The following is a 230,686-nucleotide window of genomic DNA, read 5'->3' on the forward strand; positions in this document are numbered from 1 at the left end:
CCAGGTGCGCTTCACCACGTCGGAGCTCGGCGAGATCGAGGCGAAGATCGCCAATGCGGGCGACCGCGCGCTCGGACTCGAACTCGAGATTTTCGAGCGGCTCTCTGCCAAGGCGCTGGATATCAGCGACGATCTGCGCGCCGCCGCCCATGCCTTCGCGCTGCTCGACGTCGCGACCTCGCTGGCCAGGCTCGCGGTCGACGACAATTACGTGCGGCCGGAGGTCGACCAGTCGCTCGGCTTCGCGATCGAGGCCGGCCGCCATCCCGTGGTCGAGCAGGCCTTGAAGCGCAATGGCGAGCCGTTCATTGCCAACTCCTGCGACCTGTCGCCGGGCCCCGCGCAGAAGTCCGGCCAGCTCTGGCTGCTCACCGGCCCGAACATGGCTGGTAAATCGACCTTCCTGCGCCAGAACGCGCTCATTGCATTGCTGGCTCAAATTGGCAGTTTCGTGCCGGCCACGCGCGCGCGGATCGGCATCGTCGACCGCCTGTTCTCGCGTGTCGGCGCCGCCGACGATCTCGCCCGCGGCCGCTCCACCTTCATGGTGGAGATGGTCGAGACCGCCGCGATCCTCAACCAGGCCGGCGAGCGCGCGCTCGTGATCCTCGACGAGATCGGCCGCGGCACCGCGACCTTCGACGGGCTCTCGATCGCCTGGGCCGCGATCGAGCATCTGCACGAGAGCAACCGCTGCCGCACGCTGTTCGCGACGCATTATCACGAGCTGACCGCGCTCTCGGCCAGGCTTCCGCGCATGTTCAACGCCACCGTGCGGGTGAAGGAATGGCAGGGCAACGTCGTGTTCCTGCACGAAGTGCTGCCGGGCTCGGCCGATCGCTCCTACGGCATTCAGGTCGCCAAGCTCGCCGGACTGCCTGCGGCCGTGATCACACGCGCGAAATCGGTGCTGGCAAAACTCGAAGCACAAGACCGTGGCCAGACCGCCCGCGCGCTCGCCGACGATTTGCCGCTGTTCGCAGTGCCCTCGCGCGCGGCGGCCGAAGCCGCCCCACCGAGCGAGGCCGAGCTGGTGTTGGAGGCGGTGAAGGCGCTGCATCCCGACGAGATGTCGCCGCGCGAGGCGCTCGATGCGCTCTATGCGCTCAAGGCAAAGCTGCCGAAGGCGTGACGGGTTTACGTTTCGCCAGGGCGTTTTGACCGCGACCGACTCGACACCTATGCCAGCTCGGCCGAAGCGCGCTGCATGTTGGACGACATCTCGGCGGTTACGATGCTCTGCTCCTCGACCGCGGCGGCGGTGGAGGCGATGAAGTCGTTGACGCCTGATATCGCGGCCTTTATCGCGGACAGCGAGCCGGTGACGTCGCCGGCAACGGTATTCAGGGCGTTGATTTCAGTCGAAATCGTGTCGGTCGCCTGCTTTGCCTGGCTCGCGAGGTTCTTCACCTCGGAGGCGACCACGGCGAAGCCGCGGCCGGCTTCGCCGGCGCGCGCCGATTCGATCGTGGCGTTCAGCGCCAGAAGGTTGATCTGGCCGGTGATGCCGGCGATCATCTCGACAATGCCGCTCATCGATTGCGCCGCCTCGTTCAGCCTGACGGCCTGGCTGTCGGCCGCGTCCACGCGCGCGGTCGCGACTTTCGAATTCTCGCGCGACTTGGCCATGGTCTCGGAAATCTCGCGGATCGAGGAGCTCATCTCCTCGCTGCCCGCCGCGACCGCCTCGATCAGGCCGCGCGCGTTCTCGGCCTTCTTGCGGCCGATCGCCTGCGCGGTGATGTCGGTGGCGTATTTCACCACCTTGTAGGGCTTGCGGTTGAGGTCGAGGATTGGATTATACGAGGCTTGAATCCAGATTTCGCGACCGCCCTTGGCGATGCGCTTGAATTCGCCCGCCTTGAATTTTCCGCGATTGAGCGCGGCCCAGAACGCCTTGTAGCCGGCGCCGTCGCGCTGATCGGCCGGCACGAACATCGAATGATGCTTGCCTTTGATCTCGTCGAGCGCATAGCCGAGCGCCTTGAGGAAATTGTCGTTGGCGGTGACGATCGTACCATCGAGCTTGAACTCGATCATGGCTTGCGACCGGCTGAACGCCTCGATCCTGGCCTGGAAGTCACCGCGTCCTAAACCAAACATTCCTGCACTCCAAATCGGAATGCCTCCATCAAAGGGCATTCGCGGCAATAAATCTGCGGAATTCCCATTGACGGTATGAAGCTTCGGCCAGACCCAAAGAGTGGCGAGCCAATAACATTTCTGCCACCTGTCGTCCTGCACAGCCGGGTAGAAGAATCGTATAGGCCAAAACTTTAGAAGGACTGATAACCAACGTATCGGTAATCGGCACGCAAATTCAATCCGAAACTCATCTGCATCACGTCAATCAATAGCTTGCCACGATGGCAGCGCCGCGCCTGTCCAGATCGTGCCTCGGCCCCATTCAACCTGCAGCCAGTCTTGCCACCTCGGCCGCAGCGTCATGGATACTGCTCGACATGTCGCTGGTGACGGCGCTCTGCTTCTCGACCGCCGCGGTCGTGGAGCTGACGTAGTCGCTGACCTCGGTGATCGCCTGCTTGATGGCGTTCAGCACGCCCGCGACGTCGCCTGAGATATAGTTGAGGCTGCCGATCTCCTCCGCGATCTTGTCGGTGGCCTGCTTGGCCTGGTTGGCGAGGTTCTTCACCTCGGACGCGACGACGGCAAAACCCCTGCCCGCCTCGCCGGCGCGCGCGGACTCGATCGTGGCATTGAGCGCCAGCAGGTTGATCTGCCCCGTGATGACGTTGATCATCTCGACGATCCCGCTCATAGATTTGGCGGCCCCGGTCAGTCGCTGCGCCTGCGCGTCGGCGGTAGAGACCTGTTCGACGGCGCCCATCGCGGTATCGCGCGATTTGATCATGGCGTCCGCGATGTCGCGCACCGACGCGTTCAATTGGTCGGCTCCCCCGGCGACCGTCTCGATCATGCCGCGGACGCGCTCGTTGCCCATGCGGACCAGCACCTGCTGCGTCGTGTCCGTTAGATATTTGACGACCTTGAACGGCTTGCCGTTGAGATCGAGGATCGGATTGTAACTCGCCTGGATGTAGACTTCCTTGCCGCCCTTGCCGATCCGCCGGTACTCAGCAGCCTGGTATTCGCCACGATTGAGCGCGGCCCAGAATTCACGATAGGCCGCGCTGTCGCGCACGGCTGGCTCGACGAACATGCTGTGGTGCTTGCCCTTGATTTCATTCAGGGCGTAGCCGATCGCATGGAGGAAATTGTCGTTGGCCGTGATGATGGTGCCGTCCATGTTGAATTCGATGACGCCTTGGGACTTGGAGATCGCGACGATCTGGGCATCGGTTTCGGCATTGCGCAGCTTCTGCGCGGTCACGTCGGTTGCGAATTTGATCACGCGAAGCGGCTTGCCACGCGCGTCCAGCACCGGGTTGTAGGAGGCGAGGATCCAGACCTCGCGGCCGGCCTTGCCGATCCGCTTGAACTCGCCGCGCGGAACTTCTCCGCGATTGAGCGCGGCCCAGAACTCACGATAGGCGGCACTGTCGCGGTCCGCCGGCAGGATGAACATGGCGTGGTGCTGGCCTTTGATCTCGCCGAGGGTGTATCCCATCGCCGTCAGGAAAATGTCGTTCGCCGTCACGATCGTGCCGTCGAGATTGAATTCGATAACCGCCTGGACGCGATCGATGGCGGCGATCTTGCCCGAATTGTACAGGCTGTTCAGCGTCTTTTCCGTCACGTCGCTCGCGATCTTGACAACCTTCAGCGGCTTGCCGTTGTCGCCGAGAACGGGGTTGTAGGATGCCTCGATCCAGACATCCCGTCCCGCCTTATCGACTCGCCGGAACTGTTTCGATTGAGGTTCGCCGCGATTGAGTGCGGACCAGAAGGCCCGGTACTCGGCGCTGTCGCGCTCCTCGGCCGGGACGAACATCGAATGGTGCTTGCCCTTGATTTCATCGAGCGAGTAGCCGAGCACATCGAGGAAGTTCTTGTTGGCCGTGAGAATGGTGCCATCCAGCGCGAATTCGATCACCGCCAGCGACCGATTGATGGCTTCAAGCTGAGCCTTGGCGTCGGTATCAGGCTTGCGACCGAACATCATACATTCTCCGTATCGAGACCGAGCAATTCGGCAGACGGGCAATTGTTGCGGAATGCGAAAACGCGCGCAGGAAGGGCCAGCCCGCTTTCGGCCGGCATAACCTTGCTCCGCACCGGCCGCGAGGAGCGGCCGCAGCCCGGCACAAGCCGTCTGAAAGAGTAACCCTTGCGCAGGCTAAGGCGCTCCCGCCGAAGGAAATCTTAACGGCGGCATCGGAATCGCTGAATCCGAAGCACGTGAAACTACGGGCTCGTAATAGTCCCGTAGCTCTCATGCAGGGCATCGACACGGCTGAGACGGCCGCACGTGTCCCGATCGTGCCTCCGGGCAACTACGGTGACAAAGACCATGCGACTTGATTCGCATTCACGCCATCGGTCGCGCGCGCCGCGCCAGAGACCACAGCGTCAGGTTCCACACGATGCAGGTCGCGAGCGCGAGGCTGAGGCCGACCGCGGAGCCGAAATGGGCTGCGCCGACATGCACCACGGCAATCGCCATCCCGAATCCCAGCAGGCCCCAGGCGGAGTTGGCGAGCACGGCGGCGGTCGGCGGGCCGCCGATGCGCGGATGCAGGATCACCATCATGCTGGAGAACACGACGGGATAGAGCGCGATGATGCCGCTGATGCGAGGGCCGACCCAGCTCGACGTCGAGACGACGATGGCGACGAGGGTCGCGACCAGCGCGGCACGCATCGGAATGTCGTACCAGCGGCGCGTCACCAGCGGCATCTTCACGTGGCGATAGCCCGCGAGCAGCGGAATGCAGATGCCGAAAGCGATCAGGTTGACGGCGAGCCCGGCCGTCAGGGTCCAGTCGAACATGCGGATGATCGAGGCCATGGCGATCCAGACCGCAAATGCGCTTCCGCAACTCACCAAAAGGCTGTGCCGCTGCGCCAGCACGACATAGGCGAGAGCCATGAAGATGGTCGCCGCGTTGACCGGAAGGCTCGACAGCGCACCTTGCGCGATGAAGGCGGCGTCGTGGTCGATCGCGAGGAAGACGTAGGACGGCCCTGCCGAGACCGGCAGCGTCGCCACCAGCGCGCCGATCACCGGCCCCGAACGCTCGGTGATGACAGACGCGGACACGACGAACGCCGCCGCGATCGCCATGCGCAAGAGGAGGAAGAGAATGAAGTGGAGGTCGAGGGACATTTTTTTCGTCCCGGACAAGCGAAGCGCAGATCCGGGACCCATAACCACAGGCTTTGCTGTGTTAGACGGTTGTGGTGACGAGTTCGGCAATACAATCGGCGTTTGGGATTATGGGTCCCGGCGTTCGCCGGGACGACACCGATTGTCGGGTTACGGCCCTCGCCTCACATCCGCTGCATAGACACCGAGACCTTCGGGCCGTTCTTGATGGTCTGGTAGACCACGCAATAGCGCTCGGTGAGCTTCAGCAACAGGTCGAGCTTGTCCTGCGGCGCATCGGTGTCGACCTCGAAGCGCAGGCGGATCTCCGCGAAACCGACCGGAGTCTCCTTGTCGACGCCGAGCGTGCCGCGGAAATCGAGATCGCCTTCGGCATAGACGTTGCCGGTCTTGAGCGGAACCTCGATCGCGGTCGCAACCGATTTCAGCGTGACGCCGGCGCAGGCGACCAGCGCCTCGAGCAGCATGTCGCCGGAGCAAAGTTCGAGGCCGGATCCGCCGGTGGCCGGATGCAGGCCTGCCATCGCAATGGCGCGGCCGGTCTCGATCTTGCAGGCGATGCCGTCGCTGTCGGTCGAGCCTTTCGCCTTCAGCGTGATCATCGCGGCCTTGGGATCGGTCTTGTAGCGTTCCTTGATCGGGGCCTGCATCTGGCGAAGTGCGGCGGCGTCCATCTTGTTCTCTCCCGGGACAGTTGCCCTTCGATGTACCGGTTCGGAGAGAAAAAGTCACCACCACATCGCCTGACCGGGACCCTGGGTCGCGTCGCGGTCGGGCACGCTGCGGTCGAGCGACCGGTCGAGTGACGTCAGCACACTCCGCTTGAAGGTCTCGAACAGCGGCGAATTGCGGTCGCGCGGCCGGCCGAGATTGATCTCGATCTGGTCGAACAGACGGCCCGGCCGCGGCCGCATCACCAGCACGCGGTCGGCCAGCACCACGGCCTCGTCGACGTCGTGCGTGACGAGGACGAGCGTCGGACGCGTATCGGCCCAGAGGTCGAGCAGATGATCCTGCAAATCGCGGCGGGTGAAAGCGTCGAGCGCGGAGAATGGCTCGTCGAGCAGCAGCACCTCGGGCTGGGGCACCAGCGCCCGGGCAATCGCGACACGCTGCGCCTGTCCGCCCGAGAGCTCGCGCGGCCAGGCCTGCGCCTTGTCGGCAAGCCCGACGCGTTCGAGCGCGCGGGCGACCTTGGCGCGGCGCTCGGTCGCGGGCAGATCGGCAAGACCGAAGCCGATATTGTCGGCGACGCTGAGCCAGGGCAGCAGCCGCGGCTCCTGGAAGATGATGCCGATCTTGGCATGCGGCGAGGCGATCGCCTCGCTGTCGAGCGTCACGGTGCCCGCACTGGCACGGTCGAGACCGGCGATCGCGCGCAGCAGCGTGGACTTGCCGCAGCCGGAGCCGCCGATGATGGCAACGATCTCGCCCTGCCTGATCTCGGCGGAGAAGCGCGCCAGCGCCTGCACGCCGTTGGGATAGGTCTTGCTGACCCGGTCGAGCGCCAGCATCGCGTTATGTTCCCTCGTCAAGTTTCTTTGGCGCGCCCGAAGGCGTCCTGCCAGCGCAGGAAGGGCGCGGCGACGACCTCGATCAGCCAGTCGGTGAGCTTGCCGAGGATGGCGAAGATGACGATGGCCGCGAGGATCTGCGCAGGCTTGCCGAGCTGCTGGCCGTCGAGCAGGAGATAGCCGAGGCCTTCGGAGGCGCCGATCAATTCGGCGGCGACCACGAACATCCAGCCCAGACCCAGGCCGACGCGCAAGGACACGACATAGGCCGGCAGCACCGCGGGCAACAGGATGCGGCGGATCATCGCCGGTCCGGAGAGACGAAAGGTGCGGCCGACTTCGACGATCTTGCGATCGACCGAGAGGATCGCGCCCATCACACCGAGATAGACCGGGAAGAACACGCCGACCGCAATCAGCGCGATCTTCGAGGTCTCGAAAATGCCGAGCCAGAGAATGAACAGCGGCACCCAGGCCAGCGACGGGATCGCGCGGATCGCCTGCACGGTCGGATCGAGCAGCCGCCGCGCCAGCGACCAATAGCCGGAGATGGCGCCGAGCAGCGTGCCCGCGACCACGCCGAACGCGAAGCCGAGACCGACCCGCCACAGCGTCGCAGCGATGTGGCGAACCAGTTCGCCGGACCGGGCAAGATCGGTGATGGTGGCAAAGACGCGCGAGGGCGGCGGCACCAGCCGGCCGTTGGACCAGCCGGACCAGACCAGGAGTTCCCAGCCGAGCGCAAGAGCCAGCGGCAGCAACACCCCCAGCATCGGCCCTGCGTAGCGCGAGACGCGCGAGGGCGCGGCAGCGCTCTCGGCCGGTTCCGATGTCTGTTGCAGCACTGGCGCGTCGGAGATCATGGCCATTAGCAAGCGCGTCTTTTCAGGGAATGCAAGGGTGCGCGGCAATCTCGGTTGTCGCCCCCGACAAGCGAAGCGCAGATCCGGGGCCCATAACCACAGGACGATGTGGTTACGGGGACTCGGGGTGACCTCTTTCGCGCCAAATCACTTCCTGGGGCTATGGGTCCCGGGCTCGCTTCGCGCCCCGGGACGACGGCGGAGTTTGTTGCGCGCTCATGCCTCTTCCGCGCGAACTAATTCGTCGGCAGCGGGACCTGGTCGTCGATCAGCGCATCCAGCGTCGCCTTCACGTCGACCTTGGCATCGACCACGCCGGCCTGCTGGAGGGCGAGGCCCGCGGCGAGGATCGACTCGCGCTGGGGCGCGCCGATGCGGCTGTGGGTGAGCTCGGTGCGCTCCTTGAGCTGCTTGTCGACGACGGCCTCGGGAAGCTTGGTCACGGCGATGAAGGTCTTCTTCAGCTCATCGTAATTCGCCAGCGAATATTTGCGCGCCTCTTCATAGACCGCGAGCACGCGGCGGGCGGCATCCGGGTAGTCCTTCAGGAACTGCTCGCGCGCATTGAGGATGCCCCAGGTGTTGGCGTCGGCCTTGCGATAGAACAGCTTTGCGCCCTCCTCGACCTCGGCCTGCGCCATCATCGGATCGAGACCCGCCCAGGCATCGACGTCGCCGCGGATCAAGGCGGTCTTGCCGTCGGCGTGCTGGAGCAGCACCGGCGTGATGTCCTTTTCGGTGAGGCCTGCGCCGAGCAGCGCACGGACCAGGAAGATGTGCGGGTCGGTGCCGCGCGTCACCGCGACGCGCTTGCCCTTGAGGTCGGCCACGCTTGCGATCCTGGACTCCTTGCCCGTCACCAGCGCGGTCCATTCAGGGCGCGAATAGACGTAGATCGACTTGATCGGGTTGCCGTTGATGCGGGCGACCAGCGCCGCCGAGCCCGCGGTCGAGCCGAAATCGATCGAGCCGGCATTGAGGAATTCGAGCGCCTTGTTGGACCCGGCCGACTGCACCCAGGTGATGGTGATGCCGTCCTTGGCGAACTCCTTTTCCAGCAGCCCCTTCTGCTTCAGGACCAGCGACACCGGATTGTAGGTCGCCCAGTCGATGCGGATCTCCTTGAGTGGATCCGCCGCCTTTGCCGCGGGGGTCGCGGCGAGCGCAACCGCTCCCACCAGCAGAATGCGTCGCGTAATGTTTGCCATGCCCAGCCTCCTCCAAAATTTCATTGTTTTTCAATGAGTTATCTCTAGAGGTCAACGAGAAAATCCCTTCCGTGAAAGCGCGCCGCCCGAGAACAGATTTGCCCAAAGCCGGTCTTTTCCAGCATGGAACGACTATTGCCAGAGAATGGCGGGTGACAGCGCCTGTCACCTCTTATATCCGGTGAGACATGGACAGTGTTGCGACTGAGCAAAAGCCAGAGGTTGATGATCGCTTCGACACCGCGCGGATCACCGCCGCGGTCGACGCGCTCGCCGAAAAGCACCAGGGACGTGAGGACGCATTTCGCACGGCCATGGCGCAATTGCTCAAGGCCGAGCTGATCGCGGCGCGGGACGTCGCGCAGGCGATCCTGCTCAAAGACCGTCACGGAAGGCACTGTGCCGAGCGGCTATGCCACGTGCAGGACGAGATCATCCGCATCCTCTATTCGGCGGCGACGCGTCATCTCTATCGCTCGCCGATCCCGAGCGGGGCCGAGCGCATGGCGGTGGTCGCGACAGGCGGCTATGGCCGCGGCCTGATGGCTCCCGAGTCCGACATCGATCTCTTGTTCATCCTGCCCTACAAGCAGACAGCCTGGGGCGAGCAGGTCGCCGAAGCCATCCTCTACTGCCTCTGGGACATGGGGCTGAAGGTCGGCCACGCCACGCGCTCGGTCGACGAGTCGATCCGCCAGGCGCGCGGCGACATGACCATCCGCACCGCGATCCTGGAGACGCGCTTCCTCACCGGCGACCAGCCGCTCTATGACGAACTTGTCGAGCGCTTCGACAAGGAAGTGGTGCAGGGCACGGCGTCCGAATTCGTCACCGCAAAGCTCGCCGAGCGCGAGGAGCGGCATCGCCGCGGCGGCCAGTCGCGTTATCTGGTCGAGCCCAACGTCAAGGACGGCAAGGGCGCGCTCCGCGACCTGCACACGCTGTTCTGGATCGCGAAATACGTCTACCGCGTGCGCGACACCGACGAGCTGGTCGAGCGCGGCGTGTTCGACGCGCAGGAATATCGCACCTTCCGCCGCTGCGCCGATTTCCTCTGGTCGGTGCGCTGCAATCTGCATTTCTACTCCGGCCGCGCCGAGGAGCGCCTCTCCTTCGACCTCCAGCGCGAAATCGCGGTCCGGCTCGGCTACACCTCGCATCCCGGCATGCAGGACGTCGAACGCTTTATGAAGCACTACTTCCTGGTCGCCAAGGAAGTCGGCAACCTCACCGCCATCCTCTGCGCCAAGCTCGAGGACCAGCAGGCCAAGCCCGCGCCTGTGCTGAGCCGGATGATGGCACGGCTGCGCCCGACCCAGGTGAAGCGGCGCGTGCCCGACAGCGACGACTTCATCGTCGACAACAACCGCATCAACGTCGCCGCGCCCGACGTCTTCAAGCACGATCCGGTCAATCTGATCCGCATCTTCCGCCTGGCGCAGAAGAACAACCTCGCCTTCCATCCGGACGCGATGCGCGACGTGACGCGTTCGCTCGGCCTGATCAACGCGCAAATGCGCGAGAATCCCGAGGCCAACCGGCTGTTCATGGAGATCCTGACCTCCGACAACGCCGAGATCGTGCTGCGGCGGATGAACGAGACCGGCGTGCTCGGCCATTTCATCCGCGCCTTCGGCAAGATCGTCTCGATGATGCAATTCAACATGTATCATCACTACACGGTCGACGAGCATCTGATCCGCTGCGTCGGCTTCCTGCAGGACATCGAGCGCGGCGGCCTCGACGAGTTCGCGTTCGCTAGCGACCTGATGCGCAAAATTCGTCCCGAGCACCGCGCGGTGATCTACATCGTGACGTTGCTGCACGACATCGCCAAGGGCCGGCCCGAGGATCACTCGATCGCAGGCGCCAAGGTGGCGCGCCGGCTGTGTCCGCGGCTCGGCTTCAGCGCGGCCGACACCGAGCTCGTGGCCTGGCTGATCGAGGAACACCTCACCATGTCCACGGTCGCGCAGTCGCGCGACCTCTCCGACCGCAAGACGATCGAGAATTTCGCCGCCGTGGTGCAGTCGGTCGAGCAGATGAAGCTGCTGACGATCCTCACCACCGCCGACATCCGCGGCGTAGGTCCGGGCGTGTGGAACGGCTGGAAGGCGCAGCTTCTGCGCTCGCTCTATTACGAGACCGAGCCGGTGCTGACGGGCGGCTTCTCGGAAGTCGATCGCGGCAAGCGCCTCACGGCCGCCTATGCCGAATTCCGCATGGCCTTCGCCGAATGGCCGGCGGACGAGCTCGATGCCTATATCGGCCGGCACTATCCGGCCTACTGGCTCAAGGTCGAGCTGCCGCGCAAGATCCGCCACGCCCGCTTCGTCCGCTCCAGCGAGCAGGCCGGCCACAAGCTCGCGATCAATGTCGGCTTCGACGAGGTGCGCGGCGTCACCGAGCTGACGATCTTCGCCGCCGACCATCCCTGGCTGCTGTCGATCATCGCCGGCGCCTGCGCATCGGCGGGCGCCAACATCGTCGATGCGCAGATCTACACCACGACCGACGGCCGCGCGCTCGACACGATCTCGATCTCGCGGGAATACGACCGCGACGAGGACGAGGGACGGCGCGCCACACGTATCGGCGAGATGATCGAGGACGTGCTGGAAGGCAAGCTGCGCCTGCCGGAAGTGGTGGCGCGGCGTACCGTGCGCAACAAGGCGCGGCCGTTCGTGATCGAGCCGGAAGTGACCATCAACAACCAGTGGTCTGACCGCTACACCGTAATCGAGGTGTCCGGCCTCGACCGCCCCGGCCTGCTCTACGAGCTGACCACTGCGATCTCGAAACTCAACCTCAACATCGCCTCGGCCCATGTCGCGACCTTCGGCGAGCGCGCCCGCGACGTGTTCTACGTCACCGACCTCCTGGGCGCGCAGATCAACGCGCCGACGCGGCAATCCGCGATCAAGAGCGCGCTGACCCATGTGATGGCCGGCGACAAGGCGGTTGCGGCACCGGCGGCGTGAGATAGGGTAGCGCGCCTTTCTCCCCTCGTCATTCCGGGGCGCCGCGCAGCGGCGAACCCGGAATCCAACGGGGCGCTGGTGACGCGGATAAATGGATTCCGGGCTCGCGCCGCGCGCGCCCCGGAATGACAGAGACTTAAATCTCCACCCCCTCATGCCGCAGCAGCCAGCGCTTTCGCTCCAGCCCGCCGCCGTATTTCACCAGCGAACCATCCGCGCCGATCAGGCGGTGACACGGCAGCACCACGCTGATCGGGTTGGAGCCGTTGGCATGGCCGACGGCGCGAATGGCCTTGGGCGTCTCGATCCTTGCGGCAAGCGCGCCGTAGCTCATGGTGGTGCCGGCAGGGATTTTCGCCAGCGCGGTCCAGACTTTCTGCTGGAACGGCGTGCCGGCGGTGCGCCACGGGACACCTGAGAGCTGGCCGAGATCGCCTTCGAAGTATCCGGACAGAGCAGTCTTCATCGCCGTCGGAGCAGGCTGATCATTCAGATCGACCGCACCGTAGTGCAGGCGCAACAGCTCGCGCATGCGGTGCTCGTAGTCGTCCCAATCGAGCGCGCGCAAGGCACCCTCGGCATCGGTGACGAGCAACGCGATCCCGATCGGCGTCGCCAGGCGATCGAGGCCGAAGCTGACAGGCGGTTTGGCTGATCGCGCGGGCATGACGGCACCATGGCATCGAGACACGGCATCGCACTTGCCATGCCGGGCGTGCTAACGTCCACCCGAAAGCTGACGCTTTTTGGGGGAGCTCAACTTGGTTCTGATCGCCAATATCCTGGTGGCGCTGATCGCCGCACTGCACGCCTACTTCCTGATCCTCGAGATGTTTCTCTGGGACAAGCCGCTGGGCTTGAAGACCTTCCGCAACACGCCGGAGAAGGCCGAGACCACGAAGGTGCTGGCCGCCAATCAGGGCCTCTACAATGGCTTCCTTGCCGCCGGCCTGATCTGGGGTCTGGTGCATGGCAACCCGGCCTTCGCGTTCCAGATCAAGGCGTTCTTCCTGCTCTGCGTGATCGTGGCCGGCGCTTACGGTGCCGCGTCCGTCAGCACGCGTATCCTGATCGTGCAGGCACTGCCGGCGGCAATCGCGCTGGTTGTCCTGTTCCTCGCTTAAGGTTCTTTGCCTGAGACGCTAGAGCGCAGCGCCGCGATCCTTGCGCGGCACTCCACCTTCCTCCACAATCTTCGGCAGCGATGGCGACCGTTGGCAATCAACGGGAAAAGACCGTCGACCGGAAAATTCCGTCAGGAGGAACAACCCAACATGAGCAATCGCAGAGCTTTCGTAGCTGCCACGGCGGCGCTCGCCTTCGTGTTCTCCACCGGCCCAACCCTCGCCCAGAAGAAATACGACACCGGAGCCAGCGACACCGAGATCAAGATCGGCCAGACCGTGCCGTTCTCCGGGGCCTATTCGGTCTATGCCAATATCGGCAAGACCCAGGCGGCCTACTTCAAGATGATCAACGATCAGGGCGGCATCAACGGCCGCAAGATCAATCTGATCCAGTATGACGACGCCTATTCGCCGCCGAAGACCGTCGAGCAGGTGCGCAAGCTCGTCGAAGGCGACGAGGTGCTGTTCACCTTCCAGATCATCGGCACGGCCGCCAACGCCGCCGTGCAAAAATATCTCAACGGCAAGAAGATCCCGCAACTGCTGGCCTCGACCGGCGCCGCGCGCTTCAACGATCCGCAGAACTATCCCTGGACCATCGCCTACAATCCCAACTACGTGTCCGAGGGACGGATCTACGCCAAGTACATTCTCAAGGAGCATCCGAACGCCAAGATCGGCGTGCTCTACCAGAACGACGACATGGGCCGCGACTACCTGGCGGGCCTGAAGAGCGGTCTCGGCGACAAGGCCGCCAGCATGATCGTCGGCGAGGTCTCTTACGAGGTCACCGATCCGACCGTGGACTCGCAGGTGGTGAAGCTGAAGTCGCTGGGGGCCGATCTTTTCTATGATGCCTCGACGCCGAAATTCGCGGCGCAAGCCATCAAGAAGGTCGCCGAGCTCGGCTGGAACCCGGTGCACATCCTCGACATCAATGCGAGCCCGATCTCGGCGACGCTGAAGCCGGCCGGCCTCGACATCTCCAAAGGCATCATCTCGACCCAATACGGCAAGGAGCCGAGCGATCCGCAATGGAAGGACGATCCGGGCGTGAAAGCGTTCTTCGCCTTCATGGACAAGTATTTCGCGGAAGGCGACAAGCTCAACACGGTCAACACCTATGCCTATTCGGTCGCCGAGCTGCTGACGCAGGTTCTGAAACAGTGCGGCGACGACCTGTCGCGTGAGAACGTGATGAAGCAGGTCGCCAACATCAAGGACTTCACCCCGAGCTTCGCGCTGCCCGGCATCAAGATCAACACCGGGCCGAACGACTACCGCGTCAACAAGCAGATGCAGATGATGAAGTTCAACGGCGAACGCTGGGAGCTGTTCGGACCGATCATCGAGGATTCGGGCCCGTCGGGTTAGTCTCGCTTCGTAGCGTGGGTTAGCTCGCGGTCGCGCAAAGCGCGATCCGCGGGCGTAACCCACCCTACCAAGGACGGGCGTCCGCCCACCTTGCGTTGCACCAACGCCTCATCCACACTCGCCCTCAGCGATGGCATCGGACGCACCGTGCGCCCGGCAGACCATCGGCCATAACAAACTGAGGAAATTGCGAATGAGGAATGGAATTCTGCACCTGGCCGCGGCAACGGCGCTGGGCCTGGCGCTGTCGGTGTCCGCGGCCAATGCCCAGAAGAAATACGATCCGGGCGCCAGCGACACCGAGATCAAGGTCGGCCAGACCATGCCGTTCTCGGGACCGGCGTCGGCCTATTCGTCGATCGGCAAGACCCAGGCCGCATATTTCAAGATGATCAACGACCAGGGCGGCATCAACGGCCGCAAGATCAATCTGATCCAGTATGACGACGCCTATTCGCCGCCGAAAGCCGTGGAGCAGATCCGCAAGCTGGTCGAGAGCGACGAGGTGCTGCTGACCTTCCAGATCATCGGCACGCCCGTGAACGCGGCGGTCCAGAAATATCTCAATTCCAAGAAGGTGCCGCAGCTGTTCGCAGCCACCGGCGCCTCGAGGTTCACCGATCCGAAGAACTTTCCGTGGACGATGGGCTTCAATCCGAACTACTTCGTCGAAGGCCGCATCTACGGTCAGTACATCCTGAAGGAGCATCCGAACGCCAAGATCGGCGTGCTCTATCAGAATGACGACCTCGGCAAGGACTATCTGAACGGCATCAAGGCCGGCCTCGGCGACAAGGCCGCCAAGATGATCGTGACCGAAGCGTCCTACGAGGTCTCTGATCCGACCGTCGACTCGCAGGTCCTCAAGATCAAGGACGCCGGCGCCGATCTGTTCTTCAGCGCGACAACACCGAAGCAGGCTGCGCAGGCGATCAAGAAGATCGCCGAGATGGGCTGGCATCCGGTGCAGATCGTCGACATCAACGCCACCTCGGTCGGCGCCGTGCTGAAGCCCGCCGGCCTCGATGCCGCCAAGGGCCTGATCAGCGTCAATTACGGCAAGGAACCGCTGGATCCGAAGTGGAAGGACGATGCCGGCATGAAGCGCTATTTCGACTTCATGGCGAAGTACTATCCTGATGGCGACAAGGACTCGAACTTCAACACCTACGGCTACAGCACGGCGCAGCTCCTGGTCCACGTGCTGAAGCAATGTGGTGACAACCTGACGCGCGAGAACGTCATGAAGCAGGCGGCGTCGCTGAAGGACGTCGTCAGCGACACCGCGCTGCCCGGCATCAAGGCCAACACCTCGCCGACCGACTACCGCGTCAACAAGCAGCTTCAGATGATGAAGTTCAACGGCGAGCGCTGGGAGCTGTTCGGCCCGATCCTGGAGGATGCCGGTCCAGCGGGTTAGTTCTTGCCTGATCTTGAAATGCGATCGGCGGTCCATCGGCCGCCGATTTTTTTCGGGCTTCAACCAATCCATCACCGTTACCCTGAGGTGGCCGCCTCTTCGGCGGCCCTCGAAGGGCGACGGCCCGGCTGGTCGCCACGCGGAGACATCCAGGCCGTACATCCTTCGAGGCTCGCAAGGGCTCGCGCCTCAGGATGACGGGTGGAGACCGGCGTCTACTGCGGTATCTCCCCAAAATTCTTCCCCACCGGCAGCACCGCGTGACGGATCAGCCGCGAATCCTCGACGGCAGCCTGCCGGTGCTTCACCGCTTCGCGGTAGACGGGATCGCGGATCATCTCGACGAAGGCTTCGACGCTCGGGTATTCGGCGATGAAGCAATGGTCCCAGCGCTCGTCCTGCGGGCCGATCAGCATCAGCTCGAACCTGCCCTGCCAGACTATGCGGCCGCCGAGGCGTTCGAACACCGGGCCGCTGTCGCGGCCATAGGCGGCATAGGCTTCAGCGCCGCTGGCCTTGCGGCCGTCAGGGTAGGCCGCCTCCTTGCGCAAGCGGACCAGGTTGAGCATGTGGATCGGGCCCGGGCGGTTGTTGTCCCGGAATTGTGCGAAGACGTCCTTGGTCGGATCGATGTGGCCCATGCGGCTCCCTCTTGTTCTATGTGCGCGATCCTAGTCCTGCGGCCCAGGAAGCGGAACTGCGGCGGGCGAATGCCGCACCTCCTAATCGCGCGTTAACGTCCGGGTAACCGGGCCTTAAACAGCGACCGCTAGCGTGCGGCGGGGCGGGCTGACCGGGCGTTTCGCGTATGGGGTTGGGAAAGAAAAAGGCTGGGCGGAAGGAGCCGTTATTCGGCTTGCCTGCTGCGCTCGCCGATCTGCGCCTGACTGCGGCGGATCGCATCCCCAACGCCGATGACAAGCCGAAGAAGCCCGCAAAATCATCCGCCAGGCGCAAAAAGGCTGAAGAACCCGACGACGAGCCGCCGCGCGAGCGCAAGGCATCGGCTGGCCGCAGCGGCGCCAAGCGCCGCTCGAAATCATGCTTCGGTGCCGGCCTCGGCCGCCTGGTCTATTGGGGCGCGGTGCTGAGCTTGTGGGCCGTGATCGCCGTGGTCGGCGTCGTGGTCTATGTCGGCGCGCATCTGCCGCCGATCGACTCGCTGGAAATCCCCAAGCGGCCGCCGACGATCCAGATCGTCGGCCTGGACGGCAGCATGCTGGCGCAGCGCGGCGAAATGGCCGGCGCCAACGTCTCGCTGAAGGACCTGCCGCCGTATCTGCCGAAGGCTTTCATCGCCATCGAGGACCGCCGCTTCTATTCGCATTTCGGCATCGACCCGGTCGGCATCCTGCGCGCCCTCGTCACCAACGTGCTCCATCGCGGCGTGTCGCAGGGCGGCTCGACCTTGACGCAGCAGCTCGCGAAAAACCTGTTCCTGACCCAGGAGCGCACCATGCAGCGCAAGCTGCAGGAGGCAGAGCTCGCGATCTGGCTGGAGCGCAAGCATTCCAAGAACGAGATCCTGGAGCTCTATCTCAATCGCGTCTATTTCGGCTCGGGCGCCTACGGCGTCGAGGCCGCGGCGCAGAAATATTTCGGCAAGCCGGCGAAGAACGTCACCGTCGCCGAAGCCGCGATGCTGGCCGGCCTCGTCAAATCGCCCTCGCGCCTTGCGCCGAACCGCAATCCGGAAGGCGCGGAAGCGCGCGCGAAGATCGTGCTGGCGGCGATGGCGGATGCGAAGTTCATCACCGACGCACAGGCGCAGGCCTCGATCGGCCAGCCCTCCTACAATGTGAAGCCGGCCGGCGCCGGCACGGTCAACTACGTCGCCGACTGGATCGGTGAAGTGCTGGACGATCTCGTCGGCCAGATCGACGAGAGCATCAAGGTCGAGACCACGATCGATCCGAAGCTGCAGGGCGTGGCGGAAGCCGCCATCATCGACGAGCTCGCGGCCAAGAGCGTGAAGTTCAACGTCAGCCAGGGCGCGCTGGTGGCGATGACGCCTGACGGCGCGGTCCGCGCCATGGTGGGCGGGAGGAACTATTCCGACAGCCAGTACAACCGCGCGGTGACCGCCAGGCGCCAGCCGGGCTCCTCGTTCAAGCCGTTCGTGTACCTGACCGCGCTCGAGCAGGGTCTGACGCCGGATACCTTGCGTCAGGACGCGCCGATCGAGGTCAAGGGCTGGAAGCCCGAGAATTACACCCATGAATATTTCGGCGCGGTGACGCTGACGCAGGCGCTGGCGATGTCGCTCAACACGGTCGCGATCCGTCTCGGCCTCGAGGTCGGGCCGAAGAACGTGGTGCGTACCGCGCACCGGCTCGGCATCTCCTCGAAGCTCGAGCCCAACGCCTCGATCGCGCTCGGCACCTCGGAAGTCTCGGTGGTCGAGCTGGTCGGCGCCTATGCCCCGTTCGCCAATGGCGGCTTCGCGGTGACGCCGCATGTCGTGACACGGATCAGGACGCTCAGCGGCAAGCTGCTCTACATGCGCCAGCCGGATGAGCGCAACCAGGTGGTCGAGCCGCGCTATGTCGGCATGATGAACGCGATGATGCGGGAGACGCTGATCTCAGGCACCGCCAAGAAGGCCGAGATCCCCGGCTGGCCGGCCGCCGGCAAGACCGGCACCAGCCAGGATTATCGCGATGCCTGGTTCATCGGCTACACCGCTAACCTCGTCACCGGCGTCTGGCTCGGCAATGACGACAACTCGCCGACCAGGAAGGCAACCGGCGGCGGCCTGCCGGTCGAAGTCTGGACGCGCTTCATGAAGACGGCGCACGAGGGTGTGCCGGTGGCGAACCTGCCAAGCTCGCCAGGTGGCTGGGGCCTCTCGAACCTCGCGCAGGCGGCCTCGCAGGTATCGCCGCCAACGGTGGCCACGCCCGGACCGGCGCCGGTCAACAATGGCGGCGGCTATCGCCCGCCCCCACGCGCGCCAATGCGCGGCCGGAAGCGGCGGCGGGGCTCGATGGCTGGCTGATGGACCGGCTGTTCGGCGGGAATCGGTAGGCCGTTGCTGGGGGCCTCACGACAAAACTGCGAAAACAACCCCATGCACAGTAGGCGACGGTTGCGCGCGTGATGTGAGGTGGATCGTTCGAAGCGCTTGAAGCGACAAGGCGAATGACGCGCGCGGCGCGACCGTCGCGAAATGTTGCGAGAATCGAGCGAGGCGCGCTGATGGTGCCCACACTCAGCTGTCATTCCCCGCGAAGGCGGGGAATCCAGTACGCCGCGGCGTCTTGATCCAATCACTACGGCCTCTGGGATACTGGATCGCCCGCCTCCGCGGGCGATGACAGCATCAAATGGCGAAGCAGCGAGCCCTAATCCTCGATCCCGTACCGGTGCAGATCGTTGCCGTAGGTGTCGAGCCACTTCTTGGCGCGCTCCATCGACGGGCAGACCTTGCCGCAGACGCGCCAGAACTTCGCCGAGTGGTTCATCTCGACGAGATGGGCGACCTCGTGGGCGGCGAGATAGTCGAGCACGAAGGGCGGCGCGAGGATCAGGCGCCAGGAGAACGACAGCGAGCCCGCCGAGGTGCAGGACCCCCAGCGGCTGGACTGGTCGCGGATCGAGAGCCGCTTGACCTTGACGCCGAGCTCGGCGGCATACGCGTCAGCCGAGCGCTGAAGATCGTGACGCGCCTCGCGTTTGAGGAAGTCATGGACGCGACGGTCGGCATGTTCAACGCCGCCGGCGACGCAGAGAATGCGTTCACCGCTATCGCGCACCTCGGTCCACACCGTGCCGCGCGTGCCGGCGCGATGAACGATGCGATGGGGGACACCGCGAAGCGGTATCACTGTGCCAGGCTGGAACGGCGCGGCCTTCGGCAAGCGGCCGAGACGTGCCGCAATCCATGCGCCGTGACGCTGCGCGAAGTCCTTGGCTTCAGCCAGAGTGCCGCGCGGCGGGATGGTCAGGATCGCCTCGCGGTCGCTCGGATGAATTCGAAGCGTGTAACGGCGTGCGCGGCGATGCCGGCGTAGCCGAATCGCGAATAATTGCGACCCGTGGGTGATCACGAGGGCCTTCGGTTCGTGGGGCCGACGATAGAGGAGTGCGCGTGTGGCCATGTCTGTCAGTCCGGGGAGCAGGAGTTCGCCCGGATTCTGCCATAACCGCCGCCAGGGAAAGCGCTCGGCGCAAAAACAAATCATTTGCCCAATATACAGGGGTTCTGGCGTCCGGGAGACCCTACAGACTGGGGTTGGAACCCCGATTTTTCGCCCCCGCTGGACGCATGCGGCACCCCCAAGGGGTGAGGCCTGACTCACTCCTATAAAGCTACCTAAATACCTCGAATCTGGCGGGTTCCGCTGTCTGCCGGAGGCTCCGGCAGAACCCGAATTTTCGACGGGAAAGCCGAAAAACGGAGTTATTCGGCTGCAAGCGCCTGCAACGAGCTCGGATTCGCTGCGGAGACCATGAAGTCGTGGATCCTCGGCACGATTTCCGACTTGAAACGCGATCCGTTGAACACGCCGTAATGTCCGACGCCCTTCTGGACGTAATGAACGCGGCGATGATCGGGAATCGAGCTGCACAATGTGTGCGTTGCTTCGGTCTGACCGAGACCCGAGATGTCGTCGTTCTCACCTTCGACCGTCATCAACGCCACGCGCGTGACCTTGGAGGGATCGACGCGGGTTCCACGATGGGTCATCTCGCCCTTCGGCAGCGAGTGCTTCACGAACACGGTGTCGACCGTCTGCAGGTAATATTCGGCGGAGAGATCCATCACCGCGAGATATTCATCGTAGAATTCACGATGCTTGTCGACGAGATCGCCGTCGCCCTTCACCAGATTGGCGAAGAGCTGCTTGTGGGCATCCATGTGCCGGTCGAGATTCATGCTGATGAAGCCGTTCAGCTGCAGGAATCCCGGATAGACGTCGCGCATCATGCCCGGATGCGGAAACGGCACCTTGGTGATGACGTGGTTGCGGAACCAGTCGATGCCGCGCTCCTGGGCGAGGTTGTTCACCGCGGTCGGATTGCGGCGGGTGTCGATCGGACCGCCCATCAGCGTCATCGAGGTCGGCACGAAGGGATCGCGCCGCGCTTCCATGATCGAGACGGCGGCGACGACGGGCACGGAAGGCTGGCACACCGCCAATACGTGCGTGTTGCCGCCGAGAACGTGCAGCATTTCGATGACATAGTCGATGTAGTCGTCCAGATCGAAGCGGCCTTCGCTGAGCGGCACCATGCGGGCATCGGCCCAATCGGTGATGTAGACCTCATGCGCCGGCAGGAGGGCTTCGACCGTGCCGCGCAGCAGCGTCGCATAATGGCCGGACATCGGCGCCACGATCAGCACGCGCGGCTGCGGGCTGCGCAGCGGACGGGTGAACTTGCGATCGAAGTAGAGGAGGCGGCAGAACGGCTTTTCCCAGACGGAGCGAACCTCGACGGGAACGCGGATGCCATTGACCTCGGTGTCGTCGAGGCCCCATTCCGGCTTGCCGTAGCGGCGCGTGGTGCGCTCGAACAATTCGCAGGCCGCGGCGACAGACTTGCCGACCTCGGTGCGCGTCCAGGGATTCAACGGATTCTGAAACAGGAGCTTGGTCGCGTCGGTGACCGCTCGTGCCGGATTGAGAGAGGCGTGGGCCATCTCGTACATCCAGTACATCGGTGTCGTCAGGACCGGACTGCCTTCAGCCGCCAGGGGCGGCGCGCCGCCAAACTCACCAATAGGCATCGCTATATTCCTCTTCGCATCGCAGCATACTGCCGAATGCGTAATATTGCGTCAATGCATGGTTCCGTACATCTACGTAGCGTAGACGGTTAAACCAGCATGAATCCACGATAAAGTGACGTTATTCGCCGCCCGACAGCAGCGAGCCATTCTTCCTGGCGCTGCGCAAAAGGGCAAGGAATGCCCAAAAAGAAGCAACCAGCAGCACCGCATTGATGGCTAACGCCTCCAGCATCAGATCGATCCGGAAGGTCTGCTCGATCAGCAGCGCACGCATTCCTTCGAACACGTAAGTCGGCGGCAACGCCCAAGCGACATACTGCAGCCAGGCCGGCAGCACGCTCACCGGATAATAAATGCAGGCGAGCGGCATGATCGCGAACATCAAGGTCCAGACGATGCTCTCGGCCCCCAGGCCGTTGCGCAACACCAGACCTGACACGAAGATGCCGACCGACCAGCTCATGAAGATCAGATTGCAGAAGAACGCGATCAGCGGCAGGCCGAGGCCGTAGACGTTGAAGTGAAACAGGACCAGCGCGAGCAGCGTCATCGGGATGACGCCGATCGCGAGCCGGATCAGGCTCATCACCATGAGCGACAGCAGAAACTCGATCGGCTTGAGCGGGCTCATCATGAGGTTGCCGAGATTGCGCGCCCACATCTCCTCTAGAAACGAGATCGAGAAGCCGAGCTGCCCGCGGAACAGGATGTCCCAGAGGATGACTGCGCCGATCAGCGTGCCGCCGGCGCGCGCGAAGAAATTGGAATTCTCGGCGATGTAGTACTGGATGAAGCCCCAGGTGATGACCTGCAGCGCCGGCCAGTACAGCAGCTCGAGCAGCCGCGGCCAGGACGACATCAGCAGATACCAGTAGCGCAGGATCATCGCGCCGATGCGGTGAAGGGAGATGCCGTGGTGGAGGGAGAGGTCGGTCATGGGCGCACCGGGCAGCCTGATTGTAAGCCGTCATCCCGGGGCGCGACATAGTCGCGAGCCCGGGATCCATAGCCACAGGATTGAATTTGGCGAAAACTCGGGGTTACGAGTCTCGCCCCATAGCCACCGCCTGTGGTTATGGATTCCGGGCTCGCGCTCCGCGCGCCCCGGAGTGACGGGGCTTCACTCGGACTGCGATGGCAACACGAGAGCTCGCTCATCTCGCCTCCTCCTTTGCCCCGTTCACCCGGCCGCGGGCGACGTCCAGGAACACTTCCTCCAGCGTGGTGCGGTTGTAGCGGGCCATGATGGCTTCCGGCGTGTCGTCGTCCTCGATGCGACCGCGCTTCATGATGATGACGCGGTCGCAGAGCCGCTCGACCTCGAGCATGTTGTGCGAGGCCAAGAGGATGGTGGCGTTGTTCTCCTTGCGATAGCGCTCCATATGCGCCCGCACCCAGTCGGCGGTGTCGGGGTCGAGCGAGGCGGTCGGCTCGTCCAGCAGCAACAGCTCGGGGTGGTTGATCAGCGCCTTGGCCAGCGCGACACGGGTCTTCTGGCCGGCGGAGAGCTTGCCGTTGGCGCGGTCGATGAAATCGGTGAGGTCGAGCTCGTCGGCGAGCTCGGCGATGCGATCGGAGAGATTCTTCACCGCATAGAGTTTGCCGAACACGGTGAGGTTCTGGCGTACCGTGAGCCGCATCGGCATGTCGACATAGGGGCTCTCGAAATTCATCCGCCCCAGCACGGATGCGCTTTCCTCGGGCATCGCTCGCCCGAGCACCCTGACACGGCCGGAGGTCGGCAGCACCAGGCCCATGATCATCGCGATGGTGGTGGTCTTGCCGGCGCCGTTGCCGCCCAGAAGTCCGGTGATGCTGCCGCGCGGGAGCGAAAAGGAGATATCGTCGACGGCGCGGGTCTGCTTGTAGACCTTGACGAGGTGATCGACCTCAATTGCCGCGGAGGAGCTGCGCTCCGCGACAGTCGGCGGACTTGAAGCTTTGTCGTTCCCGGTCATGCTGGGGCGTTCTTCTGCTATTGCAGCGGAGAGCGCAAGGCTTGTAATCCGGGTGGTTCCGCGAGCCCCGCGTTTGTGACCGAGAAGGCACCGCCACATTGGCCGACATGACCGAAATTGCCGCCTCCGACTTTCGCCCTGCGCAGCGGCATATCCGCCTGGACACGATCCTGCGGCTGCGCTGGCTCGCGGTGCTCGGCCAGCTCGCCGCGATCTTCATCGTGGCGCAGGGGCTGGAGTTCAACGTCGAGATCGTCCCCTGCGTCAGCATCATCGCCCTGTCGGCGGCGCTCAATTTGGCACTCCAGACCGTGTCCAATCCGCTGCAGCGTCTGGAGCCGATGCAGGCGGCCGGACTGCTGGCGCTGAACATCATCGAGCTGGCCGCGCTGTTGTTCTTCACCGGCGGACTGCAGAACCCGTTCTCGTTCCTGTTCCTCGCGCCCGTACTGATCTCGGCCACCGCGCTGCCGGCCCGCTTCACCTTCGGGCTCGGCGTGCTCGCCGTCGCCTGCGCCTCGGTGCTGTTCTTCTACCATTTCCCCCTGCCCTGGGATTCCGACGATCCGCTGGTGCTGCCGCCGATCTATCTGTTCGGCGTCTGGCTCTCGATCGTGCTCGCGATCGGCGTCACCAGCCTCTACTCGTTCCAGGTCACCGAGGAGGCGCGCAAGCTCGCCGACGCGCTGGCCGCGACCGAGCTGGTGCTGACGCGCGAGCAGCATCTGACCCAGCTCGACGGCCTCGCCGCCGCCGCCGCGCACGAGCTCGGCACGCCGCTTGCGACCATCTTCCTGATCTCGCGCGAGCTCGAAAAGACAGTGAAGGATCCGAGCTTCGCCGCCGACCTGAAAACCCTGCGCGAACAGACCCAGCGCTGCCGCGAGATCCTCAGCAAGATCACCCAGCTCTCCTCCACCGGCGCGCCGTTCGACCGCATGAAGCTGTCGGAGCTGATCGAGGAGGTGGTGGCGCCGCACCGCGATTTCGGCGTCGACATCAAGGTGCGGATCGCGGTCGCCGTGGCGGCCGAGCCGGTCGGCTCGCGCAACCCGGCGATCCTGTACGGCGTCGGCAACATCGTCGAGAACGCGGTGGATTTCGCCCGCAGCACGGTCGAGGTGAATGCTTGGTGGAACAAGGACAACATCGAGCTCGTGATTTCCGATGATGGTCCCGGCATTCCGCCCGACATCCTCAACCGGATCGGCGAGCCCTATCTGTCGCGGCGGCGCACACTGGATGAGGGCGGCGGCGAACAGCGCGGCCTCGGCCTCGGCGTGTTCATCGCGCGGACCTTGCTGGAACGCACCGGCGCCAAGGTCTCGTTTACCAACCGGACCTTTCCGGAACACGGCGCGGTGGTCCAGATCACGTGGCCGCGAGAGCGTTTTGAGGCTATCGAGACGCTCGAAGAAACAATAGGATAGACCGCGACCTTGCGTCGCACGACAGGGCCGATCGACTATTGGCGGCCTTGGCACCGCTTGCTTGCGACGCCATATGTAGATGTGCAGGACAAAGGACAACACCTTGAACGCCATCGCCGAACTGAACGAACAGACCGACCGCTCGCTTCTCATCGTGGAGGACGACAAGCCGTTTCTGGAGCGGCTGTCGCGCGCCATGGAAACCCGTGGTTTTGCGGTGACGTCGTGCGACACGGTTTCGGATGGTCTTGCGCAAATCGGCAAGGCCGCGCCGGCATTCGCCGTGGTCGATCTTCGCCTCGGCGACGGTAACGGCCTCGACGTCGTCTCCGCACTGAAGAAGAAGCGCCCCGAAGCCCGCGCGATCGTGCTGACCGGCTACGGCAACATCGCGACCGCCGTCACCGCGGTGAAGATGGGTGCGATCGATTATCTCTCGAAGCCCGCGGATGCCGACGATGTCGTCGCCGCATTGCTGTCGACCAGCACCGACAAATCCGAGCTGCCGGCGAACCCGATGTCGGCGGACCGCGTCCGCTGGGAACACATCCAGCGCATCTACGAAATGTGCAACCGCAACGTCTCGGAGACGGCGCGGCGGCTCAACATGCACCGCCGTACCTTGCAGCGGATTTTGGCGAAGCGCGCGCCGAGGTAAAGTTCGGCAATCACGACTCCCTCCCCGTCACCCTGAGGTGTTCGCCTCTTCGGCGAGCCTCGAAGGGCGACGGCCCGGCTGCATCCCGGCCGTGCATCCTTCGAGGCTCCCGGCGCGATGCTCCGCATCGCACCACTCGTACCTCCAGCGACAACCGCTCCGCGGTTGCGCGGGGATGACGGAGTGAGGTTCCGGTTTCGCCGCTACTCCCAAAACTCCGCATGCCCCTGCGGATCGACCAGCCGGTTGATCCGCAGCGCCGCGGCCATTCCAAACCGCACCGTCATCTGCTTGCGCGTCGCGGCTGCGATCTTGTGCTCGGGCGCCTCGCACTGCAGATGCGCGCCATAGGCGTCGGCGATGATCAGGCCGGTTCCTTCCGGAAAGATCTCGCACGGCAGATCCTGCGTGAAGGCGAAGAACAGCCGGTCGCAATGGGCGCGGTATTCGTGCCACTTCTGGTCGGCGCGCAGATCCTCGACCGAAGACTTGATCTCGACGATCCAGATCTCGCCGCGCTCGTTCAGCGCCACAAGGTCGGCGCGACGGCCCGACGGCAGCGGCAATTCGCTGATGCAGGTGAAGCCGAGCGAGCGCAACAGCCGCGCGGTGCCGCGCGCGATCGCCAGCGCCGTCTCGGACTGGCGACGGTCCGGCGGCGGCACGAGCGCGATGTTGCGGGCGGGGTTGTCCATGGCGGCAGTTTAGCCGATTCCACAGCGTGCGCCCATCGTTCAGTCCGGCACGAATCTTTTGCTTGGCCATGGGCCAAAAATCGGCATTGTGGCGCCATGACCGAGCAAAATGACGCACAATCCAAGGCCGGCGCGATCATCGTTCCCGTGACGCTGTTCGAGCAGAACTGCACCATCATCTGGGACGAGCCCGGCAAGAAGGCCGTGGTGATCGATCCGGGCGGCGACGTGCCAAAGATTCTGGAGGCGATCAAGCAGACTGGCGTCACCGTCGAGAAGATCTGGCTGACGCACGGCCATATCGACCATGTCGGCGGCGCGGCGGAATTGCGCGATGCGCTCAAGGTGCCGATCGAGGGCCCGCATGTCGCGGATAAATTTCTGCTCGACAACGTCGTCGAGAGCGGCGCGCGCTTCGGCATGACCGGCGGGCGCAACTTCGCGCCGGACCGCTGGCTGGAGGAGGGTGACACCGTCGAGATCGGCGGCTTGTCATTCGACATTCTGCACTGTCCCGGCCACTCGCCCGGCAGCGTGGTGTTCTTCAACAAGGATCTACGTTTCGCCCATGTCGGCGACGTCTTGTTCGCAGGCTCGGTCGGGCGCACCGATCTGCCCGGCGGCAGCCACGCCACGCTGATCAATTCGATCAAGACCAAGCTGCTGCCGCTCGGCGACGATGTCGGCTTCATCTGCGGCCATGGCGCCGGCTCGAGCATCGGCCAGGAGCGGATGACCAATCCGTTCATCACCGGCGAGATGTGAGACGTCATTCGGCGGCGGAGCGAGAACGACGCATACGTCATTCCGGGGCGCGCGATAGCGCGAGCCCGGAATCCATAACCACAGGAAGATGTGGTTACGGGGACTCGGAGTTGCGCCCGTGCGCCTAACTTTGTCCTGGGGTTATGGATCCCGGATCTGCGCGCGCTTACGGCGCGCTTGTCCGGGATGACAGCGGAGTGTGTCGCGCGCTTGGGAGCGACGAGCTATTTCATCAGCCCCGCGGCGGTCAGCGCGCGGGTGATGATCTGACCGATGTCCAGGCCGCGGGATTGCTCGGGCTTCGGTTCGGCGGCCTCGTCGGCGACCGCCGAGCGGATCGAGCGGGCCAGATGCGGCGCGGGTGAGCGTGCCGGCTGCGGTGCAGGCTTTGCCTCCGCCTTCTTGCTGGCTACGTCCGCAATCCAGCCGGTGAGACCGAAGAATTTCGCGATGTGATAGGACGAGGAGATACCGGCCTCGATCAGGAACGCACCCTCGACGCCATAGCGCTGGTCGTTGTCGGCGAGCCCAAGCGGCGTGCCGTGCGCCATGTCGGTGATGGCGTAGGACTCGACCAGCGTCTCGCCGTCCTTGTTCCACCAGGCCTGGCGCGGATAGCCGTCGACGATCGTTTCCGCCATCGGCGCCGCCGGCAGATCGTGCAGGTCGAGCCACTGCTTGACGATCTCGTTGGCGTTGCCGGGATTGACGGTGCGGTCGGCGCTGCCATGCCAGACCGACATCTTCGGCCAGGGCCCGCGATGGTCCGACGCGCGCCGCACGAAATCGCCGAGCTCGCGCTCGGGCCGCGCCGGCGAATGAAACATGCCGTCCAGCGCCTCCCGCAGATTCGAGGCGATGCCGTAGGGCAATCCGGCAATGACCGCGCCGGCCGCGAAGACTTCCGGATAGGTCGCGAGCATCACCGACGTCATGCCGCCGCCGGCGGACAGGCCAGTGATGAAGATGCGCTTCGGATCGATGCGATGAGCCTCGGCCATATGCGCGATCATCTCGCGGATCGAACGCGCCTCGCCGCCGTCGCGAACGGTGTCTTCCGGGTTGAACCAGTTGAAGCAGGTGTTGCCGTTGTTGGCGCGCTGCTGCTCGGGCATCACCAGCGCGAAGCCATAATGCCGGGCGAGCGTCGACCAACCCGCGCCGAGATCGTAGGCCGCGGCAGTCTGGCCGCAGCCATGCAGCACGACGACGAGCGCGCGCGGCTTCTGCCATTGCGCCGGCACGAATGCGAACATGCGCAAATTGCCGGGATTGTCGCCGAAACCGGTGACTTCTTCCAACGGACTGGACGCGGCCGCGCTGCGGCCGAACTCGGCAAAGCGCAGACCATCCACCTTTGGCAGATGTCTCAGGAAATCGAGATTTTTGGCGAGAGACACGGCAACTCCTGGCAGGTGACGTTCAACGTCCACCCCAGCCAGATAGTTGCTGCAGTGCAAAATAAAAAGACCGTGTGCTGTCGGTCACCGTGGAATCGCGGGAATCCCGCGGAAATTCGTACGTATTAACCGCAATGCCTCAACTTCGTGCAGATGCGCGGCGCGTTCGCGGCGGAAATGCGGGCGAGATCGCGATCAACGCAGCAAACGGCACGGGTGAAACGACAAGACCTGCGCGCGCTGATTGCAGAGATTCGATCACAAAGGACACCTGATGCGACGGCAAGGAGAGGGAGAAGACAGGCGCATGCCTGCATTCCGTAACGCGGGACACCGCGCGATTGCGTTCGCTGTTTCCAGCACGTAGCCTCGCCGCACAACAAACAGAAAATGACAGCCGGAGAGACCGCCATGGCGCGCCTGAAATTCGGAGCCTTCCTTGCCCCGCATCACCCGATCGGGGAGCATCCGATGCTTCAGTTCCGGCGCGATCTCGACCTGGTCGAGCAGCTCGACGCGCTTGGTTATGACGAGTTCTGGTGCGGCGAGCATCATTCCTCCGGTTGGGAGATGATCGCCTCGCCCGAGATGTTCCTGGCGGCGGCGGGCGAGCGCACCAAGCGGATCAAGCTCGGCACCGGCGTGGTGTCGCTGCCCTATCACCATCCCTACAACGTCGCGCAGCGCATGGTGCAGCTCGACCACATGACCGGCGGCCGCGCCATCTTCGGCTCCGGCCCCGGCGCGCTGGCCTCCGACGCACATACGCTCGGCATCGACCCGATGACGCAGCGCGACCGCCAGGACGAGGCGATCGGCGTGATCCGCCGCCTGTTCAACGGTGAGCGCGTCACCGCCAAGAGCGACTGGTTCACCATGAACGACGCCGCGCTGCAGATCCTGCCGCTGCAGGAGGAGATGCCGTTCGTGGTGGCGTCGCAGATCTCGCCCTCCGGCATGACGCTCGCCGGCAAATACGGCATCGGCATCATCTCGCTGGGCTCGATGACGACGCAGGGCCTGATGTCGCTGCAGCAGCAATGGCAGTTCGCCGAGGACGCCGCCAAGAAGCACGGCACCACCGTCGATCGCGCGAACTGGCGCGTGCTCTTGACCTTCCACGTCGCCGAAACCCGCGAGCAGGCCCGCAAGGAGGCCGGCGCGGGGCTGATGCGCTGGCACAACGAATATAATGTCGGCACGCTGAAGCGGCCGGGACTGACCGCATTCGCCTCACCCGACGAGGCCGTGGACAAGACCGCGTTCGTCGAGGGCGCCGCATCCGTCATCGGCACGCCTGACGATCTCGTCAAGATGATCAAGAACGTGATGCAGGTCTCCGGCGGTGTCGGCGCCGTGATCGGCTTCGTGCACGACTGGGCCAATCCGGAAGCCACGCGCCGGAGCTGGGACATGGTGGCCCGTTATGTCGTGCCGGAGATCAACGGCTATACCGACGGCCTGCGCCGGTCGCAGAAATTCGTGATCGAGAACCGCGCGATCTTCGAGCGTGCGGGACAGGCCGTGATGGCCAAGATCATGCAGAACGAGAAGGCCGCCGAGGCGCTGAAGGTGACCGGCCCCGGCCGCGTCGCGATTCCCGCCGTCAACGCGCCGGATCTGCAGAAGGAAGCGGCCAAGCGATAGGCCCGTCGTCCCGGGATTATGCTATGTAGGCACGGCCAACCAGAGCAATCGTCATGTCGATGCAGAATATGGCCGCGCCTGAGCTTCCCTACACCGCGCCGAAGCGCAACGAGCTGACGCACATCCCCGGCGACGAGGGCTGGCCGATTGTTGGCAAGACCTTTCAGGTGCTCGCCGATCCCAAGGGGCACATCGAAGCGAACGCCGCCAAATACGGCCCGGTCTACCGCACCCATGTTTTCGGCGAGACCAATGTCGTGCTGCTCGGGCCCGAGGCCAACGAGCTCGTGATGTTCGACCAGCAGAAGCTGTTCTCCTCGACCCATGGCTGGAACAAGGTGCTCGGGCTGCTGTTTCCGCGCGGCTTGATGCTGCTCGATTTCGACGAGCACCGGCTGCATCGCAAGGCGCTGTCTGTCGCGTTCAAGTCCGGGCCGATGAAATCCTATCTGTCCGATCTCGACCGCGGCATCGCCGCGCGCGTCGCGCAGTGGAAGGCGAACCCGGGCGAGATGCAGCTTTATCCGGCGATGAAGCAGCTCACGCTCGATCTCGCCGCGGCGTCCTTTCTCGGCGCCGATATCGGCCCGGAGGTCGACGAGATCAACCGCGCCTTCGTCGACATGGTCGCCGCCGCCGTCGCGCCGATCCGCCGCCCATTGCCGGGCACGCAGATGGCGCGCGGCGTGGCGGGCCGCAAGCGCATCGTCGCCTATTTCCGCCAGCAGATTCCGCTGCGGCGCGGCAATCATGGCGGCGACGACCTGTTCTCGCAGCTCTGCCGTGCCACCCATGAGGATGGTGCCCTGCTGTCCGAGCAGGACATCATCGACCACATGAGCTTCCTGATGATGGCGGCGCACGACACGCTGACCTCGTCGCTGACCTCCTTCGTCGGCGAGCTCGCCGCCAATCCGGACTGGCAGGACAGGCTGCGGGCGGAAGTTCTTGCGCTCGGGCTTGCGCCGGGTGCGCCGAGCAGCTTCGACGATCTCGAAAAAATGCCGCTGTCGGAAATGGCGTTCAAGGAGGCGCTGCGGATCAAGCCGCCGGTGCCCTCGATGCCGCGCCGCGCGATGCGCGATGTCACCTTCAGGGGATTTACGATTCCCGCCGGCACCGCGGTCGGCGTCAATCCGCTCTACACGCACCACATGAAGGAGATCTGGCCGGAGCCTGATCGCTTCGATCCCTTGCGCTTCACCGAGGAAGCCCAGCGCAACCGCCACCGCTTCGCCTGGGTGCCGTTCGGCGGCGGCGCGCATATGTGCCTCGGCCTGCACTTTGCCTACATGCAGGCCAAGTGCTTCGCGCGGCACTTCCTGCAAAACCTCGAGGTCTCGCTGGAGCCGGGCTACAAGCCGGACTGGCAGATGTGGCCGATCCCGAAGCCGCGGGATGGGCTGAGGGTACGAGTGAAGGCGGTGCAGGTTTCGTAGGGTGGGTTAGCCCCGGGCTGCGCGAAGCGCAGTCCCTTGGCGTAACCCACCTCTTTAGTTTCCGCAGAGACAGAAGCGGTGGGTTACGCCAGCGACTGCGCTTCGCGCACCCGCCGTCTAACCCACCCTACGCATCTCTTTCTTGGCACCTACGCCCCCTGATCGAATGCATTTCGCAAGGCCGCTAGGCCCTGCTGCTGCTGGCTCCAGTTGCGGCCGCCGGTGATGGCGCCGTCGATGACGAGGTCGTGGCCGTTGATGAAGCTGGATTCGTCGCTCGCCAGGAACACCGCGGCATGGGCGATGTCGTCGGGGATGCCGGCGCGCGGGATCGGCTGGGCGGTCTTGTAGACGTCGCGCATCACCGCCGGCGTCTTCTCGGCAGCTTCCGTCGACAGGCCCAGCGCTTTGCCGAAAATGCCGGTCGCGATCGCACCGGGCGAGACCGAATTGACACGCACATTGGACTCGCCGAGCTCCATCGCCACGCATTTGGTGAGGTGGATCACCGCCGCCTTGGCCGCGCCGTAGACGACGGACGAGGAGAAGCCGGCGAGGCGGCCGGCAATGCTGCCGTTGTTGATGATGCTGCCCGACCCCTGCTTCTTCATGAAGGGCGCGGCGTGCTTCATCCCGAGCATGACGCTGCGCACCAGCGTCGCCATCGCCGCGTCGAAGCGCTCGACCTCGAGGGCTTCGATGCCGCCGGTCTGCGCCGGACCGCCGGCATTGTTGAAGAGGCAGTCGATCCGGCCGAACTTCTCCACCGCGAGCGCGACCAGCGCCTGCATCTGCGCCTCGACCGTCACATCGGTCTGGCGGAAGACGCAGTTGGCCCCGAGCTGCTTCGCCAGCGCTTCACCCTCCGGTATACGCCGCCCCGCGATCACAATTTTGGCACCTTCGGCAACGAAGACTTCCGCAGTGCGCAATCCGATCCCGCTCGTCGCGCCCGTGATCACCGCAACCTTGCCGTCAAGCCTGCCCATGGAATCTCCCTGTTCTTGAACGATTTGATGCCAAATGGCCGACACCGATCGATGACGGCGCTGCGACAGTCGGCGCCGCGACGCTCACTATTCCTGCGGGCTATCGACAAGGCAAGCTTTGCTTGAGCATGCGACATGCGTAACATCCTCGTCCACCTCTCGATTTCCGAGCGCATCTTGCAACCGGGCGGCGCATGCAGAAGCTGATCGATGAATTCCGCAACGGCTGGCAGGGCGAGGCACCACCCTCGCTCGCGCTGAGCATCGCTTTCGCGGTCACCTGCCTGCTGGTCGCAACGCTGACGCGCTGGGGTCTCGCGCATGTGCGACCGGACGTCTACTTCACGCCTTACTTCCCGGCCGTGTTCTTCGCCGCGGCGTTCGGCGGCTTGCGGATCGGCATCATCACCGCGCTGGTCGGCGGCGTGCTCGGCGTCGTCGTCAATTTCGGCGATGCTTTTGCGGATCGGTCCCGGTTCACCCTGCTGACGCTGTATTGGTGCGTCTGCGCCCTCACCATCTGGGGCGTCGAGCATTATCGCACGATGCTGACGGAGCAGCGCCGGATCTCCAGGCGCCTGATCGAGGAAGAGGACTATCGCAAGCTATTGGTCGACGAGCTTCAGCACCGGCTGAAGAACAAGCTGTCGACGGTGCATGCCGTGCTGCATCAGGTGCTGCATGACGAGCCGCAGGTCTGGGCCCGGATCGACCCCCGGCTGCGTTCTCTGGCCACGACCGACGATTTGATCTCGCGGATCGACAAAGCGGGCTGCGACATCCGCGATCTGCTGATCGCGGAGCTCGGGCCTTACGGCCATGTCCGCTTCACCCTCAATGGCGACCGGCTGTTCCTGCCGCCGAAGCTCGCGGTCACGCTGTCACTGATGTTTCACGAGCTCGCCACCAACGCCGGTAAATATGGTGCGTTCTCCGCACCGTGCGGATTGTTGCAGGTGTCATGGACCGTCAGCGGCGACCGGCTGACCATTACCTGGGACGAGACCGAAGGCCCGAGCATCGGCCAGGTGTCGGCGCCGGGTTTCGGCACCAAATTGCTGAAGTCCGCGCTATCGGCCTTCGACGGCAAGACCGAGGTCTCGTATCTGGCGACCGGCCTGCATTGCATCATGCAATGCCGCATCCCGCCAAGCGGCTAGACCCGGCACAAGCGAAACAGAACCGCCCGCTCCGCTCGCGGTTTCGCAAGCGGCGTTGACCCTCTGTTAATGACGATCGGGGGCACGCGTCGCATCGCCGCAAGTTTCCCCCGAAACACCCTCGTATTTCTGCGGAGCCCTTAACCAAACCTAAGAGGGAACCGCGCAAGATCGTGCCCATTGCAAAGGCGCGCTGAAACAACAAGATTCATGACTTCTATGAACGACAACAGGTATTCCGGCGCGAGCGAAGCCGAACTCGGATTTCTCAAGGAAATCGTTAGAATGCTGCCGGCCGGCCTGACCGTGCAGGACGCACAAGGCGAGCTTCTGCTGGTTAACGATGTCGCGGCCGCCCAGCTCGGCATGGACGGCAGCCGCCCCTCACCCGATCTCGCACAGCGCCGGGAAGCCTGCCAGCGGGCACTGACCGCCGGCCAGGCTGTCGTCACCGAGGAAGCACTTCACGACGGCGCCGCGCGCCAGGTGCTGCTGACCACACATCGTCCGGTCCGCCTTGCCGGACGCGAGCTCCTGATCTCGGCCTCCTCTGATATCACCGAGCAGAAGAACTTCGAGGACCAGCTGTTCCGCTCGGCCTATTTCGACGAGCTGACCGGCCTTCCCTCGCGGCGCGTGATCGAACATCGCGCCAACAGCTTGCTGGCGCGCGAGGGCAACGGCGGACGCTTCGCGCTCGCTTTTCTCGACGTCGACAATTTCAAGCACATCAACGACTATTACGGCCACGCCGTCGGCGACGCGCTGCTGGTCGAGCTGTCGAAGCGGCTCGGGCGCGACTTGCGCGAATCCGACATGCTCTCGCGCATCTCCGGCGACGAATTCCTGCTGCTGCTCTCGCCGATCCAGAGCCAGGAGGAGGTCGCCGAATTCATACAATCGACGCTGGAGCGGCTGACCGCGCCTTTCTTCATCGACAATTCGGAGGTCTTCGCCTCCACCTCGGTCGGCATCAGCCTCTATCCCGACCACGGCCGCAGCTTCGAGACGCTGCGCCAGAACGCCGACATCGCGATGTACCGCATCAAGAACGGCGGCAAGGGATCGGCGGCCTTCTTCGACTCCAGCATGGAGCGCGAGGCCCTGGCGCGGATGAAGATCGAGCAGTCGCTGCGGCTCGCCATCCTGGAAAAACGCTTCTGCTGCGCGTTCCAGTCCAAGGTCGACATCAGGACGCAGGCGGTCAAGGGTATCGAGGCGCTGGTGCGGCTGCGCGACGACGAAGGCGTGATCCAGGCGCCGGGCTCGTTCATCAACCTGGCCGGCGAGCTCGGGCTGATCGACGAGCTCACCCATCTCGTGCTGGCCGAGATCGTCAAGTCGATCGACCTGATCAACGACACCTTTGGCGCGGAAGCCACCATCAGCATCAACGTCGCCGCCAAGCAGGCCGGCAATCCGGAATTCATGCGCAACTTCGCGCAGGCGCTGGAGGACACCGGCTTTCCGCAGCGCTTCATGATCGAGGTGACCGAAGACGCATTCGTCGCCAAGAGCCATTTCCAGTCGGAAATCCTGCCGATGTTCCGCAAGCTCGGCGTCGGCATCTCCATCGACGATTTCGGGACCGGCTATTCCTCGCTCTCGGCGCTCGCCGACATCACAGCCGACGAGATCAAGATCGACCGCTCCTTCATCACCGACATCCATAAGCGCCCGCGCAGCCAGGGCATCCTGCGCGCCATCGAATCCCTGAGCGAGGCGCTCGGCATGACCGTGATCGCCGAAGGGCTCGAATCCTACGAAGAGCTCGCCTATCTCCAGGCCGCGACCAAGATCCGCTACGCCCAGGGCTATTATTTCGCCCGGCCGATCTTCCTTGAGGAGCTGAAGCTTGCCACGCCCGCCTCGAGCGAAGCACGTGGCAGCGTCGCCAGCCGCCCGCTGCAGCAGAACCGCCAGGGCTATTCACGGGCGAACGGGTATCGGCGGTAGGGCGACAGCGGCGCAACAATCTCGCTGTCGTCGCCCGGCTTGACCGGGCGACCCAGTACGCCGAGACGGTTGTGGTTGAACCGGTACGCCGCGGCGTACTGGATGCCCCGGTCAAGCCGGGGCATGACAGCGGTGGGGGCGGCTCGCAACTCCAACGCCCATTTCCCCCTTTGAAATCGCTACCCTTTTGCTAATACAGGCGGACTTCCCCTGAGGTACGCCATGCCCTCTCCCCCCTCCGTCAGCGATCCCGCCTATGTCCGCGCACGGGCGATGGTGACGCTGTTCGAGCGGCTGGAGCATTTGTGCGAGGGCGCGATTGCGATCGATCGCGGCGGGCGGGTGATCTACGTCAACGAGAAATATCTGGCGTCGCTCGGCCTGAAACAGACGGCGGAGGCGATCGGGCGGCCGATCGAGGAGATCATCCCGAACAGCCTGATGCGGAACGTGGCCGAAAGCGGCGAGCCGATCCTGCTCGACATCATGGAGCTCGGCGGCGAGCAGCTCGTGGTCACCCGCATGCCGATCGAGGACGAGGAGCGCAACGTCATCGGCGCGATCGGCTTCGTGCTCTATGACCACATCGAAGGCCTGAAGCCGCTGCTCGCGCGCGTCACCCGGCTCGAGAGCGACCTGCGGCTGGCACGGCGGCAATTGTCGCACGCCCGCGCGGCGCGCTTCACCCTGGCCGATTTCGTCGGCACGACACCGGCGATCGCACAGGCAAAGGAATTTGCCAAACGCGCGGCGCGGCAGAGCGTGACCGTGCTGCTCACCGGCGAGACCGGCACCGGCAAGGAGCTGCTGGCCCAGGCGATCCACAATGCATCCTCGCGCGCGGAAAAACCGTTCGTCAGCGTCAATGTCGCGGCGATCCCGGAGACGCTGATCGAATCCGAATTCTTCGGCACCGCGCCGGGCGCCTATACCGGCGCCGACCGCAGGGGACGCGAAGGCAAATTCCGCCTCGCCGACGGCGGCACGCTGTTCCTCGACGAGATCGGCGAGATGCCGCTGCAGCTGCAGGCCAAGCTGCTGCGCGTGTTGCAGGAGCGCGAGATCGAGCCGCTCGGCTCGGACAAGATCACCAAGGTCGATTTGCGCGTCATCGCCGCAACCAATGTGGACCTGCGCAAGCGCGTCAGCGACGGCGCCTTCCGCGCCGATCTCTATTACCGCCTCAACGTGCTCTCGATCGACCTTCCGCCCTTGCGAAAATGCATCGACGATCTGCCTGACATCTGCGCGCGGCTAATCGAGGACATCAGCGCCTCCGGCGATTTCGTCAATGCGAGGATCACGCCGAGCGGGCTTGTGGCGCTCGCGCGCTACGATTGGCCCGGCAATGTCCGCGAGCTCCGCAACATCCTGGAGCGCGCGCTGATCCTGAGCGATTCCGGACGCCTGACCGGCGACGATTTCGTTCACATCCTGCCGGTCAGCGCAAACATCGACGTAGCGCCGGTGCCGCGGATGACCGGCTCGGTCCTGCCCTATGCCGAAGCCGAGGCCGAGTTCGAGAAGCAGACGCTCGAACATGCGCTGGCTGCCAGCAACGGCCAGATCACGGAAGCCGCGCGCATGCTGCGGATCTCGCGCGCGACCTTCTACAAGAAACTCGCCAAGTTCGGGCTGGCGTCCGGATCGCCGCCTGTCTGAGTTTCGAGACAATCCGTGTCTGGAGTCTCGGATTCCCGACACCATGATGCCGGCCTTGCCTTTGGCATCGTCAGCGCTTCTGCCGCATTTTCAGCCATTCCAATGCAAAGCTCCGCATCTGGCGCAGGGCTTGCTGTGGGCAGCCAGAGGAAACGCATGGGCTGATGCACGACGTGTCAGCGCGCAGGCATCGCGAACGTCGCGACGCCCACACGTCAACAGATTGTCACATGCGCCTCATGCAGGCTCTGCCGGAAGGTGGAATTGCAATGTATGCACACTTGTGCAAATCGCTGTGATCAAGGCAGTTCATTCAAGGAGGAACCCATCGTGCGTCGATCGCTCATTCTCACAGCAGCCATGCTCGGCCTGGCCGCGACCACCTCCGCCCGAGCCGACGACCTCAAGGTCGCGCTGATCTACGGCAAGACCGGCCCGCTAGAGGCTTACGCCAAGCAGACCGAGACCGGCCTGCAGATGGGCTTTGAATACGCCACCAAGGGTACGATGACGCTCGACGGCCGCAAGATCGTCGTCATCACCAAGGACGACCAGGGCAAGCCGGATCTCTCCAAGGCCGCGCTCGCCGAAGCCTATCAGGACGACAAGGCGGACATCGCGATCGGCACGACCTCGTCGGCCGCAGCGCTCGCCATTCTCCCCGTCGCCGAGGAGAACAAGAAGATCCTGATCGTCGAGCCCGCCGTCGCGGACCAGATTACCGGCGAGAAGTGGAATCGCTACATCTTCCGCACCGCGCGCAATTCGTCGCAGGATGCGATCTCGAACGCGGTCGCGATCGGCAAGCAGGGCGTCACCGTGGCGACGCTGGCGCAGGACTACGCCTTCGGCCGCGACGGCGTCGGCGCCTTCAAGGAGGCGCTCGCCAAGACCGGCGCCACGCTCGCCGCAGAAGAATATGCTCCGACCTCGACCACCGATTTCACCGCAGTCGGCCAGCGCCTGTTCGATGCGCTGAAGGACAAGCCCGGCCGCAAGGTGATCTGGGTGATCTGGGCCGGCGCCGGCAATCCGCTGGCCAAGCTCCAGGACATGGACCCGAAGCGCTACGGCATCGAGCTCTCCACCGGCGGCAACATCCTGCCGGCGCTCGCGGCCTATAAGGGTCTGCCGGGCATGGAAGGCGCGACCTATTACTACTACGACATCCCGAAGAACCCGGTGAACGACTGGTTCGTCGCCGAGCACCAGAAGCGCTTCAACGCGCCGCCGGACTTCTTCACCGCCGGCGGTTTCGCCGCCGCGATGTCCGTCGTCGCCGCCGTCACCAAGGCGAAGTCGACCGACACCGAGAAGCTGATCACGGCAATGGAAGGCCTGGAGTTCGACACGCCGAAGGGCAAGATGGTGTTCCGCAAGGAGGATCATCAGGCGCTGCAGAGCATGTATCACTTCAAGGTCAAGGTCGATCCGAACGTCGCCTGGGCCGTGCTCGAGCCGGTGCGCGAGCTGAAGATCGAGGACATGGACGTTCCCGTCCGCAACAAGCGCTGATCTTTCTTCACCTCTCCCATAGGGAGAGGTCGGCGCGAAGCGCCGGGTGAGGGTGACCGCCCTCTCGTGGGACCTGAGCCCCCTCACCCGATTTGCTACGCAAATCGACCTCTCCCCTCCGGTGAGAGGTGTAACGTCCAGCCAAGACACCTTACGAACATGACGCTGACCCTCGAAACCCGCGACCTCACCATCCGCTTCGGCGGTCATGTCGCGGTCAACAACGTCACCTGTACGTTTCGCCCGGGCGAGCTCACCGCCATCGTCGGGCCGAACGGCGCCGGCAAGACCACTTATTTCAACCTGATCTCGGGCCAGCTCCGCGCGAGCAGCGGCAGCATCCTGTTCGACGGCACCGACATCACCCAGCAGTCCGCGCCGATGCGCACCCGCGCCGGCCTTGGCCGCGCGTTCCAGCTGACAAACCTGTTTCCGAACCTCTCCGTGGAAGAGAACGTTCGCCTCGCGGTGCAGGCCGCCGATGGCACCCATTACGACATGCTGCGGCCCTGGATGGTCCGCCGCGATTTGATCGCCCGCGCCGACGCCATCCTCGACCAGGTCATGCTCGGCGGCCGCCGCAGCGTCGCCGCGACCGCGCTGTCGCATGGCGACCAGCGCAAGCTCGAGGTCGCGCTGATGATCGCCCTGGAGCCGAAAGTGTTCATGTTCGACGAGCCGACCGCGGGCATGAGCATCGACGAAGTGCCGGTCGTGCTGAACCTGATCGCGCAGCTCAAGCAGGACAAGAGCAAGATCATTCTCCTCGTCGAGCACAAGATGGACGTAGTGCGCTCGCTCGCCGACCGCATCATCGTGCTGCATAACGGGCAGCTCGTCGCCGACGGCCCGCCGGCCGAGGTGATCGCCTCGCCGATCGTGCAGGAAGCCTATCTCGGCGTCGCCCCCAAGAACGCTGCGGAGAGCGCAGCATGACCGATCTGCTCAAACTCTCCGGCGTGCACACCCATATCGGCCGCTATCATATCCTCCAGGGCATCGACCTCACGGTGCCGCAGGGGCAGACCACGATGCTGCTCGGCCGCAACGGCGCCGGCAAGACCACGACATTGCGCACCATCATGGGCCTCTGGCAGGCCTCCAGCGGCGAGATCAGTCTCGCCGGCCAGCGCATCGAAAGCCGCGCGACGCCCGACATCGCACGGCTCGGCGTCGGTTACGTGCCGGAGAGCATGGCGGTGTTCTCCGATCTCACGGTGAAAGAGAATCTCGTTCTCGCCGCCCGCGACGGGCCGATGGACGACAAGCAGCTGGAATGGATTTTCGGCTTCTTCCCAGCGCTGCGCCGGTTCTGGCTGTCGCGCGCGGGAAGCCTCTCGGGCGGGCAAAAACAAATGTTGTCCATCGCGCGCGCCATCATCGAGCCGCGCAAGCTGCTCCTGATCGACGAGCCGACCAAGGGATTGGCGCCTGCGATCATCGTGGCGCTGATCGAGTGCCTGAAGGAGATCAAGCGCAAGGGCGCGACGATCCTGCTGGTCGAACAGAATTTCTTTGCCGCGCGCGAACTCGGCGACAACGTGCTGGTGATGGACAACGGCACCATCGTCCATCGCGGCGAGATGGCGGCGCTGGCCGCCGACGTGCCGCTGCAGGAGCGGCTGCTCGGCCTGAGCCTGGAGACGCATCAGTGACTGAACTTGCCGCAACCGATCCGCTGCCGAAGCCGAAGCGCGATCTCGCCCCGGTCCTTCTGCCGATCGCGCTCGCCCTTGTCATGATCCCGCTGATCGGCTCGCCCAGCACATGGCTGACGCTGACCGCGGCGAGCCTCGCGATGGGCATGATGATCTTCATCATGGCCTCCGGCCTGACGCTGGTGTTTGGCCTGATGGACGTGCTCAATTTCGGCCACGGCGCCTTCATCGCCGTCGGCGCCTATGTCGCGACGCTGGTGCTGGCGCCGTTCGCGGCCTCCATCCAGGCCGACTCGCTCTGGATCAACCTCGCGATGCTGGCGCCCGCGGCGCTGCTGTCGATGGCGGTGGCCGGCGCGCTCGGCCTGGTCGTGGAGCGCGTGCTGATCCTGCCGGTCTACGGCCAGCATCTGAAGCAGATCCTGATGACGACGGGCGGGCTCATTGTCGCGGAACAGACGCTCTATGCGCTGTGGGGACCGCAGATCATCCCGATGCCGCTGCCCACCTCGCTGCGCGGCTCGTTCATCCTCGGCGACGTCGCGATCGCCAAATATCGCGTGCTGGCGACACTGATCGGTCTCGCCGTCTTCATCGCGATCCAGCTCGTGCTCAACCGCACCAAGCTCGGCCTGCTGATCCGCGCCGGCGTCGAGAACCGCGAGATGGTCGAGGCGCTCGGCTACCGCATCCGCCGGCTGTTCCTCGGCGTCTTCATGACGGGATCTGCGCTCGCCGGTCTCGGCGGGGTGATGTGGGCGCTCTATCGCGAGCAGGTCCATGCCTCCATGAGCGACGAGCTCACCGTCCTGATTTTCGTCGTCGTCATCATCGGCGGCCTCGGGTCGATCGGCGGCTGCTTCATCGGCGCCATTCTGGTCGCGATGGTCGCCAATTACGGCGGCTTCCTGGTGCCGAAGCTCGCCCTCGTCTCCAACATCCTGCTGATGGTCGCCATTCTGATGTGGCGGCCGCGCGGCCTCTATGCGGTGACCAGCCGATGATGATCCTGTCAGGCGATCCGCCGAAGAGCCGCGTGCTCACGCTCGTTCTCGTTCTCATCATCCTGGCGCTGGCGGCGACGCCGTTCCTGTTCCCGGGCGCTAAAGCGCTGAACGTCGCAGCCAAGATCTGCGTCTTCGCCGCGTTGGTCGCGTCCTACGATTTGTTGCTCGGCTATACAGGTTCGGTGTCGTTCGCCCACACCATGTTCTACGGCATCGGCAGCTACGCCATCGCGATCGCGCTATACGGGATGGGTCCGAACTGGGCCGCGGTCGCCACCGGCATCGTCGTCGGCCTGCCGCTGGCGGCGCTGCTGGCGCTTGCGATCGGCCTGTTCTCGCTGCGCGTCGCCGCGATCTTCTTTGCCATGATCACGCTCGCGGTCGCCTCCGCCTTCCAGGTGCTGGCCTCGCAATTGTCGTGGCTGACCGGCGGCGAGGACGGGCGCAGCTTTCAGCTGCCGGAGCTGCTCCGCCCCGGCACTGTGCTGATCTCCAAGAGCCTGTTCGGCTTCGAGATCAACGGCCGCATCCTGACCTTCTACCTGGTGTTCGCGATCTCGGCCCTGATGATCCTCGGCCTGCTCCGCGTGGTGAACTCGCCGTTCGGGCGCGTGCTGCAGGCGATCCGCGAGAATCGCTTTCGCGCCGAGGCGCTCGGCTTCCGCACCGTGTTCCATCTGACCTACGCCAACTGCCTGGCCGCACTGGTCGCCGCCGGCGCCGGCATCCTGAATGCGCTGTGGCTGCGCTATGCCGGCCCCGACACCTCGCTCAGCTTCTCGATCATGCTCGACATCCTGCTGATGGTCGTGATCGGGGGCATGGGCACGATCTACGGCGCCATCATCGGCGCCACGATCTTCATCCTCGCGCAGAACTATCTGCAGTCGCTGATGGGCGTCGCGTCCAAGGCGGCGTCTGAGGCCGGGCTGCCGCTGCTGCCAGGGCTGCTCCACCCCGACCGCTGGCTGCTGTGGCTCGGACTGCTGTTCATCGCCAGCGTCTACTTCTTCCCCACCGGCGTGGTCGGGCGGCTGCGCCATGGCGGCGGCGACAAGGGCGCGGGCGCCTCGCATTAAGCGGCGATTCATGATGCAGCGCAGCGGTTGTTACTCGTGTCGCACAACCGCGAGGTGATTCCCGCCTCGCTGCATGCGAGCCTGGCCGCACAACCGAATTAATCCTTAGGTAACTGGCTTTGCTAAGGTTTGGGCCATTTGTGCGGTGTATTCGTGTTCCCTCAGGGAGGGGGAATGCGTCAGGTCTCTGCAAGGATCGCAGCCGGAATGTCTCTAGCCGCAAAGAGCGGCTGGGAGGCAGCGACGCGGCGCGGCCCGGTGCTCTGGCTCACCCTGTGCGGCATGTTGCTGGTCGCGGGCATCTTCGCGGTGACCGCCATGGCCATCGGCGATTTTCGCGAGCGCACGCTGACCAACCGCGAGCGCGAGCTGGCAAACACCGTGCAGCTGATCGCGCGGCATTTCGATCAGCAGTTTGAGGATTCCGACGTCGTCGCCGCCGACCTGATCGGGCAGATGAACCTGACGGAGATAACCTCGCCCGCGATGTTCCGCGAACGAATGTCCGGACCTGCCGCCAACCAGATGCTGCGCGGCAAGATCAGCGCGGTCTCCTACCTCGGCGACATCGTGATCTACGACGCGGACGGCGACATCATCAACTGGTCGCGCGCCCAGCCGCTGCCCGCGATCAACGTCTCGTCGCGCACCTATTTCCAGACCTTCAAGTCAAATCCGGGGTCGGAGCCGGTGCTGCTGGAATCCGTGCAGAGCTTTCTCATCGGAAAATGGACGACCATCGTCGCGCGCCGGCTCAACATGCCGGACGGCACGTTCATCGGCGTCCTGGTGCGCCGGATCGATCCCGAGAGCTATCAACGCTATTTCGCCTCCGTCGCATTGGCCGAGGGCGCCGCCATCTCGCTGTTCGATCGTGAAGGCAAGATGCTGGCGCGTTACCCGCATGTCGAGGAGCTGATCGGGAGGAATTTCAAGGACGCGCCGCTGATGCGCAAGATGCTGGCCGAAGGCGGCCGGCATACGCTGCGCGTCAAGGGCCCGATCGACGGCGAGGACCGCCTCGGCTCGGCGGCGTCGCTGTCGCATTTCCCGCTGGTCATCGTTGCGACCAACACCGCGAGCGCCGCGCTTGCCGACTGGCGCCACCAGACCGGCTTCATGGTCACCACGGCGACGGGTCTGGCCGCGGTGATCGCGCTGATCCTCTTCCTCATCATTCGCCAGATCAGCCGGCAGAACCGGGAGGCCCATGAGCGGATCGAGGCGGAGCGGCAGCGCCTGGACACCGCCCTGAACAACATGTCGCAGGGTCTGATCCTGTACGACGCCGCCGGCTATATCGTCACCTGCAACCGCCGCTACGCCGACATGTTCGGCCTGTCCACGGACGTCATCAAGCCCGGCTGCCACATTCACGAGGCGATGTATCACCGCAAGGAGCGCGGAGCATTCCGTGGCGACGTCGAGGCGTTCTGCGCCGATGTGATGCGGGTGGTCGCCGAAGGCAAGGTCTCGACCAGGATCCATGAGCTGCCCAACGGACGCGCCTTCCAGGTCATCAACACGCCGCTGGCGCAAGGCGGCTGGGTCGCCACGATCGAGGACATCACCGAGCGCCGCAATCTCGAGCAGGAGCGCGACCGCACCCAGACTTTCCTCCGCGAGATCATCGACCACATCCCGTCGCAGATCACGGTGAAGGACGCGCGCACCCGGCAGTATCTGCTGATCAACGGGGTCGCCGAGCAGCAGTTCGGCCAGTCGCGCGAGCACGTCGTCGGCAGGACCGCCTTTGACATCTTCCCCAAGCCGTCCGCGGTGCTCGTGACCGAAGACGACGACACGGCGCTACAATCGCCCAAGGGATTGTTCAAGGACGAGCACCCCTGGCAGACCCAGGCCATGGGACTGCGCTACATCACCTCGACCCGGATCGGCATCCGCGACAATGCCGGCGAGCCGCGCTACCTCATCCACGTCGTCGACGACGTCACCGAGCGGCGGCGCGCCCATGAGAAGATCGCGCATATGGCGCATTACGATGCGCTGACCGACCTGCCGAACCGCACACTGTTCCGCGAACAGATCGAAGGCGAGCTCGCCAAGGTCGCCGGCGGAGGTCAGTTCGCGCTGCTCTACATCGACGTCGACGAATTCAAGGGCATCAACGATTCGCTCGGCCATCATGTCGGCGACGATCTGCTGAAGGCGATCGCGACCCGGCTGCGCGGCTGCCTCAAGAAGAGCGATCTGATCGCGCGGCTCGGCGGCGACGAATTCGCGGTGATCCAGACCGGAATCCAGTCCTCTGCGGACGTGCTGTCGTTCGTGACGCGGATCTACGAGGCGATCCGCCAGCCCTATCATTGCCTCGGCCACCAGCTCTCCACCGATGCCAGCATCGGCATCGCGCTGGCGCCGCAGGACGGCACCGACCTCGACCAGCTCATCAAGAACGCCGACCTCGCCATGTACGGCGCCAAGGGTTCGGGCCGCCGCACCCATCGCTTCTTCGAGCCGGCGATGGACGCGAGCGCCAAGGCGCGCCTGACCATGGAGCAGGACCTGCGCCAGGCCCTGGTGAATGGCGGCTTCGAGATTCACTATCAGCCGCTGGTCGATTTGCGCACCAACGAGGTCTCGGGCTGCGAGGCGCTGCTGCGCTGGCGTCATCCCGAACGCGGCTGGGTCTCGCCGGCCGAGTTCATTCCGATCGCCGAGGACACCGGCCTGATCAACGAGCTCGGCGACTGGGTGCTGCGGATGGCCTGCAACGAGGCTGCGACCTGGCCGGCGCATGTGCGGATCGCGGTCAACGTCTCGCCGGTGCAGCTCAAATGCGACACGCTGGCGCTGCGGATCGCCGGCGCCCTCGCCGCCTCCGGGCTCGACCCGCGCCGGCTCGAGCTCGAGATCACCGAGGCCGTGCTGATCCGCGACGACGAGGCCGCGCTCTCGATCCTGCACCAGCTCCGCTCGATCGGCGTGCGCATCGCGCTCGACGATTTCGGCACCGGCTATTCCTCGCTGAGCTACCTCAAGCGCTTCCCGTTCGACAAGATCAAGATCGACCGCTGCTTCGTCGCCGACATCGCGGATGAAAGCGGCGCGCCCGTGATCGTGCAGGCCGTGGTGAACATCGCCGCCGCCAGCAACATGACCACGGTGGCCGAAGGCGTCGAGACCGAGGCGCAGCGCGAGATGCTGCGCTCGCTCGGTTGCACCGAGATGCAGGGCTATCTGTTCAGCAAGCCGAAGCCGGCGGCCGAGGTGCGCAAGCTGTTCAGCCCGGGCGATGCCCGGCCCATCGCGGCGGTGGCCTGAGATGGCGAAGCCGGGCAAGGGCGCGAGCAAGACTCCAGCCAGACCGGTCGACGTCGCCGATTCCTATGCCGTGCGGCTGATGCAGCATCTGGTGGTGCCGACCTTCGTGATCGACCCCAGGCGCCGCGTCGTGATCTGGAACAGGGCCTGCGAGCGGCTGACCGGCGTTGCCGCCTCCGAGGTGATCGGCACCACGAAACACTGGCAGGCCTTCTACGAGACCAAGCGCCCGTGCCTCGCCGACCTCGTCGCGCTCGACCGCCCCGAACAATTGCCGGAGTTCTATTCGGAATATGCCGCGCGCGGCCATAACGGCCTCGGCTTCAGCGCGGAGAACTGGTGCGTAATGCCGAAGCTCGGCAGCCAGCTCTATCTCGCCATCGACGCCGGCCCGATCCACGACGAGGCCGGCCATCTGATCGCGGTGGTGGAGACGCTGCGCGACCTCACCGACCAGAAGCGCGCCGAAAGCGCGCTGAAGGAGCTCGCCACCAAGGACGGCCTGACCGGTCTGTCGAACCGCCGCTCCTTCGACCAGATGCTGCAGGCGGAATGGGCCCGCGCCCAGCGGACGCAGAAGCCGATGGCGCTGCTGTTCGTCGACGTCGATCATTTCAAGCAGTTCAACGACCGCCACGGCCACCAGAGCGGCGACGAATGCCTGCGCGCGGTCGCCGCCGTCGTCAGCCGCCATGCCGTGCGCCCACTCGACCTCGCCAGCCGCTACGGCGGCGAGGAATTCGCGCTGATCCTGCCGGACATGGATTGCGATGCCGCCTGCGCCATCGCCGACGAGATCCGCCGCGCCGTGATGGCCCTGGCGATCGCCCATGGCGCCGAGGGCGCCGGCGACCACGTCACCCTCAGCGTCGGTGTCGCCAGCCGGCTTCCCAGCGAAGCCGACGCCAGCCCCGACCGGCTGCTGGGCTTGGCCGACGAGGCGCTCTATGCGGCCAAACGGCTCGGCCGCAACCGCGTCATCTGCGCCGAGCGGCTGCTCGCCGAGTTTGCCGGCCTCGCCCGGGACGGCGAGCCGGTTCCTGGCCACTTGGGGCGCAAATCAGCCTGATCGATGCGGCGGGAAGCGGTTGCCCGCCCCCCGCCAATCGGCTAAATGAGGCCCATTGCACCCGTAGCTCAGCTGGATAGAGCGTTGCCCTCCGAAGGCAAATGCAAGCTCTTTCTGATGGTCGAGGGTGTCGTAAAAAACGAGTGAAACCAAGCGATTGGCGAAACTCGAAGGAAGCACGAAAATCGCATTCGAGGTCGCGGAAGCACCACGGAAGCAAACCGAAAGGAGGTTGTGGAGTACGAATGGCGATGATCGGCGAGGCTTTAGCCCGCGTCGTTTGAGCCATGTCGATTCTAGAATTCGCGATTGACCGTGGTCGATCTCGGACACTATCTGAATATCGATGCGCCCGTAGCTCAGCTGGATAGAGCGCCACCCTCCGAAGGTGGAGGCCACACGTTCGAATCGTGTCGGGCGCGCCAACTTAATATTAGGTTGATATCTTGCATATTTGCGGAGCGCCGTTGCAGAGCAATTCGCCGTATTGACCTCCAGATATTTCAGAGGTCATTCAAGTTGGCAGCGCCGCAGAGCGCGATGTTCAATTCTTGCAGGACGATTTCTTCCGGATAGCGGCTCCTCGTTGCCCTCCCGTGACCGAGTCCGGATCCATCCCGTCCCGTCGATTGCCGCTGCTAGTACATCAAACACCGCTGATGTCTTCATGCTACCAGACTGAGGCTTAGTCCGGGAGTCTTGGATCTGTCCCTGTCGGATGGCACGCACGGCGCTCGCTTGGTAATCTCTATAGCACTCGACGGGTGTACTCTCGTTCGGGAAGCGACCAGATCGGATGTCTCAAACGTCGATTGTCAGGGAAAATTCAGACAGGATTGTTAGAGAACAAACTGGGAATAATATAATGCACGTACTTGAGGCTACTCTTTGCTCATTTGCATTACGCCGCTGTATACGAGAACACGAACTGCATCGATCCTAGCGCGAACCACCCGCTGGAAGCGTTGTGCTCTTACGTTATTGAGCACAACGATATTTATTGCGTACTTTGCAATTAACTCGTCGCCCACATCAGCTTTGAGCGACGAGGATTGGGACTCGTGCGTGCATGCGGCCGAAATCGTACCCGATCGCTCGATCCGGGGATGCACAGCGGTTATCCAGGCAGGCGAGCGGATGATCACCCAGTTGGCGGCGGCTTATAACAATCGCGGTGTCGCGCTGCGGTCGAGTGGAGATATCGACCGTGCCATGGAGGATTACGATCGAGCACTTCGTTTGTCCCCCGACTACTATGTCGCGCTCAACAACCGAGGCGTTGCTTTAATGAGCAAGGGAGAGCTTGATCGCGCGATTTCTGATTTCGATCGCGCCGTACAACTGAGGACTGACTACCTCGGTGCCTATTATAATCGCGGGAAGGCACTCGGGCGTAAAGGACTCTTTGATCGTGCCATCGCGGATTATGATCTGGTCATCAAGGCTGATCCGAAGAATCCGACCTTCTTGTTCGAACGCGGAACGATGAAAGCGAACGCTGGAGATCAGAGCGGCGCGGATGCTGATTTCGAGCGCGCCGAATCGCTCAGGTCGAATGGTGCGCGGACGACGCGGCCACGATGAAACTCGCCCAACCTAGACGCCGTTGAACTTGTCAGGCTGATGGGAGCCGCAACTCCGCGTGAAGGCCTCCATTTCTGCCATTGGATAGTTCGACAGAGCCGCCGTGCAGTGTGGCGAGATCGCGGACGATTGCGAGTCCGAGCCCGCTTCCCGGTTTGGCCTCGTCGAGCCGCTCGCCTGGGGCGAACGCGCGGTTTAGTGCATCAGCCGGGATGCCTGGCCCGTCATCAACGATCGTAATAAGGAGCTGCCCCGTCGGGGTATCGCGCGTAGCCTTGATCGAGACAACACCACGAGCCCACTTGCAGGCATTATCGACCAGGTTGGCGACCATCTCGTCAAGGTCGTTGGGATCGACGGCGGCAAGCAATTCCGTCTCGGCTGTATGGACGATCGTCAGCTCACGATGAGCATAGAGCCGCCGCATCGCCGCGGCTATTGATGCGAAGGCAGGTTCGACCTGCGTGATGACGCCAGGCAGGCCGGCGTTGGCTGCGGCACGGGCTCGGGCAAGCTGGAAATCAATCTGGCGCTGCATCCGCCCTGTTTGCTGAGTCAGGACCGCGGCGCCCTCGGTATCACCTCTCGCGAGCAGCCGGCGCGCTTCGTCCGTCAGCACGGCCAATGGTGTCTTCAGGCCATGCGCGAGATTGCCCGCCTGCGTGCGGGCGCGGCGAACCATCTGGGTATTGGCGTCGATCAGAGCGTTGAGATCATCGACCAGCGGCCGAACTTCGGACGGGAAGTCACCAGGCAGGGTTTCTGCTTTGCCCGCGCGAATGTCGCCCAGCGCGTCGCGCAGACGGCGCATGGGACGCAGACCAAACCAGGCCTGCAACGTGCCGGCCCCAATTAGGGCTATTGCCAGTGTGCCGAGTGACAGGGCCAGCGCCTGATTAAAATGTCTCAGTACATCATCGACGATCCGCTGGTCGGCGCCAATTTGAAGCACGTAACCGTTTTCAGCGGTCTGCCACGGTCGCTCATATGCGATCATCGGCTCACCAGCCGGGCCAGCTTCGACTGAGCGAGTAAGCTGCCGATCCGCCCCCCGCGCGGGTGGCGGAAAACGCCGTTGCGGTTCGAGGGAGGCTGATTGTAGGACGATGCCGTTGCGATCGCTCACCTGCCAGTAATAGCCAGTCCCGGGCTGCGCGAAGCGCGGATCACTGAGCCTTTGTGCCAGAGCGACATGTCCGTCGGCCGTGCGGGCCAACAGACCTTCGAGCTCGTCGAGATGACCGATCAGCTCGGCATTGACAAGCTCCGTGACGTGCGCCCGGAACAGCGCGGAAATCGAAACGCCAGCGACAGCGATACCTGTCACGGTCGTGAGAATAACGCCAACCAGCAGCCGGGCGCGCAGACTTCTGACCATCAGCCGAACCTGTAGCCCAGACCGCGCAGGGTCCTGATGGTATCGCGGCCGATTTTGCGTCGCAGCCGACCGACATAGACCTCGATCGTATTCGAGCTGCGTTCCTCATTCAGGCCGTAGAGATGGTCGAGCAACTCGGCTTGCGTCACGACGCGGCCGACGCGATGCAGGAAGAGGTGGAGCAGGCGAAATTCCTGTGCCGTCAATTCGATCGGCTGGCCCGCAACATTGGCGGTGCCGGCAACGGGGTCAAGCACGATATCTCCGTGGCGCAATTCGGAGGTGGCTTGGCCCGCGACGCGCCGCATCAGCGCGCGCAGGCGAGCTGCGACTTCGTCGACGTGAAACGGCTTCGCCACATAGTCATCAGCCCCTGCATTGAGACCTTCCACCTTCTCAGTCCAGCTGCTGCGCGCCGTCAGGATCAGGACCGGTGTGGCGGCCCCGGTACGTCGCAACCTCCGTAAGACCTCGATGCCTGACAGGCCGGGTAAACCGAGATCGAGAACGATCGCGTCGAATTCTTCTTGCAGCGCGAAGGAAAGGGCGTGCTCACCATCTTCCACATGCTCAACGACAAAGCCAAAGCTGGCCAACCCTTCCTTCAGGCGGGCGCCAATGTCCTGATCGTCTTCGACAAGAAGAATGCGAATGGTCATGTCTCCTGATTGCTGCAGTCCGATACTGGATCAACCTGCATTTACGCTGACAGCTTGTGTTCAGACTAGCGTGGCAATCAGGCGTCTAGAAGTCAGTGTTGAGACTCGTGCCAATGTTAAAATTGCTCCTGATAATCGTTCGCATATCAACAATTATCTTGGTGACCCCAGCCTTCGCTCAGCAGGCCGCCGTGCTGTCGATTGATGCACTTGCCAATTCCGTCGTGGCAAGTAACCCCGAACGACGCTTTTATTTCCAGCAGATCGGGCTTGCAGGTGTTGAGCGCGACGCGGCTGATCGCCTGCCGGACCCTGAAGCTGCATTCGAGTTAGGCGAACGCCGGATGGCCGACGGCCTGACAGGTGCACCGAAAGGCGCCGGGCCGACATATGGCTTGTCGATTATGCAGCCGCTCGACTTTGCCGGACGCGGGGCGCTCCGTCGCGCCATCGCCGAGCATCAGATCGCGCTGGCGCGGCTCGGTCTTGCGCAATTCGACGCAACGCTCGCAAGCCGGGCACGCTCTTTGGGATATGCCTTGTTCGCGGCCGAGCGGAAAGCCGCCGCGGCACGCGACGTTGCCGCGCGGATGCGCGAGCTTGCACGCGTTGTGGAGCAGCGGGATCCGGCGGGCATCGCCACCACGCTGGACACGGCCATTCTGGATGCGGGTGCCATCACGGCGGAGCGAAATGCCGCGATGGCTGATTCCGAGACCAGCACGATCGTCTACGAACTGAATCAACTTCGCGGCGCGCCGCTCAAAGCGCGGCTCCGCATTGCTCCGCCCGATATCACGCTGCCCGGCCTTCCGTCGGTCGAGCGCATGGCGCAACAAGCTGGCATCAACAATTTCGAGATTCAGTCGCTGCGCGCGCAATTGCAGCAGCAAGGGTTGCGCGTTGACCTCGCACAAGCAGCGCGTGTGCCGAACGTCTCAGTCGGTCCCTACTTCAATCGCGCGAAGTCAGACAGCCGCGAGACCAATTTCGGCATACGGCTGACGACGACGTTGCCGCTTTGGAATAGCCAGGCTGCTGGCCTCGCACAGGAGTTGAGCCGTCAATCCCAGGGCGATGCGGCCCTGCTCGCCGCCAACCGACGGATCGCGAGGCAGGTTTACGAACAGGCAGCCTACTACGAGGCGAAGCGTCGAGCCCTTGCGGGCTGGCCAGCCGGGGCCACCGAGAAATTTGCGGCCGCAGCTACCGCCGCCGCCGATAGTTATCGCCAGGGAGCGATCCCGATCGCAACTTACGTCGAGATGCAGCGCCAGTATCTGGACGCGCTGTCGGCTCTGCTCGACACGCGACGTGAGGCTATGGAAGCGATGCTTCAACTTCGGGCGCTCAATGGCGGCCGCAGCTTCGACGGCGTGTCCCGATGACGCGGCGGATTCTGGAATGGACAACCGGTCGACCAGCCACGGTGATGATCATCGCTTTGCTGATCGCTGGTCTTGGAATCTGGTCTTTCGTGAATCTGCAAATCGATGTCATTCCCGACATCACAGGCGTGCAGGTGCAGATCAACACGACTGTTCCTGCCCTGGCGCCAGAGGAAATCGAGCGTCTTGTGACGCTGCCCATCGAGCGCAGCATGGGTGGTCAGCCGGGCCTGCGGGAAATGCGATCGCTCACCAAGACCGGACTGTCACAGGTCACGCTCATCTATCAGGACGGCACGGACCAGCTTCGCGCACGCCAATTCGTCAACGAGCGGCTTTCCGCAGTGCGCGACATGCTGCCAGCCGGATCATCGCCGCGCCTCGCTCCGATCACCACCGGGCTTGGCGAAATCTGGTACTACACACTCGAATGGGCGCAACCGCCGTCCGATTTGGACGAGCGGCAACAACTGATGGAGTTGTTCGAGGCTCAGGAATATATCGTGCGCCCGATGCTGCGCGCGATCGAGGGGGTCGCCGACGTCAATTCCAACGGCGGCCTCGAACGTCAGTTTGTCATCGAGCCTGATCTGAAGAAGCTCACGACAGCGGGCATCACGCCGAGCGAGCTTGCCCAGGCTGTTGGCGCCAACGTCGCCAATGCCGGCGGCGGGACCATCACCAAGAACGGCCAACGCTTCACCGTCCGAACCGAAGCGCGTGTCACGACGGCGGAGATGATCCGCGCATTACCCGTGAAATTCGCAGGTGGCGTGCGGCCGCTGACTGTAGCGGATCTGGCGACCGTGACCATCGGCCATGCTCCACGCGATGGCGCCGCGACCACCAACGGCAAGGAAACCGTGCTCGGCACAGTGATGATGCTGGTCGGGCAGAACAGCCGGGACGTTGCCCGGCGCGTCGATGCGCAATTGCCGAACCTGCGCGCCGCGCTGCCCAAAGGCATGATCCTTCAGGTTCAGTACGATCGTTCAGAATTGGTGGATCGCACCATCGCGACGGTCGAGCGCAACCTTGGCGAGGGAGCGTTGCTGGTCGCCGTCGTATTGCTGATCGTGGTCGGCAACTGGCGCGCGGCATTTATCGTCGCGTCGGTCATCCCGCTGGCCTTTCTCATGATGATCTCGGGCATGCATGCGCTCGGTATATCGGGCAATCTGATGAGCCTCGGCGCGCTCGACTTCGGCCTGGTCGTAGATGGCGCGATCGTCGTCGTGGAAAACACATTGCGTCTGATGGGCGAGGCACAGCGCCTCAAGGGGCGCGAGCTGACGGCCGATGAACGCCGTCGCATCGTCATCAACGCTGCGGGGGGCGTGGCGCGGCCCGTGTTCTTCGGCATGGCCATCATCGCGCTGGTTTATGTGCCGGTACTCAGCCTGGGCGGCGTCGAGGGGAAGCTGTTTCAGCCGATGGCGCAAGCCGTGATGCTGGCGCTGGCAGCGGCGCTGATCGTTACCTTTACGCTAGTGCCGGCGCTGTGCGCCCGGCTGCTACGAGGCGAAAAGGTGCGTCAGCCGAGCGTCAGTGAAAAGGAAGATTCTCTCCCGGAGATAACCGCCGACAACCACATCACGCATAACGGTGGCTTCGCCGGCCTCGTGATCCGGGGCTACCGTCCCGTCCTGGACTTCGCCCTCCGTCATCCCGCTGCCCTTCTCGTTCCATCGGCAGTCCTGTTGGCCGTGGCATTGAGGATATTCCTGACCCTTGGCTCGCAGTTTACGCCACGCCTCGATGAGGGCTCCATCACGGCGATGGTCTACAAGCCCGTGGGGATGTCGCTCGACCGTAGCCTTGAGATCGAGCAGCAAACCGAGCGTGAAATTTTGCGTCGCTTTCCGCAAGTGACCCGAACCTTCTCCCGCATCGGCACCAGCGCGGTTGCGACCGACCCGATGCCGCCGAATGAGAACGACCTCTACATCTTCTACAAGCCGCTCGACCAATGGCCGCAAGGTCCGGACATGCCGCGCAACAAGAGCGAGCTGGTTGCGGCGATCGAAAAGGCTGCCACTGCGCTGGCGCCGGAGCAGTCATTCCTTTTCGCGCAGCCTATCGAGATGCGCTTCAACGAAATGTTGGAGGGCACGCGGGCGGATCTGTCGGTCAAGATATTCGGAGACGACTACGACGTGCTTGAGCGGCTCGCCGCGCAGGCGCGAGAGGAATTGCAAGGCGTGCCCGGCACCGCCAATGCCGCATTCGAAGCGGCCAGCCGCACCCACAGTGTGGTGGTCGAGATCAATCACGACGCGATGGTGCGGTTGGGGCTGGGAACCGCCGAGGTCAACCGTGCCATTGCGTCAGCGATCGGTGGGGACGAGGTCGGCTTCATCGCGGACGGAGAGCATCGACACGCGATCGTCGTTCGTATGCCCGAGTCCTTACGCGCGGACACAAAATCGATCCTCTCCCTTCCATTGCGCGTCGGCGCGTCCGGCCTTGTGCCGCTGGACCGCGTTGCAAGTCTGCGCGAGATGAGAACGGTCGAACCGATCCTGCACGACAATGGTAAGCGCCGCGCCGCCTTGATGGTCAATCTCAACACCAGCGACATCGAAGGTTATGTGACCGCAGCGCGTGCACGCCTCGACGGCAAGCTTGCGCTGCCTGAATCCTATCGCATCGAGTTCGGAGGCCAGTTCCGTCAGCTAGAAGCGGCCCGAGCCCGTCTGATGATCGTCGTGCCGGCGGCGCTGCTGATGATCTTCTTGCTCGTTTATTCGGCGTTGGGGAGCGTCCGTCATGCCGCCGTCGTCTATACCGGTATTCCGTTTGCGATCACCGGTGGCGTGCTGGCACTCTGGCTACGTGACATGCCATTCTCGATCACCGCCGCGATCGGCTTTATCGCGGTCTCCGGCATCGCGATGCTGAATGGTCTCGTTCTGATCGATCATATCAATGCGTTGCGGCGGAAGCTGCCTGTTATCGAGGCAGTCCGGCAAGCCGCCACGGATCGGCTCCGTCCGGTATTGTCGACCGCCATGGTCGCGGGAATCGGCTTCGTACCGATGGCGATTTCACAGGGCGCGGGAGCGGAGGTGCAACGACCGCTCGCCACTGTCGTCATCGGCGGCGTCCTGTCGTCCACCGTTCTGACGCTGCTGCTGTTGCCGGCGATCTACCGATGGATGGAGCGCCGCTCCGCAGCCGTCGTCGAACGAGAGAAACAGCCGTTGGAAGTGGAGGTTTCAGCATGAAAAGATCGAATCGGCTCCGTGACGTGGCAATCTTAGCCGCTATGACGTCACTTTTCTTTGTCTCGCCGGCCCTCTCGCTCGCAAGTTCTCCTGTCCATGACAATCAACCCAGTCCTTTCTACGTGCAAAACCTGCCGGCGGAAGTGCGGGCAGGCCTTCAAAAATACAGGAAGGTATGTGGCGATGAATTGACAACAACGCGTGGCTTCAGCCGCTTCATTGACGTTGGGAACGTTCGTCTCATCGCTCTTCATCTTCATGAACTCAGATGTGGCGACCGCCTTACGTTTTGTAGCAGCGGAAAATGCCTCCATCAGGTCTACATGTCGCACCACGGACGATATCATCTGGTGATGAGTGTCAGGGCAAATGAAGTCACGTTGAGAGGCCTGGACAACACTCCGGCGATTGAAGTTGAATGCGGCTTTGGACTACAGCGTATGTGGCGATGGAACGGTAGGCGTTTCATCGGAAGATAGCATCATTGATCAGCCTGACCGGCCAAGTTTCCAGATCGATCTCGAAGGCAAGGCGCCTTTTCCTATGTGCTCAGCGCCGCGTTACAAAGCCTTAGAAATGTAATTCAGGACCATGTTCCATGCGAGCCCTTCATAAAGAGAACCATCTGATCGAACGAATAGGTTGGCTTCGCGCAGCGGTGCTAGGCGCCAATGACGGGCTGATTTCAACATCGAGTCTGATCGTCGGTGTTGCCGCCGCGACCGCCGCTTCCCACGAAATTCTGGTTGCTGGCGTAGCGGGGCTCGTCGCCGGAGCAATGTCGATGGCTGCAGGCGAATATGTGTCGGTCAGTTCCCAGGCCGATACGGAAGAAGCCGACATGGCGCGTGAGCGCCGCGAACTTGCCACGCAACCTGAAGCGGAGCTGGCCGAACTCGCCGCGATCTACGAGCAGCGTGGTGTAACGCCCGAACTGGCGCGACAGGTCGCCGAGCAGATGATGGCAAAGGACGCCTTCGGGGCCCATGCGCGGGATGAACTCGGACTGACCAGTCATGTGATGGCGAAGCCAGTTCAAGCGGCTTTCACTTCGGCGGTCACCTTCGCATCTGGCGCGACTTTGCCGCTGGCCGTCGCTCTCCTGTCGCCGGCCTGGACCGCCACCTGGACCGTCTCCATTGCCTGCCTCATCGGACTTGGCGTTCTCGGAGCGATCGGCGCTCGCGCTGGCGGCGCCAGCATATGGAAACCCACTCTTCGGGTCGTGTTTTGGGGAGCAGTCGCCATGGCCTCAACTGCGACCATTGGTGCCCTCATCGGTCGAGCCGTCTAGTTCGCGGAGCTCTCTATTTTTTAATCGATTTTGCACTCGATATTTGCATCGCTGCAGAATGGGATTTTCTGCGATGTATTCCAGCGGTACCCAATCACACATGCCGCGGACTTCAGGACTAGGAGAGAGCCACTGCGTACGCGGCCCAGATTTGGAAAGAGCTAGTCATTTCCTCATAGACCCGGGAGAAGCAAAATACCGGATACCTTGTACTTGGTCCGATATCAGCTCCGCGTTCGGTTCGGCGCACCCGTTTGGGTGGGGCTATTGGCGGCAGCCGGCGAACGCTGAAAGATGAGAGGATCACGATGCCCCAAAATAAATTAATCGCAGATTCAATCACATATGCGTTCGCACTTTTATCCAGTACGGCGCGCCATTCTCCTTGTGAGATTGGCTCTTTCCCCCACACATTGTCCTTGTTATTTCTGTAGCCTGCCGTCCGGCCATATCAGCCGTCACGCCTGCAGCGCCGTGCGCGCGGCCAGTATCTCGGGCCAGCGCCTTTACACTCGCCCTTGAAAGTGAAGGCGCGTTCTAGCTTTGTGTCAATCGAACGCCACGCCGATGCGCGTAGCGCTCCGCCAGACTATTCGACACTGTGAGCAAGCGCCGCCAGGTTCTATTTTCAGCTCGAAGGCATCCGGAATGTTCAGGGCAGCAGGAACTTCGAGGCAGGCGCCTGTGTCCGACAAGTTTCGGACGACGCAACTTATCACGGACGATCGCTGATTGAGAATGATCTTCCCCGTCAACAGCGTGCGGCGACGGCGAGTGGTGCGACGCTCCGTCATAACCAATACCAAACGACGCCGCAGGCGGTTGTCGCTGCCCCGCGTCTCGCCTCGACGGCCACCTTCGCGATTCCCGTATCGCGTGGCAGGTTATTGGCGAGTATTTTGAAGACGAGAGCCCCCGGCATAGCGCACTCGCAATACTTCAACGTAGAAACACCATCCGCGCGGTTTGGCCGAGCAGGACAAAGGCCAAAGATTCGTCCCAGTAGCTCAAGACTCCCAATCTGAATCGTTGGTGGTTCATGAGGGCCAAGGCACAGCTGATAGCCGCGCTCATAAACAGCATCATCGTAAGCGCTTTCCCGAATCCCCAGGGCAGCGGGCTTTGAGCACCGGCAAAGATCAGCACGATCAAAAGTTTGAGAGAAAGGCGACGGAGCACAAAGCGCGAGTCCGACGTCATTTTCGGCTCGGCTGCATAACGACGTCGTATCCGCGAAGAGGCAGTACGAAAGAGACACTGCGATAAACGCAATGTCGGTCGGGCAAAGGCATCCAAGCCCGTGCGGCGAAACCGAAACGCCGCTTTCAGAAAGGTTAAGGACAACGAATAAAGCAATCGCCGAAGACGAGGGCTTCGCGCGACGATGCGCTCGACAAGAACCATATCGATACCCACACTAGACCTCGGATCGAAATAAATCAGAGCGATCACATCGCTAGTGAAGTCGACGCGCCCGTGTCCGGTGAGTCTAAGCGGCTTGATATTGCGCAGGTAGTTATCGCCGAAGACCTTACAATATACGATGGTATATCCCGGATATTGTTTTGTATATCGGATCAACCCCGCAAGACACTGTCACTCAAGGAATGACGGTGATATCCAGCCAATGTCATCTAGCGGCTCCAACCCGCTGCCGACGCATGAGGATCAACGAGCAATGCCAAGCGACAGTAGTCGAGCAAGCGTGCCGCTCAGGTCGTTCTCGCGAGTCTGAATCATCAGTCTCGCCTGTGACGGCCGAGCGGCTCGTCACGGAGGTGAGACATGACTCTCCAATTTTTTACTCTGCCGGCTTCGCTCCGCGTTTCGCGGATCGCCTCGCCGAAACGCAATCCCGCATTCGCCGACCCGCGATGCGAGCGTGACCGTCCTTTCACGAAGTCTCCCCGCACGAACCGGACTCGACTGGTCGCGGCGTGGCGTGTCAATGGCGAGACCGGTCGGCTCGAATGCATCTGGATGCTTGACGCCGAACCAGACACGGGCGGCGGGTTGCGCCGATTGATCGAGCGCGCCGGACTCCTTCTTGCAGTTTACCAGCATGGTCGCTTTGCGGCGTGAGGCGTGTGATGCATTCCCTCACGCTGCATAAGGCCAGCACGGCGATGGTTCTGGTGTCCGCCGGCCTGGACGGGCTTCACCCCCGCCGGGGCGGCAATCCGTACTCGCGCAGAATCGCACGGTCGCGCGAAGGTGCGGACCCTCCCTGGTGAAGAGCGGCTGCGCTGCTCAAGCGCGGTCCGAATGCCGAGCGTCGTGAAGATGCATCGGTTTCATTATCCCCTCAGCCGACCAAGACCCCAAGCGCCGAAGACCGTGCCGAGAGGCGCATGGTCTCGGCGCTTGCGGCAGGAGATTCATCCAATGAATGCCCCCATCCTCAAGGCGGCTCTCAAGCCGCGCGGAAAAGACGAACGCAAGCTGTCGATGAAGGCGGTCCGTGAAGCCCAGAATGGGTTGGATGACACCTTCGAAAACGTCAAAGGCGACCGCAACGGCCTGATTGCCCGAGATGCGATCGAACGGCTGGCAAAAGACGGCCCCAATGAGGTTGCGCAAGAGCGACGCCTGCCAGCGGTTGTTCAGTTTTTTGGCGCTTTCAAGAATCCGTTCATTGCAGTGCTGCTGATCCTGGCTGGGATCAGCGCTGTAACGGACATCTGGCTTCGGCTTCAACATGGCGAGGATGCGGATCCGACAAAAGTCACCATCATCATCGTGATGGTGCTTGCCAGCGCCTTGATGCGCTTCGTTCAGGAGTACCGATCGAGCGCTGCGGCCGAAGCTCTGAAGGCGATGGTCCGCACGACGGCGACGGTTCTTCGTCGAGGATCGGCAACGTCAAATCCCGAAGCATTCGAAATCCCGATGCGAGAGATCGTCGCCGGCGACATCGTGCGTCTTTCAGCAGGGGATATGATCCCGGCAGACGTGAGGCTGATCGAATCCCGCGATCTGTTTGTGAGCCAGGCAGTGCTCACCGGTGAGGCCATCCCTGTTGAGAAGTATGACACGCTCGGGTCTGTCGCCGAGAAGTCCGCGGCGAGCGTAGCGTCCAGCGAAATGAACGCGCTCGACATGCCCAACGTCTGCTTCATGGGCACCAACGTCGTGAGCGGCACGGCGACCGCGCTTGTCGTTGCCACGGGTGCTCGCACCTATTTCGGATCGTTAGCCAAGGCGATCGTCGGATCGCGCGCTCAAACGGCGTTCGATCGCGGCATCAACAGTGTGAGCTGGCTGCTCATCCGCTTCATGCTCGTCATGGTTCCTGTCGTCTTTGTCATCAACGGCCTGACCAAAGGCGACTGGGTGGAAGCGCTGTTGTTCGGCCTTGCCGTCGCCGTCGGACTTACCCCCGAAATGCTGCCGATGATCGTTTCCTCGAACCTCGCGAAGGGCGCCGTAGCGATGGCGCGGCGCAAAGTCGTCGTGAAGCGACTCAACGCCATTCAGAACTTCGGCGCGATGGATGTTCTCTGCACGGACAAGACCGGCACGCTGACTCAGGACAAGATCATTCTGGAGCACCACGTCGACGTTACCGGGCAACCCAACGCTGACGTTCTCCGGTTGGGCTGGTTGAACAGCTACCACCAGAGCGGCGTGAAGAACCTGATGGATCAGGCCGTCGTGCGATTCGCCGGGGCGGAGCCAGCCATCACGAACACGGCCGCGAGCTACCGAAAAGTCGATGAACTTCCGTTCGACTTCGTGCGCCGCCGACTCTCAGTGGTCGTCGAGGGCGAGGACGGAGATCACTTGCTCATCTGCAAGGGCGCGGTTGAGGAGATGCTGTCGATCTCTACGCACGTCAGAAGAGGCAAAGATCTGATCCGCCTTGGTGACGTTGAGCGCAAGAATCTGGCTGCGATGGCTCGGGCGTACAACGAGGACGGATTCCGTGTGCTGGTCGTCGCCACCCGAGGGTTTGTGGCGTCCGAGGCCAAGACGCATTATGCCATCGCGGACGAAGCCGATCTCACGATTCAGGGGTTCCTTACTTTTCTCGACCCGCCAAAGGAGACGGCTGGACCAGCAATCGCTGCGCTCGCGGAGCATGGCGTCAAGGTCAAGGTTCTTACGGGCGACAATGCGGTCGTGAGTGCCAAGATCTGCCGTGAAGTAGGACTTGAACCGGGCCAAGCCGTACTCGGGCGCGACATAGAAAAATTGGACGACACCGCGCTTCGCGTTTTGGTCGAGGAGCGGACGATCTTCGCGAAGCTCACTCCGCTCCAGAAGTCGCGTGTATTGCAGGCGCTTCAGGCTAACGGTCATACCGTCGGATTTCTCGGTGACGGCATCAATGACGCCCCGGCGCTGCGCGATGCCGATGTCGGCATTTCCGTCGATAGCGGCGCCGATATTGCGAAGGAGTCGGCCGATATCATCCTGCTCGAGAAGAGCCTGATGGTTCTTGAGGAGGGTGTGCTGAAGGGGCGCGAAACCTTCGGCAACATCATGAAATACCTCAACATGACCGCCAGCTCGAACTTCGGAAACGTGTTTTCAGTGCTGGTGGCGAGCGCATTCATTCCGTTCCTGCCGATGCTGTCGATCCATTTGCTCGTGCAAAACCTGATGTACGACATTTCCCAATTGGCGCTGCCTTGGGATCACATGGACAAGGAGTTTCTCAGCAAACCGCGGAAGTGGGATGCCAAGAATATCGGTCGTTTCATGATCTGGATCGGGCCGACGTCCTCGATCTTCGACATCACGACGTTCGCTCTGATGTGGTTCGTCTTTGCCGCCAATAGCCCGGAGCATCAATCGCTCTTTCAGTCGGGCTGGTTCATCGAGGGCCTGCTTTCTCAAACGCTCGTGGTCCATATGCTGCGTACCCAGAAGATTCCCTTCGTCAACAGCACAGCGGCTTTGCCGGTCTTGCTGATGTCGAGCGTCATCTGCGTACTGGGGATCTATTTGCCGTTCTCTCCGCTGGGAGCAGCCATCGGATTGCAGCCCCTGCCTATCGCCTACTTCCCGTGGCTGGCCGGAACGCTGCTCTGCTACTGCCTCGTCGCTCAACTGATGAAGACCGTCTACATCCGCCGGTTCGGACAATGGTTCTGACGGCCAAGCGCATGAGAGGTCCTGATCATGTCCACATCACCGTTGATCCTGAGATTTGCGCCGCCGCAGGCTGGAGACTGCCCGCGACAAGGGCCGCCACCGCCGAGGCGACAAGCGCCGCGTCCGCCCCACAATCGCGAGCCGGGCGATGCCAGGTCGTCGCTTCGGAATCGGTTGGACAGACGTTTGTGTTGGGCTTTGGCGGTTTTGGCGATGTTCGTGACGCATGCGGCCGTTCACCTTGCTCGTCGCCGTCTGCTGGACGGTTTCAAGCTCAGATTCCTGCTGCGTTGCGGCGCACGGTTGAACAGAGCGGCGATATCGCGAATGCGGCGTTGCCGCTGGTGAGCCACACAAGCGCAAAACGATCGCTTGCATGGAACCAAAGCACGAGGCCCGGACCTGAACCGGACTTCGATCAGCAAGGAGCTTCAAATGGACGACCCATCTAGTCGCGGCGCGACCAACAACTCGCGCCGCTTGAATTCACGAGAAAACTAGGAGGGCAGCTCGCGGCTATTGGCGCCGGGCGCTCTCGCAACCCGACGCCAGGAGTAGCCCATGACTTATTTTACGACCCACGGACTTCCCAATTTCACTATCACCACCGGACTGAAGGTTTTCAGGCGTCGTCGGGTTCTTTTTTGCCGACTGATGGTGATCGCTTTCTACTTGCTGGCGCTCGGTCTTGTAGCGGTTCTTCAGGTAACCAAAGCGCACGCGCAAGAACTTCAAACGACTCCCGGCCATCCGGATGCGGCACGGCTCAACACTAGTGGACCGCAACCCATCCTGGCGATGCCAACGAAGGCACCGGGGGCCTCGCGTGACAATAAGGTGGAATCGGGCGGGCCCGACTGGTCGGGCGTCTATTTTGGCGGACACACCGGTTTCGGGGCTGGCAGCCTTGGCCCGGGAACGAACCCCGTCTTGAATCAGTCCGTTGGCCTGCCGCCTACGGTGACAGGAATGATCGGCGGCTTTCAGGGAGGCTACAACTTTCAGGCCAGCGATCGTTGGGTGCTCGGCGCGGAAGCCGATGTCACTTTTGTGAGCCCGCCCGATGAGACGCGACGGATACCGGCTCCCTTCAACACATCCCTGGATGTCGTGGGGACGGTGCGTGGCAGGATCGGCTATGCTTTTGGCCCATTCCTCCCCTATGCAACGGGAGGCCTCGCTTGGACACGAACGAACGTCGACATCAATGGCGATGACGGCAGCGTTTTGTCAAAACTGGGGCGCTGGCACGCTGGGTGGACGGCAGGCGCAGGTGTCGAAATGGCCTTGGGCGGACCATGGACGGCACGCGTCCAGTACGACTACCTCGATCTGGCTTCCTCGACCTATCGACTCGATGGTGCCGGACTGCGCGATGTGTCCGTCCGCCCCCGAACCCAGAGGTTCACGCTTGGCCTGAACTACCGACTGGGCGATGTGGCCTCGACACTCCCAAGACCACCGGCAACTGTCGAAATGTCGCCGGACTGGAATATTCATGGCCAGACCACATTCATCGCCCAAGGCTATCCCGCGATTCGTTCCCCCTACGCTTCCAGCGCCAGCCTGCCCGGTGGTGGGCAAGTTCGTGAGACGTGGACCGCGGACGCATTTCTTGGCGTGAGGCTTTGGGACGGTGGTGCGTTCTATTTCAATCCCGAGCTAGCCCAAGGCTTCGGGCTGAACGGGACGCTCGGACTCGCAGGCTTTCCAAATGGAGAAGCGCAAAAAGGCGGCGCTGAATTTCCGAAATTTCGGCCACAGCGCTACTATCTTCAGCAGACATTCGGTCTTGGTGGCGAGCAGGAGGATGTCGCAGACGGCCCCCTGCAACTGGCGGGGCGACGCGATATCGATCGCGTCACTGTCACGGTTGGTCGTTTCGCGGTTGGCGATTTCTTCGACGCGAATGCCTATGCCAAGGATCCGCGCGCGGATTTCATGAATTGGGCAATCTGGTCGTCGGGGGCCTATGACTTCCCCGCCGACCTTCCCGGCATGACGCGCGGTGCGGTCATCGAGCTGAATCGTAAGGATTGGGCTGTGCGAGCCGGGGCCTTCCAAGTGCCCAGGGAGCCGAACAGTGATGTTTTGGTCTTCAATGGGGGCGGCGGTGGCGCCGTCGAGTTCGAGGAACGGCACAGCCTGTTCGGGCAGCCGGGTAAGGTTCGGATCGGCGCTTTCATCAACCGTGGTTACACCGGCGCGTATCGCGACGCTATCAACCTCGCGCAAGCGAGCCCTCAAACAGATATCAACGATGCGATGACGGCCCTGCGCCGCAATCAGAATAAGTATGGCTTTTATGGAAATATCGAACAGGCTTTGACAGCTGACCTCGGGCTTTTCGCCCGTGCAAGCTGGAACGACGGCCGCACCGAAATCCTCTCCTTCACGGACATCGACCGCAGCATTTCCGGTGGTTTCTCCCTAAAGGGTTCTGCATGGGGACGGCCTGCGGACACGATCGGAGTCGGTGCTGCGGTCAACGGCCTCTCGAGTGCACATCGTAACTTCCTCGCCGCCGGAGGCACGGGGTTGCTGATCGGTGATGGGAGACTGCGCTACGGCCACGAGTCGATCGTCGAGGCGTATTACGCCTTGCGGGTCAACGGCTGGAGCACCGTCACCTTCGACTATCAGTTTGTTGCAAACCCCGCCTACAACGCCGACCGCGGACCAGCCTCGATTCTGTCGCTTCGCGCCCACGCCGAATTCTGACAGCGAGTGGAGTGGCAATTCCAGCAATAGCGCGGGCTTGCGCCTCGGGAGGGCGCGACCGACGCAACGAGATGGGAACACATTCAGATGGATTGGCAAAGCCTTGGCCACACCGCACTCACGCTCGGGGGCGCATTCCTTCTTGGCGGCTTGATCGGCTTCGAACGGCAATGGCGCCAGCGCCTGGCCGGGCTGCGAACCAATACCCTCGTCGCGCTCGGCGCGGCCATCTTCGTCCTCTTTGCCGGGCTGTTCCCCGGCGAGGCGAGCCCGACGCGCGTTGCGGCCCAGATTGTTTCCGGCATCGGCTTTATGGGCGCCGGCATCATCTTCAAGGAAGGGTTGAATGTGCGCGGGCTCAACACCGCCGCGACGCTGTGGTGCTCCGCCGCGATCGGCGCGCTGTGTGGGGCCGGATTTTTCTTTCATGCATTGATTGCGACGACGTTCGTCATCGCCGTCAACGCAGTTCTGCGCCCGCTCGTGCGCCTCGTTGAGCGCCAGTCATTCGCCGCAAGCCCGTTGGACAGCGCATATGCGATCAGCATCATCTGCCATGGAGAGGCTGAGGCGCATGTTCGGGCGCTTCTTCTTCGCGATCTCGCCGGTGCGCTGCACATCCGCGACCTCGAAAGCACGAATATCGAGGACACAAACCGAGTCCAGGTGAGCGCGACAGTGCGAGCCGACACTCGGCAGGATCGCCTTTTGGAACAGATTATCGGTCGTCTCAGTCTGGAGCCGCTGGTAACATCTGCTCGGTGGCGGTTCGAGCCAGGCGAGTGACCGAGAAGCAATAGTTATCTAGGTACACGGCGGAGTAGATTCTCCAGGGAAGAATATTGAAAGTAGGTAAGTTGATCGAGAAGGTGAACAATGCTCAAGATCGCCAATGATATACGTCCCGGATCGGCGCTGACGTTGATCGCGATGGGCGTTGCGATGGCCGGCATTTTTATCGCCGATACGGTCACGGACTACGCCATCGCAGCGGCCGTATTCTACACAGCGGTCATTCTCGTTGCGACACGCATCTTGTCTGGCACGGCTGTAGTGGCCCTCGCTTGCATTTGTGTCGCGCTGACCCTGATCAGTTTTTTCTTGACCCACTCCGGTGCGTATGAGGTCGGCATCGTCAATACCGGGATTAGTATCGTTGCGATCGGCGTTACAACCTATCTCAGTTTAAGGATGGTGGCTGCGAAGGCCGAGGCGCTGGAGGCGCGCGATCGGCTTTTGCGAATTGCGCGGGTCACGACGCTCGGTCAACTGTCGGCGTCGATCGCGCACGAAGTCAACCAGCCCCTGGCTGCCGTCGTCGCCAGCGGCGGCGCGTGCACCCGATGGCTTGCCCAGGAGCCGCCAAATCTCGACAAGGCCCGCCTCGCGCTCGACCGCATCGTCAGCGATGCCAACCGGGCAAGCCAGGTCATCGCGCGCATTCGCGCCCTTTCGAAGGGCGAGGCGCCGCGCCGACAACCATTCGACCTCAGGGAAGCTGTCATGGAAATCGCGACCTTGTCGCGCGGCGAGATCGAGCGTGGCGGCGTCGCCTTGCAACTGGACCTGCATGACGGCCTACCTCGCGTTTTTGCCGATCGGGTCCAGATCCAGCAGGTCATCAGCAATCTCGTCCTCAATGCGACCGAGGCGATGTCGGACCGCGCATTGCCCGAGCGTCGTCTGCGAATTGCCGCCTCGCAGGATGGACGGGATGCGATCGTTCTCGCGGTGGCCGATTCCGGCACCGGTCTGGCGCCGGGAGCTCGTGAGCACCTCTTTGACGCCTTCTGGACGACGAAAGAGGGAGGCATGGGTCTTGGCCTTACCATCAGTCAGACGATCGTTGAAGCGAATGGCGGACAGATTTCCGCGGCTCCAGTCCCTGGAGGCGGGACCGTATTTGAGGTGCGCCTGCCGCGCCACATGGAGGCAGCCTGATGAAAAATGAACCGACGGCGGATTCGCGGCCGCAGCCCATCGTCTATGTCATCGATGACGATCGGTCCGTTCGCGCCGCGCTCGAAGATTTGCTCGCATCCGTTGGGCTACAGGTGCGCTCGTATAGCTCGGTTGCCGAATTTCTGGAAAGCTCCATGCCGGACGCGCCCGGCTGCCTGCTGCTCGATGTGAGAATGCCCGGACAAAGCGGGATCGATTTTCATCGGCAAATGCCTGAATACGGCATTCATCTGCCGACGATATTCATCACGGGACATGGGGACATCACGATGGGCGTGAACGCCATCAAGAATGGCGCCTTCGAGTTCTTGACCAAGCCGTTTCGCGACCAAGACCTGCTGGATGCTATCCAACAAGCGATCGAAAAAGACCGGCGAAGGCGCGAGAGCGAAGCGCGTTCGCTGGATTTGAATGCGCGTTGGGAGACATTGACGCCCGGCGAACGAGACGTTTTCAAGCTCGTTGTAAAGGGCCTCCTCAATAAACAAATCGCCGCCGACCTGAATGTTAGCGAGATCACGGTGAAGGTTCGCCGTAGCCATCTCATGCAGAAGATGCAGGCCAAGACGATTATTGACCTTGTTAGAATGTCGGACAGTTTGAGCGTTTGAATCTCGACTGAGAGGAGAGCCCCTGCACCGCGAACTGGTGCGCGATCTGCGCGGGCGTGCCACCCCCCCCCTTTCAGAACACGGTATATTTCGAAGATACGTTGGTATATCGAATCTATATAAGATCATCGGCCAATGAGCGTCTGTAGCCGTCTATTCTAGGGTGAGAATCGGGAGGTCTTGCCTTAGCTGCGGTCGGGGCGCGATGGTCGTGGTAGATGGTGCTTACAGAGCGATGCTCGCAACGAGCGGACGATGGACCGTCGCGAGGCCAGGAATCATTTCGAATAGATCTCGGTCGCAATTGACCGATGCTTGAATTCCGCCAGATCCGGTATTTTCTTGCGGCGGCCGAATATGGCAGCTTCCGAAAGGCGGCCTTGGCCTTGGGAATACAGGAATCGGCGATCAGCCGTCGCGTTCGCGATCTCGAAGACGAACTCGGCGCTTCCCTATTTCAGAGGCACAACGGCGGCGTCTGCCTGACGTTGGCAGGACAGCAGTTTGTGCGTCGAGCACGCAAAGCACTTCAACAGATCGACTGCGGCGCGAAGGATGTGGCCGCCATAGGTCGCTCCGAGCGGGGGCATATCAAGGTCGGCATCTTTTCGTCGCTCGCGTCTGGATTCCTGTCCGATCTGCTGGGAGCCTACGGCAAGGAGCATGCAAGTGTACGGGTCGAATTTTTTGACGGCGATCCTGCGGATCACGTTGCCTCGATCCGGCGACTTCAACTCGATGTGGCTTTTATCACGGGAACCACACAGTGGTCGGACTGTGAAACAGAGCAACTTTGGTCCGAGCGAGTATTCGCCGTACTTCCCAGCGATCATCCTCTCTCTGAGAAATCGGAGCTTGGCTGGCGTGATCTTGTGGACGAGAGATTCATTGTAAGTGACGGTGCCCCTGGATCGGAAATTCACGACTATTTGGTTCAACGCCTCGCCGATCTTGGGCGTCACCCAGAAATCGATACCCAATACGTCGGGAGGGACAATCTCCTGTCGCTTGTGGCGATCGGCCAAGGCGTCACGGTCATGAGCGAGGCCGGGACGGCGGCTCAGTTTCCGGGAACTGCCTATCGGCAGCTTGCCGGCGAGGTTCTGCCGTTCTGCGCGGTGTGGTCGCCGCGGAATGATAACCCGGCCTGGCGCCGCCTCCTCAGTCTTGCGCGTTCAATGTCGCGCTCGGCTGCCGCCACAATCATTCAGACGGTTTCGGCAGTTCTTTTGACTTCCTCGCTTTCGCAAATCCCCGATCCGTGGCTATGAACCGCTCCAGCATCGGAGCGATGAGGCGAACGGGATCGGCCGGCGGTTGCCTCGCTTCGCGGCCGAGAATTTCTGCGTAGGCCGTTAGGTCGCGATGCAGGCTTGCCGGTAACTCCACCGTGACCTTCACCGGTTTGTCGTCGACGATCGCTCCCAATTTCAGCTTGGTCATGTCAGCCTCCGTAGGGTTCGAGAACGAGATCGCGGGTGACGATGACGCGGACGGGCAAGCCTGGCCGGATGGTGAGGGTCGGTGCGATGTTGAGCTGGCGCTGGACGATCTGCTGGCCGGTTTGACTGACGCTATTGGAGGCACCCTGTCGCAGCGCCCGCACAATATCGCTGTCCTGGCCAGACGAGCCCGCCTCCGCACCGATGCTCAGAATCGTGGAAAGTGCAGCGGCCTTGAACAGTTCGCCCCAGTGATAGTCGACGCCATCCTCAAGGCCCGCATAGCCCTCGGCGTCCGCACCAGGCTGACGCTCCAGAACGATGGAGCGGCCATTGGGGAAGATCAGCCGGTTCCAGACGAGAAGTATGCGCCTCTGACCGAAGCCGACGCCACTGTCATACTGGCCGATAACGCGCGTGCCCTGTGGCACAAGCAGGATCTTGCCGGTCGGGCTGTCATAGATGTTCTCCGTCACCTGTGCGGTGATCTGACCCGGCAGGTCGGAGCGGATGCCGGTGATGAGCGCGGCCGCGATGACGGCGCCGGCCTGCAGGACGTTCTTCGACGCTGGCGCGGCAACGCGATCCGGCGAGACAGTGCGCTTGTCGGGCGTCTGATTGAGGAATGCGAGCTGACGATCCTGCGCGGAGGGTGTCGCTGGCTGCGGCGCAAGGCCGAGGCTGGCGAGATCGGCCGACGGCGTGGCGGTCGCAGTCGGCTGTGTCGAAGCTCCAGCCGTAGCGGGCCGAGTCTCGGTGGATGCGAACAGCCGTGCGGTCCGAGCCGCCTCCAGTTCCTGCGCCCGGCGCTGTTCCTCGGGGCTCGGTCCCGTCGGACCTGATGCCGGTGCGCCGATCGGCGGCACTGTGCCACCGTTCTGCGCGTTGAGGATCGGGCGACCGAGGTCGCCGGGCAGCGGCGGGCCGAGCTTCGGGACGCCGGAATAATCCTTCGGCAATCCAGCCAGACCGTCCGGTGTCGAGCGGTTGTCCGTAGAGTAAAGCTCCTGACCCTGGCCGCTGTGACGAGTCTGGAGCGCATAGATCAGCGCCCCACCGACACCGAGGCTTGCCGCAAGACCCAGACCGGCCAGCACCTTGCGGGACAGGCGGGTCACACGCGGCGGCTCGGCGCGCAGCCGCATGGTCGCGGCCGGCTCGCCGGTCAGCGGCCGAGCGTCGTCGTCGGTCGGCTGAGGCTGGGGCGCCGAACCGGGCGTCCGGCCTTCCTCCTTTTCGGGATCGCGTTCGTCGCTCACGATGCCGGCCTCCCGTCGGTGCGGGAGATGCGGACACGCTTCTGGTTCTTGCCCGCGCCGAACCGCAGTTCGGCGGCGGCGAACAGTCGATCGACGATCATGTAGTTGCCGCGCACGCGATAGTTCACCAGCTCGGAGGTGTCGCCCTCCGGTCCGACCACGAACAAGGGCGGCATCTCGCCCTGTCCGATGCCGCGGGGGAATTCGATGAACACCTGCTTGCCGTCATCGAAGGCGCGCAGCGGCCGCCACGGTGCGCGGTCGCCGGTCACCTCGTAGCGGAAATTGACACGGGCGAGATCGATGCCGCCCGACACCGGCTGCGCGGCCTCGGCTTGGCTGTTCTGGCGGCGCAGCGCGATGAGCTGGTCCTGCGGATATTGCCAAGACACCGATGCCATATAGGTCGATGGCGTCGCGCGCAGCTCCATGTGATAGGTGCGCCGGTCGGTGTTGATGACGAGATTGGTCATCAGCTCGGCCCGCGTTGGCTTCACGAGGATATGGACCTGCTTGGCCGCGCCAACGCCGCTCTCGGTATCGCCGATGATCCAGCGCACTGTGTCGCCAGCGGCGACAGGACCGGAGCCGACGAGCTGCTCGCCGGGCTGAAGCGCGATGTCGGTGATCTGCCCCGGCGAGGCGTAGACCTGATAGAGCGCGCCATCGACGAAGGGATAGACCTGCATCGAGTTGATGAAGCCGTTGCGGACGGGCTGGACGCGCGCTGCGGCATTGGCCTGGTTGACGCGCGCGGCGGGATCGGACGGTTCCGGCTCGGGCTTGCCGTCCTTGCCGATGGGCTTCAACTGACCAGGCAGCGGGAGCGGTTTGGGAAGCTCCACCACCCGGACGGGCGCTGGCGGATCGGAGGTCTGCACAGCCGGCACCGCATTGTCGTAGGAAATCTCCGGCGGCGGGGTGTGAGTGGCGCACCCTGCCAGCGCCGAACCGGCGAGCAAGATTCCCGGCAAAGCGGATTTGCGGAAAACCGGAACTACGTGGATGAGCAAAGCCGGGAGCCCTGCACTCCAAGGGGCGGCTTTGCGGAGTGCGGGCGTCATTGTCCAAGCTCCTTCGACCAGTTGATGGCGTTGATGTAGATTCCGAGTGGGTTCTTCCGCAGCGTGTCGGCGTCGCGTGGGGGCTGCACGACGACGGTGAGGATCGCGGACCAGCGTTCGGTGGAGGCCAGTGAGCCGTCCTGATAGCGTCGCTCGATCCAGGCGATGCGGAAGCTCGACGGCGAGGCGCGGATCACCGACGACACTTCGATCGCGATCTGCTGCTTGCCGACCTTGGTGAAGGGGTCGTTGGCGCGCGCATAATCGTTCAGCGCGAGCGCGCCACCCTGTGTCGTGAAGTCGTAGGCGCGCAGCCAGTTCTGCCGCACGATGATGGCGTCGGACGGGATCGAGCGGACCTGCTCGATGAAGCGCGCGAGGTAGAAGGCGATTTGCGGATCGTTTGGCTGATAGTCGGCGGTCGCCGGCGCGATCGCCTGCGCCTGGCCGAGCCGGTCGACCTGCACTACCCAAGGCACGATCGAGCCGTTGGCGGACTGCCAGACCAGCGCGGCCGAAAGGCCGCCCGCGAGGGCCAATGATCCGAAGGCCATGTAGCGCCAGTTACGGGCCTGCACGCGGGCGGAGCCGATGCGATCGTCCCAGACCTGAGCGGCGCGCTGATAGGGAGTCTCGGGCTGAGGGGCTTTGCCGTAGTGGGTGGATGGTCGCTTGAACATGGTCAGTCGCTTTCGGAGAGGTTGACGGAGGAGCCGCCGCCATGGCTGTCGCCGCTACGCACGGCGTGGGCGGCGGCCTGAACGCCATGGGACATCTGCTGCGAGCGCTTCATGCGTTTCGCCCAGGCCGGCGGCCCGTCGCTGGTGGAAGACGCAGCTCCGGGAGATGCGGCCTCCGCGGTGGCGGTCGTCGCAGCACCGGATGCGCCGGTGGCGATCTCCGTCGCGGCCTGGCCACCGGCCTGATAGCTCTGCTTCAGGCTGTCGGCGGCACGACCGGCTGCGCGCTTCAGCGGTGAGACGGCCGCCTTCGCGCCGGTGCTGGCAACACTGCCAAGACCCGACGCGACGCCGGATGCGCCGGCCTGGCCGGCCGCGCCGAGGCTGTAGGCGGTGGAGGCGCCACCGGCGAGGGCTGCACCGCCACGCGCGGCGGCGGCAGCGCCGCCAGCAAGTGCAGCGCCGCCTGTCACGACGGCGCCGGCAGCGGCCGCGCCTGCTGCGACAACGCCGCCGGCGGCAAGACCAGTGCCAATGGCCGCGCCGGCGCCGAGCTGCGGGCCACCGGAGATGAGGCCGTTAGCGATGCCGGGACCGAAGATGCCGAGACCAAGCAGCGACAGCGCGGCAAGCACGATCGCCATGGCATCGTCGATCGATGGCGTTGCGCCGTTGAAGCCCGAGGTGAACTCGGAGAACAGCGTCGAGCCGATGCCGATGATGACGGCGAGCACCAGCACCTTGATGCCGGAGGAGATGACGTTGCCGAGCACGCGCTCGGCCATGAACGCCGATTTGCCGAACAGGCCGAAGGGAATGAGGACGAAGCCGGCGAGCGTGGTCAGCTTGAACTCGATCAGGGTGACGAAGAGCTGGATCGCCAGGATGAAGAACGCCAGCAGCACCAGCGCCCAGGCGAAAAACATGCAGGCGATCTGGATGAAGTTCTCGAAGAACGACCAGTAGCCCATCAGGCTGGAGATGGAGTCGAGCAGCGGCCGGCCGGCATCGAGACCAGTCTGCGCCACCTTGCCGGGGCGCATGAGATCGCTCACGGCAAAGCCCGTTCCCGAAGCCTTCAGGCCGAGGCCCGCGAAGCTCTCGAAGACGATGCGGGCGAGATTGTTCCAGTTGGAGATCAGGTAGGCGAAGACACCGACGAAGAGCGTCTTCTTGACCAGCCTCGCCATGATGTCGTCGTCGGCGCCCCATGACCAGAAAAGCGCGGCGAGCGTGACGTCGATGACGATCAAGGTGGTGGCGATGAAACCGACTTCGCCGCCGAGCAGCCCGAATCCTCCGTCGATGTAGCGAGTGAAGACCTCGAGGAAATGGTCGATGACACCGGTGCCGCCCATGTCAGCGAACCTCTGGCTGAGCGGGCTCGGCCTGCATCGCAGGCCCGGTCACGTCCGCTGGCGCACTGTCTTTGTGGATGGGAGCGGCCGACGCGGGCGCGCTTGGAAACAGCGTGGTCGGCGCAACCGGCGATGGTGATGAAACGGGGGCCGGCTGGCCGAGGAAGCGGCGCCGGTTCTCTGCCCATGCCTTCAGGCAATTGGGATCGCGCGTGCCGGCCTCGCCGATCTCGGAACAACGAAGCAATTCGGCGGCGAGAGGATCCGATGTTGTGACCGGACGGCCCTGCGTCGCGAGGACGTCCGTCGAAACGTCCTTGCGGTTCATCTCGATCGCGGTCGCCGTGATGGCGACCGCGACGAAGACGATGGCGCCGACGCGAGCGAGGGTCTTGCCGTCCATCGTGCCAGCCTCAGTTGCCGCTGTTCGGGAACATGCGGGCATTGCCGGGCTGGTAGCCCGAGCCCGGCGTCAGGAAACGCCGGCGCTGCTCGCGGCCCTGTTCGGCGGCGGCGGCCTGCTCGGCCGACTGCAAGGCCTGCGCCCGGCCGTTGGCCGCCACGACGGCGGTGAGATCCGCGAGTTGCTGCGCCTGGAGCGCAAGGAGTTGGTTGCCGGCCTGCGTCGCCTGCAGCGCGCCGGTCGCGCCCTGGCTCTGGCCGATCAGCGCCGACATCTGCGTGCGATTGGTGTCGATGTTGCCGACGACGCCCGCCTGCACCCGCATTGCGTCCTGCAGGCCGCCGACCGTGTTCTGCCAGCGCGAGCGGGCATCGGTGACGAGTTGCTGATCCGAAGCGGACAGCGAGACGTTCCCGTACTTCTGCTGGAACATCCGGTCGATCTGCTGGACGTCGTAGGCGATATTCTGCGCCTGGTTGAGAAGCTGCTGCGTGCGCTGGACGGACTGCTGAAGCTGTTGCAGCGACGAGAACGGCAGGCTCGCAAGGTTGCGTGCCTGGTTGATCAGCATTTGCGCTTCGTTCTGAAGCGAGGTGATCTGGTTGGTGATCTGCTGAAGCGATCGCGCCGCCGTGAGCACGTTCTGCGCATAGTTCGAGGGATCGAATACGATGATGGCGTGAGCGGGCGTCGCCAGCATGGGCGCGAGCGCGACGGGAGCGGTCAGCAGCGCGGCAGCAAAACGCGCTGCGCGGGAATTGCGCAGTTTCATTGGGACGTCTCCTTGTTGGTGAGCGTGGGGATGAGATCGGCGGCCCAACCGACCTCACGGTGATCGAGCCATGCGGCGAGGAAGCCGTCGCGGCCGTGTTCGGCGACGATGCGGGCAATGGCCGCCTGGTCGGTCTTCGATGACGCGGCGCACAGAGCGAGCGCGACATCGGACAGACCGAGCTCGAAGAGGCGGTTGCCGCGCCGCGACTGGCAGTAATAGTCGCGCTTGGGCATTGCCCGCGCGATGATCTCGATCTGGCGGTCGTTGAGGCCGAAGCGCCGATAGATCGCCGTGATCTGCGGCTCGATCGCGCGCTCGTTCGGCAGCAGAAGCCGGGTCTGGCAGCTTTCGATGATGGCAGGCGCGATGGCCGAGCCGTCGATGTCGCTGAGCGATTGCGTGGCGAAGATGACGCTGGCGTTCTTCTTGCGCAGCGTCTTCAGCCATTCGCGGAGCTGGCCGGCGAAACCGTCATCGTCCAGCGCCAGCCAGCCTTCGTCGATAATGAGAAGAGTCGGCGAACCGTCGAGCCGATCTTCGATCCGATGGAAGAGATAGGAGAGAACCGCCGGCGCCGCGCCGGTGCCGATCAGCCCCTCAGTCTCGAACGCTTGAACGAACGCCGAGCCAAGATACTCGCGTTCAGCGTCGAGCAGCCGGCCGTAGGGACCGCCGACGCAATAGGGCCTGAGCGCCTGTTTGAGATCGTTCGACTGGAGCAGCACGACCAGGCCGGTGATCGTGCGCTCCTCGACGGGCGCCGATGCCAGCGAGGTCAGCGCCGTCCAGATATGCTCCTTCACCTCGGGCGTGATCGCCACGCCCTCGCGGGTCAGGATCGATACGATCCAGTCGCCCGCCCAGGCGCGCTCGGGCACGTCGTGAACGCGGGCGAGCGGTTGAAGGCTGACGTTATCGGTCGCGCCGTCACTGAGATCGCCGCCGAGGTCATGCCAATCGCCGCCCATGCCGAGCGCCGCCGCGCGGATCGAGCCGCCGAAGTCGAAGGCGAAGACTTGGGCGCGAGCATAGCGTCGGAACTGCAGCGCCATCAGCGCCAGCAGGACCGACTTGCCCGCGCCGGTCGGGCCAACGATCAGCGTGTGGCCGACGTCGCCGACGTGAAGCGAAAGCCGGAACGGGGTGGAGCCTTCGGTCTTGCCGAAGAGCAGTGGGGGCGCTGCAAAATGCTCGTCCCGTTCCGGCCCCGCCCACACCGCCGACAGCGGGATCATGTGGGCGAGATTGAGCGTGGAGATCGGCGGCTGGCGGACGTTCGCATAGACGTGGCCGGGCAATGATCCGAGCCAGGCGTCCACCGCGTTGATCGTCTCGGCCATGGCAGTGAAGTCGCGGCCCTGAATGACCTTCTCGACGAGGCGCAGCTTCTCGTCGGCAGCGCGCGGATCCTCGTCCCACACCGTCACCGTCGCGGTGACGTAGGCCATCCCGGCATAGTCGGCGCCGAGTTCCTGGAGCGCCATGTCGGCATCGGCGGCCTTGTTCGCGGCGTCGGTGTCCACGAGGACGGACGCCTCGTTGGTCATTACCTCCTTGAGGATCGCGGCGATCGACTTGCGCTTGGCGAACCATTGCCGGCGGATCTTGGTCAGCAGCTTGGTCGCGTCGGTCTTGTCGAGCAGGATCGCCCGCGTCGACCAACGATACGGAAATGCGAGACGGTTCAGCTCGTCGAGCAGGCCAGGTGTCGTCGCCGTTGGAAAGCCTGTGACGGTGAGGATGCGCAGATGCGACGCGCCAAGGCGCGGCTCGAGCCCGCCGGTGAGCGGCTGGTTGGCGAGCAGCGCGTCGAGATAGATCGGCGTTTCGGGGACGCGGACACGGTGCCGTTTGGTCGAGACGCAGCCGTGGAGATAGGTGAGCGTCTCCGCGTCATCAAGCCAGCGGCATTCGGGCATGAAGGCTTCGACCAGGCGCAGGATGCGATCGGTGCGATCGGCGAACCCGGTCATCACCTCGTTGGGGTCGAGGCCCGACTTTTCCCGGCCTTCATAGAGCCAGGATTCCGCGCGCGCGGCGTCCTCGGCCGGCGGCAGATAGGTGAAGGTCAGGAAATAGCTCGACTCGAAATGTGCGCCAGCTTCCTCGAAATCCGCTTTGCGCTCGGCGTCGACCAGCGCCGAGGCGGGATCGGGAAAGCGGCTGTCGGGATAGAGGTTCGAAGCTTGCCGCTGCGCCTCGACGAAGATTGCCCAGCCTGATCCAAGGCGACGGAACGCATTGTTGAGGCGGCCGGCGATGGCGACTAGCTCAGCCTGTACGGCGCTGTCGAGATCGGGGCCGCGAAACCGCGCGGTGCGCTGAAAGCTGCCGTCCTTGTTGAGGACGATGCCGGAGCCCACCAGCGCGACCCAGGGGAGGAAGTCGGCCAGGCGGCTGTTGCGATTGCGATATTCGGCAAGGTTCATCATGGCCGCGCTCCCCTCAGACCGAAAGGTGTGCGGGGACGCGCAGATGGCGGCGCACAACGTCGACGAAGAGCGGATCGCGCTTGGCAGCCCACACCGCGGTGACGTGGCCGATCGCCCAGATCGCGATCCCCACCAGCCAGAGGCGAAGCCCTAGGCCGACCGCGCCAGCGAGCGTCCCGTTCATGATGGCGATAGCCCGTGGGGCGCCGCCGAGCAGGATCGGCTCGGTCAGTGCCCGGTGAACGGGGACGGTATAGCCTGGGACGTCGCCGCCCTGATCGACAGCGCCCGTCATCAGACCAGCGCCCCGCCGCCGAACGAGAAGAACGACAGGAAGAAGCTCGACGCGGCGAAGGCAATCGAGAGACCAAACACGATCTGGATCAACCTGCGGAAGCCGCCGGAGGTATCGCCGAAGGCCAGCGTCAGGCCGGTAACGATGATGATGATCACCGCCATGATTTTCGCCACGGGACCTTCAATCGACTGCAGGATCTGTTGGAGAGGCTGTTCCCACGGCATCGACGAACCGGAAGCGTGAGCGGGGGCTGCCATCACCGCCGACAGAGTGGCGATGGAAACGGTCAAGACGAGATGATGGCGCGCGCGCCGCAGGCGTTGGATCACAGGCTTTCTCCTTCAGGTGCTGGGACGAACAAGCTCGAGCTGCCGTCGCCATCCGTGGTGGCCGGCGCGATGCGGTAGTCGCCGTCGAGACCGAGGCCTTCGACGCGCGAGAGTTCGGAGAGTCGCCGCGCGGACCCGCGACCGGAGAGGACGGCAACGAGGTCGATCGTTTCCGCGATCAATGCGCGCGGGACCGTGACGACTGCCTCCTGAATGAGCTGCTCCATGCGGCGCAGTGCGCCGATCGCGCTGCCGGCGTGGATGGTGCCGACCCCGCCAGGATGGCCGGTGCCCCAGGCCTTGAGCAGTTCGAGCGCTTCGGCGCCGCGCACTTCGCCAACGGGTATGCGATCGGGCCGCAGACGCAGCGAAGAGCGAACGAGATCGGAAAGTGAGGCAACGCCATCTTTTGTTCGCATCGCCACGAGGTTCGGCGCGGCGCATTGCAGTTCGCGGGTGTCTTCGATGAGGACGACGCGATCGGCGGTCTTCGCAACTTCGGCGAGCAACGCGTTTGTCAGCGTCGTCTTGCCGGTGGATGTCCCGCCGGCGACGAGGATGTTGGCGCGTGAGGAGACACTCCGGCGGAGTATCTCGGCCTGCGTCGCTGACATGATGCCGGCCGCGACGTAGTCGTCGAGCGTGAACACCGCGACAGCGGGCTTACGGATCGCGAATGCGGGGGCAGCGACGACGGGTGGCAGCAGGCCTTCGAACCGCTCGCCGGTTTCAGGCAACTCTGCGGATACCCGAGGAGCACCAGCATGAACCTCGGCTCCGACATGGTGCGCAACCAAGCGAACGATACGTTCGCCGTCCGCTGGTGACAGCCGCTCACCGGTATCGGAAAGTCCTTCGGAGAGTCGGTCGATCCAGAGGCGCCCATCGGGATTGAGCATCACCTCGACGATGCTGGCGTCATCAAGATAGCGCGCGATTGCAGGACCGAGCGCAGTGCGCAGCATCCTTGCGCCGCGCGCGAGGCCTTCCGAATTGTGGTGTGATGCTGTCATAGTGCCCCGTTTCTATCGGGGCCGATACAGTCCTTCCCCAGACGGGGATGATTAAAGGGGCCAGATTTCGGGGCGATTCAACAAAGATTCATCGACGTAGTAGTGTAGCGTGCAAATACAGGAGAACGGCGGTGTCGGACGCACGATACGCCAATACGCTCGCGGAGCTTGACCGGCTCTGCGCAAGCGTCTGATCCTCGCACAATGACCGCTCAATGCATTTGTTGTGGAGGTGATGGACATCCTCGATCGCGGAGATCATCCGGGGGGTGAGATCCTTCTTAATCGGGATCATGCACGGCGTTAGGCTGAACGGGACGGTACGTACGATAGCATCTTTGCAGCCATGAACCCCAGCCGAGTAGAGTAGCCTATGTTTCTTAGATCGGTTTTGGCCGCCGCCGCATTTGCTGCGGCGGTACTCCCCGCGGAATCGGTGTTCGCCGAGGGCGCCCGAAAAGCCAATCAAGGGCAACAGCGCGAGATCGGCAGCAAGGTAATTGAGAAGGCCAACGCCCTCCTTGACAGTTTAACACCGGCGCGGCGCAATGAAGCCCTCGTCGATTATAGATCACGGTGACGGACCGATCGGCGCGGAAAGAGATTTGTAGGCTTCCTCACCATTCAGCGCTGATTCAAGGCTATTTGACGCGCGATCGAACGCGGAAGAAACATCAACGCGTTTCGGGTAGCTCTGCACGGCTGAGCTTTTTGCGCACGCGCGCATGAATCTGGTCGACCCAAGCCAATCCCAATCGCCTGATGCGACCTTTCGGACACCTTAAGAGGAGAAAGTGTTCGATGCGAGACACCACAAAAAGCAGAAGGCGGATCCGAAGTGGCGGAGGCCAATGCGATAGTTGATTACTCATTGTTTTGCGTCTCCTTTGAGAAAATCTGCCACGGCTTTTTTTTGTTCGATGAATCTCAGGCGCTGGCACGCTATCCTGGCGTGCGCTTCGGCGGCCAGATCAACATGTTTGGAAGTGTCGGATAAAGGCGCAGACGCTCAAACGCCGCGGCTAAAGCCATCTCTCGGCGTCGAGCCGTCCAGCGGATATAATTTGCGATGAGCGCATAGGCGACAACGGGCAGCCTTTCGCCGCGTTGGACAAGGATAGCGATGCAACGTTCTAGTCCGTCATGGAGAGCACGCGTTGCAAAATAATGAAACGTGAACGGATCGCTGCGCGCTTTGGCAAAAGCGATCAGCATAGCGGCGATCAATCCGCAAGCATCGATCTCGCATTGAGAATCGCCGAAACAGCTGTCGACAAAAGCGATAATCTGAAAGCCCTTGGTCTGCTCGACTGAGGTCAGCGAAAAAGAACTACAAGAAGTTGCATCGGAAAGCGCCTGGATGCGTTCGGGAAGAGTCTTGAATTGTTCAGACATGAGGCGCCCCCATCAGCTAGTTAGAACAAAAGAGTTTTGTCTATTCAGATTGTTTCCTTTTCGTTTTGGTTGGCAGGCGACGACGCGGGGTATAGCAACGTCCGCGAGGCTATTGCGGACATGTCGGTGCTCGCGCCCGTGCGTCAACGTCGTCACCCGCCTTCTTGCGTGCTACTTCGAGCCGGTATTGCTTGTAGCAGCGTCGTTGCTGGTTGGCGTTCCGCCGATCTGGGGGATGCTGACCTCGACGCCGGTCGCGGCGACGAAGACCTTGAAGCCGATCAGCGCGACAGCAATCAGAAGATAGCCGCGTAGCACGCCCATCCAGACCTTCGTCATCAACGTCATATGCAGGGCAGGCAGCCGATTAAGCGGCGGCATGCGCCAGTTCCGGCGCTCGAGCATCGTCATCTTGGCGAAGCGGTGATCTTGATCGTTGCCATATGCGGCAGCGGGCACGTCATAACTACGCTTGCGTGCTGCGAACGAAAAGACGAACCCGCAAAGCCCCAGCAAAGAGCCGCCAATCAGTATTTTCAGAATTGTGCTGTCAGCCACATCTGGGAAGACGGTCGCCACGGTGAGGATGATCGAGAGCAACACAAGGGACCAGATTATTGCTCCGGTGAATACATTGAGCTTAGGACCGTTGGACCAGGGGCCGACAACCGCCTTGTCGTTGCAAAGGAGGAGCAGGAAGACCGTGGCACTTGGTAGCAGCACGCCAGCGAGAGCCTGCACGGCACTGACAAAGAGGCCCAGCAGCGCATCACTTGCGAAGGCAACAAGGCCTGCGGCAATGAATATGAGAATCCCGTAAGCAACGTAGAATCCGATGGCATCCGTGACTTTGCGATGCAATGAGTGCCTCACCCTGAGGACGTCGGCGATCGCATAAGACGTCGAGAGCGAGACGGCTGCTGCGCCGATGAGGCAAGCATCCAAAAGAGCGATTGCAAAAATCGTCGCCGAATATGGACCCACATATTTGTCCAGCGCCGTAAGCACCGCACCTGTATCCGTGAAATTGCCGAATTCCGGCCGTCCGGCAAACAATGCGGCACAGAACGCCATCATGGCAACGGCGCCGATTACTACCAGGAGGATCCCGAGGCAAAGATCGACTTTCTCGTAGCCGTTGAAGGCGGGCGTGATCCGCTTATCGACAACATAGCTTTGTTGGAAAAAGAGCTGCCAAGGTGCGACGGTCGTGCCAACGATGCCAATGACAAGCAGCATGACTGCCGCCATGTCGGAGTGAGCGGGCCATTGCGGCACGAGCAGTCCATGGGCGATCTCACCGATTGGTGGATGGATGGCGAGGAGCACAGGTATTAGCAACAGACTGCCAAAGACCAAAACCATCGCGAAGCGTTCAAACCGCTTGAAACTTCCGGTGCTGACGGCGGCCACTATGAGCACCGCCGCGACAATCAGTCCCGGAACTCTTGGCAAACCAAAATATTGGAGTGCGAATACGATGCCGATGAACTCGGTTACAATGGTTAGTCCGTTGAGAAGAACTAGGTCTATAAGGCTGAAGGCACCCCAGAACTTTCCGAAACGTTCGAATATCAGTCGTGCATGGCCAACGCCCGTCACAGCACCTAGCCGTGACACCATCTCCTGATTCACGTAAATCACCGGGATCAAGAGCATCAACGTCCACAGCAGAGAGGTGCCGTAGTTCTGACCTGCCTGCGTATAGGTTCCAAAAGCGCCGGCATCATTGTCGCCGACCATGACAATCAGTCCCGGGCCGACGATTGCCATCAAGGTCGCCAGCCTAGCCCGCCAAGTCTTTCGTACGCCGGTGTCGTGCTGCCGGATGGTGCCGAACGCGCCGTGGATGTCGCCAATATGCGCGCTATCCAGGACAGCGGGCGCGCTTGAGGCCAATTCGATTTGTTCAAGCGATGTCGCAGAGGTATCGGACATTTCAAACTCCGTTGAGTTTTGCTCGTTTTTGGGTGAATTCACTGGATCAGAGCGAAGCGGTTGTTGGCTGGCCCCGCTGCGGCGGATGCTTTGCGACTGGGCAAGCTCCAGCCGTGTTGGGCGGAATGGCGAGCACGGCGAGCCCGACGTTGATTGCCCGTTGGACGAGATCGGCGGTGTGGCGCCCCCCTGGGAAAGCCACGACAAAGTCGGGTCGGCTGTCTGTCAGCATGAAATCGCTGCGCAGCCCTTCGGCCTTCTTGCCGTAAAACTCCCAATTTGGCGGGTAACGCACCACAGCGATCCCATGGCGACGCGCCCACGCCTCAGCGATGATGCCGACGCCTGCAATGCTGCCGTGGACCACAACGCTGATTGGCTTTCGCCAATGCAGTGCAGTTAGTTCGTGATGCACCATCTCGGCGTCCTCGAAGTGACGTCCTCCACAGACTAGGAGGCGCATGGCCGTGTCCTTTCGGGCTGCTCTTCGGGACACGGTGCTGGTGCGCGCGAGTTGGCGGTGATGCAGGGCGCAGGTACGCGATTTCCTTCCGAGCTGTCGTTGACCGGGGCGGGATCAGTCGTTCCCCGACGCGGCTTAGGAAGCTTTTCGGCAATGCCCATGCTTTCCACGCGGCGCCGCATCTCGGCCCAGACTTCGCTGGGTTCAATATTGAGTGCGTGCCACAGAACGACCAAGTGATAGAGAAGATCGGCACTTTCGCTGACCGTCTTTTGGGTCCGCTTCCTCACCGCCTCGAGAGCGACCTCGGCAGCCTCCTCGACAACCTTCTGCGAGATCTTCCGCAATCCGGCATTCATCAGCTCTGCCGTGCGAGCATGCTCCGTCAATGTCACATCATTCAGCGCGTTGTAGAGCTGCTCTAAATCGTTGGCGAAGATAGTATTCGCGCAAGTCGTATTAGTGCCTGCGGGGCGCGCAGGCAGCAAAGCCACCACTGCATTCATTAGTTAATCCCTTCGTTTGAACTTTGCTGCCAACAGCAGCGCTACGCTGCGCACGGCATTGCCGTGTGTCGCTATGATCAATCGTCAGGATTCTTCAGAGTGGCGGATGTCTCCAATTGCCAGCCCCCAATCAGCCGGCCATCGGATTCCTGATGCCAATGGGCAAGAAGCTTTGGTCTCGCCAAGTTGCGAGCGCCCAATTTCAAGCCGGGAAACACCCCGGCGAATTGAATATCATCATGGGCGACCACCGGTGGCGCCCGACGTGTGTCGATGTTGAGATGAGCGGCCATGGCCACCTCCGTCTGTTCAAGCAGTTGCTCGAACCCGGGTGGCCTGGACGGACGGTGCTCAGCGTCGAAGTGCTGGCGCAGTTACGTCGGCAGAACCGACCCGAGCGATGATGCAACCCAGCGGAGCGTCGATAGCAGGTGACTGACGCCTACTATCTCCCTCCGAGGGGTCGTTGCTAGATCGCGGGTTCATATGATCCTCTGCTGTGCCAATCCGGATCCAATTCACGACGAACTGGACCACGACGCGAACAACCCTGCCGGTCTTCACTTCGCGCGACATTCATATATACTCTGGGGGGTATATTACAACTATACCCGGGTATAGCGGAGGGACGCGATGGCGCATGCGGTGGCTGAGAAGCAGAAGCTGCTGAATAGGGTCCGACGCCTTCGAGGTCAGGTCGATGCGATTGAACGGGCCCTCATCGCGGATGAGAGTTGCGGCGACGTGATGCGGATAGTCACGGCCACGCGCGGTGCGATCAACGGAATCATGGCCGAAGTCGTCAATGGGCACATTCAAGCGCATATGGTCGATGCGAACCGCACGCCCACAGAAGCTGAACGTAATGCCGCGCTCGAATTAGTCGACGTTTTGCACACCTACATCAAGTGAACTGCGATGGCTCCACAAAAAACACCAGTCAATCAGCCTGCCCACGTCGATCCTATAGATCACGAGGCAAACTTGACGCATCGATACCCGCTCGGCACCCGTTCAAGGGAACTACTGACGTTCATCGATGGGCTATGGCGCCTCGTTAGGTCTGGAACGCTTCCCTTGCTGATCGGCATCCTCACTATCGGCATCTTCATCATCGACACCATAACCCCTTACGAGATATCCGCTGCGACGTTTTATGTGATTGTCGTTCTATTGTCGGCTCGCTTCAGCCACACGCGGGGCATGGGCACGGTCTCTGGAATATGCATCGCGTTGACGATCGCGAGCTACATCCTGACGCCGAGTGGAAGCTTCGGAACCGGAGTCGTCAACACCTCGATCAGCCTGCTGGCGATCGCGGCAACGACCTATCTCGCTGTCAAGATGGAGACCGCTCGTGTGGCGGCCGAACAGGCGCAGACCCGCCTTGCGCACGTCGCTCGGATCACGACTCTCGGCGAGATCGCTGCCTCAATCGCCCATGAGGTCAATCAGCCGCTCGCCGCAATCGTGACCAACGCCAATGCATGTACACGCTGGATTCACGGAGATCCCGCGAACCTAGAAAAAGCCGCGTCTTCGATAGATAGCATCGTCAGCGACGCAAACCGAGCAAGTGAAATCATCAAGCGCGTCCAAGCGCTGTCTATGCGTGCAGAACCAAAGAGGTCCTGGATTGAGATCAACGTCGTAATCAGAGAGGTGCTGGGGCTTTTGCAAAGCCGTTTCCGAGAAAGCCGAGTTTCCGTTTATACGAACCTGTCGAGTGATCTGCCCATGATCTTCGGTGATCGTATTCAACTTCAACAGGTTGCACTCAACCTTCTCGTGAACGCGATAGATGCGATGGGTACGCTGCAGAGCAGTGTTCGTGAGATTCGAATAAACTCCGCTAAATCAAGCGCGTCCGGCGTGATGATCACGATAGAAGACACGGGAGGCGGTATCGATCCTGGCTTCGTAAGGCATCTTTTCGATGCCTTTCACTCCACCAAGAGCGATGGCATGGGAATTGGACTTTCAATATGCCGATCAATTATTGAATCTCACGGCGGTAATATTTGGGCTGAGCCGACCAATCCGCGCGGCGCTACCTTTTGTTTTACTCTGCCTGGCGACAGGGAGAAAATACTATGAGACAGTCGAAACAGCCCGTCGTTGTGGGCGGCACGGTAGCCGTCGTCGACGATGATCTTTCCGTGCGTGAAGCGCTCAGAAATCTCCTGAGTTCTGTCGGACTTGATATTCACACCTTTGCGTCTACGCACGAGTTTTTGGCGTGGTCGATTCCTGATACGCCGATTTGCTTGGTATTGGACGTTAGAATGCCGGGTCAGAACGGCTTGGATTTCCAACAAGAGCTTTTCAGAACGCGTGTGGAGATCCCGGTCGTGTTCATTACGGCGCACGGGGATATCCCGATGTCGGTCCGGGCTATGAAGTTTGGCGCGATCGAATTTCTGACCAAGCCGTTTAGGGACCAAGACCTACTTGATGCGATCTATCTCGGTCTCCAGACTTCGCAAATCCGACGAAACGAGAAGACAATGACAGCTGATCTTCGCGCGCGGTACGATTCGCTTTCTGTTCGCGAGCGCCAAGTTATGGACATGATACTTGATGGAAAACTCACAAAGCAAATTGCTGCGAAGTTTGCACTCAGCGAAATCACGGTGAAGGTGTGTCGGGCGCAGATCATGCGGAAGATGGAGGCGGCATCCTTGCTTGAACTCGGGCGGATGTCCGAGAGATTGGAAAGAATAAGGGATTGAGAGGCAGTCGATTATTGCTGACTTCAATGCGGCCTTGGAGAGCAGCTTGGGCTCACGCAGGAGCGTGCGCGATCTGACGAGCTATTCTGCCTCGCCATCAACGTCCTCAGAAATCTCCTGATGAAGCTTCGGGCCCTTCGCGAGACGGCGGCCGAGAGCTGTGACAAACTGATCATAGCGTTCGCCAGCTTTGGCGCGCGCGGCCTGCGCAGCAGGTTCTGGCAAACTCGGTGTGGTGGTCACCCAGAAGCGCACGAAGACTGCGAGCATCTCGACCGATATTCCGATATCGCGCTCCATCCGCGACATGCGTCGGTCGAGCTGGTCGAGGCGTTTCGTGATGACGGCCTCCTGGCGTTCGGCGGCATCGGGTGAGAGGAATGACTCGATCGCCGCCTCCGCGACCAACGATCGCGAATGGTCGCGGCGCGCGGCGTGATCTGCGAGCCGGTTCATGACAGAGGGGTCGAGATAGACGGAGAGGCGTTGCTTGCGGGGTGGTTTCGTCACGGGCGTCTCACAGCTCCATGCCGTCACCGGGGTCGAGCGAGACCTGGCGCGCGACGCCCTGCATGAGCCGGTTCATACGGCTGGTGCGCACGGCATCGTCGTCAGACTCGTCCCGATCGGTATCGATCTCGAACGGGTTGTCGATTGGCACTTTCTTCTCGACGGGGTTCACCCGATTGAGTTCCGGTTGCTGGCGGCGTTCCGACTCGGTTGGATCTTCATCGGCGGGCTGCGCTAGCAAGGTGGCCTCGGCAATCTGTGGTCGGGCTGGCAACTGGTGCGTGGTCCAATCGTCGGGCTGTCCTTGCTGCGACGTTGTGAGCGCGGGCGGCGGCAGCAGGCGTTCCTTGAACCGAGCATCCTCGTAATAGCGCGCCTTCTTCGCACGAATCGGCGGCGTGCCCGCCGCCATGACGATCTCGTCGGTGGGAGGGAGCTGCATGATTTCGCCAGGTGTGAGCAGTGGCCGAGCTGTTTCCGAGCGCGAAACCATCAGATGGCCAAGCCAGGGGGACAGCCGGTGGCCGGCATAGTTCTTCATGGCCTTCATCTCGGTGGCGGTGCCGAGGGCGTCCGAAACGCGCTTGGCGGTACGCTCGTCGTTGGTCGCGAAGCTGACGCGCACATGGCAATTGTCGAGGATCGAATTGTTCGCCCCGTAGGCCTTTTCGATCTGGTTTAGGGATTGCGCGATCAGGAAGCTCTTCAGACCGTAGCCGGCCATGAAGGCCAGTGCTGACTCAAAGAAGTCGAGCCTCCCCAGCGCCGGAAACTCGTCCAACATCAGCAGGAGACGATGGCGTTCGCCCTTTGCTTGCAGATCCTCGGTCAGGCGTCGGCCGATTTGATTGAGGATCAGTCGGATAAGCGGTTTGGTGCGGTTGATGTCGGATGGTGGCACGACGAGATAGAGTGTTGCCGGGTATTTTCCGCCCACGATATCGGAGATCCGCCAGTCACAGCGCCGCGTCACTTCGGCGACGACGGGATCGCGATAGAGTCCCAGGAACGACATGGCGGTAGAGAGCACGCCTGAGCGTTCGTTGTCGGATTTGTTGAGGAGCTCGCGTGCGGCGCTGGCGATCACGGGATGCGGTCCGGCGTCGCCGAGATGCGCCGTCTTCATCATCGCATCGAGGGTGGATTCAATTGGTCGCTTCGGATCAGAGAGGAACGCCGCGACGCCGGCCAGAGTCTTGTCCTTTTCCGCATAGAGGACGTGGAGGATCGCGCCGACTAGCAGCGCATGGCTCGTCTTTTCCCAATGGTTCCGCTTGTCCAACGACCCTTCTGGGTCGACCAGGATGTCGGCGATGTTCTGGACGTCGCGAACCTCCCATTCGCCGCGGCGCACCTCGAGCAGAGGATTGTAGGCAGCGGATTTTGTGTTGGTCGGGTCAAAGAGCAGCACGCGGCCGTGCCTGGCGCGGAAGCCGGCGGTGAGCTGCCAGTTCTCGCCCTTGATGTCGTGAACAATCGCCGAGCCCGGCCAGGTCAACAGCGAGGGCACAACGAGGCCAACACCCTTGCCGCTTCGGGTGGGCGCGAAGCACAGAACATGTTCAGGCCCATCATGGCGCAGATAAGCGTGCTCGTAGCGTCCCAGCACGACACCATCGGGACCGAGAAGGCCGGCCGTCTCCACCTCCTTCTTCTCGGCCCAACGCGCCGAGCCATAGGTCTCGACCTTCTTGGCCTCGCGTGCACGCCAGACCGACATGCCGATGGCGACGGCGATCGAGATGAAGCCACCGGACGCCGCGATGAAAGCGCCTTCGACGAAGATCGCGGGTGCGTAGGCGTCGAAGCCGTACCACCACCAGAAGAAGGAGGGTGGCAGATAGAAAGGAAAGCCGAACAGCGTGAACCACGGCGCGCCCAACTCCGGCTGGAACGCCAATCGCCAAGCCACCCATTCCGTTGCGCCCCAAGTGGTGGCGAGGACGATCAGGAAAACGGTGAGGATCTGGCCCCATAGGATCTTCGTGGCGGACATTGGAACGGTCCTTTCGGAGAGAGGTTAGAGGCCGAGCCCTCGTTTGCGGCCAAAGCTCCAGTCGATGCCGCCATCATCGCGGGCGACGCCGGAAACATGCTTGCCGAGGTGCTTTTCCAGAGAGGGTGACCAGGGCACGAGTTGGAAGCCGAGGCCGTCGTCCAGCATGGCAAAGCGGCCGGAGGCGAGTGCCAAACGCTGGCGGTAGGTGCCGGCAACATACTCGCCGCTTCCCGCGCGATTGAACGGCTGGCCTGTTTCGGCGGAGAGTTTTTCGCCGGCCGCTTCCAGCTCGCGACGGCGCAGCGTGTCGATCAGCCCGCGATTGAAGGTGACACGCTGGCCGTGTCGCTCGCCGAAGCCCTGTCCGACCAGATGATCCGCGCGTCGATCCAGCGCCTGCCGTACCTCGGCGCCGAAGCCGGCCTCGGACAGGGCGGCAGGTTCGCGCGCGATGTTCTGCCGATCGAGCCAAGTCGCGCCGGTTGCCGTGACCTGACGATCGATATCGAGATCGGAGCGGACGGCGATTGCGACCCGGCGCTGTCCCTGTGCATCATCGAACGCACGCAACTCGACGATCGAACCCGCCGCGCTGTCACCGGCGGCTTCGAGATCGGGCAGCTTGATGTGATGGGTGCGGCCGTCGACGCCGTCGACCACGGCGTAGGCGGAGCCCTTCAGCTCGTCATCAAGACCGCGATCGACCAATCGGCCGATCACGGGCGCATCGAGGCTTTCGGCCGCGAGCACATAGCCCGCCGAGCCGCGTTCGATGCCGCGATCCGTCAAAGCCCGGTGCATGCGTTTGATGATGTCGCCGCGCTCGCCGAGTTCACGCAGAGTCGCCTCGGCCTTCGTGTCGATCGCCCATTGACCGGGGCCGACCTGCTCGGCGAGGCCGAGTGTTTCCAGCTTGCGGAGCCGTCCGACCTTCAGCGCATGAAATTCGTCGAGCCGGACGTTCGGATCGATCGCCGTCTCGATGACGCCCGTGGCATGGCCATCGCGGATAAGCTGGCGGTCAAGCTGCGTGAAGCGCTCGGCATCGACCTGGCGTTTCAGGCTGCGCTGGATGTCGAGGTCGGTGCGCGGCCCTAATTCCTGCGTGATGAGGTCACGCGCGCGGTCGCGCATTCCTTCCTTGATGTAGTCGCGTGAGATGACGAGGTCCTGCCCGTCGTCACGGACCCCGCGCACGATCAGGTGGACATGGGGATGCTCGGTGTTCCAGTGGTCGACCGCCACCCAATCGAGGCGGGTGTCGAGATCCTTTTCCATCTGCGTGACGAGATCGCGGGTGAAGGACCGCAGGTCGGCCATGTCGGGCGCATCGTCGGGCGAGACGATGAACCGGAAATGGTGGCGGTCGTCCTGGCACCGTTCCGCAAAGGCCTTCGGATCGGCGTCGTCGCCCCCGGGACCGAAGAGATGGGCCTTCTCCCCATCGCGGGTCACGCCTTCGCGGCGCAGATAATTGAGGTGGGTCGCGAGCGGCGCCGAGCGCGATGTCTGGCGCACGACGCGCGCCTTGATGACAGCGCCGCGCGTTCGCGCGGTGAGCAGCCGGTTCGCCTGGATGCTCGCACGCTGGCCCCGCCCGAAGCGCGAGCGGTTGCCGGACACGATCCGGCCGGAGCGTGAGACGCCGGCCCCGGCCTTCTTCGCCGCGGCGAGAGCCTGCGCGATGAAGGGACGAGCCTGCTGCGCACGGGTCGAGCGGATGCGGCCCGGCCGGATGCGGAAATCACTGTCGCCAGTCATGGCTGATGCCTCGCACATCGCGCCAAGCACAGGAAATCGCAGGAAAATCGGCGTAGTCGTGAGGTGCGGGGAAATCCCGCACATCGCGAAATCGCCTCATAACCTATTGAAAAACCACAACCGACCCAAGCCGCACCTCGCGGCCTTTTATCCTGCCATCGTCCGGTCGTGTTGCCTGCCTCTACCCTCAACGCACACCATGACGCGCTTGAGCACGCTATCGTGCGATCAGGAACCGGGCTGCTCATGGCGCATTCCTTTGGCCCGAACGCGGGACAAACAGCCCGCCCGACTGCGGCTCGATGGCGGAAACATCGCGCACGGACGATGTCGTCATCGCGGCATCGGAAGCGCGCTCGGCCGGTACGGGAACGGGTATCGATATGCGCTCAGCTTGCGCGATGAACAGCGGCGCGCGTGTCCAGGCGAGTGCATCGGCCGCGGCGGCCACGATCGGCCAAGTCGCATCGCCGCTGGTCACCGACGGCGCGACGATGGCGACATAGGCGCGCGTTTCCGCGGGCAGCGCCCGGCCCTTCAGCGAGTCCTCGTAACGACCAGGACCGGCATTGTAGGCCGCGATCCAGCCGGGCGATCCGTAGCGATCGAACAGCTCGCGGATGTAGCCGGCGCCGGCGATGATGTTGTCATGCGGATCATAAGGATCAGCGCCGAGACGGTGGCGAAGGCGCAAGCCTGCCCAAGTGGGCGGCATGATCTGCATCAGGCCCATCGCGCCCTTCGGCGAAAGGGCGCGTGGATCGCCTGCACTTTCGGCACGCATCACCGCCCTGATCCATGCGATCGGAACGCCGAAGCGCCGCGAAGCCTCGGCGATATGATCGCCATAGGGATCGCGTGGCGACGGTCGATCGGCGCCCAAGTCCTGCGCCATCGTGATCGCCGGCATGATGCTCGCGAGGCTAAGGCCGGAAAGGAGGAGGAGAGCCATGCGCCGGGCAGCGCAGCGCGGCCCGGACGCAATCGAACGGCTCCTCGGTTGACGAGAGCCAAGCATCGCTCAGTCCTTCTCGCCGCGATCGCGCGGACGCGACCAATGCAGCGACCAGGCCGAGCCGCCATCGTCGTCGCGGAACATGTTGGCGCGGATCGGGTGCGGGAATGTCGGATCGTCGATCAGCAGCGCGACGTATTCGCCGGCCTTCTCTCCGGAGCGTTTCCATCCGGCGCCGATCTCCGCGCCCGGCTCATTGTTCATGCCGTCGAAGACATGCACGCGATACTGCGGTGCGTTCTCAACCTCGGTCGGTTCGGCTGCGATGATTATGACGTCCTGGTTCAAAACCAGCGTCGTCAGATGCCCGACGAAGCCGGTCTCGTCGCGCGTGAATTCGCCAATCTGGGGCATGTCAGTCTCCTTCGCGGTGGGGATTGGGACAGCCATCGGCGAGCACCGCTCCCGCCGAATGGGAAGGCGGTCAGCGTGTCGGCGCACGCCATTCGAAGCGGCCGGTGCCGTCTTCATCGGTCCACAGTGGGACGGCACGGCCGATGATCTGGTCGGTCGAGATCAGGCCGAAGTAGCGGCCGTCGAGGCTGTCGCGGACCTGCCAGTTCATGAGGAAGACTTCGCCAGTCTGGACCCGGCGGCAGCCTTGCCAGACGGGAAGATCGCGGCCTGCGCGATCGCGCTCCAGTGCCGCACCGACCTCCACACCATCGACGGTGATAGTGAGGTTCGAACGGCAAACGGTCTGCCCGGAGACGGCGAGGATGCGCTTCATCAGCGGCACGCCCTTGGGCAGGTAGCCGCGCTCGGCGAGGAATGTCGCGAGCGGCTCGGGCGCATCGACCGCAACGAGATCGGTAACGTCGAGCGGCCCGTCGAAGTCGATCGAATAGAACCCGATGGGCGCGCTCGCCGATGCGTTCCAGATCAGCTTGATGGGCATCGGCGTGAGGCCGGGATAGCCGACGCTGAGCGCGGCGAGCGTCGTCGCCAGGAGAAGTCCGGCGCGGCTCACGACTCGGCCTTTCGGCGCAGCAGGAATGCGCGATGATGGTCGAGCGTGTAGGTGCGCGGCTCGTGTCCAGCAGCGAGCCGGTTGTGGACGTGACGCCAATGATCGGGCGAAACCGCTTCGGGATCGATGCCGATGCGCTCGATGGCGTCGATCGCCTGCAGCACGCGCTCGACCCTGGGCCAGCTCTCGACCTTCAGCAGGATTTCGCCGCCAGGACGAACGAAAGGCAGCGTCTGGTACGTCTCGCCGCGCGCAACCGAGCGCACGACGTCGATGCGCGAGATGATCGTTCCGAAGTCATTCGAGGCCCAGCGCACGAAGGCGAAGACCGCGCCGGGGCGAAAAGACAGGACACGCCGACGGCGATCGAGAATCTGTTCGTGGGCGTGCGTGCCGAAGCGGATCCAGTTCTCGATCTTCTTCTCAACCCAGGTCAGTTCGACATGGGTGAGATTGTCTTGGTGGCGTGCGGTCGGCGTCGGGCCGCCGCGCGCGCGGGGGGCCGCGGCGCCGGTCATGAGGGGTCTCCTTCGATGTGTGGGAATTCGCGCGCGAGCATCTCGCGCAGCATGTCGGCAACGGTAACGCCGCGCCGGAAGGCAGCGATCTTGATCCGTCCACGTAAGGCGGGCGTGACGTCGATCGTCATGCGGGCGGTGAAGGCTTCATCGTCCGGCGCGCGCGGCGCGGTGGCATCTGCGGCCTTGATCCAGGCCTCTTGATTGGTCGGACGTGCCGCAAAGCCGCGCCGTTCGGATCGCTCGCTCATGGTGAGATCCTTTCGAGCTCGGTGACGAGCGCCGCGATCTCGCGCGCGGCGAGTCCGTCGTCGTCGATCTCGAAAGCGAGCCGGCCCGATTGCGCGGCGTCGGCGTAGATGACGCGCTGTCCGATCGCCGTGCGCAGCACTGGCGGATCGTGGTCGGCGAGCGTCTCGGCCGTCTCGCGGGCGATCACGGTGCGCGCGCCGCAGCGATTGAGGACGAAGCGAGCGCGAAGCTCCGGCCGATAGATGCGCGCCTCCGACAGGAGCGCCAGCATCTCGGCCGAGGCCCAACCATCGAGCGGCGACGGCTGCACGGGGATCAGCACGAGGTCGGCGGCGAGCAGCGCGGATCGCATCAGCCCGGCGACGCGCGGCGGCCCGTCGATCACCACATGATCGACATCGCGCGCCAGCTCGGGCGCCTCACGGTGGAGCGTGTCGCGCGCCAGGCCGACGACGCCGAACAGGCGCGGCGCGTGCTCGCGGGCGCGTTGCTGCGACCAGTCGAGCGCCGAACCCTGGGGGTCCGCATCGACGAGCGTGACCCGCTTTCCCCTACCGGCCCATTCGCCGGCTAGGTGCAGCGCCAGCGTCGTCTTGCCGACGCCGCCCTTCTGGTTGAGGAAGGCCACGATCATCGGCGGCCTCCCGGGCGTGGACCGAAGGGAAGCTGCGGAGGGCCGGAGGTCCCGTTTCTCGCCGCGCCAGCGTTGGTAAGAGCGGCGCTGCTGGTGCGCCGCTTGCCAGCGGCGCTTAGCGCGTTCGCGGCCTGCCGGACGAGGTTTTCCACCTCTCGCGCGCGCTCTTCAAAGTTAGATTCTCTGTTAGATTCTAAGTTAGCGAGGCGATTTTCGGTTCTGCTGTCGTGGGTTAGGCCGTGTTTCGGTTCCCGTTGGCACGAGGGGCCGGTTCCTGATGGCACGCGCTTTCGGGTTCCCGATGGCACGAAGCCTTTCACAGCTTTTCCACAGGGCGGCGTCCGCTCGAAAGCGAGCAACGTTCGGCCGCCGGCCTCGATCTCGAGGAACAGCGTGTAGCCGGGAAGCGGCTGGCGACGGATGATGTCGCGCAGCTCGAAGGCGAAGCGTTTGTACGGTGACAACGCGCCGGATTTCTGGTGGAGGTGGCGAAAGTCGAATCGCCAGCCATTGCGCTGGCGCCCGCCGTGCTTGCGCACCAGGCGATAGAGCCAGCGATCGAGCCCGCCTGTGAGATCGAAATAGGCCCGGTCGATCGTCAGCACGAGCGCATCGTCGAGAACGGCCTGATAAAACCAGTCCGGGACGATCATCTCGATCCCGTCCGGCTTGCCGTTGCGGTTGGTGCGCTCCTTCCACTCGTTGATCCACGAGAAGCGATGACGCCGGCCCTCGGCGGATTGGCGGATCGAGGTGCAGACCGTCGTGGATTGCAGACGATCGAGCGCGGCCTTCAAGCGCTGATAGTCGCGTAAGGACGTGCCGCGGCCGATGAATTTGAGAATTTCATAGGGCGTGGCGACCATCAGGCGCGACGTGCGCAGGCCGGCGTCACGCGCCTCGACGATCTGGCTCGCCGCCCAGATCAGGATGTCGGCGTCCCAAATGGTCGCCATGCCGTGATCGGGCACGGCCTCGACGCGGATCGACACATTGCCGGCGGCGAAGTCGATCGGCGCGACGCGGTGCGATTTGGAGAGGGAGAAAAACGGATAGGCCATGAGATCCTGTGCGTCTCGTGCTGCGAACTCGCCGGGGAGCGCACGGAACAGATCGAGCTGCCCGCGCTCCGAGAGGGACTGGTGTCGCGCCGCCATTCGGGAATCCGGGGGCGATCAGCGCGCGTATCGTCCGGCATGTGCCGGCGGCGCAGGCGTATGGCGCTTGGCCGGAAGCACGCTGCCGCGCGGATCGGAGGTGGAGGTGACGGCGCCGCGCTCGGCCCAGGCCTCAAGATCGTCGACCGCATAAACGACGCGACCGCCGAGCTTGCGATAGGCCGGACCCGTTCCGTAAGTCCGATGCTTTTCGAGGGTGCGGGCCGATAGGCTGAGGAATTCGGCGGCTTCCTTGGTGCGCAGGTAGCGCGGCGGGAGAACGGCGAGATCAGGTCGCATGGGAGGGCCTCCGTGGGTTCGTTGGGGCCGCCGGGAAGCGGCGGGTAACGAAGGCCACGTTGGCGAAGCAGGGCCGGCGAGATGCAGGGCGAATTCAGGGGGGCCTAAATTCGCCCACCAAGAGTCGGATGGAGATCGGCTAAAGTTGCCGCCGATGACGAAGCAACGTGCGATACCCACCCACCATCATCGCGCGGGCATCTCGAAGCAGGGCTTTGGTGGCGTGGCGGGCGGAAGATGCCTGCCAGTCGTCGCGACCGAGAGCGCCGATCCGAAATATGACCTGCGCAATTTCTTGCTGGGTCGCGCCCGCGCGATGACCGTCGAAGGCCTGCAGCATCCGGCACAGCCGAGCACGTTGCTGCCGTGTCAGTCGGGTGTCGGGCGGTATGGCGCGGCCATGGAGGGCGGAGAGCAAGCGGGCGACCGATTGGAGCCGGTCGAAGCCTTCCAGGCCGAGCGGGATGAAGGCGCCAAGAGATTTGGCGGGTCGTGTCTCGGACGGATGAACAAGCGCTACGCGCTGACCGTTTCCGAGATCGAGAACCAGATGGGTCTCGCTGCCGACATCGACGCTTACGGCGGCGTCGATCGTCGGTTGGGGATCAGCGCTTGCGGACGGAATATCCGGAGGTGGGCCAAGAACGATGGCGCTTGTGTCTTCCTGGGGAAGCCAGATCACCTGCGCTTCGGGAGGTGCCTGCATCGGGTCTACGGGGAAATCGCAACCCCCACCGCTGCCCGATCCCGTCGGTCAGCGTGCGCAGATCACTTTCGCTGTCGCCGAGCGCTTGAAAATCCCTGTCGTAGGTTTCGTTGCGGCGCAGCCATTCCCACGCGACGTCGGACGCGGTCATGTCGGCGACGTGCGCATAGCGTTCCGATGAACGCCAGCCGGAAGCATCTGGTGTCATCGCGATCCTCCCTAGTCTTTGAATTTGTGGGAGAGTCAGGATTCCCGGCTGGGTTGTTCAGTGGAAGTCAGAGGGCCGGCAAAGGGTGGTGCCGAAACGGCATCGCGGCGATCACTGTGCGGAGCGGACCAAGTCTCGATAGCCGTGCTCGGTCATCCACTGCGCGCGGGCGAGATGCGTGTCATGGACCTGGCGGCACCGCTGCGGCTCACGTGCCGTATCGAGGCCAAAGAGAATCTGGACGGCTTCGCGCCAATCAGCTCCGTCGCGCGAGGAATCGAGCAGGCGCAGATAGAGAACCATATGCTCGCGGTCATAGGCCGTGAGGGTCTGGCTGATCGGAGGCGCATCGAGAAACGGCGGCATCGCGGATTCCATCAGGCGACTATATTCGCGCGGAAAGCATTCGTTAACACTCGTGCCCGGCATTACTGTGACAACGTGCGATGGATGGTGTGCGCCACGCGATCACGGCGCTGCTAACGCCTCGTCGGCCGGTCGTCCCGCTCATGGAGCAGCAGCACTCCTTCGCCCTTGTCGGTGGAAAGCAGGACGATACCGGCTGTTTCAAGCGCCCTTCGCACCTGATCGCGCGTCGACTCGTACACCTCTAATCCACTTTCGGACTCAAGGCGCTTGAGCGCGGTTAGCGATGTCCGGGCCTTGTCAGCGAGCGTCTCCTGTGTCCACCCCAGCAACGCGCGTGCGGCCCGCGATTGTCGGGCGGTGATCATGCATGATCACCTCCCACCGACGGACACACGCTTGCCAGAACTACGACTATAATAGTCGTTCTTTGCGCCCATTGCGAGGGTAATCGGCGTCTCAGGGCTGGCGGTGCCCTCGCCGGGCGGCCGAAGTGATTCGCGCTAGCAGTGGAAAGGCCCCGGCCTGTTCGGCCGGGGCCTTGCTCGGGGCTCAGTCGCCGCGGCGGGTCGGGCGGGACCAGATCAGCGAGTGGGTGTCGCCGTCCTCGTCGTCGAAGAGGTTGGCGTAGATGGGGGCGTTGAAGCTCGGATCGTCGAGCTTGAGGCCCAGATAGTCGCGGCCCTCGTTGGAGCGCTTGGACCAGGCGGCGCCGATTTCCGCGCGGCCGACCAGAACCCGGTGGCTGGGGGCGTTCTCGCCGGTGGCGCGGGTGTCGGGGACGATGCGCACGCCCTTGGCTTGGACGCTGAGGGTTACGATTTCGCCGGTGAACTCGTTCGAGCCGGTCTTCTTGAAGGTGCCGATGGTCGCCATTGTAAGTCTCCGTTTCGTTTTCGGGACCGCTCCATTGCGGCCTCGATGGCGATCGACAGGCCGGAGGCGACCGACGCCGCATCGCTTGCGACCGGAGCAACGCGGAGGATGGCAGGAACGACTTTGTTGTTTCGCGAGGAATGACGGCCTTGGCCGGCAGGGGAAGAAAGTCGGGACGCGCCGTTGCGGCATAGGCGGTCGAGGCGCAGCCGTCCTTCGGTCAGATCAGGCCATTGGAGAGGCCGTTCGGAGCGGTCTGGAGACAATCAGGAACGGAAGATCATGGCGACCCGGTCGCAACCAGCAGACGGCGCAAGCTGAAGATCATCTGCGACCCGTCCTCCCCTTGTACAGGCGAGGGTCGAGCTTTCGTTTCGAAGTCGGCCAGTGGAGATGACGCCCTCGACTTCGTGTTGCACCGTTCCCGCGCACAGAGGCGCCGAGCAGAAATCCGGGCGCTGTTGAGGCGGCCGCACGATGGGCTTCAGTCAGGTTCCGGTGACGCGGCTCCCTCTCCAACTGCACAACGCTGAGGGCTGAAACCCCCGACTGGTCGTCCCGGCGACGGTTCCGTCGTGGTGTCAGGCTGGTGCAATGCCCTGGCTGGACGGGCCGGTGCTTGCCATCCCAGCGACGCGCGCGAACGCGGTGACGCCGACCGCGACCGCACCGATGACGGAGAACACGAGCTGCCAGGTCTCCGACGGCATGGTGTGTTTCACGATGCCATGCGTGGCGTGGAAGCCGGCGATCGCCGCGGGTGCGACAAATGCCAGCGCGATCAGCAGGCGTGCCCAGAGCGGGCGGACAATTCCAAGCAAGAGCTGCCCCACGCCCAACGTCAGGCCGGCGCCGAGCATGCCGATAAGGATGGCGCCGAGCCAGCCCGCGCCAGTGTCATAGGCCCAGGTGCCGGCGGTCACGCCCGCGAAGAATGGCAGTGCGAACACCGCGAGCGTGAACAGCAACCAGCACAAGATGCCGATGGCTGCGAAGGATAGGACAATGCCGAGGATAATCATGGTGGTGTCTCCGAAAGAGCAAATTCTGACGGTCGCGCCTTCCACCACCACCACGGCGCATTCGGGAGCATAGCAAAAGCTGTGCTCCGTCGGGAGCGGAAACCGCAGGGGTCTCCGCGTCGCCTGGAAGGGTGGCGCGCCGTCATGGCGCGAAGGGATCGACCTCGTGGACGATCTCCGAGACGTCGCCGTCGTATTCGTTTGCGGGTGTCACCGAGAGAGTGCCGTCGCCCGCGCGGAAGATGACGATGACGGCCATCAGCGTGGTGGCGAGGCTGAAGGCGAAGGCGTGTGCGTCGGGGAAGGACATCGATCCGGCTCCTGTTTCGAGCGGAGGACCATCCCCCCGCTGACAGGCGCCCGATGTGTTCGGCCGATGGCCGCAATCACCGCGCAGGCAACGCCGGCGCGGCGGCACGCTATGCGTAGTCCGACCCTTTACGGGTTGATGGCGTCAGGCCATCGGCTGGACCAAGGACCAGCGCCATTCAGCGGGGAGTGGTCTTCTCCGGGCTGGAAGCCGAGTCGATGTGGCCGTGACGTTGGTGAAGCCGTACTGTCTGCGCGAGCTGCCGTGCGACCTCACCTGCGTCATCCGCAAAGCCTGGTGGCCATTTCCTCGACGGCTCGCGCTGAAACCCGCCACGCTGAAAATGCGGATGGAGGTGGCTGATAATCCACTCGATGCGTGAAGGAGGCACCAAGCCGGCTTGAGCCGAATAATGGAGTGCCTTGGCGAGATCGTGCCCGATGTTCGCGCGGTTCCAAACATCATCGGTCGCGACGTTAAGCAGATAGGATTTGAGGAGGAGTTCGATGGCAATTGCAATCGCATGAAGGGCTTGATTGTCGAATCCTTGATCCGCCGCCCATTCGGCGGCTGCAGCCTTCACGGTGGCATTCTCCAGGAAAACCGCAGCGAGAACGGCGTCCGAACGTGCCGGTTTCGGGAGTGGCTTCAGTCGCTGCATTCGTTGCGTTATGCCATAGGCTTGGCCGTTTAGCAGGTGCCCGATGCGGCGGCGCTTACGCGCCGCCGAATTTCCACACCGGGATGCCGAGCTTCTTGGCTTTGTCGGCGAGGTTGTCATTGATGCCGGTGCCGGGGAAGTGCAGCACGCCCTTCGGCAGGATTTGCAGCATCTCGTCATTGCGTTTGAAGGGTGCTGCCCGGCCGTGCTTCGTCCAGTCGGGTGCAAAGCCGATCTGTGGGACATTGCGATTCCTGGCCCAGAGAGAAGCGATCTTCTCGGCACCCTTCGGCGACTTGCCGTGGATCAGCACCATGTCGGGGTGCTTCTCGTGAACCTGGTCGAGCTTGGCCCAGATGAGGTGATGGTTGTCGAAATCGAGCCCGCCGGTGACGGCGATCTTCGGTCCAGGCGGCAGGAGCACTTCCTGCTCGGCACGCTTCTTCGCCATGATGAAGTCGCGGCTGTCGATCATCGCCGAGGTGAGGTTGCGATGATTGACCTTCGATCCTGACCGCGGGAGCCAGGCTTTGCCGACCTGGCGTTCGTAGTGCTCGGCGGCCTGGTCGCGCATCAGTTCGAAGGCGGTCTGGCGTTCGACCTGTGTCTTGCCCTCGGCGATCAGGCGCTCGAGATCGACCGACTTCACCTCGCTGCCGTCCTGTTCGCGTTGGGAGCGCTTTTGGGCCTGCTCGTTGTCGTCGAGCTCGCGGTTGATCCGTTCGGCGGCGCGATGAAAGACGTTCACGGTCGACCAGAGGAGATCGTCGAGGTCGGGTTCGAGGCGCGTGTCCTCCAGGGTCACGATCAGGGCGTCGAAGATGTCGGCGACCGCGCCCGCGACCGCGTTGCCGTCCGGCAGAAGCCGCTGATCGGGTTCGTCGGCGAAAGGCCGGTAGCCGTGGAGCTGCAATTCGTTGAGGACGTGGTCAGTCGGTGAGGATTCGTGGTGCGGTTCGTAGTCGTCGAGATCGCGCATCGGATGCTCCGTCGGATGGACCGCGACCGTCGCGGCCTTCATGGCGACGAAGCACACCGGCGGGGCGGCCCTGCACCCGGAGCGCGAGCGAGGGCCGGAGCGTCAGCGGAGGATGGCGGAGGCCGGCTATTTTGTTTCGCGATGGAAAGCGGCCCCTTGGGGCCGCGCCGGAAAATAGTCGGCCGCAGCCATTGCCGGGCCGGCCTGCCTGTGGGCCGATCGCCCTCTCGAAGGCCGAGGCGCGGTCCTCTCCGATCCGCTGCGTCTGAGCGAGTACGGCGGCGGGGCCGCTGCCGCTTCCTTACCGGCTATGCCGCCAGCGCCATGAAGCGTGCGACGTCCTGCGGCCCGAGCTGTACCCGAGTCTGACTGCGCAATGTCGCGATGCCGAGGGTGCGGAGATCCTCGTTGAAGTCCCCGAGCTGTGGAGAGATCACGATCGCCTCGATCCCGGCCGCGTTCGCCCGTTCGATCAGGCTGTCACGCGCACCATCGCCTGCCGGATCGTCATCGCGCAGGATGTAGAGCCGCCGCAGCGTGTCCGGGAACAGGATGGCGGCGAGATGTGCCGCGGAGAGCGCCGCCACCATCGGCATGTTGGGCACGACCTGGCGGATTGAAAGGACCGTCTCGATGCCTTCGCCGGCTGCCATCACTTCGCCACCAGCGCCAAAGCGGACCGCGTTGCCGAGGAGATCGCCCATCGCCCGGCGCGGGGTTTCGAATGGCGCCTTGTCGTGGCGTCGTGAGTCGAGCCAGGTGCGATGCGCCCCGGTGATCATGCCGTCGAGGTCAGTGACAGCGGCGATCATGGCCGGCCAAGTCTCGGTCGGCGCATGCTCGTCCGGGCGATAATAGCAGTGCGGGTGGAAATACAGATTTCCGGCTCCACGGAGATCCGTAATGCCGCGTTGCCGGAGATACGCCGCGACGATTGTGCCCGCAATCGGCTGCGACATGCGGATGAGGCGCCGTGCGGCTTCGGGCGATCCATGTGGTGCGGGCGCCAGCGGCTGGAAGGCGGAGGGTTCCGGCGCTGGTGGTGGCATGCTGAGGAAGAGCCGAGCCTCGTCGGCGACATCCTTGAAGTCGATGAGGCCGCAGCTCTCGCGGATGACGTCGAGGAGGTCTCCATGCTCGCCGGTAGCGGCGTCAGTCCATTTCCCGGCGGGGCCTTTGGGCGAGTCCTTGAGCCGGACGTACATCGAGCGGCCCTTAGTGTTACGGGCGTCGCCCACCTGCCAGTAGTTGCCCTGACGGTGGCCATTGCTGAGATAATGGCGGCACACCGCCTCGGCCTGTCGGCCGAGACGTTGCGCGAGATCGGATGCGTCGAGACGGGCCATCACGCTGCCTCCCGCTCGCCGACGCGCTGGATCGGGTAGGTGCCGATCAGCTTGCCGATGATGGTCGCGCCGTCCGCGCCGACGGGCACGAAGAAGCGGAGCTTCCACGAGATGATCTCGCTGAAGAGGCCAAAGGCGCGCAGGCGCTCGCGCATCGCGTCGGTGAAGCCGGAGAGTTCGATGCGATCGGCGCCCATGACGCGCACGCGACGGAGTTGGAGGCCTTCGGCGAGATCGAGGATTGTCTTGCCCTCGATGAGCGCGGCATAGGCATGGTCGGCGGACAGGTTCGTCGTTCCGACTGTCGTGGCGTTGGCGACCCATGCGGGCGACACGCGGCGGCCGATGATCCGTTCCCCGTCATCGGTCTGGAGCCGATAGACACGGCTCGACTCGTTGGGCAGCCGCTTCCAGATCGGCAGCAGCAGGCCAGCGACGATGTGGATCGTGGAATCGGAATAGGCTGGCACCTCCGCGATCTCGGCGTTCCAGGCGGCGGTGAACTCGGCGCGACTGGCGGCGATCCAATGGCTTTCGTCCATCATGCGGATGGAGGCGTGATGCTGCTCCATCGGCCGGATCAGCCGCACGCGGCGTTCGATCTCCCCGTCGTCGAGCATCAGCGAAGGCGCTGGAAGCTGAACCGCGGCGCGGTGGGAGCGCTCGTTGACCAGCAACTTGGCGACCGGATCGTCGAGCCAAGCCATCGCCTCCTCGGCGGTCATCGGCCGGTTGCGCTCGCGCTGTTGGATGGTCAGCAGGCTGGTTTCCGCGCCGGTGCCGGGATGGGTGTAGATGGTCTGGCGATCGGTGACGACGAAGCTCTCCGCGCGCAGCGTCTCCAGTCCGATGTCGTAGATGCCGGCGGCGATCGCGCCCTCGACCTTGGCGGTCAGAAGCTGCTCGAAGGCGGCGAACAGGACGTCCTGCAGGTCGATGGTGAGCGCGAGCAGGCGGTTGAGAAAGGTTGTGATCGGCGGGAGCTCGTCCTTGATGCCGTTGTCGTCCATCAGCTTCAGGCCGGTCGTGTCCTCGAACCGCTGGAGCGAGCACCCTTCGATCTTGCCGCGGACGATCAGGATGTAGAGCTGGCGAAGCGCATCGCGCGCATAGTGGCTCTCCAGATTGTCCTCGGGTCGGAACAGGCCCTGGCCGCCGGTCTGGCGCTGTCCGCGCGTGATCGCGCCCAGCGTGTCGAGCCGGCGCGCGATGGTCGATAGGAAGCGCTTCTCCGCCTTCACATTGGTCGCGATCGGACGGAAGAGCGGCGGCTGCGCCTGGTTGGTGCGGTGGGTGCGGCCGAGGCCTTGGATCGCGGCGTCGGCTTTCCAGCCCGGCTCAAGCAGATAGTGGACGCGAAGCCGCGTGTTCCGTGCCGACAGCTCCGCATGGTAGCTGCGGCCCGTACCGCCGGCATCGCTGAACACGAGCACGCGCTTCATGTCGTCCATGAAGGCCTGGGTCTCGGCGAGATTGGCGGACGCCGCGCGGGTCTCGACCACAAGGCGCTGTCCCTTGCGCACGATACGACGCGAGCGGCCGGTGACTTCGGCCACCACGTCCGCGCCGAAATGCTGGACGATCTGGTCGAGCGCGCCCGGCACCGGCGGAAGGCTCGCGAGTTTCTCGATCAGCTCGGTGCGGCGGGCGACCGCCTCGCGGCTCTCGACCGGCTGGCCGTCGCGAAAGACCGGACGCGAGGACATATTGCCCTCGCCGTCGCTGAAGGGCTCGTAGAGCTGCACCGGGAAGGAATGGGCGAGATAATCGAGGACATATTCGCGGGGCGTGATGTCGACGCGAATGTCATTCCACTCCTCGGTCGGAACTTCGGCCAAGCGCCGTTCCATCAGCGCCTCGCCGGTCGAGACGATCTGGATGACCGCGGAATGCCCGGCCTCCAGGTCCGCCGCGATCGAGCGGATCAACGTCGGCGTCTTCATCGATGTTAGCAGATGACCGAAGAAACGCTGCTTGGCGCTTTCGAAGGCGGAGCGCGCGGCGGATTTGGCCTGGCGGTTCAACGTCCCGGTCGAGCCGGTGATGTTGGCCGCCTGCATGGCCGCATCGAGATGGTTGTGGATGATGGCGAAGGCGCCGGCATAAGCATCGTAGATGCGCCGCTGCTCGGCGGTCAGCTCGTGCTCGACCAGCTCATATTCGACGCCGTCGAACGACAGCGATCGGGCGGTGTAGAGGCCGAGCGCGCGAAGGTCGCGGGCAAGCACCTCCATCGCCGCGACGCCGCCGGCCTCGATCGCCTCGACAAACTCGGCGCGGGTCGAGAAGGGAAAATCGTCGCCACCCCACAGACCGAGGCGCTGCGCGTAGGCAAGGTTCTGGACCGTGGTGGCGCCGGTGGCGGAGACATAGACGACGCGGGCATTGGGCAAGGCGTGCTGCAGGCGAAGCCCCGCGCGCCCTTGCTGCGAGGGCGTGACATCGCCCCGTTCTCCCTTGCCGCCGCCAGCGTTCTGCATCGCGTGCGCCTCGTCGAAAATGATCACTCCGTCGAAATCGGAGCCCAACCATTCGACGATCTGCTTGACCCGCGAAACCTTCTCGCCGCGGTCGTCGGAACGCAGCGTGGCATAGGTTGTAAATAGGACGCCTTCCGGCAGAGCGATCGGCTTGCCCCGCGGGAAGCGCGAGAGCGGCGTGACCAGCAGGCGCTCCATGCCGAGTGCGGACCAGTCGCGCTGCGCATCCTCAATCAGCTTGTCGGATTTGGAGATCCAGACCGCCTTGCGCCGGCCCTGCATCCAGTTGTCGAGCACGATGCTGGCCGACTCGCGCCCCTTTCCGACGCCGGTGCCGTCGCCGATGAAGAAGCCGCGGCGGAAGCGGACGACGCCGTTTGCATCATCGGCGGCGGCCGCCACGACATCGAAAGTGTCGTCGATGGTCCAGGAACCTGCGAGAAAATCGGAATGGGCTTCGCCCGCGAAGATCAGGGTTTCGAGCTGGGAGTCTGAGAGCGAGTCCATGATGGTCGCTGGCAGCGTCGGCCGATAGCTCGGCTTGGGCGGGGCGACCGAGGCCATGGCGGCGGATTGCACGAGCTTGGTGGGATGGGCCTGAGAGCCGGGAATACGGATCGTCTGCAATCCGTATTGCTCGTAGATCGCGTCGCTGAGGCGGGCGCCCTCGGCCGGGGTCCAGTCGACGGTCTCATAGGCGAGCGGCACGCCCTCGGGATCGGCGAGGCCCACGCGGGTCGCCGATGTCGCCGCGGTGCGCGCGAGATAGCCGCGAACGGTGCGCGGCGTGGCGCCGGTCGGCATGACCTGAACAGCAGGCGCGACAGCCAGGCGCGGCGGCACATGCTCGGCGATCCACGTCATCAGCGTGGCGATGTCGGGAGCGGTGCCGGGGGACGCCGGAAATGCGGATGGCTCGTCGGCCGGGATCTTGTCGATCACGGTCAGCCGGGTTTCGACGGTCGTGCCGTGCTTGGCATAGACTGAGCCATGGACGGCGGCGGTGAACACGACGCGGCCCCTCTCCTGCAGGCGGACGAAGGCGTCGCGCCAGGCCGGTATGTCGGGGCCGAAATTCGCGCCGGTGATCGCGACCAGGCGCCCGCCATCGGCGAGCCGCGCGAGCGCGGATGCGAGATGGCGATAGGCTGCGTCGGCGACACGCCCCTCGACATTGGCGAGGACCGAGAATGGCGGGTTCATCACCACGATTGTTGGGACGGTCGCCGGGTCGAGATGATCGTCGATCTGGGCTGCGTCGAAGCGGGTCACGGGAATGGCCGGAAAGAGGGAGGAGATGAGTGCGGCCCGGGTTTCGGCGAGTTCGTTGAGGACAAGCGTGCCGCCGGCGATCTCGGCGAGGATGGCGAGCAGGCCGGTGCCGGCCGATGGTTCGAGCACGCGATCGGCGGGTGTGATGGCGGCCGCAGTGATCGCGGCCAGGCCGAGCGGGATCGGCGTCGAGAATTGCTGGAAGGCCTGCGCCTCCTCGGAGCGGCGCGTGTGGGTGGGCAGAAGTCCCGCGATCTTGCCGAACAGAGGAACCGCCGCAGCCGGAGACCCGGCTTTGCGCAAAAGCGCCTTTCCGTATTTGCGGAGCATGAGGACGGTTGCGGCTTCGCAGGCGTCATAGGCGTCCTTCCAGTCCCAGGCGCCGGCAGTATCGGACGCGCCGAAGGCGGTCTCCATGGCGGTGCGCAAGACCGCGGCGTCGATGCGCTCGCCGCGCTCGATGTGAGGAAGGAGGAGAAGTGCCGCGGCATGGATGGCGGCAGCGTCGGTCGGCTGATCGGCGGCGGTCGGCAGCGCCGCCGCAAGGGTGTGAGCATTCATGGGAGACGTCCTCGGGAGAGCGGAGCGGGAAAGCCCGCCGGCGCTCTCTCTCGGACCGGACGGGCTCAAACCCGTCCCGGCCTTCCTCTCGCTCTCAAGGGGCGCGGCCCGGCCGCGCCATCAAGCGACAGACAATGGTCTCGATGATGTCAGGCACCATCGCCGCCATCGATCACCTCGGCGAGCCAACCGTTGGTATAGATCCACGCCACAGTTTCGCCGGTCGCGAGATCGAGGACATGCGCGCCGCCACCGAAGCCATCGAGACGCGGCCGGGAGCAGGTGTTGGCGTACTGAAAGCCCCATCGGCCGGTGAGGTGGAATTCGGCGGCGCAGCGTATGACGAACTGGATCAGCCGTTCGGGATCGCCGGTGACATCGTCGCGCATCCAGAGTTTGGAGCCGCCATGCTCGGGCTGGATGGACAGGAGGAAGCCATCGGACGGCGGTTCCTCGGATGCTCCGTCCTCGGACAGTTGGTTGTAGAGATCGAGCGCGCGGGCTGCGGTCTCGGGCGTGCCGACATCGAGCAGGCATGAGAAATGGGTGAAATAGTCGGCCATGAGGCCACTCCCGGAGAGCAGGGAACGGGAGAGCCGGCAGGCGCTCTCTCCTCCATGTCCGGCTCGCCACGTCCGGGCCAAACTCTCCCTCTCGATCGGCGCGCATGAAAAAAGCCCGACGCCCCCGAAGGGACGCCGGGCTCGTCAAGTCAGATGAGGACCGCCGTCACTCCGCGGCGGCGAGGTGCCGTTCCTCCTCATCATCGGTGTTGGTCTCCTCGTCATCGCCGTCGAGGAAGTCCGGCAACGCCTCGTCGCCCTCGCCAGAGTCCGCCTCGGTGCTTTCGGCATCGGCGCCGGAATTGCGCAGCGGTTCGGGCAGCCAGCCCGTCTCGGCGAGGAGACGTTCGGCTTCGGTCGCCATGTCGCCCTTCTTCAGATGTGCGATGAGTTGGGCGGCGCGCTCGCCGGCGCCTTCACGCACCGCTTCGAGGATGCGGGGCTTGGTGACGCGGCCGAGATAGTTGGCGACGGTCGGCCGCCACCCGGCTTCGGCCATGTCGAGCCCGACCGCCAGCGACAGGCGATCGGCTTCGGCGATGCGCTGTTCGACACTATGCGCCGAGACACGGCCACCGTAGCGATCGGCCCGCTCATAAAGCGCATTGACGCCGAACGAAGCGCAATGGGCGAAGAGTTCGGCCTGTTCGGGGCCAGTCAGTGCGGCCAGCCCATCCCAGAGATCAGCGACTTTGGCCGGGAGCCGTTTGCGCCAGCTATCGTGCCGGGCCTCGATCGCCTTGGCATAGACGCTGTCACGAAGCCCTTCGGGCTGCGAATGGAAGGTCGTGCCCCGCACGCTGACCTCCATCGCGAAGCCGTACTGGCTGCCGCCGTAGAACACGTCCTGGCAGAACTTGTGCAGGACGGCGACGAAGGCGACCGAGGGATCGGTGGCGAGCTTGTCGCGGAGCGCGAGGGTGCGATCGGCGGTCAGCTCCGTGATCAGTCGATCGGGGAGCGGCTTGATCGTGTCGTCCTCGTCCTCCTCCTCGGGCTCGGCAGGTTTGCCGCAGATGGTGATGACCGCGCGCTGGACCGAAGGCGACGCCGGATAGTCAGCGTCATCGTCGCCGCCATCCTGCTCTTCACCCTCGCCATCGCCCGCCTGGTTGGCGATCTCGTCCTCGGGTCGGACATAGCCGCGGTCGATCGACAGCGTGCCGTCGGCGTCCAGGCTGACGAAGACCCCGGCGATCGCGATGTCGGCGGGTTCGTAGTGGACCGGCCGCTCGTCGAAGCTGGCGAGCGCGGTTTCGATTTCGCCAAGGCGCTGATCGATCTCGTCCGGCAACTCGTCGGCGTTCTCATATTCGGCCTCCAGCTTGGCGCACTCGGCGTTGAGCGCCTCGATGGTCGCCTGTTCGTCAGCCGTCAGGTCGAGCGGCGTGCCCACGATCTCGCGCAGGCCGTGGGTGGCGCCATAGGGGAAGCTCATCGCCACCTCGATCCATTTCCAGCCTTCGCCGGCGATCGCTTCGGCGGAGGCTTTCAGCTTGTCGGCGACCAGGCGATCGAGCAGCGCAGGATCCTGCAGCCAGCCGCCGTCGTCATCCTGGAAGAGATCGCGCAGCACGCAGCCGCCGTTGGTTTCATAGGCATCGATGCCGACGAATACGGCCCGCTTGTCGGATGCGCGGACGGCGGTCTCGGTCAGCATGCGCCGGATCTGGTAGGGTTCCCTCTGCCAGCTATTGCGAACCGACTCCCAGACCTGCTCCTGACGCGCATGATCGTTGGTGACGGTGAAGGCCATGAGCTGTTCGAGCGTGATGCCGTCCTCGGCATAGATATCGAGCAATGACGGCGAGACGGCCGCGAGGCGAAGCCGCTGCTTCACGACCTGGACGGACGCGAAGAATGCAGCCGCAATCGCCTCCTCGGTCATGCCCTTCTCGCGCATCGCCTGGAACGCGCGGAACTGGTCGAGAGGATGCAGCGGGGCGCGTTCGATATTCTCGGCCAGCGACACCTCGTCGACGAGGATGTCGGCATTGGCGTCCGACACCACGCACGGCACCTTGGAGGTCTTGGTGAGGCGCTTCTGCTTGACGAGGAGCTGCAGCGCGCGGAAGCGACGCCCGCCCGCCGGCACTTCGTACATGCCGGTTTCCTGGCCGTCGGCATCGAGCACCGGCCGGACGTGGAGGGACTGGATGAGACCGCGCCGGGTGATCGACTCGGCCAGCTCGTCGATCGAGACGCCAGCCTTGACGCGGCGGACGTTCGACTGGCTCAGCACCAGCTTGTTGAAGGGGATGTCCTGCGCCGACGACAGGGTGATCTTCTGAATGGCAGTTGCCATGAGACTTACTCCGCGACGGGCGCCGAAAGCCTCTCTCTCGACCCTAAACCCGTCACGAAGCGAAGCACCGCCCTCTCACTCTAGGAGGGCAGCGACACCATCAAACGCCATCGGTAAGGTCACTGCCAGAACCGGCGATGATCCCGCGCCAGTCCTTCGTATTCGCCCATGACGGCTTGATGCCGCCCTAGAAATTCGAGCGCGGTTCGATGCCGAGGAAGCGGATCATGTTGTCGGGCGCGACGAAGTTGACACCCGAACCCAAGCTGCGGTCGCCTGTTGCGACGAGGCGGCGGAAAATCGCTACCTTGTCAGGATGCATGGGGGCGCCGCCCCACACAGCGTCCTGTACATATCGCGCGATGAAACCGGCGAGGACGTCGGCGACCTGAATGCCGATAGAATCGTGCGATCGCTGGAATTGCAGGTCGGCCGCCTGCGAGAATTCGAAGTCGGCCGTCTGCAGGGGCAATTTCACGCCAAGCTGCGCCAGGTCCTCTGCGAGCTTCTTGTTGTGCAGAAGAATGTCTCCGAACTGCAATTGCTCGTCGTGGAACAGCGTCACGCCGGAAACCTGCTTTCGCGCGAAGCGATTGATCCGGGCGTAGATGTTGGTGAACGATGTCAGGTTCGGCAGAACCCAGAGCAGCTTCCCGGCGGGATTCTTGTCGGGAATCGGTAATGCCCGCTCGACGGCCTTGGCTTTCGGCAGCTTGCGGAAGTCCTTCAAGCTGTCGCGCGCAAAACGGATGATCCCCGCCGCCACGTCAGTAGGCGGAACTCCGCTTCCCTGCGCCCACCGAATTATTTGCTTGTAAAGTTCGCGTATTTCCGCGTGGTCTCTGCTTTGGCAACATGCGGCAAAGGCGTGAGCCAGCTCGGGAGGTGCATATAGCGCCATGTAGTTCGCCATAACGCCCTTCATCCAAAGGGCGCCAGGTTGAGTGTCGCATTCCCCCACATAGGGCACCACCATTCGCTCGATGATGTTCACGACAACGAAGAAGTGCTTGTCGACAAGCTCGATAAAGATTGGGGCGCGGCGCGTCTCAAGGAGGTCCAGAAGATCAAAGATGAAGCGCGGCTTGTCATAAGCCTGTTTTGATTTGAGCTCCGACGACTGGATGCGGTGCGCCTTTTTTAGTGCGCCCAATTTATCGGTGAAGTCCTGGTCGAGCGTGCAGCCGAATGCAGCCAAGGCGAACATGCGCTGTTCGACGAAGTAGGAGTCGATTTTGACCGTGCTCAGGTCGCCGGTATTGCCGCTTTCATCGATGTAATATTCCGCAGGCGCCTGCTCTAGCATTCTGTATCCAGTCGCTCGTTTGGCGATTGTGCTCCATGCCGCACCACTGAATAGGTGACCTGGATCTGGGCCACAAGACAGCCCGGAAACAGTATGGCTAGGGGACGCAAAGCCGGAGACACGGACAACCGCATCTCCGGCATTGCGGGGATCAGGCGGCGCGATCGAGCAGCTTCTTGGCCTTGCCTTCGAGCTCGAGCCGCGCGTCCTGGTGGGGCTTGTCGCGCGCGACGGCGGTGATGCCCTGGACGAAATCGAAGATGCTTTCCGGCGGGCGGCCTTCCTCGGCCAGCACCGCGTCGATGATTTTGCCCGTCTCGGCTTTCGAGAAGCCGCGGCGGCGCAGGAATTCGGTGCGCTCTTCGTCCTTGTGCGCGACGATGCGTTCGCGCGCCGCCTTGATGCCGGTGATGAACGGCTGCGGTGAGGAGTCCGCGAAGCTGAGCAAGGCCGGCGCCGCCTCATGGGCGAAGCGCGAAGCGGCGTATTTGGAATGGCGGATGGAGATCTCCTCGAAATCTTCGACGCCCCACAAATTGCGATTCTGGCACACGGCCCTGAGATAGAAGGACGCGATACCAAGGGTCTTGGCGCCCACTTCGCTGTTCCAGGCATAGAAGCCCCTGAAATAGAGATCGGGCGATCCATCCGCGAGCTTGCCGGCTTCGATCGGATTCAGATCGTCGACGAGGAAAAGGAAGACGTCGCGATCGGAAGCGTAGAGCGTCGTGGTGTCCTTGGTGATGTCGACGCGCGGATTATAGACGCCGGTCGACCAGTCGAGGACACCGGGCACTTTCCAACGGGTGTCGCCGGTGCCGTTGCCGGCGATGCGCTGCACGGCTTCGACCAGCTCGTGGTCGTAGATCCGGCCGTAGTCGGGGCCGGTCACGGCGCGCAGCTCGACGCGGCCGTCGTCGGTCTCGAGGGTCTTGATCTGCTCGGCGCGGTGGGCGGTCAGCCCATATTGCAGGTTGATGCCGGCGAGCGCGGCGGGGAGCTGCCGCAGATAGGCGGCCGGCGCGCCGACCTGGCTCGCGAGCTGACCGAAACTCCAGTGCGTCGGAGCGATGGGCTTGTCGGCGCCTGGTAGGATCAGGGCAAGCCGTTCGGGATCGGTGCGGCTGGCTTCGACATGGATAAGCGCGGATTCGACAACGCGCGTTCGGCTGCGCTCGGTGCGCTCGCGGACGGTCCGGCCGAGTTCGGCGAGCGAGAGATAGCGCTCGTCGTCGGGTCGCGAGAACCACTCCGAGGAAACCCGACCGATGCGCTCGCCGCGGTTGATGTCCACCTTCCAGCCGCCACTCACGTCGCGCCGGGCATCGAGAACCTGCATGTTCATGGGATCAAACTCCATGACGGGCGCCGGAAGACTCTCTCCCGACCCTCAACCCGTCACGGAAATCCGGTCCACACTCTCACTCTAATGAGGGCGTTGCGGGGTCTCCCCGCAGAAGGGGTCGGCCGAGACCCTGGGCTCGGCCGCAGGGGAAGGCTTTCCCCTCCAGGCCCCCTCTCAATCGCTGGCCCTTCCAGTCGGTTTGGGGGAGATTGAAAACTGTCAGAAAACCGCATATATTTCTGACAGGAGAAGTGCCGTGCAACGACTGACCGAACAGATTCTGGCGCACACCGAGGGCTTGCCCGAGGGCGCTCCGATCGCGGCGAAGAGCCTGCTCCATCTCGGCAATCGCGCCGCGGTGGATCAAGCCTTGTCGCGACTGGCTGAACGTGGCCGGCTGATGCGTGCCGGGCGCGGCGTCTATCTGCGCCCGGTTTCGAGTCGGTTCGGCGTCCGCGCGCCCTCCGTCGAGAAGGCCGTCGAAGCCCTCGCGCTCCAGCGCGGCGAAACCATCGTGTCGAACGGTGCCGCGGCCGCTAACGCGCTCGGCCTCACGACACAGGTGCCGGTCCGGTCGGTCTATCTGACATCGGGCCGTAGCCGGACGATGAATCTGGGCCAGCAGGTCGTCGAGCTGCGGCATGCGCCGCGCTGGCAGTTGGCGCTGGCCGATCGGCCCGCCGGACAGGCGGTGCGAGCGCTCGCCTGGCTGGGGCCGGAAAAGGCAGAAGCCGCCTTGATGACGTTGAAGCGCAAGTTGCCGTCTTCCACGTTCGGCGAACTCGTCGCGGTCGCGCCCCAGCTACCGAGCTGGCTCGCCAGGACGGTCGGCAAAGTTGCATACGGCCGAAGGAGCCATTCTCAGGTGGGCGGCCTACCTATTTAGATTGTCCGAAATTTGTATATTTATTTCGGACAATCCACTTGGTTCGCGTCCGAAAAAGGACTACAATTTTCGGACATGAACACCGACTCGCCCGATCTGAAGAAAGCCATGCTCGAGCGCATCCGTGCGGATGCGCCACGCAAGGTCTGGACGCCCAGTGACTTCGTCGATCTCGCCTCGCGGGACGCGGTCGATAAGGCGTTGCAGCGGCTGACGAAGGTCGAAATCCTTAGGCGGATTGATCGTGGGCTCTACGATCAGCCTGGCTTCAACAAACTCACCCAGAAACCCAATCCGCCTGATCCGCGCTCAGTCATCGACGCCGTCGGGCGACGTGACCAAACCCGGATGCTTGTCGACGGCATGACCGCGGCGAACGATCTGGGCCTAACTGACGCCGTCCCCGCCAAAATCGTGGTGCACACCGACGCTCGGCGCCGCGCGATCAAGCTCGGCAACGTAACGATCACCTTCCGTCCAACCGCGGCCAGCAAGCTATTCTGGGCCGGACGACCAGCGATGCGCGTCGTCCAAGCGCTTCACTGGCTGCGCGATCTCCTGGTTCGTGAAGGAGAAAGTGATCAGGTTAGGCGCAAGCTCGCCAATCTTTTCGAAGATCCCACGGTGGGACCGCCCCTCAAAGCGGATCTCACTGCCGGTATGACAGCTCTTCCGACATGGATGTGGGTGTTTCTCAAGCCGCTCGTTGAAAGCGACGCCGGCGTTCGTCGTCGGCACGTCGATGATGATCGTGATGATGCTGATCATGATCGTCATCAACAAAGAACGGCGGACGATGCCGATGATCAGCGTCATGCTGCCGTCGCCCGGCCCAAGCGAAAGCCGCTCTCCCCGCAGAAGGCACAAACTGCCAAGCGCGGTGCAGCCCGGGCGGTGAAGACATGAATCCGGCTTTCGACGAGGTTCTCGCGGCCGGGTCGGACGCGATGTTGAGCGCCTTCGATACGACGGCGCTACGCCTCGGCACGGCGTCTCAGAATATCGAGAAGGACTTCTGGGTCTGCTGGACGCTGGATGCCTTGTTCAATGGCTTGAAAGAGGGCGGACCCCGCCTCCTCTTCAAAGGTGGAACCTCCCTGTCCAAAGGGTTTGGTTTGATCAATCGCTTCTCCGAAGACATTGATGTCACGGTGTTTCGGGACGACATCGGCGAGCCGGCGACCATCGAGGAGCTCGAAGCGCTGAGTAGCAAAAAGCGCCGGGCGCGCCTCGATGCGATCAAGGACGCCTGCCAAGCCTACATCAACGGCCCGCTGCGGGCTGAGTTGACGCAGATCCTGCAGGACCGGCTTCAGGCTGCCGGCCTCGATGCCGGCGCGGCCCGAGTGGAAGCCGATGACGCTGATCCCGACGGGCAGACGCTTCTGATCTGGTATCCCGCGGCGACGCCGCGATCGGATTATGTGCGGGCAGCGATCAAGATCGAGTCGGGCGCGAAATCCGCGCTCGATCCGAACAGCGAAGTGCCGATCAAACCCTATGTCGATGATGATCTGCCGGCGCTCGACCTGACCGTGCCGGCCGTCCGCACGGTCGATCCGGAACGTACCTTCTGGGACAAGGTTGTCATCCTCCATGGGCTGCGGCGCTGGTTCGACAAGCGCGGCGAGCTGCGCGGGGGCGGCCAACGCGTTTCCCGTCACTATTATGACCTGCACCAGCTCGCCGCGGCCCGCGTCGGCGCCGCCGCCATCGCTGATCCGGCGCTCGGTGCGGATTGCGTCGCGCACGCCCGGATGTTCTTCAATCGACCGGACTTCGATCTCGCGAGCGCTGCGCCTGGCTCGTTTGCACTCGCCCCGCATGACGCGATGATCGAGCAACTGCGCGTCGACTACAGGGCCATGCAGGGCATGATCTTTGGCGATCCACCGGATTTCGAGGCGGTGCTCGACAGCATCGGCTCGCTCGAGACGCGTCTCAACAAGAAGGGCGATACGGGAGGCGGGGCCGCGCGATGAACCAGTTGGAGGGAGCTTTCGACACCGGGCAAAAGGCAGACGCGCGTGGCGCGGGCGAAGCGATCGTAACCCCGCTGCGCAAACGCCGCCTCAGCGGCGAACTCTACGAGCGCGACCCGAAGATAGAAGCCCTCATCGCCGAATTGGCAGTCCTGCCGCGTGATGGCTTGATCGCCAGGGCGGAAATCACCAAGCGCTCGGACCCGGGCTACGTCCCGAGCGAATGTCTCGTTTACTTCATTCGCGCGAGCCGTCGCGACAACAACGAGGTGTGGTTCGAGCGCCTCTATCGGATCTTGACCGAACGGGTGCTGCGCAGTTTGCCCAGGGCGGAAAGCTCCGATGGAAAGACGGAATCGCTGACGCGCGGGGTCGTGCGCGACAAGGTGTTCGGCCGGTTCGTCGAGCTCTTTTCGGCGGACCGCGCCGCCTACGACGAAAAGGTCGACTACTTCGAGGTGCGCTTCGATGGCGCGCTAGCGAGCCTGCGGCGCGATGCGCAGGAAAAGGCCTGGCGCGACGAAAACCGTTCCCAGCCCCTCGAATATGACGAGGAGAGCGGAGAACTGTCACCGGAGGTCGAGGCGGCCGCAGGGACCCACGATCCCTTCGCCGTGTCGGATTTCGACGACCCGTCTTACCGGTCGCGCCTGGATGCAGCGATTGAAGCTCTACCGACAGAACAAAGCAGGATCATTCACATGTTGAGACAGGGCTTCCCCATCGACTCCAAGGAGCCGGACGTCATGACCATCGCCAAGGCTTTGGGCCGCTCCGAAAAGACCGTCCGAACCTACCGCGACAAGGCCTTCGCCGCCCTGCGAGCTGCCATGGCCGACGGAGACGAGCGGTGAGCCCCGGCGGCGGACGTCCATCCCGCGAGGCCGTGCTCGACGCGTTCGCGGTCGAGAGCGAGCCTGGCCGGTCGACCTTGGAACGCTATCTGCGGCTATACCCGGAATATGCCGGGGAGCTCATCGACCTCTCGCGCGAACTCAGCCGCGAGGCTTATGAAGATGCCGCACCCCTCTCTGCTACCGATCGGGCGCTGATCGACGCTGCCTGGTCGCAACACGCGAAGGTTATGCCGGCGGCAGCAGCCGACCCTTTCGCGGCGCTGACGGTCGATGACTGGCGCGCCGTCGCGCAGCGTCTGGACGTGCCCCGGCAGGTCGTGACCGCACTGCGCGAACGGCGGGTCTCTCTCGTCAGTATCCCGCGACGCTTCCTGGCGATATTGGCGGATGCGATGCGCAGCTCTGTCGCACAGTTGGAGTCGTCCTGGGGGCCAGCGCACCTGATTGTCGCGCGCAGCTATAAGGCCGACAGCAAACCGGTGGCCGGCGAGCAGGTCACCTTCGAGCAAGTGCTGATCGATGCCGGCGTCCCGGCCGAGAAGCGCGCCCGGCTGTTGGCGGAGGCGGACTGACATGGACAGTGTGGAGCTCGCCAGGCAAGTCGCCGCCGAGCTTCACGCTCGCCTCGTTGCATCCGGCGCCGATCCCTGGTCGCCCTATGACTTTGCTGTCGCCGAGGCCAAGCGGCGGGGGATTGATGTCGAACGGACTGCCGCCGGCGCAGCCGTCCTCAATGGCGGCCGCGCGACTTTCGTCGCCGCCGACGATCTGATTCTTCACGAGAATATGGGCTCTCCGTTCGAGCAAGCTTTCCTCGTGGCGCATGAGATCGGCCATGTCGAGCTGGGCGACGATCCTGGTGGCGAAGCGGCGCCGATGATTGATCCGGCACGCCCGGCCGAGCCCTCACCAGTCGGAATGGATCGGGTTGTCGATTATGGACGCCGGCAACGCCGCGAAGTCCAGATGGACCTGTTCGCGCGCGAACTGCTGCTTCCGCGCACCGTCGCGCGGGCGCTCCATGTCGACCAAGGGCTCGCCGCGTCCGCCATCGCCGCGAAGCTCGGCGCGCCGTTCGAGGTCGTCGCGCAGCAGTTGTTCGATGCTTTGCTGCTGCCGCCCGTGCCTCCCGCCGCGACTGCGGCGCATGTCGAACGGCCGCTCAATCCGCTGCAAGCGGCCGCTGCGGCGCATCGCGGCGAAGCCTATCTGCTTGAGGCGGGGCCTGGCACCGGCAAGACGCAGACGCTGATCGCGCGCGTCGAGGGCCTTCTAGGCGAGGGCGTCGATCCACGGCGCATACTGCTGTTGACCTTTTCGAACAAGGCAGCGGGCGAGATGGCCGAGCGGATCGCGCGCAAGCGGCCCGAGGCTGCGGCCGCGATGTGGATCGGCACGTTCCATGCCTTCGGCCTCGATATCATCCGTCGTTTCCATGCGGAGCTCGGCCTGCCGAAGGACCCGCGGATGATGGACCGGACCGAAGCGGTCGAACTCCTCGAGGGGGAGTTCCCGCGGCTTAGGCTCGCGTACTACCGCAATCTTTACGATCCGACCCAGATCATTGCCGACATGTTGGCCGCCGTATCGCGGGCGAAGGATGAGGTGGTCGACGCCGAAACCTACGCCGCGCTCGCCGACGCCATGCAGGCGAAAGCCCAGGACTCGGATGCGCGCGAGGCGGCGGAACGCGCCGGCGAGGTTGCCCGCGTCTACGCGGCCTACGAACAGCTCAAGCGCAACGCGCATTGCATCGACTTCGGCGATCTTGTCGCCTTGCCGGTGCAACTGCTCGAAAAGGAGGCGGCCATCTGCGCGGCGCTGCAGGCGCAATATGATCATGTCCTGGTGGATGAGTATCAGGACGTGAACCGCAGCAGCGTGCGGCTGCTGAGCGCACTGCGGCCCGACGGCCGCAATCTCTGGATGGTCGGCGACGCCAAGCAGTCGATCTACCGGTTTCGCGGTGCCTCATCCTTCAACATAACCCGGTTCGGCAAGGAGGACTTCGCCGGTGGCAATCGCGGTCGATTGAAGCGTAATTATCGTTCGGTGCCGGAGATTGTCGCCAGCTTCTCCAGTTTCGCGATCACGATGCGCGCCGGCGATGCGGATAGTGGCCTCGACGCGGACCGCGACGCCAATGGACATAGGCCCGAGTTGCGCACGGTCCAGCGCGCCGAGCAGCAGCAGGTCGCCCTGGCCGACGCTATCGAGGAGCTGCGGCGTGACGGCTACGCCTATCGTGACCAGGCGGTCCTGTGCACCGGCAACGAAAAGCTGTCGACGATCGGGCAGGACCTGGAACGGCTCGGCGTGCCGGTCCTCTTCCTGGGAAGTCTGTTCGAGCGGGGTGAGGTCAAGGATCTCCTGGCTCTCCTCTCGATCCTGGTCGATCGGCGCGCCATGGGCCTGGTGCGCATTGCCTGCTGGCGAGACTTCGCCACCTCCTTTGCCGATGTGGTCGCGGTCTTCGACCATCTGCGGGCGGCCGAGCACGCGCCGGCGGGCTGGCTGCGGCATGGCGAGGCGATCCCCGGTTTGAGCGACAGGGGGCGGCAGACCGTTGCCAAGCTCGCGACTGCGCTCGATGGTTTCGATCAGACGGCCTCGCCCTGGACCGTGCTCGCGACGCTGTTGCTCGATCGCACACGCATCGCCGCGCGCCTGGGCGCGTCGGAGGATCTCGCCGACCGCACACGGGGCATCGCGATCTGGCAATTCCTCAACTTTGTGCGGGTACAACCGGCCGGACGCGGGCTGCCCATCACGCGCCTGCTCGATCGTGTGCGCAGGCTCGTGCGGCTCGGCGACGACCGCGACCTGCGCCAATTGCCGGCGGCCGCCCAGCATCTCGACGCCGTGCGGCTGATGACCATCCATGGCGCCAAGGGCCTAGAGTTCGGTGGCGTCCATATTCCTGGGCTTAACAGCGACACGATCCCACGCACGCCGCCGGCGCCGCCCTGTCCGGCGCCCGACGGGATGATCGCGGGGGCGGAGGGCAGTGCGCTGGAGGCGTTCCGCGCAGGTCAGGCCGAGGAGCAGGAGTGCCTATTTTACGTGGCGCAGTCGCGCGCCCGCGATCGCCTGATCCTTTATGCGCCGACCGAGAAGAGTAACGGCCACAACCGACCGCTTTCGCCATTCCTCGACCGTCTCGGGGCGACCTTAACACGCCGTTCGCTCGTGCCGGCACGGCCGCTTCCCGTGGCCGCGGAAGCTCGGGATATCGATTTGGTGGTCGACGGACGGCTGCGGTTAGGCGCCCCGCAGATCGCTCTTTATGAATCCTGCCCGCGTCGCTTCTTCTACACGCATGTCCTGCAGGTCGGCGGCCGGCGAACCGCGACCGCCTTCATGCATCTGCATGAGGCGGTTCGCGTGGTGGTCGAGGCGGTGATCGCGTCGGATGGACCCGTGTCCGAGCAGGCGCTGCAAGATCGCATCGATGCGGCGCTCGCCGGCGAGGGGCTCGGCGAGCACGGCTATCGCGCGGAATTCCGCGATCTGGCGCTGGCAATGCTGCGCTTCTTCCTGGCGAACCGCGCCGAAGCAGTCCCCGAAGCGCCGGTCGCGCTCAGCCTCAGTTTCGGCGGCGAGGAGATCATCGTTCGGCCGGACGAGGTGCTGGTGCGGCCGGACGGCATCCGCGCCGTGCGCCGCATTCGCACGGGTCACATGCGGTCGGCCGAGGGCAAGGATGTCGGCGCGGCGGCGCTGATGCTGGCGGTCAGGCAGTCCTTTCCCGGCGCGGTCGCAGAGCTCGTCCATCTTTCCGACGGCGAGGCACATGCGCTTGCCTTGTCCGATCGGGAGCTGAAGGGGCGCAAGGACAAGCTCGCAAAGTTTCTCGGCGACATCCGCGCCGGACGGTTTCCGGCCGAGGTTTCGTCGCGCACCTGCCCGAACTGCCCGGCCTTCTTCATCTGCGGGCAGACCCCCGACGGCCCCTTGCAAAAAAAGTTCGTCTGACCTTACCGGTCGGCCTCCCTCGCTCCGATTGGACCCTTAGAGCCGCGGCGCTGCCTCGGCCGAACCTAAGGACCCAATCTTATGAACACCGAAGAACTTCTTGATTACGACGATCTCGGCAACGCCCTGCGCGAAGGCCGGGCGTTGCGTCCGGCGCGGGGGTATCGCTTTCTCCTCGCGCAGGGCGATCTCAACTTCCAGTCCCGTGTGGTGAGCGATCCCGTGCCGCTCGGCCGCCAGTTGCTGGAAGCCGCGGCACTCGACCCGCGGGACGGTTACAGCCTCATCGCGATCCTGCCCTCGGGCGATTTCGAGGATGTGAGGCTCAACGAGCCGTTCGACCTGCGTGAGCGCGGCGCCGAGCGGTTCATCGCCTTCCAGACCGACCGCGACTTCAAGCTGACCCTCAACGACCACGAGCTGCTCTGGGGCAAGCCGGTCATCAGCGGCACGGTGCTCTACGGCCTCGCCAAGCCCGGCGAGGGGGAGGCCGTCTTCCTCGAGGTTCCCGGCGGTGAAGATCGCCTGATCGAGCATGGCGAGCTGATCGATCTGGTCCAGCCCGGCATCGAGCGGTTCATCACCGCGCGGCTGACGTTCGAGATCATCGTCAATTCGCGGCCGCGCACGGTGAACGCCCGCACGGTGACGTTCGAACAGATCGTCCAGCTCGCCTTCCCGGGCCAGCACGAACCCAACGTCGTCTTCTCGATGACCTATCGGCACGCGGCGTCGACGCCGCCCGCCGGTGAGCTCGGGGTTGGCGGCTCCGTCGACGTCAAGAAGAAGGGCACGGTGTTCAATGTCACGCGCACTGTTCAGTCGTAATCCGGACCTCAAGCGGCTGCGGGACGAAGGCTACTTCGTCCAGCAGCAGGGCGGGTATCTCGTTATGCGCGAGGTGCCGTATGTCGATGCGCGCCGGGAGGTGCGCATCGGCACCCTCATCTCCAGCCTCACGCTGGCCGGAGATCAGACGCGCCCGCCCGACACCCATGTCATCCACTGGGACGGCGATTTCCCGTGCCACGCCGACGGCAGGCCCATCCAGGGCATCTCGCATGCGGCCGGCGCCTTCGATCTCGGCCACGGCCTGAAGGCGACGCACAGCTTCTCCAGCAAGCCAGACGGCGGCTACTCGGACTACCACCACAAGATGACGAGCTACGCGAATATCCTCGCGGGCCCGGCCGCAGTGCTGAAGTCCGGCGCGACGCCTCGCACCTTCCGCGAACCGGAAGAGGAGGAGGACAGCGTCTTCAACTATGTCGAGACCGCCTCCGACCGTGTCGGGATCGGCGTCCTGACCGAGCGACTCGTCAACGAGCGGGTCGCCATCATCGGCGTCGGGGGGACCGGCGGCTACATCCTGGATTTCGTCGCCAAGACGCCTGTCCGGGAAATCCGGCTGTTCGACAGCGACGAGTTCCTGACCCATAACGCGTTTCGCGCGCCGGGCGCTCCGAGCCTGGAGGAATTGCGGGAAGCGCCCAAGAAGGTCGAATACCTGAAGCGCATCTACAGCCGGATGCACCGGAACATCGTGGCGCACGATGTCGCGCTCGGCGTCGACAACATTCACCTTCTCGACGGCGTCACCTTCGCGTTCCTGTCCCTCGATGCGGGTGACGCTAAGCGGCTGATCGTAGAGAAGCTCGAGGCGATCGGCGCCGCGTTCGTCGATGTTGGCATGGGGCTCGAGCTCGACGAGGGGTCGCTGGGCGGCATCCTGCGCGTCACCGCCAGTACGCCGGAGAAGCGCGATCACGCGCGGCAGCGCATTTCCTTCGTCGGCGGCGGCGCCAAGGACATCTACGCCTCCAACATCCAGGTCGCGGATCTCAACGCCCTGAATGCTGTCCTCGCGGTCGTCAAGTGGAAGAAGATTCGCGGCTTCTACCGCGACCTCGAGCGCGAGCATCACTGCACCTACACCACCGACGGCAACATGCTGATCAACGGGGATCTCGCGTGATACGGCACAAGCGACTCGAACATCGTTTCGTCGAACACATCCCTGAGCGCCTTGAGGCAGGCATTCTCTATGTTTCGATGGAATATGCCACATCAGCCCACAGCTGCTGCTGCGGTTGCGGCGAGGAGGTCGTCGCCCCCTTCACGCCGACGGACTGGAAGATGACGTTCGATGGCGAGACCGTCTCCCTTCGGCCGTCGATCGGCAATTGGACGCTGAAATGCCGGTCACACTATGTGATCGACCGCAGCAAGGTGATCGAGGCCGGCCCCTGGAGTGACGAGCAGGTCGAAGCCGAGCGTCGTCGTGACCGCGCTGCCAAAGCGCGCTTCTACGGGCAGACGCCAGCGATCGAACTTGCCGTTCAGCCCGCTCCCGTCAAGGCGGCTCCCGGCTTCTGGCGCCGCGCCTGGCGTTGGCTATCTGGCAGATCGTGACGATAGGCCCGACGGCAGGTTGCCGTCGGGCTATCCCGCTTCGGAACGCAGCGCAGCCCTAAGAGACAAATCAAGAACATCTATCAGGAGCTTACACGGTCTTCGCCGAAATCCTTGTGCAAGGAATGACCGACACACCATATATTGATGTTAGGCATGGGGCGATCTCCTAGCACGTGCGCGTCTCCACTCATGGTGGTGGGGACGTGGGCGAGCTTCTTGCGACCTCCTCCGGTGCCTGGCGAGGACAGATAGGCATCGAGAAGGAGCGTGGAGAATGGATGCTACCGAATTCAAGCCCGGCGATCTTGTGCGGGTGAAGTCAGGCGGGCCGATCATGACGGTCGAGCAGGTCGGGAAGACGGCCATGCTGGAGGAGGATGCCGTCTGGTGTGTCTGGTTCGAGAAGGTGGGCAACAAGCAGGTCGCGCGGAAAGACACGTTCGCGCCGGTCGTGCTGGAGAAGGCTGAGAAGCCACGAGCCGCGTTCTCCGTCGGCGTCGTTCGGGCGTAGCGTGGTGCCTCATGCCGTTTCGCGGCCTGTTCATCGGCATCGACCGTTATAGCTCGACCGGCATTGATGAGCTGACCTGCGCGCGTCGCGACGCGACGGCGCTGGAGGCACTGTTCTTCGACACGCTGGGCGGCAGCACAGTCTTGCTGGCAGATGCGGAGGCCACGCGGCAGCGGATTGAGGACGCATTTGCCGACCTGGCCGGCTGCGGCCCCGAGGATACGGTGGTGATCGCGTTCTCCGGCCATGGGTCGGAGACACATGAGCTCGTCACCCACGACGCGAATCCAGATGATCTCGCCGGCTCCGCGATCCCGCTCGAGCTGTTGCAGGAATGGTTCTCGCGGATACCGGCAAAGCGCCTGATCCTGTTCCTCGACTGTTGTTTTTCCGGCGGCATTGGGGCGAAGGTTCTGCACGTCGATGCGAAGCCGCGCAGCCTTTTGTCCGCCGAAGCGCGCCTGGCTCAGCTTGGCGGCGCTGGTCGGATCATCTTCACCGCCTCCGCGGCGACCGAGCCCGCCTATGAGCACCGCCGGTTCGGGCACGGCTTTCTGACCCACTTTCTGCTTGAGGCGCTATGTGGCGCCGAGGAAGTCGTGAGCGGCGGCAAGCTCTCGCTCTACCGCCTCCTCGAGCATGTCACGAGCCGCGTCCGGGCGGCCGCGCTGCAGGGCGGCAAAGAGCAGAACCCGACCATGCGCGGGAGCATCGACGGCGATGTCGCGTGGCCCGTGTTCGTGCCGGGCGCTAAGTATCGGGCGGCCTTCCCGGCGCGTCTGCCTGCCAAGGTGACGTCCGATCTTGCCAGCCTCTCGTCGGCCGGTTTCCCCGACGCGCTTGTCACCGCCTGGGCTGGAGCGATCCCGTCCTTGAATGCGCTTCAGATCTCCGCCATCACCGACTTCGGCGTGCTGGACGGCGAGAACCTGGTGGTGTCGGCCCCGACATCCTCGGGCAAGACGATGGTGGGCGAGCTCGCGGCGCTCCGGAACGTGCTGGATCGCAAACGGGCTTTGTTTCTGCTGCCGCTTAAGGCCCTTGTGGCAGACAAGCGGCGGCACTTCGAGAGCGTCTATGGCGGTTTCGGGGTCCGCACGGTGGAAGCGACGGGCGAGACGGACGACATCGCGCCTCTGCTGCGGGGCCAATACGATGTCGGTCTCCTGACCTATGAGAAGTTCGCCGCGATCGCGCTGACATTCCCTCATGTGCTGGCGCAGGTCGGCGCGATCGTGATCGACGAAGCGCAGATGATCGCCGACCGTGGCCGCGGCGCGAATCTGGAGTTCATTTTGACGCTCATCCGGATGCGCCGGCGTGAGGGGATCGAGCCCCAACTGATCGCGCTTTCGGCTGTGATCGGGGACACGAACGGCCTTGAGCAATGGCTCGGCGCGCGGCTCTTGCGGCGCACGGAGCGGCCCGTTCCGCTTGAGGAGGGCTTGTTGCTCGGCACCGGGCATTTCCGCTTTCTTGACCCGGAGAATGGCAATGAGCAGGTTGAGGGGCCGCTCGTTCGGCGTCTTGTCGGCGGCAAAGGATCCAGCCAGGATTGGATCATCCCGCTGGTGCGCAAGCTTGTCGCCGAAGGCCAGCAGGTGATCGTGTTTCGCGAAACCAAGGGCGAAGCCCGCGGCTGCGCCAACTATCTCGCAGAGTCGCTCGGATTGCCTCCGGCTGCCGAGGCGCTGACGCAGATGCCCGGCGGCGATCCCTCGCAGGCCAGCGCCGACTTGCGGAGCGCGCTGGGGCGCGGCGTCGCTTTCCACAACTCGGATCTCGACCGCGAAGAGCGGCGCGTCATCGAGGAAGAATTTCGCCGTAGCGGCTCGGGCCTGCGCGTCATCGCAGCCACGACGACGCTGGCGATGGGCGTGAACACGCCCGCGTCATCGGTCATCATCGCCGGCTTGAATCATCCCGGCGACGAGCCCTATTCGGTAGCCGAATACAAGAACCTAGTCGGTCGCGCGGGAAGGCTTGGCTTCGCCGAGAAGGGAGCTTCGTATCTGCTGGCGCTCGATCCGCGCGCCGAGCATGATCTGTGGTCGCGATACGTGACCGCGGAGCCGGAAGACTTGGTGTCCCGCTTCCTCGACGGTACAACCGACCCACGCTCCCTGATTATCCGCGTCCTAGTCGCGGCACAACGAGCGGCCGGCGAAGGCGTGCCGAGCGAGGAGATTGTCGAATTTCTGGAATCGAGCTTCGGCGCGTTCCAAGCCCGGCGCGCCCATAGCGCGTGGCAGTGGAGCCGGCCGGATCTGCTTTCGGCCCTAGCGGATTTGGAACGCCACGGCCTGGTGCAGAAGAACGCTACAGGCGCGTATGAATTGACCAAGCTGGGCCGTCTCGCTGGCGAAAGCGCGGCAGAGGTCGGGTCCATCGTCGCGCTCGTAGATTGCCTCGGCTCGCTTCAGCCCCAAGAAATCAGCGATCCCGTCCTGATTGCCGCAGCTCAAACGACGGTCGAGGTCGATCAACTCCTTTTTCCGATCAACCGAAAAAGCACGCAGAAAGAGCCTCAGCTATGGCCCAACGAGCTGCAGAGGCAGAATGTGCCGTGGCACGTCCTGAACGCGCTTCAGCGCGGGACAACAGAAGATCATCAGGCGACCCTGCGTGCGAAGAAGGCGGTCGCTTGTCTTTTGTTCGTGTCCGGTCGTGCCATGAGCGAGATCGAGCGCGTGCTGACGCAGTTCGGTGGTGCGTTTGGCGGCGCCGCCGGCCCCATACGCGCGGTCGCAGCGCGGACTTGCGATCTGATGCCGGTCGCGGCTCGCGTCGCCGAGATCCTGCACCCCACGCTCGATCTCGGTGACCGTGTGAGACGTCTGGCGATCCGGTTGACATATGGCGTGCCCAGCGCCGCCGTCGACCTCGCCCAATTCGCTGGAGCCGATTTGCTGCGGGGCGACTATTGCCGCTTGGCCGCCGCGCAGCTCTGTGAGCCCGAACAGATCGACGCCGCAACTGATGACCAAATTCTGGCATGCGTGGACAAGGACAGGCGCAAGCTTGCACTTGTCCGCGATGCGGCGAAGCGCGTTGCCAAGCGTCGGGCCGAAGCGGTGGCGCCTTCCGCCCCGATCCTTGAAGTATATGTGCCCTAAATTGCGCGCAACGGGGGCGTGAGGCGATTGCGTCAGATGCCCCCTCTGCGAGACGTTCCTGCCTCAGAAAGTCTCCAATGCTGGCGGAGCCAATGCGGCAGCGGGCGATCAAGCGGTCGAACGAGACAACGCGCCGCTACGGCTGCGCTCGGTGTGCAGGAGTGTCAGGATGGTCTGCCGGTTCGGAGCAAATGACCTGGTCGCCGATGGCGCCAAACCGAAGATCGTCGATTTCTTCAAAAAGCTTTTTCGACTGCATCGTGGGCGGCGATGAATTGCTCGCCGACCAGTGGCTGATCGCAAGCCTCAAGCTGCCAAGCGACGCTCCTCGTCCTCGGCTTCGTTCCCCGGCTCTCCAACCGCTTTGGTCAGGAAGAGGTCAAGCGCAGCTCGACGAGAATCACGATCCAATGCGTAGGCCGTCTGTTTGAATTCGATCCCCTCGAGTAGCCCTTGGATGTAACCGGAGATCGTGTCGGCGGCCATGATGAGCGCAGTGTCGAGCGTGTGAATGTATTTGCTCGTCACCGAGCCCTTGGAGTGGCCGACGAGCGCCGCGATGGTCACCTCGGTGAAACCGAGATCGTTGGCGATGCTGGCAAAGCTGTGACGCAGGACATGCGGGGTGACGCCGGCGAGCGGACTGTCGCTGAAAATCTGTTCCCAATGGTTCGGGAAGCTGCCGAACGCATGGTCCTCGCCCTGACCTGGGAAGACATAGGTGCCCGCTGCGGTCTTGCGCCGTTCCTCCAGATACTCGACGACGGGCAATCCGATTGGACGAATGGACTCACCTTCCTTGCTGTCCACCAGGCGCATGCAGCTCGCGTCGGTGTCAGCTTCGATCCACATTAGCGAGATCATTTCCGAGCGGCGGCAGCCGGTGAGCGCGATCTGCCGGATGATGTCCACGGTCATGGCGTATTTTTCGTTCGCCGCGGCATCGCGAAGCATTTGCCCGAGGGTGCGATACTCCGCCTCGGTCAGCCTACGATTCCGAACATTGTCCTTGGGCTTCTTGATGCCGTGCGCCGGATTGACCTCTATAATCCCAGCATCGACAGCGTAGGTGAGGATTCCGCCCAATAGGCCGACGGTGCGCGTGGCGGTGCCCGCGCCACCACGAACAATGGCCTTTCCTCGCAGCTTTTTCGTCTTGACGGCGACGCGCGTCTTGCCGGCCATGATGTCCTTCAAGACCTTGTTGATGTCGGCCTTGGTGAGATCCTTGACCCGGCGCGCGCCGATCAGCGGGATGATGTGCCGCTCGATACGGCCAGTGTCGGTGACGATGGTGGTGGGCTTTTTCGGTCGCCCGCCCTTACCCAGAATGAGGCCCGCGTTCAGATCAGCGGTATAGAGGGCGCAAAGCTCCTTGACCGTGATGGCCTTGTGATCGAGCTGACGTTCTTCGGAAGGGTTGTCGCCGCGCGCGACGCGCCCGAGTTGGACCTTCGCTTCTTGCCGGGCTGTCTCCGGCGTCCACACGCCATGCAGGCCGATGGTGTAGCGTCGCGTGCGTCCAACAGCGCGATATTGGATGAGGTAGCTGCGCTTGCCGGAGGCGAACACGCGGAGGCCGAAACCGGGCAGTTCGTCGTCCCAGATAAAATAGTCCTTCTCGCGAACATCGGCAGCGTCCACGATCCGCTTGGTCAGCTTTGCCATGAGGTGTTCCCCTCGCTAGTGAGGGGCTGCTTCCGCGGAAGCACCACGGAAGCAACCGGATGGATATCGGAGCGAAATTCTGGATAGACAGTTCGGCGCGGAAATACGAATTGTCTAGTATCTTCAGTTACATATCGCATTGTAGCGTGCCCTGTCGTGCATTTAGGATAGGCAGGCTAAATTGCTCCGAAGGCAAAGGTCACACGTTCGAATCGTGTCGGGTGCGCCACCTCGTGGCACGGAATTCCCAAGCAAACTTCGGCCCGTCGCGCGACTTCGCGAAGGCGCTTACGTCAGCATCGCGATGATCTGCTGGATCTGGCTGGAGGCGGACGTCACCAGTCCGTCATACGATGTCTGGCCGTGTGCGGCAGCCCTCAAGATACATTCGGCTACGGCGGCTTTCAGACCGAACACCGATTGATCGGCTGGCACGCTCGCCATCACGGTCTCGAGTGCCTGGCGCATGGTCTGAATGAGCTCGGAGCTGTATTGCATCGGCTGTCCTCCGCGCTCCGATATAGGAACGCGTGCCCAGGCTCGCCACTCACAAGCCTGGGATTGCGGGCCACGGCGAAGTCACAACTGAAGCATCCATCACCTCGCGCTTCGCGTTGCGCGATTGTATCATCTTCCCATGAGCGAATCCGGCACGGCGACTGGTGAATCTCCGCCCGTCCGCAAGATCATCCATATCGACATGGATGCCTTCTATGCGTCCGTGGAGCAGCGCGACAATCCGGACCTGCGCGGCAAGCCGGTCGCGGTGGGAGGCTCCGCTGAACGCGGCGTCGTTGCGGCCGCCAGCTACGAGGCCCGCGCGTTCGGCGTTCGCTCTGCCATGCCATCCGTGACCGCGAAGCGACAATGTCCCGATCTCATTTTCGTCAAGCCGCGCTTCGAGGTCTACAAGGCCATCAGCAGGCAGATCCGCGACATCTTCGCCGAGCACACGCCGCTCATCGAGCCGTTGTCGCTCGACGAGGCCTATCTCGACGTGACGGAGAATCTGCAGGGCATCCCGCTGGCGCGCGACGTCGCGCTGCGGATTCGCGAGAAGATCAAAACCGAGACGGGTCTCAATGCTTCGGCGGGCATCTCCTACAACAAGTTTCTCGCAAAACTCGCCTCCGATCATCGCAAGCCGAACGGTCAGTTCGTGATCTCGCCGGAGATGGGGCCCGCCTTCGTCGAGACCCTGCCCGTCGGCAAATTCCATGGGATAGGCCCGGCGACGAGTGCCAAAATGAACGCGCTCGGCCTGTTCACCGGCCTCGACATCCGCAACCAGTCGCTGGAATTCATGAACGCGAATTTCGGCAAGTCGGGCGCCTATTACTACTGGATCTCGCGCGGCGTCGACGAACGGCCGGTCCGCGCCAACCGGGTCCGCAAGTCCATCGGCGCGGAGACCACGTTTTCGGCCGACCTCGATGCATTCGACGCGCTGGCGGCCGAGCTGAGGCCACTCGTCGACAAGGTCTGGCGCCATTGCGAGTCCACCGGCCATCGCGGCCGCACCGTCACCCTGAAGATCAAGTTCGCCGACTTCGAAATCATCACGCGCAGCAGATCCCTTCCGGCACCCGTTGCAGGCCGCGACGACCTGGAGCGGCTGGCCTGCGGACTGCTCGAGATCGAGATGCCGCTGCCCAAGCGCGTCAGGCTGCTGGGGGTCTCGCTGTCTTCCCTCCAGGACGGGGATGATGCGGAGCCGCAGCTGACGTTCGGGATCTGAACCGGACCTGAAACGTCAGTGGCGGGATTTTTGCAACCCGCCACCGATCACAATGTCCATCTGCCGCGCCGGCGGCAAGACATCGCCCCACGATGTCCACGATCCCGTGGCCGGCGACGCTAATCGACGGCTTCGACGATGCGGATGTCGCGGTCCGCGCCGTCGCCAAGCACATCATGCGCGGCCTTGTAGGCCGGGCTCTCATACGCCGCCTTGGCGCTCGCGACGCTGTCGAACTCGATGAGGACGACGCGCTCCATCTGACCGTGCTCGAAAGCCGCAGCCGGCATCCCGCGTGCGAGCACGCGGCCGCCGGCGGCCTCGATCGCAGGCCGCGACAGCTTGGCGTAGGCCGCCATGGCATCGGGGTTCTTGATCGCGCGGTAGGTGGCAACCCAATAGGCCTTTGCCATTTCGTTTCTCCTTGTTTCCAGTGACCCGCTACTCGCTGCGGTTCTCGCCAACAGAGAGCGCGCAGATGCGTGACAGATAGGCATAGGGCAAGCCGGTCTCCTCGGCCCAGGCGTTGAACTGCGCCTGCACTTTGGCCAGATCGCCCTTCGACTTAACCTCTTCGGCGATGTCGAGACCAGCCTCGCGCAGACAGGCGACAACATCCCTGGAGGTGACAAAGCCGTCCCAGCCGACGAAACGCAGCAGCATCTGCCCGGTGTTGCCTCCTAATCGGCTGCCGCGCCTGGTGAGGAGGTCGAGCAAGCCGATCTCGTTGGACGGCGGCCATTTCGCCAGAAACTTGCCGAAGCTGCCGTGCTCCTTTGCAATTTCCTGCACGAAGGCGGCGTTGCCGCGCACCGACATGATCTTGGCGCCGTTGCGCACGATGCGCGTATCGCGCAGCAGGCCCTCCCAATAGTCGTCGGGCTGGAAGCCGAGCTTGGCCGGCTCGAAGTGCATGAAAGCCTCTTCAAAACCGTCCCATTTCGAATCGATCACGCTCCAGGCAAAACCGGCGGAGAACACCCGCCTGGTCATCTCGGCGAGGATGCGGTCGTCGCCGAGCTTGGCCAGACGCTTGAGGTCGGGCTTCTCGGGCATCAGCCTCTCGAGCGCCTTGGGCCCGCCCTTGCGTTTCTCGGCGCGGGCGCGAATGGTCTTGAACGAGGTCATGCAATGTCGCTCTGAACGGCATAAATAAGTACGAGCTTAGCGGACTGAGCCGGTCCTGCAACCGTGACCATGTCATAGCGTCAATACTGTCCTTGCGTCGAGGCGTAGATTGGGATTTGGATGCAGCGTTGAAGCTCGCGCCACTGCCTATACTTCTCATTTATTTCAAGGCTCCGTCGCCCAAGATGGAAATCAGTGCATTGCGCGTAGGCTGGATCGTCGGCCAACCCGACAAAGGGGACAGCGATCTCTTCCCTGATATACCGGCGCATCGTCGTGAAGTTTTCTTCTGGACAGCGCATCGTCGATCAGCTCCGCGATGCCGCCGTCGATCGGCCGCGGCGCTGGATCTGGGCGCATCATGCGTCGCCGGCGGATTCACCGACGAGCTGGGGCGGCAAGCGCTTCTTCGGCGATGTCGAGCTGGTGCAATGGATCATGCAGTATCAGCCGTCGATGGTGATCTCGGGCCATGTGCACCAATCGCCGTTCATCGCGGACGGATCCTGGTTCGACCGGCTGGGGCAGACCTGGGTGTTCAACGCCGGCCTGCAGCCGGGCCGGCCGCCGACGCACATCGTGCTGGATCTCGATGCGAACAAGGCGTTCTGGCTGGCCGCGGGCGAAGCGCAGTGGATCGACCTCGATGCGCCGCTGAAGCGGCCGGGCAAGTACATCGAGGAGGCGCCGGACTGGCTCACATCCTTGGGTCGGATTGCCGATCCGAGCCTGGCGAGACCTCAAGCGGCGGCAGGTTGATCATGCTCTGAAGCACCTCGCCGACCATGGCGAGGTGCGTGCCGTGGCCGGCATATTGCCGCTTGAGATCGGCAAGATAGGTGTTGGCGCCGTTGAGGCGCTGCGCCAGCATTTGCGCAATCAGCAGCGCCACCCCCGGCTCCTGCTTGAGGAACGAGGCGGCGTCCTCGAACTCGTAGACGACCGCATCCGAACAGGCCCGTACCGTCGCAGTGTGCGGCTGGCCCAGCAGCACGGACATCTCGCCGAGCACCGCGCCGGGCTCGGTGACGGTGGCGACGATCATCTCGCCCTTGAGCACTTCGAGCTTGCCCTGCATCAGCACGTAGAGATGACCGGTGGTGCTGCCCTCGGTGACGACGACCGTGCCGGCCGTAACCCGCCGCTCCGTCCCGCCGCTGCAATAGTTCAACACTGCGCGCATCGCCGAAAGCTCCCGTGACGGGAGATGATAGAGCACGATCCGTGCCACCCGGCAAATCAGCGAGATGATGACTGACGCGACAGACCCTTTGCGAGATGGACCGACTGCCAGTCGCCGAGCCCGGTATCCGCAAACCCCGCCTTTTTCGCAAGACCGCGCATCTCCGCATTGGCGCGGGCCGTCTCGGCGGCAATCGTCTCGTGACCGAGACCGCTCGCGCGCATCTCCATCGCCGCCATCATCTGCAGGCCGAGCCCCCTGCGCTGAAAGACATCGGCGACGGAGATGGCGAATTCGCCTTGCCGTGCGACCGCGTCGTAGACGTAGAGCGTCTCACCGATGATCATGCCCTGCCCCTCCTGCCTGAGCTCGGCGAGCAAGGTGAAATGATCGGGATGGCTGGCCCTGGCGACGCATTCGGCCGCGACAATTGCGACGTCCGCCCGAGCGCCCATGAAGCGCTTGTTGCGCGTCGTCGTGGACAGGCCCGTGAAATAAATCGAGAGACTTTCGACATCGGAGGCATCGGCGGCCCTGATGCAGATCGTGCCCTTCGCCTGGTCCGACTCGATAGCCGCATCCGGAAACAGCTGTGACATGCGCGACGCCCTCGTCAGGTTGCGTTGAACGCACACCTAGCCGAGGCCGCGCGGCAGCCGCTTGGACATTGCCGCCAATCACGCGGCTGCAAACGAACAGCCGATCGCTCCGTGCCGTGCGTCACACACGGGAGAGTGAAGGCACCTCGTCCGGCATGATCGCCTGAAGGCCGCCGAAGCGGCGCTCGCGGCCGTGGAAGGAGGCCAGGGCCGCGGCAAGATCGGCCGCGTCGAATTCGGGCCACATCCGCTCGGTGAAATGCAGCTCGGCATAGGCGCCTTCCCAGAGCAGGAAGTCCGACAGCCGCTTCTCACCCGAGGTGCGGATGATGAGATCGACGTCGCGAAGGCCGGCCTCGCCCGTGACGAGCTGCGAGAAGGCCTCGCGGGTGAGACTCGACAGCGCCGCCGCCTTGGCCGCGGCGTTGAGAATGGCGTCGCGCGCGGAATAGTCGACGGCGATGCGCAGATGCAGCGTGCTGCCATTGGCTGTGGCATCTTCGGCGCGCGCGATCGCATTGGCGATGCCGTCGGGCAGGCGGTCGCGGCGGCCGATCACGGTGAGGCGCACGCCGTTCTTGACCAGGCTCTGCACCTCGTTGGCGAGATAGAAGCGCAGCAGCGTCATCAGCGCGGCGACCTCGGCTTTCGGCCGGCGCCAGTTGTCGGTGGAGAAGGCATAAAGCGTCAGCGTGCCGATGCCCTGCCTAGGCGCGGCCTCGACGATGCGCCGGATCGCCTCGACGCCGGCCTCGTGGCCGCGCAAGCGCGACAGGCCGCGCCGCGTCGCCCAGCGTCCGTTGCCGTCCATGATGATGCCGACGTGAAGCTTGTCGTCGCGAGGCACGAGGTCACTTTGCATTGCAAAGTCTCCGGTCAAAAAAAGGGAGGATCAGGTCGAGACGATACCGAGACGGCCGAGCGGCGGCGCCTCGCGGCCGGCCGCCTTGGCGGCGTCGCGCACCAGGCGCTCGAGCACGGTGAGATAGTCGAGGAAGCGGCGGCGGCCGGCCTTGGTCAGGCGGCAAGTGGTGTGCGGGCGATTGCCCTCATAGCCCTTGGTCACCTCGACGAGCCCGGCTTCCTGGAGCACGGCCAGATGCCGGCTGAGATTGCCGTCGGTGAGGCCGCAGAGCTGCTTGAGATCGGCGAACGCCAGCCCCTTGGGATGCGCCATCAGCGAGGTCAGAAGCCCGAGCCTCGCCTTCTCGTGGATTACCCGGTCGAGCCCTTCATAGGAGAACGGCGCGCTGTCAGTCTTCGGCATCATGGTCTCCGGATGCGAAATACAGAATGCCCGCCATCACCGACTGCCCGATCACGAACGGCAGCCCCATGGTCCAGGGCGAGAGAGTGTGGGTCCGGCTCGCAAGCACGACGACAGCGAAGCCGGACAAGAAATACCAGGCCCCCGCGAGTGCGACGCTGCGCGGCAGCGAGCGAACGGAGGCGAAGATGCCGAGCGACACCAGGATCTGCCACAGGCCGGGCAGCAGCCACAGCGTCTCGCTGGCGAACTTCCACATCACCACCGCGAGCAGCACGCCGGCGACGCCTGCGGGAAGGAATTGCTCGACCGCCTGATGGATCATGGCGTCGGCCAGGCCCGAATGATGACGTCGCGACCGCGCACGCATCTCGATGCCGATCATCAGGCCGGACAGCGCGGCGGCCATGAACCAGCCGAGGAAGAAGCCGAGCGGTTCGCCGGTGGGATCGCCGAGCAGCCAGAATTGCAGGATCGCGGTGAGTAGCGCGACGGCGCCGGTCGCAGCCATCGTCGCCGGGCCGTAGCCGCGGAACGCCGTACCTGCCGCGATCTGGCTGCGGATCGCCACGATGTCGGCCAGTGCCTTGTCGAGATCGCGCATCGGCAACGCCAAAGCCTCGCTCCGCCCTTGAAGTTAGGGGCCAGGCCCCGTCACTTTGTATTGCAAAGTATATAGCAGTGCAAAGTAAAGGCAAGCCGGAAAGTCACCGCGAGGTGCCCCGATCGGATGAACAACTGACGGTTGCGTCTCCCGTCCCCGCGCGGATAAGATGGACGCAAAAGCGTTTCGGGGGAAGTATGTGGCTTAGATCTTTTGTCGTTGCGTCTGTCTTGCAGTTGATGCTCGCCGGGTTTGCAAATGCGGCGGGGCCTTTCGGTACCATCCGCGTCGGCAACTGGAACGGCGGCGCCTATTCCAATGATTCGACCGGCGGATTCTCTCACTGCGCTGCCAGCACGCCTTACGCCAACGGCGTCACCTTGCTTGTTGGCCAGGATGCAAACAATTCGTGGCTGCTCGGCTTTGCAAATCCCGCATTTCGCTTCAAGAAGGGCGAGAACCTAACGATCGACGTGACCTTCGACGGCCAGGCCGAGGTAAGACTCTTCGCGACTGCATTTTCCGATGTCATGGTTTCGGCGGTTCTGCCCACCAACGTCGCTCGCGCACTCCAGAAGGCGAGCCTGATGGTTGCGGTGGCGAGAGGCACGCCCTTTCAATTCAGCCTGACATCAACTGCCCCTTTGGTAGCCGCGATTACCAATTGTGTGACCAGAGTCAAAGCCGACGGCCTGGACAAGGCCGGCGATTTCACAAAGGTTGCCGCCAAGCCGCAGGAGACGCCGGACAAGCCGCCGTCACCAACGGCCGGCAAGCCCGCCCGGGCCAGGACCGGCACCGGCTTCGTGGTCAGCGCCAACGGGCACATCGTCACCAACAATCATGTGATCGACGGATGCGTCGGCGACATCAAGGGTAACCTCACCGGCGAGGCGGCCATGGTGTTGCGCGTCGTGTCGAGCGACGCGAACAACGACCTCGCTCTGTTGCAGGCGCCATCGACGGCGACATTCAAGGACTTTGCGCGGATTCGCGACCGCTCGCTCCGCTCCGGCGATTCCGTCATCGCGATCGGCTTTCCCTTCCATGGCTGGCTCACGTCTGACTTCACCGTGACCACCGGTATCGCGAGCTCGCTCAGCGGCATGCGTAACGACACGCGTTTCCTGCAAATCAGCGCGCCGGTGCAGCCCGGCAATAGCGGCGGCCCGCTGTTCGACACCAGCGGACAGATCGTGGGCGTGGTCACCGCAAAGATCCCCGCACTGCGCATCGCCGTAGCTACCGGCACCATTCCGGAGAACATCAATTTCGCCATCAAGACCGGCATGCTGCGCGACTTCCTCGACAATTCCGTGGTGCCCTACCAGACCGCGGAACCGAAGGGCGAGCTCAAGACCACCGACATCGCCGGCAACGCGCGGCCGTATACGATGCTGATCTCGTGCAACGGCACGGAACAGGCCGACGCGAAGCGTTAGGTCGATGCGCCGGCGCGTTGCAATCAGCGCGCCGCGCCCTTCTTGTGCGCCGCGGCGCGAGCGGCGAAGTGCTGCCGCGCCGCCTCGATCAGCGCCCGCGCATTCGGCGAGCGCAGCCGGTTTGCCTGATAGACGAGACTGACCGGGACCGACGGCGGATCCTGGTTGGCAAGCAAATAGCGCAGGCGGCCATCGGCGACGTGCTGCTCGACCTGATAGTCGAGCACGCGTGAGATCCCGAGACCGGAGATCGCGGCATCGATCGCGGCGTCGACGCTGTTGGTCATCAGCCGGGGCTCGCATTTGACGACAACTTCGCCGGAAGCGCCAAAGCGCCATTCGCCGTTACGTGTGAAATTATCGAAGCCGATCAGGTCGTGCCCACCGAGGTCGGCGACAGTGGCCGGCACTCCGCGGCTCTTCAGGTATTTCGGGCTGGCGACAAGCACGCGTCGGACCTGCGCGATACGGACAGCGTGAAGCGCGCTATCCGACAACTCGGCGATACGCACGGCGACATCGACACCCTCCTCGACCAGCCTGACCACGCGATCGGTCAGCGTGAGCCGGACGTCGAGCCCAGCATGGGCGCGCAGCAGTTGTTCCACGATCGGCAGAATATGAAGCCGCCCGAACACAACTGGCGCGGTGACAATCAACAAGCCGCGCGGCTCGGCCGCGTCGCCGCGCACCGCGCGCGCGGCATCGTCCAGTTCCTCCAGCGCGTGGCGGCAACGGTCGAGATAGGCCTCGCCCTCCGGCGTCAGCGCAACCGAGCGTGTCGTCCGGCGCAGCAGCGTGACCCCGAGCGTCTCCTCCAGCCCAGCGATGCCCCGGCTCGCCGCGGTCGGCGAAACTCCAAGTGCACGGGCCGCCTCGACGAAGCTTCGCTTGTCCGCCACGGCGACAAAGGTGCGCAGCACCTGCATCTGATCCATCTGATTATCCCGCTAACAGCGATAAAGAAGTGCAATATTTGCTGATTATCGCGGAGGCCACAAGGGCGCATATCGAGAGCGCAGACAGACCTGCAGCAACGGAGAATTCCATGCCCCGCCTGACCATTCCCGAACGCGACGCCGCACCGGCCGCCTCCCATGCCTTGCTCGACGGAGTAAAGGCGCAGATCGGATCGATCCCAAATTTGTTTCGCGTGACGGCGCAGAGCCCAGCCGCGCTGGAAGGCTACCTCGCCTTGTCGAAGGCGCTTGGCCGGACCCTGACGCCGGCACGGCGCGAACAGATCGCGCTCGCCGTTGCCGAGGTGAACGGCTGCGACTATTGCCTGTCCGCGCACAGCTATTTCGGCGCCAATTTCGCCAAGCTGAGCGAATCCGAGATCGCTCTGAACCGTACCGGCCACGCCACGGACACGCAGACCGATGCCATTCTGGCCTTTGCCCGCGCGGTCGCGCTCGCCAGGGGCAAGGTGAGCGACGCCGATCTGGCCGCCGTACGCAAGGCCGGCGCAAGCGAGGCAGAGGTCATCGAGATCGTCGCCAACGTCGCGCTCAATGTCCTCACCAATTTCATCAACAACGTCGCCGAAACCGAGATCGACTTCCCAGTCGTGCGCGCGGCGGCCTGAGCCGCATTCGGACGAGGATCACAGCAATGAAGAACACGCTCCGACTGGCAGCGTTGCTGCTAGCGATCAGTTGCTGGACCGGCTCTCCGGCAAGCGCACAGGATGAAACTGCTTCGATCAGCATTCCCGCTGACAAGATGACCTTTGTGCCCACCGGAGTGAAAACAGACGCGGGCGAACTCAAAGCAGGTCCGGCCTATGGCAATCTGGCGACTGGCAAGCACGGCACCTTTGTCCGCATGCCCGCGCATTTCATCAGTCCGCTCCACACCCATACGGCCGATTATTATGCGGTCGTGATCGAGGGAACAGCGATCAACGCTCAGACCGGTCGGAACGACGTCCAACTGCCGGTCGGCTCCTATTGGTTCCAACGCGGCAAGGAGACCCACGTCACCAAGTGCGTATCCGACGTCGCGTGCTTGTTCTTCATCGTGCAGCCGGACAGGTTTGACGACGTCACCTCGAAATGAACCTGATCAAAAAAGCAGAGCCCCGCCACTGGCGGGGTTCTGGCGCGCCGGCTCGCTGCCGGACCGGTGCGATGCCGGCATCAATATGGCCCAACAGGTCTCGTGCGGCGACGCGGCTGCGGTTGGCGCTGCGGCGCCTGCCCGTAGGCAACCAGCGGATTGGGTCCGCAGAACAGCAGCCGTCCGGACACGCTGGCCTGGCATTGCTCGTAGGTGCTGTAGGCGCATTCGCCGGGATAATCATACTCACCGCCCTGGGCGCACCAGGGATAGTCGCGCGCCGCGGCGGGCGTGGCGGTGACGAAACCGGCAAGGACCGTCGCGCCAAGCGTCAGCAGCGCCAATTGCGTCTTGCGCATGATCCCAACTCCTCTGTTCACGGCGCCAGATATGGCGCCATCCATCATCAGGTTTCGCTGCGCCGTTTTATTCCGGATCGACGGCGCCGACCACACAAGAAAAAAGCCCTGCCGGACGGCAGGGCTCCATTCCTCACGATCACAAGACCGCTACTCGACCTTCAGGCCGGCGAACTCGACGACCTTCTTCCACTTCGCGGTCTCGGCCTCGACCTCCTTGCCGAACGCCTCCGGCGTCAGCACCAGCGGATCACCGCCGAGCTCGACCAGGCGCTTGACCATGTCGGGCTCCTTCATCAGCGTGTTGATCTCGCTGTTGAGCTTGGCGATCATGTCCTTGGGCATGTTCTTTGGCCCACCGATACCGAACAGCGCGCTCGCCTCGTAATCCTTCACGGTCTCTCCGATCGCAGGCACGTCGGGCAGCTGCGGCGAGCGCTGTGCCGTGGTGACGCCGATCGCGCGCAGGCTGCCGGAGCGGATGTGCTGGATGATCGAGGGCATGTTGTCGAAGATCACCTGCACCTGGCCGCCGAGCATGTCGGTGATGGCGAGCGCGGCACCACGATAGGGCACGTGCTGCATCTTGCAGCCCGTCATCGCCATGAACATCTCGCCGGACAGATGCACCGAGGTGCCGTTGCCGGACGAGGCCATGTTCACCTTGCCCGGATTGGCCTTCACGTACTCGATGAACTCGGCGACGGTCTTGGCCGGAACGTCCTTGTTGACGGTCATCACGTTCGGCACGCGCTGGAAGCCGGCGATCGGCGCAATGTCGCGGACGAAGTTGAACTTGAGGTTCGCGTAGAGCGTGGCGTTGATGTAGTTGGCGGGATTGACCAGCAGGACGGTGTAGCCATCAGGCTCGGCGTTCACGACGGATTCGGTGCCGATATTGTTGCCGGCGCCCGGCTTGTTCTCGACAATGAACTGCTGACCGAGTCGCTCCGACAGCCGCTGGCCGATCAGGCGCGCGAGAATGTCGGTGGCGCCGCCCGGCGGGTAGCCGACCACGAACTTCACCGGCCGGGACGGATAGTCGGCGGCGAAGGCTTTCGACAGCGGGCTGGCTGCAAGAGGCGTGGCGGCAAGCAGGCCCAGCGCGGAACGGCGAGTGATCATATGGAGGGTTCTCCCAACGTGTTGTTCTTGAAAGCCGGATAACTTGAAAGTGTCGTCGGCGCGGTTGTAACAAAGCTTGTCGCAGGCGGAAAGTGCGCGGGGCGCATCACGACGAAAGGATAAGGCATGCCGGTCAAGGTCGAAACCCTCGATCATCTCGTGATCAACGTCACCGACGTCGCGGTGACCGCCGAGTGGTATCGCGAGATTCTCGGCATGGAAGTCAAGGTGTTCGACCCCGGCGGCGGCAAAGCGCCGCGGACTTCTCTCCAATTCGGTAACCAGAAGATCAACGTCCGGCCGCGCGATGCCGACAAGGTGGAGTGGTTCACCGCTGATCACCAGACCGCCGGCAGCGAGGATCTGTGCTTCCTCACCTCCGCCACACCCGACGAGGTGGTGGCGCATTTGCGGGCACATGGCGTCGCGATCGAGGAAGGCCCGGTTCCCAAGCAGGGCGCCCGCGGCACGCTGCGCTCGGTCTATTGCCGGGATCCGGATGGCAGCTTGATCGAGATTTCATCGTACGGAGATTGAGGCGCGCGCGGCACATTCAACCGTCATGCCCGGGCTTGTCCCGCCTGCGCGGCCGAAGCCGCTTCGGCGAGGCGAAGGCCCGGCCATGACGGAGGAGAGAGAGTGCGCGCACCAAACGGCATGTCGTCCCCCCGATTTGCTCCCCGCGTCATCCGGTGGCAGGAAGACGCAATCATCAAAAGGCAGCCGCCAGCAAGATGCAGGCTGCACGGGAGGAACCATGTCACTTCATCAGACCTCAGCCGGAGTCGTGGGTCCGTTCGACGGGCTCGACGTGCCCTGGCTGCTGAAGCTGCGCGCCGAGGTGCGCAGCTCACATCCGTTCCTGATCTGGGCGCCGTTCGACGCGCCGGCGCGGCGCTGGAGCTATGGCGAGTTTCACGAGCGGGTCGGCGCGCTCGCGGCAGGGCTCGCCAGGCGTGGCGTCAAGCCCGGCGAGTATGTGCTGATCCATCTCGACAATTGCATCGAGGCGCTGCTGGCCTGGTTCGCCTGCGTCGAGCTGGGCGCGATCGCGGTCACCACCAACACCCGCTCGGCGCCCGCCGAGATCGAATATTTCGCCGATCATTGCGGCGCGGTCGCCGCGATCACGCAGCCGGCCTATGCGGAGATCGTCGCGCAGAACTGCCGTAACATTCGCTGGATGGCGGTGACGTCGCATGATACAGGCTCAGCGCCTGCACAATCCGCCTCGCGCGGCGACAGCTTTGAAGCGCTGTTCGCCGACAGCGCCGACCGGCCGCAGAGGGCGACCGATCCACTCGCGCCGTGCAGCGTGCAGTACACGTCAGGCACGACGTCGCGCCCGAAGGCGGTGCTCTGGACCCATGCCAACGCGCTGTGGGGCGCCAAGATCAACGCCGCGCATGAAGACCTTCACGCCGGCGACGTGCACCAGACCTATCTGCCGCTGTTCCACACCAATGCGCTGGCCTATTCCATGCTGGCGACGCTGTGGGTCGGCGCCACCTGCGTGATCCAGCCGCGCTTCTCCGCGAGCCGGTTCTGGGGTGTCGCGCGCGAGCACGGCTCGACCTGGACGTCGACCATTCCGTTCTGCATGAAGGCGCTGCTCGAGCAGGAGATTCCGAGGGATCACAGATTCCGCCTGTGGGGCACCGCCATCAACGAGCCGCCGGCCTTCGCCGCGTTCGGCGTCAAGATGATCGGCTGGTGGGGCATGACCGAGACCATCACCCACGGCATCATCGGCGAGGTCGACCAGCCCAACATTCCGATGTCGATCGGCCGCGCCGCGCCGGAGTACGAAATCCGCATCACCGACGACGATGGACGGGCCACCGAGATCGGCGACACCGGCAACCTCGCGATCAAGGGCATCCCCGGCCTGTCGCTGTTCGCCGAATATCTCCACAACGAGAAGGCGACGCGCGAGAGTTTCGACGCGCACGGCTTCTTCCTCACCGGCGACCGCGTCGAGCGTCTGACGAATGGCTTCATCAAGTTCGGCGACCGCGCCAAGGACATGCTGAAGGTCGGCGGCGAGAACGTCGCGGCCTCCGAGATCGAGCAGGTGATCGCGGTCGTGCCCGGCGTGCGCGAGGCCGCGGTGGTGGCGAAGAAGCATCCGATGCTGGACGAGGTGCCGGTCGTCTTCATCATCCCGCACGGCGGGGTCGCGGGCGCAGCGCCCGGTCTTCATGACAGCGTGATGGCCGCCTGCCGCAAGGGCCTCGCCGACTTCAAGGTGCCGCGCGAGGTGAGATTCGTCGACGACATGCCGCGTTCGACGCTGGAGAAGGTGGCGAAGGCGGAGCTCAGGAAGATGTTGGGGTGATCAGAACGATCCCAGCGCCACGGGCCTGAATGCCTGCAACAGCTGCTGGTCCAGCTTGCCGCCCATGCCTTCCATCATCGTGAAGGCGCGGGAGTGGGTGAAGGGCATGCGGTAGGCGCGCTTCTCCACCAGAGCGGCGTAGATGTCGACGATCGTCGTCACCCGCACGATGTCGCTGATCTGGTTCGACGACAGATTGTTCGGATAGCCCGAGCCGTCGAGGAATTCGTGGTGATGCAGGATGACATCCAGCATCTCCGGCGGGAAGCCGCCTTGCTCGGCGAGCGCGTCATAGCCGCGGCGCGGATGCTGGCGCACCTCGTCCATCTCCTCGTCGGTGAGCTTGCCGGGCTTGTCGAGCAGCGCCGTGGGAATGAAAGCCTTGCCGACGTCGTGCAGCAGGGCGGCGCGGGTCAGCCGGCGCTGGTCGTCCTCGCGCATGCCGAGATGCTGCGCGAAGGCGACCGCGAAGCCGGTGACGAACAGGCAATGCCGATAGCTGCCGACATGATGGCAGCCGACGGTGGTGAGCCATTCGCGCAGCGAGGAGTGCTTGATCGCCTTCAGGATCTTGCTCTCGGCGGCGATGACGTCGTCGAAGCTCAGGGGCACGCCGAGCGGCAGCTTCTCGAACATCTTCGCCAGCACCGCGTGCGCCGCCTCGACGCCGCGGTTGAGCGTCTTGCCGCGGTCGGTCGCGTCGTAGGTGGCGGTGTCGGGGAACGCGGCGCGAATGCGCTGCAGGATCGCATCGGGCTGCAGCGGCCGCGAGATCGTGTCGGTGGCCCCGAGCGCCCAGGCCTGCATGGTGCCGTGATGCAGGGCATCGGCAAGCACGAACAGCCGCGGCATCGAATGATAGGCATCGCCGCGCAGCTTGTTGCGCACCCGCTGCACGCTGTCGGGCGAGCGCAGATTGATATCGACGACGAGGCCGGACAGATCGCGCGAGGGCTGCTCGGGAATCTGCTGCGTGGTCACCGTCGAGACCTCGCCGACCGCCTTCAGGATGCTGGCGAGCTCGCTGCTCGCATCGCTCCGGTCGGAGGCGAGCAGAAGCCGGCGTTTGGCGGCGGATTTGGCTGGCGCGTTCATGGGTTCCCCAAAAGCACGGGAGTGTATTTGGGATCAGCCTATGCCTGATCAGGTTCTCCGGGCCTTAAGAGGCGTGCTCAAGGGAGCCTTGCGGAACTGGTCGCAATTTTACGGATCAGCGCCCGCGCGTTCGGTCAGAACGGCAAAAACAACCCCATGCACAGTAGACCGGCCATTGATGACAAAGGAGAATTTTCGGCACCCTTGCCTCGCCCTCCGCTGTCGTCGCCCGGCTTGACCGGGCGATCCGGTACTCCGGGACGGCGGGGGGATACGGAGAAGCTGCGGCGTACTGGATGCCCCGCCTGCGCGGGGCATGACACCGAGATTGTGGAAGCCGCCCCAAAACAAACCCGCCGGAGTTGGCCTCCGGCGGATTGTCTTATTCGGCAGTCACGCTAGCCCTACGCCTTCATCGCACCCTTTACGGCTTCGGCCGTAATCGGCAGCGCCCGGATGCGGGCGCCGCTGGCGTTGAAGATGGCGTTGCCGATGGCGGGGGCGACCACCGTGACGGCGGGCTCGCCGACGCCGGTGGCCTTTTCGCCGTTGGCGATCACGGCGACCGCGACCTCCGGCATCTGGCTCATGCGCAAGGGCGTGTAGCTGTCGAAATTGGCCTGTTCGATGCCGCCGTCCTTGAGCGTCGCCTTCTCGTACATTGCCAGCGACAGGCCCCACAGCGCCGCGCCCTCGACCTGGGCGCGGATGTTGTCGGGATGCACCTGGGTGCCGACGTCGGTTGCGACCGTGAGCTTCTTCACCGTCACCTCGCCCGACGGCGCCACCGCGACATGGGCGACGCACGCCGTCCAGCTCGCGGTCGCGCGCTCCTGCGACGACACGCAGGCGACGCCCATGCCCTCGCCTTTCGGCAATTGCCTGGTGCCATAGCCGGACAGCCCCATCGCGGCGAGCAGGGTGTTGCGCAGCCGCTGCGCGCCGCCGTCGTTCTTGCCCTTGCCGTCGAGCAGCGCGATGCGGAACTGCGCCGGATCCTTACCGGTCGCAGCCGCGATCTCGTCGATCATGCTTTCGACCGCCCAGAAGGTCCAGCCGGGCGCCACCGAGCGGAGCTGACCCGACGGGGTGGCGTTGTGCGCGAGCTCGTTCTTGATCGCGCGCACATAATGGTTAGGCACGGTGTAGAAGAAGTCGGCGCCGTTCACCGTGAAGGAATCGAGCGGACCCTTCTTGTCGACCGAGGGCGTGAGGAAATCAGGGATCCCCCAGCGCGCAGTGGGCCAGGCCGACACGACGTCGTGGCTGAGCGCGACGAGCTTGCCGTCGCCATCCACGCCGGCCTTGACCTTCTGGTAGGTGAGCGGACGCGAGAAATCCATCGTCATGTCGTTCTCGCGCGTATAGATCACCTTCACCGGCTTGCCGACCGCCTTCGCCGCCTGCACGGCGGGGATCATCATGTCGGCGTCGAGCCGCCGGCCGAAGCCGCCGCCAAGCCACAGCTGGTGCATGACCACGAACTTCGGATCGATCCCGGCGGCACCGGCTGCGATCGCGCCGGAGCGCGTCGCGAACTGGTTGCCGGAATAGATATGCAGGATGTCGCCCTTGAACTCCGCGGTGGCGTTCATCGGCTCCATCGGCGCGTGGATGTTGATGCTGGTGGTGTACTCGGCCTCCACCACCTTGGCCGCCGAGCCAAACGCGGCCTGGGGATCACCGTCCTTGACGAAGAACTGGCCGGAATCCTCCAGCTTCTGCAGCCGCTTGGCTTCATCGAGCAGCGACTGGCTCGATACCTTCGCATTCGGACCGCCGTCATAGGCAATCTTCAGCGCGGCTGCGGCCTTCTTGGCATTGGCATAGGTATTCGCCACCGCCACGACCCAGCCTGACGTCGTCTGGGTCTTGTCGTCGAGGATGACGGCCTTGATGAAGCCCGGCACGGACTTCGCCGCCGAGTCGTCGACCGATTTGACCGTGGCACCGTAGCGCACCGGCGGCGTGACGATTGCGCCATAAGCCATGCCCGGCAGCATCACGTCGATGCCGTATTTGGCGGTGCCGTTGGTCTTGGAGGGGATGTCGAGCTGCGGCACCGACACGCCGATCATGGTGTATTGGTCCGGCGTCTTCAACTTGATCGCCTTGAGCTCGTCAGGCGTGAAGGTCTTCGTCGCCTTGCCGCTCTTGACGATGTCGGCGAACGACATCTGCTTCTTCGACTTCGGATGCGAGACCATGGAGTCGCGCACGACGAGTTGGTCCTTGAAATAGGGCGGCAGGCCCATGGCCGCGGCGGCGGCTTCCGTCAGCGCAATGCGTCCGGCCGCGCCCGCCCGGCTCATCGCCTCGAAATTCATCATGGTCGACCAGCTGCCGCCGGTGATCTGCGCGCCCAGCACGGGGTCGTTGAACTTCGGATCGTTGGAAGCGAGCGCGACGCGCATGTCGCTCCACTTCGCGCCCAGCTCCTCGCAGACGATCTGCGCCATGGTGGAGGCGATGTGCTGGCCCATGTCGGCCTTGCCGCACGTGACGGTGACGAGGCCATCGGGCGCGATCGCGTACCAGACGCTCGGCTCGAAATTGGCGGGCGCAGCGGCGGCCGCAGCATCGATGCCGGGCACGCCGGCATAGCCGAGCACGAGACCAGTTGCGGCGGTGCCGACCAGGAAGGAGCGACGGCTGAGGTCGGTCGCCTCGGGGGTGACGTTCTTCACGTGCTTGTTCATGTGGGCCTCCGCTCGTTGCCGGAAGCGGACGCGGTGCGCATCTCGGTGGCGGCGCGCATGATTGCCTTCTGGATCCGCGAATAGGTCATGCAACGGCAGAGATTGCCGTCCATATGCGCCACGACCTCGTCCTTGGTCGGATTGGGATTCTTGGCGAGCAGCGATGCCGCCTGCATGATCTGCCCGGACTGGCAGTAGCCGCATTGCGGCACCTGCTCGGCGATCCATGCCTTCTGCAGGGGATGATCGCCCTTGGCGGCGAGGCCTTCGATGGTGGTGATCTTCTTGCCGGCGACATCGCCGACCATGGTCTGGCACGAGCGCACGGCTTCGCCGTTGACGTGCACGGTGCAGGCACCGCACAGCCCGGCGCCGCAGCCGAACTTGGTGCCGGTCATCTGCAATTGTTCGCGGATAGCCCAAAGGAGCGGCGTGTCGTTTGCCGCATCCACGGACAGACTCCGCCCGTTGATGGTGAGCGTTGGCATAGGCGTCTTCCCCTGCCGGTGCATGAAGCCGCTTACGGCGGCAACTTGTATTGGCGGACACCCACCGGGCCGGCGCCCGCCTTGATTGCAAGAATGATCGCGTTCAGGCGTTGAGGCAAATGCAATCTGGAATCGATCGAAACAATATCGGCAGCTCAGTGTTGTGCGCCGCGACAAGCGCACCAACGCAGCGACTCAGCGCAACGGACTTCACGCCAGTCATGCGTGCCATCGCGATCGTGACAGTTTCCTCCGAGTAACCGCGCGGGCTAGGATGAGCCAGCAACCAGAACAATAAGGGCGGACGAAATGCCAAGGATCGATCGGGACGGCGTCGGGATCCATTACGAAGTCCATGGCAACGGGCCGCCATTGCTGCTCACTCACGGCTATTCCTCGACTTCGGCGATGTGGCACGGGCAGGTCGATGCGCTCGCAAAGGACCACACGCTGATCTTGTGGGACATGCGCGGCCACGGCCAGTCCGACTATCCCGACGACCCCAGGGCCTACAGCGAAGCGCTGACCGTCGGCGACATGGCGGCCATCCTCGATACGGTCGGCGCGGAGCGCGCCATCATCGGCGGCCTCTCGCTCGGCGGCTACATGTCGCTCGCCTTCTATCGCGCGTATCCGCAAGCCGCCCGCGCGCTGCTGATCATCGACACCGGCCCCGGCTTCAAGAAGGACGACGCCCGCGAGACCTGGAACGCCCGGGCGCTGGGAACCGCCGACAGGCTGGATCGCGAAGGTCTCGACATGCTGAAATCGGCGACGCGCGAGCGCGCCTCCGCGAGTCATCGCAACGCCAGCGGATTGGCGCTCGCCGCGCGCGGCATGCTGACCCAGCGCGATGCCCGCGTGATGGAGCTGCTGCCCGACATCAAGGTGCCCTGCCTGATCGTGGTCGGCGCCGACGACACGCCGTTCCTCGCCGCGTCCGATTACATGGCCGCGAAAATCCCCGGCGCGCAAAAAATCGTGATCCCCGCGGCCGGACACGCCGTCAACATCGATCAGCCCATGGCTTTTGTTGACGCGGTGCTGCCTTTCCTGAAGAACTTGCCGGGATAGCACGGTCGGACGGGAACACGGGCAATGAAGCGGGCGATGTTGGCTGCGGGCGCGGTGTGGCTGGCGATGTCTGCGTCGGCGCGGGCCGAGTCCTTCGGCACGATGCCGCCGCGCCGGCCATTCGCCGAGACCTTGTCGAACAATACGCCGCTCGCCTTCGGCATGGATGCCGAGCAGGCCGCCCGCGTCCTCGGCCAGAAGCTGCAATATGTGAAGGGCCGTCCCGGCAACGAGATCTACCTCGCTTTGCGCAACATCGGTGGCAGCGGCCTGATCCCCTATCGCCACCGCCTGTTCCTGCAATTCCGCCACGGACGCCTGGCGGGATGGAAAGAGGACTACGGCGAGAACTGGATGTGGGAGTGATCCTCATGGTGAGGAGGCGCAAAGCGCCGTCTCGAACCATGCAGGCCCGGCTCTCGCATCTTGGCCTCTATCCTTCGAGACGCGCTCCGTTGGAGCGCTCCTCAGGATGAGGCGTGAGAGCACGAATTTCGGATCGACAACCAAGAAGGACAACCCGCGTGGGACAAGACATCAAGCTGACGGCCTCCGACAATTTCCAGCTCGGCGCCTATCGCGCTGACCCCGCAGGCAGCCCGAAGGGCGCCGTGGTGGTGATCCAGGAGATTTTTGGGGTCAATCATCACATCCGCTCGGTCTGCGACCGTCTCGCCGGGGAAGGCTATGTCGCGATCGCGCCGTCGATCTTCGACCGCACCTCGCCCAACTTCCAGTCGGGCTATACGCCCGACGAGATCGCCGAAGCGCGCAAGTTCGTGGCGAGTCCGGATTGGGAGGCGATGCTGCGCGACACCCAGGCCGCGATCGATGCGGTGAAGAGCGTCGGCCCGGTCGGCATCATCGGCTTTTGCCTCGGCGGCAGCATCGCCTTTGTCGCGGCGACGCGATTGACCGGCCTGAAGGCCGCGATCGGCTATTATGGCGGCGCCGTCGTGCGCTTCGCCGACGAGACGCCGAAGGCGCCGACGCAGCTGCATTTCGGCGAGAAGGATTCCGGCATTCCCTTAACCGATGTCGAGACCGTCAAGGCGAAGCGGCCGGACGTCGAGGTCTTCATCTATCCCGGCGCCCAGCACGGCTTCCATTGCGACGAACGGCCGAGCTACGACAAGGCGAGTGCCGACATTGCCTGGCCGCGCAGCATGGAATTTTTCGCGAAGCATTTGACGTAGGGCGCGCGACTCTCTCCGTCATTCCGGGATGCGCAGATAGGCGCAGGCCCGGAATCCATAACCACGATTGGGGGTTATGGATTCCGGGCTCGCGACTATGTCGCGCCCCGGAATGACGAGAGGAGAGATACGTCAGAACCAGCGCTCGCCGACGAACACGGTGTCGCCGGGGCTCAGGGGCGTGCCGAGCGGCACCATCGCGCGCATGGAGCCGCCGGCTTCGGTGTGAGTGACGGTGACCACGTCGCGCTTGGCGCGGGGCGAGAAGCCGCCGGCGATGGCGACGGCGCTTTCGACCGTCATGTTCGGCACGTAGGGATATTGGCCGGGCGCGGAAACTTCACCGAGAATGAAGAACGGCCGATAGGATTCGACCTCGACGGCGACCGAGGGCTCGCGGATGTAGCCGTTGCGCAGCCGCGCGGCGATTTCACCGGCGAGTCCTGCCGGAGTGCGACCGCGTGCGGGCACGCCACCGATCAGCGGCATGGTGATGGAGCCGCCGGCATCGATGGCGTAGCTGTTGGTGAGGCCTTCCTGGCCGTAGACCACGACGCGCAGCTTGTCGCCGGCGTCGAGATGGTAGGAGGCGTCATAGCGCACGGGCACCCCCATCGGCGCGGCGTAACCGACCGGCATGGGCGCAGGCGAGGAGGCAAAGGAATTGGTCAGCGCGCTGATCGCGCCGCCGCCGTTGTTGGCAACGACGACCGGCTGCGGCGCGCCGTAGGGCTGGCCATAGGTCATGGCGTCGAGATCGGCGCGCGGCTGCCCCATCGCGACGGGGCCAGCGGTCTGCATGCAGCCGCCAAGGGTCAGCGCGGCGGACGCTGCCAGGAACCCTGCCGAGATCGACCATCGAAACGCGCGTGCAACCGGCACCGGACCTATCCCTCGGAACGAGACAGCCTCAGTGATGCACTGGTTATGGTTAATAAAGCGTTGAGGGGCGGATGCTCAAACCCTCCCCTGGAGGGGGAGGGTCGATCGCGCGCAGCGCGAGCGGGGTGGGGTGATCTCTCCACACGGGCAGTGTGCGATGTGGAAAGACTGTCACCCCACCCCGCTACGCATTTCGCTTCGCTGCATGCGTAGCGACCCTCCCCCTCCAGGGGAGGGTCAGCAAGAAGCACGCCTTGGTGTCTTACACTTACGCGCTCACGCCCGCGCCGATCGGGCAGGACACGCCGGTGCCGCCGAGCCCGCAATAGCCGGCGGGATTCTTCGCCAGATATTGCTGGTGGTAGTCCTCGGCGAAATAGAATTCGGCGGCGGGCGCGATCTCGGTGGTGATGGTGCCGAGACCCTTGGCGGCAAGCGCCTTCTGGTAGAGCGCCCTGGATTCGTCGGCCGCTTTCTTCTGCGCATCGGAATGCGTGTAGATCGCGCTTCGGTATTGCGTGCCGACGTCGTTGCCCTGGCGCATGCCCTGCGTCGGGTTGTGGCTCTCCCAGAAGGTCTTCAGCAATCTCTCGTAGGAGATCTTCTTCGGATCGAACACGACCAGCACCACTTCGGTGTGGCCGGTGCGCCCCGAGCAGGTCTCTTCGTAGGTCGGGTTCGGCGTGTGGCCGCCGGCATAGCCGACGGCGGTCGTGTAGATGCCGTCGCCGAGCTCCCAGAACTTTCGCTCGGCGCCCCAGAAGCAGCCAAGCCCGAACACGGCCTGCTCGAGGCCGGCGGGATAAGGCGGCTGCAACTTGCTGCCGTTGACGAAATGGGTGGTCGCGGTCGGAATGGCTTGCGCACGGCCCGGCAGCGCTTCAGTTGCGCTCGGCAATGCGGTGGTCTTGCGCATGAACAGCATGATTGGCCTCCGCAACGAGCTGTCCGTCGCTCGAGCCAATTCAATAAGAAGGGCTCAGGCGCGTGCTCGCGATCAAGTGGGAATATAGGCATTTACGTCAGCAGCGGCAGCCCTGTTACGCCGCCGCCGGCGCGAAAGCTCAGTCGCGGAAATTGAAAGTTCAATCCCGGCGGGAATTGAAGATCAATCCCGGTGGGAATTGAGGATCAATCCCGGGAATAGCCGATCAGCGGCTTGCGCGGGCGGAAGAGGATCATCAGGAGGATGCCCAGAATGCCGAGGACGGCGAAGACCGGCTGATCCAGCACCAGGCGGATCACCGAGGTCCAGAGCCAGGGCGCCTTGGCCTCGACCCAGGCGCGGAACGCCGTCTGGCTGGCCTGATTGATGTCGTTCCAGAACTGGCCGAACCGGGTAAACCGCAGGGTCTGGTCGGCCACCCAGCGGGCGCCGTCATAGACCATGAAGATGAAACCGCCGGCGAGCAGCAAAAGCCCAATCAGTCGGAAAAAGCCGCGGATCATGCCTCACCCCAATTGGTCGTCCGATCGGACGACCCGTCAGACCCCGCCAGCCAATAACCGGGAGACGGCAGAAATTCAACCTCTTCAGGGCTTTACGGCACGCCCCTCGGCGTCCAAGGCCCGTTTCCAGGTCGGGAAAGCGTTGACGGTGCCGCAGACCCTCTCTATAAGGGCGCCAACTGGCGGTGGGCGCAATCCTGCCGCCGCTGTTCTTTGAGCAGTTGCAGGCGCCTTGAGCTTATTGGCTCTTTGGAGCCTCAGAGACGGCCCGCAAGGCTGTCGCTCATGTTCCGGGAACAGCCCAGCAATCGAACACCCTAAATCCGAGCGTCGATCAAGCGGTCAAGCAACCGGCGCTACCCGAACAAGACGCGACCGGTACCGCAAAGGATATAGAGACCATGGCCAATACTACCTCCGCCAAGAAAGCGACGCGCAAGATCGCCCGCCGCACTGCCGTCAACAAGTCGCGCCGCACCCAGATGCGCGGCGTCGTGCGCACTGTCGAAGAAGCCATCAAGACCGGCGATCGCGCCGCCGCGACCCAGGCGCTGGCGAATGCCGAGCCGGCTCTGATGCGCGCCGCGCAGCGCAACATCATTCACAAGAACAACGCCAGCCGCAAAGTCTCGCGCCTCACCGCGCAGATCGCCAAGCTCGCGAAGTAACGTCGCGCCGTCCGGTCGGATCATCCGATCGGTTGAGCCCATTGAGCATCGCGCTCGTCAATCAGCCCGGCTTCACGCCGGGCTTTTTGTTGTCTGCCATATTCACGCAAGCAGTCACGCGACGCCCATCCTTCGGTCGGAAGATTTGCATCGTCCGCACTATGATGCGTTCCGTAATTTTACCTGCCGATTTTGTGCAACAGCGGAAACTCTCACCGCGCTGCAAGAAACCCTTGCGGGGCGGGGCTAACTCGCATTTGCGCGCGCACGAGTCCTGCACACCGTTCGGGTTACCCTGTGAAACGAGACTCAAAAAACGATGTCTCGCTAACAACTTATCGACATAGCGCCGACAAGCATTTGGAAAACTCGCCGGCGCGTCGCGCGCGTGACGCTTTTGTAAAAATTTTTTGGCGCTGGCGGAGAATTGTCACACGACGCGCGGCGCTTTCGAATCTGTGCACGGATTCAAACTCTTGCTCGCCAGCCTGTGCACAACTCCCGCGCGGCGTTAACGCTGGTCAAGTTTTTAGATCGGTCGAAGGTGAATCAATTCCGTTGCGAGTCTTTCCGCATAGTGTATTCCTTAGGTCGTTCGCAGCGCCCACGATCTTGAGACCAGCGCGGTTTTAGAAACGGGGCGAGCGTGCAGATCGGCGGCGGTGTGCACGTAGGCGGCGCTTCAACAAGCGATTGTCGGTTCAAAACCCATAGCAATGTGGGAACGGTAGCTCTTTGTCTGAATGTCTCCAATCGGGATTTCTCGATCTCGCTCGCACCAAGCGCAAATGAGAGATGTCACGAAGCTACCCCGACACGACTGATGGCGCAGCCGGGCGGACGAACAGTACAGACGGGCAGGGCATAAGCGACTTTGGTCGTGGTTGTCTTCAGGACACGCAGGACCTTGCCGTGAGCAATCACGGCAGGACGGGGAGGTATCATGTCTTACGGACTCAACGCGGTATTGAAACAAGTCTCATATTCCAACGATGCCGTTCTAAACCCGTCGGACACCCAGCCTCCCGCGTGTGACGGAGCGCCGAGTACGCGCTGACCTCGCGACCCCTCCATCTCTGACATCGCTGATCGGACGCGGCGTTTTCGCCGAACGGTCGTGCCATGCCTGACGATGGACTCGCTTTGAGGTCGCGCCGTTTCGGGTATCCCGGCAGGGACCCTGCATGGCGCTCACAACGCAACTTTATCTCTCAGTAGAAGTTTCAAACGATGAACACATCGGAACAGGATCGCTGGTCACGCGTGAAGAGCCGGCTGCGCTCGAACGTTGGCGAAGACGTCTATACGAGCTGGTTTGCCCGCATGGATCTGGAAGGCGTGCAGGAGGAGAGCGTGCGGCTCTCGGTTCCGACGCGCTTCCTGAAGAGCTGGATTCAGGCTCATTATGCCGAGCGCGTGCTGTCGTGCTGGCAGGCCGAAATGCCGGAGGTGCACCGTATCGATCTCACCGTTCGTACCGCGGTGCGTCCGGTCGCACAGCCGAAGGAGGCGCCCGCGCCGGTCGAGACGCGCCGCGCACCCGCCGCCGAGCTGCGCTCGACCGCGACCGCGCCGGTCTCCGCCAATCATGACGCGCTCGGCGGCTCGCCGCTCGATCCGCGCCTGACCTTCGCGAGCTTCGTCGTCGGCCGCTCCAACACACTGGCACATGCGGCGGCACGCCAGGTCGCCGAGGGCCGTCGCGGTGACCCGGTCATGTTCAACCCGCTCTACATCCATGCCGGCGTCGGCCTCGGCAAGACGCACCTGCTTCAGGCGGTGACCTGGGCCGGCAATTCCGGCAACGAGCGCAAGGTGCTGTATCTCACCGCGGAGAAATTCATGTACGGCTTCGTTGCCGCGCTGAAGACGCAGACGGCGCTGGCCTTCAAGGAAGCGCTGCGCGGCATCGACGTGCTCGTCATCGACGATCTGCAGTTCCTGCAGGGCAAGTCGACGCAGGCCGAGTTCTGTCACACGCTGAACGCGCTGATCGACGCCGGCCGCCAGGTCGTGATCGCGGCCGACCGTCCGCCGTCCGATCTCGAAAGCCTCGACGATCGCGTGCGCTCGCGACTGGCCGGCGGTCTCGTGGTCGAGATGGGCTCGCTCGGCGAAGAGCTGCGGCACGGCATTCTCAAGTCGCGCGTTGCGGCGGCTCGCGCGCATCATGCGACGTTCGAGGTGCCCGAGGAGGTGCTGACCTATCTGGCCCGCGCCATCACCCATAACGGCAGGGATCTGGAAGGCGCGATCAACCGCCTGCTGGCGCATTCGAAACTCAACAACCGGCCGGTGACGCTGGAGATGGCCGAGCACGAGGTGCGCGATCTGATCCGCCCGCAGGAGCCGAAGCGGATCAAGATCGAGGACATCCAGCGCGTGGTGGCGCGGCAGTATAATGTCAGCCGCTCCGACCTGTTGTCCTCGCGCCGCACCGCCAACGTGGTCCGTCCGCGCCAGGTGGCGATGTACCTCGCCAAGACGCTGACCCTGCGTTCGCTCCCCGAGATCGGCCGCCGCTTCGGCGGGCGCGACCACACCACGGTGCTGCACGCCGTGCGCAAGATCGAGGCACTGGTCTCCAAGGACACCGCGCTGTCAGACGAAGTCGAGGCGCTGAAGCGCCAGCTTCAGGAATAAACGCCTGGTGCTGCTGCCATTCTCCCGCCGCCCCGGCCATGCCTGGGCGGCGGTTCTCATTGGGGCGGTAAATCGTGGGAATCGTGCGGAACTGCCCCCCGATCCCTTGAATCCGGGGGCCATCCGAGCCACCTTGCGCGACCCTGACGGCTTTGGTCATATCGGTTGGATGATCCGGCTTTTCGGGGTCTTCGGTACCGTGGCGCGCGTCCCGCCGCCCGGCTTTTCCAAATTTGGGTTTTCTTGGGGATCGGGCGAGTAGTGCAATGAAAGTTACGGTCGAGCGCGCGCAACTCCTGAAGTCGCTGGGTCATGTCCACCGCGTGGTCGAGCGCCGGAACACGATCCCGATCCTCGGCAACGTGCTGGTCCGCGCCGAGAACACGAAACTGTCGCTGAAGGCGACCGATCTCGACCTCGAGGTGACGGAGACGCTGCCTGCGGAGACCGCGACCGCAGGCTCCACCACCGTGCCGGCGCACATGTTCTATGACATCGTGCGCAAGCTGCCCGATGGCTCGCAGATCGTGCTGGAGGCCGACGGCGACCGCGCCGTGCTGGCGATCCGCGCCGGCCGCTCGCGCTTCACGCTGCAGACCCTGCCGGAGAATGATTTCCCGGATCTCGCCGCCGGCGACATGTCGCACTCGTTCAACCTCGCGGCCAAGGACGTCAAGCGGCTGATCGACCGCACCCAGTTCGCGATCTCGACGGAGGAGACGCGCTACTATCTCAACGGCATCTATCTGCACGCCGCCGGCACCACGACGGCGGCAACCCTGCGCGGCGTCGCCACCGACGGCCACCGCCTCGCCCAGCTCGACCTGGTCCAGCCCAAGGGCGCCGAGGGCATGCCCGGCGTGATCGTGCCGCGCAAGACCGTCGGCGAGGTGCAGCGCCTGATCGAGGATGCCGAGGCCGAGGTCACGATCGAGCTGTCGCAAGCCAAGATCCGCTTCACCATCGGCAATGTGGTGCTGACCTCGAAGCTGATCGACGGCACCTTCCCCGATTATGGCCGCGTCATCCCGCAGGGCAACGACAAGGAGCTCGTCGTCGACAAGAAGGATTTCGAGAACGCGGTCGACCGCGTTTCCACGATCTCCAGCGAGCGCGGGCGGGCGGTGAAGCTGTCGCTGTCGCCGGGCAAGCTGGTGCTGTCGGTGACCAATCCGGATTCCGGCAGCGCCACCGAAGAGCTCGAGGTCGAATACGCCTCCGACGCCCTCGATATCGGCTTCAACTCCCGCTACCTGCTCGACATCGCCGCCCAGATCGAAGGCGACGTCGCCACGCTGAGGCTCGCCGACCCCGGCTCGCCCACACTTGTGCAGGACCGCGACGACAAGAGCGCACTGTACGTGCTGATGCCGATGCGGGTGTGAGGGGTGTTCCTCCTCTCGCGACACCAGCTATGTGGAGACAACCCCTCACCCGGCTTCGCTGCGCGAAGCCACCCTCTCCCACAAGGGGAGAGGGTGAAGCTGCAGCTGTCCCTGTCGAAACAAGCGCGATGCACGTTGCTGAGCCCTCTCCCCTTGTGGGAGAGGGCATCTCCGCTGGCTAATACACACTCAGTCGGGTGAGGGGTTCGTGCCGCAGGAGCCATCCCATCGGCCGGTCGCCAAGCGTCTCCGCCAATTTGCGAAGAACATGCGTCGTGAACCGACTGATGCGGAAGCGGCCATGTGGCGCCTGCTCAGGCACCGTCAACTCTCCGCCTTCAAGTTTCGCCGGCAAGTCCCGTTCAAGACCTATATTCTCGACTTCGTCTGCTTCGAGACGCATCTTGTCATCGAGATCGACGGAAGTCAGCACGCGGAAGCGCAACGTGATGCAATTCGGGACGCCGCGATTTCCGCGGAAGGTTTCTCGATAGCCCGATACTGGAACAACGACGTGCTGCAGCAGCCCGCTTCTGTATTGGAGGACATCCTTGCAAAGCTTGCCGGGCGGTAACATACCCCTCACCCGTCGCCTCACTTCGTGAGGCGCCACCCTCTCCCACAAGGGGAGAGGGGAAGAATCGCGCCATAACGAACAGCTGATGACCCCCTCCCGCATCCATCGCCTGACGCTGACGCATTTTCGCAATTACCGGGCGGCGGGGCTCGAGACGGCGGCTGACATGGTGGCGCTGGTCGGGCCGAACGGGGCGGGCAAGACCAATTGCATCGAGGCGATCTCGTTCCTGTCGCCGGGCCGCGGCCTACGGCGCGCCACGCTGGAAGACGTCGCCGACAACCAGGGCGACGGCTCCTGGGCGGTCTCCGCGCAGGTCGAGGGCGCGCTGGGGCTGGCCACGCTCGGCACCGGCATCGATCCGCCGCGGGCAGATGCCGCAGTCAGCCGGCGCTGCCGCATCGACCGCGAGCCGGTCAATTCGGCGACAGCCTTCGGCGACCACATCCGCATGGTGTGGCTGACGCCGGCGATGGACGGGCTGTTCATGGGCGCGGGCTCGGAGCGGCGGCGCTTCTTCGACCGCCTGGTGCTGGCCATCGACAACGAGCATTCCAGCCGCATCAACGCGCTCGAGCGTTCGCTGCGCTCGCGCAACCGCCTGCTCGAGACGCGCAATTACGACGACCATTGGTGTGACGCGATCGAGCGCGAGACCGCGGAGCTTGCGGTCGCGGTCGCCGCGACCCGCGGCCAGACCGCGGCGCGGCTGACCGGCATGCTCAATACGCGCGCGCAGGCCTCGGCCTTTCCGTCGGCGCAGATCGCGCTCGACGGCTGGATGGAGAACGCGCTGCTGACCGAGACCGCGACCTCGGTCGAGGACCGCTACCGCCAGATCCTGCGCGACAACCGCCCGCGCGACGCCATCGCCGGCCGCACCACCGACGGCCCGCACCTCACCGACCTCCAGGTGATCTACGCACCCAAGAGCATGCCGGCGCGCGACGCCTCGACCGGCGAGCAGAAGGCGCTGCTGATCGGCCTCGTGCTGGCGCATGCGACGCTGGTCGCCGAGATGACCGGCATCGTGCCGCTGCTGCTGCTCGACGAGGTCGTTGCCCATCTCGATCCGAACCGGCGCGCCGCGCTGTTCGACGAGCTGCGCAAGCTCGGCGCACAGGTGTGGCTGACGGGCGCGGACCCCGCCGCCTTCGCCGAGATCGGCGCCGGAAGCGAGGTTTTTGACGTCGAGAGCGGACGGATGTCGAACCGCCGCCATTGAACCTGCCCCATTCTCCTCACGACTAGTTCCAGAGGCCGCGCGACGGTGTCGCAGCCGCTGGCCTCGCGATGAGATGACGCGCGATATCCCTGGAGAGTGAGATGCGGACGGTAACGCCCGGGGCGCAAGCCTCGGCACGATGGCTGGCGTTTGCGTGCGGGCTCGTATTTCTCGCGAGCTGCACGCTCACCGCCAGCGCGAGCGCGTGGGTGCCGCATCTGTCGGCGCTGTTTTCGGCCGAACTCACGCCGGATCCCGACGCCAAGCTGCCCGCGCCGACCCGCTACAGCTACAGGGGAATCCACACCACGGTGACGAGCGGCATCGAAGCGCCGCTGCGCACCAGGCTGGACGCCACCGTGCCCGCTGGAATCAGTGACGTGCTCGCCTTTTACCGCACCGAGCTCGGCAAGCTCGGCTGGCAGGAAAAGACCGATGGCGCGGTGATCGCCGCCGATCGCGTGCAGCTCGCCTTCGTCTCCCCGCTGGGGCCGGCGGCGCTGGAGCTGCACCGCAAGGACAACAGCACAATGGTCAATCTCGTGCAGAAGAATGCCGATACGGCGACCAGGGCGAACGTCATGCCCGAGCCGGGCCAGGCCAAAGTGGTGTTCAGCAATATCGGCGAGACCGAAGCGGTGCTCACGATCCACGAGCGAACCATCCGGCGCGCGGGCGGCGCCAACGCGGTGGCGCTGGATCTGCCGCCCGGCCGATATTCCTACGAACTGAGCGTTCCCGGCCATGCGGTCACCACCAACATCCTCACCTTCGCTGCCGGCGACACCTGGGAGCTTACGGTCGGGCGCGACGGCGAGGCATGGTCACCGCTCCAGCTGTATTGAACCTGCGTCCCCGGAACCACCCGTCCGCCCCGCAAAATCCACGCCTCCGGGCGAGCCAAAACAGCCTAGCGAATCGCGCTTTTTGCAGCGCCCAAAAACGGCCTCCGAAAGCCTTGAAAACCGGCAAAAAACCCCTATTTGATCAAAGGGTTGCCAGAGGATACTTTGCGCTAGGCGCAAGCTGTCTTTCATGGCACAAATAGCCTGCAAATCAGCGCCTTTTGCGCGGCTGATTCGGGCGACATCTCGAAGGCCTCTCATGACAGAACCTGCTCGGCAGACGCCTGCCGAAAACGAGCCCTCAAATCCAAGCGATTACGGGGCGGAATCGATCCGCGTGCTCAAGGGTCTCGACGCGGTCCGCAAGCGCCCGGGCATGTATATCGGCGACACCGACGACGGCTCCGGCCTGCACCACATGGTCTACGAGGTCGTCGACAACGCGATCGACGAAGCGCTCGCGGGCCACGCCACGCGCGTCGACGTGATCCTAAACGCCGACAATTCCGTCACCGTGCGCGACGACGGCCGCGGCATTCCCGTCGACATCCACAAGGGCGAAGGCATCTCGGCGGCCGAGGTCATCATGACCCAGCTCCATGCCGGCGGAAAGTTCGACCAGAACTCCTACAAGGTCTCCGGCGGCCTGCACGGCGTCGGCGTCTCCGTCGTCAACGCGCTGTCGAGCAAGCTCGGCCTGCGCATCTGGCGCGACAACAAGGAGCATTACATCGAATTCGCCCATGGCGATGCGGTCGCACCGCTCGTTGTGGTCGGCGATGCACCGGGCCGGCGCGGCACCGAGGTGACGTTCCAGGCCTCGACGGAAACCTTCAAGAACATCGAATATGATTTCGCCACGCTGGAGCACCGGCTGCGCGAGCTCGCCTTCCTCAATTCCGGCGTCAACATCGCGCTCTCCGACATGCGTCACGCGGTCGAGAAGCGCGAGGAGATGCACTATTCGGGCGGCGTCGAGGAATTCGTCAAATATCTCGACCGCAACAAGAAGGCGATCGTGCCGGCGCCGATCATGGTGCGCGCGGAAGCCAACGGCATCGGCGTCGAGGCCGCGTTGTGGTGGAACGACAGCTACCACGAGAACGTACTGTGCTTCACCAACAACATTCCGCAGCGTGATGGCGGCACCCATCTGGCCGGTTTCCGCGGCGCGCTGACGCGCCAGGTCAACGGTTATGCCGAGGCCCACGCCAAGAAGGAAAAGATCGCGCTGACCGGCGACGACTGCCGCGAAGGCCTCACCGCCGTGCTGTCGGTGAAGGTGCCCGATCCGAAATTCTCGTCGCAGACCAAGGACAAGCTGGTGTCCTCGGAAGTGCGTCCCGTGGTCGAGAACGTCCTCAACGAGGCGCTCCAGGCCTGGTTCGAGGAGCATCCCGGCGAAGCCAAGATGATCGTCGGCAAGGTGATCCAGGCCGCCGCCGCGCGTGAAGCTGCGCGAAAGGCGCGCGAGCTGACGCGCAAGAGCCCGCTCTCGGTCTCCTCGTTGCCCGGCAAGCTCGCCGACTGCCAGGAAAAGGACCCCGCGAAATCCGAGCTCTTCATCGTCGAGGGCGACTCGGCAGGCGGCAGCGCCAAGCAGGGCCGCAACCGTGAATTCCAGGCTGTGCTGCCGCTGCGCGGCAAGATCCTCAACGTGGAGCGCGTGCGTCCCGACAAGATGCTGGGAAGCGAGCAGATCGGCACGCTGATCACCGCGCTCGGCACCGGCATCAGCGACGAGTTCTCGATCGAGAAGCTGCGCTATCACAAGATCATCGTGATGACGGACGCCGACGTCGACGGCGCCCACATCCGCACGCTGCTGCTCACCTTCTTCTACCGCCAGATGCGCGACATCATCGACGGCGGCTATCTCTATATCGCCCAGCCGCCGCTCTATAAGGTCAACCGCGGCAAGTCCGAGCAGTACCTCAAGGACGAGCGGGCGCTGGAGGATTATCTGATCGACACCGGGCTCGACGACTGCGTCTACATTCCGGGCAACGGCGGCGATCGCACCGGCCGCGATCTGCGTTCGCTGATCGACGACGCCCGCGCCGTCCGCGGCATCCTGCGCAGCCTGCACACCCGCTACAATCGCAAGGTGATCGAGCAGGCCGCCATCACCGGCGTGCTCAACAAGGCGATCTACGGCGACCCGGAGAAAGCCGCCGCGGCCGCGCAATACATCGCCGCCCGCCTCGACACTCTCGCCGACGAGGTCGAGCGCGGCTGGGTCGGCCAATACGTCGAAGGCCAGGGCTTCCAGTTCGAGCGCACGGTGCGCGGCGTCAAGGAAACCGCCCTCATCGACGACGCCTTCCTCGGTTCGGTCGAAGCCCGCAAGCTCGACGAGTACACGGTGAAGCTCCAGGACGTTTATGCCCGCCCGGGCAAGCTGCGCCGCAAGGACGCCGAGCACATGGTCTACGGCCCGGTCGACCTGTTCGAAGCCGTCACCGACGCCGGTCGCAAGGGCATCACCCTGCAGCGCTACAAAGGACTGGGCGAGATGAACCCGGAGCAGCTCTGGGAAACGACGCTGGACACCAATGCGCGCTCGCTGCTGCAGGTGAAGGTCAAGGAGGTCGACGAGGCCGACGACATCTTCACCAAGCTGATGGGCGACGTGGTCGAGCCGCGCCGCGACTTCATCCAGGAACATTCGCTGAGCGCAACGATCGATATTTGAGACTCGCTGCTTCCGCAGCGTCATGGCCGGGCGTAGCCGTCCGAAGGACGGCGTCGCTTCGCTCGCCTACGTCCCGGCATGACGGCTAGACCGATCCCGGTATCGCTGAACCTCCCCTTCCGCCGTCGCGACGAACCGGCATGAACCCGCAGGCCAGATCCGGCCGGGAAGCGCCATGCCATGTCCAGCTCGTCCGCGACCATTTCCGCCGTGCCATCCCGCCGGCTCGGCATCATCGGCAGCATTGCAGGCATACTGGCCCTGATGGCGGCTGTGTTGCCGCATTGGGTCGTGCCGATCGTGTTCCCGCCGCCGCCCGCTGATCAGGTCATCGTCGACACCGGGCACCGCATCAAGGACCGCGTGATCGCGCACGTGAAGGGCGTCGAGTATCAGGCCCCAAAGGTCGAGAAATCGGTCGGACGAAGCTGGAGCGAGACAGCATCAATCACAGCGGTCTCGCTCGGCCTCCTCGCCATCCTGTTATCGGTCCTCGCGCTGATCCTTCGGGAAGAACGGCTCCTGGCCGCCGTGGCCGCGACGCTCGGCACCGGCGCCATCGCGATCGAGATATCCTTCGTCGTGATCGGCGCGCTGATCCTGATCGCAATCCTCTATGTGGTGGGGAACATCATCGGGCTGTTCTAGGCTTCACCGGGCCTGACGGGCCGGCTTCGACGCGGCCAGCACAATTGCTACCGCGCTCAAATCTCTGTAGTTTCCGCCCGAAACCGCCCACCAACAGGACAGCGAGAACCCCGTGGCGCCCATCCAGTACATCGTCGAGGGCGGTCACCGGCTCTCGGGCTCGATCGAGCCGTCCGGCAACAAGAATTCGGCGCTGCCGATCATCGCCGCCGCCCTGCTCACCGAGCATCCGGTGACGCTGGAGAACGTGCCGCGGATCCGCGACACCGAGACGCTGGTCGAGCTGATCCGTTCGGTCGGCGCGGCGGCGGAATGGACCGCGCGCAATACGCTTCAGATCCACGCCAAGAGCATCCGCGCCGCCGACCTCGATCCCGAGCTGTGCGTGCGCATCCGCGCCTCGATCCTGCTCGCAGGCCCCCTGCTCGCCCGCTGCGGCGAGGTGATGCTGCCGCCGCCCGGCGGCGACGTCATCGGACGTCGTCGCCTGGACACGCATGTGCTCGCGCTCGAACAGCTGGGAGCCAAGGTCACGGCGACCGACCGGCTCGAATTCCGCGCGGCCAAGCTCGCCGGGGCCGACGTGTTCCTGGACGAGCCGAGCGTCACCGCGACCGAGAATGCGCTGGTCGCGGCCGTGGCCGCCGACGGCGTCACTTATCTGCGCAACGCGGCCTCCGAGCCGCATGTGCAGGACCTCGCCAATTTCCTGGTCGCGCTCGGCGCCAGGATCGAGGGCATCGGCACCAACACCATGATCGTGCACGGTCCGGCGACGCTGGGCGGCACCACCTACCGGATCCAGCCCGACCATATCGAGGTCGGCTCGCTGATCGGGCTTGCCGCCGTGACGCGCTCGCCGCTTCGCATCACACGCGCCGGCGTCGAGCATCTGCGCTCGATCCGCATGGGCTTCGAGCGGCTCGGCATCGTCTGCCGCGTCGAGGGCGACGATCTCATCGTGCCCTCGAACCAGACGCTGAAGATCCAGGACGATTTCGGCGGCCACGTGCCGAAGCTGGAAGACCAGCCCTGGCCCGCCTTTCCGGCCGACCTGATGTCGATCGCGATCGTCACCGCCACGCAATGCGAGGGCGTGATCCTGATGTTCGAGAAGATGTTCGAATCCAGGATGTTCTTCGTCGACAAGCTGATCGCGATGGGCGCGCGAATCGTGCTGTGCGATCCGCACCGCGCCATCATCGCAGGCCCGAGCCGCCTGCGCGGCGCGCCGATGACCTCGCCCGATATCCGCGCCGGCATGGCGATGCTGCTCGCGGCGGTCTGCGCCGAGGGCACCTCCACGATCAACAACGCCGACCAGGTCGAGCGCGGCTACGAGCGCATCGAAGAACGGCTGAACGCGCTGGGTGCGAAGATCAAGCGCGTGCCGGAACGGAAGAGCTGAGGTTCTTCTTCCTTCTCCCCTTGTGGGAGAAGGTGGCGCGAAGCGCCGGATGAGGGGTTCGCTCGGCAAGTCCAATGCTGTCGAGTCGCGGATAGATACCCCTCACCCGTCTCGCCGCTTCGCGGCGAGCCACCCTCTCCCACAAGGGGAGAGGGGAAGAGACACGGGCCATGTTTTCGGCGCCTCGCCGTGCTATTGAGCCGCCATGCTCGACACCGTCCAACATCAATCGCAGCCGCAGGCCGGCGTGCCGCCGAATCATCTCGCCGACGAGTTCGCCCTGACGCTGCGGCTGGCCGTGCCGATGATGCTGACGCAGCTCGGGCAGATCGCGATGATCACGACCGACCTCGCGATGATCGGTAGGCTCGGCGAGGACGCGGTCGCCGCGGCCGCGCTGGCGCATACGGTCTATTTCGTCAGCTTCACTTTCGGGCTCGGGCTGGTGACGGCGGTATCGCCGCTGGCCGCACAGGCGTTTGGCGCGGGCGACGTCAAACGGCTTCGACACGCCTTGCGCATCGGGCTGTGGGTCTCGCTCCTGGTCTCGCTGCCGATGATGGCTTCGCCGCTCTACGGCGAAAAGATCCTGCTTGCGCTCGGCCAGGCGCCGCAGTCGGCCGCGCTCGCCCAGCGCTATCTGAACGGGCTGGCCTGGGGCATCGCGCCGGCGCTCGGCTTCATCGCGCTGCGCAGCATGATGAGCGCGGTGAACCGGCCGCAGGCGCCGCTGTGGATCACGCTCGCGGCGATCCCCGTCAATGCCGGGCTGGTCTATGTCCTGATCCACGGCCTGTTCGGCCTGCCGGAGCTCGGCCTGTTCGGCGCGGGGCTTGCGACCACGCTGGTCAATCTCGGCACCTTTCTTGCCGTGCTGGCCATCGCCGCATGGCGAAAGCCTTTTGCCGATTACCAGCCGCTTGCGCGGCTGTGGCGGATCGACTGGCCCCTGATGCGGCAGCTCGTCGCGATCGGAGCGCCGATCTCGTTTTCGCTGCTGCTGGAATACGGCCTGTTCTCATCTGCCGCACTGCTGATGGGATTGATCTCGACAGCGGCGCTCGCCGCGCACCAGATCGCGCTCCAGGTCACGGCCGTACTGTTCATGGTCCCGCTCGGCATCGGCATGGCCGCGACGGTGCGGGTCGGCCATGCGTTCGGCCGCAACGACCCGGTCGCGGTGCGGCGCGCAGGCATCGTCGCAGCTTTTCTTGGCATCGCGTTCGTCTCCGCGCTGACCGTCGCCATCATCCTCGGCCGATACGAGCTCGGGCGGCTGTTCTTCGGCCGCGGCGAGACCAGCGCGGCAACGGTCGAGCTGACGGCGACGCTGCTGCTGGTCGGTGCGACCTTCTTCATCGCCGACGGCCTCCAGACCATCGTGGGTGGCGCGCTGCGCGGCATCAATGACACCAGGATGACGCTGGTGTTCGCGGCGATCGGCTATTGGTGCGTCGCGTTTCCGATCAGCTGGGTGCTGGCTTTCAACGCCCATCTTGGCGCGGTGGGCGTCTGGATCGGATTCTCGATCGGCACGTTCGTCTATGCAGGCCTTCTGATCTTGCGCTTCCGGATGCTGACGCGCAAATTGGCGGCATGATCGGGACAGTCCGCGAAGTCACGCCTGAGGTCGATGCCGGTGCCGTGCTGGCCGGCGCGCAATTCATCGACGCGTTTCGCGTCGAGATCGGCGCAGCGGCCGTGAATGCGCGCGAGGCCTGCACACGGATGGTGCTGCACGGACCGCGCTGGATCGATGCGCTGACACGCCTGCGCAACATCCTGGTGACGCCGTTCGGGCTGAAAACTTCGGGCGAAGGCGCGTATGCGCCCGGCGGGCTGATCGGGCTGTTTCCGGTGCTGAGCGAGACGCCGGAGCGGCTGGTCGCGGGCTTTGACGATTCCCACCTCGATTTCCGCATCGTGGTCGATGTCGCGGGCACGGCGGCGGACCGCCGGGTGACCTCGACCACGCTGGTACGGACGCATAATCTGCTCGGACGCACCTATCTCACCCTGATCACACCCTTTCACAAACTCGTGGTCCGCAGCATGATGGGCCGCATCGTGGAGCCGGCCCGATGACGCTGTCCGTCGACCTCTTCTTCTCCTTCCGCAGCCCGTTCAGCTATCTGGCGCTGCCGAAGACGCTGAAGCTCGTCGAAGACTATGACCTCGCAGTGAATCTGCGGCCGGTCTATCCGCTCGCTGTCCGCGTGCCCGGCTTCTTCAAGAAGGCCAGCCCGAACTTCATTCGCTATGTGGTGCTCGACAGTACGCGCGTGGCGCAGCACGAGGGCATCCCGTTTCGCTTTCCGAGGCCCGATCCGATCGTCCAGGACAAGGTGACGTTCGATGTCGCGGCCGAGCAGCCCTACATCCACCGCCTGACCCGGCTCGGCGCCATGGCGCAGCTCGAAGGCCGCTCGCTCGAATTCACAGCCGCGATCGCGCGCGTGCTCTGGGACGGCTCAGTGGCGGGATGGAACGAGGGCGATCATCTCGCCCGCGCCGCCGAGAAGGCCGGCTTCGACCTCGCCGCGATGGATGCCGCGATCACCGCTGATGCCGATCGCTACGAGCAGGTGATCGCGGAGAACGAAAAAGACCACGCGGCATCAGGCCATTGGGGCGTGCCGACTTTCGTCTTCGAGAACGAACCGTTCTTCGGCCAGGACCGCATCGATCTCCTGGTCTGGCGCATGCAGGGCAAGGGCCTGACGAAGCGCTAATTCACACAGCTTTGCGCACCGGCCGATCCGCCGCGACCTCCGACCATTCGCCGACGACGCGGTCGAGATCGCAGAGATTCTGGTGCATCTGCTCCAGTGAGAAACCGATCGCGAAGAAACGCTCGGCGGTGTCGCCGGGCTGGCCGCGGATCAAGCCGTCCTGGCGCACGGCGGCGACCGCCTCGGCATAATGCTGAAGCGCGACGTGGACGGGATGGATCGGCGGCGCGCCGCCGCCCTCGCGCAAGGCCGCGGCGGCCGATCGCAGGAAGCGCGCGATCACGGTCGAGACCTCCGTCAAGGGAGCTGCGAGCCGCATCTGCACATCCACCGGCAGCGGCACCACGGTGGCACGGCCGATCATCACGACATCGTGGCGCAGGCGCAGGACCGTGCGCAGCAGCGGACCGGTATCCGGCCCGCCCGACAGGCGCGCGGCGCGCTCGCGCTCGGCCTCGGCGCCGATCGCATTGAGCCCGACCATCGCCGTGCCGATGCCGTCCTGGATCCGGTGCAGCGCATCGTTGTCGCGGCCGCGCGTGAGGCCGGCGAGCAATTCGGCGAACGCATCGGCAATCAGTTCGAGCAGTTTTGCCGCGGCAGCGCGGATCTGCCGCACCGCGCGTGAGGGCAGCACCAGGAACGAGACCAGCAGCCCGGTGATGGCGCCGACCCCGACCTCGCTGACCCGGTCGATCGCCGAGGTCATCGGATCCGAGTGATGCATGGTCGGAACCAGCAGCACGATCACCGCCGTCACCGTGGCCGCACTGAGGCTCGGATTGATCGCGGCGATGAAGGCCAGCGGGGCGACCGAGAGCACCAGCAGGCCGAGCAAGCCCGCTTCGCTCGAATAAGGGATCAGGATCACGATGGCACCGCCATAGATCGCGCCGCCGATGGTGCCGAGCATGTAGTCACGCGTCGCCTTCAGCGAGCGGCCGACGCTCATCTGGGTCACGATCAGCGAGGTCAGGACCGCCCAGAGCGGCAACAGCAGATGCAGCGCGGTGGCGATGGCATAGGCCGCGGTGGCCGCCACGGTGACCCGGATCGCCAGTCCCAATTGCGTCCGCCGCGACCGGATCCGGTCGAACAGCTTTCCCGCCAATGCCATGGTCAAACGTTCCGATCTTCTCGAGCCAGGCAAAAGCATAGCTGATGCCCGCGGCCCCAAGGCCGCTTGAAAGGCCAAATCAGCCCGCCTAACTTGCGCGCCAAAACGAGGAAACACGATGGCCAACGAAACCGCAACGCTCGCCGCCTACGTCTTCAATCTGAAATTTGACGATATTCCAGCGGAGGTGCTGGATCGCGCCAAGGTGCTGACGCTGGACTTCCTCGGCAGCGCCATCCGGGCCCGGTCCGAGGCGGAATCGACCCCGTCGATCCTGAAGATGCTGGAGGCGCTCGCGCTCGACACCAAGGGCGAATCCACGGTGTTCGGCGACACCAAGACCTGGACGCCGGCGGTGGCGGCGCTGCTCAACGGCGCGCTCGGCCATTCCCTCGATTTCGACGACACCCATGCCGATTCCTCTCTGCATCCGAGCGCGCCGGTGGTCCCGGCCGCCTTCGCCGTCGGCGAGATGGTCGGCGCGTCGGGCCGCGACGTGCTGACCGCGATCGTGGCGGGCTATGAAGTCTGCTGCCGGCTCGGCAACGCGCTCGATCCGACCTCGCATTATGCGCGCGGATTCCACCCGACCGCGACCGCCGGCACCTATGGCGCGGCCGCGGCGGCCGGCAAGCTATTCGGCCTCAGTGACAAGCAGATCATCGCCGCCTTCGGCGTCTCCGGCAGCCAGGCCGCGGGCTCGCTGCAATTCCTGGTCAACGGTGCCTGGAACAAGCGCTACCAGGTCGGCGCCGCCGCGATGAACGGCGTGATCGCCGCGACCCTGGCGCGCAACGATTTCGTCGGCTCGGCCGAATCCGTCGAAGGCAAGCACGGCCTGCTCGCCGGCTATACCGACGATCCGCATCCGGACAAGGCAGTCGCAGGGCTCGGCAACACCTATGAGACGATGAAGATCGGCGTGAAGCCGTATCCGAGCTGCCGCTACACCCACGCCGCGATCGACGCGCTGATCGCGATGCGGCGCGAGCACAATCTGACACCCGACCAGGTCAAGCGCGTCGAGATCGGCCTGCACCGCAACGGCATCACGCTGACCGGCGACGCCGCGACCAAGCGTCACCCGACCTCGATCGTCGGCGGTCAGTTCTCGATGTTCTTCACCGGCGCGCTCGCGCTCGACCAGGGCTCGTTTGGCTGGGACGACTACAACCGGCTCGGGGATGCCGCCATCGACGCGCTCGCCGACAAGTTCGACGTGGTGCAGGACGACCGGCTCGAGCTCGGCCGCACCCACCCGTTCGGCGCCCGCGTCAGCATCACCACCGAGGACGGCGTGCATGAGCGGCTCTACGCCGATCCGTCTGGAGAGCCGAATTCCTTCCCCGATGCACAGGCGATGCAGCAAAAGTTTCTGACGCTGGCGCGCCCGGTGCTGAACGCGCGGGCGGAAAAGTTCGCCGACGCGATCCTGACGCTTGAGCGGTTCGATCGCGTGGCGAAGGCGACGGAGCTGGGAAGGTAAGAGACGTCTCTTCGCCTCTCCCCGCTTGCGGGGAGAGGCCGGAATGCGCGCGAAGCGCGGATTCCGGGTGAGGGGGACTCTCCGCGAATCCAACTCTCACCTCCCTTGCGGAGACTCCCCCTCACCCCAACCCTCTCCCCGCAAGCGGGGCGAGGGGGACGAGGCAGCGCGCACCGCAGCCACCACATCCCGCACCAGATCGAACACGCCGTCCGCTTCCGGCGGCCCGTTCGGCGAGCGGCCCATCCGTACGATGACGAGCTTCTCCGACGGGATCACGATCGTGTACTGCCCGATCGTGCCCTTGGCGAAGAAGGCATCGCGCGGCCAGCCGTGCTCCACGCGGAAATTCGCACCAAAGCTGTCGCCCTGGTTGGTCCAGAAGCCGGCGCCGATGCCGACCCACGCGTTCGGCGTTGCCGTGGCCGAGTAGCTCACCCAGCCTTCCGGCAAGATGCGCTTGCCGCCGGCGACGCCGTCATTGAGATAGAGCTGGCCGAACCGCGCCCAGTCGCGCGCCGATGCCAGCATCTCGCTGGAGCCTTCGATCGTCCCGGCGCCATCGAGCTGGAGCGTGACATGGCGCATGCCGAGCGGGGCGAACAGTTCGCGGCGCGCAAAACGCAGCGCATCCGAAGGATGGCCGCCGGCGGCGTTGCGGATCAGATGCGCGAGCAGGATGGTGTTGCCGTCGTGGTAGTTCCAGGCGGTGCCCGGCGCGGTCGCAAGCGGCATGCTCGCGGCATAGGCCGCCATGTCGCCCTCGACGAATTTCATGCGATTGACCGGCTCGAAGGCGGAGCCGAGCGAGGCCTGCAACGAGCTGCCGAGCGCGAGCCCGGCGGTATGGCGCAACAATTGATCGACGGTGATGGCGCGGCGCGGATCATCCGGATTGGTCCAGGCCTCGACAGGCGCGGGACCGTCGAGCCTGAGCTTGCCCTGGCGCACGAGGATGCCTGTCAGCGCCGAGATCACGGATTTCGTCATGGAGAAGCCGAGCAGCGGCGTCTCGGGTCCGATGCCGTCGGCATAGCGCTCGGCGACGATGCGGCCGGCCTTCATGACGACGATCGCCCGGGTGCGGCGATAGGGCGGCTGCGCGGGTTCGGTGAACGCGCGGTCGAGCGCGACCGACAGCCCCTCGCTTTGCGGCGGCACGATCGACGGGCCGGCGATCTCGGGCAGCAGCACCGGCTGCTTGTCGTCAGGCGGCAGCGCGACGCCCGCCATCGCCGCACCGTGATCGAGCGTGCAGCCGAGCCCCTCGCGATAGACGGCGTGGCTGCGGCCGATGCCGAACAGCGTCACCGTAACGTCCTTGCGCGTGCGATCGACCTGATAGTCCATCGCCCAGGTCAGCAGGCCGGCGCCCGGCATCGCATCGGTGGTCTCGGCGAGGTTGCGCCTGACATCGAGGTCCGAGACGAACGTCTCCGAGCAGAGCACGTCGGCGATGAAACCGGTGGCGACCCTGGGCACGTCGCGCGCCCGCGCCGCGCCGAGCGCGAGGCCCGCACAGGCGATGGCGGTGGAGATGAGGACGATCTTGCGGCGGCGGGTCACAGGCTTTCTCCGGCTTCGGGGCGAGTGAGAAGGACAGAGCGGGCTGACGACGGCTCGCCGGATTTGAAACCCGACCTCGTCGAAATTGACCGGAGCTGGTCGATTTCGAAATTCCTATGTGATTTCAAAGATCTAAAATCTAGGCCACTTCGGCCTTGAGCCGCCGGTATTCCGTCGGCGTCACCCCCGTCACCGCCTTGAAGGCGCGGTTGAACGGACCCAGCGACTGGAAGCCGGCGTCCATCGCGATGGTGATGACAGGGACCTCGGCCTGGGCAGGATCGGCGAGCGCAGCCTTCGCCTCCTCGATCCGGTGGTTGTTCAGGAAGACGTTGAAGTTGCGATAGCCGAGCCTCTGGTTGATCAGCCGGCGCAACCGGTATTCGGGAATTTTCAGCCGGCCGGCGAGCACGCCGACGGTGATGTTCTCGTGGCGATAGATGCGCTCATCCGCCATCAGCCGCAGCAAGGCGTCGATGAGCTTCTGGTCGGCGACGTCCTCGACCGCCGCGGGCAGACTTGGCGCGACCGCCGCCGCCGCGACCGGAAACAGGTCCGCGCCATCGACACGCATCATCGCATAGGTGATGGCCGCGACGATGCAGGCGAGCACGCCTGCGTTGATGGTATCGGCGAGATCGCCGACGTCACTGCCGGCAACGACGATCTGGAGCAGTGCGTTCAATCCGCCATAGAGCGCAGCAGCGCAAACGATGAAGACACGAACGCGGCGGCGGCGTTCGACCAGATCGGCGGGCCACGACGCGATCGTCTGCACGATGGCGAGCGCGATGAAGCCGAGCACGATCAGATTGACCATTGTGACCGAGAACCGCACATTGCCGCCCGGCGCGATCCAGACGCATCCGGCGAAACTGAAGGCGGTCACCAGCCCCCAGATCAAGCCGTGCCACCGCCGCAGGCGAAACTCGTCGTCGAACAGCGTGCGCGTGAACAGCCAGAACACCACGATATTGCCGGTCGACAGCGCGATCAGCGGCGCGTGCCAGGCCGGGACCAGCGCGGATACCCCGACCGAATAGCTCGCCGCATGCGCAGCCGAGCCGAGCGCGAAGGCCGCACCGAGCCGGGCCGCCAGCACGTTGCGAAAACCCTGGAACAGCGACGCGGCCAGCACCAGCAGCAACGCCACGGAGGCGGCGCGGAAGGCGAGTTCTGTTGCGGCAAGGGTCATCGGGTGATGCGATCGGTCGCGGTTGACATCAGCCGAACATCCATCGTCAGGCCCCTTTTTACAAGGATCATCGGCATGCAGGATTAGCCGCGACACTTACAACTGTCATCGCCCGGCTTTGTCGCGACGGCGATACGAAATTCTGCTACCGTCGTTCTCAAGAAAACGAAGCAGGAGTCCACCATGAGCTGGCAGCCCTCCAACGATCCCGTGCTCGGCGATCCCATGTCCTGCGACGCGCTCGATCTCGTCATCGTGCCGCGCACGCGCGATCTCGGCGACGGATTTGCCGTGCGCCGCGCACTGCCGCATGGCAAGCGGCAGATGGTCGGGCCTTTCATCTTCTTCGATCATTTCGGACCGGTGCAGTTCGTCTCCGGCAAGGGCATGGACGTGCGGCCGCATCCGCATATCGGGCTTGCCACCGTCACCTACCTGTTCGACGGCGCGATCATGCATCGCGACAGCGAGGGCAACATCCAGGAGATCCAGCCCGGCGCAATGAACCTGATGACCGCCGGACGCGGCATCGCGCATTCCGAGCGCACACCCGAAGTGCAGCGCGCCTCGGGGCAGAGGATGCTGGGCCTGCAAAGCTGGATCGCGCTGCCGGCCGGATCGGAAGAGATCGCGCCGTCGTTCCAGCACTATGGCGCCGCCGACCTGCCAATGATCTCCGAGCGCGACTTCACTGCGAAGGTGATCGCGGGCTCGGCCTTCGGCATCACCTCGCCGGTGTCGACGGTCTCGCCCTGGTTCTACACCGAGGTCACGGCGGCCGCCGGCGCGACGGTGCCGCTCGATCCTGACCACGAGGAGCGCGCGATCTACGTGGTCGACGGCGAGGTCGAGATCGCGAACGAGCACTACGAGGGGCCGCGGCTGCTGATCTTCCGGCCCGGCGACCGCATCACCGTGAAGGCCGTGAGGCCAACCCGGATGATGTTTCTCGGCGGCGATGCGCTGGAGGGCCCGCGCCACATCTGGTGGAATTTCGTCTCCTCCAGCAAGGAGCGGATCGAGCAGGCCAAGCAGGACTGGAAAACCGGCCGCTTCGCCGCGGTTCCGCAGGAACATGAGTTCATTCCGCTGCCGGAATAGGCTAATCCGGTTCCGGCCGTGCTGTCCGGTGCGGCCGGTTTTTTGCCTGAAGACCTGCCTTGCGAAAGCTTTGCCGATGACCACCATGCTCTCCAGCGACCTGCCCCTGCCCAAGATCGGCCGCGGCAAGGTGCGCGACATCTACGCCGTCGACGACGACCGCCTGCTGCTGGTCACCACCGACCGCATCAGCGCCTTCGACGTCGTGATGGGCGAGACAATCCCGATGAAGGGCGCGGTGCTGACCCAGATCAGTGCGTTCTGGTTCAACGAACTTGAAGGCGTGGTGCCGCATCACATGATCAGCGCCGACACCGACGAGATCATCGCGGCCGTGCCGGCCTTGAAGCCGCACCGCGCCGAGATCCTCGGCCGTGCCATGCTCTGCCGCCGCACCACCGTATTCCCGATCGAATGCGTGATCCGCGGCTATCTCTCGGGTTCGGCGTGGAAGGAATATGCCGCCAGCGGCACGCTCGCCGGCGAGAAGCTGAAGGCCGGCCTGGTCGAAAGCGAGAAGCTCGATCCTTCGATCTTCAGCCCGGCGACCAAAGCCGAGACCGGCCATGACGAGAATATCACCATCGCAAAGATGCGTGAGGTCGTCGGCGACGAGACCGCCTACACGCTCGAGAGCATGACGCGCGCGATCTACACGCTCGGCGAGGAGCTCGCCCGCGAGCAGGGCATCATCATCGCCGACACCAAGTTCGAGTTCGGCCGCGACAAGGACGGCCGCATCATCCTGATCGACGAGGTGATGACGCCGGATTCGTCGCGCTTCTGGGCGGTCGACGCCTACAAGCCCGGCCAACCGCAGGCGAGCTTCGACAAGCAGCCGCTGCGCGACTATCTCGACGTCGAACGCCGCGCCGGCCGCTGGAACGGCGACGCCCCGCCGCCGCCGCTGCCCGCGAGCGTGGTGGAGGCAACCAGCAAGCGGTATCTGGAAGCGTACCGGCGCGTGACCGGGACTGAGCTGAAGATCTAGGCTCCGCTGCCGCCGCAACCTCCGTCGAGAAGCTGTCCGCCACACCCTCGACTGTCATCGCCCGGCTTGACCGGGCGATCCAGTATTCCAGAGACTGCGATGGGATACGGAGAGGCTGCGGCGTACTGGATTCCCCGCTTGCCGCCTACGCTGAAGCTTCGGCGCGCCTAGACGCCAACCTCGACGAAGCCTTGGCGTAGCCGGGTCGCGGGGAATGACAGCGGTGGGGGTGAACCGCTTTCCGCCACGACACTGAATGTGCGCCAGAGCTTCCGTTTTTTCTCTCGACCATATGGTTGAGCATTCACACGTCGTGAATGCGGGTCTTCACCGCAGAACTGTCGGATATTTCATAATTCCAAGAATCCTGTTGCGCTAAGCTTGTAGTCGTCTACGTCTCGGAGAGGAATTTTCAGGAGTGAGCGCAACGGCGTGACCGATCCAGCAATTGTTCTCAGTCCGGCTCCGCGGTTCAATCCGGCCCTCAAGCGTGCGCTGAACGACATACTCGGCGGAAGCGCCGCCAGTGTCCTGACGGTTACCTTCGGACTGTCCTATTCGCTGCTGATCTTTGCCGGGCCGCTCTCGCCCTATTTGTCGTATGGCATCACGGCGACTTTCGTCAGCTCCGCGGTGCTTGCGGTCGTCATCGGGCTGGGCAGCTCCCTGCCCTTCGCGGTGGCCGCCCCCGACAGCTCGACCGCCGCGGTGACCGGAATCCTGGCGGCCTCGGTGGTCGAGCGCATCGAGGCGGCGAACCTGCAGACGTCGCTGCTCTCGCCGGTCCTGATCACGCTCGGCCTGTCGACGGTGCTGACAGGATTGGTGCTGTGCGGGCTGGGCCTGACGCGGCTCGGCCGCGCCATCCGCTACGTGCCCTATCCCGTCGTCGGCGGCTTCCTCGGCGCCACCGGACTTCTGATCGCCCTCGGCGCGATCCGGGTGATCACCAACCACCCGCTGCAATTCGCGACGCTGTCGCGGTTCGCTGACCATACCATCTTGCTGGAGCTCGGGGCTGCCTGCGCGATGGCGCTGGTGCTGTATCTCACCTGGCATCGCTCGCGCAGCCCGTTCGGACTGCCGATCATCCTGGTCGGCGGCGTGCTCACGGCGCATCTGGCATTCTGGATCACCGGTGTTTCGTTCGATGACGCACGCGCCCTGGGCTGGACGTTTCAACCTCCGCCACAAGCGGCCTTCATGCTGCCCTGGCACATCGACGATCTCGCGCGCTATCCCTGGTTTGCCATACCGGACCTGCTCGGCAACGTCGTCGCCGTCATATTCGTCACGGCCGCCAGCACGCTGTTCAACACCACCGGAATCGAGGTCGCCACGCATCGCGAAGCCAATCTGGAGCGCGAGCTGAACGTCACCGGCGCCGCCAACATCCTGACCGGCCTGCTCGGCGGGTACCCCGGCTGCAGCTCGATCAGCCGCTCGATCCTCAATCACAGCAGCGGCGGGCGCGGACGCCTGTCCGGCCTCACGGTCGCGGCGCTGTCGTTGCTGATGCTCGCGGTCGCGCCGGAGCTGCTCGGCTTCATCCCGAAATTCGTGCTTGGCGGCCTTCTGCTTTATCTCGGCGCCGACCAGCTGCACAAATGGATCATCGAATCGCGCAAGCGGCTCTCGAAGCTCGAATATCTCTCGCTGATCGCGATCATCGCCATCATCGTGATCTGGGGCTTCGTGCCGGGCATCCTGATCGGCGTGATCATCGGCTGCGCGACGTTTGCGTTCAGCGCCGCGCGTGTGGATTCGATCAAATACAGTTTCGACGGCTCGGAATACCGCTCCTCGCTCGACCGCTCGCGCGACGACCAGGACGTGCTGCTCGCGCATGGCGGCAAGATTCAAGGCTTGAATCTGCAGAGCTACCTGTTCTTCGGGTCCGCCAACCGGCTTTACCAGCACGTCAAGCGGCTGCTGCAGGAACACCCGGAGTGCCGCTATCTGCTGTTCGACTTCAAGCTCGTCACCGGCGTCGACTCGTCAGCGGCCTACAGCTTTGCGCAGATCAAGCGCAGCGCGCACGACCTCGGCGTCGAGCTGATCCTGGTGCATCTGTCGGCTGCGGCCGAGAAGGTGCTGCGCTCCAGCGACTTCGTCGGCGAGGGCGTCACCATTGTTCCCGAGCTCGATCATGCGCTGGAATGGTGCGAGAACGCGCTGATCGCGCAGCATCAGGAATTGGCTCAGGAGGAGGCGAGCCTGCGCGACTGGTTCACGGGGATTCTCGACAGCGAAACGGATGCAGACGAACTGATCCGCCGCTGCCAGCGCCTCGAGGTCGAAGCCGGCGATGTCATCGTGCAGGCTGGCGACCCCGCCGATTCCATGCATTTCATACTCGAGGGACGCGTGGGCGTCATGATCCCCGCCGACGACGATCGTACCACGCGCGTGCGCAGCCTCGGTCGCTACACCACGATCGGCGAGATGGGCCTGGTGTCGAACACGCCGCGCAGCGCGACGATCCAGGCCGAGGTTGACAGCGTGCTCTACGTGCTCAACACGCACCAGTTCGATGCGATCAAGACCGAGGATCCCGCGCTCAGCCACAAGCTGCTGACCTACTTCGTGTCGGTCATGGCAGAGCGGCTGACGTTTGCGAACCGGACGATCGCGGTGCTGCGGCGCTAGGATCTGTAGATGGGGTAACGGGCCCCGGAGGCCTTCCAGTCAAGCCGCGCTAGCTACGGCGCTATTTTGATTGCGCGCGTCGCGCGGCTTGACTGGAAGGTTTGCGGTCGTCCCTCACATTGATGGTGTAGCGGAGTCGAGGCCTAAGCTTCGCTCCAAGCATCAAGGAGGAACGACCATGGACTACTATGCCGGAATCGACGTGTCATTGGAATGCTCCAGCGTGTGCGTTGTCGACGCGAGCGGAAAGATCGTTCGGGAGGTCAAGGTTGCCAGCGAGCCTGTGGCGCTGATTGGCTGGTTCCGCTCGCTCGGGTTCGAACTCGCCAGGATCGGGCTGGAGGCCGGACCGCTGTCTCAGTGGCTTTATACAGCCATGAAGCACGAGGGCCTCGCGGTCGAGCTCCTGGAAACGCGGCACGTGAGCGATGCCTTCAAGGCGATGCCGGTGAAGTCGGACCGTAACGACGCCCGCAACATCGCGCAATTGATGCGGCTCGGCTGGTTCCGGCCGGTGCATTGCAAGTCGATGAGTGCCCAGGAGACCCGTGCGATGCTGACGGCGCGCAAGCTGATCCAGGCCAAGCTTCAGGACATCGAGAACAGCCTGCGCGGGATCCTGCGCGGCTTCGGATTGAAGGTTGGCAAAACGACGAAGCGCAGTTTTGCGGCACGCATCCGTGAGCTGGTGGCCGGCCATCAGGCCCTCGAGACGATCGCTACTGCGACGCTGGCGGTTCATGCAGTGCTACTGCGCGAGTTCAACGGCTTTGAGAAGCGGGTGCGGGCGATGTCGCTTTTGGATGCCAAAGCCAAGCTGCTGATGTCGACACCGGCCGTGGGACCGATCATCTCGCTGACCTTTGCCAGCGCCATCGATGACCCCTCGCGCTTCAACTCGGCGAAGCGCGCGGGACCGTTGTTCGGCTTGACGCCGAAGAAGTACCAGTCAGGCGAGACCGACTACCGCGGCCGCATCAGTAAAAATGGCGACGCCTCCGTGCGCGAGGCGCTCTATGAAGCCGCCCACATCATCCTGACCAAGCCGATCAAGGGCTGCGCGCCGCTCAAGAGCTGGGCCATGCGGATCGCCAAGCGCGCCGGCATGAACAAGGCCAAGGTAGCGTTAGCACGCAAGCTCGCCGTGATCATGCTGCGCATGCTCAAGGACAACGCACCGTTCAGGACGACTGCCATGGCTTAAAGCAAGAGCACACAGATTCGGGCGGGCATCACACCAGCCTCCCCGAAGCGAAGTCCCTTCGCCGGGACGATGGATCAGGCCAGGCCGTCATCCGGGTTGTCGACGCATCCGTCGATGCGATCACGCTTCCGTAGATTGGCCGACCTGCTCCTCTCTAGAACCCCATCAGGCGACGGCCACCGCGCCGATCCCGTACAGAAGCAGGTTCCCGGCGAGTGGACGACGCAAAAAGGGATTGACTAACCAGGGCCCGTTACAGAAGCCCGGATGGAGCGCAGCGAAATCCGGGAAGGTCTTACCGCGAGGCGAGAACCCCGGATTGCGCTGCGCTCCATCGGGGCTACTTTCTCTCGGATGACCACGGAAAACTGACGTACTGGTCGCGCGTGTCGTAGCAGATATTTCCGTACATCTTGAGGTAAGCATCCCGACGCGCGGGATCATTGAACACGGCCGCGGGATTCGCCAGGTCCGCTTCATATTGGCGCATATTACTTGCGGTCAGCGCGCTGGGAAGAATGTCCATCGCTTGCGGAATGCTCTTGCCGTCCAGCCAGTCGGCCGCATGCTGGCCCATGGCATAGCCGAACACCGAGGATGCAAGACTGATGCTGATCTTGTAGGGGCCGCCCTTCTTGATTTCAGTGACGGCTTCGACCTCGCCATCGATTCCGCCGAAGAACTGATCCGGCCTTTCCTTGCCAGCCTCCCTGACGGCCTGCAGAGCCCCAAGGACGACAGTGTCGGCGCCCAGCACGACGTCCACGTCGGGATGTGCCAGCAAAATCGTTTGCATCATTTTATACCCGCCCTCCTGGTTCACCGTCGGCGGGGAAATATCCGCAACGATTTCGGCGCCGGGAATGTCCTTCAGCACATCGCGCATCGCCGCGAAGCGCGGGGCGAGGAACTGCAGGCTGTCATGAGTCAAGAGCACGACATTGGCCTTGCCGCCAAGCTTGCCCCGAATGTAATTCGCCGCAGCATCGCCCAGCACCTTGCCCGTGAGATATTGGGGCGCATTCAACAGGGACGTCGCGGGCGGCGGCACGACGGCGCCGACATAGGCGCCTTGCCAGATCATCTTCCGCAAGGCCGGCGCCAACGAGGCGGGATCAACGGGCGCGACAACAAGTCCGCCGGTTCGCGCGTCCCGGAAGCCATCGACCTGTCCGATCATCTTCTCCGCGTTGTTGTCTGCAACCAAAGCGGAAAAGCTCAGGCCACGGTCCTTCGCGGCCATCGCGAGGCCTCTCGCAATGCCTTTGACGAATTCGCGATCATTGTCCTGCGCGAAGGCGAGAGACTTGTTCAGTGACGGAGGGGGACTGCAACCAGCGGCGTTTCGATCGAACGGGCCAAAGACACGGGGGATCGTGATCCCGGCGGGTCCGTCCTCCGCCCACGCGCCCGCGTGACCGGCAATAGCCGTGCAGACGATGAAAGCCGCGAACCAATTCCGTCTGTCAGATTTCATGCGGTCACGCTGTCGGCCACGGAAGGAAGAACCAGTTTGCGTGGCAAGACTATCCGGAAAGTCGTGCCGCGATCCAGTTCGGAGGTCGCAGTGATATCGCCCCCAAGGTTTCTCAGAACCGTTCTCGCATAGGCGAGCCCGACACCCTCGCCGGTCTGGTCCAGCTTGCCGACCCTGCGGAACAACTCGAAAATCCGCCCCACATCCTGCGGAGCTATGCCTCGGCCATTGTCGGCAACCTCGATCGCGACCCGATCGCCGGGCAGTGTCGTGCTGCTGACCTTGAGCTGGAGCGGCCGCTCCTTCGCGCGATATTTGACCGCGTTGTCGAAGAGGTTGCCGATCACCTGCTCCAGCGAAAGCCGGTCGGTCACGATCGAGCTGACTTGAAACTGTGTATCGATCTTGCCACCGGCCGCCGAGATCTGATGCTGGATCGCGGAGGCGCTCGAGACAATAGTCCGCTCGAGGTCGACGGTCTCCGGCGTTGGATCGCGGCGCCCGTCCCGCGACAGCAGGAGCACCGCGTTTAGGAGTGTCTCCATCTTGGACGCCGACTTGCGGATGTAGCCGATGGCTTCGGGCATCTCCTCATTGGTGATCTTTCTTGCATGCTGCAGATCCTGGTCGGCCGCCCCAACGCTCGGCTGCTCCAGGTATTGCGCGAGGTCCCTCGCTCCCTCTGCAAGCTCTTCAGAAAATCCCACGATGCTGATCAACGGAGCGCGAATGTCGTGCGACACCAGATGCGTGAAGCGCTGCATCTCTTCGTTGGCCCTCGCAAGAGCTTCCGTCCGGTGCCTGACCCGATCCTCCAGGGACACGTTGAGCGCCGCAACCTCGTCGCGCGCTTGCGTCAGCTCCCGGGTGTAACGCAGAAGCGTCACGGTCACGGCACCGACGACCAGCACAATAAGGACTGCCGCCACGATCGACGCAAACCTCAAATTCGTCGCGTTCACCCTTTGCTGCACGACGCCCGAGGTGAGACGATTGTCCATGGTTCGAACGATGCCCGAGACGAACAGGTTCAACTCGTCCATCAGCGCCTTGCCGCGGTTGGTATTGGTGATGGCGAGGGCTTGGTCGTCCTTTCTGTCGTTCTTCAGCGCGATGGTCTGGTCCATCTCGGCGAATTTATCGGCGGTGAGGACATCGAGCCGCTTCAACACCGTCGCGAACTGCGGGTCATCACCGAGATTTCGCTTCAGGCTATCGAGCTGCCGGTTGGCCGACGTCTTTGCGGCGCCGTAGGGAGAAAGATAGATCTGGTTGCCGGTCAGCAGCAATCCGCGCTGGCTCGCTTCCGCCGACTGGACGGCGCTGCGAAGCTCGACCGCTGCGACACGGACATCACGCAATCTGACCACTTCGTCGAAATGTTCGTTGGCGCGGTCGCCGAGCCACACGCTCATCCCGACAACCGCGAGCAGCGCGGCGAGGCCAACCACGAGCAAAACCAGCGAGATCGGCACGATGAGACGCTTCGCAATATACATGTCGTGCCAATCCAGCCCGGACGCCGGGAAACTCAATAGGATTACAAGACCTTAAGGACGAAACAACATCAAGGCCCAACCGCCGGGTTCCATCCGGGAGTCGGGGCCTGCAGCGCGAATGCAGGGTGCAAACGCGCTCGCGCCCCGGCCGGATGACGGCCAGGGCGCTGCGATCGGACATGCTCGGGTTGTCGGACGAACGCCAGGGATGCCCCCGACAGAGAGGCTCAGACCCCCGCCATCATCACGTATTTGATCTCGACATATTCTTCCATGCCGTGACGCGAGCCTTCGCGGCCAAGGCCGCTTTCCTTGACGCCGCCGAAGGGGGCGACTTCCGTGGTGATCAGGCCGGTGTTGACGCCGACCATGCCGGATTCCAGCGCCTCGGCAACACGCCAGACGCGGCCGAGATCGCGGGAGTAGAAGTAGGAGGCCAGACCAAACGGCGAGGCGTTGCACATCGCGACGACATCGGCCTCGTCCTTGAAGCGGATGACGGGCGCGAGCGGGCCGAAGGTTTCTTCCTGCGCCACCAGCGAGTCCGGCTTGACGTCAGCGAGCACGGTCGGCTCGAAGAACGAGCGTCCGAGCTCGCTGCGCTTGCCGCCGGTGACGACCTTGGCGCCGCGCTTCACGGCGTCGGCGATGTGGCGCTCGACCTTGTCGACCGCCTTCAGGTTGATCAGCGGCCCCTGCGTGATGCCGCTCTCGGTACCGTCGCCGATCTTCATCGCCGCGACCTTGGCCGAGAGCTTCTTCACGAACTCGTCGTAGATCTTGTCCTGAGCGTAGATGCGATTGGCGCAGACGCAGGTCTGGCCCATGTTGCGATATTTCGAGACCATCGCGCCTTCGACCGCCGCATCGATGTCGGCATCGTCGAACACCACGAACGGCGCGTTGCCGCCGAGCTCGAGGCCGAGCCGCTTCACGCCGACGGAGGCCTGCTGGTAGAGGATCTTGCCGACCGCGGTCGAGCCGGTGAAGCCGACGAAGCGCACCGCCGGATGCTCGCACAGCACCTTGCCGATCGGCGGCGCGTCGCCGGTGACGATGTTGAGCACGCCCTTGGGGATGCCGGCCTTCTCGGCGAGCACGGCGAGCGCCAGCGCCGACAGCGGCGTCTCGTTGGCGGGCTTCAGCACCACGGTGCAACCGGCGGCAAGGGCCGGCGAGACCTTCCGCGTGATCATCGAGTTCGGGAAATTCCACGGCGTGATCGCGCCGCAGACACCGATCGGCTGCTTGATCGCGAGCAGGCGCGCATCGGGCCGCTGCGTCGGGATGGTCTCGCCATAGACGCGGCGGGCTTCCTCGGCGAAGAACTCGATATAGGCGGCGCCGATGTCGACTTCGCCGAGAGCTTCGGAGAGCGGCTTGCCCTGCTCGGAGGTGAGGATCAGCGCGAGGTCCTCGCGATTGGCGATGATCAGCTCGAACCATTTGCGCAGGATGTTGGAGCGCTGCTTGGCGGTGTGCTTGGCCCAGGCCGGGAAGGCGCGCTGGGCGGCTTCAACCGCCTTGGTCGTCTCGTCCGCACCGAGCTGCGGGACCTTGGCGAGCTCGACGCCAGTCGCGGGATTGTTGACGGCAAAGACCGGCGTTCCGACCCAGGCGCCGTCGATGTAGCAGGCCTCCTTCAGCAGCGAAGGATCCTTCAGCCGGTCGCGCAGGGCGGCGGTGGCTTGCGGGGCGCGTGCGGCGGCGGTCGGTGTCATGGCATTACTCCTCAGGGCGCGATCGAATTTGCCCGGAATATAGGGCCAGACGGTGCGCAATGCACCGTCCCGCGACGCACATCTGATGGGAGTTATAGCGAGAGCGGAAGGGTTACGCCGCGCCGCTCATATAGGTCTCGCGCCGGCCGATCATCCGCTCGGCGGCCGCCTTGGCGCCGGCCTTCGAGGAGGTCGCGCACGTCCGGTATTCGAGATCGGGCGCGTCGGAGGCGTCGCGGCGGCCGAACCAGGATTTCGAGCCGACCGGCAGCAACGCCAGCGCCTGCGCCAGATTGTCGACCGCGCCGAACGAATAGAGCGCGCCGGTGCCGGCGATCCGCACCTCGTAAATGCCGGGTGAGATCGGCGCTTCGAGGTTCTCGCCCCGTCCGGGACGGGGATAGCGCTTCCATTCGCTCCAGGTCGAAATCATCTGAGGTCCCCTCACGGCCGATCGAAGGCCGCCAAATTGTATCAAGTCCTAGCGTCAGCCGCCCATTGGGCCAGAGGTCAAACGCGGCAACGCACAAAATGTTTCAAGTGCTTCAAACGCTCGAGACATATCGCCCGGCTCATCCGAGGTCACGGCGAAGTGCGGCCATCCACCGCACATTGCGATGGCGTGTTGCAATCGTGTCGTCCCGCCTGGAGCGCGGACCGTCAAGTCACGACATCGCGACCGAAGCGCGCATATGGCCGCGCTTGCCGCGCAGCGGATGCCGGAGGACAATCGGTCACTTCCAATAATAATCAAACCGGAGGAAATGCCTATGCAAAGCCAAGCCCAGATCGACGAGATTCTGCGCCAGAAGAGCGACGCCAAGGAGATTCCCGGCGTCGTCGCCATCGCCGCCAGCGGTAACGACGTGCTCTATCAGGGCGCCTTCGGCAAGCGCGATCTGTCCAAGCCCGATGCGATGACGGCGGATAGCGTGTTCTGGATCGCCTCAATGACGAAGGCAGTGACATCGGCGGGCGCGATGCAACTTGTCGAGCAGGGCAAGCTGCTGCTGGATGCCCCGATCGGCGAGGTGCTGCCCGATCTCGCCAAGCCGCAGGTGCTCGAAGGCTTCGATTCCAGCGGTGAGCCGAGGCTGCGGCCGGCGAAGGGACCGATCACGCTGCGCCAGCTCATGACCCACACCGCCGGCTTCGCCTACAACATGTGGAACGGCGATCTTGCGATCCATCTGGAAAAGACCGGCACCCCCGCCATCACCACCTGCCAGAATGCGGCGCTGAAGACGCCCGTCATGACCGATCCCGGCACACGCTGGGAATACGGCACCAACATCGATTTCGTCGGCAAGGCCGTGGAAGCCGTCAGCGGCAAGCGGCTGGATGCCTATTTGCGCGACAACCTTTTTGCTCCACTCGGAATGTCCGACACCGGCTTCAAGATCACCGACACCATGCGCAAGCGCCTGGTCGGCATGCATGCGCGCGGTGAGGACGGCCAGCTCGCCGCGATCCCGTTCGAGCTCGAGCAGGAGCCGGAATTCCACATGGGCGGCGGCGGCCTTTATGCGACCGCGGCAGACTACATCAGGTTCACGCAGATGATCCTGAACAAAGGCCGCGGCAACGGCAACCAGGTGCTCAAGGCCGAGACCGTCGCGACGATGGGGCAGAACCACATCGGCGATCTCAACATGACCAAGCTGACGACGGCGGCGCCGATGTACACCAACGACGTCGATCTCTATCCGGAGCAGGTGAAGAAATGGGGCCTCAGCTTCATGATCAACACCGCCAAGACCGCCGAGGGACGCAGCGCAGGCAGCCTCGCCTGGGCGGGCCTCGCCAACACCTATTACTGGATCGACCCGTCACGCGACGTCACCGGCGTGATCCTGATGCAGTTGCTGCCGTTCGCGGATGCCAAGTGCCTGGAGACGTTCGCAGGCTTCGAGCGCGGGGTGTATGCCGGGCTTGATGCGGGGAGCGGGCAGAGGGCGGCGTAAGGAGCGCATCCGCGCGCAACTCTCGCAAAACGAAGACTGTCATTCCCCGCGAAAGCGGGGAATCCAGTACGCTGCGGCCTCTCGGTAAGCCACTGACGTCACGGCGTACTGGATCGCCCGGTCAAGCCGGGCGATGACAACGGAGAGAATGAGGCTGCTTCGCGTTACGCCGTCAGCCCGCGCTGCTGGGCCAATTCCTTCAGCGACACCTGCGGGCGGGCACCGATGTGCTGGATCACTTCGGCCGCCGCCAGCGCGCCGAGCTCGCCACACTGCTTGTAGGCAAGATTGCGCGCCAGCCCGAACAGAAAGCCCGCGGCGAACAGGTCGCCGGCGCCGGTGGTGTCGACCAGCTGGGCGATGGGGAACGCCGGTGCTGCGACGGCGTCTTCCGCCGAAACCACCATGCAGCCCTTCTCGCTGCGGGTGACCACGCCGAGATTGACGTCGTTGCGCAGCTGCTTCAGCGCAGTGTCGAAATCCGAGGTCATGTAGAGCGAATGCAGTTCGGACTCGTTGGCGAAGACGATGTCGACGGTGCCGTTGCGCATCAGCGACAGGAACTCGTCGCGATAGCGATCGACACAGAAGGAATCCGATAGCGTCAGCGCCACCTTGCGCTTGGCATCATGCGCGATCTTGGCCGCCTTGACGAAGGCCTCCTTGGCGTTCTTGGGATCCCAGAGATAGCCTTCGAGATAGACGATCCCGGCGCCGGCGATCTCGGCGGGGTCGATATCGGCGGGCGACAGGTCCTGCGCCGCGCCGAGATAGGTGTTCATGGTGCGCTCGCCGTCGGGCGTGACCAGGATGTAGGAGCAGCCGGTGGCGGCGCCGTCCTTCGCTGCGGGCGTGTTGAAGGCGACGCCGGCGGCGCGGATGTCGTGCATGTAGAGATTGCCGATCTGGTCATCCTTGACCTTGCCGACATAGGCGGCACGCGCCCCCAGGCTGCCGATGCCGACGATGGTGTTGGCGGCCGAACCGCCCGAAACTTCCGTCGCCGGACCCATGTCCTTGTAGATGGCGGCGGCCCGCGCCTCGTCGATCAGGGACATGCTGCCCTTGGTCATGCCGTGCTTGGCCAAAAAGGCTTCGTCGGTCCTGACCAGCACGTCGAACAGCGCATTGCCGATCCCGAGAACGTCATATTTCACGTCAGCCATTCACCTTGATCCTGTTGCCGGATTGCGATCCCTGAGGAAATCCGCTTCCTGTCGGCCTGAAATCTGGCTCGCGGCCTATCACGACCGGCCCCGCGCGGGCAAGCAACGGTATTATAACAAGCCCGATGATCCGCTCCTTCCTGACCGTCTCGACGGGAACACTGGCCTCGCGGCTGCTGGGTTTTGCCCGCGACTCCCTGATCGCGGCGCTGCTCGGCACCGGCGCGGTGGCGGATGCGTTTCTGGCGGCATTCCAGCTCGTCAATGTGGTCCGCCGTCTGCTCAGCGAAGGGGCGCTGAATGCGGCCCTGATCCCGGCCTGGCTGCACATCCGTGACCGCGACGGCGAGGCGGCCGCCTCCGCCTTCGCCGGCCGCGTGCTCGGCACGGTCAGCACCGCCCTGATCGCGGTCTCGGTCGTCATTGCGTTCCTGATGCCGCTGATCATCACGATCATTGCACCAGGATTCATCGGCAGCAGCACGCTCGATCTCGCCGTCGCGAACGCGCGGCTGATGCTGCCCTATCTCGCTTTCGCCGGTCCTGTCACGGTGCTGATGGGCCTGCTCAACGCACAAGGGCGATTTGCACTCACTGCGTTCTCGCCGCTGCTGTTCAATATCGCGCTGATCGCCGCGATCGCGACGCTGCTGTTGTGGCACGCCGATGCGACCTTCGCCGCGTGGATGCTGGCGGCCACCGTGGGCGCCGCCGGCCTGTTGCAACTCGCGATGCTGCTGTCGCAGCGGAGCGGGCGCCTCGCAACGCCGCTGCGGATGAGCTTCGACAAGGAGATGCGCGGCTTCTTCGCCAAGGCCATTCCCGGCATGATCGCAAGCTCCGGTCCGCAATGGCTGATGGTGGCCGGCGCGATCATCGCCTCCGCCACGCCGTCCGCCGTCTCCTGGCTCTATTTCGCCAACCGGCTGATCGAGCTGCCGCTCGGCATCGTCGGCGTCGCCATGGGCACGGTGCTGGTGCCGGAGCTGACGCGCGCGGTGAGCACCGGCGACCGCGATGCGGTGGCGCATGCGGAATCGCGTGCGCTGGAACTTGCGACCGGGCTCGCACTGCCAGCCACGCTTGGCCTGATCGTGCTGGCCGAGCCGATCGTGCGGCTCCTGTTCCAGCATGGCGCCTTCGGCGCGGCGGACAGCCTCGCAACCGCGCATGCGCTGATGTGGCTGGCGCTGGGGCTGCCGGCCCACGTGCTGATCAAGGCGCTGTCGCCGGCCTTCTATGCCCGCAGCGACACGATGACGCCGCTGCTCGCAACGACGAAAGGATTCGTGGTCGCGGTCGCGCTCGCGGTCCTGCTCGGTCATTATTTCGGCGCGAGCGGGATCGCCGCCAGCATCGCGGCCGGCGCCTGGAGCAGCGCGCTTTCGCTGCTCCGCAGGGGCACGCGCGAATTCGGCTTCTCGGTCGATGCGGCCGCGCGACAACGGCTGCCGCGGATCGTGCTTGCCGCCGTGGCGATGGGCGCGCTGCTCTGGCTGACGATGGGCCTGATGCCTGCCGAGGCGCATGGCCTGATCAGGTTCGTTGCGCTGGGCTTCCAGATCGCGGCCGGCATCGGCGTCTATGGCCTGCTCCTGCAAATCCTGGGCGTCGCCTCCCTGCGCGAGGCGGCGGCCGCCCTGAAGCGACCTGCCACACGCGATCCGCGCGCCTGAGCCCCGCGAATTACCCTTGACGGGGCAGCGCCGCTGTTGGAAACGACGCCGGCTACCCCTTAGGAAAGCTTGCCATGCCATTCGTTGAACGGGTTTTTTCGGGCGTCCAGCCGACGGGCAATCTGCACCTCGGCAATTATCTCGGCGCGATCGTCAACTTCGTGAAGATGCAGGACACCCACAACTGCATCTATTGCGTCGTCGACATGCACGCGATCACGCAAGGGGTGGACGTCTGGGGCGGACCGGTCGAGCTGGCGCGCAACACCCGCGAGGTGACCGCGGCGTTCATCGCCGCCGGAATCGATCCGAAGAAGCACATCGTGTTCAACCAGAGCCAGGTGTCGGGCCATGCCGAGCTCGCCTGGATCTTCAACTGCGTCGCGCGCATGGGCTGGCTCGGCCGCATGACCCAGTTCAAGGAGAAGGCCGGCAAGGACCGCGAGAACGCGTCCGTCGGCCTGTTCGACTATCCCGTGCTGATGGCGGCCGACATCCTGCTGTACCGCGCCACCCACGTGCCGGTCGGCGAGGACCAGAAGCAGCATATGGAGCTCTCGCGCGACATCGCGCAGAAGTTCAACAATGATTTCGGCGACTCGATCCGCAACCTCGGCGCCAATGACGGCCTGTTCTTTCCGCTGCCGGAACCGCTGATTCAGGGGCCCGCGACGCGCGTGATGAGCTTGCGCGACGGCACCAAGAAGATGTCGAAGTCGGATCCGTCCGACAACTCGCGCATCAATCTGACCGACGACGCCGACACCATCGCGCAGAAGGTGCGCAAGGCGAAGACCGATCCGGAGCCGTTGCCGACCGAAGAGAAGGGCCTGGAGCCGCGCCCCGAGGCCGACAATCTCGTCGGCATCTTTGCCGCGCTCTCCGGCCGCACCAAGGCCGACGTGCTGCGCGAATTCGGCGGCGGCCAGTTCTCCAGCTTCAAGAACGCGCTGGTGGAGCTGTGCGTGACGAAACTTTCGCCGATCGCCGGCGAGATGAAGCGCCTCGTCGCCGACCCCGGCCATATCGACGCCATCCTCAACGACGGCGCCGACCGTGCCCGCGCGATCGCCGACGAGACCATGAAGCTCTCCAAGGACATCGTCGGCTTCATCCGCCGGCGCTGATTGCCGCAATCGCAACCCCCCGGCCAGCGCCACGGCGCCGGCCGCTTCTCCTCTCCCCAACGTTGCGGGAGTGTGGCAGCATGCAACCCGTGCACATTCCGGGACATGCATGACCAGCAAGCGACTTTGCTTCGAGCCGGGTCACAAGCCCAAATGCCTCGTCATCGTCGACGATACCGCCGAATGGGATCGTGCGGTGTATTACGCCAGCCGCTGGGCGATCCGCGCCGGCGGCGGCGTGGTGATGCTGCGCATCATCGAGCCCGACGAGCAGAACCAGGAATGGCTGGGGGTCGCCGACATCATGCGCGCCGAGGCGCATGAAGCGGCGGAAGCCGCGCTCGACCGCGCCGCCGGCCGCGCCAACGGCATCGCCGCGATCACGCCGGAACGGGTGATCCGCGAAGGCGCCGCGATGGAACAGCTGCTGGCGGTGATCGACGAGGACCCCGACATCGCCATGCTGGTGCTGGCCGCGAGCCCGGGCGCGGAAGGGCCAGGGCCGCTGGTTTCGCTGCTGGCACACGCGCTGGGCACGTTCCCGGTGCCGGTGACGGTCATTTCCGGCGCACTGAGCGACCAAAGCGTGGATTCGCTGTCGTAGCTCCTGCCTACCCTCCCCTGGAGGGTAGGCAGCGTCCTAACCCACTGAAACCTATGGACGAATTTGCTACGCCCCCTTGACCGTGCGTTCGCCGTCGCCATCTGCTAATTGATAGCTCACGCGCCGGCCTTGAACCGGCGACGTCTGGAGAAAACAATGTTCATTCAAACCGAAGCCACCCCCAATCCCGCCACGCTGAAATTCATTCCCGGCCGCGTCGTGGTCGACGGCGGCCCGATGGAATTTCCCAGCCGCGAATCGGCGACGCGTTCGCCGCTGGCCGAAAAGCTGTTCGACGTGCCCGGCGTCACCGGCGTGTTCTACGGATCGGACTTCATCACCGTGACCAAGGCGAACGGTGAATGGCAGCAGCTCAAGCCCGCGATCCTCGGTGCCATCATGGAGCACTACATGTCCGGCGCGCCGCTGCTCGCCGACGGCGCGGCTGCTGGCCATGCCGATCTCGGCGACGAGGACGAGTTCTTCGACGAGGCCGACGCCGAGACGGTCGACATGATCAAGGATCTGATCGAGACCCGCGTGCGGCCTGCCGTCGCCAATGACGGCGGCGACATCACATTCCGCGGCTTCAAGGACGGGATCGTCTATCTCAACATGAAGGGCTCGTGCGCCGGCTGCCCGTCATCGACCGCGACGCTCCAGCACGGCATCCAGAATTTGCTGAAGCATTTCGTGCCCGACGTGGTCGAAGTCCGGCCGATGTGACGACGAAGTCGTCATTCCGGGGCGGTCCGTAGGACCGAGCTCCGGCGCGCAATTTGCGCGCCCGAGAATCTCGAGATTCCGGGTCTGGTGCTAACGCACCATCCCGGAATGACCGTGCCTACGCCGCCTGGCCGATGCTCGCGGCTTCTTCCGCCGCCTTGCGCATGCTCGCCGACATCTCGTTGGTGACGGTGCTCTGCTCTTCGACGGCGGCAGCGGTTGACGACACGTACTCGCTGACGCCCTGGATCGCGCCCCTGATCGATTCCAGCGCGGCGACGACGTCGACCGAGATGCCGTTGAGATTGCTGATCTCCTGCTCGATCTTGTCGGCCGCCTGCTTGGCCTGATTGGCGAGATTCTTCACCTCCGACGCAACCACCGCAAATCCGCGACCGGCCTCGCCGGCACGGGCGGATTCGATGGTGGCATTCAGCGCCAGCAGATTGATCTGGCCGGTGATGTTGCCGATCAGCTGGACGATCATGCTCATCGATTCGGCCGCCTGCGTCAGCCGGTGGGCCTGCTGGTCCGCCGCCTCGACCCGGCCGACTGCGGTCGACGCGGTCTCGCGCGAGCGCGTCATCGCTTCCGCGATCTCGCGCACCGAGGCGTTGAGCTCCTCGGCGCCAGCGGCGACCGATTCCATCATGTCGCGCACCTTCTCGCTGCGCTTGCGCGCGATCACCTGGGCGGTGGTGTCGGACGCGTATTTCACCACCTTGAACGGCTTGCCATTGAGATCGCGGATCGGATTGTAGGAGGCCTGGATAAAGACCTGGCGACCGCCCTTGCCGATGCGCAGATATTCGCCGGACTGGAATTCGCCGGCGTTCAGCCTGGTCCAGAAATCGCGATAGGCCTCGCTCTCGCGTTCGTCGTGCGGCACGAACATGCTGTGGTGCTTGCCGACGATCTCGGGCAGCGCATAACCGAGCGCACCGAGGAAGTTTTCGTTGGCCGTCAGCACCTTGCCGTCCATGTCGAACTCGATCACGGCCTGCGACTTGCCGATCGCCTCGATCTGCCCGGCGAAGTTCGCGTTCGTCAGCTTCTGCGCGCTGACGTCGGTGGCGAACTTCACCACCTTGAACGGCTTGCCGGCCTCGTCGAGGATCGGATTGTAGGAAGCGAGGATCCAGACCTCCTTGTCCCCTTTGCCGAACCGCTTGTACTCGCCGGACTGGAACTCGCCGCGCGCCAGCTTCGCCCAGAACTCACGATAAGCGCCGCTGTCGCGCTCGCCGGCGCCGACAAACATGCTGTGGTGCTTGCCCTGGATCTCGTCGAGCCGGTAGCCCACCGTGCTCAGGAAGTTCTCGTTGGCCGTGATGATGGTGCCGTCGAGATTGAACTCGATCACCGCCTGGGCACGACCAATCGCAGAGATCTTTCCGGCGTCCTCCAGGCTGCGAATCTTGCGCGCGGTGATGTCGGTGGCGAACTTGACGACCTTCACGGGCTTGCCGGCCTCGTCGACGATCGGATTGTAGGACGCCTGGATCCAGATTTCCCGCCCGCCCTTGCCGAGCCGCTTGTACTCGGCGGATTGATATTCGCCGCGGCCAAGACGCGTCCAGAACTCACGATAGGCCACACTGCTGCGCTGGTCCGGCATCACGAACATGCTGTGGTGCTTGCCCTGGATCTCCTCGAGCCGATAGCCCATCGCGTCCAGAAAGTTCTGGTTGGCGGTGATGATGGTGCCGTCGAGATTGAACTCGATCACCGCCTGCGACCTGCCGAGCGCCATGACCTGAGCCAATGCCTCCCGCGCCGAGGCGCCGCTACGCCAAAAAAACATCAATGAAATCCCTTCGCAAATGCCCGGACCGCGCGTGGCCTGGTCCGCCAAAATGCATCGTCCAAGTCGTCGTTGACTTGCTTTCCCGCTATGCACGGAAGCTGGCATTTGATTGCTAATGCTTTCTTAAAATGACAATATTTCAATGACTTAGCCATCCCAGAAGTTGCAGATGCATGCAGTCGCTTCAAAAATGGGGCACGAAGATTCCGCCAGATTCCCGCTCACGTAGAATTACGGAGGCGATCATGCGCCTGTCGAGAAATCAAACTTGGGCTGGTTCGACCGCGGCGGAACCGACTAAGCTGCTTCGATGCTGATCCTTGCCATCGATACCGCGCTGGAGGCGTGCGCGGCCGCCGTTCTCGACACCGACGCCGGCGAGCTCCTCGCGCGGGAGCAGCTCCTCATGAAGCGCGGCCACGCCGAAGCGCTGATGCCGATGATCGCGCGCGTCATGAAGTCCGCCGATCTCGCCTTTACCTCGCTCGACCGCATCGCCGTCACCGTCGGTCCGGGAAGCTTCACCGGATTGCGCGTCGGCATCTCGGCGGCGCGCGGACTTGCGCTGGCGGCGAAGCGTCCGGCCGTCGGGCTGACGACGTTGTCGGCCTATGCCGCCGCCATCGTCGGTCAGAGCGGAACGGCGCCGGTGATATCCGCCATCGATGCGCGGCACGATCACGTCTATTTCCAGATCGTCGCCGGCGACGGCAGCCAGCTGGTGCGGCCGGGCGTCGCCCCCATCGACGAGGCGATCGCGGCCTCGAAATTCGGCGCGCCGCATCTGGTCGGAGATGGCGCAAGACTCCTCGCCGATCGCTGGCCGAAGGATGCGCCGCAACCTGTCACGGTCGACGCGCAGCCCGCGCCCGACATCAGCTGGGTCGCATGGCTCGGCGCAGCCGCCGATCCCGAGACAAATCCGGCACGGCCGTTCTATCTGAAGGCGCCCGACGCAAAGCCGACCGCAGCGCCGCCGCTCGCACAAGCCGCAAGCTCATGATGAGATGGTTTTCGGAATGGTGGCGCGGCGGCACGCCCGTCGTCGAACCCGGCTCCGCGCGCGACGCGCTGCGGCTCGCGCAGCTTCACGGCCAGTCCTTCGCTCACGGCTGGGGCGAAGGCGAGTTCGAGGCCATGCTCGGCGAGCGCAACACGCTCGTCCATCGCCTGCGCCTCGGCCGCAGGGTCATCGGCTTCGCGGTGTCGCGGATCGGCGCGGACGAAGCGGAAATTCTCTCGATCGCGGTCGACCAGGCCCATCGCGGCCGCGGCCTCTCCCGCATGCTGCTGATGACCCATCTCGGTCATCTCGCCGGGCGCGGCGTGCGCACGATATTTCTGGAGGTCGAGGAGAACAACCAGCCGGCACGGCGGCTCTATGACAGGGCCGGATTCGTGGTGGTCGGACGCCGCGAACGCTACTATAAGCAGCCCAACGGGGAACAATTGAATGCACTTCTGATGCGACGTGACTTGTCGTAATATCGATGGCAGAAAGCGCCCCGTCAGGCAGACAACACATGACTGGACTTAAACCTTCCACCGCATCCAAGGCGTCCGGCATCGAGGCACGCTGTGCCGCGACCGGCATGCGCATGACCGAGCAGCGCCGCGTCATCGCCCGCGTGCTCGCGGAGGCGATCGACCATCCCGATGTCGAGGAGCTTTACCGGCGCTGCGTCGCCGTCGACGACAAGATCTCGATCTCGACGGTCTACCGCACCGTCAAGCTGTTCGAGGATGCCGGCATCATCGAACGCCACGATTTCCGCGAGGGCCGCGCGCGCTACGAGACGATGCGCGACAGCCACCATGACCACCTCATCAATCTGCGCGACGGCAAGGTGATCGAGTTCACCTCCGAAGAGATCGAGAAGCTGCAAGCGGAGATCGCCCGCAAGCTCGGCTACAAGCTGGTCGATCACCGGCTCGAGCTGTATTGCGTCCCGCTCGACGACGACAAGCCGACGTCTTAGTTTCGTGCCGATAGACCTCATCATCTTCGATTGCGACGGCGTGCTCGTGGACAGCGAGGTGATCTCCTGCCGCACGCATGCGGATGTGCTGACGAAGCACGGCTATCCGATCACCTCGGAGCAGGTGTTCGAGCGCTTTCTCGGCCGCTCGACAAAACAGGCCAATCTGGAGATCGAAACCGAGCTCGGCCGCAAGCTGCCCGAAGCCTATCATGGCGATCTGCAGGACGAGCTGTTTCGCTCGTTCGAGGCCGACCTCGAAGCGATCCGCGGCATCCATGACGTGCTCGATGTCGTGACGCAGCGCGTCTGCGTCGCCTCGAGCGGCTCGCACCAGCGCATGCAGGTGAGCCTGGGGAGCACCGGCCTCTATGACCGCCTCGCGCCAAACATCTTTTCGGCCTCGCAGGTGAAGAACGGCAAGCCGGCACCGGATCTGTTCCTGTTCGCGGCCAGGGAGATGGGCGTGCCCCCCGCACGCTGTGTCGTCATCGAGGACAGCCTTGCCGGCATCGCCGGCGCCCGGGCGGCCGGCATGACCGTGTTCGGCTTTTGCGGCGGCAGCCATTGCGGGGACGGCCATGCCGAGACCCTGCGCCAGGCCGGCGCCGACCTGACCTTTGCCGATATGCATCAATTGCCGGAGCTGGTCCGGCGGGTCGGGGCGGACGCTCTGGCGGGCTAGCCATTGCTGTCATTCCGGGGCGATGTGTAGCATCGAACTATGGTGCGCCCTTGCGCACCTGAGAATCTCGCCCCAAAACCTCTGGATTCCGGCTTCGCCCGCTATACGGGCGCCCCGGAATGACCGTTTGGCCCCATTCGCTGGATTTTCGCTGCTCCAGCCTATATCTCAGGGCCGTCCTCCAGCTCCATTCCGGGTTCCATGACGCCGCCGCGCAAGCTGCACATCAAATCTTATGGCTGCCAGATGAACGTCTACGATGCCCAGCGCATGGTGGACACTCTGGCTCCGGAAGGATTCGTGGAGACCGCCAGCGCCGAGGACGCCGACCTCGTCATCCTCAACACCTGCCATATCCGCGAGAAGGCCTCCGAAAAGGTCTATTCCGAGCTCGGCCGGCTGCGCGTCGCCAAGGACGAGGCCGCGCGCGGGGGCCGCACGATGCAGATCGCAGTCGCCGGCTGCGTGGCGCAGGCCGAGGGTGGAGAGATCACGCGCCGCGCGCCCGTCGTCGACGTCGTGGTCGGCCCGCAGAGCTATCATCACCTTCCGGAGCTTCTGAAGCGAGCGCGCGATGAGGGCCGCGCGATCGAGACCGAATTTCCCGCAGCCGACAAATTCGGCTTCCTGGCCCAGCCCAAGCCCGCCGCGATCCGCGCACGCGGCATTTCCGCTTTCGTCACGGTGCAGGAAGGCTGCGACAAGTTCTGCACCTTCTGCGTCGTGCCCTATACGCGCGGCGCCGAGGTCTCGCGCCCCGTCGCGAAGATCATCGACGACGTGAAGCGGCTGGCCGACAACGGCGTGCGCGAGCTGACCCTGATCGGGCAGAACGTCAACGCCTATCACGGCGAGGGGCCGGACGGAAAAAGCTGGCCGCTCGGCCGGTTGCTCGAGCATCTGGCAAAGATTCCCGGCATCGCCCGGCTGCGTTATTCGACCAGCCATCCCCGCGACGTCGACGACAGTTTGATTGCAGCCCATCGCGATCTCGGCCAGCTGATGCCGTTCGTGCACCTGCCGGTCCAGTCGGGCTCGGACCGGGTTTTGGCCGCCATGAACCGGAAACATACCGCCGATGATTACCGGCGGGTCGTCGACCGTTTCCGGGCCGCGCGCCAAGACATTGCTTTTTCATCAGATTTTATCGTGGGCTTCCCCGGCGAAAGCGAGCAAGATTTTCTCGCCACACTCGCGCTTGTCACGCAAATCGGCTACGCTGCGGCTTATTCGTTCAAATACTCCGCCCGGCCGGGAACGCCGGCTGCGGACATGCAGGAGACGGTGTCCCCCGCCGAGATGGACCAGCGATTGGAGCGGCTCCAGGAACTGATCGACAGCCAGCAATCGGCCTTCAACAAGGCTGCGATTGGCTCAACGGTCGATGTGCTGTTCGAACGTCCGGCGCGCAGGGACGGCCAGATCGTCGGCCGCACCGCTTTCCTTCAGCCCGCCCATGTGATTGCCTCGCCCGACATCATCGGACAAATCCTGCCGGTGCGGATCGACAGCCTCGAACGCTACAGCTTCCTCGGTGAGCTCGCCACACCGCGCGTTGCGCGCGAGCCCGCTTTTTCGCCCATAGCCACTGGAGCCTGAACCCTTGCCAAAAAGTGCATCGGATTCGTCTTCTATCGCTCCCAGCCGCAAATTCGACCGCGACATGCAAGTACCGCCCGAGACCCAGGTCGTCATCGACTTCGACGACAATCGCGCGGCGTCCGCGCTGGTCGGCCCCTACGGCCAGCACCTGGCGCAGATCGAGCGGCGGCTCGGCGTCGTCGTCGATTCCAAGGGCAACCACATCACCATCGGCGGTTCGCGCGACGGCTGCGATGCCGCCCGCCGCGTGCTGGAGACGCTCTACGCCCAGGCCGTGAAGGGACAGGATCTCGACCAGGGCGAGGTCGAGGGCGCGATCCGTGCGGTGATCGCCCAAGGCTCGCTATTCGAGTTCGACGCCAAGTCGGCCAAGTCGACCTTCGACAGCATCAATTTGCGCAAGCGCCCGGTGCGCGCGCGCACGGCGGCGCAGGATTCCTACATCCGGGCGCTGAAGCGCCACGAACTGGTGTTCGGCATCGGTCCCGCCGGCACCGGCAAGACCTGGCTCGCGGTGGCGCACGCCGCGCAGCTGTTCGAGCGCAAGGAGGTCGACAAGATCATCCTGTCGCGCCCGGCGGTGGAAGCCGGTGAGCGGCTCGGCTTCCTGCCCGGCGACCTCCGCGAGAAGGTCGATCCCTATCTGCGCCCGATCTACGACGCACTCTATGATCTCATGGATGCACGCATCGTCGAGCGCGCACTGCAGACCGGCGAGATCGAGATCGCGCCGCTGGCCTTCATGCGCGGCCGCACGCTGACCAACGCCGCCATCATCCTGGACGAGGCGCAGAACACCACATCGATGCAGATGAAGATGTTCCTGACCCGTCTTGGCGAGAACAGCCGCATGATCGTGACGGGCGATCCCTCGCAGATCGACCTGCCGAACGGCCAGACCTCGGGCCTCGCCGAGGCGACCCGGCTGCTGAGCGGCGTCGAAGGCATTGCGCAAGTTCATTTCAAGGCCGAGGACGTGATCCGCCACGAACTCGTGGCGCGGATCGTCTCCGCCTATGAAGGGCAGCCGCAGCGGCCGGCCGCCGGTAAATTCTGACGAGACAACAGCCGGATCATACGGGCGCGGACGCAGGCGCCTTTCGTTCCGAACAAAGAGAATGTCACACCCCAACCTTCCCATGACCGAGGTCCTTGTCGTTGCCGATTGCTGGCAGCGCGAGCCCGATTCCGAAGCCGTGATCCAGCGCGCCGTTGCGGCCGCCGCCGAAACTGTCGACGAGGACGTCGCGGGCGCGGAAGTGGCCGTGATGCTGACCGATGATGCCGGCATCCGCACCCTCAACAGCAACTGGCGCGGCCTCGACAAGCCGACCAACGTCCTGTCGTTTCCCGCGCTCCAGCCGGAGGCCGAATGGAAGCCGGGCGATGCGCCGCGCATGCTCGGCGACATCGCGATCGCCTACGAGACCATGCGGCGCGAGGCGGACGAGGAACACAAGCCGTTCGATCATCATTTGAGCCATCTCGCCGTGCATGGTTTCCTGCATCTGATCGGCTTCGACCACGAGAACGACGACGAGGCGGAGGAGATGGAAGCGCTGGAGACGCAGATCCTGGCTCATCTCGGCATCCCCGACCCCTATGCAGACCGTGCAGGGACGCATTGAGATGCCGGATTCCGAACCGATCCACGACAATCCGCGCGATACGCCCAATCTGCCGGCCGTAGTGACGTCAGGCGAGGTGCTGCGCCCGACCGCGGACGGCTGGCTGCTCCGCGCCATCCGGACGCTGTTCGGCTGGAAGGCCGGATCGGTGCGCGACGACCTCCAGGTCGTGCTCGACGCCACGACGCCCGACGACACCGGCTTCTCGACCGTCGAGCGCACCATGCTGCGCAACATCCTCGGCCTGCACGAGCGCCGGATCGCCGACGTCATGGTGCATCGCGCCGACATCATCGCTGTGAAGCGCGACATCCCGCTTGGCGAATTGATGGACCGCTTCGAAAGCGCCGGCCATTCGCGCCTGGTCGTTTACAACGAGACCCTCGACGATCCCGTCGGCATCGTCCACATCCGCGACCTGCTTGCCTACATGACCGCGCGGGCGCGCGTGTCGGACGCCACCAAGACGAAGCGCAAGAAACCGCTGCCGGCCGGACTCGACCTGCGCACGGTCGATCTGGCGCTGCCGCTGCAGGATGCGCGCATCATCCGCAAGCTGCTTTACGTGCCGCCGTCGATGCGGGCGATCGACCTGCTCGCGCAGATGCAGGCCACGCGCATTCATCTGGCGCTGGTCGTCGACGAATATGGCGGCAGCGACGGGCTGGTTTCGCTCGAGGACATCGTCGAACAGATCGTCGGCGAGATCGACGACGAACACGACAGCGACGAGCCGCCCTCGATCGTGCGTCTGCCCGACAACGCCTTCATCGCCGATGCCCGCGCCAGCCTCGACGACGTCCGCACGGTGATCGGCGAGGATTTCGTCACCGGCGAGGCCGGCGAGGAAGTCGAGACGCTCGGCGGCTATCTCGTCAGCTTCGTCGGCCGTCTGCCGGTGCGCGGCGAGGTGATCTCGGGCCCCGGCAATTACGAGATCGAGGTGCTCGATGCCGATCCGCGCCGCGTCAAGCGGCTGCGCATCTCGACGCGGAAGGAACGCGCCGCGCCGCGCACCCAGCGCGAAAGCCGCCGCCGCGAGACCACGCCGGAGAGCGGCCAGCCGCCGTCCAGCGACACGCCCACCCCGCCGCCGAGCGACGGGGCCGGCCCGCAGTGAGCCCGTTCCAGCGCCTTCGGCAGATCGCCCTCGCCATCATCCTCGCCTGGGGATGGAAGCGCGCGCTCATCGCGACGGGGTGCGGCGCGCTGTCGGTGCTGGCGCTGGCGCCGTTCAACATCTTTCCGGTGCTGTTCGTCACCTTGCCTGTGATGGTCTGGCTGATCGACGGCGCAGGTGCCGGACGATATGGCGGCGTCCCCGTCGCGGCACTGACCGGCTATTGTTTCGGGCTCGGCTATTTCGTGCCCGGCCTCTACTGGATCGGCTACGCGTTCTTCGTCGATGCCGATGTGTTCGCGTGGCTGACGCCGTTCGCTGTTCTCGGCCTGCCGGCCTATCTCTCGATCTTCACGGCGCTCGGATTTGCCTTGGCCCGCCTGCTCTGGACCAAGGATGCCACGCGCATTCTCGCACTCGCGGCGAGCCTCACAATTGCCGAATGGCTGCGCGGTCACGCGCTGACCGGCTTTCCCTGGAATGCGTTCGGCTATGCGCTGTCCGAGCCTCTGCCGCTGGCGCAGACGGCGTCGTTGATCGGCCTCTGGGGCATGACGTTCGTCGCGATCGCGATCTTCGCCAGCCCCGCAGCGCTGATCGACCGCACGCCTGATCGCCGCCCGGCGTGGCGCGCGCCGGCTGCTGCGATTGCACTCCTGATCGTGATGAGCATCTTCGGCGCGATCCGCCTGTCGCTGCATCCGACCACGATGGTCGCGGGCGCCAAGCTACGCCTGATGCAGCCGGACCTCCAGCAGGACGCAAAGTTCAACTACGCCGCCAAGGCGGACGTGATGAAGAAATACCTGGCGCTGTCGGACCGCGCCTCCGGACCGCAATCGACCGGCGTGCGCGATGCCACCATCCTGATCTGGCCGGAATCCGCCTTTCCGTTCTTCCTGACCCGCGAAGCCGATGCGATGGCCGAGATCGCCGAACTGCTGCCGAAGGGCACGGTGCTGATCACGGGTTCAGTCCGCGCACCCGACTTGCCGCGCGGCACGCCGATCACGCGCGCATATAATTCGATTTACGTCATCGATCACGACGGCAGCGTGCTCTCGGTCTACGACAAGCTGCACCTCGTGCCGTTCGGTGAATTTCTGCCCTACCAGGACCTGATGGAGAAGCTCGGCTTCGAGCAACTGACGCGCATGCGCGGCGGCTTCATTCCCGGCACCGTGCGGCACGCGCTGCCGGTGCCCGGCGTACCACCCGCGCTGCCGCTGATCTGTTACGAAGCCATCTTTCCCGGTGAGGTTGCCGGGCGCAACGAACGCCCAGGCTGGATCGTGAACCTCACCAATGACGGTTGGTTCGGCATCTCGACCGGTCCCTATCAGCATCTGGAGCAGGCACGGATGCGCGCAATCGAACTCGGACTGCCGCTGGTCCGCTCCGCCAACACGGGTGTCTCGGCGGTGATCGATCCGGTCGGGCGCACCGTTGCAAGCCTTGGCCTCGGGGTCGAGGGCATTTTGGATGCAAGCCTGCCTGCCGCAATCCCACCGACCGTCTATGCGCGGGTCGGCGACGTGCCTGCAGCCATGCTCGTCGCGCTGGCTGTGTTTTTGGCGGTCAGGCGACGTGTTGCCAAACGGCATCCGTAATCACACCGTCGCTAGCGGTTTTCGGTCGATGCGACCGGAATCCTTTGACAACCGTAGTCCCACGGTTGACAGACTGCACGCGGCCTCCTCATTCTGCACCCGCTGCAAAAGACAGTGGGCATTGCTAAATTTCTCCGCAATGTTCCCCAATAACAGGGTTTGATTTTTACGTTGCTTGCACCTGAGGCATTCTCTTCGATTGCGCCGACGGTGATGTTTGGAGGCTCAGGAAATGTCGAAAGCGCCCAACCCTGTTGACAAATATGTCGGCAGCCGCGTGCGCATGCGCCGCATCATGTTGGGCATGAGCCAGGAAAAGCTCGGTGAAGCTTTGGGCCTGACTTTCCAGCAGATCCAGAAGTACGAGAAGGGCACGAATCGCGTCGGCGCGAGCCGCATCCAGCAGATCGCCGAGATTCTGCAGGTGCCGGTGTCGTTCCTGTTCGAAGGCGGGCCGAGCGGCGTGGCCGGAACGGACGGCTTCGCGGAAGGCGCTTCGCCCTCTTACGTCTCGGACTTCCTCGCGACCTCCGAAGGTCTCGCGCTGACCAAGGCGTTCACGCGAATCACCGATTCGAAGATGCGGCGCTCGATCGTCGATCTCGTCGAGCAGATCGCGGCTCGCGAAGGTCCCGACAAGCGCTGACTGCCACCGCTGTCCGATTTGTGACAGCGCCAAATCTGGCCTATGTCGTCATTTGCGGCCGCGCTTTGATGCGCGCCCTTTCCGATGATGCGGTTCAAAGGCACAGATGCGCTCATGACCAACGCCAATTGGTTCGATTCTCAAACTATTCTCGACGGCATCCGGCGCTGGGTGGAGATCGAGACGCCGACGGAAGCGCCTGAACAAGTCAACAAGCTGATCTCCTTGGTCGCGGCGCTATATCGCGATCTGCCGGTCACGCTCGAACGCATCGCCGGCGTCGACGGCTGCGGTGATCATCTCGTTGCGCGCACGACCTGGGGCCAGGACCTGCCGGGCATTCTGGTGCTGAGCCACCTCGACACCGTTCATCCCATGGGATTCATCGAGCGCCTGCCGTTCAAGGTCGAAGGCGACAGCGCGTTCGGCCCCGGCATCTACGACATGAAGGGCGGCGCCTACATCGCCCACCACGCTTTTCGCGCGCTTTGCGCCACCTCCGATCGCTCGCCGCTCGGCATCACCCACGTCTTCACCTCCGACGAGGAGATCGGCAGCCCCACCTCTCGCGCGCTGATCGAGAAGGAAGGGCGCAGGGCCAAATACGTTCTGGTGACGGAGCCCGCGCGCGACGGCGGCAAGATCGTCACCGGGCGCAAGGGCGTCGGGAGATTCGAAGTGTTCATCAAGGGCGTGCCCGCGCATGCCGGCACGCGGCCCCAGGACGGCCGCAGCGCGAACCGCGAGCTCGCCAACGTGATCCTGGCACTGGAGGGAATGAACGATCTGGAGCGCGGCGTCACCGTCAATGTCGGCGTGGTGCGCGGCGGCACGCGCCCCAACGTCACGCCGGAAGAGGCTCATGCCGAAATCGATCTGCGCGTCCCGAGCTTCACCGATGCGGAAGAATTCGTCGGCAGGATCCTCGGGCTGACGTCGAAGACGGAAGGTGTCACCGTCAAGGTCACGGGCGCGCTCAATCGTCCGCCCTACGAGAAGAACAATTCCGGCGCCTCGCTGTACGAGCACGCAAGGACGCTTGCCGCCGAGATCGGCTTCGAGCTGATCGACACCCACACCGGCGGCGGCTCGGACGGCAATTTCACGGCCGCGCACACCGCGACGCTCGACGGGCTCGGCGTCGACGGCAAGGGCGCGCACACCCATTATGAGCAACTCTACGTCTCGTCGCTCGAACCGCGGGCGCGGCTGCTGCATCGCCTGTACCAGACGCTGCGATGAGCGAACGCAAATCAGATCCCGAGCGCGACGACGGCGAGCGCGCCTTCTTCGGGCGCCGCAAGGGCCATAAGCTCAGGCAGCACCAGGCCGAGCTGATCGATCATCTGCTGCCGCATCTTGCGCTCGACATCGACGGTGAGGCGCCGGCCAATGCCGGCGAGATCTTCGATCCCGCAGCGGACGAGGTGCGGCTCGAGATCGGCTTCGGTGGCGGCGAGCATCTTGCGGCCGAGGCGCAAGCCTTCCCCGGGACCGGCTTCATCGGCTGCGAGCCCTATGTCAACGGCATGGCGAAGATCCTCGCGCAGATCGAGGCCGCCAACATCGCCAACATCCGCCTGTTCGCGGGCGACGCCGCCGAACTGCTGGCCTGGCTGCCGCAGGCCTCGCTGTCGCGGATCGACCTGATCCATCCCGATCCCTGGCCGAAGCGGCGGCACTGGAAGCGGCGCTTCGTCCAGGACCGGACGATCGCGGCGATGGCGCGCGTCTTGAAGGTGGGCGGCGAATTCCGCTTCGTTTGCGACATCGACGATTACTGCGCCTGGACGCTGTCGCATCTGTCGCGCTCGCCGGACTTCCGATGGCTCGCCGAACGCGCCGACGATTTCCGGCTGCCGTGGAACGGCTACACCATGACGCGCTACGGCCGGAAGGCCACGCGCGAAGGGCGCAAGGCGGCGTATCTGCGCTTCAGGAGGATCTAGATCGTCCGCCGGTTGCGCCAGAATTTCACGACGCGCTCGGCCGTCGCCGGCATCAGGCGCGTGAAGTTCACGCGCGCCTGTTCAAGATCGGCATCCGCTGGCGCGCGATTCGGGCCGTACCACATCAGGATCAGTGCACGCACCGTGGGCCAGCCGAGATTCAGCATCCGCCCCAAAATCAGAATTGGATCGTAGCGATCGCCCGCGATCAGGCGGTCGAGAACCGAGAGGCGGACGCCGGCCATCGCCGAGAGCGAGGCGATCGACTCCTCGTATTTGTGCGCCTTGGCAAAGCTGAGCAGCGCGCTCTCGCCGAGATGCCCGCCGCGATGCAAGGCGAGCACGGTGCGCTGTGCCGCCGAGAAATCACGCCGCGGCCCGGGCGGCAGAGCGGCCTCCTCGATCGCGGACATGGCGCGCTTGATCTCGACCTGCCGCGCCGGATTGACCACGCGCGAGAGGCGGCGGCGGATCACGTCGAGCGTGCCGTTGAGAAGCTCCTTCAGGTGCTCGCCCGAAAGATCGTCGCGCTGGCCGATCTTGAGCGTCAGCACGCCGTCCTGTGCCGCACGCTTGATCAGCTCGGAATAGCTGCCGGGCGAGAACACCGCGCCGGCATTGCCGGCCGCGCGCCGCACCACGTCGCGATCGCCACGCTCGACCAGCACGTCGGTGACGACGGCCGGCAAGGCGGGGCGCTCCGTCATCGCCAGCAAATGACCCTGGCCCTTCAACCGTGCGATCTCGACCAGGGCGGCTTCGTCGAGCACGGGCGAGTGGCGCAGCACGGGGCCCGCCACCATGATCTCGTTTTCGCGCGCGAGCTGGGTCACCAGATGCGGCGGCGCGTTGTCCAGGCGCGAGAAGCGTTCGGCAAGATCGACCCGCGAGGCCAGCTCGGCATGCGGGACGAGATCGATCAGGAGATTGTCGAACAGCTCGATGAGATCGGGACGGAGCCTTGCGGCATCGTGGAAGAACAGATCGGAGATGGCGCGCGCGATCTCGCCGCGACGCCGGGGATCACCGCGTTTGACGATATCGTCCAGTCCGGGAATGAGCGACGTGGCAACGGTCATGAAACTCAACTCGAACAGGGCACGCCGCGGGTGCGCCCTTGATCCAAGCCGCCCCGCAATCAGGGAATCTAGGCCTGCTTGATGAAGGAAGCGTTGCGCGAGGGGCCGCGGACCGGGCGCAAAAAGCCTCGTCCTGCCTGCGATGGGCCTTGTCCGGGAGGACGGAAAGGGCTATATCAGCGCCAATTCATCTTCTCATACGATCCGCGTAGTGAGAGTGGGCCCGAAAGGACCCGCTCTTTTTTATTACCTGAGCGCGGCTTGGCGGAAGATACGGCCTGACGCGTTGTCGGGAAAGTTCCGAAGCGGGCTTTGCAGTCGTAACCAAGCCTTAACCATCGAGCGCCTTGACCCTGGATATGACCGAACCGACCACTGGTTCCACGGATGCCGAGTTGCTGGCCGAGCCGAGGCTCGTCGTCGAGCCGGGCGTGGCGGCACGGGTATCCGCGGTCGCGGCGCCCGTGCTCGAGGGCATGGGTTATCGCCTGGTGCGGATCCGCATTTCCGGGGAATCCGGCTGCACGGTGCAGATCATGGCCGAGCGGCCGGACGGCTCGATGCAGCTCGAGGATTGCGAGGCGATCTCGCGGGCGCTGTCGCCCGTGCTCGATGTCGCCGATCCCATCGATCGCGCCTATCGCCTGGAGATTTCCTCGCCGGGGATCGATCGGCCCCTGGTGCGTCGCTCGGATTTCGAGCGGTATTTGGGCCATCTGGTGAAAGTCGAGATGGCCGTCGCCCATGAGGGGCGGAAGCGGTTCCGTGGCAAGATCGGTGCCGTCGAGGGCGACCGCGTGCATCTGCATCGCGACGACGTCAAGTCGGGCGACGAGATCGACGTTCTCCTGACGATGGAGGATATCGGCGAGGCGCGGCTGGTGCTGACCGACGAGCTGATCGCGGAGTCGATGCGCCGCGGCAAGGCCCAGGCGCGCGAGATGCGCCGCAATCTCGGCCTGGAGCCGCCGGCGGCGCCGCATGCCAGCATCAGCGAGAAAACGACCAAGAACACCAAGCCGCAAAAGAAGCCGGCACCGACGCAAAAAAAGCCGGCTCCGACCAATACGAAGAAACATCGCCTTGCCGCCGATCGCGCGCGGCGGGGCGAGATCGAGCCTGACGAAGGAGACTAGCCATGGCAGTCAGCGCCAATCGACTTGAGTTGCTCCAGATCGCCGACGCCGTTGCGCGCGAGAAATCGATCGACCGCGGCATCGTCATCGCGGCGATGGAGGACGCCATCGCCAAGGCCGCGCGGGCCCGATACGGCAGCGAGACTGACGTTCACGCCGAGATCGACCCCAAGAAGGGCGAGTTGCGGCTGTCGCGCCACATGCTGGTCGTCGAGAAGGTCGAGAACCATTCCAACCAGATCTCGCTGGTGGACGCGCAGCGCGCCAATCCCGGTGCCCAGGTCGGCGACACCATCGCCGACACCCTGCCGCCGCTGGAATACGGTCGCATCGCCGCGCAGTCGGCCAAGCAGGTGATCGTGCAGAAGGTGCGCGAGGCCGAGCGTGACCGGCAGTACCAGGAATTCAAGGACCGCATCGGCGACATCGTCAACGGCGTCGTCAAGCGCGTCGAATATGGCAGCGTGATCGTCGACCTCGGCCGCGGTGAAGCCATCATCCGCCGCGACGAGATGCTGCCGCGCGAAGTCTTCCGCAACGGCGACCGCGTCCGCGCCTATATCTTCGATGTCCGCCGCGAGACCCGCGGTCCCCAGATCTTCCTCTCCCGCACTCATCCGCAGTTCATGGCGAAGCTGTTCGCGCAGGAAGTGCCGGAAATCTACGACGGCATCGTCGAGATCAAGGCGGTGGCCCGCGATCCGGGCTCGCGCGCGAAAATCGGCGTGATTTCCCGCGATTCCTCGGTCGATCCGGTCGGCGCCTGCGTCGGCATGCGCGGCTCGCGCGTGCAGGCCGTGGTGAACGAACTGCAGGGCGAGAAGATCGACATCATTCCTTGGTCGCCCGACATCGCGACCTTCGTGGTCAACGCGCTGGCGCCGGCCGAAGTCTCCAAGGTCGTCATCGACGAGGACCGCGAGCGCATCGAAGTCGTCGTGCCCGACACCAACAACCAGCTCTCGCTGGCGATCGGCCGCCGCGGCCAGAACGTGCGTCTGGCCTCGCAGCTCACCGGCTGGGACATCGACATCCTGACCGAGCAGGAGGAATCGGAGCGCCGCCAGGCCGACTTCGAGAACTCCACCCGCGTCTTCATGGAATCGCTCAACGTCGACGAAGTGGTCGGCCAGCTGCTGGCGTCCGAAGGCTTCACCTCGGTCGAGGAGCTCGCCATGGTGGACCTCAAGGAGCTCGCCGGCATCGAGGGCTTCGACGAGGAGACCGCGCAGGAGCTCCAGAACCGTGCCCGCGAATATCTCGAGCAGCAGGAAGCCGAGATCGAGGCCAAGCGCAAGGAGCTCGGTGTCGAGGACGCCGTCAAGGACGTGCCGGGCGTGACCTCGAAGATGCTGGTGAAATTCGGTGAGAACGACATCAAGACGGTCGACGACCTCGCTGGCTGCGCCACTGACGATCTGGTCGGCTGGACCGAGCGCAAGGAAGGCGGCGAACAGACCAAGTTCCCCGGCGCGCTCGATGGCCTCGAGATCTCCCGCGACGACGCCGAAGCCATGATCATGCAGGCCCGCGTCAAGGCCGGCTGGATCACCGAAGCCGATCTCGCCAAGCCGGCCGAAGAGGCCGAGGCGGCTGAAGATCAGCCGGCTTAAGGGCCAAGGAGAATGTCGCCCGGATGCTCGCAGATACTGACCACGATCTCGACAATGGCCCGCGGACCGAGAGGTCCGCGACCATGCGGATGTGCGCGGTCAGCCGCGAGGTCCGGCCGATCGACGAGCTGATCCGCTTCGTCGTCTCGCCGGATGGGCATGTCGTCCCCGATCTCAAGCGCAAGCTGCCCGGACGCGGCATGTGGCTCACTGCCTCGCGCGAGGTGGTTGCGGAAGCCGTTCGTCGTCACCATTTCAGCAAAGCCTTCAAGCGCGAGCTGCGCATCCCCCTGACGTTTCCTGCGGACATCGAGGCGCTCCTGGTTCGGGGCGTGACCGAAGCCCTTGGGATTGCTGCCAAGGCGGCCCAAATCGTGGCCGGTTTCGGCAAGGTCGAGAGCGCCCTGCGGGAAGGCACGGTCGAGGTCCTGATCCATGCCAGCGACGGGGCCGCGGACGGAATCCGCAAATTGGACATGCTGGCACGTCAAAACGACGGGAATCGCGGCGCCAAGCCGCAAATTCCCGTCATCACCGCACTTAAATCAGTAGAATTGGATTTGGCACTTACCCGGTCAAATGTGATACATGCTGCCCTGCTCGCGGGCCCGGCGAGCAAGTCATTCCTGTCACGTAGCCAGATGCTGGTCCGATACCGGATGGCGGACGATGACAAGACTGCCGAAAAGCCCGGCCAGGATTTCTGAGAGACAACGACCACCCGATAGGACGGTGCGGCAACGCACAACGCTAACAGATCAGGATTAGGACTGCTGAATGGTTGATACCAAGACCCCTGACGACAAGAAGCTGAGCGTTCCGAGCAAGACGCTATCGCTCAAGCCGCGCGTCGAAACGGGCACTGTGCGCCAGAGCTTCAGCCATGGCCGCAGCAAGCAGGTCGTGGTCGAGAAGCGCGGCAAGCGCCGCATCGACGGCAGCCCCGAGCCGCAGCAGGCTCCCACGGTTGTTGCGAAGCCGGCTCCGGCCGCGCCTGCTCCCGCTCCCTCGCGCCCGGCCCCGCCGCGTAACTCCGGCTCTGGCGTGGTGCTGCGCACCCTGACCGAGGACGAACGTTCCGCCCGCGCCAGCGCGCTGGCCGATGCCAAGGTGCGCGAAGTCGAAGAGCGCCGCCAGGCCGAGGAAGAGGCCCAGCGCCGCTCCGTTCGCGAGGCCGCCGAACGCGCCGATCGCGAAGCCGCCGAATCCCGCCGCAAGGCCGAGGAAGAGCGCCATCGCCACGAGGACGAAGCCAAGCGCAAGGCCGAGACCGAGGCCAAGAAGCGTTTTGGCGAAGGCGAGCAGCCGCAATCAGCTCCGCGACCCGCGACGGCAGCCCCGGCTGCTCCCGCGCCGCGAACCGGCGCGCCCACGGCGCGGCCCGGCACCACCACCACGGCACGCCCCGGAACAACGACCGCGCGCCCAGGAACGACCACGGCGCGGCCGACAGGCGGCCCGCTGGGCCGCGCTCCCGCGGTCGCAGCCGGACCGGACGAGGACGATGGTCCGCGCCAGATCCGCCGCGGCCCCGGTGGCGCAGCGCGCCCTGTGGTCCCCCCCAAGCCCACGCACAAGCCCGGCCCGCAGAAAGAGCGCGGCCGCCTGACCGTCGTCACCGCGCTCAATGCCGACGAAGTGCGCGAGCGCTCGATCGCCTCGTTCCGCCGCCGCACCCAGCGCCTGAAGGGCCATGCCGCGAACGAGCCGAAGGAAAAGCTCATCCGCGAAGTGATCATTCCTGAAGCGATCACCATCCAGGAGCTCGCCAACCGCATGGCCGAGCGCGCGGTGGAAATCATCCGCATGCTGATGAAGCAGGGCGCGATTCACAAGATCACCGACGTGATCGACGCCGACACCGCGCAGCTGATCGCCGAAGAACTGGGGCACACCGTCAAGCGCGTTGCCGCGTCCGACGTTGAAGAAGGCCTGTTCGACGCAACCGACGATTCCACCGACACCGAGACGCGTTCGCCCGTCGTGACCGTGATGGGTCACGTCGACCACGGCAAGACCTCGCTGCTCGACGCGCTCCGTCATGCCAACGTCGTCTCCGGCGAGGCCGGCGGCATCACCCAGCACATCGGCGCCTATCAGGTGCTGTCGCCCGAGAGCGGCAAGAAGATCACTTTCATCGACACGCCCGGCCACGCCGCGTTCACCGCGATGCGCGCCCGCGGCGCCAAGGTCACCGACATCGTCGTGCTGGTGGTCGCGGCCGATGACGGCGTCATGCCGCAGACGATCGAAGCCATCAACCACGCCAAGGCGGCCAATGTGCCGATGATCGTGGCGATCAATAAGATCGACAAGCCCGACGCCAAGCCCGAGCGCGTGCGCACCGAGCTGCTCCAGCACGAAGTGCAGGTGGAATCCTTCGGCGGCGAAGTCGTCGACGTCGAGGTGTCCGCCAAGAACAAGACCAATCTCGACAAGCTGCTTGAGATGATCGCGCTCCAGGCCGAACTCCTCGACCTGAAGACCAATTCGGATCGCCCGGCGGAAGGCACCGTGATCGAAGCCAAGCTCGATCGCGGCCGCGGTCCGGTGGCGACCGTGCTGGTGCAGCGCGGCACGCTGCGGGTCGGCGACATCATTGTCGCCGGCGCCGAAATGGGCCGCGTCCGTGCCCTCATCAACGATCAGGGCGTCACCATCGACGAGGCCGGTCCGTCAGTGCCGGTCGAAGTGCTCGGCTTCAACGGTCCGCCGGAAGCCGGCGATCGTCTTGCCGTGGTCGAGAACGAAGCCCGCGCCCGTCAGGTCACCAGCTACCGCGCTCACCAGAAGCGCGAGAACGCGGCTGCCTCGATCTCCGGCATGCGCGGCTCGCTCGAACAGATGATGTCGCAGCTCAAGACGTCGGGCCGCAAGGACTTCCCCCTCATCATCAAGGCCGACGTGCAGGGCTCGCTGGAAGCTATTTTGGGATCGCTGGAGAAGCTCGGCACCGACGAAGTCGCCGCCCGCATCCTGCATGCCGGCGTCGGCGGTATTTCGGAATCCGACGTGACGCTCGCGGAAGGTTTCAACGCCGTGATCCTCGGCTTCTCGGTTCGCGCCAACAAGGAGGCCGCTGCGGCCGCCAAGCGGAACGGCATCGAGATCCGCTACTACAACATCATCTACGACCTCGTGGACGACATAAAGAAGGCGATGAGCGGCCTGCTCGCGCCGACCTTGCGCGAAACCATGCTCGGCAATGCCTCGATCCTGGAGATCTTCAACATTTCCAAGGTCGGCAAGGTTGCCGGCTGCCGCGTCACCGACGGCACCGTGGAACGCGGCGCCAATGTGCGCCTGATCCGCGACAACGTCGTCGTGCACGAAGGCAAGCTGTCGACGCTGAAGCGCTTCAAGGACGAAGTGAAGGAAGTCCAGTCCGGTCAGGAATGCGGCATGGCCTTCGAGAACTACCACGACATGCGCGCCGGTGACGTGATCGAGTGTTATCGCGTGGAGACGATCCAGCGCTCCCTGTAAGTCCAAATCTTACCGAAGCGCCCGGATCTTTTTGAACTGAAATTGCGAGAGTGCGGTGGCCGGATTTTTTCCGGCCATCCGCCTCTCATTCGCTTCAACAGGACAAATGACAATGCTCGTGTCCCAAGCACGGGCAATGAGGTGATTTCGAACCATGCCACGCCATCATCAGAAGAAGAGTTCCGCGCCAGGCGGTGGCTCGCAGCGCCAGTTGCGCGTCGGCGAGCAGGTTCGCCACGCGATGGCCGAGATTCTGGCGCAAGGCAACGTGCATGATGCGGACCTCGAAGGTCACATCATCACCGTGCCGGAGGTGCGGATGTCGCCCGACCTGAAGCTCGCGACAGTTTACGTGATGCCGCTCGGTGGCCGCGACACCGGGGTCGTCATCGCTGCGCTCGAGCGCAACAAGAAATTCCTGCGCGGCGAGGTCGCGCATCGCGTTAACCTGAAATTTGCACCTGATCTTCGCTTCCGCGTCGACGAACGATTCGACGAAGCGGAACGGATCGAGAAGCTTTTGAGAACACCTGCGGTGCAGAAGGACCTGGAACAGGATCCGGACTCGGATCGGGAAGAAGAGCAATGACGATGGACCCGGCTCACGGCACGATCGGCGGCGAAGAGACCGATCAGCGCGATGTGCAGAAAAATAATTTTGCGGATCTGGGCGACAATTCTCAGCCGCATCAAGAGCCGCGCCGCGTCAACAACGATCCGCGCGCCAGGCCGCAGAAGGGCAACCAGCCGCGCCGCGACCGCCGCGACGTCCACGGCTGGGTCGTGCTCGACAAGCCGATCGGCATGACCTCGACCCAGGCCGTCGCCGTGCTCAAGCGCCTGTTCAACGCCAAGCGCGCGGGACACGCCGGCACCCTCGATCCGCTCGCCTCGGGCGGCCTGCCCATTGCGCTCGGAGAAGCCACCAAGACGGTTCCCTTCGTCATGGACGGCCGCAAGCGCTACCAGTTCACCGTATGCTGGGGCGAGGAACGCGACACCGACGACATCGAGGGCCGGGTGACCGCGACCTCCGACCAGCGCCCGACCCGCGAGGCCATCCTGGCCCTGTTGCCCCGCTTCACCGGGGTGATCGAGCAGGTCCCGCCGCGCTATTCCGCGATCAAGGTCCAGGGCGAGCGCGCCTATGACCTCGCCCGCGACGGCGAGGTCGTGGAGCTGGCCCCCCGCCCGGTCGAAATCCATCATTTAACCCTTGTAGATCAACCGGATAGCGACCGGGCCGTGTTCGAGGCCGAGTGCGGCAAGGGCACCTATGTCCGCGCGCTCGCCCGCGATATGGGCCGGATTCTCGGCACTTATGGCCATATCTGCGCGCTGCGGCGGACCCTGGTCGGCCCATTTGACGAGAACGACATGATTCCGCTGGATCAGTTGGAGGCTTTGTGCGATAGAGCCGCGTCCGGCGAGGGTAGCCTCGCCGACGCGCTTATGCCCGTTGAGACCGCGCTGGACGACATCCCGGCACTGGCCGTCACTCGGGCTGATGCGGCAAGGCTCCATCGGGGCCAGGCCGTTTTGTTGCGCGGACGGGATGCGCCCACTAGTAGCGGCACAGTCTATGTCACGGTGGCAGGCCGTCTCTTGGCGCTTGCTGAAGTCGGCAATGGCGAAATCATCCCCAAGCGTGTGTTCAACCTGACCGGCCTGACTGCCAGCTCCGGTCGTAACGAGAGAAATTGACGATGTCGATTGCCGCAGAACGCAAAGCGGAAGTCATCAAGACGAACGCCAACAAGGCCGGCGACACCGGCTCGCCAGAGGTTCAGGTCGCGATCCTGTCGGAACGCATCAACAACCTCACGAACCATTTCAAGACCCACGTGAAGGACAACCATTCGCGTCGTGGCCTCTTGAAGCTGGTCTCGACCCGCCGCTCGCTGCTCGACTACCTGAAGAAGCGGGACGAGGCGCGTTACAAGGCACTGCTCGAGAAGCACAACATTCGTCGCTAAGTGTTCCCACGCGCGCCATTGGCGCGCGTTTTCGTGCGCGGTTTCGAACGAAAGCGTTTGCTTAAAGGTTTTTGATCGAGGCTGCGTGCGCGTCGGGTGCGAACCGTTGACGGCGAGCATCCGGGCGCGATGGGCGAAGGCCGCAATTCGGTGTTCGCTTTCGTGCCGACTGACAGTCCAGCAGCAATCCGGCGGCTGGGCACAACGGGCAAGGCGCCCGTATGACCCGAAAGGATGGACGCCATCCGAAATCCAAAAACCATGGCAGGATCGCAGGACGCTGATCGCCCGCTTCGATCAGCGTCCCGCAATCTTGCGCATGGTTTTTGTTTTTTGGGGCTCCCCTTCTTTCGAGAACCCATGAAAGAAGACCTCTATGTTCAATAAGCATTCCGTCGAGATCGACTGGGGTGGACGCCCCCTCAAGCTCGAAACCGGCAAGATCGCCCGCCAGGCCGACGGCGCCGTCGTCGCCACCTATGGCGAGACCGTGGTGCTCGCCACCGTCGTCGCGGCGAAGTCCCCGCGCGAAGGCGTCGACTTCCTGCCGCTGACCGTCGACTACCAGGAGAAGACCTACGCTGCAGGCCGCATCCCCGGCGGCTATTTCAAGCGTGAGGGACGTCCGACCGAGAAGGAGACGCTGGTCTCCCGCCTGATCGACCGTCCGATCCGCCCGCTGTTCGTCGACGGCTGGCGCAACGAGACCCAGGTCATCGTCACCGTGCTCTCCCACGACATGGAGAACGATCCGGACATCGTCGCGCTGGTGGCGTCGTCCGCTGCGCTGACCCTGTCGGGCGCTCCCTTCAAGGGCCCGATCGGTGCTGCCCGCGTTGGCTTTGCCAATGACGAGTTCATCCTCAACCCGACGCTCGACGAGATGGTCGACACCCAGCTCGACCTCGTCGTCGCCGGTACCGCCGACGCCGTGCTGATGGTGGAATCGGAAGCCAAGGAACTGAACGAAGACATCATGCTCGGCGCCGTGATGTTCGGTCACCGCCACTTCCAGCCGGTCATCAACGCGATCATCGAGCTCGCCGAGAAGGCCGCCAAGGAGCCGCGCGAAGTCACCGTGATCGACAATTCGGCGCTCGAGAAGGAAATGCTCGGCCTCGTCGAGCAGGAGCTCCGCTCCGCCTACGCCATTCCGGTCAAGCAGGATCGCTACGCCGCGGTCGGCAAGGTCAAGGAAAAGGTGATCGCCCACTATTTCCCCGAAGGGCAGGAGCCGAAATACGACAAGCTCCGCATCTCCGGCGTGTTCAAGGAGCTGGAAGCCAAGATCGTTCGCTGGAACATCCTCGACACCGGCAAGCGTATCGACGGCCGTGACAGCAAGACCGTGCGCAACATCATCGCCGAAGTCGGCGTGCTGCCCCGCGCCCACGGCTCGGCGCTGTTCACCCGCGGCGAAACCCAGGCACTGGTCGTGACCACGCTCGGCACCGGCGAGGACGAGCAGTACATCGACGCGCTGTCCGGAACGTACAAAGAGACGTTCCTGCTGCACTACAACTTCCCTCCCTACTCGGTCGGTGAGACCGGCCGCCTCGGCGGCACCAAGCGCCGCGAGATCGGCCACGGCAAGCTCGCCTGGCGCGCGATCCACCCGGTGCTGCCGCCGCATCACGAATTCCCCTACACCACGCGCGTGGTGTCGGAGATCACCGAGTCGAACGGCTCGTCCTCGATGGCTTCGGTCTGCGGCGCTTCGCTCGCGCTGATGGATGCCGGCGTGCCGTTGAAGCGGCCGACCGCGGGTATCGCGATGGGTCTGATCCTCGAAGACAAGCGCTTCGCGGTTCTCTCGGACATCCTCGGAGACGAGGACCATCTCGGCGACATGGACTTCAAGGTTGCCGGCACGGAAGCGGGCATCACCTCGCTCCAGATGGACATCAAGATCGAGGGCATCACCGAAGAGATCATGAAGGTCGCGCTCGGTCAGGCCAAGGATGGTCGTATCCACATCCTCGGCGAGATGGCCAAGGCGCTCACCAACGCCCGCGCCGAGCTCGGCGAATACGCGCCGCGCATCGAGACCTTCAAGATCGCCACCGACAAGATCCGCGAAGTGATCGGCACCGGCGGCAAGGTGATCCGCGAGATCGTCGAGAAGACCGGCGCCAAGGTCAACATCGAGGACGATGGCACCGTGAAGGTCGCATCCTCCGACGGCGAGGCGATGAAGGCCGCGATAAAGTGGATCAAGTCGATCGCGTCCGATCCGGAAGTCGGCCAGATCTATGATGGCACCGTCGTCAAGGTGATGGAGTTCGGCGCGTTCGTGAACTTCTTCGGCTCCAAGGACGGTCTCGTCCACATCAGCCAGCTGGCTTCGGCGCGCGTGCAGAAGACCTCCGACGTCGTCAAGGAAGGCGACAAGGTCAAGGTCAAGCTGCTCGGCTTCGACGATCGCGGCAAGACACGCCTGTCGATGAAGGTCGTCGACCAGACCACCGGCGAAGACCTCGAGGGCAAGGTCGGTGACGGCGAGAAGGCCCCGCGCGAAGCGGCCGGCGAGTAATCGCCCGGCACAACCAGAAAAACGAAGGGCGGCCGAAAGGCCGCCCTTTTTGTTTGTGCTCGGCGTATCGCCTCTCCGCAGTCCGTAGCCCGCATGAAGCGAAGCGGAATGCGGGACCGGCGCCCCGGATTTCGCTGCGCTCCATCCGGGCTTCTGTAACGGGCCCTGGTTAGTCAATCCCTTTTTGCGTCGTCCACTCGCCGGGAACCTGCTTCTGTACGGGATCGGCGCGGAGGCCGTCGCCTGATGGGGTTCTAGAGAGGAGCAGGTCGGCCAATCTACGGAAGCGTGATCGCATCGACGGATGCGTCGACAACCCGGATGACGGCCTGGCCTGATCCATCGTCCCGGCGAAGGGACTTCGCTTCGGGGAGGCTGGTGTGATGCCCGCCCGAATCTGTGTGCTCTTGCTTTAAGCCATGGCAGTCGTCCTGAACGGTGCGTTGTCCTTGAGCATGCGCAGCATGATCACGGCGAGCTTGCGTGCTAACGCTACCTTGGCCTTGTTCATGCCGGCGCGCTTGGCGATCCGCATGGCCCAGCTCTTGAGCGGCGCGCAGCCCTTGATCGGCTTGGTCAGGATGATGTGGGCGGCTTCATAGAGCGCCTCGCGCACGGAGGCGTCGCCATTTTTACTGATGCGGCCGCAGTAGTCGGTCTCGCCTGACTGGTACTTCTTCGGCGTCAAGCCGAACAACGGTCCCGCGCGCTTCGCCGAGTTGAAGCGCGAGGGGTCATCGATGGCGCTGGCAAAGGTCAGCGAGATGATCGGTCCCACGGCCGGTGTCGACATCAGCAGCTTGGCTTTGGCATCCAAAAGCGACATCGCCCGCACCCGCTTCTCAAAGCCGTTGAACTCGCGCAGTAGCACTGCATGAACCGCCAGCGTCGCAGTAGCGATCGTCTCGAGGGCCGGATGGCCGGCCACCAGCTCACGGATGCGTGCCGCAAAACTGCGCTTCGTCGTTTTGCCAACCTTCAATCCGAAGCCGCGCAGGATCCCGCGCAGGCTGTTCTCGATGTCCTGAAGCTTGGCCTGGATCAGCTTGCGCGCCGTCAGCATCGCACGGGTCTCCTGGGCACTCATCGACTTGCAATGCACCGGCCGGAACCAGCCGAGCCGCATCAATTGCGCGATGTTGCGGGCGTCGTTACGGTCCGACTTCACCGGCATCGCCTTGAAGGCATCGCTCACGTGCCGCGTTTCCAGGAGCTCGACCGCGAGGCCCTCGTGCTTCATGGCTGTATAAAGCCACTGAGACAGCGGTCCGGCCTCCAGCCCGATCCTGGCGAGTTCGAACCCGAGCGAGCGGAACCAGCCAATCAGCGCCACAGGCTCGCTGGCAACCTTGACCTCCCGAACGATCTTTCCGCTCGCGTCGACAACGCACACGCTGGAGCATTCCAATGACACGTCGATTCCGGCATAGTAGTCCATGGTCGTTCCTCCTTGATGCTTGGAGCGAAGCTTAGGCCTCGACTCCGCTACACCATCAATGTGAGGGACGACCGCAAACCTTCCAGTCAAGCCGCGCGACGCGCGCAATCAAAATAGCGCCGTAGCTAGCGCGGCTTGACTGGAAGGCCGCCGGGGCCCGTTACCCCATCTACGGGAAGTTACCTCTCCCGCTTGCGGGAGAGGTGCACCACCTCAAGCTACGATGTCGTACCGGTCGAGGTTCATCACCTTGGTCCAGGCCTTGGCGAAGTCCTTGACGAACTGCTCCTTGGCATCCGACGTGGCATAGACCTCGGCATAGGCGCGGAGCTGCGAGTGCGCGCCGAAGATCAGATCGGCGCGCGTGCCGGTCCACTTCACCGCATTGGTCTTGCGGTCGCGGGCCTCGTAGGTGCCGTCAGCCGCCGCCGTCCACTGCGTGCTCATGTCGAGCAGGTTGACGAAGAAGTCGTTGCTCAGCGTTCCCACTTTCGCGGTGAGGACGCCGTGCTTCGAACCGTTCGCATTGGCGCCGAGTACGCGCAGGCCACCGACCAACGCCGTCAGTTCAGGTCCGGTCAGCTTCAGCAGCTGCGCGCGATCGACCAGGGCTTCTTCCTGCTGCAGGAACTGATGCTTCTTGCTGACATAGTTGCGGAAGCCGTCGGCCCGCGGCTCCAGCGGAGCAAAGGACGCAGCATCGGTCTGCTCCTGCGAAGCATCCATGCGGCCCGGCGTGAAGCCAACCTTCACGTCGACGCCGGCATCCTTCGCGGCCTTCTCGACCGCGGCGGTGCCGCCGAGCACGATGAGGTCGGCGAGCGAGACCTTCTTTGCGCCTGACGACGCGTTGAAGTCCTTCTGGATCGCTTCGAGCTTGCCGAGGACCTTCGAGAGCTGAGCCGGCTGGTTCACCTCCCAATCCTTTTGCGGGGCAAGACGGATGCGCGCGCCGTTGGCGCCGCCGCGCTTGTCCGAGCCGCGGAACGTCGAGGCCGACGCCCAGGCGGTCGAGACCAGCTCGGGCACCGAGAGACCGGACGCCAGGATCTTGGTCTTCAGCGCCGCGATATCCTGATCGCTGGCCAGTTCGTGATTCACGGCGGGAATCGGATCCTGCCAGATCAGCGTCTCCTTCGGCACCAGCGGGCCGAGATAGCGCTGGATCGGTCCCATGTCGCGATGGGTGAGCTTGAACCAGGCGCGGGCAAAGGCGTCCGCGAACTGAGCCGGGTTCTCCAGGAAGCGCCGCGAGATCTTCTCATAGGCCGGATCGAAGCGCAGCGAGAGGTCGGTCGTCAGCATGGTCGGCCGATGCTTCTTCGACTTGTCGAACGCGTCGGGAATGATGGCATCAGCGTTCTTGGCCGTCCACTGCTGCGCGCCGCCCGGGCTCTTCGTCAGCTCCCATTCGAAGTTGAACAGGTTCTCGAAGAAGTTGTTGCTCCACTTCGTCGGCGTCGTCGTCCAGGTCACCTCGAGGCCGCTGGTGATGGAATCGCCCGCCCGACCCGACGCGTACTTGCTCTTCCAGCCGAGGCCCTGATCTTCCAGCGCGCCCGCTTCCGGCTCCGGTCCGACCAGCGACGGATCGCCTGCGCCATGGGTCTTGCCGAAGCTATGGCCGCCTGCGATCAGCGCGACGGTTTCCTCGTCGTTCATCGCCATGCGGGCAAAGGTCTCTCGGATGTCCTTGGCCGCGGCGACCGGATCCGGCTTGCCGTTCGGGCCTTCCGGATTGACGTAGATGAGGCCCATCTGCACCGCGCCGAGCGGTTCTGCGAGCTCGCGTTCGCCGCTGTAGCGCTCATCGCCCAGCCAGGTGCCTTCGGGACCCCAATAGAGTTCTTCCGGCTCCCAGACGTCGGCGCGGCCACCGGCAAAACCGAAGGTCTTGAAGCCCATCGACTCCAGCGCGACGTTACCGGCGAGCACCATCAGATCGGCCCAGGAGAGCTTGCGGCCGTATTTCTGCTTGATCGGCCAGAGCAGCCGGCGCGCCTTGTCGAGATTGGCATTGTCGGGCCAGCTGTTGAGCGGCGCGAAACGTTGCTGACCTGCACCGGCGCCGCCACGACCGTCCGTGGTGCGGTAGGTGCCCGCGCTGTGCCAGGCCATGCGGATCATCAGGCCGCCATAGTGACCGAAGTCGGCGGGCCACCATTCCTGCGAGTCCGTCATCAGCGCGGTCAGGTCCTTGATGACCGCATTGAGATCGAGCGACTTGAATTCCTTGGCGTAGTCGAAGTCCTTGCCCATCGGGTCGGACTTGTCGGAATTCTTGTGCAGCATCTCGATGCTGAGCTGGGTCGGCCACCAGTCGCGGTTTGCCGGCACGCGTTTTCCACCCGAAAACGGGCACTTTGAAGTGTCGTCCATGAATACCTCCTCTGGTGGCGTCGAAACTCGCGCCTTTTGTCCAGGTAGAACCACTCTAAGCTTCGCATTCGATCAGGGGAAGTTGACTTTAATGATCGCTGCGATAGGATTTTCTGATGGTCAATGTGACGATGCGCCAGCTCAGGTATTTCGATGCGCTGGCGCGCCACGGCCATTTCGGCCGCGCGGCGGAGGCAAGCTCGATCTCGCAGCCGGCCCTGTCGATGCAGATCAAGGAACTGGAGGACGCGCTCGGCGGTCTGCTGCTGGAGCGCAGCGCCCGGCAGGTGGCGCTGACCCGGTTCGGCGAAGAGCTCGCGCCGCGCGTCCGCGACATTCTGCGCTCGGTCGACGAACTCGGCGATTTCGCGCGCGCCTCGCAGGACCGGTTCGCCGGCCGGCTGCGGATCGGCATGATCCCGACGATCGCGCCTTATCTGCTGCCCAAGATCACCAAGAATCTCACGCGCCTGCATCCGGAGCTCGACATCCGCGTGCGCGAGACGATGACGCCGCGGCTGATCCAGGAACTCGTCGAAGGCCGGCTCGACACCGCCATCGTCGCATTGCCGGTGTCCGAGCCCTCGCTCACCGAGGTCGCGCTGTTCGACGAGAAATTCCTGCTGGTCCGGCCGAGCTCCGATGAAGGCACACCGGTGCCATCGCGCGAGATGCTGCGCGAGATGCGGCTGCTGCTGCTCGAAGAGGGCCACTGCTTCCGCGATCAGGCGCTGTCCTTCTGCAACATGCAGTCGTCGCCACCGCGCGAGATGCTGGATGCGAACTCGCTGTCGACGCTGGTCCAGATGGTCAGCGCCGGCATCGGCGTGACCTTGATTCCGGAGATGGCCGTGCCGGTGGAGACGCGATCCGCCTCGGTCTCGCTGGCGCGCTTCCGCGACCCCGAACCTTCGCGCACCATCGGCATGGTCTGGCGCAAGACCAGCCCGCTGGCGCGCCAGCTCCTGCAAATCTCCGAGGTGGTGTGCCTGTCGGCCGGCAAGACGCGCGCACGTCAATCTGCACGCAGCCCGCGGGCCTGAGGTTCCGATGTCGCATCCGATCATCCGTCCCGCACGCGCCGACGAATACGACGATATCGGCCGTGTCTGGATGGAGAGCTGGGTCTCAACCGGGCTCGAACAGGCCAGCGGCTTCCTGCTGGCCAATTTGCGCGCACGTGTCAGGCGCGAGATCGCGAACGGCTGGAGCCTGTTCGTCGCCGACGACAACGGCTCGATCGCCGCGATGCTGGCCTTGCACCTGCCAAAACTCTATCTCGACATGCTGTTCGTCGCCCCCGCCTATCAGGGGCAATCGCTCGGACGAAAATTGCTCGCCTTCACACGGACCCAGATGCCCGATGAGATGCACCTGCGCTGCGTGCGCGAAAACGAAAAGGCCTGGCGCTGGTACGAGCGCGAAGGTTTCGTGTTCGAGAAGGAAGAGGTTGAGCCATCGAACGGGTTCGTGATGAAGTATTATCGGTGGAAGGCCAAAGGAAACGCCCGATGATCAAGCTCTATTGGTCGCCTCGTTCGCGCTCGTTCTGACGCTCTGGCTGATGATCGCAGCCGGCTGACGCAGACGTAGGGTGGGCAAAGCGAAGCGTGCCCACCATCTGTCCCGCTATTATTGAAGAGGTGGGCACGTCGGTTGCGCTCCTTTGCCCACCCTACAACGTCGTCGCCTATTCCGTCTTCAAATCGTCCGGCCTCGGCATCAGGATCGTGTTGTAGCCGGAATCGACATAGTGGATTTCGCCGGTCACGCCGCCGGAGAGATCCGACAACAGATAGAGCGCGGAGCCGCCGAGCTCGTCGAGCGTGACGCCGCGGCGGAGCGGCGAATGCTTTTGCATGAAGGCGAACATCGCGCGCGCTTCGCCGATGCCCGAGCCGGCGAGTGTCCGGATGGGCCCGGCTGAGATCGCATTGACGCGGATGCCGCGCGGTCCGAAATCGGAGGCGAGATAGCGCACCGAGGCTTCCAGCGCCGCCTTGGCCACGCCCATCACGTTGTAGTTCGGCATCGCACGCTCCGAGGCGCCGAAGGTCAGCGTGATCATGCTGCCGCCCTCGGTCATCAGCTCGGCGGCGCGTTTTGCGACTTCCGTGAACGAGAAGCAGGAGATCACCATGGTGCGCGAAAAATTCTCGCGGCTGGTGTCGGCATAGCGGCCCTTCAGCTCGTTCTTGTCGGCAAAGCCGATGGCGTGGATCACGAAATCCAGCCGGCCCCATTTTTCACGCAGCGCATCGAACGTGGCATCGACACTGGCGATGTCCTCGACGTCGCAAGGCAGCACCAGTTCGACGCCGAGCTGCTCCGCCAGCGGCTTGACGCGCTTGCCGAGGGCTTCGCCCTGGAAGGTGAAGGCGAGCTCGGCGCCATGGGCATGCAGCGTCTTCGCCATGCCCCAGGCGATCGAATGATCATTGGCGATGCCCATGATCAGACCGCGCTTGCCCTTCATCAAACCTTCCATTGCCTCGCTACTCCCACCATTCCGGGGTCATCGCCCGCGCAGGCGGGCGATCCAGTATTCCAGAGACGTTCGTGATAAATCGAGAGGCCGCGGCGTACTGGATGCCCCGGTCAAGCCGGGGCATGACAGCGCCCCGAAATCACACATCCAGCCGGCTGAACACCAGCGTGGCGTTGGTGCCGCCGAAGCCGAACGAGTTCGACAGCACGGTGCCGATCTTGACGTTGTCGATGCGCTTGCGCACGATCGGCATGTCGGCGAACGCGGGATCGAGCTCCTGGATGTGCGCGCTTTCGCAGATGAAACCATTGTTCATCATCAGCAGCGAATAGATCGCCTCCTGCACGCCGGTGGCGCCCAGCGAATGGCCGGTCAGCGCCTTGGTCGCCGAGATCGGCGGGCACTTCTCGCCGACGCCGAACACCTTTCGGAGCGCCTCGATTTCCGGCGGATCGCCGGCCGGCGTCGAGGTCGCGTGCGGATTGATGTAGTCGACCTTGGTCTTCACCGTCGACATCGCCATGCGCATGCAGCGCTCGGCGCCTTCGCCTGACGGCGCGACCATGTCGTAACCATCCGATGTCGCGCCGTAGCCGACGATCTCGCCGTAGATGCGTGCGCCGCGCGCCTTGGCATGCTCGAGCTCTTCCAGAACCAGCACGCCGGCACCGCCGGCAATCACGAAGCCGTCGCGGTTGATGTCGTAGGGACGCGAGGCGGTGGCGGGCGTGTCGTTGTATTTCGAGGACATCGCGCCCATGGCGTCGAACAGCACCGACAGCGACCAGTCCAGTTCCTCGCAGCCGCCCGCGAAGATGATGTCCTGCTTGCCGATCTGGATCGTCTCGTAGGCATTGCCGACGCAATGGTTGGAGGTCGCGCAGGCCGAGGAGATCGAATAGTTCACGCCCTTGATCTTGAACCAGGTCGCAAGCGTCGCTGAGGCCGTGGACGACATCGCCTTCGGCACCGCAAACGGCCCGACGCGCTTCGGGCCCTTGGTGCGGGTGATGTCGGCAGACTCGACGATGGTGCGGGCGGACGGGCCGCCGGAGCCCATGATGATGCCGGTGCGGATGTTGGAGACTTCGTCAGGCGACAGACCGGAGTCCTGGATCGCCTGCTCCATCGCGATGTGATTCCATCCCGCGCCCTGGCCGAGGAAGCGCATCGCACGACGATCGACAACCGTCGCAGGATCGATCGTCGGCGCACCTTGCACCTGCGAACGGAAGCCGAGCTCGGCATATTTCTCAGCCCGCGAAATGCCCGACTTCGCCTCGTGAAGGCTCGCAAGCACTTCCTGGGTGTTGTTTCCGATGGACGAGACGATGCCCATCCCGGTGACCACAACCCGCCTCATGACAGCCTCGCCTAAATCGTTGTCTTTCTTGGTGATGCGCTCAGCTCAGGCTCGTGCCCTGCTTGAACAGGCCGACCTTCAGATCCTTCGCGCGATAGATAATCTGGTCATCGACCGAAAGCCACCCGTCGGCGATGCCGAGCACCAGCTTTGAACGCATCACGCGTTTGATATCGACGTTGTACACAACCTTGCGGGCCTCGGGCAGCACCTGCCCGCTGAACTTTAATTCGTTCAGCCCAAGCGCGCGCCCACGACCTTCGCCCCCGGTCCAGCCCAGGAAGAAGCCGACCATTTGCCACAGCGCATCGAGGCCGAGGCAGCCGGGCATGACAGGATCGTTCTTGAAGTGGCAGCCGAAGAACCAGAGGTCGGGCTTCACGTCGAGCTCGGCGCGCACCACGCCCTTGCCGAACTCGCCACCGTTATCGTTGATTTCCGTGATGCGGTCGAACATCAGCATCGGCGGCAGCGGCAGCTGGGCATTGCCCGGGCCGAACATCTCGCCGCGGGCACACGCCAGCAGATCTTCGTATTCGTAACCGTTACGCCTGTTCAACATGCGGAAGCCTCTGTTCTAACCCCGATTGAGCGGCGTTTCTGGCAAAAATGGGCCCCGTTTAGTTCGGCAAGCAGCGCCAATTGTCGTCATCAGGCGCGAATGCCGAAAACCCGGATGGTCTGCGGACCAGGCCTCAATGCCTGGCAGCGCCAAAATCGGTTTAGCGGAACCGCGCGCTCTCTAACACAGGCCATTTCGGGTGGCAAAGCAGTCTCATGAAGGTAAAATGACGCTATTCTCGCCCGGTTCCATGCTGATTAGAACCACTCTAGTTGCGAGAAACTTGCATGTGCATCTATCTGTCCATATATTGCATATAGATAGTGTCCACGCGTGCCCGAAATTGGAAATGATCGAGAATACAGCGCCCCGTCACGACGACGACATCCATGCCGCGGCCCTCCTGTCCGGCCGCCAGCCGGCGTTGACCGGCTGCCCGTGGCATGACGTCAACGAAATGCTCCAGTCCGCGGGGCTTCGTCCGACGCGCCAGCGCATGGCGCTCGGCTGGCTCCTGTTCGGCAAGGGTGCACGCCACCTCACGGCTGAAATGCTCTACGAGGAAGCGACGCTGGCCAAGGTGCCGGTCTCGCTGGCGACCGTCTACAACACGCTGAACCAGCTCACCGATGCCGGCCTGCTCCGCCAGGTCAGCGTCGACGGCACCAAGACCTATTTCGACACCAACGTCACCACCCACCACCATTACTACCTCGAAAACAGCCACGAGCTGGTCGATATCGAGGATCCGCATCTGGCGCTGTCCAAGATGCCGGAGGTGCCCGAGGGCTACGAGATCGCGCGCATCGACATGGTCGTGCGCCTGCGCAAGAAGCGCTGAGATTTCCCTGAGTTCAATCTGACTCTGTCATGGCCGGGCTGTTGTCCCGGCCATTGTCGTTTATGGCGTCAGTTGACCTGCTCGTCCGAGTAGACGCCCCAGAGGCGCTCCTGCTGGATCCAGCCGTCGAAGCCATTGCCGGTGACGCGGCACCAGTTTGCGCTGCACTTCTTCACCTGTGTGACGACGCCGGCCTGGAGCTTGGCCGCAACCGCGCTGTCCGCGTCAGCGCGGTCGTAGATCGGCGCGAGCTCGTCCTTGTGCTTCATGGTCACGACCGCGGTGCGGCGGCCCGACAGCAGCGAATGATAGACCCAGCCTTCGGCGCCTTCGGAATCGCGCACCCGGCGCCAGTTCTCGAACTCCGCGGTGATTTCGACCGGCAGGCCGGACCGGGTGTAGACCCAGGCCACGTCATTGTCCTTGGTCGGGCCGGCGCGGACGTTGACGTGATCCGATTTGAGGCTGACATAGCGGGGCACCGGAAGGCCGCTGGCGGTCTGGGGGGGGCTGTCCTTGGCCGAATGCCCAGGGCTCACCGAGGCGCTCAACCAGGTGCAAACGAGCGCCATCACCGAACAAAAACGCCCCAACGCCATCAACCCGTCTCCTGTCGAAAACCCGGTCGAGCCAGGTCTTCACCCCAATTCCAAAACCCTGCCGCGCGACCCCCAACCCGTCCCACGCGGGTGTTCCCGAGCCCTTTGCCCGTGGTTCTTGTCTTGGCCCGGCCTTCTGCTAGAGAGGACGGACACTTGAACAACCAGTTTGCCCCGATTTTCCGGCCGGAAATGTCGGGAGAGCTTGAAGGGAACGCCGGGGACGACACGGCAGTCGCAGTGTCGAACAACCGGGTTAATGAGGCCTCAACGGCCGGCCTTTGGCGACAGAGGCGGCCTGCGGCGCCTCATGAGGGCAGGACATGTCGGTGAAGAAAAAGCCCCTCGTCGTGGTGACGCGCAAGCTGCCGGACTCGATCGAGACCCGGATGCGCGAGCTGTTCGACGCGCGGATCAATCTCGAGGACACACCGATGTCGGCCGAGCAGATCGCGGAGGCCGCGCGCACCGCCGATGTGCTGGTTCCCACGGTCACCGATCACATCAGCGCCGACATCGTCAACCAGCCCGACTGCAAGCTCCGCCTGATCGCGAATTTCGGCAACGGCGTCGACAATATCGACGTCGAGGCCGCGCATGCCCGCGGCATCACCGTGACCAACACCCCGAAGGTTCTGACCGAAGACACCGCCGACATGACCATGGCGCTGATCCTGGCCGTGCCGCGCCGGATGATCGAGGGCGCCTCGATCCTGACGGAAGGAAAGCCCTGGGCGGGCTGGTCGCCGACCTGGATGCTCGGCCACCGCATCGGCGGCAAGCGCCTCGGCATCATCGGCATGGGCCGCATCGGCCAGGCGGTCGCACGCCGCGCCCGCGCCTTCGGCCTGCAGATCCACTATCACAACCGCCGTCCCGTCGCGCCCAAGATCGCCGAAGAGTTAGGGGCGACCTATTGGGAAAGCCTCGACCAGATGCTGGCGCGGATGGACATCATCTCGGTGAACTGTCCGCATACGCCGGCGACCTATCATCTGCTCTCGGCGCGGCGGCTGAAGCTGATCCGGAAAGACGCCTACATCGTCAACACCGCGCGCGGCGAAGTGACCGACGAAGACACGCTGATCAAGCTGATCGAAGGCGGCGAGATCGCCGGCGCCGGCCTCGACGTCTATGAGCACGAGCCCGCGGTCAGTCCGAAGCTGGTACGGCTCGCCAGGGCCGGCAAGGTGACGCTGCTGCCGCATATGGGCTCGGCCACCATCGAAGGCCGCGTCGAGATGGGCGAGAAGGTGATCATCAACATCCGCACCTTCCTCGACGCCCACAAGCCGCCGGATCGCGTGCTGCCGAGCATGCTCTGAGGTTATTTGCTACGCGTTTCGCGCTTGCGCCAATCAGCGACGAAATCGATGAACGCACGTAGTGCGGGCGGCGTCTGGCGCCGGCTCGGATAGTACAGGAACGGTCCGGGAAACGGCTCGCACCAATCTTCCATCAAGCTGACCAGCGCGCCGGATGTCACGGCGTCATGGACGTAGCCGTCGAGCGTTGCCCAGATGCCGACGCCGTCGAGCACGGCGCGCATGGCAAGGCCCATATTGGTCGAGATCAGCTTCGCCGGCGGGTCGACTTTCACGAGCTGGCCGGCTTTCTCGAACTCCAGATCATGCATGACGCCGCTGGAGTAACGGGCGCGGATGCAATCATGGTCGAGCAGGTCCTTTGGGTGCTTCGGCCTGCCGCGGCGCGCGATATAGTCGGGCGAAGCGACCACGACATAGCTTTGCGGACCACTCAGCGGGATCGCCACCATGTCCTGCGCGAGATGCTCGCCATAGCGCACGCCGGCGTCGTAGCCTCCACTCACGATGTCGACGAAGCCGCTCTCGCTGACGATGTCGAGATCGATCTGCGGATGCGCGCCAAGAAACGGCCCGACCATCGGCGCGAGCACGAGATCGACCGCCGGCGGCGGCGCATTGATGCGCAGGCGGCCCGAGGCGATCTCGCGCAGGCCTCTGACCTGATCCAGGGCGTCACCGACATCGCGCAGCGCCGGGGCCACCCTTGAAAGCAGCAGCTCGCCCGCCTCGGTCAGCGCGACGCTGCGGGTGGTGCGGTTCATCAGGCGGACACCGAGGCGCTCCTCCAGATCTCGCAGCCGCTGGCTAAGGCTCGACACGGACACACGAATTTCGACCGCGGCACGCCTGAAATTGCGGGTGCGGGCCACCGCCACGAAGGCGTCGAGATCGCGCAGGTCGGGATCGGACATTGTTCGATAATGTGAACAAGCCATTCTGGATTGTCCAGCTTATCGGCGCAATCAGGCAGGCGCATATCTCGCCTCGTCACGCGGCGCCATCAGCCGCCTTTCGAGGGAGCCATCATGGAACAGCGCAAACTCGGTTCAACGGGCCCCAATGTCTCCGCCCTCGGCCTCGGTTGCATGGGCATGTCGGAGGTCTATGGCCCCGCCGATCGCGACGAGAGCATCGCCACGGTCCATGCCGCGCTCGATGCCGGCATCACGCTGCTCGACACCGGCGATTTCTACGCGATGGGGCACAACGAGCTTTTGGTGCGGGAGGCGCTGAAAGGTGTGCCGCGCGAAAAAGTGCAGATCAGCGTCAAGTTCGGCGCGCTGCGCGGTCCGGCCGGCGACTTCATCGGAATGGACACACGGCCGGCCGCGACCAAAAACTTCCTCGCTTACTCGCTGCAGCGGCTCGGCACCGATTACCTCGACGTCTACCGTCCGGCCCGTCTCGATCCCAGCGTTCCCATCGAGGAGACCATCGGCGGCCTCGCCGATCTCGTGAAGGCCGGTTACATCAGGCATATCGGCTTGTCGGAGGTGGGCTCAGACACCATCCGCCGCGCGCATGCCGTACATCCGATCGCCGATCTGCAGATCGAATATTCGCTGATCGAGCGTGGCATCGAGCGCGACATCCTGAAGACGTGCCGAGAGCTCGGCATCGCCATCACCGCCTATGGCGTGCTGGCGCGTGGCCTGATCAGCGGCCATTGGTCGAAGGATTCCGGCAAGACCGGCAAGGACTACCGGCTGATGACGCCGCGATTCCAGGGCGCGAACCTCGACGCCAATCTCGCGCTGGTGGAACAGCTGCGCGCGATCGCCGCCGCGATCGGCGCGACGCCAGCGCAGTTCGCCATCGCCTGGGTCGCTGCGCAAGGCCAGGAAATCGTACCGCTGGTTGGCGCACGCACCCGCAACCGTCTCACCGAAGCGCTCGGTGCAACGAAGGTCACGCTGACGCCGGCTCACCTCGCGGCGCTGGCCAAGGCCTTTCCGCCCGATATCGCCTCCGGCACACGCTACGCCGCCGAGCAGATGGCGCATCTCGACAGCGAGAAGCCGGCCACCAGGTAACGGCGACAATCAAGTGCGATGGGCGCTGAGGTCCGCGACCACGGGCCCATCGCCATTGAGCGGATTGGCCGGATCGCGCGCGTAGCGCAACGTCTCGAAGCGCATCGCGCGTGCATCGACCATCAGGAGGCGGCCGACCAGGCCGTCGCCAAACCCGACGATCTCGCGGATCGCCTCCAGCGCCATCATCGAGCCCATCAGGCCCGCAAGCGCACCCATGACGCCGGCCTCCGCGCAGGCCGGCACCGTGCCGGGCGGCGGTGCCTCCGGAAACAGGCAGCGATAGGTCGGATTGAATATTCCGTCGGCGTTCGTCTCATGCGCGCGGATGGTGGTGAGCGAGCCGTCGAAGGTGCCGAGCGCCGCCGTGATCAGCGGCTTCTTCGCGAAGAAGCAGGCGTCCGAGACCAGATAGCGCGTCGAGAAATTGTCGGAGCCGTCGAGCACGAGATCGTAGTCGCCTATCAGGCTGAGCGCATTGTCGGCGTTGAGCCAGGTGGCGTGGCCGACGAAGCGGACATGCGGATTCAGCGCCGCGATCCGTTCGGCGGCGCTGTCGACCTTGTGCCGGCCGATGTCGGGCGTGGTGTGGATCACCTGGCGCTGGAGGTTTGACAGCGACACAACGTCGTCATCGACCACGCCGAGCGTGCCGATCCCGGCGGCAGCCAGATACATCAAAGCGGGCGCACCGAGCCCGCCGGCGCCGATCACCAGCACGGAGGCCCGTTGCAGCGCAGCCTGGCCCGGCCCACCGACATCGCGCAGCACGATATGGCGGGCATAGCGTTCGAGTTCGTCCGGGCTGAGCAAGCTCTTTGACTCCTGAACCACCCCAATAGTGTTCGCGACCAACGAGATGTGCTTGAATGGCATTGCGTTCAATGGGCTGGCTGGATTTGTCATGAGATCGATGCTTGCGGCAACACTGATGTTGACTTCTGCCACAGGCGCGAGCGCCCAGATGACGACGCCGCAGGTCCCCGGCACCAAGCCCAAGGTGGTCCAGACCGTCCCGATCAAGCCGCCTGCCCTGCAGACGCCGTCGGAGACGGCGGACGGCATGACGCAGGCGGAACGGCTGTCGCTGAAATCGGACCTCGCCTGGGTCGGCCAGTATAACGGCGCCATCACCGGCGACGTCAGCGCGCGCATGGTCGAGGCCATCAAGGAATACCAGAAGCTCAAGGGCGGCAAGCCGACCGGCGTGCTCAATCCGCAGGAGCGCGCCGCGCTCGCCGAGACCGCGCGGCGGAAGCAGGAGGGCGTCGGCTGGAAACTCGTGACGGAAATGACCAGCGGCGCACGGCTCGGCATTCCCTCGAAGCTGGTGCCGCAGCAGGCCACCGACGCCAACGGCTCGAAATGGACCTCGCCAACCGGAACCGTGCAGGTGCTGCTCAGTCGCCGCAAGGAGGCCAACCCCACCACCGCAAAGCTCGCCGATCTCGAGAAGAAGGAGCCTGCCGGCCGCAAGGTCGACTACACCGTGGTGAAGCCCGACTTCTTCGTGCTGTCGGGACTGCAGGGCCTGAAGAAATTCTACGTGCGCGGCACCTTCAAGGGCGACGAAGTCCGCATCATGACGATCCTCTACGACCAGGCGACCGAGAACACGGTCGAGCCGGTCGTGATCGCGATGTCGAGCGCGTTCAACGCATTCCCGTCTGGGCCGCAAGCCGGGCCACCGCCGCGCAAGAACGTCGAATACGGCACCGGCCTCGTCGTCAGCGACGACGGCGCGATTCTGGCCGACCGCCTCGTCACCGATAGCTGTCTTGCGATCACCATCGCCGGCTACGGCAGCGCCGACCGTCTGGCCGAGGACAAGGAGCACGATCTCGCGCTGCTGCACATCTACGGCGCGCGCGGCCTGAAGCCGCTCAGCCTCGCAGGTGGCGGGGCGAAGACGAGCGTCGATGTCGTCGGCATCGCCGATCCGCAGAGCCAGGGCGGTGCGGCCGGCGTGTCGAGCCTCAAGGGCGCGCTGGCATCGGTCGGTGGCGGCGATTCCGCGCTGTCGCCACCGCCGGCGGTTGGCTTCTCCGGCGGCCCCGCCATCGACGCCGACGGCAAGTTCGCCGGCGTTGCACTGCTGAAGCCGGCGATGATCGCGGGACCTGCGACATCAGTGCCGGCCTCACAAGCGGCGATGGTCTCGGCGGAGACGGCGCGTGATTTCCTGAAGGCGAACGGTGTCGCTGCGAACGGCACGTCCACGGACGCGAAAGCCGCCGTCGTTCGCGTCATCTGCGTACGGAAGTAACATGATGCGTCGTCCAATCTCCCTCTCCATCGCGGTGATAGCCGCGCTGATGGGCTTCGCGGCCCGGGCACAATCGCCGGCGCTGCCGACGCCGAAAGTGGAGGAGGTGATGGTGAAGGTGGCGCTGCTGACGCTCAACGACGCCAATCTCACCGGCAACTACAATGTCCTCTATGCGAAAATGGCGAGATCGTTTCGCGAACGCTATTCATCCGACACGCTGAAGCAGGCCTTCAGGACCTTTGCCGGGCATCACATCGACGCCATTGCCGGCATGCCGATCGTTGCGACTGAAGACCCGGCGATCAACGACAACAGCGTGCTGTTGCTGCGCGGCCATTTCGACACGACGCCCTCACGGCTGAGTTACGAGTTGGACTACGCCGTGTCGGAGGGCGAATGGAAGCTGATCACGATCGACGTCAAGGTACGATCGATTCAGACCGAAGCAAGCGCAACCGACCTGATCGCGCGCGCCGCCGCAGACCTCGCCGGCGGCAACGCTAAAAAATGACACTCAGGCGAGCCTGAACCTGATCCCGGCCTTCGCAAGGCCACCGGAAATCCCGACCGGCGTGCCGTCCGCGCGCCAGCAAGCGGCGCCGGTCGTGGTGCCGTCGTCGTGGAAGGCGATGCCGTTCATTCCGCCGGCGACCGTCGCAACCGGCTGCACCTTGTGGCCGAGCCCCGCGAGCTTCGCGCGCACGGCCTCCGGCACGGTCTGTTCGACCTCGAGCGCATTGCCCTCGGTCCAGACCCGCGGGGCCTCGACCGCCTCCTGCAGACTCATGCCGTGGTCGATCAGATTGACCAGCGCCTGCATCGCGCTCGGGAAGATGCGTTTGCCGCCGGGCAGGCCGAGCGCATAGCGCAGCTTGCCGTCGCGTACCGCCATCATCGGCGACATCGAGGTCGTCACGCGCTTGCCCGGCGCCAGCGACAGTGCGTGGCCGGGACGCGGATCGAACAGGTTCATGTAGTTGTTGGCGATGGCGCCCAGCCCCGGGATCATGATCTTGGCGCCGAACAGATTGTTGATGGTCTGCGTGGTCGCCACCACGTTGCCGAAGCTGTCCGCCGCCGTCATGTGGGTGGTGTGCGCGCCTTCGAGCGGTGACACGCCGGCCCCCCAGGCCTGCGCCCGCGCCGGATCGATGGCGCGGCGGCGCTCCTCGGCATAGGCCTTCGAGGTCAGCCGCTCGACGGGCACGCCGACATAGTCCGGGTCGCCGCTGGCCGCGGCACGATCGGCGAAGGCGATCTTCAGGACCTCGGCGAGGTAGTGGATCGTCTCCGGTGTGCCGAAGCCGAGGCCGCCGATGTCATAGCCCTCCAGGATATTCAGCATTTGCGCGATGTGCACGCCGGAGGCTGCGGGCGGCGGCGGGCCGAGAATAGTCCAGCCACGATAGTCGGCGCGGATCGGCTGCCGTTCGACGGTCTTGTAGTTGGTGAGATCGTTGCGGCGGATGAAGCCGCCGGTCTTCTCCATGTAGTCGGCGAGGATGTCGCCGAGCGGCCCCTCGTAGAGCGCGGCCTCACCGTGATCGGCAATATAACGCAGCGTCTCGGCATATTCGGCCTGCACGACGCGCTCGCCGACCTTGAGCGGCGCGCCGTTCGGCAGGTAGATCGCCGAAATCGGCTTGTCCTTGCGCATCTCGGCGGCGCTCTCGCTGATGCATTCGTGCAAATAAGGTGTTGCCGCATAGCCGCGCGCGGCGTGCTTGATCGCGGGCTGCAGGACGTCGGCGAGACTCATGGTGCCGAACCTGCGCAGCGTCTCGCACCAGGCCTTCAGCGAGCCCGGCGTGGCGACGGCCTTCGGGCCGTTGAGATTTTCGTCGCCGACGGTGTCGAACACGTCATGCGCCGAGCCCGGCCTGGACGTGTAGGTGGTGTCGCGCACCGCCGCGGGCGCGGTGCTCTGGCCGTCGATGAAGCGATGGCTGCCGTCGGCGAGCCGGATATGCGCCATGCCGCCGCCGATGATGCCGACCATCATCGGCTCGACCACGGTCAGCGTGAACAGGGTGGCGATCGCGGCGTCGATGGCATTGCCGCCGGCCGCCAGCATCTCGGCGCCGGCGCTGGAGGCCAGCGGGTGATTGCTGACCACCATGCCACGGCTCGAGACCGCCGGCATCTTCTGGCAGTCAAAGGTCGTTGCCGTCCGGTCGCGCCAGTTTCCGCTCATGCCGCTCGTCCCTCTCATTCACGGCGGCGAGCACACCACACGCACGATTACGGGTCCAGTAATGGTACGGATTAGCTGGCATTCCCGATTCTGCCATCATTGTTGGCGTTGATTCGGACATCCGCGGTCCCCTTTGGATCGGGCAGGGCACGTCCTGAGCGAGAAGAGCTCAGCATCGAGAAGCGATGCACGTTCGCGTGGCGTTTCCCCAGACCCCGGCACTCCAAAGGATTCATCTTCCAATGCACACGATCGTACTCGCCACCCAAAAGGGCGGCAGCGGCAAGAGCACCCTCGCCATCGGCCTCGCGCTGGCAGCCAGGCAGGCCGGCTTCACCGTCCGCCTGATCGAGACCGACCCGCAGGGCACCCTGTCCAACTGGCTGCGCCGCCGCAACAATGACGACGTCGTCGTCGAGCCGATCTATCAGGCCGCCGATATCGAGCCGCGCCTGAAGATGCTGGCTGACAGCAGCCTGCAGATTGCGATCGTCGACACCGCGGCCGGCCTGTCCGCCGCCACCACCGCCGCGATCCGCTACTCCGACCTCTGCCTGATCCCGGCCCGCCCGAGCGTCGCCGACATCGAGGCGACGGTCTCCACCCTCAGCGTCGCGCGCGCCTGGAAGCGTCCCTACAGTTTCGTGCTGAACCAGACGCCGATCCGCGGCCAGCGCATCGACAACGCCGCCAACACGCTCGCCGAGGAAGCCGCGCTCGATCTCGCCGACGTGCTCGCGCGCCCGCTGATCGTGATGCGCAACGACCACCAGGACTCGCTCGCCAGCGGCCTCGCCGTCAGCGAATTCGCACCGAACGGCAAGTCGGCGGACGAGATCCGCGGCCTCTGGCGCTGGGTCGAGACCCGGCTCGAGCTCGGAGCCACCACCAATGTGCTGATCGACCAGGTCATCTCGGCCGCGGACGGCATGCTGCACGTCGCCGCCGAGCTTGCGGCGGACGAAACCCTGGCGTCCTGAGCGGGGCAATCGCTCAGGCGGCAGTCGGCCCTTCACCATCCGGAAGGGCCCCAGCGACGAAGCAATCCGGCCACCAGCCCGGCCGGATTGCTTCGCTTCGCGTTTTTGGCGATGGCGGGATGCCGTCGCACAGAAATGTCGAAAACAACCCCATGCACAGTAGAACGCATCGTGGCCGAGTCATCTCGGTAACGGCGCGCAGGCGTCTGACTTGTCGGGCGGAATGGAGCTGCGCTCCATCCGGGCTTCTGTAACGGGCCCTGGTTAGTCAATCCCTTTTTGCGTCGTCCACTCGCCGGGAACCTGCTTCTGTACGGGATCGGCGCGGTGGCCGTCGCCTGATGGGGTTCTAGAGAGGAGCAGGTCGGCCAATCTACGGAAGCGTGATCGCATCGACGGATGCGTCGACAACCCGGATGACGGCCTGGCCTGATCCATCGTCCCGGCGAAGGGACTTCGCTTCGGGGAGGCTGGTGTGATGCCCGCCCGAATCTGTGTGCTCTTGCTTTAAGCCATGGCAGTCGTCCTGCGCAGTAGCACTGCATGAACCGCCAGCGTCGCAGTAGCGATCGTCTCGAGGGCCGGATGGCCGGCCACCAGCTCACGGATGCGTGCCGCAAAACTGCGCTTCGCCGTTTTGCCAACCTTCAATCCGAAGCCGCGCAGGATCCCGCGCAGGCTGTTCTCGATGTCCTGAAGCTTGGCCTGGATCAGCTTGCGCGCCGTCAGCATCGCACGGGTCTCCTGGGCACTCATCGACTTGCAATGCACCGGCCGGAACCAGCCGAGCCGCATCAATTGCGCGATGTTGCGGGCGTCGTTACGGTCCGACTTCACCGGCATCGCCTTGAAGGCAT

The 230,686-nt window shown here is 64.1% G+C and carries 203 protein-coding genes, 1 tRNA gene and 4 pseudogenes (2 of these 208 running past the window's edge); 108 read left to right on the forward strand and 100 right to left on the reverse strand.

The features are described from left to right. Positions 1–1,132, forward strand: partial view of a DNA mismatch repair protein MutS gene (mutS, locus tag F8237_RS13735; protein WP_151645441.1) — the final stretch only. 1,607 nt of this gene lie to the left of the window's left edge; the window shows 1,132 of its 2,739 coding nt (coding positions 1,608–2,739); the start codon falls outside the window, past its left edge; the stop codon is at positions 1,130–1,132. A 47-nt stretch (positions 1,133–1,179) separates the two neighbouring features. Here the strand turns inward: mutS and F8237_RS13740 are convergent. The 7 genes and pseudogenes from F8237_RS13740 to F8237_RS13770 all read right to left on the reverse strand — a co-directional run. Further along, positions 1,180–2,055, reverse strand: a pseudogene (locus tag F8237_RS13740) (methyl-accepting chemotaxis protein); the annotation flags it as partial. Positions 2,056–2,407: 352 nt separating this feature from the next. Beyond that, positions 2,408–4,081 (reverse strand): methyl-accepting chemotaxis protein, encoded by a 1,674-nt coding sequence (locus tag F8237_RS13745; protein ID WP_151650549.1) that lies wholly within the window; start codon positions 4,079–4,081, stop codon positions 2,408–2,410. A gap of 369 nt (positions 4,082–4,450) precedes the next feature. Continuing rightward, a complete protein-coding gene (locus F8237_RS13750; RefSeq protein ID WP_151645445.1) occupies positions 4,451–5,248 on the reverse strand; it encodes a hypothetical protein in 798 nt (265 codons plus the stop codon). 164 nt (positions 5,249–5,412) lie between these two features. Then, positions 5,413–5,922, reverse strand: coding sequence for an OsmC family protein (locus F8237_RS13755; RefSeq protein WP_151645447.1), 510 nt, complete (start codon positions 5,920–5,922; stop codon positions 5,413–5,415). A gap of 54 nt (positions 5,923–5,976) precedes the next feature. Next, positions 5,977–6,762 (reverse strand): ABC transporter ATP-binding protein, encoded by a 786-nt coding sequence (locus F8237_RS13760; RefSeq protein ID WP_151645449.1) that lies wholly within the window; start codon positions 6,760–6,762, stop codon positions 5,977–5,979. Between the two features lie 17 nt (positions 6,763–6,779). Then, positions 6,780–7,625 carry an ABC transporter permease gene (locus F8237_RS13765; RefSeq protein WP_151650550.1) on the reverse strand — a complete coding sequence of 282 codons (846 nt, stop codon included), beginning with the start codon at positions 7,623–7,625 and terminating at the stop codon, positions 6,780–6,782. Positions 7,626–7,861: 236 nt separating this feature from the next. Further along, on the reverse strand, positions 7,862–8,833 hold the full coding sequence (locus F8237_RS13770; protein WP_162006045.1) for an aliphatic sulfonate ABC transporter substrate-binding protein: 972 nt from the start codon (positions 8,831–8,833) through the stop codon (positions 7,862–7,864). Between the two features lie 188 nt (positions 8,834–9,021). On the opposite strand from F8237_RS13770, the gene F8237_RS13775 reads away from it, so the two are divergent. Next, on the forward strand, positions 9,022–11,814 hold the full coding sequence (locus F8237_RS13775; protein ID WP_151645453.1) for a [protein-PII] uridylyltransferase: 2,793 nt from the start codon (positions 9,022–9,024) through the stop codon (positions 11,812–11,814). Between the two features lie 136 nt (positions 11,815–11,950). Here F8237_RS13775 and F8237_RS13780 read toward each other — a convergent pair whose 3' ends face one another. Then, positions 11,951–12,481 carry a methylated-DNA--[protein]-cysteine S-methyltransferase gene (locus F8237_RS13780; RefSeq protein WP_151645455.1) on the reverse strand — a complete coding sequence of 177 codons (531 nt, stop codon included), beginning with the start codon at positions 12,479–12,481 and terminating at the stop codon, positions 11,951–11,953. A 100-nt stretch (positions 12,482–12,581) separates the two neighbouring features. Here F8237_RS13780 and F8237_RS13785 point away from each other — a divergent pair, with 100 nt between their 5' ends. From F8237_RS13785 to F8237_RS13795, 3 genes are all read left to right on the forward strand, one after another. Further along, positions 12,582–12,938, forward strand: a complete 357-nt coding sequence (locus tag F8237_RS13785; protein WP_201280208.1) for a DUF1304 domain-containing protein — start codon at positions 12,582–12,584, stop codon at positions 12,936–12,938. Positions 12,939–13,088: 150 nt separating this feature from the next. Next, positions 13,089–14,315: an ABC transporter substrate-binding protein gene (locus F8237_RS13790; protein ID WP_151645457.1), complete on the forward strand. Its 1,227-nt coding sequence runs from the start codon at positions 13,089–13,091 to the stop codon at positions 14,313–14,315. A 193-nt stretch (positions 14,316–14,508) separates the two neighbouring features. Further along, positions 14,509–15,735 (forward strand): ABC transporter substrate-binding protein, encoded by a 1,227-nt coding sequence (locus F8237_RS13795; RefSeq protein WP_162006047.1) that lies wholly within the window; start codon positions 14,509–14,511, stop codon positions 15,733–15,735. Positions 15,736–15,950: 215 nt separating this feature from the next. Here the strand turns inward: F8237_RS13795 and F8237_RS13800 are convergent, their stop codons facing one another. Further along, entirely contained in the window at positions 15,951–16,376 is a 426-nt protein-coding gene (locus F8237_RS13800; protein WP_151645461.1) for a DUF1330 domain-containing protein, read from the reverse strand. 167 nt (positions 16,377–16,543) lie between these two features. On the opposite strand from F8237_RS13800, the pseudogene F8237_RS13805 reads away from it, so the two are divergent. Then, positions 16,544–18,762 (forward strand): annotated as a pseudogene (locus F8237_RS13805) (transglycosylase domain-containing protein). A 317-nt stretch (positions 18,763–19,079) separates the two neighbouring features. On the opposite strand, the gene F8237_RS13810 reads toward F8237_RS13805, so the two are convergent. From F8237_RS13810 to F8237_RS13825, 4 genes are all read right to left on the reverse strand, one after another. After that, on the reverse strand, positions 19,080–19,919 hold the full coding sequence (locus F8237_RS13810; protein WP_151645463.1) for a M48 family metallopeptidase: 840 nt from the start codon (positions 19,917–19,919) through the stop codon (positions 19,080–19,082). Positions 19,920–20,137: 218 nt separating this feature from the next. Continuing rightward, positions 20,138–21,466 (reverse strand): polyhydroxyalkanoate depolymerase, encoded by a 1,329-nt coding sequence (locus tag F8237_RS13815; protein ID WP_151645465.1) that lies wholly within the window; start codon positions 21,464–21,466, stop codon positions 20,138–20,140. A 121-nt stretch (positions 21,467–21,587) separates the two neighbouring features. Beyond that, complete coding sequence (locus F8237_RS13820; RefSeq protein WP_151645467.1) at positions 21,588–22,406, reverse strand: ABC transporter permease; 819 nt, start codon at positions 22,404–22,406, stop codon at positions 21,588–21,590. A 217-nt stretch (positions 22,407–22,623) separates the two neighbouring features. Next, complete coding sequence (locus F8237_RS13825) at positions 22,624–23,427, reverse strand: ABC transporter ATP-binding protein (protein WP_151645469.1); 804 nt, start codon at positions 23,425–23,427, stop codon at positions 22,624–22,626. Between the two features lie 107 nt (positions 23,428–23,534). On the opposite strand from F8237_RS13825, the gene F8237_RS13830 reads away from it, so the two are divergent. Both F8237_RS13830 and F8237_RS13835 read left to right on the forward strand, forming a co-directional pair. Continuing rightward, entirely contained in the window at positions 23,535–24,857 is a 1,323-nt protein-coding gene (locus tag F8237_RS13830) for an ActS/PrrB/RegB family redox-sensitive histidine kinase (RefSeq protein ID WP_151645471.1), read from the forward strand. Positions 24,858–24,960: 103 nt separating this feature from the next. Continuing rightward, on the forward strand, positions 24,961–25,515 hold the full coding sequence (locus F8237_RS13835) for an ActR/PrrA/RegA family redox response regulator transcription factor (protein WP_151645473.1): 555 nt from the start codon (positions 24,961–24,963) through the stop codon (positions 25,513–25,515). Positions 25,516–25,718: 203 nt separating this feature from the next. Here the strand turns inward: F8237_RS13835 and F8237_RS13845 are convergent, their stop codons facing one another. Then, positions 25,719–26,210, reverse strand: a complete 492-nt coding sequence (locus F8237_RS13845) for an MmcB family DNA repair protein (protein WP_151645477.1) — start codon at positions 26,208–26,210, stop codon at positions 25,719–25,721. 96 nt (positions 26,211–26,306) lie between these two features. Here F8237_RS13845 and F8237_RS13850 point away from each other — a divergent pair, with 96 nt between their 5' ends. Further along, a complete protein-coding gene (locus tag F8237_RS13850; protein ID WP_151645479.1) occupies positions 26,307–26,975 on the forward strand; it encodes an MBL fold metallo-hydrolase in 669 nt (222 codons plus the stop codon). 224 nt (positions 26,976–27,199) lie between these two features. On the opposite strand, the gene F8237_RS13855 is transcribed toward F8237_RS13850, so the two are convergent. Beyond that, the gene (locus F8237_RS13855) at positions 27,200–28,375 is read right to left on the reverse strand and encodes an extracellular catalytic domain type 1 short-chain-length polyhydroxyalkanoate depolymerase (protein WP_162006048.1); all 1,176 of its coding nucleotides are present in this window, start codon (positions 28,373–28,375) and stop codon (positions 27,200–27,202) included. Between the two features lie 411 nt (positions 28,376–28,786). On the opposite strand from F8237_RS13855, the gene F8237_RS13860 reads away from it, so the two are divergent. Beyond that, positions 28,787–30,022, forward strand: a complete 1,236-nt coding sequence (locus F8237_RS13860; RefSeq protein ID WP_151645483.1) for an LLM class flavin-dependent oxidoreductase — start codon at positions 28,787–28,789, stop codon at positions 30,020–30,022. 53 nt (positions 30,023–30,075) lie between these two features. Beyond that, positions 30,076–31,461, forward strand: coding sequence for a cytochrome P450 (locus F8237_RS13865; protein WP_151645485.1), 1,386 nt, complete (start codon positions 30,076–30,078; stop codon positions 31,459–31,461). Between the two features lie 149 nt (positions 31,462–31,610). Here the strand turns inward: F8237_RS13865 and F8237_RS13870 are convergent, their stop codons facing one another. Then, positions 31,611–32,450, reverse strand: coding sequence for an SDR family NAD(P)-dependent oxidoreductase (locus F8237_RS13870; protein WP_151645487.1), 840 nt, complete (start codon positions 32,448–32,450; stop codon positions 31,611–31,613). A gap of 194 nt (positions 32,451–32,644) precedes the next feature. On the opposite strand from F8237_RS13870, the gene F8237_RS13875 reads away from it, so the two are divergent. The 12 genes from F8237_RS13875 (at position 32,645) to F8237_RS13935 (ending at position 48,425) form a co-directional block, all read left to right on the forward strand. Next, positions 32,645–33,610 (forward strand): sensor histidine kinase, encoded by a 966-nt coding sequence (locus tag F8237_RS13875; protein ID WP_151645489.1) that lies wholly within the window; start codon positions 32,645–32,647, stop codon positions 33,608–33,610. A gap of 219 nt (positions 33,611–33,829) precedes the next feature. Next, a complete protein-coding gene (locus F8237_RS13880) occupies positions 33,830–35,566 on the forward strand; it encodes a putative bifunctional diguanylate cyclase/phosphodiesterase (RefSeq protein ID WP_162006049.1) in 1,737 nt (578 codons plus the stop codon). A gap of 222 nt (positions 35,567–35,788) precedes the next feature. After that, positions 35,789–37,228, forward strand: a complete 1,440-nt coding sequence (locus tag F8237_RS13890; RefSeq protein WP_151645495.1) for a sigma-54 interaction domain-containing protein — start codon at positions 35,789–35,791, stop codon at positions 37,226–37,228. A gap of 330 nt (positions 37,229–37,558) precedes the next feature. Continuing rightward, complete coding sequence (locus F8237_RS13895) at positions 37,559–38,743, forward strand: substrate-binding domain-containing protein (protein WP_151645496.1); 1,185 nt, start codon at positions 37,559–37,561, stop codon at positions 38,741–38,743. A 159-nt stretch (positions 38,744–38,902) separates the two neighbouring features. Continuing rightward, on the forward strand, positions 38,903–39,679 hold the full coding sequence (locus F8237_RS13900; RefSeq protein ID WP_151645498.1) for an ABC transporter ATP-binding protein: 777 nt from the start codon (positions 38,903–38,905) through the stop codon (positions 39,677–39,679). Beyond that, positions 39,676–40,398, forward strand: coding sequence for an ABC transporter ATP-binding protein (locus tag F8237_RS13905; protein WP_015689349.1), 723 nt, complete (start codon positions 39,676–39,678; stop codon positions 40,396–40,398). The genes F8237_RS13900 and F8237_RS13905 overlap by 4 nt, the downstream gene beginning before the upstream one ends. Beyond that, the gene (locus F8237_RS13910; RefSeq protein WP_151645500.1) at positions 40,395–41,405 is read left to right on the forward strand and encodes a branched-chain amino acid ABC transporter permease; all 1,011 of its coding nucleotides are present in this window, start codon (positions 40,395–40,397) and stop codon (positions 41,403–41,405) included. The genes F8237_RS13905 and F8237_RS13910 overlap by 4 nt, the downstream gene beginning before the upstream one ends. Further along, on the forward strand, positions 41,402–42,487 hold the full coding sequence (locus F8237_RS13915) for a branched-chain amino acid ABC transporter permease (protein ID WP_201280195.1): 1,086 nt from the start codon (positions 41,402–41,404) through the stop codon (positions 42,485–42,487). The genes F8237_RS13910 and F8237_RS13915 overlap by 4 nt, the downstream gene beginning before the upstream one ends. A gap of 207 nt (positions 42,488–42,694) precedes the next feature. Next, complete coding sequence (locus F8237_RS13920) at positions 42,695–45,772, forward strand: bifunctional diguanylate cyclase/phosphodiesterase (protein ID WP_374761619.1); 3,078 nt, start codon at positions 42,695–42,697, stop codon at positions 45,770–45,772. Between the two features lies 1 nt (position 45,773). Further along, complete coding sequence (locus tag F8237_RS13925; RefSeq protein ID WP_151645506.1) at positions 45,774–46,841, forward strand: sensor domain-containing diguanylate cyclase; 1,068 nt, start codon at positions 45,774–45,776, stop codon at positions 46,839–46,841. Positions 46,842–47,189: 348 nt separating this feature from the next. Then, a tRNA-Arg gene (locus F8237_RS13930) sits at positions 47,190–47,266 on the forward strand. Between the two features lie 640 nt (positions 47,267–47,906). Continuing rightward, positions 47,907–48,425 (forward strand): tetratricopeptide repeat protein, encoded by a 519-nt coding sequence (locus tag F8237_RS13935; RefSeq protein ID WP_223806705.1) that lies wholly within the window; start codon positions 47,907–47,909, stop codon positions 48,423–48,425. 31 nt (positions 48,426–48,456) lie between these two features. On the opposite strand, the gene F8237_RS13940 is transcribed toward F8237_RS13935, so the two are convergent. Then, positions 48,457–49,803, reverse strand: coding sequence for a sensor histidine kinase (locus tag F8237_RS13940; protein ID WP_006022561.1), 1,347 nt, complete (start codon positions 49,801–49,803; stop codon positions 48,457–48,459). Then, a complete protein-coding gene (locus tag F8237_RS13945) occupies positions 49,803–50,456 on the reverse strand; it encodes a response regulator transcription factor (RefSeq protein WP_024343199.1) in 654 nt (217 codons plus the stop codon). Before F8237_RS13945 ends, F8237_RS13940 begins: the two co-directional genes overlap by 1 nt. 119 nt (positions 50,457–50,575) lie before the next feature. Between F8237_RS13945 and F8237_RS13950 the strand changes: the two genes are divergently transcribed. The 3 genes from F8237_RS13950 (at position 50,576) to F8237_RS13960 (ending at position 56,371) form a co-directional block, all read left to right on the forward strand. Then, complete coding sequence (locus F8237_RS13950; RefSeq protein WP_006022563.1) at positions 50,576–51,850, forward strand: TolC family protein; 1,275 nt, start codon at positions 50,576–50,578, stop codon at positions 51,848–51,850. Continuing rightward, on the forward strand, positions 51,847–55,077 hold the full coding sequence (locus tag F8237_RS13955) for an efflux RND transporter permease subunit (protein ID WP_006022564.1): 3,231 nt from the start codon (positions 51,847–51,849) through the stop codon (positions 55,075–55,077). The genes F8237_RS13950 and F8237_RS13955 overlap by 4 nt, the downstream gene beginning before the upstream one ends. Before the next feature lie 598 nt (positions 55,078–55,675). Then, positions 55,676–56,371, forward strand: a complete 696-nt coding sequence (locus tag F8237_RS13960; protein WP_006022566.1) for a VIT1/CCC1 transporter family protein — start codon at positions 55,676–55,678, stop codon at positions 56,369–56,371. A 548-nt stretch (positions 56,372–56,919) separates the two neighbouring features. On the opposite strand, the gene F8237_RS37445 is transcribed toward F8237_RS13960, so the two are convergent. Beyond that, on the reverse strand, positions 56,920–57,165 hold the full coding sequence (locus F8237_RS37445) for a PilZ domain-containing protein (protein ID WP_080655009.1): 246 nt from the start codon (positions 57,163–57,165) through the stop codon (positions 56,920–56,922). A 145-nt stretch (positions 57,166–57,310) separates the two neighbouring features. Continuing rightward, on the reverse strand, positions 57,311–57,787 hold the full coding sequence (locus tag F8237_RS13970; protein WP_124810153.1) for a hypothetical protein: 477 nt from the start codon (positions 57,785–57,787) through the stop codon (positions 57,311–57,313). Between the two features lie 369 nt (positions 57,788–58,156). On the opposite strand from F8237_RS13970, the gene F8237_RS13975 reads away from it, so the two are divergent. The 7 genes from F8237_RS13975 (at position 58,157) to F8237_RS14005 (ending at position 68,036) form a co-directional block, all read left to right on the forward strand. Further along, positions 58,157–58,453, forward strand: a complete 297-nt coding sequence (locus tag F8237_RS13975; protein WP_006022569.1) for a hypothetical protein — start codon at positions 58,157–58,159, stop codon at positions 58,451–58,453. Between the two features lie 303 nt (positions 58,454–58,756). Next, positions 58,757–61,471: a magnesium-translocating P-type ATPase gene (mgtA, locus tag F8237_RS13980; protein ID WP_006022571.1), complete on the forward strand. Its 2,715-nt coding sequence runs from the start codon at positions 58,757–58,759 to the stop codon at positions 61,469–61,471. A 561-nt stretch (positions 61,472–62,032) separates the two neighbouring features. Beyond that, on the forward strand, positions 62,033–64,192 hold the full coding sequence (locus F8237_RS13985; RefSeq protein WP_006022572.1) for a carbohydrate porin: 2,160 nt from the start codon (positions 62,033–62,035) through the stop codon (positions 64,190–64,192). An 87-nt stretch (positions 64,193–64,279) separates the two neighbouring features. Next, entirely contained in the window at positions 64,280–64,978 is a 699-nt protein-coding gene (locus F8237_RS13990; protein WP_006022573.1) for an MgtC/SapB family protein, read from the forward strand. Positions 64,979–65,068: 90 nt separating this feature from the next. Then, on the forward strand, positions 65,069–66,133 hold the full coding sequence (locus F8237_RS13995; protein ID WP_006022574.1) for a sensor histidine kinase: 1,065 nt from the start codon (positions 65,069–65,071) through the stop codon (positions 66,131–66,133). Further along, positions 66,133–66,765 (forward strand): response regulator transcription factor, encoded by a 633-nt coding sequence (locus F8237_RS14000; protein WP_006022575.1) that lies wholly within the window; start codon positions 66,133–66,135, stop codon positions 66,763–66,765. Before F8237_RS13995 ends, F8237_RS14000 begins: the two co-directional genes overlap by 1 nt. A gap of 311 nt (positions 66,766–67,076) precedes the next feature. Then, positions 67,077–68,036, forward strand: a complete 960-nt coding sequence (locus tag F8237_RS14005) for a LysR family transcriptional regulator (protein WP_024343196.1) — start codon at positions 67,077–67,079, stop codon at positions 68,034–68,036. On the opposite strand, the gene F8237_RS14010 is transcribed toward F8237_RS14005, so the two are convergent. From F8237_RS14010 to trbB, 11 genes are read right to left on the reverse strand one after another with little or no spacing between them, the layout of a single operon-like run. Continuing rightward, the gene (locus F8237_RS14010; RefSeq protein ID WP_006022577.1) at positions 67,969–68,208 is read right to left on the reverse strand and encodes a DUF2274 domain-containing protein; all 240 of its coding nucleotides are present in this window, start codon (positions 68,206–68,208) and stop codon (positions 67,969–67,971) included. The two genes, F8237_RS14005 and F8237_RS14010, sit on opposite strands and share 68 nt — an antisense overlap. 1 nt (position 68,209) lies before the next feature. After that, entirely contained in the window at positions 68,210–69,466 is a 1,257-nt protein-coding gene (locus tag F8237_RS14015; RefSeq protein ID WP_006022578.1) for a TraB/TrbI/VirB10 family type IV secretion system protein, read from the reverse strand. Next, complete coding sequence (gene trbG / locus F8237_RS14020) at positions 69,463–70,530, reverse strand: P-type conjugative transfer protein TrbG (protein ID WP_006022579.1); 1,068 nt, start codon at positions 70,528–70,530, stop codon at positions 69,463–69,465. Before trbG ends, F8237_RS14015 begins: the two co-directional genes overlap by 4 nt. After that, on the reverse strand, positions 70,527–71,210 hold the full coding sequence (gene trbF, locus F8237_RS14025; RefSeq protein ID WP_006022580.1) for a conjugal transfer protein TrbF: 684 nt from the start codon (positions 71,208–71,210) through the stop codon (positions 70,527–70,529). Before trbF ends, trbG begins: the two co-directional genes overlap by 4 nt. A 2-nt stretch (positions 71,211–71,212) precedes the next feature. Then, positions 71,213–72,568 (reverse strand): P-type conjugative transfer protein TrbL, encoded by a 1,356-nt coding sequence (gene trbL, locus F8237_RS14030; protein WP_006022581.1) that lies wholly within the window; start codon positions 72,566–72,568, stop codon positions 71,213–71,215. Between the two features lies 1 nt (position 72,569). Continuing rightward, complete coding sequence (gene trbK-alt, locus F8237_RS14035; protein WP_006022582.1) at positions 72,570–72,971, reverse strand: putative entry exclusion protein TrbK-alt; 402 nt, start codon at positions 72,969–72,971, stop codon at positions 72,570–72,572. A 10-nt stretch (positions 72,972–72,981) separates the two neighbouring features. After that, positions 72,982–73,743: a P-type conjugative transfer protein TrbJ gene (trbJ, locus tag F8237_RS14040; protein ID WP_006022583.1), complete on the reverse strand. Its 762-nt coding sequence runs from the start codon at positions 73,741–73,743 to the stop codon at positions 72,982–72,984. After that, the gene (gene trbE / locus F8237_RS14045; RefSeq protein ID WP_151645508.1) at positions 73,740–76,178 is read right to left on the reverse strand and encodes a conjugal transfer protein TrbE; all 2,439 of its coding nucleotides are present in this window, start codon (positions 76,176–76,178) and stop codon (positions 73,740–73,742) included. The genes trbJ and trbE overlap by 4 nt, the downstream gene beginning before the upstream one ends. A 13-nt stretch (positions 76,179–76,191) precedes the next feature. Then, entirely contained in the window at positions 76,192–76,473 is a 282-nt protein-coding gene (locus F8237_RS14050; RefSeq protein ID WP_006022585.1) for a VirB3 family type IV secretion system protein, read from the reverse strand. Continuing rightward, positions 76,473–76,805, reverse strand: a complete 333-nt coding sequence (locus F8237_RS14055) for a TrbC/VirB2 family type IV secretion system protein (RefSeq protein WP_006022586.1) — start codon at positions 76,803–76,805, stop codon at positions 76,473–76,475. The genes F8237_RS14050 and F8237_RS14055 overlap by 1 nt, the downstream gene beginning before the upstream one ends. Continuing rightward, positions 76,802–77,818 carry a P-type conjugative transfer ATPase TrbB gene (trbB, locus tag F8237_RS14060; protein WP_024343194.1) on the reverse strand — a complete coding sequence of 339 codons (1,017 nt, stop codon included), beginning with the start codon at positions 77,816–77,818 and terminating at the stop codon, positions 76,802–76,804. The genes F8237_RS14055 and trbB overlap by 4 nt, the downstream gene beginning before the upstream one ends. A gap of 373 nt (positions 77,819–78,191) precedes the next feature. On the opposite strand from trbB, the gene F8237_RS14065 reads away from it, so the two are divergent. Beyond that, positions 78,192–78,398, forward strand: a complete 207-nt coding sequence (locus F8237_RS14065; RefSeq protein WP_006022588.1) for a hypothetical protein — start codon at positions 78,192–78,194, stop codon at positions 78,396–78,398. Positions 78,399–78,760: 362 nt separating this feature from the next. Here the strand turns inward: F8237_RS14065 and F8237_RS14070 are convergent, their stop codons facing one another. From F8237_RS14070 to F8237_RS14090, 5 genes are all read right to left on the reverse strand, one after another. Then, positions 78,761–79,213, reverse strand: a complete 453-nt coding sequence (locus tag F8237_RS14070) for a hypothetical protein (RefSeq protein ID WP_006022590.1) — start codon at positions 79,211–79,213, stop codon at positions 78,761–78,763. Between the two features lie 171 nt (positions 79,214–79,384). Beyond that, entirely contained in the window at positions 79,385–81,151 is a 1,767-nt protein-coding gene (locus tag F8237_RS14075; RefSeq protein ID WP_006022591.1) for an NRAMP family divalent metal transporter, read from the reverse strand. Positions 81,152–81,197: 46 nt separating this feature from the next. Further along, positions 81,198–81,569, reverse strand: a complete 372-nt coding sequence (locus tag F8237_RS14080) for an SLOG family protein (protein WP_242443339.1) — start codon at positions 81,567–81,569, stop codon at positions 81,198–81,200. A 32-nt stretch (positions 81,570–81,601) separates the two neighbouring features. Beyond that, positions 81,602–82,120 carry a phosphoribosyl-ATP diphosphatase gene (hisE, locus tag F8237_RS14085; RefSeq protein ID WP_006022593.1) on the reverse strand — a complete coding sequence of 173 codons (519 nt, stop codon included), beginning with the start codon at positions 82,118–82,120 and terminating at the stop codon, positions 81,602–81,604. A gap of 77 nt (positions 82,121–82,197) precedes the next feature. Beyond that, complete coding sequence (locus F8237_RS14090) at positions 82,198–82,413, reverse strand: hypothetical protein (protein ID WP_124810155.1); 216 nt, start codon at positions 82,411–82,413, stop codon at positions 82,198–82,200. Between the two features lie 340 nt (positions 82,414–82,753). Between F8237_RS14090 and F8237_RS14095 the strand changes: the two genes are divergently transcribed. The 3 genes from F8237_RS14095 (at position 82,754) to F8237_RS14105 (ending at position 84,852) form a co-directional block, all read left to right on the forward strand. Continuing rightward, on the forward strand, positions 82,754–83,032 hold the full coding sequence (locus F8237_RS14095; RefSeq protein ID WP_006022595.1) for a metal/formaldehyde-sensitive transcriptional repressor: 279 nt from the start codon (positions 82,754–82,756) through the stop codon (positions 83,030–83,032). A gap of 165 nt (positions 83,033–83,197) precedes the next feature. After that, a complete protein-coding gene (locus tag F8237_RS14100; RefSeq protein ID WP_197057830.1) occupies positions 83,198–84,217 on the forward strand; it encodes a sensor histidine kinase in 1,020 nt (339 codons plus the stop codon). After that, entirely contained in the window at positions 84,214–84,852 is a 639-nt protein-coding gene (locus tag F8237_RS14105; protein WP_006022597.1) for a response regulator transcription factor, read from the forward strand. Before F8237_RS14100 ends, F8237_RS14105 begins: the two co-directional genes overlap by 4 nt. 81 nt (positions 84,853–84,933) lie before the next feature. Here the strand turns inward: F8237_RS14105 and F8237_RS14110 are convergent, their stop codons facing one another. From F8237_RS14110 to F8237_RS14230, 26 genes are all read right to left on the reverse strand, one after another. Beyond that, positions 84,934–85,362: a hypothetical protein gene (locus F8237_RS14110; RefSeq protein WP_006022598.1), complete on the reverse strand. Its 429-nt coding sequence runs from the start codon at positions 85,360–85,362 to the stop codon at positions 84,934–84,936. A 7-nt stretch (positions 85,363–85,369) separates the two neighbouring features. Continuing rightward, positions 85,370–87,358 (reverse strand): conjugal transfer protein TraG, encoded by a 1,989-nt coding sequence (locus F8237_RS14115; RefSeq protein ID WP_006022599.1) that lies wholly within the window; start codon positions 87,356–87,358, stop codon positions 85,370–85,372. Positions 87,359–87,382: 24 nt separating this feature from the next. Beyond that, a complete protein-coding gene (locus F8237_RS14120; RefSeq protein ID WP_033965849.1) occupies positions 87,383–89,122 on the reverse strand; it encodes a relaxase/mobilization nuclease domain-containing protein in 1,740 nt (579 codons plus the stop codon). Positions 89,123–89,366: 244 nt separating this feature from the next. Next, entirely contained in the window at positions 89,367–90,140 is a 774-nt protein-coding gene (locus tag F8237_RS14125; RefSeq protein WP_006022601.1) for a lytic transglycosylase domain-containing protein, read from the reverse strand. A 3-nt stretch (positions 90,141–90,143) separates the two neighbouring features. After that, on the reverse strand, positions 90,144–90,491 hold the full coding sequence (locus F8237_RS14130; RefSeq protein ID WP_006022602.1) for a DUF736 domain-containing protein: 348 nt from the start codon (positions 90,489–90,491) through the stop codon (positions 90,144–90,146). Positions 90,492–90,561: 70 nt separating this feature from the next. Beyond that, complete coding sequence (locus F8237_RS14135; protein ID WP_006022603.1) at positions 90,562–91,107, reverse strand: S26 family signal peptidase; 546 nt, start codon at positions 91,105–91,107, stop codon at positions 90,562–90,564. Continuing rightward, a complete protein-coding gene (locus tag F8237_RS14140; protein WP_006022604.1) occupies positions 91,104–91,625 on the reverse strand; it encodes a DUF2840 domain-containing protein in 522 nt (173 codons plus the stop codon). The genes F8237_RS14135 and F8237_RS14140 overlap by 4 nt, the downstream gene beginning before the upstream one ends. Further along, the gene (locus tag F8237_RS14145) at positions 91,622–91,876 is read right to left on the reverse strand and encodes a hypothetical protein (protein ID WP_006022605.1); all 255 of its coding nucleotides are present in this window, start codon (positions 91,874–91,876) and stop codon (positions 91,622–91,624) included. The genes F8237_RS14140 and F8237_RS14145 overlap by 4 nt, the downstream gene beginning before the upstream one ends. Next, positions 91,873–92,511, reverse strand: coding sequence for a ParA family partition ATPase (gene parA / locus F8237_RS14150; protein ID WP_151645510.1), 639 nt, complete (start codon positions 92,509–92,511; stop codon positions 91,873–91,875). Before parA ends, F8237_RS14145 begins: the two co-directional genes overlap by 4 nt. Beyond that, positions 92,508–93,668 (reverse strand): replication initiator protein A, encoded by a 1,161-nt coding sequence (locus F8237_RS14155; RefSeq protein ID WP_006022607.1) that lies wholly within the window; start codon positions 93,666–93,668, stop codon positions 92,508–92,510. Before F8237_RS14155 ends, parA begins: the two co-directional genes overlap by 4 nt. 18 nt (positions 93,669–93,686) lie before the next feature. Next, entirely contained in the window at positions 93,687–93,968 is a 282-nt protein-coding gene (locus F8237_RS14160) for a helix-turn-helix transcriptional regulator (RefSeq protein ID WP_006022608.1), read from the reverse strand. A 139-nt stretch (positions 93,969–94,107) separates the two neighbouring features. Beyond that, positions 94,108–94,674, reverse strand: coding sequence for a DUF2285 domain-containing protein (locus tag F8237_RS14165; protein ID WP_024584489.1), 567 nt, complete (start codon positions 94,672–94,674; stop codon positions 94,108–94,110). Then, positions 94,574–94,882, reverse strand: a complete 309-nt coding sequence (locus F8237_RS36870) for a transcriptional regulator domain-containing protein (RefSeq protein ID WP_006022609.1) — start codon at positions 94,880–94,882, stop codon at positions 94,574–94,576. The genes F8237_RS14165 and F8237_RS36870 overlap by 101 nt, the downstream gene beginning before the upstream one ends. Before the next feature lie 111 nt (positions 94,883–94,993). Next, positions 94,994–95,260, reverse strand: a complete 267-nt coding sequence (locus tag F8237_RS14175) for a DNA -binding domain-containing protein (RefSeq protein WP_024343455.1) — start codon at positions 95,258–95,260, stop codon at positions 94,994–94,996. Between the two features lie 101 nt (positions 95,261–95,361). Continuing rightward, positions 95,362–95,616: a helix-turn-helix domain-containing protein gene (locus F8237_RS14180; RefSeq protein WP_006022611.1), complete on the reverse strand. Its 255-nt coding sequence runs from the start codon at positions 95,614–95,616 to the stop codon at positions 95,362–95,364. A 184-nt stretch (positions 95,617–95,800) separates the two neighbouring features. Further along, positions 95,801–96,124: a DUF736 domain-containing protein gene (locus F8237_RS14185; RefSeq protein WP_006022612.1), complete on the reverse strand. Its 324-nt coding sequence runs from the start codon at positions 96,122–96,124 to the stop codon at positions 95,801–95,803. A gap of 581 nt (positions 96,125–96,705) precedes the next feature. Beyond that, complete coding sequence (locus tag F8237_RS14190) at positions 96,706–97,146, reverse strand: hypothetical protein (protein WP_006022613.1); 441 nt, start codon at positions 97,144–97,146, stop codon at positions 96,706–96,708. Positions 97,147–97,288: 142 nt separating this feature from the next. Beyond that, positions 97,289–97,456 (reverse strand): hypothetical protein, encoded by a 168-nt coding sequence (locus F8237_RS36350; RefSeq protein WP_006022614.1) that lies wholly within the window; start codon positions 97,454–97,456, stop codon positions 97,289–97,291. A gap of 178 nt (positions 97,457–97,634) precedes the next feature. Beyond that, positions 97,635–98,039: a hypothetical protein gene (locus F8237_RS14195; protein WP_137903083.1), complete on the reverse strand. Its 405-nt coding sequence runs from the start codon at positions 98,037–98,039 to the stop codon at positions 97,635–97,637. Positions 98,040–98,172: 133 nt separating this feature from the next. Further along, the gene (locus F8237_RS14200; RefSeq protein ID WP_006022616.1) at positions 98,173–99,096 is read right to left on the reverse strand and encodes a DUF2493 domain-containing protein; all 924 of its coding nucleotides are present in this window, start codon (positions 99,094–99,096) and stop codon (positions 98,173–98,175) included. A gap of 308 nt (positions 99,097–99,404) precedes the next feature. Continuing rightward, positions 99,405–100,442 carry a DUF7146 domain-containing protein gene (locus F8237_RS14205; RefSeq protein WP_006022617.1) on the reverse strand — a complete coding sequence of 346 codons (1,038 nt, stop codon included), beginning with the start codon at positions 100,440–100,442 and terminating at the stop codon, positions 99,405–99,407. Further along, the gene (locus tag F8237_RS14210) at positions 100,442–104,755 is read right to left on the reverse strand and encodes a strawberry notch family protein (RefSeq protein WP_006022618.1); all 4,314 of its coding nucleotides are present in this window, start codon (positions 104,753–104,755) and stop codon (positions 100,442–100,444) included. Before F8237_RS14210 ends, F8237_RS14205 begins: the two co-directional genes overlap by 1 nt. A 149-nt stretch (positions 104,756–104,904) precedes the next feature. Further along, positions 104,905–105,318, reverse strand: coding sequence for a hypothetical protein (locus F8237_RS14215; protein WP_006022619.1), 414 nt, complete (start codon positions 105,316–105,318; stop codon positions 104,905–104,907). Between the two features lie 166 nt (positions 105,319–105,484). Further along, entirely contained in the window at positions 105,485–107,623 is a 2,139-nt protein-coding gene (locus F8237_RS14220) for a ParB/RepB/Spo0J family partition protein (RefSeq protein ID WP_006022620.1), read from the reverse strand. 187 nt (positions 107,624–107,810) lie between these two features. Then, positions 107,811–108,929: a DUF3800 domain-containing protein gene (locus F8237_RS14225; protein WP_006022621.1), complete on the reverse strand. Its 1,119-nt coding sequence runs from the start codon at positions 108,927–108,929 to the stop codon at positions 107,811–107,813. Between the two features lie 151 nt (positions 108,930–109,080). Then, positions 109,081–110,274: a hypothetical protein gene (locus tag F8237_RS14230; protein ID WP_024338475.1), complete on the reverse strand. Its 1,194-nt coding sequence runs from the start codon at positions 110,272–110,274 to the stop codon at positions 109,081–109,083. A gap of 256 nt (positions 110,275–110,530) precedes the next feature. On the opposite strand from F8237_RS14230, the gene F8237_RS14235 reads away from it, so the two are divergent. The 11 genes from F8237_RS14235 (at position 110,531) to F8237_RS14285 (ending at position 124,016) form a co-directional block, all read left to right on the forward strand. Next, positions 110,531–111,160: a DUF6088 family protein gene (locus F8237_RS14235; RefSeq protein ID WP_006023614.1), complete on the forward strand. Its 630-nt coding sequence runs from the start codon at positions 110,531–110,533 to the stop codon at positions 111,158–111,160. Between the two features lie 75 nt (positions 111,161–111,235). Further along, positions 111,236–112,066, forward strand: coding sequence for a DUF6088 family protein (locus F8237_RS14240; RefSeq protein WP_006023613.1), 831 nt, complete (start codon positions 111,236–111,238; stop codon positions 112,064–112,066). Then, on the forward strand, positions 112,063–113,142 hold the full coding sequence (locus F8237_RS14245; RefSeq protein WP_006023612.1) for a nucleotidyl transferase AbiEii/AbiGii toxin family protein: 1,080 nt from the start codon (positions 112,063–112,065) through the stop codon (positions 113,140–113,142). Before F8237_RS14240 ends, F8237_RS14245 begins: the two co-directional genes overlap by 4 nt. Next, entirely contained in the window at positions 113,139–113,996 is an 858-nt protein-coding gene (locus F8237_RS14250; RefSeq protein WP_006023611.1) for a response regulator transcription factor, read from the forward strand. The genes F8237_RS14245 and F8237_RS14250 overlap by 4 nt, the downstream gene beginning before the upstream one ends. Continuing rightward, positions 113,993–114,571, forward strand: coding sequence for a hypothetical protein (locus F8237_RS14255; protein ID WP_006023610.1), 579 nt, complete (start codon positions 113,993–113,995; stop codon positions 114,569–114,571). Before F8237_RS14250 ends, F8237_RS14255 begins: the two co-directional genes overlap by 4 nt. A 1-nt stretch (position 114,572) precedes the next feature. After that, the gene (locus F8237_RS14260; RefSeq protein WP_006023609.1) at positions 114,573–117,974 is read left to right on the forward strand and encodes a UvrD-helicase domain-containing protein; all 3,402 of its coding nucleotides are present in this window, start codon (positions 114,573–114,575) and stop codon (positions 117,972–117,974) included. Positions 117,975–118,055: 81 nt separating this feature from the next. Continuing rightward, entirely contained in the window at positions 118,056–118,802 is a 747-nt protein-coding gene (locus F8237_RS14265) for a multiubiquitin domain-containing protein (protein WP_006023608.1), read from the forward strand. Beyond that, positions 118,777–119,949 (forward strand): ThiF family adenylyltransferase, encoded by a 1,173-nt coding sequence (locus tag F8237_RS14270; protein ID WP_006023607.1) that lies wholly within the window; start codon positions 118,777–118,779, stop codon positions 119,947–119,949. The genes F8237_RS14265 and F8237_RS14270 overlap by 26 nt, the downstream gene beginning before the upstream one ends. Next, positions 119,946–120,386: a ubiquitination-like system serine protease family protein gene (locus F8237_RS14275; protein WP_006023606.1), complete on the forward strand. Its 441-nt coding sequence runs from the start codon at positions 119,946–119,948 to the stop codon at positions 120,384–120,386. The genes F8237_RS14270 and F8237_RS14275 overlap by 4 nt, the downstream gene beginning before the upstream one ends. Positions 120,387–120,663: 277 nt before the next feature. After that, the gene (locus tag F8237_RS14280) at positions 120,664–120,900 is read left to right on the forward strand and encodes a DUF2158 domain-containing protein (protein WP_006023605.1); all 237 of its coding nucleotides are present in this window, start codon (positions 120,664–120,666) and stop codon (positions 120,898–120,900) included. Between the two features lie 11 nt (positions 120,901–120,911). Further along, entirely contained in the window at positions 120,912–124,016 is a 3,105-nt protein-coding gene (locus F8237_RS14285; RefSeq protein ID WP_006023604.1) for a DEAD/DEAH box helicase, read from the forward strand. A gap of 306 nt (positions 124,017–124,322) precedes the next feature. Here the strand turns inward: F8237_RS14285 and F8237_RS14295 are convergent, their stop codons facing one another. Both F8237_RS14295 and F8237_RS14300 read right to left on the reverse strand, forming a co-directional pair. Beyond that, positions 124,323–125,684: a tyrosine-type recombinase/integrase gene (locus tag F8237_RS14295; RefSeq protein ID WP_006023603.1), complete on the reverse strand. Its 1,362-nt coding sequence runs from the start codon at positions 125,682–125,684 to the stop codon at positions 124,323–124,325. A gap of 288 nt (positions 125,685–125,972) precedes the next feature. Next, complete coding sequence (locus tag F8237_RS14300) at positions 125,973–126,182, reverse strand: hypothetical protein (protein WP_151645512.1); 210 nt, start codon at positions 126,180–126,182, stop codon at positions 125,973–125,975. Between the two features lie 139 nt (positions 126,183–126,321). On the opposite strand from F8237_RS14300, the gene dinB reads away from it, so the two are divergent. Then, entirely contained in the window at positions 126,322–127,422 is a 1,101-nt protein-coding gene (gene dinB / locus F8237_RS14305; RefSeq protein ID WP_151645514.1) for a DNA polymerase IV, read from the forward strand. Between the two features lie 119 nt (positions 127,423–127,541). Here dinB and F8237_RS14310 read toward each other — a convergent pair whose 3' ends face one another. Continuing rightward, complete coding sequence (locus F8237_RS14310) at positions 127,542–127,835, reverse strand: DUF1330 domain-containing protein (protein ID WP_151645516.1); 294 nt, start codon at positions 127,833–127,835, stop codon at positions 127,542–127,544. Between the two features lie 28 nt (positions 127,836–127,863). Further along, positions 127,864–128,550, reverse strand: coding sequence for a DNA-3-methyladenine glycosylase I (locus F8237_RS14315; protein WP_151645518.1), 687 nt, complete (start codon positions 128,548–128,550; stop codon positions 127,864–127,866). Positions 128,551–128,844: 294 nt separating this feature from the next. On the opposite strand from F8237_RS14315, the pseudogene F8237_RS14320 reads away from it, so the two are divergent. Continuing rightward, positions 128,845–129,309 (forward strand): annotated as a pseudogene (locus tag F8237_RS14320) (metallophosphoesterase family protein); the annotation flags it as partial. On the opposite strand, the gene F8237_RS14325 reads toward F8237_RS14320, so the two are convergent. The 5 genes from F8237_RS14325 to F8237_RS14345 form a co-directional block, all read right to left on the reverse strand. Then, positions 129,248–129,733 carry a Crp/Fnr family transcriptional regulator gene (locus F8237_RS14325; RefSeq protein WP_151645520.1) on the reverse strand — a complete coding sequence of 162 codons (486 nt, stop codon included), beginning with the start codon at positions 129,731–129,733 and terminating at the stop codon, positions 129,248–129,250. The pseudogene F8237_RS14320 and the gene F8237_RS14325 sit on opposite strands and share 62 nt — an antisense overlap. Positions 129,734–129,789: 56 nt before the next feature. Then, positions 129,790–130,332 (reverse strand): GNAT family N-acetyltransferase, encoded by a 543-nt coding sequence (locus F8237_RS14330; protein ID WP_162006051.1) that lies wholly within the window; start codon positions 130,330–130,332, stop codon positions 129,790–129,792. A gap of 121 nt (positions 130,333–130,453) precedes the next feature. Beyond that, positions 130,454–131,194: a di-trans,poly-cis-decaprenylcistransferase gene (locus F8237_RS14335; protein ID WP_151645524.1), complete on the reverse strand. Its 741-nt coding sequence runs from the start codon at positions 131,192–131,194 to the stop codon at positions 130,454–130,456. Positions 131,195–131,224: 30 nt separating this feature from the next. Then, complete coding sequence (locus tag F8237_RS14340) at positions 131,225–131,599, reverse strand: transcriptional regulator (protein WP_162006374.1); 375 nt, start codon at positions 131,597–131,599, stop codon at positions 131,225–131,227. Then, positions 131,586–132,203 carry a hypothetical protein gene (locus F8237_RS14345; RefSeq protein ID WP_151645526.1) on the reverse strand — a complete coding sequence of 206 codons (618 nt, stop codon included), beginning with the start codon at positions 132,201–132,203 and terminating at the stop codon, positions 131,586–131,588. The genes F8237_RS14340 and F8237_RS14345 overlap by 14 nt, the downstream gene beginning before the upstream one ends. Before the next feature lie 239 nt (positions 132,204–132,442). On the opposite strand from F8237_RS14345, the gene F8237_RS14350 reads away from it, so the two are divergent. Continuing rightward, positions 132,443–133,645, forward strand: coding sequence for a S1C family serine protease (locus F8237_RS14350; protein ID WP_374761620.1), 1,203 nt, complete (start codon positions 132,443–132,445; stop codon positions 133,643–133,645). Positions 133,646–133,668: 23 nt separating this feature from the next. Here F8237_RS14350 and F8237_RS14355 read toward each other — a convergent pair whose 3' ends face one another. Continuing rightward, entirely contained in the window at positions 133,669–134,574 is a 906-nt protein-coding gene (locus F8237_RS14355) for a LysR family transcriptional regulator (RefSeq protein ID WP_244626122.1), read from the reverse strand. A gap of 119 nt (positions 134,575–134,693) precedes the next feature. On the opposite strand from F8237_RS14355, the gene F8237_RS14360 reads away from it, so the two are divergent. Both F8237_RS14360 and F8237_RS14365 read left to right on the forward strand, forming a co-directional pair. Then, the gene (locus F8237_RS14360; protein WP_151645530.1) at positions 134,694–135,233 is read left to right on the forward strand and encodes a carboxymuconolactone decarboxylase family protein; all 540 of its coding nucleotides are present in this window, start codon (positions 134,694–134,696) and stop codon (positions 135,231–135,233) included. 26 nt (positions 135,234–135,259) lie between these two features. Continuing rightward, the gene (locus tag F8237_RS14365) at positions 135,260–135,706 is read left to right on the forward strand and encodes a DUF4437 domain-containing protein (RefSeq protein WP_151645532.1); all 447 of its coding nucleotides are present in this window, start codon (positions 135,260–135,262) and stop codon (positions 135,704–135,706) included. An 80-nt stretch (positions 135,707–135,786) separates the two neighbouring features. Here F8237_RS14365 and F8237_RS14370 read toward each other — a convergent pair whose 3' ends face one another. Both F8237_RS14370 and F8237_RS14375 read right to left on the reverse strand, forming a co-directional pair. Next, entirely contained in the window at positions 135,787–136,065 is a 279-nt protein-coding gene (locus tag F8237_RS14370; protein ID WP_151645534.1) for a DUF3551 domain-containing protein, read from the reverse strand. Positions 136,066–136,215: 150 nt separating this feature from the next. After that, on the reverse strand, positions 136,216–137,190 hold the full coding sequence (locus F8237_RS14375) for a Bug family tripartite tricarboxylate transporter substrate binding protein (protein WP_151645536.1): 975 nt from the start codon (positions 137,188–137,190) through the stop codon (positions 136,216–136,218). Positions 137,191–137,316: 126 nt separating this feature from the next. On the opposite strand from F8237_RS14375, the gene F8237_RS14380 reads away from it, so the two are divergent. After that, positions 137,317–137,727: a VOC family protein gene (locus tag F8237_RS14380; protein ID WP_151645538.1), complete on the forward strand. Its 411-nt coding sequence runs from the start codon at positions 137,317–137,319 to the stop codon at positions 137,725–137,727. A 220-nt stretch (positions 137,728–137,947) separates the two neighbouring features. Then, on the forward strand, positions 137,948–139,528 hold the full coding sequence (locus tag F8237_RS14385; RefSeq protein ID WP_151645540.1) for an ATP-dependent acyl-CoA ligase: 1,581 nt from the start codon (positions 137,948–137,950) through the stop codon (positions 139,526–139,528). On the opposite strand, the gene F8237_RS14390 is transcribed toward F8237_RS14385, so the two are convergent. The 3 genes from F8237_RS14390 to F8237_RS14400 form a co-directional block, all read right to left on the reverse strand. After that, a complete protein-coding gene (locus F8237_RS14390) occupies positions 139,529–140,623 on the reverse strand; it encodes an HD-GYP domain-containing protein (RefSeq protein ID WP_151645542.1) in 1,095 nt (364 codons plus the stop codon). Between the two features lie 404 nt (positions 140,624–141,027). Further along, entirely contained in the window at positions 141,028–143,322 is a 2,295-nt protein-coding gene (locus F8237_RS14395) for a xanthine dehydrogenase family protein molybdopterin-binding subunit (protein WP_151645544.1), read from the reverse strand. Continuing rightward, positions 143,319–143,810: a (2Fe-2S)-binding protein gene (locus tag F8237_RS14400; RefSeq protein WP_151645546.1), complete on the reverse strand. Its 492-nt coding sequence runs from the start codon at positions 143,808–143,810 to the stop codon at positions 143,319–143,321. The genes F8237_RS14395 and F8237_RS14400 overlap by 4 nt, the downstream gene beginning before the upstream one ends. Positions 143,811–144,119: 309 nt before the next feature. On the opposite strand from F8237_RS14400, the gene F8237_RS14405 reads away from it, so the two are divergent. From F8237_RS14405 to F8237_RS14415, 3 genes are all read left to right on the forward strand, one after another. After that, positions 144,120–144,884, forward strand: a complete 765-nt coding sequence (locus tag F8237_RS14405; RefSeq protein ID WP_151645548.1) for an alpha/beta fold hydrolase — start codon at positions 144,120–144,122, stop codon at positions 144,882–144,884. Positions 144,885–144,908: 24 nt separating this feature from the next. Further along, on the forward strand, positions 144,909–145,250 hold the full coding sequence (locus F8237_RS14410; protein WP_151645550.1) for a hypothetical protein: 342 nt from the start codon (positions 144,909–144,911) through the stop codon (positions 145,248–145,250). A 158-nt stretch (positions 145,251–145,408) separates the two neighbouring features. Then, a complete protein-coding gene (locus F8237_RS14415; protein WP_151645552.1) occupies positions 145,409–146,080 on the forward strand; it encodes a dienelactone hydrolase family protein in 672 nt (223 codons plus the stop codon). A 132-nt stretch (positions 146,081–146,212) separates the two neighbouring features. On the opposite strand, the gene F8237_RS14420 is transcribed toward F8237_RS14415, so the two are convergent. The 3 genes from F8237_RS14420 to F8237_RS14430 all read right to left on the reverse strand — a co-directional run bounded on the left by F8237_RS14420 (position 146,213) and on the right by F8237_RS14430 (position 148,411). Further along, the gene (locus F8237_RS14420; protein ID WP_151645554.1) at positions 146,213–146,962 is read right to left on the reverse strand and encodes a polysaccharide biosynthesis/export family protein; all 750 of its coding nucleotides are present in this window, start codon (positions 146,960–146,962) and stop codon (positions 146,213–146,215) included. A 268-nt stretch (positions 146,963–147,230) separates the two neighbouring features. Beyond that, entirely contained in the window at positions 147,231–147,887 is a 657-nt protein-coding gene (gene msrA, locus F8237_RS14425; protein ID WP_151645556.1) for a peptide-methionine (S)-S-oxide reductase MsrA, read from the reverse strand. 206 nt (positions 147,888–148,093) lie between these two features. Further along, a complete protein-coding gene (locus tag F8237_RS14430; protein WP_151645558.1) occupies positions 148,094–148,411 on the reverse strand; it encodes a hypothetical protein in 318 nt (105 codons plus the stop codon). Between the two features lie 401 nt (positions 148,412–148,812). On the opposite strand from F8237_RS14430, the gene rpsT reads away from it, so the two are divergent. From rpsT to F8237_RS14495, 12 genes are all read left to right on the forward strand, one after another. Continuing rightward, positions 148,813–149,079 (forward strand): 30S ribosomal protein S20, encoded by a 267-nt coding sequence (gene rpsT, locus F8237_RS14435; RefSeq protein ID WP_151645560.1) that lies wholly within the window; start codon positions 148,813–148,815, stop codon positions 149,077–149,079. A gap of 1,230 nt (positions 149,080–150,309) precedes the next feature. Next, positions 150,310–151,722, forward strand: coding sequence for a chromosomal replication initiator protein DnaA (dnaA, locus tag F8237_RS14445; RefSeq protein ID WP_014438647.1), 1,413 nt, complete (start codon positions 150,310–150,312; stop codon positions 151,720–151,722). 266 nt (positions 151,723–151,988) lie between these two features. Continuing rightward, positions 151,989–153,107: a DNA polymerase III subunit beta gene (dnaN, locus tag F8237_RS14450; protein ID WP_151645562.1), complete on the forward strand. Its 1,119-nt coding sequence runs from the start codon at positions 151,989–151,991 to the stop codon at positions 153,105–153,107. 208 nt (positions 153,108–153,315) lie between these two features. Beyond that, positions 153,316–153,681: an endonuclease domain-containing protein gene (locus F8237_RS14455; RefSeq protein WP_151645564.1), complete on the forward strand. Its 366-nt coding sequence runs from the start codon at positions 153,316–153,318 to the stop codon at positions 153,679–153,681. A gap of 88 nt (positions 153,682–153,769) precedes the next feature. Then, positions 153,770–154,909, forward strand: a complete 1,140-nt coding sequence (recF, locus tag F8237_RS14460; RefSeq protein WP_151645566.1) for a DNA replication/repair protein RecF — start codon at positions 153,770–153,772, stop codon at positions 154,907–154,909. A 101-nt stretch (positions 154,910–155,010) separates the two neighbouring features. Continuing rightward, on the forward strand, positions 155,011–155,754 hold the full coding sequence (locus F8237_RS14465; RefSeq protein ID WP_151645568.1) for a hypothetical protein: 744 nt from the start codon (positions 155,011–155,013) through the stop codon (positions 155,752–155,754). Between the two features lie 259 nt (positions 155,755–156,013). Next, positions 156,014–158,449, forward strand: a complete 2,436-nt coding sequence (gene gyrB, locus F8237_RS14470) for a DNA topoisomerase (ATP-hydrolyzing) subunit B (protein WP_151645570.1) — start codon at positions 156,014–156,016, stop codon at positions 158,447–158,449. Positions 158,450–158,629: 180 nt separating this feature from the next. Then, on the forward strand, positions 158,630–159,097 hold the full coding sequence (locus F8237_RS14475) for a hypothetical protein (protein ID WP_151645572.1): 468 nt from the start codon (positions 158,630–158,632) through the stop codon (positions 159,095–159,097). A gap of 112 nt (positions 159,098–159,209) precedes the next feature. Next, positions 159,210–160,505 (forward strand): UDP-N-acetylglucosamine 1-carboxyvinyltransferase, encoded by a 1,296-nt coding sequence (gene murA, locus F8237_RS14480; RefSeq protein WP_151645574.1) that lies wholly within the window; start codon positions 159,210–159,212, stop codon positions 160,503–160,505. A gap of 205 nt (positions 160,506–160,710) precedes the next feature. After that, on the forward strand, positions 160,711–162,105 hold the full coding sequence (locus F8237_RS14485) for an MATE family efflux transporter (protein WP_151645576.1): 1,395 nt from the start codon (positions 160,711–160,713) through the stop codon (positions 162,103–162,105). Beyond that, entirely contained in the window at positions 162,102–162,590 is a 489-nt protein-coding gene (locus F8237_RS14490; protein WP_151645578.1) for a DUF2867 domain-containing protein, read from the forward strand. The genes F8237_RS14485 and F8237_RS14490 overlap by 4 nt, the downstream gene beginning before the upstream one ends. Further along, complete coding sequence (locus tag F8237_RS14495) at positions 162,587–163,237, forward strand: 2-hydroxychromene-2-carboxylate isomerase (protein WP_151645580.1); 651 nt, start codon at positions 162,587–162,589, stop codon at positions 163,235–163,237. Before F8237_RS14490 ends, F8237_RS14495 begins: the two co-directional genes overlap by 4 nt. A gap of 1 nt (position 163,238) precedes the next feature. On the opposite strand, the gene F8237_RS14500 is transcribed toward F8237_RS14495, so the two are convergent. Next, entirely contained in the window at positions 163,239–164,354 is a 1,116-nt protein-coding gene (locus F8237_RS14500; protein WP_151645582.1) for an FUSC family protein, read from the reverse strand. 118 nt (positions 164,355–164,472) lie between these two features. Between F8237_RS14500 and F8237_RS14505 the strand changes: the two genes are divergently transcribed. Further along, positions 164,473–165,840 (forward strand): MmgE/PrpD family protein, encoded by a 1,368-nt coding sequence (locus F8237_RS14505; RefSeq protein ID WP_151645584.1) that lies wholly within the window; start codon positions 164,473–164,475, stop codon positions 165,838–165,840. A 96-nt stretch (positions 165,841–165,936) separates the two neighbouring features. Here the strand turns inward: F8237_RS14505 and F8237_RS14510 are convergent, their stop codons facing one another. Both F8237_RS14510 and F8237_RS14515 read right to left on the reverse strand, forming a co-directional pair. Beyond that, positions 165,937–167,406, reverse strand: coding sequence for a serine hydrolase domain-containing protein (locus F8237_RS14510; RefSeq protein ID WP_151645586.1), 1,470 nt, complete (start codon positions 167,404–167,406; stop codon positions 165,937–165,939). A gap of 139 nt (positions 167,407–167,545) precedes the next feature. Then, positions 167,546–168,601 (reverse strand): helix-turn-helix domain-containing protein, encoded by a 1,056-nt coding sequence (locus F8237_RS14515; protein ID WP_151645588.1) that lies wholly within the window; start codon positions 168,599–168,601, stop codon positions 167,546–167,548. Between the two features lie 183 nt (positions 168,602–168,784). Here F8237_RS14515 and F8237_RS14520 point away from each other — a divergent pair, with 183 nt between their 5' ends. The 4 genes from F8237_RS14520 (at position 168,785) to F8237_RS14535 (ending at position 174,546) form a co-directional block, all read left to right on the forward strand. Then, positions 168,785–169,702 carry a pirin family protein gene (locus F8237_RS14520; RefSeq protein ID WP_151645590.1) on the forward strand — a complete coding sequence of 306 codons (918 nt, stop codon included), beginning with the start codon at positions 168,785–168,787 and terminating at the stop codon, positions 169,700–169,702. A 76-nt stretch (positions 169,703–169,778) separates the two neighbouring features. Next, positions 169,779–170,693 (forward strand): phosphoribosylaminoimidazolesuccinocarboxamide synthase, encoded by a 915-nt coding sequence (locus tag F8237_RS14525; protein WP_014438663.1) that lies wholly within the window; start codon positions 169,779–169,781, stop codon positions 170,691–170,693. 432 nt (positions 170,694–171,125) lie between these two features. Next, positions 171,126–173,342, forward strand: a complete 2,217-nt coding sequence (locus tag F8237_RS14530; RefSeq protein WP_151645592.1) for an SLC26A/SulP transporter family protein — start codon at positions 171,126–171,128, stop codon at positions 173,340–173,342. 178 nt (positions 173,343–173,520) lie between these two features. Beyond that, positions 173,521–174,546, forward strand: coding sequence for an IS110 family RNA-guided transposase (locus F8237_RS14535; RefSeq protein WP_151644825.1), 1,026 nt, complete (start codon positions 173,521–173,523; stop codon positions 174,544–174,546). 340 nt (positions 174,547–174,886) lie between these two features. On the opposite strand, the gene F8237_RS14540 is transcribed toward F8237_RS14535, so the two are convergent. The 4 genes from F8237_RS14540 to F8237_RS14555 all read right to left on the reverse strand — a co-directional run bounded on the left by F8237_RS14540 (position 174,887) and on the right by F8237_RS14555 (position 179,676). Continuing rightward, the gene (locus F8237_RS14540) at positions 174,887–176,023 is read right to left on the reverse strand and encodes a sugar ABC transporter substrate-binding protein (protein ID WP_151645594.1); all 1,137 of its coding nucleotides are present in this window, start codon (positions 176,021–176,023) and stop codon (positions 174,887–174,889) included. Then, entirely contained in the window at positions 176,020–177,498 is a 1,479-nt protein-coding gene (locus F8237_RS14545) for a sensor histidine kinase (protein ID WP_244626124.1), read from the reverse strand. Before F8237_RS14545 ends, F8237_RS14540 begins: the two co-directional genes overlap by 4 nt. 251 nt (positions 177,499–177,749) lie before the next feature. Then, on the reverse strand, positions 177,750–179,243 hold the full coding sequence (locus tag F8237_RS14550; RefSeq protein WP_151645596.1) for an NAD-dependent succinate-semialdehyde dehydrogenase: 1,494 nt from the start codon (positions 179,241–179,243) through the stop codon (positions 177,750–177,752). A 112-nt stretch (positions 179,244–179,355) separates the two neighbouring features. Then, a complete protein-coding gene (locus F8237_RS14555) occupies positions 179,356–179,676 on the reverse strand; it encodes a hypothetical protein (RefSeq protein WP_014438668.1) in 321 nt (106 codons plus the stop codon). 337 nt (positions 179,677–180,013) lie between these two features. Here F8237_RS14555 and F8237_RS14560 point away from each other — a divergent pair, with 337 nt between their 5' ends. Continuing rightward, on the forward strand, positions 180,014–181,207 hold the full coding sequence (locus F8237_RS14560) for a serine hydrolase domain-containing protein (RefSeq protein WP_162006052.1): 1,194 nt from the start codon (positions 180,014–180,016) through the stop codon (positions 181,205–181,207). Positions 181,208–181,371: 164 nt separating this feature from the next. Here the strand turns inward: F8237_RS14560 and F8237_RS14565 are convergent, their stop codons facing one another. Continuing rightward, entirely contained in the window at positions 181,372–182,373 is a 1,002-nt protein-coding gene (locus F8237_RS14565) for an adenosine kinase (RefSeq protein WP_151645600.1), read from the reverse strand. A gap of 125 nt (positions 182,374–182,498) precedes the next feature. Between F8237_RS14565 and murJ the strand changes: the two genes are divergently transcribed. The 4 genes from murJ (at position 182,499) to F8237_RS14585 (ending at position 186,506) form a co-directional block, all read left to right on the forward strand. Continuing rightward, positions 182,499–184,049 carry a murein biosynthesis integral membrane protein MurJ gene (murJ, locus tag F8237_RS14570; protein WP_151645602.1) on the forward strand — a complete coding sequence of 517 codons (1,551 nt, stop codon included), beginning with the start codon at positions 182,499–182,501 and terminating at the stop codon, positions 184,047–184,049. Between the two features lie 74 nt (positions 184,050–184,123). After that, on the forward strand, positions 184,124–185,176 hold the full coding sequence (gene trpS, locus F8237_RS14575; protein WP_151645604.1) for a tryptophan--tRNA ligase: 1,053 nt from the start codon (positions 184,124–184,126) through the stop codon (positions 185,174–185,176). 109 nt (positions 185,177–185,285) lie between these two features. After that, the gene (locus F8237_RS14580; RefSeq protein WP_162006053.1) at positions 185,286–185,780 is read left to right on the forward strand and encodes a universal stress protein; all 495 of its coding nucleotides are present in this window, start codon (positions 185,286–185,288) and stop codon (positions 185,778–185,780) included. A gap of 156 nt (positions 185,781–185,936) precedes the next feature. Further along, positions 185,937–186,506, forward strand: coding sequence for a NifU family protein (locus tag F8237_RS14585; RefSeq protein WP_151645608.1), 570 nt, complete (start codon positions 185,937–185,939; stop codon positions 186,504–186,506). Positions 186,507–186,624: 118 nt separating this feature from the next. Here the strand turns inward: F8237_RS14585 and F8237_RS14590 are convergent, their stop codons facing one another. After that, the gene (locus tag F8237_RS14590; RefSeq protein ID WP_167527476.1) at positions 186,625–188,310 is read right to left on the reverse strand and encodes a methyl-accepting chemotaxis protein; all 1,686 of its coding nucleotides are present in this window, start codon (positions 188,308–188,310) and stop codon (positions 186,625–186,627) included. A 313-nt stretch (positions 188,311–188,623) separates the two neighbouring features. Here F8237_RS14590 and tsaB point away from each other — a divergent pair, with 313 nt between their 5' ends. From tsaB to trmB, 12 genes are all read left to right on the forward strand, one after another. Then, a complete protein-coding gene (tsaB, locus tag F8237_RS14595) occupies positions 188,624–189,316 on the forward strand; it encodes a tRNA (adenosine(37)-N6)-threonylcarbamoyltransferase complex dimerization subunit type 1 TsaB (protein ID WP_151645610.1) in 693 nt (230 codons plus the stop codon). Next, complete coding sequence (gene rimI, locus F8237_RS14600; protein ID WP_151645612.1) at positions 189,313–189,798, forward strand: ribosomal protein S18-alanine N-acetyltransferase; 486 nt, start codon at positions 189,313–189,315, stop codon at positions 189,796–189,798. The genes tsaB and rimI overlap by 4 nt, the downstream gene beginning before the upstream one ends. Before the next feature lie 38 nt (positions 189,799–189,836). Beyond that, positions 189,837–190,292, forward strand: coding sequence for a Fur family transcriptional regulator (locus tag F8237_RS14605; RefSeq protein WP_014438677.1), 456 nt, complete (start codon positions 189,837–189,839; stop codon positions 190,290–190,292). A gap of 4 nt (positions 190,293–190,296) precedes the next feature. Further along, entirely contained in the window at positions 190,297–190,977 is a 681-nt protein-coding gene (locus tag F8237_RS14610; protein ID WP_151645614.1) for an HAD family hydrolase, read from the forward strand. Positions 190,978–191,178: 201 nt separating this feature from the next. Next, positions 191,179–192,576, forward strand: coding sequence for a tRNA (N6-isopentenyl adenosine(37)-C2)-methylthiotransferase MiaB (gene miaB, locus F8237_RS14615; protein ID WP_151645616.1), 1,398 nt, complete (start codon positions 191,179–191,181; stop codon positions 192,574–192,576). Between the two features lie 64 nt (positions 192,577–192,640). Continuing rightward, positions 192,641–193,636 carry a PhoH family protein gene (locus F8237_RS14620; protein WP_151645618.1) on the forward strand — a complete coding sequence of 332 codons (996 nt, stop codon included), beginning with the start codon at positions 192,641–192,643 and terminating at the stop codon, positions 193,634–193,636. Between the two features lie 82 nt (positions 193,637–193,718). Continuing rightward, positions 193,719–194,207, forward strand: coding sequence for an rRNA maturation RNase YbeY (gene ybeY / locus F8237_RS14625; protein ID WP_374761637.1), 489 nt, complete (start codon positions 193,719–193,721; stop codon positions 194,205–194,207). 1 nt (position 194,208) lies between these two features. Beyond that, positions 194,209–195,327: a hemolysin family protein gene (locus F8237_RS14630; RefSeq protein ID WP_162006055.1), complete on the forward strand. Its 1,119-nt coding sequence runs from the start codon at positions 194,209–194,211 to the stop codon at positions 195,325–195,327. Next, positions 195,324–196,937 carry an apolipoprotein N-acyltransferase gene (gene lnt, locus F8237_RS14635; RefSeq protein WP_151645625.1) on the forward strand — a complete coding sequence of 538 codons (1,614 nt, stop codon included), beginning with the start codon at positions 195,324–195,326 and terminating at the stop codon, positions 196,935–196,937. The genes F8237_RS14630 and lnt overlap by 4 nt, the downstream gene beginning before the upstream one ends. Positions 196,938–197,169: 232 nt before the next feature. Next, positions 197,170–197,583 carry a helix-turn-helix domain-containing protein gene (locus F8237_RS14640; protein ID WP_151645627.1) on the forward strand — a complete coding sequence of 138 codons (414 nt, stop codon included), beginning with the start codon at positions 197,170–197,172 and terminating at the stop codon, positions 197,581–197,583. 84 nt (positions 197,584–197,667) lie between these two features. Continuing rightward, positions 197,668–198,825: a M20 family metallopeptidase gene (locus tag F8237_RS14645; protein WP_151645629.1), complete on the forward strand. Its 1,158-nt coding sequence runs from the start codon at positions 197,668–197,670 to the stop codon at positions 198,823–198,825. Beyond that, positions 198,822–199,532 (forward strand): tRNA (guanosine(46)-N7)-methyltransferase TrmB, encoded by a 711-nt coding sequence (gene trmB, locus F8237_RS14650; RefSeq protein ID WP_151645631.1) that lies wholly within the window; start codon positions 198,822–198,824, stop codon positions 199,530–199,532. Before F8237_RS14645 ends, trmB begins: the two co-directional genes overlap by 4 nt. On the opposite strand, the gene F8237_RS14655 is transcribed toward trmB, so the two are convergent. Next, the gene (locus tag F8237_RS14655) at positions 199,529–200,611 is read right to left on the reverse strand and encodes a DUF2336 domain-containing protein (protein WP_151645633.1); all 1,083 of its coding nucleotides are present in this window, start codon (positions 200,609–200,611) and stop codon (positions 199,529–199,531) included. The two genes, trmB and F8237_RS14655, sit on opposite strands and share 4 nt — an antisense overlap. Positions 200,612–200,970: 359 nt before the next feature. Here F8237_RS14655 and rimP point away from each other — a divergent pair, with 359 nt between their 5' ends. The 8 genes from rimP to pnp all read left to right on the forward strand — a co-directional run bounded on the left by rimP (position 200,971) and on the right by pnp (position 211,355). After that, positions 200,971–201,747, forward strand: a complete 777-nt coding sequence (gene rimP / locus F8237_RS14660) for a ribosome maturation factor RimP (protein ID WP_151645635.1) — start codon at positions 200,971–200,973, stop codon at positions 201,745–201,747. Positions 201,748–201,749: 2 nt separating this feature from the next. After that, on the forward strand, positions 201,750–203,360 hold the full coding sequence (gene nusA / locus F8237_RS14665; RefSeq protein ID WP_151645637.1) for a transcription termination factor NusA: 1,611 nt from the start codon (positions 201,750–201,752) through the stop codon (positions 203,358–203,360). A 23-nt stretch (positions 203,361–203,383) separates the two neighbouring features. Continuing rightward, a complete protein-coding gene (locus tag F8237_RS14670) occupies positions 203,384–204,067 on the forward strand; it encodes an RNA-binding protein (protein ID WP_151645639.1) in 684 nt (227 codons plus the stop codon). 70 nt (positions 204,068–204,137) lie between these two features. Continuing rightward, a complete protein-coding gene (gene infB, locus F8237_RS14675) occupies positions 204,138–206,846 on the forward strand; it encodes a translation initiation factor IF-2 (protein ID WP_151645641.1) in 2,709 nt (902 codons plus the stop codon). A 154-nt stretch (positions 206,847–207,000) separates the two neighbouring features. Next, positions 207,001–207,435 (forward strand): 30S ribosome-binding factor RbfA, encoded by a 435-nt coding sequence (gene rbfA, locus F8237_RS14680; protein ID WP_041747943.1) that lies wholly within the window; start codon positions 207,001–207,003, stop codon positions 207,433–207,435. Continuing rightward, positions 207,432–208,550: a tRNA pseudouridine(55) synthase TruB gene (truB, locus tag F8237_RS14685; protein ID WP_162006056.1), complete on the forward strand. Its 1,119-nt coding sequence runs from the start codon at positions 207,432–207,434 to the stop codon at positions 208,548–208,550. The genes rbfA and truB overlap by 4 nt, the downstream gene beginning before the upstream one ends. A 2-nt stretch (positions 208,551–208,552) precedes the next feature. Next, positions 208,553–208,822 carry a 30S ribosomal protein S15 gene (rpsO, locus tag F8237_RS14690; RefSeq protein ID WP_008131787.1) on the forward strand — a complete coding sequence of 90 codons (270 nt, stop codon included), beginning with the start codon at positions 208,553–208,555 and terminating at the stop codon, positions 208,820–208,822. 376 nt (positions 208,823–209,198) lie between these two features. Then, a complete protein-coding gene (gene pnp / locus F8237_RS14695) occupies positions 209,199–211,355 on the forward strand; it encodes a polyribonucleotide nucleotidyltransferase (RefSeq protein WP_151645643.1) in 2,157 nt (718 codons plus the stop codon). 412 nt (positions 211,356–211,767) lie between these two features. Here pnp and F8237_RS14700 read toward each other — a convergent pair whose 3' ends face one another. Both F8237_RS14700 and katG read right to left on the reverse strand, forming a co-directional pair. Further along, on the reverse strand, positions 211,768–212,793 hold the full coding sequence (locus tag F8237_RS14700; RefSeq protein ID WP_151642626.1) for an IS110 family RNA-guided transposase: 1,026 nt from the start codon (positions 212,791–212,793) through the stop codon (positions 211,768–211,770). A 213-nt stretch (positions 212,794–213,006) separates the two neighbouring features. After that, positions 213,007–215,172: a catalase/peroxidase HPI gene (gene katG, locus F8237_RS14705; protein ID WP_151645645.1), complete on the reverse strand. Its 2,166-nt coding sequence runs from the start codon at positions 215,170–215,172 to the stop codon at positions 213,007–213,009. Between the two features lie 116 nt (positions 215,173–215,288). Between katG and F8237_RS14710 the strand changes: the two genes are divergently transcribed. Both F8237_RS14710 and F8237_RS14715 read left to right on the forward strand, forming a co-directional pair. Then, entirely contained in the window at positions 215,289–216,215 is a 927-nt protein-coding gene (locus tag F8237_RS14710; RefSeq protein WP_151645647.1) for a LysR substrate-binding domain-containing protein, read from the forward strand. 7 nt (positions 216,216–216,222) lie between these two features. Next, the gene (locus F8237_RS14715) at positions 216,223–216,687 is read left to right on the forward strand and encodes a GNAT family N-acetyltransferase (protein ID WP_151645649.1); all 465 of its coding nucleotides are present in this window, start codon (positions 216,223–216,225) and stop codon (positions 216,685–216,687) included. Positions 216,688–216,862: 175 nt separating this feature from the next. On the opposite strand, the gene fabI is transcribed toward F8237_RS14715, so the two are convergent. From fabI to fabA, 3 genes are all read right to left on the reverse strand, one after another. After that, positions 216,863–217,660, reverse strand: a complete 798-nt coding sequence (gene fabI, locus F8237_RS14720) for an enoyl-ACP reductase FabI (RefSeq protein WP_143842680.1) — start codon at positions 217,658–217,660, stop codon at positions 216,863–216,865. A 139-nt stretch (positions 217,661–217,799) separates the two neighbouring features. Further along, positions 217,800–219,023, reverse strand: coding sequence for a beta-ketoacyl-ACP synthase I (gene fabB / locus F8237_RS14725; protein ID WP_151645651.1), 1,224 nt, complete (start codon positions 219,021–219,023; stop codon positions 217,800–217,802). A 40-nt stretch (positions 219,024–219,063) separates the two neighbouring features. Beyond that, the gene (gene fabA / locus F8237_RS14730) at positions 219,064–219,585 is read right to left on the reverse strand and encodes a bifunctional 3-hydroxydecanoyl-ACP dehydratase/trans-2-decenoyl-ACP isomerase (RefSeq protein WP_014438706.1); all 522 of its coding nucleotides are present in this window, start codon (positions 219,583–219,585) and stop codon (positions 219,064–219,066) included. A gap of 349 nt (positions 219,586–219,934) precedes the next feature. On the opposite strand from fabA, the gene irrA reads away from it, so the two are divergent. Then, on the forward strand, positions 219,935–220,426 hold the full coding sequence (irrA, locus tag F8237_RS14735; RefSeq protein WP_151645653.1) for an iron response transcriptional regulator IrrA: 492 nt from the start codon (positions 219,935–219,937) through the stop codon (positions 220,424–220,426). 68 nt (positions 220,427–220,494) lie between these two features. Here the strand turns inward: irrA and F8237_RS14740 are convergent, their stop codons facing one another. Further along, complete coding sequence (locus F8237_RS14740) at positions 220,495–221,025, reverse strand: SH3 domain-containing protein (RefSeq protein WP_151645655.1); 531 nt, start codon at positions 221,023–221,025, stop codon at positions 220,495–220,497. Positions 221,026–221,348: 323 nt separating this feature from the next. Here F8237_RS14740 and F8237_RS14745 point away from each other — a divergent pair, with 323 nt between their 5' ends. Then, complete coding sequence (locus tag F8237_RS14745; RefSeq protein ID WP_014438709.1) at positions 221,349–222,350, forward strand: 2-hydroxyacid dehydrogenase; 1,002 nt, start codon at positions 221,349–221,351, stop codon at positions 222,348–222,350. A gap of 2 nt (positions 222,351–222,352) precedes the next feature. Here F8237_RS14745 and F8237_RS14750 read toward each other — a convergent pair whose 3' ends face one another. After that, positions 222,353–223,264, reverse strand: a complete 912-nt coding sequence (locus F8237_RS14750) for a LysR family transcriptional regulator (protein ID WP_151645657.1) — start codon at positions 223,262–223,264, stop codon at positions 222,353–222,355. A 114-nt stretch (positions 223,265–223,378) separates the two neighbouring features. Between F8237_RS14750 and F8237_RS14755 the strand changes: the two genes are divergently transcribed. Further along, positions 223,379–224,386, forward strand: a complete 1,008-nt coding sequence (locus tag F8237_RS14755) for an aldo/keto reductase (RefSeq protein ID WP_151645659.1) — start codon at positions 223,379–223,381, stop codon at positions 224,384–224,386. A 9-nt stretch (positions 224,387–224,395) separates the two neighbouring features. Here F8237_RS14755 and F8237_RS14760 read toward each other — a convergent pair whose 3' ends face one another. Then, complete coding sequence (locus tag F8237_RS14760) at positions 224,396–225,199, reverse strand: HesA/MoeB/ThiF family protein (protein WP_151645661.1); 804 nt, start codon at positions 225,197–225,199, stop codon at positions 224,396–224,398. 91 nt (positions 225,200–225,290) lie between these two features. Between F8237_RS14760 and F8237_RS14765 the strand changes: the two genes are divergently transcribed. Together F8237_RS14765 and F8237_RS14770 are read left to right on the forward strand one after the other, a co-directional pair. Further along, positions 225,291–226,652, forward strand: a complete 1,362-nt coding sequence (locus tag F8237_RS14765; RefSeq protein ID WP_162006057.1) for a serine protease — start codon at positions 225,291–225,293, stop codon at positions 226,650–226,652. 1 nt (position 226,653) lies between these two features. Beyond that, a complete protein-coding gene (locus tag F8237_RS14770) occupies positions 226,654–227,166 on the forward strand; it encodes a hypothetical protein (RefSeq protein ID WP_151645665.1) in 513 nt (170 codons plus the stop codon). A gap of 3 nt (positions 227,167–227,169) precedes the next feature. Here F8237_RS14770 and ggt read toward each other — a convergent pair whose 3' ends face one another. Further along, complete coding sequence (gene ggt, locus F8237_RS14775) at positions 227,170–228,849, reverse strand: gamma-glutamyltransferase (protein ID WP_151645667.1); 1,680 nt, start codon at positions 228,847–228,849, stop codon at positions 227,170–227,172. Positions 228,850–229,091: 242 nt separating this feature from the next. Here ggt and F8237_RS14780 point away from each other — a divergent pair, with 242 nt between their 5' ends. Then, entirely contained in the window at positions 229,092–229,829 is a 738-nt protein-coding gene (locus tag F8237_RS14780; protein WP_151645669.1) for a ParA family protein, read from the forward strand. A 513-nt stretch (positions 229,830–230,342) separates the two neighbouring features. Here the strand turns inward: F8237_RS14780 and F8237_RS14785 are convergent. Next, positions 230,343–230,686: pseudogene (locus tag F8237_RS14785) on the reverse strand (IS110 family transposase) (its annotated part continues 250 nt past the right edge of the window); the annotation flags it as partial.

Source organism: Bradyrhizobium betae (assembly GCF_008932115.1).
Taxonomy (GTDB): domain Bacteria; phylum Pseudomonadota; class Alphaproteobacteria; order Rhizobiales; family Xanthobacteraceae; genus Bradyrhizobium; species Bradyrhizobium betae.

Excerpts from the sequence above, each read along its gene's own strand:
- recF (WP_151645566.1), top strand. The coding sequence starts at position 153,770 with ATGACCCCCTCCCGCATCCATCGCCTGACGCTGACGCATTTTCGCAAT.
- F8237_RS14230 (WP_024338475.1), bottom strand. The coding sequence starts at position 110,274 with ATGAACATGCAGGTTCTCGATGCCCGGCGCGACGTGAGTGGCGGCTGG.
- trpS (WP_151645604.1), top strand. The coding sequence starts at position 184,124 with ATGCCATTCGTTGAACGGGTTTTTTCGGGCGTCCAGCCGACGGGCAAT.
- F8237_RS14000 (WP_006022575.1), top strand. The coding sequence starts at position 66,133 with ATGAAAAATGAACCGACGGCGGATTCGCGGCCGCAGCCCATCGTCTAT.
- F8237_RS14125 (WP_006022601.1), bottom strand. The coding sequence starts at position 90,140 with ATGCTTGGCTCTCGTCAACCGAGGAGCCGTTCGATTGCGTCCGGGCCG.
- F8237_RS14520 (WP_151645590.1), top strand. The coding sequence starts at position 168,785 with ATGAGCTGGCAGCCCTCCAACGATCCCGTGCTCGGCGATCCCATGTCC.
- F8237_RS14325 (WP_151645520.1), bottom strand. The coding sequence starts at position 129,733 with ATGCGCGCAGTGTTGAACTATTGCAGCGGCGGGACGGAGCGGCGGGTT.
- F8237_RS14360 (WP_151645530.1), top strand. The coding sequence starts at position 134,694 with ATGCCCCGCCTGACCATTCCCGAACGCGACGCCGCACCGGCCGCCTCC.
- F8237_RS14620 (WP_151645618.1), top strand. The coding sequence starts at position 192,641 with ATGCAAGTACCGCCCGAGACCCAGGTCGTCATCGACTTCGACGACAAT.
- F8237_RS13985 (WP_006022572.1), top strand. The coding sequence starts at position 62,033 with ATGACTTATTTTACGACCCACGGACTTCCCAATTTCACTATCACCACC.
- F8237_RS13760 (WP_151645449.1), bottom strand. The coding sequence starts at position 6,762 with ATGCTGGCGCTCGACCGGGTCAGCAAGACCTATCCCAACGGCGTGCAG.
- F8237_RS13850 (WP_151645479.1), top strand. The coding sequence starts at position 26,307 with ATGACCGAGCAAAATGACGCACAATCCAAGGCCGGCGCGATCATCGTT.
- F8237_RS13800 (WP_151645461.1), bottom strand. The coding sequence starts at position 16,376 with ATGGGCCACATCGATCCGACCAAGGACGTCTTCGCACAATTCCGGGAC.
- F8237_RS13825 (WP_151645469.1), bottom strand. The coding sequence starts at position 23,427 with ATGACCGGGAACGACAAAGCTTCAAGTCCGCCGACTGTCGCGGAGCGC.
- F8237_RS14175 (WP_024343455.1), bottom strand. The coding sequence starts at position 95,260 with ATGGAATCCGCGATGCCGCCGTTTCTCGATGCGCCTCCGATCAGCCAG.
- F8237_RS14550 (WP_151645596.1), bottom strand. The coding sequence starts at position 179,243 with ATGACACCGACCGCCGCCGCACGCGCCCCGCAAGCCACCGCCGCCCTG.
- F8237_RS14190 (WP_006022613.1), bottom strand. The coding sequence starts at position 97,146 with ATGATTATCCTCGGCATTGTCCTATCCTTCGCAGCCATCGGCATCTTG.
- F8237_RS14370 (WP_151645534.1), bottom strand. The coding sequence starts at position 136,065 with ATGCGCAAGACGCAATTGGCGCTGCTGACGCTTGGCGCGACGGTCCTT.
- F8237_RS13920 (WP_374761619.1), top strand. The coding sequence starts at position 42,695 with ATGTCTCTAGCCGCAAAGAGCGGCTGGGAGGCAGCGACGCGGCGCGGC.
- F8237_RS14585 (WP_151645608.1), top strand. The coding sequence starts at position 185,937 with ATGTTCATTCAAACCGAAGCCACCCCCAATCCCGCCACGCTGAAATTC.
- F8237_RS14495 (WP_151645580.1), top strand. The coding sequence starts at position 162,587 with ATGACGCTGTCCGTCGACCTCTTCTTCTCCTTCCGCAGCCCGTTCAGC.
- F8237_RS14365 (WP_151645532.1), top strand. The coding sequence starts at position 135,260 with ATGAAGAACACGCTCCGACTGGCAGCGTTGCTGCTAGCGATCAGTTGC.
- F8237_RS13795 (WP_162006047.1), top strand. The coding sequence starts at position 14,509 with ATGAGGAATGGAATTCTGCACCTGGCCGCGGCAACGGCGCTGGGCCTG.
- F8237_RS14355 (WP_244626122.1), bottom strand. The coding sequence starts at position 134,574 with ATGCAGGTGCTGCGCACCTTTGTCGCCGTGGCGGACAAGCGAAGCTTC.
- F8237_RS14180 (WP_006022611.1), bottom strand. The coding sequence starts at position 95,616 with ATGATCACCGCCCGACAATCGCGGGCCGCACGCGCGTTGCTGGGGTGG.
- F8237_RS14120 (WP_033965849.1), bottom strand. The coding sequence starts at position 89,122 with ATGACTGGCGACAGTGATTTCCGCATCCGGCCGGGCCGCATCCGCTCG.
- F8237_RS14215 (WP_006022619.1), bottom strand. The coding sequence starts at position 105,318 with ATGGCCGACTATTTCACCCATTTCTCATGCCTGCTCGATGTCGGCACG.
- hisE (WP_006022593.1), bottom strand. The coding sequence starts at position 82,120 with ATGAATGCAGTGGTGGCTTTGCTGCCTGCGCGCCCCGCAGGCACTAAT.
- F8237_RS13770 (WP_162006045.1), bottom strand. The coding sequence starts at position 8,833 with ATGGCAAACATTACGCGACGCATTCTGCTGGTGGGAGCGGTTGCGCTC.
- F8237_RS14065 (WP_006022588.1), top strand. The coding sequence starts at position 78,192 with ATGTTTCTTAGATCGGTTTTGGCCGCCGCCGCATTTGCTGCGGCGGTA.
- F8237_RS14295 (WP_006023603.1), bottom strand. The coding sequence starts at position 125,684 with ATGGCAAAGCTGACCAAGCGGATCGTGGACGCTGCCGATGTTCGCGAG.
- F8237_RS13765 (WP_151650550.1), bottom strand. The coding sequence starts at position 7,625 with ATGATCTCCGACGCGCCAGTGCTGCAACAGACATCGGAACCGGCCGAG.
- F8237_RS14590 (WP_167527476.1), bottom strand. The coding sequence starts at position 188,310 with ATGTTTTTTTGGCGTAGCGGCGCCTCGGCGCGGGAGGCATTGGCTCAG.
- F8237_RS14050 (WP_006022585.1), bottom strand. The coding sequence starts at position 76,473 with ATGACGGGCGCTGTCGATCAGGGCGGCGACGTCCCAGGCTATACCGTC.
- F8237_RS13975 (WP_006022569.1), top strand. The coding sequence starts at position 58,157 with ATGACTCTCCAATTTTTTACTCTGCCGGCTTCGCTCCGCGTTTCGCGG.
- F8237_RS13790 (WP_151645457.1), top strand. The coding sequence starts at position 13,089 with ATGAGCAATCGCAGAGCTTTCGTAGCTGCCACGGCGGCGCTCGCCTTC.
- F8237_RS14075 (WP_006022591.1), bottom strand. The coding sequence starts at position 81,151 with ATGTCCGATACCTCTGCGACATCGCTTGAACAAATCGAATTGGCCTCA.
- F8237_RS14345 (WP_151645526.1), bottom strand. The coding sequence starts at position 132,203 with ATGCGCGATCTCGACAAGGCACTGGCCGACATCGTGGCGATCCGCAGC.
- F8237_RS14010 (WP_006022577.1), bottom strand. The coding sequence starts at position 68,208 with ATGACCAAGCTGAAATTGGGAGCGATCGTCGACGACAAACCGGTGAAG.
- F8237_RS14385 (WP_151645540.1), top strand. The coding sequence starts at position 137,948 with ATGTCACTTCATCAGACCTCAGCCGGAGTCGTGGGTCCGTTCGACGGG.
- F8237_RS14500 (WP_151645582.1), bottom strand. The coding sequence starts at position 164,354 with ATGGCATTGGCGGGAAAGCTGTTCGACCGGATCCGGTCGCGGCGGACG.
- F8237_RS14350 (WP_374761620.1), top strand. The coding sequence starts at position 132,443 with ATGCTCGCCGGGTTTGCAAATGCGGCGGGGCCTTTCGGTACCATCCGC.
- F8237_RS37445 (WP_080655009.1), bottom strand. The coding sequence starts at position 57,165 with ATGACGGAGCGTCGCACCACTCGCCGTCGCCGCACGCTGTTGACGGGG.
- F8237_RS14005 (WP_024343196.1), top strand. The coding sequence starts at position 67,077 with ATGCTTGAATTCCGCCAGATCCGGTATTTTCTTGCGGCGGCCGAATAT.
- F8237_RS14310 (WP_151645516.1), bottom strand. The coding sequence starts at position 127,835 with ATGGCAAAGGCCTATTGGGTTGCCACCTACCGCGCGATCAAGAACCCC.
- F8237_RS14160 (WP_006022608.1), bottom strand. The coding sequence starts at position 93,968 with ATGCGACCTGATCTCGCCGTTCTCCCGCCGCGCTACCTGCGCACCAAG.
- F8237_RS14165 (WP_024584489.1), bottom strand. The coding sequence starts at position 94,674 with ATGCAGGCACCTCCCGAAGCGCAGGTGATCTGGCTTCCCCAGGAAGAC.
- F8237_RS14390 (WP_151645542.1), bottom strand. The coding sequence starts at position 140,623 with ATGAACGCGCCAGCCAAATCCGCCGCCAAACGCCGGCTTCTGCTCGCC.
- F8237_RS14105 (WP_006022597.1), top strand. The coding sequence starts at position 84,214 with ATGAGACAGTCGAAACAGCCCGTCGTTGTGGGCGGCACGGTAGCCGTC.
- F8237_RS14580 (WP_162006053.1), top strand. The coding sequence starts at position 185,286 with ATGACCAGCAAGCGACTTTGCTTCGAGCCGGGTCACAAGCCCAAATGC.
- gyrB (WP_151645570.1), top strand. The coding sequence starts at position 156,014 with ATGACAGAACCTGCTCGGCAGACGCCTGCCGAAAACGAGCCCTCAAAT.
- F8237_RS14265 (WP_006023608.1), top strand. The coding sequence starts at position 118,056 with ATGAACACCGAAGAACTTCTTGATTACGACGATCTCGGCAACGCCCTG.
- F8237_RS14330 (WP_162006051.1), bottom strand. The coding sequence starts at position 130,332 with ATGTCACAGCTGTTTCCGGATGCGGCTATCGAGTCGGACCAGGCGAAG.
- F8237_RS13915 (WP_201280195.1), top strand. The coding sequence starts at position 41,402 with ATGATGATCCTGTCAGGCGATCCGCCGAAGAGCCGCGTGCTCACGCTC.
- F8237_RS14515 (WP_151645588.1), bottom strand. The coding sequence starts at position 168,601 with ATGACCCTTGCCGCAACAGAACTCGCCTTCCGCGCCGCCTCCGTGGCG.
- msrA (WP_151645556.1), bottom strand. The coding sequence starts at position 147,887 with ATGCTGTTCATGCGCAAGACCACCGCATTGCCGAGCGCAACTGAAGCG.
- F8237_RS14140 (WP_006022604.1), bottom strand. The coding sequence starts at position 91,625 with ATGACCGGCGCCGCGGCCCCCCGCGCGCGCGGCGGCCCGACGCCGACC.
- dnaA (WP_014438647.1), top strand. The coding sequence starts at position 150,310 with ATGAACACATCGGAACAGGATCGCTGGTCACGCGTGAAGAGCCGGCTG.
- F8237_RS14245 (WP_006023612.1), top strand. The coding sequence starts at position 112,063 with ATGAATCCGGCTTTCGACGAGGTTCTCGCGGCCGGGTCGGACGCGATG.
- F8237_RS14740 (WP_151645655.1), bottom strand. The coding sequence starts at position 221,025 with ATGGCGTTGGGGCGTTTTTGTTCGGTGATGGCGCTCGTTTGCACCTGG.
- F8237_RS14765 (WP_162006057.1), top strand. The coding sequence starts at position 225,291 with ATGAGATCGATGCTTGCGGCAACACTGATGTTGACTTCTGCCACAGGC.
- F8237_RS14300 (WP_151645512.1), bottom strand. The coding sequence starts at position 126,182 with ATGCAATACAGCTCCGAGCTCATTCAGACCATGCGCCAGGCACTCGAG.
- F8237_RS14485 (WP_151645576.1), top strand. The coding sequence starts at position 160,711 with ATGCTCGACACCGTCCAACATCAATCGCAGCCGCAGGCCGGCGTGCCG.
- F8237_RS13860 (WP_151645483.1), top strand. The coding sequence starts at position 28,787 with ATGGCGCGCCTGAAATTCGGAGCCTTCCTTGCCCCGCATCACCCGATC.
- F8237_RS14475 (WP_151645572.1), top strand. The coding sequence starts at position 158,630 with ATGTCCAGCTCGTCCGCGACCATTTCCGCCGTGCCATCCCGCCGGCTC.
- F8237_RS14405 (WP_151645548.1), top strand. The coding sequence starts at position 144,120 with ATGCCAAGGATCGATCGGGACGGCGTCGGGATCCATTACGAAGTCCAT.
- F8237_RS14155 (WP_006022607.1), bottom strand. The coding sequence starts at position 93,668 with ATGGCGGCGCGACACCAGTCCCTCTCGGAGCGCGGGCAGCTCGATCTG.
- truB (WP_162006056.1), top strand. The coding sequence starts at position 207,432 with ATGACGATGGACCCGGCTCACGGCACGATCGGCGGCGAAGAGACCGAT.
- F8237_RS14605 (WP_014438677.1), top strand. The coding sequence starts at position 189,837 with ATGACTGGACTTAAACCTTCCACCGCATCCAAGGCGTCCGGCATCGAG.
- fabI (WP_143842680.1), bottom strand. The coding sequence starts at position 217,660 with ATGGAAGGTTTGATGAAGGGCAAGCGCGGTCTGATCATGGGCATCGCC.
- F8237_RS14210 (WP_006022618.1), bottom strand. The coding sequence starts at position 104,755 with ATGAATGCTCACACCCTTGCGGCGGCGCTGCCGACCGCCGCCGATCAG.
- trbK-alt (WP_006022582.1), bottom strand. The coding sequence starts at position 72,971 with ATGGACGGCAAGACCCTCGCTCGCGTCGGCGCCATCGTCTTCGTCGCG.
- F8237_RS13925 (WP_151645506.1), top strand. The coding sequence starts at position 45,774 with ATGGCGAAGCCGGGCAAGGGCGCGAGCAAGACTCCAGCCAGACCGGTC.
- rbfA (WP_041747943.1), top strand. The coding sequence starts at position 207,001 with ATGCCACGCCATCATCAGAAGAAGAGTTCCGCGCCAGGCGGTGGCTCG.
- trbE (WP_151645508.1), bottom strand. The coding sequence starts at position 76,178 with ATGATGAACCTTGCCGAATATCGCAATCGCAACAGCCGCCTGGCCGAC.
- F8237_RS14555 (WP_014438668.1), bottom strand. The coding sequence starts at position 179,676 with ATGATTTCGACCTGGAGCGAATGGAAGCGCTATCCCCGTCCCGGACGG.
- F8237_RS13940 (WP_006022561.1), bottom strand. The coding sequence starts at position 49,803 with ATGGTCAGAAGTCTGCGCGCCCGGCTGCTGGTTGGCGTTATTCTCACG.
- trbB (WP_024343194.1), bottom strand. The coding sequence starts at position 77,818 with ATGACAGCATCACACCACAATTCGGAAGGCCTCGCGCGCGGCGCAAGG.
- F8237_RS14250 (WP_006023611.1), top strand. The coding sequence starts at position 113,139 with ATGAACCAGTTGGAGGGAGCTTTCGACACCGGGCAAAAGGCAGACGCG.
- nusA (WP_151645637.1), top strand. The coding sequence starts at position 201,750 with ATGGCAGTCAGCGCCAATCGACTTGAGTTGCTCCAGATCGCCGACGCC.
- F8237_RS14750 (WP_151645657.1), bottom strand. The coding sequence starts at position 223,264 with ATGTCCGATCCCGACCTGCGCGATCTCGACGCCTTCGTGGCGGTGGCC.
- F8237_RS14375 (WP_151645536.1), bottom strand. The coding sequence starts at position 137,190 with ATGATCACTCGCCGTTCCGCGCTGGGCCTGCTTGCCGCCACGCCTCTT.
- trbL (WP_006022581.1), bottom strand. The coding sequence starts at position 72,568 with ATGGGCGGCACCGGTGTCATCGACCATTTCCTCGAGGTCTTCACTCGC.
- F8237_RS14200 (WP_006022616.1), bottom strand. The coding sequence starts at position 99,096 with ATGCGCGATCTCGACGACTACGAACCGCACCACGAATCCTCACCGACT.
- F8237_RS36350 (WP_006022614.1), bottom strand. The coding sequence starts at position 97,456 with ATGTCCTTCCCCGACGCACACGCCTTCGCCTTCAGCCTCGCCACCACG.
- parA (WP_151645510.1), bottom strand. The coding sequence starts at position 92,511 with ATGATCGTGGCCTTCCTCAACCAGAAGGGCGGCGTCGGCAAGACGACG.
- rimI (WP_151645612.1), top strand. The coding sequence starts at position 189,313 with ATGATGAGATGGTTTTCGGAATGGTGGCGCGGCGGCACGCCCGTCGTC.
- trbJ (WP_006022583.1), bottom strand. The coding sequence starts at position 73,743 with ATGAAACTGCGCAATTCCCGCGCAGCGCGTTTTGCTGCCGCGCTGCTG.
- trbF (WP_006022580.1), bottom strand. The coding sequence starts at position 71,210 with ATGTTCAAGCGACCATCCACCCACTACGGCAAAGCCCCTCAGCCCGAG.
- rpsT (WP_151645560.1), top strand. The coding sequence starts at position 148,813 with ATGGCCAATACTACCTCCGCCAAGAAAGCGACGCGCAAGATCGCCCGC.
- dinB (WP_151645514.1), top strand. The coding sequence starts at position 126,322 with ATGAGCGAATCCGGCACGGCGACTGGTGAATCTCCGCCCGTCCGCAAG.
- rpsO (WP_008131787.1), top strand. The coding sequence starts at position 208,553 with ATGTCGATTGCCGCAGAACGCAAAGCGGAAGTCATCAAGACGAACGCC.
- F8237_RS14560 (WP_162006052.1), top strand. The coding sequence starts at position 180,014 with ATGCAAAGCCAAGCCCAGATCGACGAGATTCTGCGCCAGAAGAGCGAC.
- F8237_RS14205 (WP_006022617.1), bottom strand. The coding sequence starts at position 100,442 with ATGGCCCGTCTCGACGCATCCGATCTCGCGCAACGTCTCGGCCGACAG.
- F8237_RS14670 (WP_151645639.1), top strand. The coding sequence starts at position 203,384 with ATGCTCGCAGATACTGACCACGATCTCGACAATGGCCCGCGGACCGAG.
- murJ (WP_151645602.1), top strand. The coding sequence starts at position 182,499 with ATGATCCGCTCCTTCCTGACCGTCTCGACGGGAACACTGGCCTCGCGG.
- F8237_RS14655 (WP_151645633.1), bottom strand. The coding sequence starts at position 200,611 with ATGACCGTTGCCACGTCGCTCATTCCCGGACTGGACGATATCGTCAAA.
- F8237_RS14145 (WP_006022605.1), bottom strand. The coding sequence starts at position 91,876 with ATGAGCGAGCGATCCGAACGGCGCGGCTTTGCGGCACGTCCGACCAAT.
- F8237_RS13995 (WP_006022574.1), top strand. The coding sequence starts at position 65,069 with ATGCTCAAGATCGCCAATGATATACGTCCCGGATCGGCGCTGACGTTG.
- F8237_RS13830 (WP_151645471.1), top strand. The coding sequence starts at position 23,535 with ATGACCGAAATTGCCGCCTCCGACTTTCGCCCTGCGCAGCGGCATATC.
- F8237_RS14770 (WP_151645665.1), top strand. The coding sequence starts at position 226,654 with ATGATGCGTCGTCCAATCTCCCTCTCCATCGCGGTGATAGCCGCGCTG.
- F8237_RS13950 (WP_006022563.1), top strand. The coding sequence starts at position 50,576 with ATGTTAAAATTGCTCCTGATAATCGTTCGCATATCAACAATTATCTTG.
- F8237_RS14070 (WP_006022590.1), bottom strand. The coding sequence starts at position 79,213 with ATGTCTGAACAATTCAAGACTCTTCCCGAACGCATCCAGGCGCTTTCC.
- F8237_RS13780 (WP_151645455.1), bottom strand. The coding sequence starts at position 12,481 with ATGCCCGCGCGATCAGCCAAACCGCCTGTCAGCTTCGGCCTCGATCGC.
- F8237_RS36870 (WP_006022609.1), bottom strand. The coding sequence starts at position 94,882 with ATGACACCAGATGCTTCCGGCTGGCGTTCATCGGAACGCTATGCGCAC.
- F8237_RS13845 (WP_151645477.1), bottom strand. The coding sequence starts at position 26,210 with ATGGACAACCCCGCCCGCAACATCGCGCTCGTGCCGCCGCCGGACCGT.
- F8237_RS14185 (WP_006022612.1), bottom strand. The coding sequence starts at position 96,124 with ATGGCGACCATCGGCACCTTCAAGAAGACCGGCTCGAACGAGTTCACC.
- F8237_RS13990 (WP_006022573.1), top strand. The coding sequence starts at position 64,280 with ATGGATTGGCAAAGCCTTGGCCACACCGCACTCACGCTCGGGGGCGCA.
- F8237_RS14115 (WP_006022599.1), bottom strand. The coding sequence starts at position 87,358 with ATGTCCGCCACGAAGATCCTATGGGGCCAGATCCTCACCGTTTTCCTG.
- F8237_RS14715 (WP_151645649.1), top strand. The coding sequence starts at position 216,223 with ATGTCGCATCCGATCATCCGTCCCGCACGCGCCGACGAATACGACGAT.
- F8237_RS14315 (WP_151645518.1), bottom strand. The coding sequence starts at position 128,550 with ATGACCTCGTTCAAGACCATTCGCGCCCGCGCCGAGAAACGCAAGGGC.
- ybeY (WP_374761637.1), top strand. The coding sequence starts at position 193,719 with ATGACCGAGGTCCTTGTCGTTGCCGATTGCTGGCAGCGCGAGCCCGAT.
- F8237_RS14430 (WP_151645558.1), bottom strand. The coding sequence starts at position 148,411 with ATGATCCGCGGCTTTTTCCGACTGATTGGGCTTTTGCTGCTCGCCGGC.
- F8237_RS14505 (WP_151645584.1), top strand. The coding sequence starts at position 164,473 with ATGGCCAACGAAACCGCAACGCTCGCCGCCTACGTCTTCAATCTGAAA.
- F8237_RS14640 (WP_151645627.1), top strand. The coding sequence starts at position 197,170 with ATGTCGAAAGCGCCCAACCCTGTTGACAAATATGTCGGCAGCCGCGTG.
- F8237_RS14130 (WP_006022602.1), bottom strand. The coding sequence starts at position 90,491 with ATGCCCCAGATTGGCGAATTCACGCGCGACGAGACCGGCTTCGTCGGG.
- tsaB (WP_151645610.1), top strand. The coding sequence starts at position 188,624 with ATGCTGATCCTTGCCATCGATACCGCGCTGGAGGCGTGCGCGGCCGCC.
- F8237_RS13900 (WP_151645498.1), top strand. The coding sequence starts at position 38,903 with ATGACGCTGACCCTCGAAACCCGCGACCTCACCATCCGCTTCGGCGGT.
- F8237_RS14700 (WP_151642626.1), bottom strand. The coding sequence starts at position 212,793 with ATGGACTACTATGCCGGAATCGACGTGTCATTGGAATGCTCCAGCGTG.
- F8237_RS14260 (WP_006023609.1), top strand. The coding sequence starts at position 114,573 with ATGGACAGTGTGGAGCTCGCCAGGCAAGTCGCCGCCGAGCTTCACGCT.
- mgtA (WP_006022571.1), top strand. The coding sequence starts at position 58,757 with ATGAATGCCCCCATCCTCAAGGCGGCTCTCAAGCCGCGCGGAAAAGAC.
- F8237_RS13960 (WP_006022566.1), top strand. The coding sequence starts at position 55,676 with ATGCGAGCCCTTCATAAAGAGAACCATCTGATCGAACGAATAGGTTGG.
- F8237_RS14220 (WP_006022620.1), bottom strand. The coding sequence starts at position 107,623 with ATGGCAACTGCCATTCAGAAGATCACCCTGTCGTCGGCGCAGGACATC.
- F8237_RS14410 (WP_151645550.1), top strand. The coding sequence starts at position 144,909 with ATGAAGCGGGCGATGTTGGCTGCGGGCGCGGTGTGGCTGGCGATGTCT.
- trmB (WP_151645631.1), top strand. The coding sequence starts at position 198,822 with ATGAGCGAACGCAAATCAGATCCCGAGCGCGACGACGGCGAGCGCGCC.
- F8237_RS13820 (WP_151645467.1), bottom strand. The coding sequence starts at position 22,406 with ATGACCGACCTCTCCCTCCACCACGGCATCTCCCTTCACCGCATCGGC.
- F8237_RS13775 (WP_151645453.1), top strand. The coding sequence starts at position 9,022 with ATGGACAGTGTTGCGACTGAGCAAAAGCCAGAGGTTGATGATCGCTTC.
- F8237_RS14225 (WP_006022621.1), bottom strand. The coding sequence starts at position 108,929 with ATGCTAGAGCAGGCGCCTGCGGAATATTACATCGATGAAAGCGGCAAT.
- F8237_RS13905 (WP_015689349.1), top strand. The coding sequence starts at position 39,676 with ATGACCGATCTGCTCAAACTCTCCGGCGTGCACACCCATATCGGCCGC.
- F8237_RS13880 (WP_162006049.1), top strand. The coding sequence starts at position 33,830 with ATGAACGACAACAGGTATTCCGGCGCGAGCGAAGCCGAACTCGGATTT.
- F8237_RS13815 (WP_151645465.1), bottom strand. The coding sequence starts at position 21,466 with ATGCCTATTGGTGAGTTTGGCGGCGCGCCGCCCCTGGCGGCTGAAGGC.
- F8237_RS13890 (WP_151645495.1), top strand. The coding sequence starts at position 35,789 with ATGCCCTCTCCCCCCTCCGTCAGCGATCCCGCCTATGTCCGCGCACGG.
- fabB (WP_151645651.1), bottom strand. The coding sequence starts at position 219,023 with ATGAGGCGGGTTGTGGTCACCGGGATGGGCATCGTCTCGTCCATCGGA.
- irrA (WP_151645653.1), top strand. The coding sequence starts at position 219,935 with ATGATCGAGAATACAGCGCCCCGTCACGACGACGACATCCATGCCGCG.
- F8237_RS14090 (WP_124810155.1), bottom strand. The coding sequence starts at position 82,413 with ATGGCCGCTCATCTCAACATCGACACACGTCGGGCGCCACCGGTGGTC.
- F8237_RS13955 (WP_006022564.1), top strand. The coding sequence starts at position 51,847 with ATGACGCGGCGGATTCTGGAATGGACAACCGGTCGACCAGCCACGGTG.
- F8237_RS14080 (WP_242443339.1), bottom strand. The coding sequence starts at position 81,569 with ATGGTGCATCACGAACTAACTGCACTGCATTGGCGAAAGCCAATCAGC.
- F8237_RS14745 (WP_014438709.1), top strand. The coding sequence starts at position 221,349 with ATGTCGGTGAAGAAAAAGCCCCTCGTCGTGGTGACGCGCAAGCTGCCG.
- F8237_RS14525 (WP_014438663.1), top strand. The coding sequence starts at position 169,779 with ATGACCACCATGCTCTCCAGCGACCTGCCCCTGCCCAAGATCGGCCGC.
- F8237_RS14335 (WP_151645524.1), bottom strand. The coding sequence starts at position 131,194 with ATGCAAAGTGACCTCGTGCCTCGCGACGACAAGCTTCACGTCGGCATC.
- F8237_RS13870 (WP_151645487.1), bottom strand. The coding sequence starts at position 32,450 with ATGGGCAGGCTTGACGGCAAGGTTGCGGTGATCACGGGCGCGACGAGC.
- F8237_RS14340 (WP_162006374.1), bottom strand. The coding sequence starts at position 131,599 with ATGCCGAAGACTGACAGCGCGCCGTTCTCCTATGAAGGGCTCGACCGG.
- F8237_RS14710 (WP_151645647.1), top strand. The coding sequence starts at position 215,289 with ATGGTCAATGTGACGATGCGCCAGCTCAGGTATTTCGATGCGCTGGCG.
- F8237_RS14540 (WP_151645594.1), bottom strand. The coding sequence starts at position 176,023 with ATGAAATCTGACAGACGGAATTGGTTCGCGGCTTTCATCGTCTGCACG.
- F8237_RS13745 (WP_151650549.1), bottom strand. The coding sequence starts at position 4,081 with ATGTTCGGTCGCAAGCCTGATACCGACGCCAAGGCTCAGCTTGAAGCC.
- ggt (WP_151645667.1), bottom strand. The coding sequence starts at position 228,849 with ATGAGCGGAAACTGGCGCGACCGGACGGCAACGACCTTTGACTGCCAG.
- infB (WP_151645641.1), top strand. The coding sequence starts at position 204,138 with ATGGTTGATACCAAGACCCCTGACGACAAGAAGCTGAGCGTTCCGAGC.
- F8237_RS13750 (WP_151645445.1), bottom strand. The coding sequence starts at position 5,248 with ATGTCCCTCGACCTCCACTTCATTCTCTTCCTCCTCTTGCGCATGGCG.
- F8237_RS13875 (WP_151645489.1), top strand. The coding sequence starts at position 32,645 with ATGCAGAAGCTGATCGATGAATTCCGCAACGGCTGGCAGGGCGAGGCA.
- dnaN (WP_151645562.1), top strand. The coding sequence starts at position 151,989 with ATGAAAGTTACGGTCGAGCGCGCGCAACTCCTGAAGTCGCTGGGTCAT.
- pnp (WP_151645643.1), top strand. The coding sequence starts at position 209,199 with ATGTTCAATAAGCATTCCGTCGAGATCGACTGGGGTGGACGCCCCCTC.
- F8237_RS14490 (WP_151645578.1), top strand. The coding sequence starts at position 162,102 with ATGATCGGGACAGTCCGCGAAGTCACGCCTGAGGTCGATGCCGGTGCC.
- F8237_RS14400 (WP_151645546.1), bottom strand. The coding sequence starts at position 143,810 with ATGCCAACGCTCACCATCAACGGGCGGAGTCTGTCCGTGGATGCGGCA.
- F8237_RS14565 (WP_151645600.1), bottom strand. The coding sequence starts at position 182,373 with ATGGCTGACGTGAAATATGACGTTCTCGGGATCGGCAATGCGCTGTTC.
- F8237_RS14630 (WP_162006055.1), top strand. The coding sequence starts at position 194,209 with ATGCCGGATTCCGAACCGATCCACGACAATCCGCGCGATACGCCCAAT.
- trbG (WP_006022579.1), bottom strand. The coding sequence starts at position 70,530 with ATGACGCCCGCACTCCGCAAAGCCGCCCCTTGGAGTGCAGGGCTCCCG.
- F8237_RS13810 (WP_151645463.1), bottom strand. The coding sequence starts at position 19,919 with ATGATTTGTTTTTGCGCCGAGCGCTTTCCCTGGCGGCGGTTATGGCAG.
- F8237_RS14095 (WP_006022595.1), top strand. The coding sequence starts at position 82,754 with ATGGCGCATGCGGTGGCTGAGAAGCAGAAGCTGCTGAATAGGGTCCGA.
- F8237_RS14280 (WP_006023605.1), top strand. The coding sequence starts at position 120,664 with ATGGATGCTACCGAATTCAAGCCCGGCGATCTTGTGCGGGTGAAGTCA.
- F8237_RS13755 (WP_151645447.1), bottom strand. The coding sequence starts at position 5,922 with ATGGACGCCGCCGCACTTCGCCAGATGCAGGCCCCGATCAAGGAACGC.
- F8237_RS14270 (WP_006023607.1), top strand. The coding sequence starts at position 118,777 with ATGTCACGCGCACTGTTCAGTCGTAATCCGGACCTCAAGCGGCTGCGG.
- F8237_RS14240 (WP_006023613.1), top strand. The coding sequence starts at position 111,236 with ATGAACACCGACTCGCCCGATCTGAAGAAAGCCATGCTCGAGCGCATC.
- F8237_RS13865 (WP_151645485.1), top strand. The coding sequence starts at position 30,076 with ATGTCGATGCAGAATATGGCCGCGCCTGAGCTTCCCTACACCGCGCCG.
- miaB (WP_151645616.1), top strand. The coding sequence starts at position 191,179 with ATGACGCCGCCGCGCAAGCTGCACATCAAATCTTATGGCTGCCAGATG.
- fabA (WP_014438706.1), bottom strand. The coding sequence starts at position 219,585 with ATGTTGAACAGGCGTAACGGTTACGAATACGAAGATCTGCTGGCGTGT.
- F8237_RS14780 (WP_151645669.1), top strand. The coding sequence starts at position 229,092 with ATGCACACGATCGTACTCGCCACCCAAAAGGGCGGCAGCGGCAAGAGC.
- F8237_RS14395 (WP_151645544.1), bottom strand. The coding sequence starts at position 143,322 with ATGAACAAGCACGTGAAGAACGTCACCCCCGAGGCGACCGACCTCAGC.
- F8237_RS14535 (WP_151644825.1), top strand. The coding sequence starts at position 173,521 with ATGGACTACTATGCCGGAATCGACGTGTCATTGGAATGCTCCAGCGTG.
- F8237_RS14755 (WP_151645659.1), top strand. The coding sequence starts at position 223,379 with ATGGAACAGCGCAAACTCGGTTCAACGGGCCCCAATGTCTCCGCCCTC.
- katG (WP_151645645.1), bottom strand. The coding sequence starts at position 215,172 with ATGGACGACACTTCAAAGTGCCCGTTTTCGGGTGGAAAACGCGTGCCG.
- F8237_RS14645 (WP_151645629.1), top strand. The coding sequence starts at position 197,668 with ATGATGCGGTTCAAAGGCACAGATGCGCTCATGACCAACGCCAATTGG.
- F8237_RS14285 (WP_006023604.1), top strand. The coding sequence starts at position 120,912 with ATGCCGTTTCGCGGCCTGTTCATCGGCATCGACCGTTATAGCTCGACC.
- F8237_RS14465 (WP_151645568.1), top strand. The coding sequence starts at position 155,011 with ATGCGGACGGTAACGCCCGGGGCGCAAGCCTCGGCACGATGGCTGGCG.
- rimP (WP_151645635.1), top strand. The coding sequence starts at position 200,971 with ATGACCGAACCGACCACTGGTTCCACGGATGCCGAGTTGCTGGCCGAG.
- F8237_RS14380 (WP_151645538.1), top strand. The coding sequence starts at position 137,317 with ATGCCGGTCAAGGTCGAAACCCTCGATCATCTCGTGATCAACGTCACC.